This is a genomic window from Simiduia sp. 21SJ11W-1 (assembly GCF_024138675.1).
GTDB lineage: Bacteria > Pseudomonadota > Gammaproteobacteria > Pseudomonadales > Cellvibrionaceae > Simiduia.
Window position 1 is genome coordinate 3,460,001 of the sequence record NZ_CP090959.1, and the last position, 229,297, is coordinate 3,689,297.

A 229,297-nucleotide genomic window follows, 5' to 3' on the forward strand; every position below is an offset into this window, starting at 1 on the left:
ACGCCCTCACGCTTACAGAGGCGGATAAGGCCGCCGTTGCCAGTGTGCCCGCAACTGAATTAGCCGTTGCCCCCGAGCCAGACTGGCAAGAATTTACCGTGCGCAGCGGCGATAACCTGTCGTTGATTTTCCAGCGCGCAGGCCTGAACGACCGGGAAATGTACGAGGTAATTGCCAATAAGGCCGCAGCCGACTCCCTGAAGCGCCTGCACCCGGGCCAGACCTTAGGCTTTCAGCTAGCTCCGGACGGCAAGCTTGCGCGCCTGAAGTACCAAACCAATCGCCTTTCACATGAAATTTACGAGCGCACCGAAGGCGGCTTCAAGCGCGACGAGATCACCCGCACACCCGATTTAATTACTGCGTTTCGCCATGCCGACATCACCAGCTCCCTGTTTTTGGCAGGCCAGTCGGCAGGCATGGAACCCAGCCTGATCATGGAGCTCGCCAACATTTTTGGTTGGGATGTGGATTTCGCACTGGATATTCGCGCGGGCGACAGCTTTAGCCTGGTGTATCAAGAGCGCTACCTGGACGGCGAAAAGCTCGATAACGGGGCCATACTGGCTGCAGAATTTGTTAATCAGGGCAAAAAATTCCGCGCGGTACGCTACACGGACCTCAATGGCAACTCCCACTACTACACCCCAGAGGGTGACAGCATGCGCAAAGAGTTTTTGCGCACGCCGGTGGATTTCGCCCGCATCAGCTCGCACTTTAACCTGAGGCGCAAGCACCCGGTGCTGCACAGCATTCGCGCACATAAAGGTACCGATTATGCAGCCTCGCGCGGCACCCCCATCCGTGCAACCGGCGATGGCAAGGTGATTCACGCTGGCCGCAAGGGCGGCTACGGCAATGCAGTGATCATTCAGCACGGCCAAACCTACCGCACCCTGTATGCCCACATGAGCAAGTTCGCCCGCGGCGTGCGCCATGGTAGCCGGGTAAAACAGGGCCAGATCATCGGTTACGTGGGGTCAACGGGGCTGGCCACCGGGCCACACCTGCACTACGAATTTTACGTAAATGGCGCGGTGCGCAACCCCGTTACCGTACCGCTACCCAAAGCTAACGCGGTTGCCAAGGCAGAAAAAGCGCGCTTCTTCGCACAAACCGCTACCGCCCTAGCCACACTGGAAGACTACCAGCGCAGCTCGCAGCTGGCTCAAGTAAACCAATAGCCCGCAGCGCTGGCCGGGCACCGGCCGGCGCCATCTCACCTTAAGTCAATAGGCCACTTGGCCAGCCCAACTTAGCCCGTCTGGCCAATGAACCCTTGCGCTGCACTGGGCTACACTCCTACCTGCGGCTAACCAAATGTACATAGCCAAGCGGGGCCAGAACTGACAGCCCACCTGCCAAATCAACCACCGAGCAGTGACCCACCAGTCACAAATGTTCAAATAATGTACAGCGGATTTGCGTATAATGCGCGCCCCGCTCACAACCAAGATGGAAATATGTTGCTTTTACTTAAGTCTTTACGTGCATCACTGATTGCAGTATCCGCCTGCTTATTTCTTGCCGCACCTGCTGGCGCACAGTCGCTGGAGAGCATCAACGGTGAGCGCAAGAAAATCAATTCTACCCTCGCCCAGCACGAAGAGCGCCTGCAATACCTGGTAGATCGCATTGAGCGCACCAAAGAAGAGGTGGCAGAGGCACGCACAGAACTGGCCGAGCAAGAAAGCGCACTGGGGGAGGCCATCGCCCAAGCGGAAGCTGATCCTGGCGATGTAAGCGCGCGTTCAGCAACTCTTGCGTCTATCCGCTATAACCGCAGCGAAGCCAAGCTTGAGCGCCTTCAAGATAGGCTCGATAGCGCCGTTGAAGAACAAGCAAGTATTCGCGCGCATCAAGTTGAATTACAGCAAGCGCTGTTGCAGTTGAACGCAGAAGAACAGCGCCTGAAAACAGCCGCCGCTGCGGCCGCAAAAGCTGCCGCCAAGCCCCAGCCTGTAGCCCAACCCAAAGCACCTGCAGCACCGGCGATTACAGTGGCGGCGCCCACAGCGCCCAAGCCCGCGGCCACCTGGCCCAGCACAGAAGATCAAAGCCCTGAGAGCGCAGCATTTGCCAAGCGCACATTGGCGGCTTTGGCAGCCAAGCCTGCAGGCGCGGCCCCAATGCAAAACGTGAAGCTCAACCACAACCGCGGCCGGGGTACCGAAACCTTTACTTACCTCGGTGATGACTTATACCGGGTAAATATGAAACTTGAGGCCGGCATGTGGGGCTTTAAAGTGTATAACCAAACCTTCTGGATGAGCGTGCCTAAGGCCATGGCAGATCAAGACTTTGTGTTGATCTACGATGTAACCGGCAAAGCCAAGCTGCACGTGTTTCCAGCCCGCTTGCTGAACTAAACGCAGGCTCATTAAAAAAGGCGCCAACCAGGCGCCTTTTTTATGCTTATGAACCGCAGCCTTTACAGCGGGCTCGCTTAGATACGCCTCGACTCTGGCGCCGCTGCCCTAAAGTGAAAAACTCGCGCCGCAGCCGCAGGTGCTGGTGGCATTGGGGTTTTGAACCACAAAGCGCGAACCCTGCAGGCCCTCTTCGTAGTCCACTTGCGAGCCCACCAGATAGGGGTAGCTCATGGCGTCTACCACAACCTTGATACCGTCTTTCTCTACAATGGTGTCGTCTTCTGCCAACTGCTCTTCAAAGGCAAAGCCGTACTGAAAGCCCGAGCAGCCACCACCGGTGACATACACGCGCAATTTGAGATCGGGGTTGCCCTCTTCATCAATCAGGCTGGCCACTTTGGCTGCGGCGCTGGCCGTGACATTCAGGGCTTGGGGGATAAATACTTCCGGGGCTGACATAACTTCTCCTGCAATCGCGCCGCCCTTTTGAGCGACGCGCTGCATCATTATCCGGTTAACCCAGTAAATCAGTCAACTATAGCGGCACCCGGCGCCTTCGCGGGCACCTTTTCAGGCTCTGCAGGCTTGCTGGCCTGGGTGCCGTACACCAGGCTGCCGTTGACCTGCGAGCCCTTCACCATTTCAATCATGTGGTAGTGCACATTGCCCTCTACCACGGCTTTTGCCGCAAGCTCTATGTGCTTATCTGAATGTACGTTGCCCTGCACCTGGCCGTTAATCATTACCAGGGGAGCGGTGATGTCGCCTTTCACACGGCCTTTCTCACGCACATTCACTTTGGCATCGCCCTTGCCATCGGCAATGATATTGCCCTCTACTACCCCTTCAATCTCCAAGCTGCCGCTAAAATGTACATCACCAACAATTTTGGTGGCCTTGGAAATCAGCGTGGTTCCGCCAGATAAACTCATAACTCTCTACCTATTTCTGGGTTAGCTCTCTTCAACTAACCATCCAAATTTCTTTTCTACCGTGGCGCCATTAGAGCCACGCGCTTTAGCAACAATTTCAATACGCATGGGCTCAAAACCCACGGGTAAGACAAGCTCGCCTTCAATATTCTGAAAATAGCGAAAACCCAGACGAATATCTGTGGTGCTTACCGCATCAGACACATCCTTAAGCGCCAAACTCATGGGCAGGCCACCCTGGCGCCCAACAATGGTGAAGTTCACATGGCCAGACAACATTTTGTGATTGGTTGCCAGCTGCTGAATTACCAATTTGTAATTGAAACGGCGCTCTTCACCCGTGGAAATCACGTTGAGCGAGCCAATAGTGAGCCCCTGTTTGTCGGCCGAGGGCATCATCAAGCCACGATAGAAGGTGATGTCTTCCTGCAGCTCGGCAATTTCAGCCTTGAGGCGAATCACCTCGTTGCGCACGTCTTCGCTGGCGGCTTTATCTACCTGTGAGCCCAACTTTAGATTGGCCACTTCCTGCCGCAGGGCTTCTGCTTCCGCGCGGCTTTCACTCAAAGCCTGCTCGAACTGGTCGCGCTCACCCAGCGCTTGTGCCTGGTATTTCAACGCCTCACTGGTGCCATACCAGTGAGCGGCATACACAGCCAGTGCCGCGATCAGCAGCGCCAACAGCCGCCGCGACCAACGCAGCCACGGGCGGTAGGGTACTACTTCAAGCCGATACTGCTTGCTGCCTTTGACAGCACTCATGAAATTCTCCTCATGGGTTTACTTATCAAGGAAGTAACGCGGGGCTGTTAAGTCCCAGCGTTTCATCGAATCCGAACATGATATTCATGTTTTGAATAGCCTGCCCGGACGCACCTTTGGTTAGGTTGTCGATTACCGACATCACCACAACGGTATCACGCTGTTGCGGGCGGCATACGGCAATGCGGCACATGTTGGACGATTTCACGCTGCGGGTTTGCGGGTGACTGCCGGCAGGCAATACATCCACAAACGGCTCATTGGCATAGCGCTCTTCGAACAGCGCCTGTAAATCGCCCGCGTTACCACGCAAGGTTGCATAAAGGGTTGCGTGAATACCGCGCACCATTGGCAGCAGGTGCGGTACAAACGTAAGCCCGATGCTGCCACTACCGGCAGGCAACACAGCGCGCAGGCCTTGCTCGATTTCCGGCAGGTGGCGGTGCCCTGCTGCGGCATAGGCTTTAAAACTGTCTGCGGTTTCAGATAACAAATTATCAATACTGGCCTGGCGTCCGGCGCCGCTGGTGCCACTGGCGGCGTTGGCAATCAGCCGCTCGGGTTGCACCAGGTTATTTTCCAACAGCGGAATAAAGCCCAGCTGGGTCGCCGTGGGGTAACAGCCCGGGCAGGCCACCAAATCGGCATCGGCAATGAGGTGGCGATTCACCTCTGGCAGGCCGTATACGGCTTTTTCAATCAGCGACGGGCAACCGTGCGGCTTACCATACCAAGAGGCCCAAAGCTCGGCATCTTTAATTCTAAAATCTGCCGACAGATCCACTACGCGGGTTCCGCGGTTCATCAAATCGGGCATCATGGCCTGCGCCACACCGTGCGGCGTGGCAAAAAACACCACATCACATTCGCCCAGCTGATCGGGATCTGGCACAGAAAACGCGAGGTCGTAATGGCCGCGCAGGTTAGGGAATAATTGTGATACTTGCACGCCTTCTTCAGCGCGCGAGGTAATGGTAGTGACCTTTACCTTTGGGTGGCTGGCCAAAAGGCGCAATAATTCGACGCCCGTGTATCCGGTACCGCCGACAATGCCGACTTTAATCACAATTGCACTCCCCTCGAAAAACTCTAGGCTGAATTACGTATAATAGAGGCAGGCTGCAACAAGCGAAAGTTGCTTTTGCCAAATTCACCCTGCACTGCACATTTCGCGTACAGCCAGCGCATTTGCCCGCATCGGCAGAAATCATCTGCGCACAGTGCATTTTTACGCTGCAAGCCCTAGGCTTTGCATTGCTCAACACTCATCACAATAAGGTAAGCCGCCGCCCCATGCCCGCTAAACCCCTTAAGTACGCCCAGCAGTGGCTGGATAACTTTCGGCTCAGGCTTGCCTATACCGATGCCCTGCCGCAACTGACGCTGTTGGGTTTAATCAGCGGGCTGGCCGCCGCCGGGGTGATTATTTTGTTTCGCCTGGCCATAGATGAGCCGCTCGACTGGCTATTGCCCCATGGCCACGATGACTTTGAATCACTGCCGCGCATCTGGCACTTTGGCCTGCCTTTATTAGGTGGCCTGTTACTCGCACTGTTTTTTCATTGGCTGGAGCCACGCTACCGGGCGGTGGGTGTCACCCATGTGCTCGACCGGCTGCACTCACACCAGGGGCATATGTCGTCGCGCAATATGTGGGCGCAATTTTTTGGCGGCTTGATTTGCCTGGCCAGCGGTCAGTCGGTGGGCCGCGAGGGGCCGGCCGTACACATGGGCGCCGCCAGTGCCAGCATCATCGGGCGCTGGTTTCGGCTGCCCAACAACAGCATGCGCACGCTCGTGGCTTGCGGCGTGGCGGCGGCTATTTCCGCCTCGTTCAACACCCCCATGGCCGGCGTGATTTTCGCCATGGAAGTGGTGCTGATGGAATACACCATTACCGGCTTTTTGCCAGTTATATTGGCTTCTGTATCCGGCGCGATGCTCAGCCAGATTTTTTTCGGCCGTGAAATTGCTTTCGCCGTGCCCAGCATTCACATGAACAGCCTGTGGGAGCTGCCCTACATTGCCTTTGGTGGCCTGGTGATTGCGCTGATTTCTTCGCTGTTTATCCAGCTGGTGGTCAAGCTCGTACCATTGCAGCGCAAGGCCGTGGCCGGGCGCATGATCATGGCGGGGCTGATCACGGGCATTGCAGCCTTTTGGGTGCCAGAAATCATGGGGATTGGTTACGATACCGTCGATCACGCCATGCGTGGCGAGCTCACCGTGCAAGCATTGCTGTTAATTGTTTGCGTAAAGCTCATCATTACCGCCACGGTATTTGGCCTGGGCATCCCCGGCGGCTCTATTGGCCCCACGCTTTTTATGGGCGCCTGTATTGGCGGGCTATTGGGGCTGCTTGCACACCAGGTGGCACCGGAGCTGGCATCGTCGCCGGCGTTTTACGTGCTGCTTGGCATGAGCGGTATGATGGCCGCCGTGCTCAATGCCCCCCTTGCAGCCTTGCTGGCATTGTTGGAGTTAAGTGCCAGCCACACAATTATTTTCCCGGGCATGTTGATGGTGGTTATCGCCTGTATTACCACCCGGGTACTGGTGCGTAACAACGGCTTGTTCCAGGAGATTCTGGCGGCCCAAGGCAAAAAAGCGCGCACCGGCCTGGCCGGCCAGATTCTGGCGCGCGTGGGCATTGAAAGCGTGCTGGAGCGGAACTTTGTCACCTGCGACAGGCGCCAGTTTTACGATGACCTGCGCAAGCTCCTGGCAGCACAGCCCGAGTGGCTACTGGTGGATGAACTGGATGGCAAAAAGTTTTTGGTGCGCCCGGCCGACGTGGCCCAGTATCTGGAAGATGCCCCCATGGAAGAGCTCACCCTCGAACGCGAGGTAGACTTGCTGAAAATTCCCGCCAAGCGATTGGAACTCACACCCATTCACTCGCGCGCCAATTTATTTGAAGCACAAATGCTCCTACAGCAAACCCGCGCCGATGCCCTGTATGTGCAACGCAGCGGAGCGCCGCTGCTGTCGTCGGCTATTGGTATCGTCACGCGCCACGCGATCAACAGCTACTACCAAATTTAACCACCCCTTTAATTTACCTAACTGCCTGAGCGCCCTAGGCGCCGGGCTTGGAGTAACTAGATGCAACACATTGAAATGGCCGAAGGGCTTACATTTTCTCGGCTGATTTATGGCTGGTGGCGGCTCATGGATTGGAACATGAGCACCCGCGACATAAGCGCGCGTATCGACGAGTGCCTGGCATTGGGCATTAGCACCCACGATCACGCCGACATCTACGGTGAGTACCAGTGTGAAGCAGCCTTTGGCGAAGCGCTGAAAGCCACGCCGTCACTGCGCGATAAGCTCCAGCTGGTCACCAAATGCGGGATTCAGCTGGTGAGCCCGCGCCGCCCCATGCACAAGCGCAAAAATTACGACACCGGCTACCAGCACATTGTGGCCAGCGCCGAGCAATCGCTGAAAAGTTTGCACACGGATTACATCGACGTGCTGCTCATTCACAGGCCAGATCCGCTCATGGATGCCGACGAAATGGCGCGCGCATTTACCGATTTGAAAGCCCAGGGCAAGGTGCGCCACTTTGGCGTTTCCAACTTTACCGCCAGCCAGTTTGCGCAACTGCAAAGCCGGCTGAGCGAGCCACTGGTAACCAACCAACTTGAAATTTCGGTGTTGCACCACGCAACCTTTGCAGACGGCAGCCTTGATCAAGCCCAAACATTGCGCCGCCCGCCTATGGCCTGGTCGGCCCTGGCTGGTGGGCGTTTATTCAGCGGCACAGATGCGCGCGCAATCGCAGTGCGCGAATGCCTGCAGCAATTAACTGACAACTATCAATGCAGTGTTGATCAACTGGCTTTAGCTTGGCTGCTTAAACACCCCGCCAACATATTACCCATTGTGGGCAGTGGAGCGAGTGCGCGCGTGCAATCGGCCTGGGCGAGCCTTAACATCGAGCTTAGCCGCGATGATTGGTACACAATCTGGGAGGCCAATGGCGGTGAGCTGCCTTAACCGTGAACGCAACCAATATCCACCTGAATTAAGGAAGCCTTTATGCTTTGGGTTAAAGCCTTTCACCTGATTGCGGTTATTTGCTGGTTTGCGGCACTGTTTTACCTGCCGCGCCTGTTTGTGTATCACGCCATGAGTGAAGACGCCATCAGCCGCGAGCGCTTCATCATCATGGAGCGCAAACTCTACCGCGGTATTGCCACCCCCAGCATGGTGGCCACACTGCTACTCGGGCTTTGGTTGTTGCACTTTAACCCCGCCTATTACATGGCCAGTGGCTGGATGCACGCCAAACTGAGCTTGGTGGCACTGTGCGTGGTGTACCACTTCTATTGCCGACATTTTATGGTGCAACTGCGTGAGAACCGCTGCCAGAAAAGCCACACCTTTTTTCGTATCTTTAACGAACTGCCGGTATTTTTGCTGATACCCATCGTGATTCTTGTGGTGGTGCGGCCGTTTTAGCCCACAAGCCCTGCCACTGGCTTGGCTAGAAGCCCCTCACAAAGGGCGCTGAAATCCGGCAGATCAGCACAGCTGTGTTAGACTCAGGGGTAGGTTTTCTACCCCTGAGTTACGCTTATGGAGTCTGTACAAACCCCGGTTATTCTATCGTTCAGCCCCCACGATCCCACCGGCTGCAGCGGCACCAGCGCCGACACCGAAACCGCCGTGAGCCTGGGCTGCCACGCAGCCACAGTGATTACCGCACTCACCGCCCGCGACACCCGCGAGCTGAAAGACTTGCACCCCGTAGACCCTGCGCTACTTATCGAGCAGGCCCGTGCCCTGCTGGAAGACATGCCCATTGGCGCCGTTAAAATCGGCGAACTGGCCTCGGTGGATCACTGCGAAACCATCCACTCAATATTGCTCGACTACCCGGGCTTACCCGTTGTGCTCGATGCCAGCGCGCAAGCGGCCAGCCTGCACAGGCCCGGTATTATGCAGGCGCTGCAAACCCTGTTATTCCCGCAGGCGCACATCATTACCGCGCACCACCAAGACCTGCAGCACCTGGCACCGGCAGGCGACACCACCGATGCCAAAGTGCAGTTGCTACTCGACAGCGGCTGCCAGGCTTTACTGCTCACCGGTTGCCGCGAAGGCCGCCAAAGCCAGGGCGCCAGGCTCTACCGGGCCCATTGTGACGTGCAACCTTTTGCAAACCCCACAACCAGCGGCCGGCTGGAGGCCATCATGGGCGCCAACACCACTTTAAGCGCGGCGCTGGCAGCCTATTTGGCCCACGGTTGTGCCATGGAGCAGGCCGCCAAGCAGGCCCTGCAATTTACCTGGCAGAGCATCGAGTTCGCCCGGCGCGTTGGCATGGGGAAACTGGTGCCCAACCGCTTGTTCTGGGCCACTCAAGAGGCCTCCCAGCGGCGCTACAAGCACTAGCCCCCAACTGGCCAGCCACGCCATAAATCAGGATAATGCCCCTCTTCTGCCGGCCTTGGCCGGCGGCCCTTGTTTATCACAGACACTTCACAGGAATTTGCATGAGTCGCTCGGAAACCTTGTTTCAACAGGCCCAAAACGTTATCCCCGGCGGCGTTAATTCGCCCGTACGAGCCTTTCGCGCCGTGGGCGGCACGCCGCTATTTTTCGAGCGCGCCGAGGGTGCCTACCTGTTCGACGCAGACCAGCGCCGCTACATTGACTATGTGCAATCCTGGGGCCCGATGATTCTTGGCCACGCCCACCCGCAAGTACTGGATGCCGTGATAGAGCGCGCGCGCGCAGGTTTGAGCTTTGGCGCCCCCACGGGCCTTGAAACCACTCTGGCCGAACAGGTGTGCCAGCTGGTGCCCGGCATGGACATGGTGCGCTTTGTGAACTCCGGCACCGAGGCCACCATGAGCGCCATAAGGCTTGCACGTGGTTTTACCGGGCGCGACAAAATCGTGAAATTCGAAGGCTGCTACCACGGCCACTCAGATTCCCTACTGGTTAAAGCGGGCTCAGGCGCGCTAACCATGGGCGTACCCAGCTCACCGGGCGTACCGGCGGCACTGGCCGATCACACACTCACGCTAACCTACAACGACGCCGAGGGCGTGCGCAAAGTGTTTGCCGACATGGGCGAGCAAATCGCCTGCATCATTGTTGAGCCGGTTGCCGGCAACATGAATTGTGTACCCCCTGTGCCCGGCTTTCTCGAGTGCTTGCGCGAGGTGTGTGACAAAAGCGGCGCGCTATTGATAATGGATGAAGTCATGACCGGTTTTCGCGTGGGGCTCACCGGCGCACAGGGTCACTATGGCGTAACCGGCGATCTGGTGACCCTTGGCAAAGTCATTGGTGGCGGCATGCCCGTGGGCGCGTTTGGTGGCCGGCGCGATGTGATGGAAAAAATTGCGCCGCTGGGCCCTGTGTATCAGGCAGGCACTCTCTCGGGCAACCCGGTGGCAATGGCCGCGGGCCTGAAAAATCTGGAGCTGATTTCTGAGCCCGATTTCTACCTACCACTGATGGCGCGCACCAGGCGTCTGGTGGAAGGCCTGCAAGCGGCAGCCGATGCCGCCGGCATCCCCTTTACTACCAACCACGTAGGCACCATGTTTGGTTTCTTCTTCACAGAGGAGCCACAGGTTAGCAATTTCAGCCAGGTAATGGCCTGCAATAACGAACGCTTCAATCGCTTTTACCACGGCATGCTGGCCGAGGGCATTTACCTGGCACCGGCAAGTTATGAAGCGGGCTTTATGTCTGCCGCGCACACAGATGCCGACATAGATGCCACCCTGGCGGCCGCCGCCAAGGTATTTAAAGACCTGTAACGTGAACCGGCAAGCGCGCTGGCTGGAGTTGGTTCTACTCTTTGCGCTCTTGCCGCTGGCGGGGCTCGTGCTGCAAAATCATTTGCAGCAATGGTTGCTGCCATGCCTGTGTGTGCTTGCCGCGCTGTGCCTGGCACTGATGCTGCGCGATGCGCACTTCAAGCGTTTTCGGTTAGTAAACGGTAAAAATATTCTGCCCGCGCTCTGGCGCCGGCGCTCGGTATTTAGCCTGGGCCTGGCCGCCAGTGCCCTGCTCTATGTCACCGCAAGCGAAAGCCACTGGTTTTACCTGCCCACCCAAGACACCAACAACTGGCTCCTGCTATTGGTGATCTACCCTTTGTTTTCTGTTGTGCCCCAAGAGCTTATTTACCGCACCTTTTTCTTTCACCGCTATAAAAAAATCATTCCCAGGAAGTCCACCCGTGCGTGGCTCTCGGCCTTTGCCTTTGCCTGGGCGCATATTATTTACGGCAACCTTGCAGCCATTGCCCTGGCCTTTGCAGGCGGCCTGTTATTTGCCTTTACCTATGCGAAGTTCCGCTCAACCCTGGCGTGCGTGGTTGAACACAGCCTGTGGGGGCTATGGCTATTCAGTTTTGGACTGGGCGGCTACCTAGACAGCGCGCAACTTTAGGCGGGCTTCACATAGCGCGATGCAATGCCGCACACGCCAAGTGTGCCAAATACAGTGCGGGCGTTAAGTAAAGGAGTAGGAATTAAGTGTAACTGCCAAGGCGCTGAGCGCTACTTGGCGGCAAGGCGTGCAACTAACAGCGCAATAATATCCAGTGCCTTGGGTGAGGCATCAATAATCTGGCAGCCCGCCCAAAAACCGGCAGCGCCATCTTCGCCAGCTTCCGCCGAGCGCACCCACAGGCAATCAACCCCGAGCGCCAGCTCTCCGGTGCTCGCCAAATTTTGCGGCAGCGTCAGGCGCAGCTGGTAGAGCTTATCTTCGGCCAGCTCTACCTTGCCAATCATCATCAAACCTTCGGCATGAATATTCACCAAGCGGCCAAGATGCTCGTCGGTTTGGGCATCCCAAATATCAAGCGGCTCGGCAATGTCGTGCCGCTTGAGCTTGCGCTGGTTACTCGTCATCGGCTTTGCCCTCTGCGGCCTTGGAGTTCAAGCTGTGGAAAATATTTTCCAGTGCTCGCTCAAAGAAAGGCTTGGTGGAGCCGGCAATCACTTTGGCGGTGCCGCCAAGCATTTCACGCGCAAGCTCCAGGCCGGATTTCATGGCGACTTTTTTACCCATTTGATCTACCAGCATATAGTGCAAGGTTTTCGAGTTGTACCAGGCAACCTTCAAGCGTTTGCCCGATTCAAATTCAAACCAGGTGCCGAATTCGATCATCTTCAGGTTGTCTACCATGCGCTCTTCTTCAGGCGTGGGTTTGTCTTTGCCGAAATCTGTGTGGCCTGCCTTTTCTGCTGCCATGGTTTCAAGCTTGTCGCGCATAGGCGCAGGCGCCGGGTCTGCCTTTTTACTTTGCAGGGCAAGTTTTTGCAGTGACACCAAGGCTTCAATGAGTTTTTTGCCTTTGGCCTGGTCATAGCCAATGGTTTCAAAGCCGGTTTCGATGACATCCATCAGGCTATCGTGCAAATCCATTTGGCGGGCGCGATCAGCGCTGCCCTCTTTCGGTTCAATACTCCAGAGAATATCGTCAACCGCCGAGAGCGCACGCGTCCAGCTTTCGGAATCGTCGCCATAGCGCAGCAGCACAAAGGCCAAATAATCAGACCATGGCTGCAGCAGTAGCAACAGCACAGCAGAAGGCAATTCCAGGTTGTCGGTGCGGGTGCGCACCTCCTGGTTCACCCGAATTTTCACCTCACGCAGTTTTTCTTCACCCTGCACCTTTTCCATGGCGCGGCGTTCCATCAACTCCTGACGGCGCGCAATTTTTTTGGTGTAAGAGGAGAACTCAAGCAGGAGCTCGGCAAACAGGCGCACATCGTTTTTAAATTCTTCCAGCACCCGCGATACGATAGATTTGATTTTCGGGTAAATCTCGTACTGGGAAGTGCCGTCGTTCGATACCCACTGGGCACCGGCCTCGGCCAAATTGTTTAACAACAAACGCGCGGGGTGTTCGGTTTCTTCAAAGAAATCTTTGTCGATGAATGCAAGTTTCAAAAACGGCGTGTGCAAATAGCTCAACAAGGCTTTTACGGAATCGGGCAGGTTATCGTCTGAGAGCATGTACTCAAACAACATACCCACCAGATCAATGGTGTGCAGGTCTTCGCCATCTACCGCGCCATCTTCGCTTTGCTCGCGCAGCCTTTGGGTTAGGTCGCGCTCCACCTGCGCAATCATGGCCGGCTGCAACGGCTCTATGGCGCCATCGTCGGTTTGCATAAACTGGCGCGTTACCGCAGTGGCCTGGGTTTGCAGATTTTGCAGCGCGCTCACCAGCTGTTGGTTTGAATAGACCACGGCCTGACGCACGGCGGCACCTTGGGCGGCGGCATCAGAGACCGACTGGGGCACCTGGCCAGGCGCCTGGCCCTGCGGCATGGGTTGTGCGCCGGCCATGGGCGCGCCCGACATTGGCGCGGCACCAGTGGGCGCGCCTGCGTGAACCTGGCCTGCGCCCATTTGCGACTGCAGGCCGCGAATCGCGCCCACTAAGTCTGCCTGATATTGCTGGGTGGGCAGATTGGGGTTGGGGGCTTGCGCCGGGCCGTGTGAAACCGGTGAGGTGAAGCCCGGAATGCGCCCCATGCCAGCCCCTGGCTGACCGGGCATAGCTTGCTGGCCCGGCATGGGCTCTAGCGCACCGCCTTGGGCGATGATTTCATCTTCAATGCCGTCGAAGCCTTCAACGAAATCTACCGGCGCCTCTTGAGCGCCGGCGCCTGCACCCGCGCCTTGGGCGCCGGGCACGTAATTTAAATTGGGCAGAATGCCTGCATCTACGAAGTAGGCGTTAAGCTCGCCCATCAAATCGCCAATGGCGGGCATAAAGTGCTGGTCGAATTGCTTGTAGGCAATGATTTTTGATTTGGTATCCAGCTCTACTTTGCGCAGCGCCTTGCGCATGGACTCACAAAACTGCACGGGCGAAACAGGGTTGGCCTTGTCTTCTACTTTTTCACCGCCGTTTAGCATGGCAAAGCGCTGGTTCAATGCCCATAACGCTTCGGCCACCTGCGCTTCATGCCGGCGGGTGATAGAGGCAATGGCAATGGTTTCTTCAAGGTCGGCGTTATCTACCAGCGAGAGCATGTCGCCGGAGTACTTTTCTTCACCGGTTTCGGTGCTCAGGGTTTTGTTTTTGAATTTGATAAACCCCTCGCCCAGGTAGCCGCAAAAATAGCGCTCCAGCAGCTCTTGGTTTTCGGTAAATTCGCGCAGAGCCTCGTTGGCTTTTGAACGCTCCTGATCGGTTTTGGCCTCGCTCACCTGCTGGCTCATGGCCTCGGCCAGGTACTTGGCAAACACAGCGAACTGGTTGCGACTGGCCTCAACGGTGATTTTCTGGCACGACTTCAGTCGCTCAATTACGCTGGCATCAGCTGAATTTTTCAATGTTTGTGGGCCCGATTTGCTCGTCTTAGGTGCGTTTTTTTGGGTGACATCCATGCGCTTAAAACCCTGATCTTTATTGTAGTCAAGAAATTGCTTTGGCCAAGGAAGGCCAGCACAGGCCCGCGTGGCGAGGGGCTTGTACGGTTGTGCATACTAACACTGGCCGCCCATGCGGGATACGTAGCCAAATGGCCTACTCCCGGGCCAATTGCTCGAGTTCCGCGCGCAACAGCGGGTTGTCGCCCACATAGCGCAACCCCAGGCGGGCAAAATTGCGGGCCTGGGCGCTTACACCCTGCTGGGCGTAGGCCTGGGCAATGAGGTAATAGAGGTTTGCCGAGTAACGATTCAGCCGCAAGCCTCGCTCGGCGGTATCGATGGCAGCCCCATACTGGCCTTCGGCCAACTGCTGGCGGGCCCGGCGCTCAAGCCGGGCGATTGCTTCGTGCTGCTCGCGCGGCACCTCGGCCGAGGGATTCGGCCGGGCCTCGCTCGTGCCTGCACCCTGTACTGTGCCGGGCTCGGCTGTGCCCACATCTGCGGGCAATTGCGGCTCATACCCAGGCGCGGTGTCGGTGCGCGCATCTTCCACCGGCGGCACCGTGGTGGTGGTTGAGGCACACCCCACCAGTAACAACATTCCAGAGAGGCCAAGCCAACGCACTACTGCCATAGGGATTTCCACCAATGTTTTAAGGGGTGCTCAAGGTAGCGGCAAGGTGCCTGGCCCGTGGGCGCCTGGCCCTCGGTAAACGGCAACAGGCGTGCGCCTTCGCAGTTTTCGCCCGAGGCCTGCCCCGTGCGGCTATCTACCCAGTGTAGTTTCACGCCCGGCGGCGCCGGTGCATCCAGGCCGCGGGTATTTAAGCCAGCCATTATACGTGACCAGATAGGCAGCGCACCGGTGGCGCCGGTGAGGGGTGTGGTGCCGTTATCGTCGCGCCCCACCCAGGTCACCGCCAGGTGCTCGCCACTGAAGCCTGCAAACCAGCTGTCGCGCTGATCGTTGGTGGTGCCGGTTTTGCCAGCCACATCCAGAGATTCGGGCAGATAGCGGTAGGCCCCTTTACCTGTGCCTTCGCGCATCACCGCGCGCAGGCCATATTGCAATTGATACACGGCCGCCGCAGGCAGGCGCGCCTCAACCGCCAAGGGGTAGCGGTTGAGTGGCTGCCCCTCTTTGGTAGTCACTGCGGCAATGGCGCGCAGGGGTGAGTAGAAGCCATCGGCGGCAAGGGTGTGGTAGCGCTCGGCAACTTCTATAGGTGCCATGCCCACCGCACCCAGCAACATGGCGGGCACCATAGGTACCTCGCTCTCGGCGCCCAATTGATTAAGGGTATTGGCCACATTGCGCAGGCCCAGCTGCATACCCAAACGCGCAGCCGCCTGGTTGTAAGATTTTGCCAGCGCCTCAAACAAGGGCACCTGGCCGTGGCTTTCGCGGCCGTAATTTTGCGGTGCCCACTCGCCATCTGGGCCAGCTACGCGCACGGGCTCATCGCTTATCAGGGTGGCAAGCTGGTAGTGCGCAGGCTGCATAAGCGCCGTTAGATACACCGCCGGTTTTACCAGCGAACCTATTTGCCGGCGGGCATCCAGCGCGCGGTTAAAGCCTGCCACCGAGGGGTTGCGATCGCCCGCCAGTGCCAGCACCTCACCGCTGCCCACGCGCACCACAAGTGCTGCGCCCTGCAGGCTGCCCTTATCGAGCTTATACCCGGCTTCGGTACTGGCCAGCTGGCCGCTCAGGGTTTGCTCAACGTGTGCCTGCATTTGCAGATCGAGGGTGGTGAAAATATTGAGGCCTTCAGATTGCAGGTCTGCGGCTTGGTAATCGCGGGTGAGCTGGCGCTTAACCAAATCAATAAAGTTGGCGTAGCGGGTAACCGGTTCGCTGTTTTGCGCGGCAATGCGCAGCGGCCGCTGACGGTATTGGTGGTATTGGGGCTCGGTTATAAGCTTGGCATCGCGCATAACCCCCAGCACCAAATCACGCCGGCCCTTGGCGCGCGCAGGCGAGCGCCAGGGGTTGTAGTAAGAGGCACCTTTAACCAAGCCCACCAGCAGCGCCACCTGATCGGGCGAAAGTTCATTGAGCGGGCGCCTGAAATAGTGCTGTGAGGCCAGCGCAAAACCGTGAATGGATTTCGCCCCCTGCTGGCCCAAATACACTTCATTGAGGTAGGTTTCCAGAATTTCGGCCTTGGAGTAATGCACCTCAAGCAACACCGCCATCACCGCCTCTAACCCCTTGCGGGTAAGGCTGCGCTCGGCTGTGAGGTAGAAGTTTTTTACCAGCTGCTGGGTGAGCGTGCTGCCGCCCTGGGTCACGCCACCGGCGCGCACATTGGCCATAAAGGCCCGTGCAATGCCCCGCAAAGACACGCCATGGTGCTCTAGAAAATGCCGGTCTTCCACCGCCAATAGGGTTTCGCCAAGCAAAGGCGGAATATCTGCCAGGCGCACTAACTGCCTGTCTTCCAGGTGCGCGGGGTAGATGCCGCCAATTTGCTCTGGCTCCAGGCGCAGGAAATCTGCATCGCCCGTACCGGGCACGAGCCGTTTAACCACGCCATCACGCAGCTCCATTTGCCATTGTGTGGCCGGGCTTGCGCCATCCCAAAACTGAAAACCGCGGGTGGCAATGGCGTATCGCAGGGCAGCCCCCACACGCTCGCGGCTGAACTGGCCAGGGCCAGACAACTGCATTACCGGCTGGTAGCCCAAGCGTTTTAGCTGCGCCTCCAAGCGCTCTTGAGTGACGGCACTGCCCTGGTAGAGCGCCATCGGCTCTGCGTACACCCTGGCCGGCAGCGCCCACTTTTTACCATCGAACTTGGCGCGCACCTGGTAGTCTATTACCACCAACCCCACCAAGCCCAAAAGGCTTGCAAGCAGCACCAGGCGCACAAACCAGGCTCGCCAGCTAAGGCGGCCCTTGTGCGCGGGTTTACGGGTTCGTTTTTTGGAAGTTGCAGTACGTTTGGCCATGGCGCGCTAGTGTAGCCAGCTGCCCGTAAACTACAACTGCCACATCATCCGGCCTGCGCGAACGGGGGCTTTTAAACACACCTAAAATTAAGTGCAATTTAAGTGTGCCGTTCAGTTGCCCGGGGCCTGCCCCTTCCCTAGAGTAATTCTGGTCACACAAGCTACGCTTGTACCCAATGCACACAACCCGAATAAGCCCGCACCCATGAATATCGACAATGTACATGCTCAAAACACATTAACCGGCACGGCCGCGGAATTGGAGCGGCGCCTTAAAACCCAATACGTAGATCTCGCTCAAGAACGCCTGGGCGGCGAAACCTTAAGCACAAGCGACGACTTTTTTGCCGAAATGGAAAACCTGCTAAAGCCCGGGCGCGGTATTTTTATTGAAGATAAGTACACCGAGCGCGGCAAGTGGATGGACGGCTGGGAAAGCCGGCGCAGCTACGGGCGCGACAACGGCCGCGAGTTCGATTGGTGCGTGATCAAACTCGGTTGTGCCGGCGTAATAAAAGGCATAGATGTAGACACCAACTACTTTCGCGGCAACGCCCCGCAAGCGGTATCCATTGAGGCCTGTTACAGCGTCACCGAGCCCACGGCAACTACCCAATGGCACACACTGCTGGATAAGCACGAGGTGGCCCCGCACGCCCAAAATCTTTTTGCCATTGAAAGCCCAGACACCTGGACCCATGTGCGCCTGAACATTTTCCCAGACGGCGGTGTAGCGCGCCTGCGGGTGTATGGTGATGTGAGCCTTGACTGGTCGCAGTTTCTACCGGGCGAGCCCATAGATTTGGCAGCCATTCAAAACGGCGCCAAGGCGCTGCTGGTGAGTGACATGTTTTTCAGCGATAAAAATAACCTGATAATGCCAGGGCGTGGTAAAAACATGGGCGATGGCTGGGAAACAAAGCGCCGACGCGACCACGGGCCCGATTGGTCGATTGTGAAACTCGCCTGCCCAGGCCGGGTGCAAAAGCTGATCATCGACACCTGCCACTTCAAAGGCAACTACCCAGACACCTGCACCCTGGAAGGCATTAACACCCAAAGCGACGACTTCACAGGCGAAGGCCAACAGGGCTGGCAAACCCTGCTGCCCAAAACCAAACTCTACCCACACCGCGAACACCTGTTTATAGAAGAACTGCAACACACAGACACAGCATTCACCCATGTGCGCCTGTCCATTTACCCCGACGGCGGCATCTCGCGCATGCGCGTGATTGGCCAACCGGCAAAGGCCTAGGCACCATGCTTACCCTTAATCCACAACAGCTAACCACAAAAGCCTTCGCCCCCTTTGGCGATGTGATTGAAGCCGGCCCCGGCGCCACACAGTTCACCATTAACGATGGCTACACCCAGCGCTTTCACGATCTGGCCAACATTGATGTGGCCGAACAAAACGGCCGCCCACTGGTGAGTATTTTTCGAAGCCAGCCCCTGCCCTTGCCACTCCAACTGAACAAACTGGAGCGCCACCCGCTGGCAAGCCAAGCGTTTATGCCCCTGTCAGGCGAACCCTATTTGGTGGTGGTGGCACCGGCAGGCGATTTGGACCCAAAGGCGATCAAAGCCTTCATTGCCGAACCCCACCAAGGGGTGAACTATCACCGCGGCACTTGGCACCACTTTTGTTTAGCGCTTCACAAGCCCTGTGATTTTTTGGTGATTGATCGAGGCGGAGATGGAGACAATTGTGATGAGGCAGAGTTAACTGGCGGGGTTTCGATTGCGCTGGGTTAGCCGGTTTTGATTTGGAACATATGGGCGTTAATGCGGGTTTAGATGTCTTGATGCTTATCTGACCCCAGCTATCTCCAAACAAAAAAGCCACCCAATGGGTGGCTTTTTTGTTACTAGATGGTGGGCCTTCCGGGACTCGAACCCAGGACCTGCCGATTATGAGTCGGATGCTCTAACCAACTGAGCTAAAGGCCCAAAAACTTGGCCTTTTACATTGTGCCTGCGTCGCGTGCTCGATTCGGGCGGTCACATACTTTATGTATGCTCCCTTCCTCATCTCCGCGGCTCCTAAGCACAACGCAAAATTCCGGCGTTTTTGCTTGCAGATTTTTGCATTGTCGGTACCCGCGCTCGGCGCAGTCAGTCACATACTTTATGTATGCTCCTTCCATTACCTGCGCGGCTCTTGGCCTGCCAACAAAAACTCTGCGTTTTGCTCACCGATTTTTAACGCCGTGGTGACGGCGCCTGTGATCCTAATCCTTTGAGCGACTTGGAAAAACAGAGGCGCATTATAATGCGCCTCTTGGGTCATGCAATAGTAAATATTACTCGTCCAGGAAGCTGCGCAAATGATCGGAGCGCGAGGGGTGGCGCAATTTTCGCAGGGCCTTGGCTTCAATCTGGCGAATACGCTCACGGGTTACATCGAACTGCTTGCCCACTTCTTCAAGGGTGTGGTCGGTATTCATATCAATACCAAAGCGCATGCGCAGTACTTTTGCTTCGCGGGCAGTAAGGCCGGATAACACATCGCGGGTGGCCTCTATCAGGCCTTCAACGGTGGCGGAATCCACGGGTGAGGTGATGGTGTTATCTTCAATGAAATCGCCCAGGTGCGAATCTTCGTCATCGCCGATGGGGGTTTCCATTGAAATAGGCTCTTTGGCGATTTTCAGCACCTTGCGCACTTTATCTTCCGGCATGTCCATGCGCTCGCCCAGTTCTTCAGGCGTGGGCTCGCGTCCCATTTCCTGTAGCATCTGGCGGCTCACACGATTGAGCTTGTTGATGGTCTCTATCATGTGCACCGGAATACGAATGGTGCGCGCCTGATCGGCAATGGAGCGGGTAATGGCCTGGCGAATCCACCAGGTGGCATAGGTGGAGAACTTGTAACCGCGGCGGTATTCAAATTTATCAACCGCTTTCATCAAACCGATGTTGCCTTCCTGAATGAGATCGAGGAACTGCAAACCGCGGTTGGTGTATTTTTTCGCAATAGAAATTACCAAGCGCAGGTTGGCCTCAACCATTTCTTTCTTGGCGCGGCGGGCACGGGCTTCGCCGATCGACATGCGACGGTTAATTTCTTTGATAGAGGCCAAATCCAGATCGGCTTCCTGCTCGATTTGCTGGAGCTTGCGCTGGCTGCGCACAATTTCAGGCTCTATAGCCTTGAGCGCTTCGGCATAGTCGCGCTTTTTGGCGATGATATCGGCCACCCAGGAATCGTTGGTTTCCTGGCCGGGGAACTCTTTGATAAAGGTTTTGCGTGGCATGCCGGCGGTGCGCACGCACAGGCTCATGATGGCGCGCTCTTCGGCACGCACGCGATCCAACATGCCGCGCACGCGGGTGTAGAGCGGATCAAACTGGCGCGGAGGCAGCTTGAAGAATTTGAAAATGTCGCCCACTTCATTGATGAGCTTATCGGTGGTTTTGTGGCTACGGCCGTTTTTGGCCACCGCTTTTTCGTATTTGATAAGCGCCGCACGCAGGGCTTCAAAACGCTCGCGCGCCTCTTCCGGGTCTACGCCGCCATCGTTGCTGTCGTCATCGGATGATGAGTCGTCGTCATCGTCGTCATCGTCTTCGTTTTCAGCGGCTGCATTGGCGGCATCTTCACGCATCTGCGCCTGCTCGGCGGCGGTGGGCACTTCGTCGGCAGGGTCTAACCAGCCGGCGATCACATCCACCATGCGGCGCTCTTCTTTGGCGATGAGGTCGTATTCGTCAATCAACTGCTTAACCGCGCCCGGCCAGTAGGCCAGCGAGTGCATCAGTTCGCGAATGCCCTCTTCAATGCGCTTGGCGATGGCAATTTCGCCTTCACGGGTTAACAGCTCAACGGTGCCCATTTCACGCATGTACATGCGCACGGGGTCGGTAGTGCGGCCCGCCTCGGTTTCTACGGCGGCAAGCGCTGCGGCAGCTTCAGCCGCGGCAATCTCATCGGCGGCGTTGTCGCCATCGGTCATCAACAGGGTATCTGCATCGGGTGCGGTTTCGAACACCTTGATACCCATGTCGTTGATCATCTGGATGATGTCTTCAACCTGATCCGGATCAGAAATATCCTCTGGTAAGTGGTCATTCACTTCGGAATAGGTGAGGTAACCCTGTTCCTTACCGCGAGCAATCAACTCTTTAATTCGTGATTGCTGCTGCTTGCCAATATCAACCATTCTGAACCCTGTGTATTACCAGATGAGGTGGGGGGACGCAAAAGCCGCGCATTATAACGCTATATGGGGCCAAACGGCCAGATTCCAACCGCGCAGGCGGCCCGTAAATCAGGCTTTTTTCGCCAGTATTTCGCGCAATTGCTCACGTTCTTCGGCGCTGAGTGCCTTAATGCCCTGCTGCTTGGCCTTTTCGATCAGCGGCAGGCTCTCTTGTTGGGCCAGCCGCTCGCGCAGCGCTTTAAAAATATCGCTCAATTCCTGCGCTCTCAGCAGCGGGGTTTGATCGTCTGCCGCCACGCTGGTGAACAGGTGCATGCCCGCCAGCTGGCCCAGGCGCGCCTCGGCCTCGGGGCCGTGGGTGCCACGCCAATGGCCCAATACCTGGCCGATAGACACCGACGGACGCGCCGCCAGAAAATTCACCAACTCCTGCAACAACGGCAGGTCGGGATCATTGAGCGCCGCCAGGGCAGCAAGTTCCTCTGCCGCCTGGGCAACCAGCTCAGTGTGGTAGAGCAATAGCGCCGCCGCCAGCCGGGCGGGGGTAAAACCCACGGTTTTTGCCGAGCGCTGCGCAAACAACTGCGGCTGACGAGGGCGCGCACCTTCGGCGGCGCTGAACCCGTCGTCGTAGCCCGGCGGCGGGCTGTTGTCATCGCCACCCGGGTAGGCATCGTATTCGGCGGGCACATAATCGTCGTAGCCGGGCGGGCCATCGGCAGGCGGTGCGTCTGGAGCGTATTCGTAACCCGCCACGGGCGCGGCCTCGGCGGGCGCACTGGGCGCGGCGGGTGGGCGCTCGGGCGCGGGTTCCGGCGGGCGTTCGGCCAACTCCATGAGCATGGCGCGATCAAGGCCCGTGCGCTTGGCCAACTGCTGAAACATCAACTCGCGGTAAACGCCTTTGGGCAGCTGGTAAATCAAGGGCGCAGCCAATTTGCTCAGGCGCGCACGGTGTTCCAGCCGCTTTAAATCCAAACCGTCAGATACCGCATCAAAGAGGTAATCTTCCAGCGAGATGGCCCGCTCATTGATGAGCGTTTCAAATTTCTCCGGGCCGATCTGGCGCACCAGGGTGTCTGGATCTTCGCCATCGGGCAAAAACAAAAAACGCACCGTGCGCCCGTCTTGCATTACCGGCAGTGCCACTTCCAGGGCGCGGCGCGCAGCCCTTCGGCCAGCGCTGTCGCCATCGAAACAAAACACCACTTCGCTCGTGTATTTGAACGCCAGCTGCAAGTGATCTTCACCGCTGGCGGTGCCGAGGGTGGCCACGCCGTAGCGCAGGCCAAACTGGGCCAGCGCCACCACATCCATGTAGCCTTCAACCACCAGCAAACGCGGGATTTCCTTGTAGGCCTGGCGCGCCTCATACAGGCCGTAGAGCTCTTTGCCCTTGTGAAACACCGGAGTTTCCGGCGAGTTCAAATACTTGGGCTTGCTATCATCGAGCACCCGCCCGCCAAAGCCGATCACCCGCCCGCGAATGTCGCGAATGGGGAACATCACCCGCTCGCGAAAGCGGTCGTAAAGTTTGTTGTCACGCTCGCTGGCAATCACCATGCCCGCCTCGGCGAGCAGTTTTTTATCTTCCCCGGTTTCACCAAGCGCGGTAAGCAGATTATCCCACCCGGGCGGCGCATAGCCGATGCCAAAGTGCTTCACTACCTCGCCCGACAAACCGCGGCCTTTGAGGTAGTTCACCGCGCGCTGGCGATTGGCGTGGCTTTTAAGCTGCACCTCAAAGTGCTCGGCGGATTTTTCCAGCAGTGTGTAGAGGCTCTTGCGGGTTTGTGCCTGCTTTTGTTGCGCGGGGCTGCGCTGTTCGCGCGGCACCTCAAGGCCCGCCAAATGCGCCAGCGACTCCACCGCATCGGGGAAATCCAGGCGCTCGTAATCCATCAAAAAGCCCACGGCGTTGCCGCTGGCACCACAGCCAAAGCAATAGAAAAACTGCTTGTCTTGGCTAACGGTAAAAGACGGGGTTTTTTCGTCGTGGAAGGGGCAACAGGCGCTGTAATTCTTGCCGGTTTTTTTGAGGTTTACGCGGCTGTCGATCAGGCTGACGATGTCGATGCGATCGAGCAGGTCATCAACAAAATCTTGGGGAATCAAGCCAGCCATGGGCGCCTAGTTACCTGTGAGTAAGGCTTGGGAGTGTAACCAGCTCGCGCCCGCAGGCCAACAAGGTTAACCGAGCTTTGCCTTTAGCAGCTTGCTGACATCACCCATGTCGGCGCGGCCTGCCACCTGGGGCTTAATCAGGCCCATGGCTTTGCCCATATCGCGCATGGATTCGGCGCCACTGTCGGCGATGGCCTTATCAACAATGAGCCCCAGCTCTGCATCGGTGAGCTGGGCGGGCAGAAAGCCCTGGATCACGCCCATTTCAAAGCGCTCAACGGCGGCCAGATCTTCACGCCCGGCACCTTCGTACTGGCTTCGGCTGTCGCGGCGCTGTTTCAGCATTTTATCGAGCACGGCCAGGGCCCGCTCGTCGTCTACCTCTATGCGCTCGTCTACCTCAATGCGCTTGAATTCCGCCTGAATCAGGCGAATAGCACCAAGGCGCTCTTTTTCCCGGGCGCGCATGGCATCTTTCATGGCGTCGCTAATGCGGGTTCTAAGCTCGGTAGACATGGCAGATTCCTCAGAGGCGCGGAACGGGCGCTCAAATGAACGACAACAGCTGCAACACTGAAACGACTAACGGCCGGAGCTTGGATATCCGGCCGTGCAGTCAGATCTGAAAGTATGCTAATTCCAGAAAGGAATCAGTAACTTAGTACATCCGCTGAAATTTGCGGTTTTCGCGAGACAGCTTCTTGGCGTGACGCTTTACAGCGGCCGCAGCTTCGCGCTTACGTACTGTAGTGGGCTTTTCGTAGAACTCGCGACGACGTACTTCAGCCAGGATACCGGCTTTTTCACATGAACGCTTGAAGCGACGCAGAGCCACATCAAAGGGCTCGTTTTCTTTAATTTTTACTGAAGGCATTTCATTACCTGACTGTTTAAAATCTCTATCGGGCCCTGCCAATGCAGACCCGATTCCAAGGGGCGCAGATTCTATACAGATAAATCTGCAACATCAAGCCAATTCCACCAGCTATTTTAGACCCTAAGCTGGCATCTGGGGGGCGGCGACTTTATCATGCCCGCCCAGTGTTCAACATCAGTATTTAGCCCTATGCGCGTTTTAGGTATTGAAACCTCCTGTGACGAAACCGGCATCGCCCTCTACGACACAGAGCGCGGCCTGCTGGCCGATGCCCTTTATAGCCAGATTGCCGTGCACAGCGAGTACGGCGGCGTGGTGCCGGAGCTGGCCTCGCGCGATCACGTGCGCAAAACCCTGCCGTTGATCCAACAGGTGCTGGATGAAGCCGGCATCAGCCGAGCCGAGCTGGACGCCGTGGCCTATACCGCAGGCCCGGGCCTGATTGGCGCATTGATGGTGGGCGCAGGCATAGGCCGGGCCATGGCCTACGCCCTGGGTATACCCGCCATTGGCGTGCACCACATGGAGGGCCACCTGCTGGCGCCCATGCTGGAAGACAACCCGCCAGCCTTTCCCTTTGTGGCGCTCTTGGTATCGGGCGGCCACACCCAGCTTGTGAAGGTTGAAGCCATTGGCCAATACGCGCTGCTGGGCGAATCGCTGGACGACGCCGCGGGCGAAGCCTTCGACAAGACCGCCAAGATGATGGACCTCGACTACCCGGGCGGCCCGCACATCGCGCGCCTGGCGGAATCTGGCACGCCCGGGCGCTTTACCTTCCCGCGCCCGATGACCGATCGCCCGGGCCTTGATTTCAGCTTCAGCGGCTTGAAAACCTACACCCTTAATACGGTAACCGAGCAGGCCCGCGACAACGGCCTGCCCGATGATCAAACCTGCGCCGATATCGCCCTGGCCTTTCAAGAGGCAGTGGTGGGCACGCTAGTGATCAAATGCCGTCGCGCACTCAAGCAAACGGGCTACAAGCGTCTGGTGATTGCCGGTGGCGTGTCGGCCAATAAATCCCTGCGTGAACAACTGGAGGCGCAGCTTGCTAAAATTGGCGCCAGCGTATTTTATGCGCGCAAAGAATTCTGCACCGATAACGGCGCCATGATTGCCTACGCCGGCGCCCAGCGCCTGCTGGCCGGTCAGCAGGCAGGGCTTGCCATAGACGTTACCCCGCGCTGGCCCATGGACCAGCTCACCGGCATTTAATGAGCGGCCATTAATGAACAGCGATCGCATTTACATTGAAGGGCTGCGCACCGAAACGGTGATTGGCGTGTACGACTGGGAGCGCAGCCTGCGCCAGGAGCTGGTGTTCGATGTGTGCCTGGCCACCGACATCCGCCCGGCAGCGAAGGCCGACGACATCACCCAAACCCTCGACTACAAAAAAATCAGCGACCGCATCATTGCCTTCACCGAGGCCACCGATCACCAGCTGATTGAAACCCTGGCCGAGCAAGTGGCCAGCCTTATTCAGGCGGAATTTGGCGTGCACTGGCTGAGCCTCAAGCTCTCTAAACCCGGCGCCCTGCCGCGCGCGCGCAACGTGGCCGTGTACATCGAGCGCGGCACAACCCCATCATGACAGACATCTTTCTGGGCCTGGGCAGCAACACCCAAAAGCACACACACCTCTGCAACGGCCTGGACGCCCTGGCCGAAACCTTTGGCCAATTGCGTATCTCTTCTGTGTATGAAAGCTTGCCCGTGGGTTTTGACGGCCGCAATTTCTACAACCTAGTGGTAGCGGCGCGCACCTCGCTTTCGCTTTCAGAGGTGTCACAGCGGCTGAAACAAATTGAAGACGACAACGGCCGGCTGCGCGACGGGCCCAAGTTCAGCCCGCGCACGCTCGATATAGACATCCTCACCTACGGCGAGCTAACGGGCAGCCACCAGGGCATTGAACTGCCGCGCGATGAAATTTTGTATAACGCCTTTGTGTTGCAACCGCTGGCGGAACTCGCGCCCGAGCAAACCCTGCCCGGAAGCCAACGCACCTATGCCCAGCTCTGGGCCGAATACGACAAATCCAAACAACAGCTGTGGCCGGTGAGTTTTATCTGGCGTGGACGCAACCTGTGCGGCGCCATTGCCGTTCCCTGATACACTAGGATAATCCAAAATTCAGGGATATTGCAGGATGCTACGACTCCCCCAACTGTTCAGCAAAATCCAACAGGGGCCAAACTCTCTGGCCAACCACTGGCACTATAGCAGTGCACGCCTGGCAGCGATCTGGGCCAAGCTTTCGCTCGCGCAAAAACTGTATGCCTGTACGTTTCTGGCGCTGCCGCTGTCGCTCACTCTCAGCACCCTGATTGCACTGGCTGCGCTGGCGGTGGATTTTTGGCCGCGCATTGCCGATGCCTGGCACTCGTTATTGGGCAAGGCCATTATCTTGTTGTTTTACGCCATCGTGGCCAATTTTGCCCTGGCCCTATCGGCCAGTGTGGTCAACGAGGTAACCGGGCTACCCGCAACGGCATTCCCCTATGCGCACAATGCCGCCATCCTGTTGAATGTCCCGGTATTTGCCTTTGGCATCAGCCTGATTGCCCTTGTCGTACTGCAACTGTTGCTGCCCTTTTACATACTGCTGCTGCTGGCCCTGCGGGCACTGGGGTTCCATCAGGCGCGCATTTTGCGCAGCAACCATTTCCCCATCATCACGCTGGTAGTGCGCTTTTGCCTGTGCTTATTGGTGACGGTACAAGGTGTGAATGCCATCAACGATACCAGCGACGATGAACATGGCGACAAAGCCGCCCTCCTATATCCGCAGTCCCTGCCCGAGGATGTCATCGCACCCCGCGCCGGCGGCTATAGCATTAACGTTAAACAGTTTGTGGCCTATTTTATCTTTCACATCGAGGCCAACCAGCGCTCGCGCTGCCAACTGGCACCCGACACCCGGGCAGTGGAAATCAACGATTACCAGTATGTGGCCATCGCTCGGGACCGGAGCCAACCATTTGGTTTCTCTTATACTGTGCAAGCCTGTCACTCACCGGGCATCAGCCTGCCTGAACCGCCGCCTTTAGCTCGCCAATAGCATGCACGCGCTGCTTGTTGATCGCATCCCCCAAGGCCTTTCCCGCAATTCCCTGGGCAATAAGCGTTTGCGATTGCACTTGGGCGCACGCGGCCTGCGCGGCCTGCAGGTACGCGGCCTGCGGGTAGGGTTTATCTTCAAAGCCCGTGCGCCCACGGGCATCTGCCATGCACGCCAGGGTAAACAGCCTCACCCGCTCGGGGCGCCGGAAGGCATCCAGTTTTTGCAGCATTTTTAATAGGGTTGCGGGCTTGAGCTCAAAGGCGCGATGGCAGTTCAAATGCTGCTCACACACCAAAACCGCAAGCTCGCGGTGCTCTTTGGGCACCCCCATGCGCTCACACACAGCCTTTACCAAGGGCACGCCGCGGGTTTCGTGCATCAGGTGGCGCGGCCATTCGCTCTTGGGCGTCACGCCCTTGCCCAAATCGTGCACCAGGGTGGCAAAGCGCAGGCGTACATCGTCACTCAACGCAACCGCTTGCTGCAGGCTCATAAGGGTGTGCACGCCTGTGTCTACCTCGGGGTGATATTCCGGGCGCTGGGGCACGCCCCATAGGCAGTCTAGCTCGGGCATGATGCGCGCCAGCGCACCACAGGCGCGCAACACCTCAATAAACACTTCGGGGTTGGGCTCACCAAGTGCGCGCTCCAATTCTTTCCATACCCGCTCGGCCACCAGGTGATCTACCTCACCTTCGCTCACCATGGTGCGCATCAACGCGAGGGTTTCTTCAGCCACGGTAAAGCCCAGGCGATGGTAGCGGGCGGCAAAGCGGGCGATGCGCAAAATGCGCACGGGATCTTCGGCAAAGGCGGGCGAGACATGGCGCAATTTTTTTGCCGCCAGGTCGCGCTGGCCGCCGTAGGGGTCTATCACTTCACCGGCGTCGGTTTGTGCCATGGCGTTGATGGTGAGGTCGCGCCGGATTAAATCCTGCTCAAGCGTAACAGAGGGATCTGTGTGAAAGGTAAAGCCTGCATAGCCGTGGCCGGATTTGCGCTCGGTGCGTGCCAGCGCATATTCCTCTTTGGTTTTGGGGTGTAAAAACACCGGGAAATCTTTGCCCACAGGCTCAAAGCCCTGGGCGCGCATCTGCTCCGGTGTGGCGCCCACCACCACCCAGTCGCATTCATCGTAAGGCACGCCCAACAGGCGATCGCGCACAGCGCCGCCCACCAAATACACTTTCACAATTGCTTCCCGCGTTAATGTCCAAAACGCAAGGATACCCCATTCACGGGCAGCCCACTTACAACCAGCGGCTGTTGCTGGAAAACTGCGGGCGCAGGTATTCCATTTGGTCGCCCCGGATGCGCTCGCTGTTTACCAATGCCAGGTACTCGGCGTTATTGGGGCGGTAAGGTAAGGCGATGAGCGGCATGTCGATTTCACTCAACAGGAAATTACCCTTGTGTTGATTGCAGCGCTTACAGGCGGCCACCACATTTTCCCAGCGGTCGCGCCCGCCGCGGCTGGTTGGGTGTACGTGATCGCGCGAGAGGTTTAAAAAATTAAAGTGCTTGCCGCAGTAGAGGCAGCGGTAGTCGTCGCGCCGGAACAAGGCGCGGTTAGTGAGCGGCGGCACCAGGCGCATGGGCGCCATGTGCGCACCGCCGCAGGCGATGATCGACGGCAACTGCACGCGGCTCACAAGGCCCGTAAAGCGCGAGCGCCCGCCACGCACCTGGCGCACCACGCCGCCCAGGCTCCACTTCACAAGATCGCGGGCATACAGGCACACGGCCTCCTGCCAGTGAATCCACTCGATGGGTTGGCCGGCCAGATTTAACCGCAGAATGCGTGCCTCAGACATATGCGCTCTCCCTGTAATGAACGGTGCGATACAGCCAAAAAGGTATGTTGAAAACAGCGGCAAGCAAGCGATAACGCCTGCAGGTATAGGGGGGTTTGACGGGTGTGGGTGAAAACGTGAAGGTGAGGAGTCCAAGGGCCGGCGCGGCGGGCGGCAGGGGCTTGTCACTTGGGCGGCAAGTGCGCTGGTAGAAGGCCATGTCCTCCTTGGGTTAATGCATCCAGTGTATGAAATCTGATCACCGGGTCAACCCTTTTTAGCGCACTAAAAAGTCATGTTTATGACACCACAAACTAAAACGCCGCAGCACGAATGCTGCGGCGTTTACAGGATGACCCTAAATCCGTTCGGGTAGTATGCGGCATCGTTCCGTCTAACTCCCTGCCATCGTCCCTGATATGTGTCCTTACGGGGCGCATTCTCTGGGTATTTGCAACGGGCGAATAGTCGCCAATGGCGGCAATGCGTGTAAGCCTTTTCCTACAAGGCCACTATTTTGTGCGCGGCGTCACAGGCGGCTTTTGAAGTTCTTCCTGTAATTCGGCGTGCTCCTGCATGGCTTCGCGGTCGCGCTGCTCGCGAATCAGCCAGCCTTGCTTGCGCACTATGTGTTGAATCAACACCTCTTGGTCGAAGGGGCTCAGGGCGATGAAGTTTGTTCGTACATAGTGGCCGGCATCGGTTGTCTCACAATCGAGCACCCGCCCGTAGGTGGCAATGTGATTGCCCTCCGGGCGCAACACCAGATCAAGGCTCAGGATTTTGCCGGCCGGTACATGTTCATCGGCAACAAAAGCCATACCACAGGCGCTGATATTCACTTCGCGCACCTTGTGGGCAATATCGCGCACCAGGCGGCTGTCTAGCTCCAGTTGCGCCACTATGCAGTTAATTTTTTTGTTGAGCGTGCCCAGCAACTGCGCCAACACCTCAGATTCCACCTGCGGCAATAATTGCTCGATGGTGGATTCATAGTGCGACAAGAGGCTCAGGGTATCCATGGGCTCGCTGTCGCGCTCTTGCCGGCTATTGGCCTCGGCTTCGGTCAACACGCGATAGGCCACCCCCACGCGGTCGTTAATGCGGAAAAAACGGCGCCGCTCGCTCATTAAAATACCTCGTTAGGGTCTAGGTCGAACAAATACTCCGGGTCTAGATCCAGATCGCGCAAAATGTCTTGCCCCTCTTCTTTGAGCACTTCGATGTCGGCCTCGGAAATGTTTGAATCCAGCCCCTGCTGAATCACAATTTCCACACGCCGGTTGCGCGCGCGGTTATCTGAACTGTCGTTGGGCACCAGCGGTTTGGTTTCAGCAAAGCCCGATACCTGAAACCTGCGCGGGTTGATTTCATTGTCGCGCATCAGCTCTTGGGCTACCGATACCGCGCGGCTGGAGGAAAGCTCCCAATTTGAACGAAAGCGCGCCGTGGCAATGGGGATGTTATCTGTGTGGCCCTGCACTTCTATTTTGCCGGGCTTGGCGCGCAGTACGGCGCGGATTTCTTCCATCACATCGGCGTAGTTGCCCACAAGCTCGGCCGAGCCCGAGCGGAAGGAACCTTTTTCACGGATGCGGATAATAATCTTGCGGCCCTGGAATTCAATTTCAATTTCACCCGCCACAATTTGATCGTGCAACGATTGCGCAAGCTCCACCGCATCTTGCTCGGTTTGCTCAATCATCTCCTCAAGCTTTTCTTTCAATCGGGCTTTAACGCCGGCCTCGTTGTTGATGTCGCCCTGCTCAACTTCGTACTCCTCGGTACACTGCACCTCCAGGCTGCTCTCGGTGTTGTCGTCGGTTTTTTGCCAAATTTCGTTGATGGGTGTGGGGTTTGGGGTGCCGGGGCTGAACTCTTGGGCAATCACACTGGTGCCCTTGGGTACATCCACCACATTGAGTTTGTTTTGCACGCCAAAGGCCTGCGCCATAGAGCCCGCTAAGCGCTTGAATTTCATGGCGTCCATTTCGGAGAAAGACAACAACAGCACAAAGAAGCACATCAGCAGTGCCATCAGGTCTGCGAAGGTGCCCATATAGGCCGGCAACCCCGGCGGCGGGCATTTACACTCGTGCTCTTCGTCGGCCACAGCCTCTGCCCCTTAGCCCGCGTCTGCCGCTTCGCGTTTGCCTTCAGGCAGGTAGGTGCGCAGCATAGAGTCGATCACCCGCGGGTTCTGGCCGCCCTGAATCGCCAGCAGCGCATCAATGACCAGGCTTTTGGTGAGTGCCTCTTCACCGGCACGCAGCTTGAGTTTGTCGCCAAGGGGGCCAAACAGGCCGTTGGCCATGATGGCGCCATAAAGTGTGGTGAGCAGTGCCACGGCCATGGCCGGGCCAATGGATTTCGGGTCGTCCATGTTTGACAGCATGGCCACCAACCCCACCAGTGTGCCAATCATCCCCATGGCCGGCGCCGTTTCTGCCATGGCTGAAAAGATGGCCGCACCCAACTCGTGGCGCTCTACTGCCAGCGCCTTGTCTTTCGAGAGCAGGGTTTTCACCACTTCCGGGTCGTGGCCGTCTACCAACAACTGGATGCCCTTTTGCAAAAAGGAATTACTGACCTCTTTGCCCTCAAGGCTCAACAGCCCGCCTTTGCGCGCGGCATCGGCCAGCTCCACAATTTCGGCAATCAGGTCTACCGGATCGCTGCTTTTGAACATAAAGCTCTTGCCGGCAATCTTCATGGCCGAGAGGTAGTGGGCCAGGCCAAATTTGATCATTACCGCAAACGTCGAACCGCCCACCACAATCACAAAAGAGGGCGCATCGGCAAACATTTCCAGATTACCGGCCATGAGCATGGCGGTAAGAATCAGGCCGATGGTACCCACCAACCCAATGAGCGTGGCTAAATCCACAAAGTACTCCTTAATTCCCTCAATGCAGCACACCCTTGCGGGCATCTCTCTGGTTATCGTCCGGCACCCGGGTTTCTAAACCGGGGGCCACAAAATGAGTTTAGTTAGGAATACGGGTTTAGCATGGATTTGCCGCAAGAATGCCGAGCCCTGCACAGATTGACCGGCCTGCACCCCTCGTATAGGGTTGCGGCTTTTCACACAGAGGTGGTGCAGAATGTGCCGCCTGCGAAGGAGCACCCCATGGCCACCCGCAAAAAAGCCCAAGACTTCGAACAATCACTGGCAGCGCTGGAAGCGCTGGTGGCACGCATGGAGGAAGGCGACCTGTCGCTGGAGGAATCTTTGAAGGCCTTTGAAGAAGGCGTGCAGCTTACCCGCGAATGCCAGGCCCGCCTGCAGGCAGCCGAACAGCGGGTTAACCTGCTGCTGGAAAAAAACGGCGAACTGAGCCTTGAGCCGCTAGACCAGCCCGAGCAGGACGCCTAGCCCATGCATCCAGAGCTTTTGGCTTTCAGCCACCAGGTGAGGCAGTCGGTGGATGCGCGCCTGCAAGAGGCACTGGCGCACTTTGCAGGCGAGGGCGCACAACTGCGTGACGCCATGGCCTATAGCCTCACCAATGGCGGCAAGCGAGTGCGCCCGCTACTGGTGTACGCCGCCGCACAGGCAGTGGCAGCGGGCCGGCCGGATGGCCTCGACTGGCCGGCAGCCGCCGTGGAGGCCATTCACGCCTACAGCCTGATTCACGACGACCTGCCCGCCATGGACGACGACAACCTGCGCCGGGGCAAGCCCACTACCCACATTGCCTTTGATGAAGCCAGCGCCATATTGGCCGGTGATGCACTGCAGGCGCTGGCCTTCGAACTCTTGGTGCAAAGCCCTCTGGGCGCCGCCGAGCAACTGGCCATGGTGCAGTGCCTGGCCAAGGCCAGCGGCGCGCGGGGCATGGTGCTGGGCCAGGCCATAGATCTTGCAGCGGTGGATAAACAACTCAGCATCGGCGCACTAGAGGCCATGCACCAATACAAAACCGGCGCACTGATTGCCGCAGCCGTGGAGCTGGGCGCGCTGGCAGGCGGCGCCACAGAGGCCCAGCGCCAGGCGCTCGGGCTCTATGCCCGGGCCATTGGCCTGGCCTTCCAGGTGCAAGACGACATTCTGGATGTGATCTCCGATACCGAAACCCTGGGCAAACAACAAGGTGCCGACCAGCAGCACAACAAGCCCACCTATGTGTCGCTACTCGGCCTTGAAGCCGCCCAAAACAAGGCCCGCGCACTGCACCAGCAGGCGCACGAGGCCCTGGCAGGTTTCGGGCCCCAGGCCAATTACCTGCGTCAACTGGCCGATTACATCATTGAGCGGCGCGCGTAAAAGGCCACGCTGGCGCCGGAATTGGCGCTAGTCATTTGAGGGTTCGGCGCCTAAAATGGCCGATCCGGTGAATCACACCCGCACAGATACCAGCAACGCCATGTTTAATGAAATACCCCGCCAGCGCCCAGCCACCCCCCTGCTCGACCGCATCGATACGCCGGCCGACCTGCGTGCGCTGGAGGTAAGCCAGCTGCCGCAAGTGGCAGAAGAGCTGCGCCACTTTTTGCTCTACAGCGTGGGGCAAACCGGCGGGCATTTTGGCGCGGGCCTGGGCGTGGTAGAGCTGACTGTGGCGCTGCACTATGTGTATCAAACGCCCGACGACAAACTGGTATGGGATGTAGGCCATCAAACCTACCCGCACAAAATTCTTACCGGCCGGCGCGAGCAAATGCTGAGCATGCGCCAAAAAGGCGGCCTGGCTGGTTTCCCCAAGCGCTCCGAAAGCCCCTACGACACCTTTGGCGTGGGCCACTCCAGCACGTCTATTTCGGCTGCACTCGGCATGGCACTGGGCCACGAGATGGCAGACCTGCCGCACAAAACTGTGGCTATCATCGGCGATGGCGCCATGACTGCCGGCATGGCCTTTGAAGCACTTACCCACGCCGCCCACACAGAAACCGACATGCTGGTTATTTTGAACGACAACAACATGTCGATTTCAAAAAACGTGGGCGGCCTGGCCACCTACTTCTCGCGCATCTGGGCCAGCAAAACCTACAACGCCCTGCGCGAGGGCAGCCGCAAGGTGCTTTCCAAAATTCCATCGGCCTGGGAGCTGGCGCGCAAAACCGAAGAACACATGAAGGGCATGGTGTCGCCGGGCACCCTGTTTGAGGAGCTGGGCTTTAATTACGTGGGCCCCATAGACGGCCACGACACCGAGCGCCTGGTGCGCTATTTGGGCAACCTGCGCGATATCAAGGGCCCGAAGCTTTTGCATATCATCACCCAAAAAGGCCGCGGCTTCGGGCCTGCCGAGGCAGATCCGGTGGGTTATCACGCGCTCAATAAAATTGAGCCCAAAGCGCCCGTGCAGGATGCCAGCGCAATTAAAAAGCCCAAGTACCAGGAAATTTTTGGCCGCTGGCTGTGCGACACCGCAGCCCAAGACAGCCGGTTGGTGGGCATTACACCGGCCATGTGTGAAGGCTCCGGCATGGTGGAGTTTGCAAGCCGCTTCCCCGAGCGCTTCCACGATGTGGCCATTGCCGAGCAGCACGCGGTAACGCTGGCGGCGGGCCTGGCCTGCGAAGGCCAAAAACCCGTGGTGGCCATTTACTCCACCTTTTTGCAGCGCGCCTACGATCAATTGGTGCACGATGTGGCCATTCAAAACCTGGATGTCACCTTCGGCATCGACCGCGCGGGCCTGGTGGGCGAAGACGGCCCCACCCACGCCGGCGCCTTCGATTTAAGCTTCATGCGCTGCATTCCCAACATGATCATTGCCGCCCCCTCCGATGAAAACGAGTGCCGCGCCCTGCTCACCAGCGCCTACCAGTACGAGGGCCCGGCCGCCGTGCGCTACCCGCGCGGCACAGGCACAGGCGCTGCGGTAAACGAGCAGCTGGCGCCGCTGCCCATCGGCGTTGCCCGCCAGGTGAAACCCGGAGCCCAGGTGGCCATTTTGTGCTTTGGCACCCTGCTTGGCGCCGCGCAACTGGCGGCCGACGAAATCAACGCCACCCTCATCGACATGCGCTGGGTGAAACCGCTGGACGAAACAATCATCAGCGAACTGGCCGCCAGCCATCAATTGCTGGTGACGCTGGAAGAAAATACCCTGGCAGGCGGCGCGGGTTCTGCGGTGGCGGAATACCTCAACAGCCAGGGCATATTGGTACCCCTGCTGCAACTGGGCCTGCCAGATGCCTACATAGAACACGCCAAGCAGGCGGAAATGTTGTCTGCGGCGGGCCTTGATAGCGCCCAGATTTTAGCGCGGATTCAACAGCGGCTGGCGCAACTTCCGCTGCCCAACGCCGCCAACGGTTAAGTGATGCAGCGCGCCTCGGTTTACGTATTTATGGCCGCCGCGGCGGCCGTTTTTACCCTCGGCAAATGCACCAGCGGGCCTGCGCCTGCAGAGCAAGCCGCGGAATCCGAAGCCAGCAAACGCTACGCAGAATTAAAAGCCGAGCGCTTGGCACGCCAGGGCGAGAGTGCCGACTACGACGCCACGCTCGTTAGCCTCAATGCCCTTGGCATTGCTGACACCAACCTCTACGAGTGCGTAAAACAGCGCGTGGCCCGTGCGCTCTCGCACACCGAGGCCAAAGCCCTCAGCCAACCCACAGACTTGCGCACGCTGGCGTGCAAAAATTCCGGCATACGCAGCCTTCAGGGCCTTGAGCACTTCACCCACCTGGAAGAATTAGACCTTTCTGGCAATCGCATTGCAGAGGTGAGCCCGCTGGGTAAACTTTACCAATTGCGCGAACTTAAATTAAAAAACAATAAAGTGGCGAGCATTTGGCCACTGTTAAATCTCGACAAGCTCACCAAGCTCGATTTGCGGGGCAACCCGGTGAGTGACCTGCATTTGCTGGGCGGCTTTGGCCAACTGCAACAGCTGAGTTTTCGCCTTACCAGTAAAGACCGCTGTGATTACCTGGCAGATATCAAGCGCGCGCTGCGCCACAGCCAGGTAAGGCTGAATGTGCCAAGCAGGTGTGTGGATGAATTTGGCGAACCCGCCTCAATCAGCGAGTTTGAATAAGCGCCGTTGCCTAGCGGGGCGCGTCTAGGGGCAGCTGGCTCGCGCCGAACCAGTAGTCCATTGTGTGGGTTAACTTTTGTTTGAGCTCGGCCAAACCCACGGGTTTGATGAGGTAACCGCTTGCGCCGGCGCGGAAACTTTGGCGAATATCCTGCGGGTTATCTGAGGTGGATAGCATCACCGCCGGTGCCAGTATCTCCGCCCCTTTTGCCCAGCGCAGAAACGCAATGCCATTCATGCCCGGCAAATTGACATCCACCAGTATCAACGCCACCGGCATAGTGTCGCCTTGCAAATAACGCTGGGCAGATTCTGCACTTGCCACGCGCACCAGCTCAAGGACATGGGCCTTGAGTACTGTTTGGATAAGCAACGCGTGATCGTCGTTATCTTCTATCAATAAAATGCGCTGGGCCTCTGTATTCATCCTCTACCTTGCGGTGTGTGGTTTATCACATCTGGCAACTGATGCGGTTTTTGCCCTCGCCCTTGGCTTGGTAGAGCAGGGCATCGGCCTTTTTCAGCAATTGCTGCGGCGATTCGCCGGCACTTGGCACCAGCCCGCAACTTACCGACAGGGTAATTTTTTTGCTTTCGTGCTGCACCGGGTGTTGCGCTAAAAATTCCGTGAAGCGCAACAAACACTGGCGGGCATCTTTTGGATCGGTTTTCGGAAACACCATGAGGAATTCATCGCCACCCAGGCGCGCGGCCAGGTCGCCATCGCGCAACACTGATGTCATGGCGTGCGCAATGTGTTTTATGGCTGCATCACCAAGCGGGTGGCCGTGGTTATCGTTCAGTTGCTTGAGCTCATCCATGTCGATCAGCGCACAACTGAAGGTACTGCCGTAGCGGTTAAGTTCAGTGATTAACCGGTTGAGTTCACGCATGGCAAAGCGGCGGTTGTAGAGCCCGGTAAGCGAATCGTGCCAGGATTCTTCAATAAGCTGGTTGAGAATATCCTGCCTATCCAGCGCGTGGCGAATAACGCGCTTGAGAATATTCGGCGTCAGCTCACCCTTTGACACAAAGTCTGCCGCGCCTTTTTGCATCAGCTTGGAATCTATGTGCTCATCTTCCATTACCGTTACCACCACCACTGGCACACCGGTAAACCAGCCCAGCATATTTTCACTGGTGCCGTCGGCAAGCAAATAGTCGAGCAGCACCAAATCAAAGGGCGGATTGGATGCCAACTGCTGTTTCACTTCATCTCGGTGTTGGCACTGGGTCAACTTGAAAGTCAATCCGGTTTTATTTAACAGCGACCGCATGATCAACTGATGATCTTCGGAATCCTCCACATGCAAAATGTGCAGGCCTTGTTTGTCACTTGATTTTGCTGGCACTCAACTACTCCTTTAGATTGGGTAATTCGATGTAAAACCGCGTACCTTCACCCAATGTACTCTCCAACCAGATGCGCCCCTGATGCCGCTCGACCACGGCCTCGCAAATTGCCAGGCCCAAACCGGAACCCGGGGTTTTCCTGCTGTCGCGACGCATAAATAACTGAAACACTTTTTCTTGCCACTCCGTCTCAATGCCGATGCCGTTATCGCTCACCTGAATCGAGGTTTGCCCGCGGTGATTGGTGGTACACGCCACCGTGACCTTGAGCGGGCGATCGATGTCGCGGTAATTGATGGCGTTTTGCAGCAAGTTGTTAAACAACTGCATGATCAAGGTGCGCAGCCCCCAGAAGCCATCGCCCAGCGCCTCTAGCTGCAGCCGGGCACCCACGGCGTCGAAGGCCGCTTTGTGGGTGGCCTGCACATCATCGAGCAGTGACGCCCAATCGATATACTCCAAGGGCAACACCTGGTGCGATACCCGCGACAGCGCCAGTAAATCCTGCAGCAGCTGCTCCATTTGACGGCTGTTAGCCGTAATGCGCCCGAGCAGCTGTCGCGCCTCTGGATCATCAGCCACAGCAGGCTGCAGGGCCAACACCTCGGAGAGGCCGGTAATGGCCACCAGCGGCGACTTCAAGTCATGGGATACGGCATACACGAACTGCTCCAGATCACGGGTTTTACGCCGGAGAAGATCCTCCTGACGCTTGCGCTCGGTTACATCAACCAACGCATACACTGTATAGATTAGTCCGTTTAGCGGCGCTTGCCGCTGGCTGAGCTCCACCGGGCACTGAACCCCTTCAAGGCTCCTGCAATTCACCACCTGGCCTTGCTGGCCAATCAGTTGGGCGGCCTTGGCGGGCAGAAACTCATCCATGGGTCGCTGCAACAAGGCCGATTCAGGCCCGCCCAGCAACGCCACCGCCTGCTGGTTGCACAGTTCAATGCGCCCGCCAGGATCTACCACCACCAAGGCTGTGGGCGCTGCATCAGCCATATGGCGAAACTTTTCAGACAGCGCCAGCTGGCGCGCCATGCGATCGGCGTGGGCCTGGGCTGCGCGACGGTGGCCCGCAAGCGTCAGCGCGATGATGAACAGTAACAAGCTCCCCACCAGACCCGCCGCCAACACCCAGGCCGCGCCGTAATCGCGCTGCTGGCCGTCAAACAAAGGCGTCGCCTGCACATCCAGACGCCAGGCCCGCCCGCCCATCTCCATGGTTACCGCTGCTGTGTACCTGCCAGGGGCGGAAGACATGCCTGGGCTTGAGTCGTAGAGCAAGGCGCCGCTCGGTTGATCGGTTATACGAAAGTGCAGTGTGTTTGGCTTTCCCTCGGTAATGGCGGCCAGTAGCCGCCCCATGCGAAAGGGGGCGTACACAAACCCCTGAATGCTTTGGGCTCGCAGCACTTGGCTGCCCGGGTCTTCACGGGTGCGGTACACGGGCACATACATCAGAAAGCCCGCCTGTACATCCTCATCGGTTTCCTGCACCAGGGTCACGTGGCCTGACACACTGGCCTGGCCTGTGTCTCTGGCACGGGCAATGGCCTCGCGTCGCACGGGCTCCGAGAACATGTCGTAACCGAAGGCGCGCTGGTTGCGCCAGGTAAAGGGCTCAAGATAGGTGACGGGGGTATAGAAAGCGCGCTGGCCGGCCGGGGCAATGGCAAAGCGTGCAAAACCCTCGGCAGTAATGGCCGCCTCAAATGCCGGCTTATCGTCGCGGGCAAGGTAGGCTGCATAGCCAATACCCTGAATGCCCGGGTAGTGGCGATCCAGCGCAAGGGTGCCTACAAACAGGCGCCACTCGCTGCGGGTGACATTTTCCGAGGCGTAGAAGAGCCCAACGCCTGCACGCAACAGGCCGCTGTAAATGAGCAGCTGGTGCTGGATATCCAACCTCAGCAGCTCTACTTGGCGCTCAAACTGGGCCTGGCCCGTTTTACGGGCTTGCTGGTCGGTGACGTAGGCGGCAAAGAAACTGACTGAGATGGAAATCAGCAGCACCAGCCAGGCGGGTTTGGCAGAAAGCGGCAATCCCAAAGCTGCACTCCAATTGCGAATCGGGCAAAGGCTGCAGTAAATCTAGTTCAAGATTGGGGTAGCCGTTCGGGCATTCAGCCAAAACGGCGCGGGAATGGCTTTTTGTCGCTTGATCAGTCGTCTTGCTGGTCGTTAAACAAGTGGCCGAGCTTGCCCTTTTTGGTTTCGAGATAGCGCAAATTGTGCGGGTTGCGGCCAGTCTGGTGCGACAACCGCTCCACCACGGGAATACCCAAATCCTGAAAGGCTTTAACCTTGCGCGGGTTGTTGGTCATCAAGCGGATGCGCTCGATTGCCAGGTGTTCGAGCATGGGCTTCAGAATGGAGTAGTCGCGCATGTCAGCACCGAAGCCGAGCGCCTCGTTGGCCTCTACGGTATCGGCGCCGCAATCTTGCAATTTGTAGGCACGAATTTTATTGAGCAGGCCAATGCCACGGCCTTCCTGGCGCAAATAGAAAATCGCGCCGCGGCCGGTTTGGGCAATCTTGTGCATGGCGGCCTGCAGCTGGGCACCACAATCGCAGCGCAAACTGAACAGGGCATCGCCCGTTAAACACTCGGAGTGAATTCGCGCCAGCACCGGCTCTTCACCGCGCACGTCGCCCATGGTGAGCACCAGGTGCTCTTTGTTGTTGTCTGGGTCTTCAAACCCGTGCATGTCGAACGTGCCCCAGGGCGTGGGCAAGCGCGAAGACTCAATGTAGCGAATGGTCACTCGAAAACCTCTTTGTTAGAGCGCACTACAGGCGCGACCGGATCACCAGCACGCCTTGCTCTTGATTCATATCCACCTTCTGGAGAAAGCTGTTGCCGAGCAACACCATCTCGGGAAAATTCCCTTCCAGCACCACCGCCGGCACCTGGTACACCACCACGCCACCCACACCCACAGATTCGAGCATGACCTGCCAACTGGTGGCGCGCCCAGAGGCGGTACTGACCTGCCCGCGCTGGCCTTCGGTATAGCGCACACCCAGGGCTTTGGCGTGCTGCTCGCTCATGGCCACGCTGGTGGCGCCGGTATCCACCATCATTTGCATGGGCCGGCTGTTAATCGCGCCCTCGGCCCAGTAATGGCCGCCGCGGCCGCGGGCCAGGCGTACTTCGGCTTTTTTGGGTGGCGCAAAGCTGCCACTGATGCGCCGGCTTAAGGTGATCTTCAACTCTTGGCCACGGTAGCGCACGCGGGCAAATTTGCTGGTGCCCTCCACCAACGTTACCCCTTCGGGGCTGGTTTGGCCTTCTTTTAAAATGCGGGTATTGCCGTCTATGGCGAGCACTGCACTGCCTTTGAGCAAGCCCTGGGCCTGAATATCCAGCGCAGAGGCCGGTTGCACCCACAACCAGAACAGTGCTACCAGCCAAAGCCTTACCACGGCCACACCCACAGGGTCAGTTGCAGTACCGCCAAGGCCATCAGGCCCGCCAGCACATCATCGAGCATCACACCCAGGCCACCCTTGAGGCGCCGGTCGGCCCAGCCAATGGGCCAGGGCTTGGCAATATCAAACAGGCGAAACAGCACAAAGCCGTACAGCCACCAGCCAAGGCTCATGGGCACCCAGAGCAGTGCAATCCAAAGGCCTACAAATTCATCCCACACAATGGCGCCGTGATCACTCACGCCCAGCCACCGGCCGGCGTAATCGCACACATACACACCCAGTGCAAAGGCCGCCACAATCACGAGGCTTACCCCCCAGGTGGGCAGGTAGGCCTGCAGCAGCCACGCCAGCGGCAAGGCCGCCAGGGTGCCGAAGGTACCGGGCGCCTTGGGCGCCAGCCCACTGCCAAAACCCAGCGCCAACAACAGGCGCGGCTCGGCCAGCATCTGGCCGATACCGGGCAGCGCTTTAGGCCCGGTCGAAGTGGCTGTAGCCACGTCGGCTTGGCTCATAGGGCTCTCCGTCCAGCAGGCAGGTGACATCGCCGCCTTTTACAATTTCGCCAATGGCCGTGGCATTTAATTTTCCGTCTGCTATGAGCTGCTCTACCTTGGCCATTTTCGCCTGCGGCACGGTAAAACACAGCTGGTAGTCATCGCCACCGCCGAGCGCCCAATTGGCAATTTGCTCGGCCTCGGCCACCTTGTTCAGCGCCGTGGAAACCGGCACCCGCTCTATGTCGACTTTTGCCCCTACACCGCTCTCTTCACAAATGTGGCCAAGGTCTGCCAGCAGGCCATCGGATACATCAATGGCGCAGTGGGTAATGCCGCGCAACAATTTGGCCTCTTTTAAACGTGGCACAGGCCGGTAGTAGTGCTGCATAAAATAACTGAAGGCCGATTTACCCACGCTCAATTCCTGGCGAATTACCGCGAGTGCGGCTGCCGCATTGCCCAGCTGGTCGGTTACGTAAATCACATCGCCCACGCGCGCATTGCCGCGCATGAATGCGTAATCCTGCTCAACCGCGCCGTGCACCTGAATGGTGATTGCCAGCGGCCCGCGCGTGGTGTCGCCACCTACCAACGCAATGTTGTATTGGTCGGCACAGGCAAAAAGCCCGCGGGAGAAGCCCTCCAGCCATTGTTCATCGGCCTTGGGCATGGTTAAACCCAAGGTGAACCACAAAGGCTCGGCGCCCATGGCCGCAAGATCGCTGAGATTAACGCGCAGGGCGCGCTCGGCAATCAGCTCCGGGTCTGCATTGCGGGGAAAGTGAATGCCACCAACAAGGGTGTCCATTGAAACTGCCAGCACTTTGTTTTCCGGCACGCTGAGCAAGGCGCAATCGTCGCCAATGCCCATGTTCACGCCAAAGGCGCGCGCCGATTGAAAAAAGTACCGCTTGATGAGTTCAAATTCACTCAACGCCATAAGGAAATTCCTGCCTTTAAATTAACAACCCTGTTCAGTGTAGCGCTAGCGCTTGGCCTTGCGCTCTGCTTGCACTTCCAGCGCTCGCAGTGAAGCGGCCAATTGATCGAGTACGGCGTTAATAAATTTGTGCGCATCGGTTGCGCCAAATTTTTTCGCCAGGGCCACGCTTTCGTTAATCACCACCTTGTAGGGCACGTCAATTCGGTGCTTCATTTCATAGGTAGACAAACGCAGCAGCGCCCGGGTAATCGGGTCTAACTCGTCGTTGTTGCGGCCCTGCAAAAAGGGTGAGTAGGCGGCCTCTAACTCATCGAGTTTGGCGGGCACCTGGTGCAGCAACTCCTGAAAATAAGGCACGTCTACCTTGGTCATGTCGTTATCAGTGCGGAACTCAGCCTCAATGGCATTGAGCGAACTGCCTGCCATTTGCCACTGATACAAGCCCTGCATGGCGTAGTGACGCGCCTGCCGACGGCCCGATGCGGATACGTTCATCAGTTATACCTTTGCCAACAGCGAAACCATTTCCAGCGCCGTGTGGGTTGCTTCCACACCCTTGTTGCCGGCTTTGGTGCCAGAGCGCTCTATGGCCTGCTCGATTGAATCAACGGTGAGCACGCCAAAGGTGATGGGCACGCCACTGGCCATAGAGGCCTGTGCCAAGCCTTTGGTGCACTCGCCAGCCACGTATTCAAAATGGGGCGTGCCGCCGCGAATAACCGCACCCAAAGCGATGATGGCGTCGAACTTGCCGGTGCCGGCAAGCTTTTGGGCCACTAACGGGAATTCGAAGGCGCCTGGGGCGTAGTAGATGGTGATGTCTTCATCTTTAATACCGTGACGGCGCAGGGTGTCGAGTGCGCCGTCTTTCAGGCTTTCTACAACAAAGCTGTTCCAACGGCTAACGATCAGCGCGTACTTGCCTTTGCACTGGGTGAAATCGCCCTCTACGACTTTGATATTGCTCATGGTCTTTCCTGTTTGTTCAATTTTAAATACGGGTGAATTGCGCCATTACTCGGGGCAAGAAAAACGCTCAACCACTTCCAGATCAAACCCGGAAATGGCTGAAAACTTCAAAGGTGCCGACATCAAATTCATTTTGCGCACGCCGATGTCGCGCAAAATCTGGGCGCCGGTGCCCACCTGTTTGTAAACCGCATCCTGGCTCAGCTGACGCTGGCGGCCAGACAACATCCAATCGATGTTATCGGCAATGTCTTGCGGTGTTTCGGTGTGGCAGATCAACACCACCACACCCTGGCCTGCCGCCTGCACAGATTTGAGTGCGGCGTGGAATGTCCAGGGCGCATGCTCGCTGTCTGAGGGGCGCTGAATGGTGAGCAGATCGCGCGCGCTGTCTTGCACGTGCACGCGCACAAGCGTGGGCTCTTCGGGCTTGATGTCGCCTTTAAGCAGCGCAAAGTGCAATTCCTGACGCGCCACATCGCGGTAGGTGCGCAGCTCGAATTCACCGAAGGCGGTGGCCACCGGGCGGGTGCTCACGCACTCCACAGTTTTTTCTTTTACCGAGCGGTAGTGAATCAAATCGGCAATGGTGCCGATTTTCAGGCCGTGGGTTTTGGCGAAGGTTTCAAGATCCGGGCGGCGCGCCATGGTGCCGTCTTCGTTCATGATTTCAACAATCACCGAGGCCGCCTCAAAGCCCGCCATGCGCGCCAGATCGCAACCGGCTTCAGTGTGACCTGCGCGGCTCAATACGCCGCCGGGCTGCGCCATCAGCGGGAAAATATGGCCAGGCTGCACAATATCCGAGGGCTTGGCATCGCGGTTTACTGCCGCGCGCACGGTGCGTGCGCGATCGGCTGCGGAAATACCCGTGGTCACGCCTTCGGCCGCTTCAATGGAGAGCGTGAAGTTGGTGGCGTGTTGCGCGCGGTTGTGGCCGGCACCCACCATCAACGGCAAATCCAGTTGGCGGCAGCGCTTTTCGGTAAGGGTTAAACAAATCAATCCACGGGCGTGCTTGGCCATGAAGTTGATGTCTTCTGGGCGAATTTGCTCAGCGGCAATAACCAGATCGCCTTCGTTCTCGCGATCTTCGTCATCCATCAGGATCACCATTTTGCCCTGGCGGATGTCGTCGATGAGTTCTTCTACCGTATTCAGTTCCATAGTGCGTCCTGTGTTATTGACCGCGGTGGTAGCCGTGCTCGGCCAAAAATGCCATGGAGATGCCGCCCGCCGCGCTGGGCTCGGCCGCCTTGTCTCCCAATAATAGCCGCTCGAGGTAGCGGGCCAGTAAATCCACTTCCAGGTTGACGGCTGCGCCCGCTTTATAGGTGCCCATTACCGTCTTCTCAAGTGTGTGCGGCACGATGTTGAGTTCAAACTCGTCACCGTCTACCGCATTTACGGTGAGGCTGGTGCCATCTACCGTAATCGAACCCTTGTGGGCGATGTATTTTGCCAGCGCCTTGGGTGCGCGCAGCCGGAACCGCTCCGAGCGCGCATCTGTGTGCCGGCTGATCACCTCGCCCACGCCATCCACGTGACCGCTCACCAGGTGGCCGCCAAGGCGGGTGGTGGGTGTGAGCGCTTTTTCCAGGTTTACGGGCTGGCCCAAACGCCAGTTGCGTAGCGTGGTGTTATCCAGGGTTTCCACACTCACATCGGCCCAATAGCCGTCGCCGGGCAGTGCCACCACCGTGAGGCACACACCGTTGGTGGCAATGGAATCGCCTAACTGTACGTCGGCCAGATCCAGGCCACCAGACGCCACCCGCACACGCAGGTCGCCGCCTTTGGGCTCTAGCGCCACAATTTCGCCAACAGCTTCAATAATGCCTGTAAACATGGGCAGTGTTACTCCGGGTTATTAACAGGGCGGGCAGTAATGCGCCAATCGAGCCCCACGGCGCGCACATCCACGATATCCAGGCGCTGCTGCTCGGCCATATTGGCCAGCGGCAACTGCAACAGCGGCCGGGCGCTGGAGCCCAACAGCGTGGGCGCCATGTACACAATCAGCTCATCCACCAGGCCCGCGCCCATAAAGCTGCCAGCCAGGCGGCTGCCCGCCTCAACCAGCACTTCGTTACATTCCCGTGCGGCCAATTCCTGCAGCAAGGCGAGCAAATCGCCGCCGTCGCTTTGCTGATCGCACAGCGCCAGGGTTTCTACCTCGGCCACCGTATCCGGGTAGTCGAGGGGGTGATTTTGAATCAGCAGCACAGGCCCTGCCAAAGACAGCAACCGGGCGCTTTGCGGCAGCCGGCTGCGCCGGTCTAGCACCACCCGCAGGGGTTGGCGCGCCGCCGCGGCGGCGGCCTCGCGGTCGGGCAATTCCAGCTGGGCGGCGCGCACGGTGAGCGCGGCGTCGTCGTGCAGCACGGTATCAATGCCGGTGATGATAGCGCTGCTGGCCGCGCGCAGCCGCTGCACATCGCCGCGCGCTTCAGGGCCGGTTATCCACTGGGATTCGCCACTGGCCATGGCCGTGCGGCCATCCAGGCTCATGGCGAGTTTCACCCGCACGAAGGGCAGGCCTGTGCGCATGCGCTTGATGAAACCCGGATTCAAGGCCTCGGCCTGGGCTTGCATTACCGGGCCTATCACCTCAACACCGGCATCGCGCAGGCGCTGCAGGCCAAGGCCCGCCACCTTCGGATTCGGATCTTGCATGCCGTACACCACGCGCCCGATGCCCGCGGCAATCAACGCCTCGCTGCAGGGCCCGGTGCGGCCCTGATGGTTGCAGGGCTCAAGGGTGACATAGGCTGTAAGCCCGCCAGCATCGTCTATCTGGGCCAGGGCATTGACCTCGGCGTGGCCTTCGCCGGCGCGCTGATGCCAGCCTTCGGCCACTATCTCAGCCACGCCATCAACCTCGCGCACCAGCACGCAGCCCACCCGCGGATTGGGGTGCGTGGTATAGCGGCCACGCTCTGCCAGTTGCAGGGCGCGGGCCATGAAGCGGGCGTGGTCGGGGGTCATTCGGTGTCTCTGGGATTGCGTTCCAGGCGTTCAATTTCATCGCGAAATTCGCTGATGTCTTGAAATTGGCGGTATACGGAGGCAAAGCGCACATAGGCCACTTGATCGAGGTTGCGCAGCTTTTCCATCACCTTCTCGCCCAGCAGCCGCGAGGGCACTTCGCGCTCACCGGTGGCCTGCAGCACGTGCTTGATTTGGGCCAATGCCGATTCGATATCTTCCATGCTCACGGGCCGCTTTTCCAGCGCCCGCAGCAGGCCTGCGCGCAGCTTGGCCTCATCGAAGGGCTCGCGGGTGCCGTCTTGTTTGATAATGCGCGGCATCACCAGTTCTGCCACCTCGTAGGTGGTAAAACGCTCGCGGCAAGAAAGGCATTCACGCCGACGGCGCACCTGATCGCCCTCGGCGACCAGGCGCGAGTCGATGACTTTGGTGTCGTCGGCACTGCAAAAGGGACAATGCATGGCGTCCATCCATCGGGAAATTGGCGCGCATCTTAACACGCTCAGGCGCCGGTGCGGTACGCATTCGCCATCGCCAAAGGCTCAAGTACTGCAGGGCCTGCAAGGCAGATTTAAACGGTTGTTCGGCACCACCCCGCCGCCAAGGCGCCGCAGCGCCTACACCCCCGACCTAGAGATCGCGCTCCCACACCAGATTCGCCTTGCCCAGGCGATCGAGTAAATGGCTGAACTTGCTCTCAATGGGCCCGCGGCGAATCTTCAAGGTGGGCGTGAGCAGGTCGTTTTCGATGGTCCAGGGCTCGCTCAATACAATCATGCCGCCCAGGCGCTCGTGAGATTCCAGCTGCTCGTTGATGTCGTTCAGGCTGGCCTGCAGGGCGGGTTCAACATCGGCGCGGGTTTTCTTCATGCCGGCTTCAGTGAGCACCAGCAGCGCCACCGGCTGCGGGCGCCCCACCCCCAGCACGCAGCACTGCTCTACCCATTCATTGCGGGCAATTAAATTTTCGATAGGTGCCGGCGCCACGTATTTGCCCTTGGCGGTTTTGAATTGCTCTTTTAGCCGGCCCACAATTTTATAGGCGCCATCGGCGGTTTGCTCGCCGCGATCACCGGTGCGAAACCAGCCATCCACAAAGGCCCCGGCCGTGGCTTCGGGGTTGTTGTAGTAGCTCTGGAAAACGGCGTCGCCGCGAATTTGCACCTCATTACCTTCACCCAGACGCATTTCCACACACTTCACCGGCACGCCAATGGTACCTATGCGCTCCGCGCGAAAGGGCAAGTTAGAGCACGAGAGCCCCGAGGTTTCGGTCATACCCCAGCCCTCGGCGATGGGCATCCCCAGACGCGCATACCACTCCAGCATGGCCGGTGCGATGGGCGCCGAACCCGAGCCCAGCACGCGCGCAGCATTCAAACCCAGGCCCTGGCGGATCTTGCGGGCCACAAGCCAACCCAGCAACGGAATCTTCAGTAGCCGCTGCAGCTTCTGATCGGGAATTTTGGCCAGAATGCCGCTTTGGAATTTCGTCCACAACCGTGGCACAGAGATAAAAAAGCTCGGCTGGGCGTGTTTTACGTCGTCTACAAAGGTGTCCAGCGACTCCACAAAATACACCGCCGCACCGCTGTAATAGGTCATGATTTCCAGCACGCAGCGCTCGGTAATGTGCGCCAGCGGCAGGTAGGAAATGCAGCGGTCGTCGTCGCGCCACTGCACTTGGGCGGCCGTGGTATAAGACGATGAGCCCACATTGCGGCAAGTGAGCACCACCCCCTTGGGCTGGCCGGTGGAGCCCGAGGTATAGACCAGGGTCATCATGGCATCGGGGGTCTGGGTGGGCAGATCCGTCAGGGGTTCAAATCGGGTCAGCCATTCGCTCCATTGGTGCTCGGCGCGGGCGGTGGGGTAGGGAAAGGCGATGCGCATCACTGAAGCCGGTATGGCGGCCTCGGCCGGTGCCGTGTCGTCGAGCTTACCCAGGAACACGGCTTTGGCACCGCTGTGTTCCAGCACGTAGCTGATGGTGTCTTCACCGGCGGTGGCGTAAATGGGCACGCTTACCATGCCCGCCATCATGATGGCCAGATCGGCAATAAACCACTCGGCGGAGTTTTTGGCGAGAATGGCAATTTTATCGCCGGCGGCAAAATGGCTTAACAGGCCGCGGGCAATGGTGCTGGCTTCATCATTGACCTGCTGCCACGTCCATTGGCGCCACTGGCGATTCACCGGCTGGTGCAGGTACACCTTATTGGGGTGCGCGGCCACGCGCGACTGAAACTGGGCCAAGGGCAACAAGTAATCCATAGCCTGCGATCCTTTTGAAGGTCAATGTGGGAATCGCGAATGTGCCACACTTCCCTGCCCCAAACAAATGATCGCGCCCACCGGGCTTGCGCGGTTGCGCGCCGAATTGTTGCAGGCCAAGGGCCGGATCCAGATTTGCCGGTGCACCAGCTGCGCGCGCCATTGCACCGAACCCGGCCCGCTCACCTGAAGGCTGCCGAAACAGGCCCTGCCTGCGCCAAAAAAACGCCCGCACGCGCCCCAAAATCCGTGCCTTTCCCACACCGGATAGGTACAATGCGTCCCTTTTTCTTGACCATGAGCCATCGACAAGACTGGGGAGCAGATATGAAGCCGCTGATTGGTATCATTATGGGGTCTACCTCCGACTGGGACACCATGAGCCACGCCGCCGACGCACTGGAGCAGCTGGGTATTCCCCACGAGGTGGAAGTGGTGTCTGCACACCGCACGCCCGACAAACTGTTTAGCTACGCCGAGGCCGCCGAGGCCCGCGGCCTTGAGGCCATCATTGCCGGTGCCGGCGGCGCCGCCCACCTGCCGGGCATGGTAGCCGCCAAAACTCCGGTGCCCGTGCTGGGTGTGCCGGTGCAGTCCAAGGCCCTTAACGGCATGGATTCACTGCTATCGATCGTGCAAATGCCCGCCGGCATTCCCGTGGGCACCCTGGCCATAGGCCGCGCCGGTGCGGTTAATGCCGCGTTGCTGGCCGCCGCCATGCTGGGCAACAAATACCCCGAGTACCGCAAGGCGCTGGTGGCCTTTCGCGATCAACAAACAGATAAGGTCATGTCTAACGCAGATCCGAGGGAGCAAGCCTGATGAAAATCGGTGTTTTGGGCGGTGGCCAGCTGGCGCGCATGATCGCACTGGCCGGCACGCCTCTGGGCTGCAGCTTTGTGGTACTGGATCCGTCTGAAACGGCCTGCGCCACCAGCGTTGCCCGGCAAGTAAAAGGCAACTATGACGACCCACAAGCGCTGGCAGAGCTCGCCCGCCAGGTTGATGTAGTCACCTACGAATTCGAAAACGTGCCCGAGGCCAGCGCCCGCTTGCTGGCTCAAACCGTGCCCGTGTACCCGGCCGCCGATGTACTGCATGTCGCCCAAGACAGGCTCAATGAAAAAACACTGTTCACCAAACTGGGGATCGAAACGCCACCCTATGCGCCGGTGAACTCCCTGGCCGAGCTCGAACAGGCCGTTGCAAGCATTGGCCTGCCCGCGGTACTCAAAACCCGCACCCAAGGCTACGACGGCAAGGGCCAGGCGGTGATCAAATCTGAAGATCAACTGGCCGATGCCTGGCGCGCCATTGGCGAAGTGCCCGCAATTTTGGAAGGCTTTGTGCAATTTGAGCGCGAAGTGTCCATGGTGGCGGTGCGCAACAAAGCCGGTGAAGTGCGCTACTACCCGCTGTCTGAAAATCATCACGAGGGTGGCATTTTGCGCGTAGCGCGTGCACGCCCGGGCGATGCCACCGCAGCACTTGCCCAGCGCTACACAGAAAAGCTGCTAAGCCATTTCAATTATGTGGGCGTGATTGCAGTGGAGTTTTTCCAGCAAGGCGAGCATTTGCTGGCCAACGAGTTTGCCCCACGGGTGCACAACTCGGGCCACTGGACCATCGAAGGCGCCGAGTGCAGCCAGTTTGAAAACCATGTGCGCGCAGTGGCAGATTTACCGCTTGGCAGCACCCAGGCACTGGGAGCGGCGGCCATGGTGAACATCATTGGCGACCTGCCAAACCCCGCCGAGGTGCTGGCGCTGGATTACTGCCACGCACACTTTTACGGGAAGTCTGCACGCCCGGGCCGCAAGGTGGCCCACATCGGCGTGCGCGCGCCCGATGAAAGCACCCGCGAGGCCGCCATCGAGCAAGCCCTGCAATTACCTGGCGCCAAGTTCTAGCAGCGCACAACCCAGCGCCGCCCGGCGCTGGGCCACTAAATCACCGCACGGATGCCTTTGTAGATAAAAGGTTGTATTGACGTATTCATGCGCACGTTTGTTGTAGTTTTTAGCATTTTAATTTTTCTTTTTTTCACCAACAGTAGCCACGCAACACAGCGCCAATATGGGCACACCACCATCAGTGAAGTGGTGAGCATTTACGATGGCGACACGTTTACCGTAAACATCGACCACTGGCCCGCCATTGTGGGCCAACGCATCAGCGTGCGCATTAGCGGCATAGACACGCCCGAAATGCGCAGCCGTTGCGCAAGCGAAAAGGAGCGCGCGCGCGCCGCCAAGCAGTTCACAGTTGCGGCCTTGCGCAAGGCCCAGGCCGTCGAGCTGCACAATGTGCGGCGCGATAAATACTTCCGGCTGGTGGCCGATGTATGGGTAGACGGTTTCAGCCTCGGCCAACAGCTCCTTGATGCGGGCCTGGCAGTACCCTACTCCGGCAAGACCAAGGTAGACTGGTGCGCCCAAACCCACTGACCTGCGAGCCTGCCCATGGCCTACTGGCTATTTAAAACCGAACCCGACGATATCAGCCTGGACGACATCAAAAAGGCGGGCCGCATGCGCTGGGATGGCATTCGCAATTACCAGGCGCGCAACTTTTTGCGCGACCAGTGCGCCCAGGGCGACGGCGTGTTTATCTACCACAGCCAGTGCAAGAACGTGGGCGTGGTGGGTTGCGCGCGCATTGTGCAAGCCGCCTACCCAGACCCGGCCCAGTTCAACCCCAAAAGCCCCTACTTCGACGCCAAGGCCACCGATCAGGCACCGCGCTGGTTTTGTGTGGATATCGCCTACGAGAGCCAGCTGCCCCGCTGTGTGAGCCTGGCAGAAATCAAGGCCGAAGCCGGGCTTGCCGAAATGGTATTGGTAAAACAGGGGCGCTTATCAGTACAACCGGTGAGCAGCGCCGAGTGGCGCCACATTCAGGCCATGGCCAAGAAGGCCTGAGGGAGCTCAGGGCGCCAGAGATGCCTTCACGCGCATTACCTCAGGCGCAATGCGCGGCACCAACTCCCGCACCACCTCCGCCTCACCATCCAAACAGGCCCGCTCAAGGGCTGCGCACAGGTCTGCCAGTGGCCCGGCACCGACGGTTCGGGCAGAGGATTTCAGCTTATGGGCCACTGCGCGCACCTGAGACAAATCATCAGCGGCGGCAAATTCGCGCAAATAGGCATCTAAAGAATTACTGAAATCCACCAGAATTGTGGCAATCAGGCGTTGATCATCACCGAAAAGTGCTGCCAATACTTTGGGGTCCAAGGGGATATCTGGGGTATCTGTCATTGCGCCTTGCCTTTAGGGTGCAGCCCAAAGTGTACCTTGCAGCCACGGCAAATGGCCACATTGGCTTTTGCGGGGGGCGATTTTGGCGTCCATACTAGAGCCTCTAGCCCAAGAGATTCACACACCTCACCATGACCTCAGACGCCTTCGCCACTCTCAACTGCCTGATCGTCGATGACGACGCCTTCATGCTCAAAACCTTGGGCCATGTGCTGCGCCAGATGGGCGTAAATCAGGTTTTTGAAGCCACCGATGCCGCCGAGGCGCTGCGCATGATTGCCAACCGCAACAACGGTATTGACCTGGTCATCAGCGATCTCAACATGCCCGGCATGGACGGCATCCAGCTATTGCGCCACCTGGGCGCACTCGGGCTGCATCTGGGCGTGATACTCATCAGCGGCGAAGACCCGCGGCTACTCTCTTCTGTGCACACCCTTGGCCAGCAATACGAACTGCGTATTCTGGGCACCCTCACCAAACCACTGGATCGCGCCCAGCTTGAGGCACTGCTCATCGGCTACCGCGCAGACACCCGCCAGGCCCCGCGCGGCCCCGCCACTATGGTGTTCACCGATGAGCTGCAATCGGCCATCATCGGCGAAGAGCTGGAGGTGTGGTACCAGCCCAAAGTAGAGGTAGAAAGCCGCAGGCTCTTGGGTGTAGAGGCGCTGGCGCGCTGGCAACACCCGGAGAAGGGCTTTATTAGCCCGGCAATTTTTGTGGGCATCGCCGAAAAGCACGGCATGGTTGAACCGCTTACTGACCTTGTGCTCAAGCAAAGCCTGGCACAACTCAGCCTCTGGCAAAGCAAGGGCTTTAACTTGACGCTCGCGGTGAATTTTTCAGCCCAGGCCCTGTGCCGGCTTGATTTGCCCGAACGGCTGGAAGCCACCGTGCGCAACGCAGGCCTCACGCCAGAAAAAATCATAGTTGAAATGACCGAAAGCGCGCTGCCAAAAAATGCCAGCGCCACGCTCGATATCATGGCACGCCTGCGCCTGAAGGGCTTTGGGTTATCCATTGATGATTTCGGCACGGGCTTCTCAACCCTTGAGCAGTTGCAGCTGATTCCCTTTACCGAACTCAAAATAGACCGCGCCTTTGTACACGGCGCCAAGCACAACAAGGTGAGCCAGGCCATTTTGGAATCCAGCATTTCGCTGGCTAAAAAGCTCGGCATCCACTGCGTGGCAGAAGGCGTTGAAGCGCCCGAAGACTGGGCGCTGGTTGAGGCCCTTGGTTGCGACAGTGTGCAGGGCTACATCATGGCCAAACCCATGCCGGCAGAGGCATTCATCGACTGGGCCAAGACTTACCGCATTGCGGAGTCTGAACGCTAAACGGCGCCCTGCTGCCAGGCAAGGAAGTAGCTGATAGCGCTTAACAACGTGAGCACCAACAGAATAATTGACAGTAAAAACCACGGCCGAAAGGGCTTGCGCTCAATGTCGTTCACACCCGTGGAAATCACGGCATCCACCCGCGCCTGATCTTCCGGAGATAATTTAGACGTCATCAATTACACCTCTGTGCGCTTCGCACTTCACATTATTGTTATTGGTCAATGTTCGCCCGTATCACTGCCCTACTTTGGCAAAAACACCGGGAAATTTGAAGCCCTAAAACTGCCAACCACGCATTTGGCCGGGAAAAATCTTGCGCCCACAGGCACCGGGCTGAGCTAGCGATAGCGCGCCAATATGCGCTCGAAATCACCGCGCTGCTTCATGCGTTCATACACACTTGAAATCGCTTGTGCAGTTACCGGGCTGTGGGGCGAAACCGCACTGTAAAGCGTGTGGGGGATATTCCATTCAGGCGCGATGTAAAATGCCGCACGATTAAATTCCTGCCGAAACAAATGGTCTGCCAGAATACGCGGCACAACAATGGCATCCAGGCGCCCCCGGCTTAAGCGAATAAAATTGCTGCGAAAACTCTTGGCGTTATCGCGCACTATGCTGGACCTCAAAGGCTCATCATCCAGTTCTGCATACACATAGCCCTGCAACATACCCACGCGCTTGCCGGCCAAATCACGGGCTTCACGCACCGGAAATACATGGTGACGGTTTTGAATTACCAGATCTTGCTCTGTGTAAATGCTGGCGGTCCACTGGAAATCTTCGGGGCGGTCAAACCACACGGGGCTGGTTAGCAGTAAGAGGTGCGCGCGCCCCTGTTCAAGGTATTGCCGCACTCGCTTGCGCGGCACCTCCAGCATTTGCACCTCTCGCCCCAACTGGCGCCCCAGGTAGTGGGCCAAATCCCAGTGAATACCCGCCACCGCCTGGCCGTTTTCACGGAAAATATAAGGTTCGCCCAAGTTGGCGTTGTACATCACCAACAGCGGGGCAAGCGCGGGCTGCTCTTTTACATCGATATTGCCCTCACCCAGCAGGGGCCGCGCTAACAATAGCAATACACAAAGACACCAGGCGCGCATAAAGCTCATTCCCAAGAAACCAGCTCAAAGTATAACCCTACCGCAAAATCACGCACTGTGAGTGGGTGCAAGCGCCGGGCAAAAAAAAGGGCGCCGAAGCGCCCAGACAAGTTTCGCTGGAAACTCAGAACTGGTGTTCGCCAAGCGCCATCATTGAATCGCCACCGGCAAGAATCTGCTCGGTGAGGGCGCGGGTTTGTGGCAGCAGGCGCTGGTAGAAAAAGCGCGCAGTTTTAATTTTTGCCTGGTAGTAGTCGGCATCCGGCCCCTCCAGCTGGCTACCGGCCACCTTGGCCATTTTGGCCCACATGTAGGCATAGCTCACGTAGCCAAACAGGTGCAGGTAATCAACCGCCGCAGCTCCCACGGCGTGCTTGTCGCCCGCTTTCGCCTTGCTGATTACCGCATCGGTTACCTGGCCCAGGTTTGCCAATTGGTCGCTCAGGGCCATGGCGAATTCATCGGCTGCCGAGCCTTTGCTCGCGGCAATAAAGGCCTCGATTTCTGCAATGTACTCGCGCACAAACTCGCCGCCGTTCATTACGGTTTTACGGCCCATGAGGTCCAAGGCCTGAATGCCGTTGGTGCCCTCGTAAATCTGGGTGATGCGAATGTCGCGCACCAACTGCTCCTGGCCCCACTCGCGAATAAAGCCGTGGCCGCCGAATACCTGCTGGCCGTGAATGGCGCACTCCAGGGCTTTATCGGTAATAAAGGCCTTCACCACGGGCGTCAGCAACGCCACCATGTTTTCAGCCTTGGTGCGGTCTGTGTCGTCATCGCTGTATTTGCTGATATCCAACCAGCGGGCGGCGTAGGTGGAAAAGGCGCGGCCGGCTTCATTAAAGGCGCGCTGGATCATCAGCATGCGGCGCACGTCGGGGTGCACAATGATTGGGTCTGCCGCTTTGTCGGGGTTTTGCGCGCCCTCGGGCGAGCGGCTTTGCAGGCGCTCTTTGGCGTAGGCCACCGCACTCTGGTAGGACGCCTCAGCCGCGCCCAGGCCCTGAATGCCTACCCCCACGCGCTCGTAGTTCATCATGGTAAACATGCAGGCCAGGCCCTTGTTGAGCTCGCCCACCAGCCAGCCCTTGGCGCCATCGAAGTTCATCACACAGGTGGCCGAGGCCTTGATACCCATTTTCTTTTCAATGGAGCCACAGGCCACGGCGTTGCGCTCGCCTAAGGATCCATCGTCATTAACGAGTACCTTGGGCACCAGAAACAGCGAAATCCCCTTGGGCCCGGCGGGCGCGTCGGGCAGTTTGGCCAGCACCAGGTGAATGATGTTCTCGGCCATGTCGTGCTCACCCCAAGTGATAAAAATCTTGGTGCCGGTGATGCTGTAAGAGCCGTCATCGTTGGGCTCGGCCTTGGTGCGGATAATGCCGAGGTCGGTGCCCGCGTGGGGTTCGGTGAGATCCATGGCACCGGCCCAAGTGCCTGCGTACATTTTCGGCAGGTAGGTTTGCTTGAGCTCTTCGGTTGCGTGGTAATCAATGGAAACGCAGGCACCGGCATTCAGCATGGGCGAAAGGCCAAAGGACATGCACGCGGCCTGCATCATCTCTTCAAACTGGGCCACCAGCATTTTAGGCATACCCATACCGCCGTATTCCGGGTTGCCACCCAGGCCCATCCAGCCACCTTCGGCCAACAGCTGATACACCTCTTTGAAACCTTCAGGCGTGGAAACTTCACCGTCGCTCCACTGGCAACCGGCTTCATCGGCTTCGCGGTTTAAGGGCGCAAGGCTGCCGGCGGCAATTTTACCGGCCTCTTCCAGAATGGCCTCGGCGGTTTCGCCGTCTACGGTTTCCGCCAGACGCGGCATAGAGGCCCACAGCTTGTCTGCCTCAAAAACTTCATTGAGAACGAAACGCATGTCCCGCAAGGGGGCCTGATAATCTGCCATGATGACTCTCCGCTGTTGTTGCCTATTGCAAGCCTAGCTGGCTCTCACCAACTGGCTAATATTCAGCCAATAATTAAAACAAACGTTTGAACGATACTCAGAGTATACGAGCCCGTCAAGGGGAGGGATCACTCATGGGGAGGGGTTTCGGTTAAACGCGCTGATCCAGCAGCTCACCCGGGGCGCGTGGGCCGGGCTCTACACCAATGCGAAGTAAGCGCTGACTAAGCTCCACAGCCCGCTGGCGCTCTGCCTCGCGCAGGCGTTGCTCGGCCTGTAACTGCTCACGGGCCTCGCGGGCCTGCTCGTCTTGGCGTTCTTGCTCGGCGCGCGCTTCACGCTGCTCGGCGCGGGCCGCCTCTTGCTCTTGGCGGGCCTGTTGCTCCGCTGCCCGAATATCGGCACGGGCCTGTTCTGCCAGCTGGGCGGCTTTTGCAGCTATCAGCCGGTCTTGTGCCGATGGGTCTGCCGGGGCCAGTGCAGCCTGCTGAATTTGTTCGGCCTTTTGCAGGGTGGCCTCGGGGTTGCCAGCAATGGCGCCAAGGCGCACCGAGACCTCGCCAGAGACTGCGTAGGCCACGCCATCTGGGCCTCGCACATAGGTGTATTGCGGCGCACCCGTGTGTTGCCCACCTACAGCGGCATGGGCGCGTTCGTGGGCGCGCACTTCGCGATCGCGTGCGGCGAGCTCTGCAATTTCACGCTGCTCTTGCTCGGCCTCAATGCGCTCGCTCGCGCTTTGATCTTCTGCCAGCGCACCAGCGCCTGACACCGCCACTTGGGCAGGCGCACTGCCCGGCCCGGCAACGGCCTCGGCATCTTCGGATCCACTGCGGCTGCCCGCGGCCGTACGGGGTTTATTGTCGCCCAGGGCTTGTTCGCGGTGGGTGTCGTCTTCGCGGGTGCGGTTTTCAGCGCGGGCCGTTTCCGCCCCTTCCTCCACAGCCTTAAACGTTGTGGGGCGGCCGTCTTGCTCTTGCTCACCCACAGGCGTACGCCCCAGCGGGTTGAAGGGCGAAACCATATTGCCGAAATTGGGCGGTAAGTTAATGTTCACTTACATTTACTCACTAGGCTTTTACATCCAGCAGGCTGCCGAGTGTTTCATCGGCGGTTTTCACCACCTGCGCATTGGCGTTAAACAGCTGCTCCTGGCGGCGCAGGTTGATCAGCGGCTCGATCACATCCTGTGAGGGCGCCACCTGCTGCTGGCTACCGGCTTCTGCCGGTTGCGCACTGGCGGGCTGGGCCGTGGCCGGCTGGGTATCTAGCCCCGCCTGGGCTATGTCGTTGGCCGAGCGTTGAATTTCCTGCTGGCTTTTTTGCAAGCCTTGCAGGCCTTGATTGAGTACAGATGTAGAAGACGCGTTCACTTGCATCGGGCACCTCGTTGGTGATCTTGCAGGTTTCACCCTCACGCTTTCAGCAGGGGCAGACTTACCAACGATTCTATCAAAGCGCTGTTCAAAAAACAGACAACAAGCGGCAATATGCTGCCGCCTTTAATATTAATTAGACCCAAAAAAGCCTTCTTAATAACCAACTAGCCTATAAGGCCAATCCGCTAGCCTGCCAGTGCCAGTGGCGCCAGATCCAAATGGCCCGCCACTGCCTCGGCACTCGGGTGGGCCAAGTGCGGTACCTCGCCAAGTAAAGGCGCCGGCAGCCGGGCCTTGAGGGTTGCCAGGTTTTCGGCATACACGGCCATGTCTGGCTGAATTTGGTTGGCCACCCAGCCCGCCACCCTTATGCCATCGCGCACTAAGGCCTCGTAGGTAAGCAGGGCGTGGTTAATACAACCGAGCTTCATGCCCACTACCAGAATCACCGGCAGCTCCAGCAACCGCGCCAGGTCTGAGAGATTTTCGCTGGGGTTCAAGGGCACCCGCCAGCCGCCCGCGCCCTCGATAATGGTGAGGTCGGCACGGCTCATCATCACACCCCGGCACAGGCCCGCCAGCCGATCCACACTCAATACCCGCCCGGCCTGTGCCGCGGCTATGTGCGGGGCAATGGCCGGGGCCAGGGCAATGGGGTTTACCTGCTCGTACACGAGCGACAGCGTGCACTGCTCATGCAATGCCAGTGCATCGCTGTTGCGCAGGCCCGCGGCCGTTGCCTCGCAGCCAGAGGCCACGGGCTTAACCGCGGCTGTGCTGAACCCCTGCGCCTTGGCCGCCGCCAGCAACCCGCAGGCCACCCGTGTTTTACCGGCATCGGTATCGGTACCGGTGACAAAAAACGTTTTAGCCATTACTTGCTCTCTGTAATTTATATATTGGGTTTACCCGCACTTTTCGTGCGCTAAATTTTTAAAGCCGCCTCACACAACACACTGAAACAATGTTCGAAACGCTTTTTAAATCATCAAAAGCTGTTGTACCACAAGCATCGGGCCCACTGGTGCGCCATAAAACTCGCGGCATGAAAATTGGGCGCAGCAATGGCCTAGGCCAGACTTTCACACCAGGCTTTTACCCGCGCGCCAATGGCATCGCGCACCCGGCGAGTGGCTGCAAGCTTTGCATCCAAAGTGCCGGTAAACGATGAAGGGTCTGCAAAATGCCAGTGCATCATTTCTACACCCGGCAAATGCGGGCAGCGCTCGGCACTGGCGGCATCGCACACGGCAATCATCACATCGGGGGCACCGTATTGCGCCAGGTGTTCATCCACACTGCGACACGGGCGATGGCTGATGTCCACCCCCAGCTCGGCCATGGCGGCCACCACCACCGGATTTAGCTGGCCGGGTGTCAGGCCTGCGCTAAATGCCTGTACTTTACCTGCGCCATATTGCCTGGCAAAGGCCTCGGCCATTTGCGAGCGTGCGCTGTTGTGAATGCAAACAAACAAAAGTGTTTTCATAGAAGTTGCACGCGTTGGATTTTCACGGAGCCCGGTTTGGCATTTCGAATTTTTCACGCAAGGGCCACTGATGCCAACAGCCACCACACGCGCGCCTGAACGCGGCAAACCTGCGTGAGAGGCCATTTACATCTGAAGCCATGTGCACTTGTACCCGCTGTGGCGATAACAGGTGTACAGGCCGGTATTAACCGGCAGGTTTTTCCAGTACCAGCCAATACACATCGTAGCTGGCTGGCAAGCCCTTGGGCGTGCGGTAGTGTTCATAGGCCTCGCGCAATTTTTTTATTTTCTGCCGGCCCGTTAACCCCGGTGCGCGCTCGCGATTAACGTTGTGCGCGCCCAGGGCTTTTAGCTCGTGGGTGAGCTCGCGCAGGCTTGGGTAGTACATCACCCGCGGCTCTGCACGCCAAGCGCGCTGCACAAGCCCCGCCCGGGTATAGGCGTGCGTGAGAGTGGCAGCACTGTCGAATTCATTCACATGCGTGTAGTGATCTACCTTGCGCCAACTGTCGCGCAATTCACACAGGGTTTGCGGGCCCAGTGTGGCCAGTAGCACACGGCCACCCGGTACCAGCGCGCGCGCCACCTCGGTAAAAAACGCCGGTAAATTTTCGCACCACTGCACAGCCAGGCTCGAGAAAAACACATCAATGGAGCCACTACCAAAGGGCAGGGCTTCCATATCGCCGCCCACCCAGCCAAGGCCCGGGGCACGCTGCGCGCGCGCGTAGCGCAACATGCCCGGCGCAATATCGAGCCCCAGCACCTGCGCCTCTGGGTAGCGGGCGAGTAATTTCTCGGTAAAAAATCCGGTGCCCGAGCCCAAATCCACAAGGCGCTTGCACGGGTGCGCGGCGTCCAAAAAGCCCATCAGTTCATTGCCCACACAGCGCTGCAGTTGCGCAACAGAATCGTAACTGGGGGCGGCATTGCTGAACGAGGCCGCCACAGAAAATTTATCGCGCTGCATTAAACACTTGCCCCGGCTGGTTGCAATGTACGGCAGTTTTGCGGCAGGCGCGCAAGCACCCAGGCGGCCACTTGGCCAGGTGCCGCCAGCGGTAAATCGTGGCCACATCCTTCAAATTGCGTGAGCGAACGCGCAGGCCACTGCTGGCTGAAAGGTGCGCAATCCAGCGCGGCCATCACCCGGTTTGGCACCAAGGCGTCTAGCTCGCCAAAGGCCATGTGCACGGGCACATCAATGGGTGCTGCAGTGGCATCCAATGCCGCTAACGCCTGCAGTGCCTGCAGCCATGCGCGCAGCTGTGCGGGGTTATCAAAATTGTGGGCCGAGGCGTATTCGCGCAAGGCTTTCACGCCCAAACCGCTACCGCCTGCGGCCACCAATTGGCTAAAGCGTTTTAACGTAATGGCGGGCTTATCTGCAAAGCCGCTTACAAAGGCGTGGTAGTGCGCGGCGTCCATTGCATCCGGCCAGTGGGGCTGTGCACAAAACTGCACGTTGGCGGCAAGGGTAAACACGCCTTCAACGCGCGCCTGCCGGGCAAGGTGTAACGCCAGCTGCCCACCCAAAGACCAACCCAATAAATAAACCGGGCGCGCATCTTGGGCAATGTGCCTGGCAAGCAATGCCACTGTGGCTGCGGCCCACTCGTTTAGCGATGCATCAACATTTGTGGCGCCCTCAGCGGCACACACAGGCGGTGGCGATAAGCCAAAACCCGGTAAATCTATGAGTTCAATTTGCAATGCACTATTGGCCTGAAGCTCGCGCGCGAGCGGGCGCAGGCTTTGATGATCAAAGCCCCAGCCATGCAAGCACACAAGGCGCGCGCCATCTACCGATTGCGGCTGCAGGTATTGTACGTGCAAGGCCTGCGCGCTCATGAATGATCACCGGTTTGCGACTGAATGTCGGCCAGTGCGCTCAACAACTGCTGCACCTGTGCCGAGCTGTGTTCAGCCGACAAGGTCACCCGCAGCCGCGCACTGCCTGGCGCCACCGTGGGCGGGCGAATGGCACCCACCCACAGGCCGCGCTGCATGAGCTGTTCAGACCAGCTCATTACCGTGGCGGCACTGCCCACCACAATAGGCTGGATGGGCGTGTGCGAATTCATCAGCTGTAGCCCGAGCGCCTGGGCGCCGGTGCGAAACTCGGCAATGAGCGCCTGCAATTTTTCGCGCCGCCAGGGTTCGGTTTGAATAAGTTTTAAACTGGCGCGCGTGGCTGCGGCCACCGCCGGTGGCAGGGCGGTGGTGTAGATGTAAGTGCGGGTAAGTTGAATGAGCGTTTCGATCAATTCCTCGCTGCCCGCCACAAACGCGCCAAAGGTGCCAAAGGCTTTGCCGAAGGTGCCCATGAGCACGGGCAGCTGCTGCTCGTTTAAATTAAATACTTCTGCACAGCCGCCGCCGTTGTTGCCGAGCACGCCCAGGCCGTGGGCATCGTCTACCATCAACCAGGCGCGCTCGCGCGCGCACAGTGAGGCCAACTCATCGAGGGGCGCCAGATCGCCATCCATGCTGAACACGCCGTCTACCACTACCAGTTTTTTTGCCTGTTCACTGGCACGCAGTTTTTGCGCAAGCTGGGCGACATCGTTGTGTAAAAAGCGCTGAAACTTTGCGCCCGATGACAGGCCGCCATCGAGCAGCGAGGCGTGATTGAGTTTGTCTTCAAACACTGCATCGCCTTTTTCAACCAACGCGTTAATCACGCCAACATTGGCCATGTAACCGGTTGAGAAAATGAGCGCGCGCGCGCGCCCGGTAAAGGCCGCCAGCTCTTGTTCCAATGCGTGATGTTCGTGCGAGTGGCCGCACACCAAATGCGAGGCGCCGCTGCCCACGCCGTAGCGTTCGGCGGCCTGAATAAAGGCGCGCTTAACCTCGGGGTGATTGGCAAGGCCCAGATAATCGTTGGCGCAAAAGGCCAGTGCCGGGCGCCCGTCAACGGTGACGTTAGGCTGTTGGGGCGAGCCCAGTTCGCGCCGCGTGCGGTATAGATCCGCCGCCCGGCGGCGCGCCAGCTGCTCGCTTAACCACTCGTGCATGGCGCCTTACTTGGCGGCGTCGTAGAAGAACTGATCGTTGTGGCTGGCTTCCAATGCCTGATACACCGCGGCTTCTTGTTCTTGCTCGTCTTGGTGAATCTCGTAAGACTCCTGGTGAATACCCAGGCGCTTGAACAGCTGGCGGTCTTTGCTGGCCTCGGGGTTGGGTGTGGTGAGCAATTTTTCGCCGTAGAAAATGGAGTTGGCACCGGCTAAAAAGGCCATGGCCTGCATTTGCTCGTTCATGTCTTCGCGCCCGGCAGATAACCGCACGTGGGATTTCGGCATCATGATGCGCGCAACGGCAATGGTGCGAATAAAATCGAAGGGGTCTAAATCGGCCTGCTCGGCCAGCGGCGTGCCCTCTACCTTCACCAGCATATTAACCGGCACAGATTCCGGGTGCTCGGCCATGTTGGCCAGCTGGATCAACAGGCCCGCACGGTCGCCCTCTTCTTCACCCATGCCCACAATGCCGCCGCAGCATACTTTCATGCCCGCTTTGCGCACGTTAGCCAGGGTTTCCAGGCGGTCTTGATAGGTGCGGGTGGTGATGATGTCGCCGTAGAACTCGGGCGAGGTATCGAGGTTGTGGTTGTAGTAATCCAGCCCCGCCTCGGCCAGGCCCTTGGCCTGATCTTCGTTCAGCATGCCGAGCGTCATACAGGTTTCAAGCCCCAGCGCCTTCACGCCTTTAACCATATCGGTCACGTAGGGCATGTCTTTGCCCTTGGGGGAACGCCAGGCCGCGCCCATGCAGAAGCGGGTGGCGCCGCTGGCTTTGGCCGCGCGCGCTTCTTCTATCACCTTCTCCACCTTCATGAGCTTTTCGCGCTCAAGGCCAGTGTCGTAGCGGGCCGATTGGGGGCAGTAGGCGCAGTCTTCCGGGCAGGCGCCGGTTTTGATAGAGCACAGGGTGCTCACCTGTACCTGATTGGGGTCAAAGAAGGTGCGGTGCACCGTTTGTGCCTGGTACATCAAATCGGCAAACGGCAACTGAAACAACGCCAGAACTTCTGCGCGGGTCCAGTCGTGGCGAATGGGGGTATTGGCCTGGGCACTCATGGGCTATTCTCTGTATCAATCGGAGTTGGCGGGCATTGTCTTGCGTGGCCCTGGCGCTGTCAACCAAATTGGATTTTCCGGTTAACTAATCCCACAGGAGCGCACGGATGCCGCCCTTACTACCCCTTTTTGCCCACAGGCTCGCCCACGCTCTGCAACAGCAAATCTGCCGCCTGCCCAGCCGCTGCCTGCTGTGCAGTGCCCAGAGCTGCGGCCTGTTATGCGCCCATTGCGCCGACGAGCTACCCGTGAACCTGGGCGCTTGCCCGCGCTGCGCGCTGCCCCAGTGCCAATTCACCGAGTGCCCCAACTGCCAAAAGCACCCACCCGCCTTTGCCAAAGCGGTGGCCCCCTACAGCTACCAGGCCCCCTTGGCGGGCCTGATCAACCGCTGGAAACACCGGGGCGACCAGCGGTTGCTGCCGTTTCTGGCCCCGCAGCTGCTGGGCTACCTGCGCGCTGCCTATGCACACGACGATTGGCCCCAGCGGCTGGTGCCAGTGCCGGTTTCCACCGCCAAACGCATGCAGCGCGGCTTCAATCAAACGGAGCAACTGGCCCGGTGCCTTGGCGGCGCACTGGGCATTGGTGCCACAGCCACACTGCTTGGGCGCCGACAGGGGCAAAGCCAGCAGGGCCTTGGGCGGCGGGCGCGGCTCAAGAACCTGCAACAGCAGTTTTACATCACAGGCCCGGCACCGGCGGCGCACCTGGCGCTGGTAGACGACGTGATGACCACCGGCGCCACGGCGGCCACTTTGGCGAAGATCCTGCAAGATGCTGGCGCGAAGCGGGTGGATATCTGGATGATCGCGCGCACACCGTGACTCACAGGTCAGCCGAAAATGGCCAAAGCGCCCACAGCAGAAATCCAGAACACCAAGATCATCGCGCCCTGCAACTGGACTGGCCGCACGCCTTGGGCGACAATTTTCGACCATAACCCTAGCGGTGGCCGATCACTGGCCACCCCGGCACGCCCATCGGGCAGACGCAATTCACAGGCAGTATCTTATGAGCACCCCATCTATTGTCATCAGCGGCAGCGGCCTCTGGACCCCAAGCCACAGCATCACCAACGAAGAACTGGTTGAGGCCTACAACCGCTGGGCCGACAAATACAACGCCCAGCACGCCGATGCCATTGCCGCAGGCGACCTGGAGGCCAAGCCCCACTCAAGCGCCGAGTTCATCGAGAAGGCCTCGGGCATCAAGAGCCGCTATGTGCTCGAAAAAGAAGGCATCTGCGATGTAGACCGCATGACGCCCCGCATTGCCCCGCGCGCCGACGACGAGCTGAGCCACCAGGCCGAGATGGCACTCGCGGCGGCTAAAAAAGCGCTAGAGGCTGCCAACAAAACGCCCGAAGACATAGACGCCGTGATTGTGTCTTGCGCCTACACCCAGCGCTCATACCCCGCCATAGCCATTGAAGTGCAGGCGGCACTGGGCATTGCAGGTTACGGTTTCGATATGCTGGTGGCCTGCTCGGCCGCCACCTTCGGCCTGCACCGCGCCTACGACGCCGTGGCCGCAGGCTCTGCGCGCGCGGTGTTGGTGATCAACCCGGAGCTCACCTCACCACAATTAAACTTTACCGACCGCGACAGCCACTTCATTTTTGGCGACGTGGCCACCGCCATGGTGATTGAGCGCGCCGACACCTGCACCAGCGCGCACAGCTACGACATTCTGAACATCAAAGCGGTTACCAGCTACTCCAACAACATCCGCTCAAACTTCGGCTACACCGCCCGCGCCCACGACACAGAGCCCTTCGGCGCCGACAACCTGTTTCACCAAAATGGCCGCAAGGTGTTCAAGGAAGTATGCCCTATGGCTGCCGAACACATGAGCAGCCAGCTTGAGAGCCTGGGGCTCAGCACCCAGGATGTGCGCCGCTGGTGGTTGCACCAGGCCAACATCAACATGAACACATTGATTGTGAAAAAGCTCTTGGGCCGCGATGCCAGCGCCGATGAAGCACCCGTGGTGCTGGATCGCTACGCCAATACCGCCTCGGCGGGCTCGCTGATCGCCTTTAATTTGCACCACGAAGACCTGACAGCCGGCGACACCGGCGTGCTCTGCTCGTTCGGCGCAGGCTACTCCATCGGCAGCCTGGTGTTGCGCAAGCGCTAACCACTGCCTGCCAGTGCAAGCCGGGCCGCCGCCTTGCACTGGATTGCCCCCTGATCAGCCTCGCAACACTGCCCTTCGAACAACACGCTGCCCGCAACCGCCAAGAATCTGCACGGCGCCAAGCTCTAAAACGGCAAAAAGAAACCTGCCAATCCCGCATTCGCACGCCGTTTCCCATTACACTGGCCCGCAGCAAACATCGCACAGCGCGACAACCGCGGCCAACCAATGGCCCTAATCGCCCCCGGGCACACAACAGGCTCACTATGACCCAACCCCACCCCTTTGCCCGCTTGACCCCCGATGCCGTGATGGACGCCGTGGAGTCTACCGGCCGGCTTACCGATGCACGGGTATTTGCCCTCAACAGCTATGAAAACCGCGTCTACCAGGTGGGCATTGAGGGCGAGCAGCCGCTCATTGCCAAGTTTTACCGGCCCGACCGCTGGAGCCGCGAGCAGATTCTTGAAGAGCACCAGTTCACCCAGGAGCTGGCCGAGGCCGGCCTGTCGGTGGTGCCACCACTGGCCGACGCCGCAGGCCTCACCCTGCACCCCTTTGACGGCTTCGAATTTGCACTGTTTCGCCGCCAGGGCGGCCACGCGCCGGAACTTGAGAACTTCGACCACCTGCAAGCGCTCGGGCGGGCGCTCGGGCGGCTGCACACAGTGGGCGCTGCCCGCGCCTTCAATGCCCGCCCGGCACTTGATATCCAAAGCTACGGCTACGACGCCGTGGCCCTGCTGACCGAGGGCTTTATGCCAAAGTCGCTGCTGCCCGCCTACACCAGCCTGTGCCGCGATTTACTGGCCGGCATAGAGGCCACCTTTGCCAACTTCACGCCACGGCAGATCCGCCTGCATGGCGATTGCCACCCGGGCAATATTCTCTGGCGCGACGATACGCCGCATCTGGTGGATTTCGACGATGCGCGCACCGGCCCTGCCGTGCAAGACATCTGGATGCTGCTGTCGGGCGATCGCCAGCAGCAACTTGCCCAGCTCTCTGAAATTGTGGAGGGCTATGAGCTGTTTGGTGAATTCGACCCGCGCGAGCTACAGTTCATTGAAGCCCTGCGCAGCCTGCGCATCATGCATTACAGTGCGTGGCTCGCGAAGCGCTGGCACGACCCGGCCTTCCCCATGGCGTTCCCCTGGTTTAACAGCGAGCGCTACTGGGCCGAACACATACTAGAGTTACGGGAGCAATTGGCAGCCCTGCAAGAGGAGCCCCTGCGGTTATTCTGACCATGACGATCATCGCGGCCACCGCCGCCCACTGCCAGGCCATGGTGCCACTCGTGTACAGCTCGGGGCCGGTGGCCTTCGATTACGTGTTCCTGGCCGACGCCCCGGGCTTTCTGGCCAGCGCCCTGCCCGATGCCGAGGGCAGCTTTGGCCACCGCACCCACTTCGTGGCGCAATCCAAAACCGGGGTGGCGGCTACGGTGAGCCTGTTCCAACGCAGCGAGCACCTGCAACGCCAGAATGCCAACATGGCGGCCATTGTATGCTGGGCCGGCTGGCGGGCACCGCTGGTACTGTTGCGCGGGCTCAAGGTTGAAAAGCTGATTCCCGCGCCGCCCGAGCACAGCCTGCACATCGCCCACCTGGCCGTAGCTCCCGACAGCCAGGGCCAAGGCCTGGGCACCCGGCTGCTGGATTTTGCCAGCGAGCGGGCGCACGCCCTGGGCCTTGGCCAGCTGAGCCTCGATGTGGCGGCCAGCAACCCGCGCGCCGAAGCCCTCTACCGCCGCTATGGCTTTACCCTGCACGAGCACCGCACAAGCCAAATACCGGGCCTTGCCGATCACAGCACCCTGATCAAAGCCCTTTAACCCGCACCAGGCGCGGCTAGTCACCGCGGGTCTTTGCCGACAGCCGTTACACAGGCCATAATAGGCCTTTCGCTTGCACGAGGTTTGCCATGAAGCCATTATCGTTGGCCACGCCCGCCGCCAACTCCACAGACCCGGTGTGGACGCGCATCTGCGAGCAAACCCGTGCCCAGGCCGACGAAGAGCCCATATTGGCCTCGTTCCTGCACGCCACCATCCTCAACCACGACACCTTCGAGGCCGCCCTCAGTTTTCACCTGGCCAACAAGCTAGACAGCCCCATGGCCCCGGCCATGATGGTGCGCGAAGTGATTACCGAAGCCCTGGCCCACACCCCGGCCATCGCCGAGGCCGCCCGCGCCGACCTGTTCGCCATCGACACCCGCGATTCCGCCTGCTGTTCGCTGGCGGCGCCGTTTTTGTACTACAAAGGCTTTCATGCGCTGCAGAGTTACCGCTTTGCCCACTGGCTGTGGGGGCAGGGGCGCAGGTCACTGGCATTGTTTTTGCAAAATCGTATCTCGCAGGTATTCGCCGTAGACATCCATCCGGCGGCGCGCATCGGCAAGGGCATCATGCTCGATCACGCCACCGGCATTGTGATTGGCGAAACCGCCGTGGTGGAAGACAACGTCTCTATCATGCAGTCGGTCACCCTGGGCGGCACCGGCAAGGAATCCGGCGACCGGCACCCCAAGGTGCGCCAGGGCGTGCTGATCAGCGCCGGGGCCACGGTACTTGGCAACATTGAAATTGGCGAAGGCGCGAAGATCGGCGCCGGCAGCGTTGTGCTTAAAGCCGTAGCCCCGCACACCACCGTGGCCGGCGTGCCGGCGGTGCTGGTGGGCCGCTGCCTGACGGAGTCGCCTGCGCTAGACATGAATCACGAGCTGGCCTGCCAGGGTGATTGCCCAGAGAATAGCTGACGCCTTATTCATTTTTCGGTACTATCGTGCAGCACGAAAGACCACAGAAAATTGAGGGATGTTAACGGCAGGCCCTTGGCATTGACATTACAATGGCCGGGTTTTCTGCGTTGCCGGCGCCCTGTGGCAATTGCGCTGCCAACGAAGTGGTTATAAAGAGCGAGCACCAATAAAAAAACACCAGGAAGTCATCGGGCAGAGTGTGGTTGCGCTCCCTATACTTCTCTCATGGACGAATAAAAAGTAGCACTCATGAGTTCTGACGAAACCTTAGCACCCCTGCTTGGCCGGCTTAAGCTGCCTGCCCAAACCCTAGAGAAACTGGGGTTTTGCCACGGCACCAAGGCCGCCGACGTCAAGGCGTGGGCGGAATCCCTGCCCGCCACGCGCGTCAGCTTTACCAGCGTACAGCTCTACACCGCGCTGCCGGACATCGCTCGCCTGAAAATCGACCCAATCAACCGGCTCGAAATGCTCGAAGGCGTGCGCCCCTACGTGCAACAGTGCATTCAGGGCCTGGGCCGCAACTTTTTGAATCAGCCCATTATTCTGCCCGAGGGCGCCGTTAAAACCGCCATTGTGGCCCAGGCCCTGCAAAAGCACCTCACCAACAGCTACCTGGTGGTGGTGCGCGATCTTGCCAAAAGCAAGCCCAAAGCCAGCCAACTGGCGCAATTCGATCTCGCCCTGCAGCGCGCCATGAATGGCCTGGCACTGATGGTGATGCGCGGCTACCAACTCTACACGCCCGTGCCCAATGGCGTTTGGGTGGAGCTACACACCCTGTATCAAATCGCCAAGCTCTATGAACGCGAGCACTCGCTGGTGGCCGACAACCGGCTCGAATATGTGCCCGCCATGCAGCTGGAGCACACCTACCTGCGCGCGCTGCTCTTGGCCTGTGCACGCCCCAACCAGATGCGCCAACAGGAGGTGCAGCACACCTTTGATGCACTGGAGCTGTGGGTGCCACTGGTAGACATGCACGCAGAAGCAAGCGATAGCCGCCTGTTCGCGGTAGACCCGCACGACGATATTCCACCGGTATACAAAGACCGGTTGCACGCCAATGACCCAGCAGCGGTCTTTGAGCTGGGCCTGGAAGAGCTCGTAACCGCCCTGCGGCGCCAGCTGGAAATCAAAGACGAAGACAACGCCATTGTGCGCATTCCCAACAACATGCCCTCGCAATTGGTGGAACACCTGTGCGCCAGCTGGTCGGTGATGCGCCAGCGCGCCTTTGAGCGCCGCCTCACCCAGGGCGAGCTGCAAGTGACCGTGGGCATGATCAACCTGCACTACCACAGTGCCAGCGAATTGGAGTTTGCCGACTTCTTGAGCCGGCACGACACCAGCGCCCCCAAAGCCACGCCCGAGGCAGAAGAAGACCCCTTCGCCAACAGCGCCTCGGCCGGTGCCTTCGGCGCGCTGCCCACCATGGATTTCATTGAAGACTGGGATGAAGACGCCGAAGACGAGATTCAAATAGCGCCGGTGCATCACATCAAGATTGTGGACACCAGCCCCGGCGGCTACTGCCTGAACTGGAACGTAGACAGCATGGAAAAGCTGCGCGCGGGCGATTTGATCGGCGTGCGCGAACCGGGCCGGCTCAAGTGGGCCGTGGCCGCCGTGCGCTGGATCCGCCAAGCCGGCGGCACCACGGAGCTGGGCGTGCAGGTAATTGCTCCCCACGCCCAACCGAGCGCGGTTTCCATGCTGCAGGTCACGGGCGAGAAAACACCCTACATGCGGGCGCTGAAAATCCAGCAGCTGAAATCGGTCAACCAACCCGCCACCATCATTACCGACAACCTGCCCTTTGTTGAATACTGCAAAGTGCGCGTGCGCGATGCCGAGGGCGAAGGCCGCTACCAGCTCACCAAGCGATTGTTTGCCACTGGTTCTTTCAGCCAGTTTACCTACCGCGTGCTCGACGCCGGTAAACAGGAGAAAAAAGGCGCCACGCAAGGCCAGGAAGACTATTCTTCCGTATGGAAAGACAAATAATTTGCAACGCCCAAAGAGGAAAAGCGGGAACCAGCACACAGTTCAATAAGCCCGCACCAGAGCGCCTGCGGCCTTAACTTGAGCCGCCACACAGATTACGTAATATGACTGGCTTGGTGCACTCCGTCACCAGGACAAAGACTTAAAAGGCAATATGAATCCCAACGACACCATCAGACTACTGATCATTAACGACAGCCGCGCAGAAGCCGAGCGCCTCATTAGTATGCTGAACAATGCCGGCCGCAACACCCGCGCCCAGCATGTCGATAGTGAAGAAGGTTTGGTCAAGCTCTTGCAAGAGCACACCTGGGATCTCGCCATCGGCCAGGCCGACAGCGAGCAATTGCCCGCCGCTAACGCAACCCGTCAGATCAAACGCCTGAACAAAGACATTCCGGTAATCTTACAAACCGAAGAAGAGGGCTCGCACGCCATCGTAGACGGCCTGCGCCTGGGCGCGGTGGATGTAGTGCGCATGGATGAAGATCAGCACCTGCTGCTGGTGGTTACCCGCGAGCTTGAAAACCGCGAACACCGCCAGGCCCGTCGCAAGGCCGATCGCAAATTCAAAGAGGCCGAGCGCCGCAGCCAGCAACTGCTAGACAGCTCGCGCGACGCTGTGGCCTATGTGCAAGACGGCATGTTCTTATACGTTAACCAAAGCTTTTCCGAGCGCTTCGGCTACGAAGATCCAGACGACGTGCTGTGCATGCCCACCATCGATTTGGTGGCTGCCAAAGATCGCGATCGCACCAAACAGTTTTTAAAGGAATTTACCCTCAAAGGTGAAGAGGCAGAATCCACCGAGGTGAGCTTTGAAGGCCTGCACCACTCGGGCAAGCAACAAGCCTTCACCCTGGAAGTAATTCACGCCATCTTCGATGAAGAGCCCTGTATTCAACTGGTGATGCGCGCCAGCAAAGAGAACAACGAAGTACTCGAAGCGCAGCTGCAGGAAATCAAACAAACCGATGTACAAACCGGCCTGTTCAACCGCCTGTACTTCCTGGAAAAGCTCGAGCACGCAGTAGACAAAGCCGCCGAAGGCGAAACCGGTGCCACCCTCACCTACATAGAAGCAGATTCTTTCTTTGATCGCGTTGAAGCCGCCCACGGCGTCAGCGTGGCCGATGGCGCCATTAAAAAACTCGCCAAAACCATTGAAAAACATCAGCGTGAAGGCGAGTTGCTGGCGCGCTTTAACGACGACACCTTCGCACTGCTCTCGCCCGGCACCAGCGCCGACAAACACCTGCAGCGCGCCAAACAATTGTGCGCCGAAGTGGCCGAAACCGTATTTGATATCGACGGCACCACGGTGCAATTTACCGTTACCGCCGGCCTGTCACTGGTGACCGAAGCCAGCAAAGATGCCGAAACGGCCATCGACCAGGCACTGCAAGCCATTGAAGAGGTGCGCAAAAAAGGCGAGGCCGGCGCCGGCAATGATGCCAAGCTGTTTGAGCCCAAACTCACCGACACAGACGCCGCAGGCCTGGACATCGCCCGCGCACTGCAACGGGCGGTGGATAACAACCAGTTCAAGCTGTTGTTCCAACCCATCATCAGCCTGCGCGGCAATGAAAACGAGCTATACGAAGTGCTCTTGCGCATGATGGATGAAGACGGCAGTAAAATTGAGCCGGGCAAATTTCTGGAGGCCGCCGAATCCATTGGTGCCACCACCAAGATCGACCGCTGGGTGATTCTCGAATCCATCAAAATGCTCTCCGAGCACCGCGCCAAGGGGAACAACACAAGCCTTGTGGTCAATCTCAGCCGCCACTCGCTCACCGACGAAAGCCTGGTACCCTGGCTGGGCGTGGCGTTTAAAGCGGCCAAATTGCCCGCCGATGCGATTATGTTCCAGGTGCGTGAAAGCGATGTCACCAGTCACATGAACGCCGCCAAAGCGCTGTGTGCAGGCCTTGAGAAACTGAAGACCCACCTCTCCATTGCAGGCTTCGGCTGCGCCATGAATCACTTCAACACCTTAAAGCATGTACCGGCGCACTACATCAAAGTAGACGGCAGCTTTACCCAGGATGTTCAAAGCGGCAACGAGGGTGCAGAAACTCTCACCAACCTCATTAAAGAACTGCACAAGCTCGAGAAGATTACCGTGGTGCCCTTTGTGGAAAACGCCAACGTTTTATCTACCCTCTGGCAGAGCGGCGTGCACTATATTCAGGGCCATTACCTGCAAGGCCCCACTGAAGGCATGAATTACGATTTCAGCATGGATGGCTAATCGCCCATAAAAAATGGCGCCATTTGGCGCCATTTTTTATTCGTGCAGGCGGCCTGCTTAAGGCTCGCGAATCAAATCGTCGTCTTCCATTCCCAGCAAGTAACACAAGGATTCAAGGCCCAAGGTGCTAATGGCAAAATCCGCCGAGGCGCGCACCAAAGGCTTTGCGTGAATGGCAACCCCCATACCCGCAAGCGAAAGCATGGGTAAATCGTTGGCTCCGTCACCCACGGCAATAACCTGCGCCAGCGCCACACCGCGCGCTTTGGCAATTTGCTGAATTAATTCCGCCTTGCGCTGGCCGTCCACCACCGTGCCGGTGACCCGGCCAGTAACCTTGCCATCCACAATTTCCAGCGCGTTCGCGTGAATTTCATCGATGCCCAGGCGCGCCTGAATTTTTTCTGCAAAATACACAAAGCCACCACTTAAAATGGCCGTGTGAAAACCGCGCGCCTTTAAGGTATTCACCAAAGTTTTGGCGCCGTCCATCAGCTCGATGCGCTCGGCAATCTTGCTCAGCTCAGATTCCGGCAAACCGTTCAGCAACGCCATGCGACGGCTGAAACTTTCGCGAAAATCCAGCTCGCCGCGCATGGCTGCGGCAGTGATGGCAGACACCTGCTCACCAATGCCGGCAGCCGCGGCCAGCTCATCAATGCACTCGGCCTTTATGAGGGTTGAATCCATATCGAAGCAAATCAAACCGCCCTGGCGGCCGAACACATTGCGCGGTGTCAGGTTGATATCTACCCGCAGGCGATCAGCCAGTGCGCGTACAACCGCGCGCGCCTGCACCAAATCGGCCTCGCCGGCAAAACGCAACTGCCAGGCCTGGCGGTCTTCGGCGCGGGCGGCCAGGCTGCGGGCACCCAACAAACTGAGCCCCTGGGTGGCGGCCGCTTCAACCAATTGCGCCAGATGTTTGGCTTGCAACACCGGCGCCATCAACACGGCCACAAAGGTGCAAGGCCCGGGCGTTCCCGCTTGCACCTGCACGCTCATATCGGGCCACAGGGCCAACAAAGACGTTTGCAGTGCCTGCGCATCGCCCTGCTCGTCACACTGCACGCGCAGGCTGAAACCCACCTCATGGGGGCTAGCCTCCAGCACCTGCGCATTAATGGGCAGCTGGGCCAGTTGATTGAGAACATCGATCAAGGGGTAGCGATTGTGAAAGCAAGAAAGGTAGAGGCTGTTCATGTAACGTGGGGCCCGTGCCGGAGGAAGTGCTAAATGAGGCGGCATTATATAGTTTTCAGCACGCAATAGGCTAAACTAGGCGGCCTTTTACGCCCGATTTGGGTGATTATTGACAGGCCTATGACGCACACCAACAACAATAAAACCGGCTCACTCGCGCCACTCACTCGCCTGCTGGCCCGCATGCACCCGTTTGCCTTTACCCTTGCGCTGTCGTTGGCGGCCCTGCTTGCCTGTGGCTGGCAATTGCATGTGCATTTCGAGCAGCAAACCCAGTCGGTTTCGCAGCGCTACGGCCAGGCACTGGCCAATTTGGCCGCCGAGCAGGCGGAATCGGCCATGCTCAATCAAGATCGCGTAAGCCTCACCGCCCTCTTGGCAGATTTAACGGAAAACCTTGATGTAGAAGGCGCCACCGTGCACGACGTGGAAAATCGCCTGCTGGTGCAAAGCGGCCACACCACCAATCCGCGCAGCCTGCACTTTTCAGCGCCGGTGGTACTGCAAGACAGCGTGGCCGGTTACATTACCGTGACGGTGAGTGCCGATACCGCACGAGCCAATCGCCACCGTTTGTACGGGCGTCTGGCACTCACCCTGGCCGCACTGCTGGCGCTTACCGCCATTGCCGCAAGCCTCTACCGGCACCCGGATTTCCCGGAGCCCGAACCCGCAGCACCCGCCCCGAGTGCGCCCGATAGCAAAGTCACCCTGACGCTCGACCTACTCAACCTGGAGCAGCTGCACACAGAACTCAACGGCGAGGCCTTCAAGCAATTACTGGAGCGCTTTGAGCGGCAACTGCAAGGCGTGATTGCACTGTACGGTGGCGAAAGCCTGGGCCTGCAGAATCATCAACTCACCCTGATGTTCACCGAGGCGCGCACCTCAGATGCCAGCTTCAACGCCATTTGCAGCGCCGAGCTATTGCATTCACTGAGTGAACACAGCGAGCTGGCGCTGCAGTTGGGTGCACGCATTTTGCCCTTTGAGGCCAGTGCGAATTTAAAATCCCAGTATGCGCATCAGCTTAAACCGGGCGGCATGCGTGCCACCATTATTTCCGTAAAGCTGTTGGATGAGTCCCTGTCTGAACGCGCCCAATTTGCCGCGCGCGCAGACCAGCGCAGCGCCCGGGTAGAACAGGTGCTGCCGCCGTATAAAAAATTGCTGGAAAATCAATTGGCCCAACTGGCGAGCCTGGCCTCAGCCGAACGCTAAGGCCAAACGCGAAATCACGCGCGCTATTGGGCGCGCTGCTCGCCACCTTGCGCCGCCTCACGGGCCTTTTTGCGGCTGTCCATCAGGCGGTAGTGAGCAAGCTCGGGAATGGTTTCACGCAGGCGGTATTCCATTTCCTCAATGGCCTCGGCCTGTTTGCATAAGGCGTCGCCACGCTGCTCGATGGCCGGGGTTTTGGCCTCCATTTCGCGCTCTACCTGCTCGCCGAAATTTTCCATCTTCTCGCCAAAGCTTGCCATGCGCTCCTCAAAGCTGCCCTCGCCAAACAGCGCCGAGCCGAGCATGGCCATCACGCTGCCCATAGAGGATTCCACCGCCTCTTCCACCGAGCGCTCGAAGTCTTCATCGAAGGCGCTATCGAGCACATCCAGCTGATCGTTCACCACATGGTATTCGCCGGGGTGCTCCGCAAGGCTTGCGGTAAGCCGCGCCTGTGATTGCGCAAGCGATGCCTCAATCTTTTTGGCAGGCTCGCTGTCTGCACCGAATACACCGGCCATTGCGTGCCCCATGGCCGCACCCACGGTGCGCAGGGTATCGGCCACAAAGGCCACCAAATCCGGCATAAACTGCTGCAAACCGCCTGTGTAGCTAGCCACCAATTGGCGCTGCTGGCCCGATAGCGAGAGCGACGCGCCATTTACCCGTACTTCGCCATCGGGCTTAAACAGGTACACGGCATCGCCCTGGGTTGAGTGCACACCGGAGGGCTTGACGGCAAAATCGCTGGCAAACCGCACCTGGCAGTTTTTCAGCCCCATATCCACACCGGCCCAAGCCGCGCCCGGCAGCAACAAAGCCGCCCCCAAAACCACATGACTCGCCAATTGCCCAAGTAGGTGCATGATCGTTTTCTCCCTGAAAAGTTATTTGAGCCTAGAAGACCACAACCGGCGGCCAACCGACACTGCAAATCGGCCAATGGCCGGCGCCTGCCGGTGAACCGTGACCTTATGGCTGCCAGTGCTTTGCAGCAACGGGCTTAGCACAAAGCTTACCTTTACGTTAACGTAAACCTGCGCTAGAGTTTGCCCAGGCAGACCACGGAGCCCCCATGGACAAGGTTTACAGCATTTCCGACTTGGCGCGCGAGTTCGACATCACCACCCGCGCCATCCGCTTTTACGAAGACAAGGGCCTGCTGGCGCCCGAACGCCGGGGCCAGGCGCGCCTGTACAACCACGCAGACCGCGTGAAGCTGAAGCTGATTCTGCGCGGCAAGCGCCTGGGCCTGAGCCTTGAAGAAAGCGGCGAGATCATCGGCATGTACAACCCCGGCTCCAACAACGCCGCCCAGCTCACCCGGCTGATCAACAAGATCCAGGAGCGCCGCCAGGCCCTGGAGGCGCAAAAACGCGATATCGACATCATGCTGGCCGAACTGGACGACGCCGAAACGCGCTGCCAGGAAGCATTGGCGGCCAACGTCTAACCTGACAACACTAAAAACACCTATTTCGAGAGGACACCCCATGAGCTTTCCCTACCCCACGTTGAACTTTGGCCTAGGCGAAGACATCGACATGCTGCGCGACTCCGTCTACCAATTCGCCCAGGGCGAGCTGGCCCCGCGCGCGGCACAAATTGATGCCGACAACGAATTTCCCATGGATATGTGGAAGAAGTTCGGCGACATGGGCCTATTGGGCATGACCGTGGCCGAAGAGTACGGCGGCACCAACATGGGCTACCTGGCCCACGTGGTAGCCATGGAAGAAATCTCCCGCGCCAGCGCCTCGGTGGGCCTTTCCTACGGCGCCCACTCGAACCTGTGCGTAAACCAGATTCACAAAAACGGCACCGAGGCACAAAAGCAAAAATATTTGCCCAAGCTGTGTTCGGGCGAGCACATTGGCGCGCTGGCCATGAGTGAACCCAACGCCGGCTCAGATGTTGTCTCTATGAAATTGCGCGCCGAGAAAAAAGGCGATCGCTACATTCTTAACGGCAACAAAATGTGGATTACCAACGGCCCCGATGCCCACACCTATGTGATCTACGCCAAAACCGATGTGGCCGCAGGCTCGAAGGGCATCACGGCCTTCATTGTCGAGCGCGACTTCCCGGGCTTTTCGCGTCATCAAAAGCTCGACAAACTCGGCATGCGCGGCTCGAACACCTGCGAGCTGGTATTTCAGGATTGCGAAGTGCCAGAGGAAAACATTCTCGGCGGTGAAGGCCGTGGCGTGGCGGTGCTCATGAGCGGGCTGGACTACGAGCGCACCGTACTCTCGGGCGGCCCCACCGGCATCATGAGCGCCTGCATGGACATAGTGGTGCCCTACATTCACGACCGCAAACAGTTCAATCAATCCATCGGCCAGTTCCAGTTGGTGCAGGGCAAAGTGGCCGACATGTACGCCGGCATGAACGCCTCGAAATCCTATTTGTACAATGTGGCCAAGGCCTGTGATCGCGGTGAAGAATCCCGCAAAGATGCCGCGGCTGTGATTTTGTACACCGCTGAAATGGCAACCAAAATGGCGCTCGATGCCATCCAGTTATTGGGCGGCAACGGCTACATCAACGAATTCCCCACCGGCCGTTTGCTGCGCGATGCCAAGCTCTATGAAATTGGGGCAGGCACCAGCGAGATCCGCCGCATGCTCATCGGCCGCGAGCTGTTTAACGAAACAAAATAAAAAGTATTCAGCGTGCAGAGTACAGTTAACAGGAAAAACGCACTTCAGCCCCGTGGCAACCTGCCACCGCGGCCGTCCTGTTAGCTGTCAACTGTACCCTGTGAGCGACAAAGGAGCGTTCCTGATATGCCCATCATCAAATCCGCTATCAATCCGCGCGCGGAAGATTTTCTTGCCAATGCCGAGCATTTGCAGGCGCAGGTTGAAGACCTCAACAACACCTTGGCCGAAATCCATCAAGGCGGTGGAGAAAAGGCCCAGGCACGGCACACAGCGCGCGGTAAACTGCTCGCGCGCGAACGCATAGATGCCCTACTCGATGCCGGCTCGCCGTTTCTGGAACTCTCGCCGCTGGCAGCCTTTGAGGTGTACGACGATCACGTACCTGCCGCAGGCGTGATTACCGGTATCGGCCGGGTGAACGGCCAGGAGTGCATCATTGTGGCCAACGATGCCACGGTAAAAGGCGGCTCCTATTACCCGCTGTCTGTCAAAAAGCACCTGCGCGCACAAACCATTGCCGACCAGAATAATTTGCCCTGCATTTATCTGGTAGATTCCGGCGGCGCCAACCTGCCACGCCAAGACGATGTTTTTCCCGATCGCGAGCACTTCGGGCGCATCTTTTTTAATCAGGCCAATATGTCGGCCAAAGGTATTGCGCAAATTGCCGCAGTGATGGGCTCGTGTACCGCAGGCGGCGCCTATGTGCCGGCCATGGCCGATGAATCCATCATTGTTAAAGAGCAAGGCACCATCTTTTTAGGCGGCCCGCCGCTGGTAAAAGCCGCCACCGGTGAAGTGGTTTCTGCTGAAGATTTAGGCGGCGCCGATGTGCACTGCCGCACCTCGGGCGTTGCCGATCACTTCGCCCGCAACGATCACCACGCGCTGGAACTGGTGCGCAACGCCGTGGGCCGGCTAAACCGCACCAAGCCCGCACAATTGGATGTGCGCGAGCCGGTTGAGCCGCTATACGATGCGAAAGAAATCTACGGCATCATCCCCAAAGACACCCGCAAGCCCTACGACGTGCGCGAAATTATCGCGCGGGTGGTAGATGGCTCGGAATTCGACGAATTCAAAGCCCTGTACGGCACCACACTGGTATGCGGCTTCGCGCGCATTTACGGCTACCCCGTGGGCATTGTGGCCAACAACGGCATTTTGTTTTCGGAATCGGCGCAAAAGGGCGCGCACTTTGTAGAGCTGTGCGCGCAGCGCAAAATCCCGCTGGTATTTTTACAAAACATCACGGGCTTCATGGTGGGCCGCCAGTATGAAGCCGGCGGCATCGCCAAGCACGGCGCCAAAATGGTAACCGCGGTGGCCTGTGCCCAGGTGCCAAAACTCACCGTACTCATTGGCGGTTCCTTTGGCGCCGGCAACTACGGCATGTGTGGCCGCGCCTATGACCCACGCTTTTTGTTCATGTGGCCGAACGCGCGCATCTCGGTGATGGGCGGTGAACAAGCCGCCGGTGTGCTTGCGCAAATCAAAAAAGATCAAATGGAAAAAACCGGTGAATCCTGGACACCCGAAGAAGAGGCCGCCTTCAAGCAGCCGGTGATAGACACCTACGAAAAACAGGGCCACCCCTACTATGCCTCGGCGCGCCTGTGGGATGACGGCGTGATAGACCCGGCCGATACCCGCCGCGTGCTAGGGCTTGCGCTCTCTGCTGCACTCAATAAAACCATCGAAGACACGCGCTTTGGCGTGTTCCGCATGTGAGGCACCACCCATGAGTATTCGCTACCAAAAAGATGCGCGCAATGTGGTTACCGTCACCCTCGATCGCGCTGATAAACATAATGCCTTCGACGATGGCGTCATCGCCGAATTGCAGTCAGCCTTCGAGCAGGCACGTGACGACAAAACCGTGCGCGCCCTGGTGTTGGCCGCGGAAGGTAAATCCTTTTCCGCTGGCGCAGATCTCGGCTGGATGCAGCGCATGGCGAGCTACAGCCTTGCGCAAAATCGCGCCGATGCCGACGCCTTGGCCAATATGCTGCACACCTTAAACACCCTGCCCTTTCCCACCCTGGCACGGGTGCAAGGTGCAGCCTTCGGCGGCGCCGTGGGGTTGGTGAGCTGTTGCGATTTGGCCATCGCAGGCCCACGTGCAAGTTTTTGTTTAAGTGAAGTAAAAATCGGCCTGATTCCCGCCACCATCAGCCCCTATGTGGTGGCCGCCATGGGCGAGCGGGCCGCGCGCCGCTACTTCCTCACCGCCGAGCGCTTTGACGCCAGCACAGCCTTGGCACTTGGGTTGGTAAGCGTGGTGGAAGCCGAAGACAAACTCGATACCTGCCTGAACGATTTGATCAGCCAGCTGCTCAACAACAGTCCGGCCGCGCTCAGCGCCGCCAAACAACTGGTATTCGACGTGGCCAACCGGCCCGTTACCCAATCGCTCATCGATGACACCAGCGCCCGCATTGCCGCCATTCGCGTATCAGAACAAGGGCAAGAGGGGCTGCAAGCCTTCTTGCAAAAGCGCAGCCCTCGCTGGCAAACGGCCGACTAAGGAGCCTCTATGTTTACTAAAATATTGATTGCCAATCGCGGCGAAATTGCCTGCCGCGTGATGCGCACGGCAAAAAAAATGGGTATTCGCACCGTTGCTGTTTACTCCGATGCCGACCGCGACAGCCTGCACGTAGCCATGGCCGATGAAGCCGTGCACATTGGCGCTGCGCCCTCGCGCGAAAGCTATTTATGTGGCGATAAAATTCTGGCCGCGGCAAAACAAACCGGCGCCCAGGCCATTCACCCGGGCTACGGTTTTTTATCGGAAAACGCGGGCTTTGCGCGCGCCTGTGATGAAGCCGGCATTGTGTTCATCGGCCCGCCCATTGGCGCTATTGAGGCCATGGGCTCTAAGTCTGCCGCCAAAACCATTATGGAAAAAGCCGGTGTGCCTCTGGTGCCGGGTTACCACGGCGACGACCAGTCACCGGCCATCATCAAGCAACACGCCGATGCCATGGGCTACCCTGTGCTACTAAAAGCCGCCGCCGGCGGTGGCGGCAAAGGCATGCGCCAGGTGTGGAGCGAAAAAGAATTCAGTGCAGCCCTGGATGCCGCCAAGCGCGAAGCCATGAACGCCTTCGGCGACGACACCATGCTGGTTGAAAAATATTTAACCCAACCCCGCCACGTTGAGATCCAGGTGTTCTGCGACAATCACGAACGGGGCGTGTATCTGTTTGAACGCGATTGTTCAGTGCAGCGCCGCCACCAAAAGGTTGTAGAAGAAGCGCCAGCACCGGGTATGGACCCGGCCCTGCGCGCCGCCATGGGCGAGGCCGCACTGAAAGCAGCCCAGGCAATCAATTACGCAGGCGCAGGCACGGTAGAGTTTTTGCTGGATATCGACGGCTCTTTCTACTTTATGGAAATGAACACGCGCCTGCAGGTTGAGCACCCCGTCACCGAAATGATCACCCATCAGGATCTGGTGGAGTGGCAACTGCGCGTAGCCGCCAATGAGCCCTTGCCGCTCACCCAAGAGCAATTGCAAATAGACGGCCACAGTTTTGAAGCGCGCATCTACGCAGAAGACCCAGACAACGACTTCCTGCCCGTTACCGGCACCCTCAGTTATTTAGATGCTCCGGATGAAGGCGACTATGTGCGCGTAGAAACCGGCGTGCGCCAGGGTGATGAGGTAAGCGTGTATTACGACCCGATGATCGCAAAGCTTGTGGTCTGGGGCCGCGACCGCGACAGCGCACTGCGCCGCCTGCAAAAAGCCTTGAGTGAATACCGCATCGGCGGCATGACCACAAACCTCGGCTTTCTCTACAACCTGGTGAGTACCGAGCCCTTCCGCGCGGCAGAACTGGATACCGGTTTTATCGAAAAACACCAGTCGCTCATTTTCCAAAACTCAGGCGATCACCTAGAGCGCTTTATTCCATTGGCAGCCCTCTATCTTGCGCTAAAGCAAGCCCAGGATGCGCAAGCGCTGGCGCCAGCAACCGATCAACACTCACCTTGGAATGTAGCCGATCACTGGCGCACAGACGGCAGCCGCAAACACCGCTTTGCCATTAACGTACACGGCGAAGCCCACGCACTGCTGGTAGAGCAAACGGGCTCGGGCGCGGCCACGCGTTACAAAGTAACCCATGCGGGTAAAACCACCACCTTGCAGGGCAGCCTGTGCGGCAACCAAATGGTTGCAGATATGGATGGCCACCGCCAAAAGCTGCAAGTTAATGAAGACAACAACCACATCAGCCTCTATTGCTTTAACCACGTGCTGGATTTCAGCCGCACACTGCCAGACACAGGTGAAGCCGACGACCAAAGCCTGGCTGGCGGCTTAACCGCCCCCATGAACGGCACGCTGGTGGCACAGCTTGTGAGCGAAGGCACAGAAGTAGAGGCTGGCACACCGCTGCTGGTGATGGAGGCCATGAAAATGGAACACACCATCAAGGCCCCGGCCAAAGGCACTGTGAAACAATTTTACTTTGCCGATGGCGAACTGGTAGACGGTGGCGCACTGCTCGTGGATTTTGAAGTGGCCCGGGCTAATTAGCTGTTTACAGGCAGGCCGCCGCTGGGCTGCGGCCTGCCTCATAAGCTGTAGTTAGCTCTAACCCCTAGGCTGTAAACTCTTTGTTTTAAAAAGCCCGACGCCATTATTCGCTAACCCTGTGCGCTACCGGAGTTGCCCTATGAATACCCCACAGTCCGTAAAAATTGTAGAAGTGGGCCCGCGCGACGGCCTGCAAAACGAGCCGCAACCCATCGATGCCGCAGATAAAATTGCCCTCGTCAATGCGCTGTCTGAGGCGGGCCTTCAAGTGATTGAAGCCGGCAGTTTTGTAAATCCCAAATGGGTGCCCCAAATGGCCGGCAGCGAGGCAGTGTTTGAAGGCATCACCCGCAAACCCGGCGTGCGCTACGCCGCACTCACACCCAACCTCAAAGGCTACGAGCGCGCCATCGCCGTCGGCGCCAGCGAAGTGGCTATTTTTGCAGCCGCATCGGAGGCGTTCAGCCAGAAAAATATTAACTGCTCCATAAGCGAGAGCATCGAGCGCTTCGCCCCCATCATGGATGCTGCAAAGGCTGCAAACATTCCCGTGCGCGGATACGTCTCTTGCGTGGCGGGCTGCCCCTATGAAGGTGATGTCGCGCCCGCGAAAGTGGCCGAGGTAGCAACGCAATTGTACGCGGCAGGTTGTTACGAGATTTCACTCGGCGACACCATCGGCACCGGCACACCGGCCAGCATAGAAGCCGTCATCAACGCCTGCGCAGTGCATCTGCCGATGGAAAAACTCGCCCTGCACGCCCACGACACCTACGGCCAGGCTCTGGCTAATATCTACCGCGCCATTCAACTTGGCGTACGCGTGTTCGACAGCTCGGTGGCAGGCCTGGGCGGCTGCCCCTATGCCAAGGGCGCCTCGGGCAATGTGGCAACAGAGGATCTGGTGTATTTACTCAACGGCCTTGGCATGAGCCATGGTGTAGATCTCAACCGCCTGGCCCAGGCCGGCCAGGCAATCTGCGCACAGCTCGGCCGCCACAGCCAATCAAAGGTTGCGCGAGCACTCGCCGCCAAGTGCACCTGAGGCCAGCGCCGCGCGCTCAGACTTTTTAAGGCCCTTAACCACCAGGGCATAAGAGCTATTGATCTGGGCCTGCAGGAAATCCGCGGGCAAGGAGCCATCCAACACCAGCGTATTCCAGTGCTTTTTGTTCATGTGATACCCAGGCAATATTGCCGAGTATTGCTCGCGCAAAAAACCGGCCTCCACAGGGTCGCACTTTAAATTCAGGCGCAGGGGATCATCCTGCCAAGACAACAGCGCAAACATCTTGCCGCATACCCGATACACCAACACCTCCGGGCCGAAGGGCGTATCTTCTGTGGCCGCCACCTGATCAAGCAAGCGCGCGCGCAACTCATCCAATAGGTAAATTGTCACCAAATACTCCCTGTAGTAAGCAGAGCAGTCACTTGTCTGCCAATTTAATCGCTTGAGCCACTCAAGAGATTGATTGAAACGCCCCAAGGGCTTTGGGTGCAAGTAGCGATAGATATGCCCTGAACGCCCGCTACATACGCAGGCGTACCAAAGTACATACTGTTGACAACCTTGTTACGCGGCCCTACAGTTATGTACAGAATTACGTACAGGAATCATTTATGGACGCCATAAGCTACACAGCAGCCCGAGCAAACCTTGCCAAAACCATGGAGCGGGTCTGTAACGACCACTCTCCAGTGATAATTACCAGAAAGAGCGAGGCACCCGTGGTAATGGTCTCCCTCGAGGACTACCAGGCTATGGAGGAAACCGCCTACCTTCTGCGCTCTCCTGCAAACGCTAGACATCTGCTTGAGTCTATAGCTGAGCTCGAGGCAGGAAAAGGCTCTGAGAGAGAGCTAATTGAATGAAGTTAACTTTCTCCTCCAGGGCTTGGGAAGAGTATCTATATTGGCAGAAAACAGACAAAGCCATGGTCAAAAGGATTAACGCATTGATCAAGGACACTTCCCGTAACCCATCTGAAGGGATAGGTAAGCCAGAGCCGCTAAAGCATGGCCTTTCTGGCTATTGGTCTCGACGTATTAACGATGAGCACCGCTTCGTCTATAAAGCGTCCGATGATGGTCTTTTGATCGCACAGTTACGCTATCACTACGAGTACTAAAACGTTAACGCCCACAGCACACGCGAGCGTAGCGAGTCGAGGCCGATAGGCCGGTTTGGTTGCGTTAGTTATGCATTTTCTTTCCTTGTTTTGGTTGCCCACTCATAAAATATTAGTAGGCATATACCAAGAACAAATAGTGCGAAAACAATTCTTAAATCAGCGCCACGCTTCAATACTGAGGCAATATTGAATGGCGCCAAGTAAACAGTAACGTCTTGTCCTTTTTCAAAGGACGGCATACTGAGGTTGACCGGTAAGTAAAGCCCTATCAGGCGCGAATTATACTCATTGCCGTTTACTATGTATCTGTACTCTACTGAAATCCATGATTCCGTTGGTGACTCTCTACCGGAAAGAATAGGACTCTTATAGGTTGAAGAGCCGCCACCAGAAGATCCAAATATTTCCTTCAGATCAACAATCTTGCCAGGCACGGCTTCGAAAGTATGGGTAAGCAATCCCAGCGCAAAGAATGCTAACGATGCAGCGATACTTACCAAACCATAGGTTCTTAGTCTATTCATTTAGATTGCATAACGCCCGGTTTAGGGGCGGCCGGAGCGTCAGCGTAGGCCGTCCCAGCCGCACGTTTTTTGTGCGGTGACTAGAACCGCTTGTTATGTTTGAACTAGCTTTGCCAACCATACCTTACCCAAAGATAAACGCGGTGAAGAAAAGATAACAATCAAATAATTAGACCAATAGCACAAAGTACAAATAGCAGGCCTAGGCCACCTGAGTATCCAATCCAGGCAAAGACACCCAGCATTAAACCTACGAAAATTTCGACTAGGGAAGATTCCCAGTCCACTGTCCTTCTATATGGAACGGTCTTCGACGCAAAATGCCTAACACTAATCTTCTTCATCGAGTCCTTTCAACATAACGCCTCAAACAGGGGCGCGCGTTCAGCGCGTCCCGGCCGCAGGCCCTTGCTGCTTTGGCTTGTTATGCAACATCATGCTTCTTTTTAATGGCATCTAAGACTATTTCGCATGCTTCAAAAGCATACACATATGCATCAATGTAGTCTTGCTGAGAGCCTGATCCTGTAATGTTTCTCACTTGCAAAAGGAGTTGATCTTCATATTTAGTTTTGAGTCTTTTCAAGACCGGCAATACCTTTGCTGGCTCCACACCTTCGAGATACTCAAGCGCTGACCGGACTCTCTCTTCCTTTGTAGAGTTCCATCCATTATCAAGTATTCCATCAAGTCGATTAATGTCCATATATCTTCCACTGCATAACGCCCTGTTAAGGGGCAAATTGTAGTTGGCTAAAATGTGAAGCGAAGCGGAACCAGCCAACTGTAATTTGTCCCGCTTGAACAGCTTGTTATATTTACCCTTTGCCATTCTTTAAATAGTATTCGTGCATTACTGAACCAGAACAAACTTCACCCTCTGTACTACCCTTTAACCACTCTTTCAAAAAGGCAATTCGTTGAAGCGTAAGTCTTGTTTTATAACCAGAGTAACACATTGGAAAAACACTTCCGTAATACATGGGCTCATCTGCTTTTGGGTATTTCAAATCCAGATCTAACTCAAGTTGAGTTTCCCAGTTTTGTTGCGATTTCTCTAGGTTGGTTAGAAATTTCACCTCACCTTTATATAGCCTTCGAATCTCTTTAATTACTCGATGCATTTCGAACTCAGCTTTTTTGTAATCAATTCCTACACATTGATTCATATCTCGCTGACTCATTGCCGTTTCAAGACAAGACGTTGTTTCTTCGGAATAAACATTGAGACTAAACAGTAAAGTAATTAATAAACTTATTCTGGTAATGACCACTGGACTTCCTTGGTAAATATAACGCCCGCAACAAACGCGAGCGTAGCGAGTCGAGGCCGACAGGCCGGTTTGATTGCGCTTGTTATGAAATTTTAATTCCTGCGAGCTCAAAAAGTAAATTAGTTAGATAGAATATCGCAACAAACAATACCCAGCATATAGACGCCCACATCTTGCCTTTTCCGGTTGTAAAGAAAAAGGGGATGAGCAAGTGCTTTCCCAATTCATACTTAACTGGCTCCCTTATCGCCTTTACTAGAGCCGTAATATAAAGCGCCCAGCTGATAAAAACAGTCACAGCAACTACCTGTTCCATTTCGCGATCAATCTCTCTAATTTTTCATAACGCTGAGTGCAGCGGCAGTTTGTGGAGTGGTGTTTTGTGCTAGTGTAGCGACCTGCACAAAAGAAGCCACGGAACAAACTGTCCGACTGGCACGATTTGTTATGAGTGTTAAACGACAACATTACAGGCCTCGCATTTACCCGTGCCGAATTTAACATTGGGGTCTAGTTTCGTAGCGCAGTTGGGGCAATGGATTAATTCACCATCATCCGTGTCGGAGAACCACCAATAATACGACGGGTAATAGACAGACAGTCTTTTTGCAACAGACATACCTTCGACATTCACCTGACTATTTTTATTTATGAGCTTTTCTTTTGCATACTCTTCATATTCTCCGGAATTTAACCATAAGTTGTATAGTGACTGGAATATTCCATACCAACTCGCAATGTCATCAACTAATTTTAAATCTAATTTTAAAATTTCCGGATCTATTTCATTTTTGCAGCTAAAACAGTGAATTGGGTTATCTGTCAATATATCCACAAGTACAATAGATGTGATTTCTTTGCAATCACATTTCTCTATCTCTGTCCAAGGTCTAAGTTTATCGTAGCTGCTCATATGAACTCATAACGCCGCTATCACCGGCGAATTGGAGTTGATTGGATTTTTGTGCTATCCAAGCACAAAAACCAAGCGACGGAAATGGAGTCTGGTGGATAGCTTTGTTATGTGCAACGACACTCTTAAAAAACCTATATACTACTCGTTGACAACGGTAATTCCTTTTTCGTTAATTTTGCAACACCAAATAGCTATCGGATTTTCCTGTATGACATTAGGCACAACAACCCCTTCCGCATACAGATATTCTATCTCTCCGTCGCTGTATTCATTATGTTCATACAAAGAAACATGTAAGCCCTCTGATAGAATGACAACATTCCCATCTGAATCTTCCCTCGTGTCTGTTTTAGATAAAAAAACCAAGTCTTTATCTAAAAGCTCATTAAAATCTACCTTTATTCGTGGCTTATCCATAGATGATCTTTGATTTCACATAACGCCGCGGTAAGCTGCGGCTATGTAGTTGATTGTGTTGTGGCAGCGTAGCGACCGCCACACAAACAAGCGACGAAATAGCCGTCACGCTTGACCGCCTTGTTATGGCCCTTTCGGAGACCTTTAAATAGGTCTATAATTAGGTCTCCAGCTGGCGTTAAAAAGGTACAAAACCGTGGCATATCAAATACTTACCGAAATGGCTGCTAGTATATCTGAGCTGAAAGCCAACCCCATGAAGGTAGTTTCCAGTGGCGAAGGCATGCCTATCGCCGTACTAAATAGGAACGAACCCGCATTCTATTGCATTCCAGCCAAGGCCTACGAGGCCATGATTAATCTAATTGAGGATAAGGAGCTCCTCGAAATCGTACGCGCCAGGATAGACGAAGAGAGTATCAAGGTTCGGCTAGATGACCTATAATCTTGAGTTTAAAAAGAGCGCTCTCAAAGAGTGGAAAAAACTAAACCCATCTGTGCGTGACATCTTTAAGAAAAAGCTTGCTGAGCGTCTTGAGACTCCTCATGTTCCCGCCTCTGCAATTCGTGGCGGGAAAAATCTTTACAAAATAAAACTTCGCCAGCTCGGATATCGTCTTGTCTATTCAGTAACAGACTCGACAATTACCGTAACCGTCCTTGTCGTTGGAAAACGAAACCGAAACGAAGTTTACGACTTGGCGCTTTCGCGCGATGAGCCATAACGCCCAGCGCAGGCGCAGCCAGCGCGGAGCGCATTTTGTGTTAATGTTTGAGCGTCAGCGAGTAACACAAAAGGTGCGTAGCGTTGGCTGTCGCTCTGCCGCTGCTTGTTATGTTTTTGGCTCTCCACCGATACTACCGATTGTCTTCTCTGATATAGATTTTAACTTGATTATATTTTTATATTGCCTAAGAACACGCTGAACATTGTAAACAACCATCAGGGTGATAACGACCAAAAACCAAATCACTTGACCAGTAAACAGCCCTATTGCCACAAAGATTGCTGGAGGAACAACCTCAATTGCCACCCGACTGGCAAGACTTGGCATTGAGTCTGATAGAGATTGATATTGCTTCAAGAGTTCTTTTTCTTCTTTGGAGATTTCCACGGCTTAGATTCCTGGTGAAACATAACGCCCGCAACAAACGCGAGCGTAGCGAGTCGAGGCCGACAGGCCGGTTTGATTGCGTTTGTTATGCATCAACATCAAAGATAAGATACCTTAAGTACCAATTCTCAAACATTCTTATAAAGCAAACTCCTGGTGCTGGCTCCGCAGCCTCTTGACAGGTAGAGCCATCGAAGTCTGATCTGAACATAACAGCAGAGACTATACACATTTTCTTTCCGCAAACCGACGAAACGCCGTTTTCTATTACAAACTTTTTGTTGTCACTAGATATGAGAACATTTGCATTTTTGGGTAGGAGTTTTATGTAGTCTTCTTTATCTTGAATATCTACACTTTTCCCATTTTGACTCCTAGACCTAAATCTCGGCGGCACGATATTCCATATATAATCAAACCTATCATCCTGCTGCAGTTTAATATCTAGCGATTTCAGCTGATCAAAATTTTCGATAATCCATTCCTTGAACTCAATTTGTTCTGGATATTCATTAGCATTGACTGCTGCAGAAAATATCAGGGCTATAGATATCTGTAATAGTTTCTTCATTTTGCATAACGCCGGTGGCATGGGCGGCCGCAGCGCAGCGGGGGCCGTCCAGCAGCGATAGCTGCGACATGACCACCCTTGTTAAAACTGCGATCTGCCTAAACATCTACAACGTGCGGTGTGAAGCGGCAGCGTAACCCACACCGAATTAATTTTACCCGCAAGAATGCCACAAACAGGACAACCTGCGAACCTTAATATTAAACCGAAAGAAGCTACAAACTGTACGCCACTACGGACTTAAACGTGGCACGGGGAGAAACTGCGATATTGACGCTGGCACACTCCCTGATGCCGAGTACTAGACTTCATGTGCTCACTTTGATTCTTGCGACTTTCACAAAAACGCAGAGCATTTTAACGCCGGTGGCATGGGCGGCCGCAGCGCAGCGGAGGCCGTCCAGCAGCGCTAGCTGCGACATGACCGCCCTTGTTAAGGATGCGATCTACCAAACTTGCTACAACGTACGTTGTGGAGCGGCAGCGAAACCTTAAACTGATTAATTTTACCCGCAAGAATGCCACAGCTTGGCTACCCTGCGAAACCTAAACTTATGCCGAAAGATGCTGCGAACTACGCACCACTACGGGCTTACTTTTTGGCACTGGGAGAAACTGCGATTTAGACGCGGCACGCTCCCTGAGGCCGGAATTCTATGAAACTGCGTAAAACTTCCTGCCAGGCACTAGCTCGATCAAAATTTTCTAGAGCACCTTAACGCCGGTGGCATGGGCGGCCGCAGCGAAGCGGAGGCCGTCCAGCAGCGATAGCTGCGACATGACCACCCTTGTTAAAACTGCGATCTGCCAAAACATCTACAACGTGTGTTGTGAAGCGGCAGCGTAACCCAAAGCCAATTAATTTTACCCGCAAGAATGCCACAAATAGGACAACCTGCGAACCCACCTATTTAAACGAAAGAAGCTACAAACTGTACGCCACTACGGACTTAAACGTGGCACGGGGAGAAACTGCGATATTGACGCTGGCACACTCCCTGATGCCGAATACTAGACTTCATGTGCTCACTTTGATTCTTGCGACTTTCACAAAAACGCAGAGCATTTTAACGCCCGGTTTAGGGGCGGCCGGAGCGTCAGCGTAGGCCGTCCCAGCCGCGTTTTTTGCGGCGACCCTAGAACCGCTTGTTATGCGCGACCTAGTTACGCACCGCCCTTTGTTAATATTAATTTACTTTTGGCCCACTATTTTTGCACCAACATTGCCACTACCTAGCAGAGCAAGAAAATACACTTAGCAAATGTGAGTATACAACACTCTTTTCTTAGGCTTATCTTTGGTGCCAAGATTTTATTGACTACGAAGTTACTAACAATGGGCTAGCCTAATCAATTCTATTTGTAGCCTTACCCCTTTGAACCACTTCATTTTGATGCCGCGCCAATCATGACTACGGAGTAATTTTTTCGACATCACTCTCAGGATTTCGTTTTTCCGCATAACGCCCGGTTTAGGGGCGGCCGGAGCGTCAGCGTAGGCCGTCCCAGCCGCGTTTTTTTGCGGCGACCCTAGAACCGCTTGTTATGCGCGACCTAGTTACGCACCGCCCTTTGTTTATTTTGCCCAACTTACAGGCCTATATTCCTAAATTAACACTGCCATTTCTTGGCCCAGCAAGAAAAGCCCTTTACTAAAAGTGCGCTTAAAACACAGCATATTCTAAAGCGCGCACTTTGACCGCAAACCCTTCTTGACTACGAAGCTACCAGTGATGGGCACCGCTAACCAATCTTCTTTTCATCAGAACTTCTTGGAGCCACCCCACTTCGATGCCTTGTTGATCATGACTACGAAGTAATTTGTGCTCCATCGTTCTCAGGATTTCGCTTTTCCGCATAACGCCGGTGGCATGGGCGGCCGCAGCGCAGCGGAGGCCGTCCAGCAGCGATAGCTGCGACATGACCACCCTTGTTAAATTTAGTAACTAGATTACACATCGAATGATGATTGCACCAAATAGCCCTAACATACCAACCACATACAGCACTTTTAGTTTGAAAACATATTCTTGCTCAATCAGTTCTTGCAAATGAAATATTGCAGTTGCCCCTAACTGAAGAACTCCAACACCCTTCTTTCTTTTAAGATACAGCATCAGTTGATAGCAGCCTAAACATGCTACCGCGATATATATGAGCAATGTACCGATGACCTGCATAGGAATTTAACGCCGGTGGCAAGGGCGAGCGTCAGCGAGTCCAGCGGCGATAGCCGCGCCTTGACCACCCTTGTTAGTTTCTCTGCCTATATTCACACTCTAACTCCCGTACATGCTCTGATCTTGCAAGGCCTTCTCCACCAGATGTAGAGCATTGGGCACAATATCCAGCCCTTTGTATTGCTTTTTCTATCATCATTCTTGCAACTGGCTTGGTAGCTGATGCCGCCCACTTTTGTAGAGCTAAGGCTCCAAAGTCATGATCTTGTGGCCACGGCAACTTATCTGCGATTGCATTAAATTGTTTAAAGACTTCTTCATTCAGTACCTGTGATTCGGAAATCGTCTTTGCTAGATCTTCGACTTCATTGGTTTCGAAGCCCAGAGCAATCAGTTTCTCTTTAGTAAAATCGTACGTATCCATAAAGAAACTAACGCCTTGCTCATTTGCGCGGCGGTTGTAGTGGATTTTTGTGCAACAATGAGCGTAGCGAATGCACAAAAAGGAGCGCAGAGCGCTGCGTCAAATGGAGCAACTTGTTAGCGCTTTTACCTGATGAATCCATCATAAAGCAACCAGATAAACAACATTACCAATGCGCCAAAAGCGAACCAGTATTTTTTAACTACGGCCTTTTCGTTTACTGCAACCATTGGCAGATACCGCAACTTTAAAAATACCCCAAGCACTAAGATAAACGCGAAAGCAACCAGTGGCAACCAAGTTTTGTTAAGGAAAGAAAAAACAGCAGCAACCGGAAAAAGTACTGTGCCAGCTAAACCTTCGATTGTATTTAAACTAGTGGACATACGAGACGGTTTTCCACACGAAAAACATATAGCCGGATAAAAGTCACTAGCTTTGAACTTTTGCCAAGCACTAATTGTTTTCTCGCTACAATAGGGGCACTGATTCATGATTTCCTTGAGTGCTAACGCCCGGTTTAGGGGCGGCCGGAGCGCCAGCGTAGGCCGTCCCAGCCGCACGTTTTTTGTGCGGCGATTATAACCGCTTGTTATTGAAGCCACCTGCCCCACTTGCTACAACGCACGATGCGAAGCGCCAGCGCAGCTGATGGCAATTAATTTTGGTAAGAATACTTTACCTATGGGCCATTTAAAACCCGCTTAGGGCACACCACATTCAAGGCATGCACGGGATGCAACTACACAGGATTTTATTGGCACGAAGAACGAAACTACGTACTTAGGTACAGCACAATCCTTGATACCGGCATGCCTATTATTGGCACACTGTTGAAATCATTCCCTTACTATCTACTTGTAAAAATGGCTTGGCTCAATAACGCCGCAATTACCGGCTGAAACGAAGTTGTGGATTTTGCGGTAGCGTAGCGATTAACCGCAAAAGGAACAACGCAGTGGAAGTCCGGTAAATTGCCTTGTTATGCACTTTGTTCGACTCTCCATGGAGGATTTAAACGGTTTTCACCAGCCCAAAATAGTTTAATTTTATTACCCGATGGGTCATGCAGCACAGCTTCTCTCCATAGATAATTCATATCCATGGGCTCTTGATCGAACTTAAACCCTTTTTTCTTTAGGCCAAGAACTAACTTATCCAACTCTGTATTCTCAAAGTAGATTGCCGCACCATTTGAATATTGATTTGCTTGGAGAGAAAGGGAAAAAGTGGCTTCACCCTCAGGACATTCAAACCGGGCATAGTGGGGAGTATCTACTATTTGAAGAAATCCCATTCGCCTATAAAAATCTGTTGCCTCTTCCATATTTATTACTGGCAAAGTCACCTGATTCATATTCATACTTTTACTCTTTAGATTGCATAACGCCCGGTTTAGGGGCGGCCGCAGCGCCAGCGTAGGCCGTCCCAGCCGCACGTTTTTTGTGCGGCGATTATAACCGCTTGTTATTGAAGCCACCTGCTCCACTTGCTACAACGCACGATGCGAAGCGCCAGCGCAGCCGATGGCAATTAATTTTGGTAAGAATACTTTACCTATGGGCCATTTAAAACCCGCTTAGGGCACACCACAAACAAGGCATGCACGTGATAGAACTACGGGAACTTTAGTGGCACGAAGAACGAAACTACGTACTTAGGTACAGCACAATCCTTGATGCCGGCATGCCGATTATTGGCACACTGCTGATTTCATTCCCTTATCATCTACTTGTAAAAATGGCTTGGCTCAATAACGCCTGGTTTAGGGGCGGCCGGAGCGAAGCGTAGGCCGTCCCAGCCGCGTCTTTCGCGGCGACCCTAAAACCACTTGTTATGCAAAACGCCTTCTCCCTGAAATTATAAATAAATATACTGCCAAGACTGACAACAATGGAAACCCAAAAAAAAGTATAAATGAAATAATCTTTAGACAAACACTATGCCACTTTGGATTATGATTAAATTCAAAAATACCAACTGATGTGGAAATTAGACCTGGCAATAAAATCAGAATGATCACCAAATGGATTTTGGCAGTAATAGCCAACATGGAGAATACTTTATCTGAACCATAATCAACACCAAATATCATTGCAGCTTGAAACGATGTCACTATCATACTTGATGTATATAGAAACCCCGAAAGTCCTACTATTGTCAATGAAATCAATCCAAATACTATTAATACACTTTCAATTTTCACTTAAATTTCTCTTTGCCTAGGAGTGCATAACGCCCGGTTTAGGGGCGGCCGGAGCGTCAGCGTAGGCCGTCCCAGCCGCACGTTTTTTGTGCGGCGATTATAACCGCTTGTTATTGAAGCCACCTGCCCCACTTGCTACAACGCACGATGCGAAGCGCCAGCGCAGCCGATGGCAATTAATTTTGGTAAGAATACTTTACCTATAGGCCATTTAAAACCCGCTTAGGGCACACCATAAACAAGGCATGCACTTGCCGAAGCTACACAATTTTTGGTGGCACGAAGAACGAAACTACGGACTTAGGTACAGTGCAATCCTTGATACTGGCATGCCGATTGTTGGCACACTGCTGAAATCATTCCCTTACTATCTACTTGTAAAAATGGCCTGGCTCAATAACGCCGCGCTCAGACGCAGCTTACTTTGGGCGCATTTTGCGCGAAAATGGGAGCGACAGCGACCGCGCAAAAGGTGCACAAAGTAAGCTGTCGGCTGCAGTGCTTTGTTATGCGCCGATTTCAACGCGCCAGGGTGGGTTTATCCTATTCTCACCCGCCCAGTACAATTTTATTTTGTTACCAGACGGATCATGAAGAATAGCTTCCCTCCAAAGATACCGCTTGTCAGTTGGAAGTTCATCAAACACAATACCTTTAGCTTCTAATTCTCGAACCCACTCTTCAAGATTCTCATGTTCGAAGTAAATAATGCTTCCGTTTGAAAATTCCTTCTTTTCTAGACTAAGCGAAAATGTTGAACCACCTTCCGGACATTCAAACCGAGCATAGTGTGGAGTATCCACAATTTGAAGAAATCCTATTTTTCGATAAAAATCGGTGGCCGACTCCATATCGCTTACAGGAAGCGTTACCTGATTCAAATTCATGGTTTCATTCCGAATGACGCATAACGCCTCAAACAGGGGCGCGCGTATGCGTGTCCCGGCCCGAAGGGCCCTTGCTGGTTTGACTTGTTATGACTTTTCTTTGTTTGAATTTAAAGTGTAATTAACTTCATTGACTTTCTGCAGCAGACATTCATTCGTTGGAACTGGCACAGGAGAAGCGACTTTAATTACATCTATTAATTTAGTGGGGTCTTCACATGTAACAATTTCATGCTCTAGAATGTCGCCGGCTTTATTTACTTTAATACGAACCGTACACTCCGTTTGGTTATTATCACCCATTATTGCATCCCAGGATTTCCCCAAATGAGTGCCCACATCACCTAGGGCGACCATAAACCCTTCCTTATCGCTGCAGAAAAACATAGCTTCAAATTGCTGAATTTCTGTACCGTCTGCCACAATTATATTGTTTTCCTTTTTTGGCGTTGTCGCATTGCATGCAGACAAAACTAGAACGGCCACTAAGAATCTATATTTCATGTGTCGATTTCCATTGAGTCATAACAGCTTATTCAACGGACGAAGCGCGGATATTTATTTTCTAAAAAATCTGCATTTTCCACGCTGGGTCCCTGTATTTTTGATTATGGCGCGCTATTTTGGCGCCTAATTCATCAGATATTGCTGGCCTGCAGTTTCTGCTGGCAACATATCTCCGGTAGAAGCATTCGAAATATACTTCATAAGCGCTTAAAAAATATAGGCTTTCTATAATCTATCAGGCCATAACCGGTAGAGAAAAATCAGACCAGGCTACTGAAAAACAACAGTTGCGGGATTTAAAAACCCTAATTTCGCGCTGCTATCGAGCCTCACTTACGCTAACTTATCAACGTTTTTTACCATTGCCGCCTTGTGGGAAGGCGATTCGAAAAGCCGCCTCGCTCGCCCCCCTCTTCACCTTCACCGAGCCAATTACTCAGGCCAACAGCCATACCCGCCCAATAGGCCCGCGCGCACTTGCAACGGTAAAGCACGCCGCGCACCGCAGCGAGCACGGCTTAATGCTGCATATTTAAGCCCCCAAGGGTCAACCGCGCGTGCCTCACGCGTCCTATAAATACCCACTTAACTTGACTTAAACGATTAAGCGATTTATTAATACACCTTTTTTGCAGGCAGTCCGCCTGCCTTGATGCAAGGATTTCCAATGGCCAGCTACTTTGAGAAACTGCAGGCGCTGCAGGCGCACGCCCACGCGCCTTACTCCCACTTTCAGGTGGCGGCAATATTGGTGCTGAAAGACGGCACCGAAGTGCGCGGTGTAAACGTAGAGAACGCATCCTTCGGCGGTACTATTTGTGCCGAGCGCTCGGCGTTTGTGAGTGCGGTTTCGCAAACGGGCAAGGTAGATCAATTTGCGGCCATTCATTTGCTGGCGGGCAAGGGCGAACAATTTGTGATGCCCTGCGGTATGTGCCGCCAGGTGATGAGCGAATTTGTGGGCTCAGATTTCCCCGTGTATTTGTACAACACCCAAGGTGCAAGCCGCACGGTTACCATGGGCGAGCTGCTGCCTTTTGCCTTTAGCCAAGCGGACCTTTAGGCACCGTGGCTACCCTAAAAGACATCGCCAAAGAACTGGGCGTATCTGTTGCTACTGTGTCTTATGCGCTCACTGGCCGCGGCTCGGTTAGCCCTGCCATGCGCGAAAAGGTACAGGCCACCGTAGAGCGCCTGGGCTACCAGCCCAATCGTAAGGCGCAGGCTATGCGCACGGGCATTACCCGTTGTATTGGGCTGATTATTCCCGATTTAACCAACCCCTTCTTCCCGCAGCTTGCGCAAAAAATCGAGTTTGAAGCCCGCGCGGCCGGGCTTTCGGTGTTTGTGGTGGATTGCCAAAATCAGGCCGAGCATGAAGATGAAGGCCTGAACCTGATGGAACAGCAGCAGGTAGATGGAGTGATTTGGTGCCCCACGGGCAACCGTTCCACCCAACGTTTGGCACGCCTGCATTGCCCTGTGGTTTTGGTAGACAGGCCACTGCCAGGCTTTGATGCAGTGCATTCCGATTACCATGCAGGCGGGCAATTGCTGGCCCAGCACGCCATTGAGCTTGGCCACAGCAATGTGGGCTTGATTAGCGGGCCGCAAGAAACCGAAAGCGCGCGGTTGCGCCGGGCGGGTTTTCTTGAAGCCGCGCGCGGGCGCATCACAATTGCGTGGGAAGAATCTGTGCCCTTTTCCTCAGAGCTTACGCTAAGCGCACGCGATGCTCTGGCGCGCAATAAGGCAAGCTTGGTGGTAGCCGGTAACGATTTGATTGCTGTGGGCGCGCTGGACGAGCTGCGCAAGCTCGGCAAGCGGGTACCTGAAGATGTTTCACTCATGGGGTTTGACGACATTCCCTGGGCGGCCCTGATTACCCCAACGCTCACCACCATTCGCCAACCCATTGCAGCATTGGCCCATGAGGCGTTGTCTTTATTAACGGCCAAAATGAAAGATCGCACTCGGCCGGTGAGCACCCGCGTGGTAGGCGTTTCGCTGGTACAACGCAATTCCGCCATTAGCGCCAAACGCTAAGGGCGCCACTTAACGCCGCTTTAAATACCCCCTAGCGCAGGCCTTTGCCTGTAGAGCAGAACAAGGAGAGATCATGCGCCTCAACACTATACTGCCCCTGCTGTGTTTACTGGCCTTGCCCGCCTGCGGCAATCCTTCAGACACTGCGGCTTTTAAACCTGCAACAAAATCTGTTGAAAACGGCGCCGAAAAAAGCCTCACAAAACCCTTGCGGCTAGCCAGTTGGAACATTGAGCATCTGGCCGAGCGCGATGGCGAAGGCTGCAAGCCGCGCACCGAAGCAGACTACACCCAGCTGCGCGACTATGCCGCGCGCCTGAATGCCGATGTGGTAGCACTGCAAGAGGTGGAATCCGAGGCGGCACTTGCGCGGGTATTCCCAAAGGATAAATGGCAATTTGTGGTGTCGCCACGGGCGGCCAGCCAAACCTACGAATGCCGGGGCAGCACACAGTTTTCTACCCAGCAGCGCGTAGCATTTGCCATTCGCAAGGGCGTTGAGTTCAGCTACAACCCGCAAGAAAATCTTACCGCACTTGGCCTGAATGAAGATGGCCTGCGACTTGGCCTGGTAATTACCCTCACCCACACGCAACCGGCCACAAAGTTGCTGGCCATTCACGCAAAAAGTGGCTGCTTCATTAACGACTACCAGCGCGAACAAGACAAACGCGCCTGCAAATTATTGGGCCGCCAAGCGCCGGTATTGGATGCCTGGGTAGAGGCGCAGTTGGCCACCAATACGCCCTTTGCCATTTTGGGTGATTTTAACCATCGCTTACTGGCGCCGAACAATCGGCTGTGGCAAGAGCTTTCAAAAGTGGACGGCCAGCCTGCGGCCGTGGTGAACGCCATGAGCGGCTTGCAAAGTTGCCACCCGAAATACAAAGAGCTGATAGACCACATAGTGTTCGGTGGGCCTGCCGCCACGGGCTTTGTGCGTTTTAGTGCGCGCTCGCATAACTATGAGCACACCATGCTTGCAGATCACTGCGCAATCAGCGCTGAACTGCAGCCGGTGCTTTCGCCTGCGGCCGCAGCAACTCAGCCTGTAAGCAGCGCCGTAAAATGGACGCAGCACTCAGTGGAATATGCACTGCTTACCCGCGCACTCTTTGCCAAGGCCCAAGCAAACCTCATGCAAACCCACACAGGCTTCCAAAAACCCTGGGTAGTGTTTATGGATGTGGATGAAACACTATTAGATAACAGCCAATACAACCGCGCGCGCGATGAACAAGGCCTGGGCTTCAGCGCCGCCAGCTGGGCCAGCTGGGTGAGTGCCGAGCAAGCCGGTGAAGTGCCCGGCGCCAAAGCTTTTGCCAACGCCGTGCTGGCAGCCGGTGGCCAACTGGCACTGATTACCAACCGTGAACGAACGCAAGATCACCACACCTGGGCAAACCTTAAGGCACTGGGTTTTAACATCAACCGGCAAAATACCTGCATTCTTGGGCGCACCGCTGAAGACAAACACGCAATTGGCAAACCCGGTATCGCAAACGATAAAGATTTGCGCCGCCAGCAACTACTGGCAGGTAACGCTCACGCCTGTTGGGCAGAAGATGCCAGCGCAAAAGCACACTGGGCCAGGCCGCTGCAGTTGGTGCTGGAAGTGGGCGATAATATTCAGGATTTCAGCCAGCTGCGCCAAGCGACGGCTTCGGCAGAGGCCTTAGCAGAGCGCCAGGGGCGCGACCTATTGCTGTTGCCCAACGCCATGTACGGTTCTTGGTCACACTGAAAAACCAAAGGTTAGCCAGCCTGCTGGTGATTGCAGGCCAAATAATACAGCGGGCAATTGTGTGGTGGCCGTGGGTGTTACCAAAGGTTTAACTGGGCATCTACCAGTGCACTGAAGTCGCTATTGAAAAACGGCAGTATGGCATCGGCCACTGGTTGCAGCTGCCTTTCAAGGTAGTGGGTGTAATCCATAGGCGCCGGCAATGCCAGTGGCTCGCCTTGTGTATCACACACGGGCTCGGGCCCGTTCACGGTAATGCAATAGCTCACCCAATCGCCGCGCCGGGGCCTGTCGCCGCGGGCGGCAAGCTTAATGGCTGCCTGCACATGGGGTGGTCGATTTTTTGCGTAGTCTGCCAATTTTCTACGCAGGCGCTTGCGGTACACCAGCTGCTCATCGCGCTCGCCCGCCAGCAAGCTGGCCACCCAGGCTTGCACCCATTCGCTGTAGGGCTCGCCGTTAAACAGCTTCCAGTAAAGTGCGGTTTGAAACTCACGCGCCAGGGGCGTCCAATCGGTGCGCACACTTTCAAGGCCCTTGAAAATCAGCTGCTGCTCGCCCGCACTGTTTCGCACAATGCCGGCGTAGCGCTTTTTGCTACCCTGTTCAGAGCCGCGAATGGTGGGCATAAAAAATTGCTCGAAGTGGGTTTCAAATTCAATTTCCAGCGCGCTTTGCACGCCGTGGGCATCACGCAGGTGATCAGCCCACCAGCGGTTTAACGAGTGCGCCAAACTTTTGCCCACCTCGGCCGGGCAGCGCTCGGTGCGCTGGGCGTCTACCCACACGAATACCGAATCCGTATCGCCGTAAATCACATCAAAGCCCTGGGCTTCAATCCACACCCTGGAGCGCTGGATGATTTCATGGCCACGCAGGGTAATTGAGCTGCACACCCGAGGGTCGAAAAACCGGCAGCCCTCTGAGCCCAGCACGCCGTAAAAGGAGTTCATAATAATTTTAATGGCGTGCGAAAGCGGTTGATCTTGTGCCTGCTTGGCGGCATCGCGCGCGGCCCACAAGGTTTCAATAATGCCCGGCAATAAATGGCCTTGCTTCACAAAATAGGCGTCGTTAAAGCCCTGCACATGCAACGCCGGGTTGAAGCCCTCGGTACGCGCCAGCCAATAGCCACATGGGTCTATTAAAAAGCTGCGAATAATTGAGGGGTAGAGGCTTTTGAAATCGAGCACCACCACGTTTTGGTAAACCCCGGGGCGCGAATCCATTACCAGCCCGCCAGGGCTGATGACATCTGATTGCACCTCGCCGAGGTTGGGCGCCACAAAACCTGCGCGGTGCAGGCGCGGCAGGTAGGCGTATTCAAAAGCCGCCACCGAGCCACCAATGCGATCAAGCGGCAGGCCCGTCAGGCGCGCGCGGGCCACGGCGAAGTCCAACAGTTTTAGCTTGGCAAAAATATCTGAAACGAGCTGGCAATCTTGCAGGTTGTAGGCGGCAAGGCTGGGTTTATCTTCGCGGTAAAGGCGCAGTATTTCTTCACCACGGTGATTGCCTTCAATCAGCTTGGCCGCGCCCAGCACTTTGCCTGCCACATGGTTTAGGCCGTAGCTGTCGAAGCTGTGGGCGGCAGCCTTTAACAAATCTATGCCATCGAGCGCCACGCGCCCGGCAATGTGCACATAGCGGCGCTCACTCTCGCCGCCTTCTTCACGCCAACGCGGTGCCCGGCCATCGCGGCCAATGGCAAACGGCAGGCGGGCGTTGTCGCAGAATTTTTGCAGCATCCATAAATCAAAGCTCACGAAGTTCCAGCCAATGAGTATGTCTGGGTCTAGCAGCCGCACGGCGCGTAGAAATTTATCCAGACAATCGCGCTCGCTTGAGGCGCCAACGAGTTCAAGTTGTTCATCTGCTGCCGATTGCGCGCCCACCATGTACACCCGGCGCACACCCATGCCCTGCATGCCGATGGAAAACAATTGCTTGCCATCGAGTGAAGTTTCAATATCTACCGAGAGCACGCCAAGGCTCAGGGGGCAGGCCTGTGCGCGGGCAAGGCTTTTGGGTGCAATAAAACCTCGGCTTTGCGGGCCCGGCGTATACGCAAGATCGGCCGTGATAAAGCGCTCCATTAAAAAGCGATCGGCCGGGCGAATGTCGGATTCCCAAAGCCGAATACCCTGCTCGCCCAGGCGCTGCACAGCCTCGCGCTGAATGCGATGCTCGCGGCAATATAGCCCTTGTACAGGTGTGCCCGCGTGGGTTTTTAAGGTGAGGCTTTGCGTGCGCCAGCCGGTAAGACCTGTGAGTGCGCGTGCAACTTGAGGCTCGTCTTCGGCGGCAAAAAAGCAGACGCTTTCAAGGCCTGTAATGCGCAGCGCCCGGGCGCCTTTTGCCGTGTGCAGCCACAGCTCAAGTGCCAGGCCTGCGCGGGTATCGCGCCAATCACGGGTCAATAAAAAGCCCTGCTCACTCGGCAGGGCTTGGGGGGGCTTGTGGATCACAGTTAGCCTTGTGCCAACAGCTCGCGCAAATCGATAATGGCGGCATTGGCCCGTGAAATGTAATTGGCCATCACCAGTGAGTGGTTGGCGAGCATGCCAAAGCCTGAACCGTTCAGCACCATGGGGCTGCCAAGGGGTTCTTGAGTGGCCTCAAGCTCGCGAATAATTTGTTGCAAACTTACCAGCGCATTTTTGTTGTCTAGTACATCGGCAAAATCTATCTCAATGGCTTTCAGTAAATGCAGCAACGCCCAGGAGGTGCCACGGGCTTCATAAAATACGTCGTCTATTTCCCACCAACTGGTTTTCACCACAATTTCACGGGGGGTTGCGGTAGATTGATGGGCCGATGCATCGCCGCCTAAATCGGTATTAATACGCACCTTTTCTACACTTGCCGACAGGCGCTGCGACAAACTGCCAAGGCGTGATTCCACCGAGCGCAACCAGTAGTTGAGGTTATCTGCGCGGGCATAAAACTGGGCGTCAGGTGCCTGATCATCCACAAGCCGTGCCAGGTAGCTTTCAAGCTTGATGATGCCCTCTTGGTATTGGGATTCCGTAGACGGCCACACCCAACTTTTGTGATCGAAATTAAAACGCGGTTCGGCCAGTGTGAGGTCTGCATCTTCGCGCGATTGCGACTGCGAGCGGCTAAAGGCTTCACGCATGGCCTTGCTCATGTCGCGCACCTGAATTAACACGCCGTATTCCCAGCTGGGGATGTTATCCATCCATACACCTGGCGGCATCACATCGTTGCTCAAATAGCCGCCGCGCTTGTTGAGCATGCGCGAGGAAAGCTCAATCAATGTTGCCGTGGTGGTGGCACCTACCACAGGCTTGGCGCGTGGCTCAGCCACCGGCACCCGCTGCTTGGCAACGGCGTTCACATCAAACAGCTCGGGCTCGGTATCAAAATAAAAACCCAGGCCGCCAACAACCAACAGCAGCAGCAATGCAGCGCCTGCAAGCCAGCGCCACAAGGGGTTTTGGGTAGACCAGTCTTCGCGCACATCGGCGCTGTAATCTGCAAGGCTGCGCTTGCGTTGATGCCAGAATTTTTGCAATTTATTCCACGCCATGGGCAGTGGTAACCTCATAATTGATGAACGAAATGTAAGTTTTCATAAATTAGTGATTGTGGTGTTGCATGGCTTGCTTGGGGTTCACTACGCGCGCGCGGGCGCTAACCTTTTCACCATTTGCAAATTGGAATACCACCGGCACTTCGTTGCCTGCCTTGAGCGGCTTGGCCAATTGGAACAACATCACATGAAAACCGCCGGGCGCAAGCTTGACCTCGGCGCGGCCACCTACCTCTACTGCCTCAACGCGGCGCATACGCATCATGCCACCCTCTTCGGTATGCGCGTGCAACTCGGCTTTATCTACGCCTTCAACACTTACACTCACCAGGCGCGTGGGCTTGCGGGTGGTGTTTTCGAGCGTGGCAAACAGCGCAGAGGTATTGGTGCCAGGCACGGTTTCGCGTGCCCACACGTCACTGACGATAATTTCTGCAGCCACCATAGGCGCCCAACAAAGGCCTGCCAATAACCACGTGCGAATGTTCATGTAACCTCCCGGGTTTTCTACTTTTATTATTTGTGCAACTTGCCTGCCGGTAAATCGGGGGCTGGGCGCGCTAACAGGTAGCCCTGGCCTCCATCAAGCCCCAACGCCATGGCCTGGGCCCACTCGGGTTCAGATTCCACCCCTTCGGCCAGCAACAGCATATCGCAACTGTGGGCGATGTGAGCCAAGGATTTTACGAAGAACTGGTTATCCTGACGAGTGTGCAATTGCGCAATAAAACTGCGATCTACTTTCAGGCAATACAATGGCAGGGTTTGCAGGTAGTTAAAGGCACTGCCGGCCACGCCGAAGTGATCCAACGCCACCTGCGTGCCCCACTCGCCCACCTCTTGCACTAAATGGGTAAGCGCCTGGCAGTGGCTCTGCACCACCGACTCACTCACCTCCAAAATAAGATGGCGCGCAAGGTTGGGGTGCTCGGCTAAAAAGCCTTTCAGCCATTCACGGAAACTTGGCAACGCCACCGAGCGCGGCGAGAGGTTAACCGCAAAGGCATGGCTCCCCTGGGCGGGCTGCTCGGCCAAGAGAGTCAGCACGCTTTTATCCAGCGCGTCGGAAAGTGCGAAGCGTTCAACCTGCGGCAAAAAACTGCCCGCGCTTTGCAGCTGGCCGTCGATATCCATGCGCACCAGTACTTCGCTGTGCAGTAGCTCGCGCTCGCGATTGAACACAGGCTGGAAATGCAGCTGTAACAGGCCTTCATCAATAATGCCGCGCAATAGGTTGCGCCACTCACCCGCCGGGCGCTCGGCCCGACTGTGCTGCAGGCCCAGGTGCCAGTTCGCATCGGCCTGATGCTGGGCCGTGCGCAGGGCGGCATCGGCACGACTTAACAGCTGGCTATCGAGGGTTACGCTGGTTTCATGTACGGCGCCCAAGTGAAAGGGCATGGGGCCATCGGGCCAGCTGATGGCCGCAAGCTCACTCATGAGCTGCTCGCACAAGGCCTCTGTTTGCAGCCTGTCTATGCCCGGCACGAAGATACAGAAATCGGCACCCGAGCGGCGTGAAACAATGGCCCCGGGCGTTGCCAGCAAGATGGGCTTGAGGGTGTTGGCGATGGTTGCCAGCAACCGGTCGCCCGCTTCGCGCCCAAGCTTTTGGTTGTATTGCTCAAGCTGCGACACCTGCCCCAACAGCAAGGCACCCTCACCGCCACCCTGTTCCGATTTTATAAAAGCTTCCAGGCGGGCATCGAAATCCAGCCGATTAGAAAGCCCGGTAACGGGATCTACATGGGAGGCGCGGTGCAGCGATTCAGTGAGTTCAATTTGCTCGCTGAACATATCGCGTATTTTGGCCACCATGCGGTTCATGGCCTGCACCATGCTGCGCAATTCTTTAGCGCGCGGCTCGCGCTGCTGCTCAGGGAATTCGCGCCGGCAAATGGCCTCTGCCTGGCGCTCGATTTTTTTCAAGGGGCGCAACAAAAAGTGCAAGCTCACCCCGGCCATGCCGTAGGCCAGCACGGCGGTGAAGGCAAACAGCCAGAGCTGCTCGGTAAACACACGCCACAAATCTCTATAGGCAAGGCCCGTGTGGCTCACCACCTGAATTTTGCCCAGCCGAAACCAGCCATGAATCACTTCAGACTCGCCCCGTGGGCTTGGAATATGAATAAGATCAACAAACCACTGCGGCACCTCACCTGCCTGCAGGGCGGTTTCACGCACCACCACGGGCTCGCCTTCAAGGGTGCTGTAGCTGATGCGCTGGTAGTAACCGCGATCAAAAATCACATCCACCATTGAGCCAATGAGGGCTGCATCTTTTTCTTGGGCTGCCTGGGAAATACTGAACCCCAGCGCTGTGGCGGTATCTTGCGCGTGCACCTGCATCTGCTCGAAAAAGTGGGTGCGCGCGTTGTACACGCTGACGGTCATACTGCCGGCCAGTAGCAGCACCACCAGCAGGGTAATCGCTAAAACCAATTGACGCAGTAAACTCACACAGACTCCTTATGTGTTGTGCCCACCAGTGCGCACCGCCCAGTTCCCTGCGGGCGAGAATGACACAGATGGCAGTGGGGCGCCTTAACCTGGCACCACCCTACCAGAATAGCAGCCGGGAGCCTCTCGCCACGGGTTGGGCGGGCAGTATTTCCCGGCGACCTGAAGGCTCAGGCAGAACCTGGCACGCGAATAATGCGCGGCGTGGCAGAAAGGCCCGTTGAGGCGCTGAAAAACACCTCAGGCTTGGCGCGCTTGAGCTGCTGATACACCCAGCGGGCCTCGGCATCGGTGCGGGTATAAATCACAATGCGCTCGCCGCTGCTCGCAAGTTCCACGGCCAGTTTTTGCAGATTTTTCGCTAGCGCCTCCTGCCGTTCAGACAGGGCGCGGGCATCCAGCTCCATGACACTGGCTTTACCCAGCGCCAGTAGCCACTGCTCTTGCTGAACCAATGATTGGCGCAGCGCACGCGCGGGCTGGTTTTCCGGGTTCAGCTCAATGGCGCGATCCAACAAGGTATAGGCACGTTCGACGTTGCCACGGCTCAGGGCTGCGTTAGCAAGCCCCACAAAGCGGCGGTCTGCCAGTGCCAGGCCCTTGAGCGCCCGCCGGTTGTTTGGGTCTAGCTTTAGCGCCTTGCGGTACAGCTGCACGGCGCTGTTGCGCCAGGGGCGGCTCAGCTGATCATCGGCCAGCGCCCGATCGGCCATGGCAATGTATTCACGCGCCTGCGCCTTGGGCTCTGTGCTCACGGGCACGAAGGTAGCCGGGCGAATTCGCTCACTCACCTGGCTGCAAGCCGCCGTGGCCAACACTGCGCCCAACACCATTGCCGCCACCAGCGTGCGGCGTAAACCTCTTGACAGGAATCGGTAGAAACCGTGCTTTTCAACCCTTAGCAAAACCACTCCACAATTGTTACTTGCACATGAACAAGGCAGTAACCTACCACCTTTAAAAAGCCGACAATGATGCGTTAAATCGCAAAATATCGCCGTCAATCGTCAAATCAGCCCCAGTGCACGGATTTGGTGTACACCGGATGTTACCCTTGGCAGTTGCGCCGCCGCTTAGCGGCTATGCGCTTCGATTTACGGTTACACTCACATCACCAAGACCACAGCCGCGAGCTCTATTTATGCCCACCGCCAGAAAACGCGCACAGTTTGCCCCATCCACCGTATCAGTGCCAAGCATTGGCGCCCTGCTGTTGCTGGCGTTAGTGCTGTGCCAGAACGCCTTTGGCCAGTTCGCTAACACCAGCGGGCTCAGCCAAACCGCCGAATTCCTGCCGGTGGAAGAGGCCTACCAAAGCCTGCCCGAGGTCACCGCCGAAGGCCTGGCCGTGCAGTGGCGCATCAGCCCTGGCTACTACCTCTACCAAGAGCGCTTTAAGATTGCGGTGGAGCAAAACGGCGAGCGCCGAGCGCTCAGCGCCAGCTGGCCCGCGGGCAAGCGCAAATACGACGACTACTTCGAACGCGAACTGGAAGTGTTTTACAACCAGGTGGGCGTGAGCCTGCCCGAGGCGGCACTCGATACCCGGCAAGATTTCACCTTGCATCTGGAATCCCAGGGCTGCGCCGATTTAGGGCTTTGCTACCCGCCGCGCAACCAGCGCTTTGCCTACGACGCCCCAAGCCAAACCTTCACAGAACTGGAACCCCTGCCACCACAGGCGGCAAGCGCACCGGCAGCAAGCTCCACCGAGCTTGCCGCCCCCAACACCAGCTGGCTGGTGGCCGTGCTGCTGGCCATGGTGGGCGGTGCGATTTTGAATCTGATGCCCTGCGTGTTCCCGGTGCTTTCTATCAAGGCCTTAAGCCTTGCCAACAGCGGTGAAGATGCCAGCCACCGCCGCCTGCACGGCTGGGCCTACACGGCGGGTGTAGTGCTCTCGTTTGTGGCCATTGCCGGTGCCCTGCTGCTGGTACGCGCCGGTGGCGAGGCCGTAGGCTGGGGCTTCCAGCTGCAATCGCCCGCGCTGGTGCTGGGCCTTGTGTACCTGTTTTTTATATTGGCCATGGCGCTCTTGGGGATGCTGGAGCTGGGCGCAAACCTCTCCAACATCGGCAGCGGGCTGGCCGCCAAGGGCGGGCTTAAGGGTTCGTTTTTCACCGGCACCCTGGCCACCCTGGTGGCCAGCCCCTGCACGGCACCTTTTATGGGTACCGCGCTCGGCTACGCCATGACCCAGCCCGCGGCGGCTAGCCTCTCTGTATTTGCAGCCCTGGGCCTTGGCATGGCGCTGCCGTTTTTGGCGCTCACCTACCTGCCAAACCTGCACCGCTGGCTGCCCAAGCCCGGGGCCTGGATGGAAACCTTTAAAGAGGTGCTGGCCTTCCCGCTGCTGCTTACCGGCATCTGGCTGTTGTGGGTGCTGGGCCGCCAAACCAGCGTCGACCAGCTCACCCTGGCGCTGTGCGGTTTGCTCTCGCTCGGCTTTGGGCTGTGGGCATGGCGCCGGGGCGGCACCTTTGCGCGCCTGGTGGCAGTGGCGGCCGTGGCGCTGGCGCTGTATTTGCCCTCAAGCCTGTCAAGCGATGAGCAAGACGGCGGCTGGGAGCCCTACAGCGCGGCCAGCTGGGAAACGCTACGCGCCCGCGGCCAGCCGGTGTTTGTGAATGTGACCGCCGACTGGTGCCTCACCTGCCTTGCCAATGAAAAGCTGGTGTTCAGCAAGCGCGACACCCAAATTGAAATTGCCGATGCCGACCTGCTGCTGGTAAAAGCCGACTGGACCAAATACAACCCGGAAATCACCGCCCTGCTGGCGCGCTACCAACGCAACGGTGTGCCTTTGTATCTGATGTTCCCGGCAGACCCGAATGCCGAGCCCGAAATTTTGCCGCAAATTCTTACGCCCGACATCTTCATGGGCGCACTGGCGCGCGCCACCGAGCAGGATTAACACCAATTTGCCGAACTTGCCGCACAATCGCGGCCAGTTCGGCAACTTTGCGCAAAACGGCCCGCTTCTTTCCCCAAAATACCCTATTAACCCGCAAACATGTCGCTATCGTGCCAGGCGCGCCAGCCTGGCAGCAGTTAAAACAAGCGTTTTGATGCTAACTTCTGCGAACTGGCGGCTAAATTTCCAGAAATCTACATTTCAGCCCCACAACCGTGGACATAGAGTCACAATTGCGGCAAACTCGCGCACTACTTCATGTCGGCTATCCTGTTTTGGGATTTTTGACGACGTTCCACCATTGTTCGCAGCTTGATGAGGTGAAAACCCCACAATGGCAACCATTCTGGTGTTACACGGCCCGAACCTGAACCTGCTGGGCACCCGCGAGCCGGATGTTTACGGCGCCACCACACTTGCCGATATCAACCAGCGGCTCACCGAGCGCTGCCTGTCCAATGGCCACCACCTGCAGGCGCTGCAAAGCAATGCCGAGTACGAGCTGATTGAACGCATTCACGACGCCAAGCGCGAGCAAGTGGATTTTATTTTGTTTAACCCGGCAGCATTTACCCACACCAGCATCGCGCTGCGCGATGCCCTGTTGGCCGTGGATATTCCCTTCATCGAAGTGCACCTATCCAATGTGCACAAGCGCGAAAGTTTTAGACACCACTCCTACTTCTCTGATGTAGCAGTGGGCGTTATCTGTGGGCTGGGAGCCCAGGGTTACGAGCTGGCACTGGAAGCCGCACTAAATCACCTAGCTAATTAGCTTTACCTTAAACGACTAAAAAAGCCGTAAGGCCCAACACAAAGTGAGAGTGTGATGGATATTCGAAAAATTAAAAAATTGATTGAGCTGCTGGAAGAATCCGACATCGGCGAAATCGAAATTAAAGAGGGTGAGGAATCCGTACGCATCAGCCGTGGCAGCAGCCACCAGCCGGTGATGCCCATGCAATACAGCATGCAAGCGCCCGCACCCGCAGCGCCCGCGGCTGCCCCCGTTGCCGCACCCGCGGCCGACGCGCCCAAGGCCGAAGCCAGCGTCAACGGCCACGCCGTTACCTCGCCCATGGTGGGCACCTTCTACCGCGCAGCAAGCCCGGGTTCAGAGCCCTTCATTGAAGTGGGCAAGCACGTGAAACCCGGCGATGTGATTTGCATCATCGAAGCCATGAAGATGATGAACCAGATCGAAGCCGACAAGGCCGGTGTTATTGAAGCTATTTTGGTGGAAGACGGCGAGCCCGTTGAATTTGATCAGCCACTAGTCACCATCGTTTAACGGCCGCTGGCACACACACGACTGACTAGCAGGAGTTGGTTCATGTTTGAAAAAATTCTGATCGCAAACCGTGGCGAAATTGCGCTGCGGGTGTTGCGCGCTTGTAAAGAGCTGGGCATTAAAACCGTTGCGGTGCACTCAAAGGTAGACCGCGACCTGAAACACGTGCGCCTGGCCGACGAAACCGTTTGCATTGGCCCGAACCCGTCGCCCCAAAGCTACCTGAATATTCCGGCCATTATTTCGGCCATGGAAATTACCGATTCAGTAGCGGTGCACCCGGGCTATGGCTTCCTGGCTGAAAACGCCGACTTTGCCGAGCAAGTTCAAAAGAGTGGCTTTGTATTCATCGGCCCGGATCCGGATGTTATCCGCATGATGGGTGACAAGGTGTCTGCCATTGCCGCCATGAAAAAAGCCGGCGTGCCCACCGTGCCCGGCTCCGACGGCCCACTGCCCGACGACCGCGAAGAGTGCATGGCCATTGCCAAACGCATTGGCTACCCGGTAATCATCAAAGCCGCCGCCGGTGGTGGTGGCCGCGGTATGCGCGTGGTGCACACAGAGGCCGCCCTGATTAACTCCATTCAGGTAACAAAATCAGAGGCCAAAGGCGCTTTTGGTGATGCCACCGTATACATGGAGAAGTTCCTCACCAATCCGCGCCACGTGGAAATCCAGGTGATGTCTGACGGCCAGGGTAACGCCATTCACTTGGGTGATCGCGATTGTTCACTGCAGCGCCGCCACCAAAAGGTGCTTGAAGAAGCACCGGCGCCCGGCATTCCCGATGACGTGCGCGCCGAAGTACAGGCCTCTTGTGTGAAGGCCTGTGTAGACATCGGCTACCGCGGCGCCGGCACCTTTGAGTTCCTGTATGAAGACGGCCGTTTCTACTTTATTGAAATGAACACCCGTATTCAGGTGGAGCACCCGGTTACAGAAATGGTGACAGGTGTAGACCTCATCAAGGAACAAATCAGCGTATGCGCGGGCAACAAGTTGTCGCTCAAGCAAGAAGACATCGTCATTAAAGGCCACTCCTTCGAGTGCCGCGTGAACGCCGAAGATCCAAAGACGTTCATGCCCTGCCCGGGTAAGGTAAACACCTTCCACTGCCCGGGCGGCTTGGGTGTGCGGGTAGATTCGCACATTTACGGCGGCTACACGGTGCCACCTAACTACGATTCGATGATTGCCAAAATCATCACCTACGGCGACACCCGTGAAATTGCCCTGAGCCGCATGCGCAACGCGCTCGATGAAGTGGTAATTGATGGCATTCGCACCAACATCCCGCTACAAAAAGACCTGGTACGCGATGAAGCCTTCCGCAAGGGCGGCGTTAACATCCACTACCTTGAGAAGAAGCTGGGCGAAAGCCACTAAGCATTAAGCTCCATTAAAAGCCCCGCTTGCGGGGCTTTTTTGTGCTTGCACGGGGGATATTGCCGCCCCCTTCGTCATACAAACGACCCCTTAAATACCCCCAATAGAGCGAGAAGCCCATGATCAGACTATTGAGCGCAGGCCTGCTTGGCCTGTTTGCCCTGATGGCAACCGCCGCGCCCCTAGACCCGGCGCAGGATTACCACAGCGTCTCTAACCCGCACCAGGTGCGCACCACTCACCTGGATTTAGACCTCACGGTAGATTTCACCAAGCGCGAGCTGGCCGGCCACGTGATCTTCGATTTTGAGCGCCTGGACACTAACGCCCGCGAGCTGGTGCTCGACACCCGCGACATCACCGTGATTGCTACCAGCGCGCGCATTGACGGCAAGTGGCAGAAAACCGGCTTCAAGCTCGGCAAGCTCGACCCGGCCATGGGCCAACCGCTGCGTATCGCCCTGCCGCCTGCGGCCGACAAAATCAAAGTGCAATACCGCACAAGCCCCCAGGCCTCTGGCCTGCAGTGGCTAACGCCCGTGCAAACCGCCGGCAAAAAGCACCCCTTTCTGTTTACCCAGGCCCAGGCCATTCACGCGCGCAGTTTTATTCCCCTGCAAGACACCCCACAAGTGCGCACTACCTACACTGCCACCCTGCGCACACCCAAGGCATTGCGCGCGGTGATGAGCGCCGAGAACACCCCCAACGCCCCCAAAACCGGCGTGTACACCTTCAAAATGCCCCAGGCGATTCCCTCTTACCTGATTGCCCTGGCAGTGGGCGATTTGGAATTTAAAGCCATGGGCGAGCGCACTGGCGTCTATGCCGAGCCCTCCATGGTGGAAAGTGCCGTGGCCGAGTTTGAAGACACAGAGGCCATGTTAATTGCCACGGAAAAAGCCTACGGCCCCTACAGCTGGGGCCGCTATGACCTGCTGATTCTGCCACCAAGCTTCCCCTTTGGCGGCATGGAAAACCCGCGCTTGAGCTTCATTACCCCAACGGTAATTGCCGGCGATAAAAGCCTGGTGTCGCTCATTGCCCACGAGCTTGCGCACTCCTGGTCTGGCAATACCGTTACCAACGCCACCTGGCGCGACCTCTGGCTGAACGAGGGGCACACCACCTACCTCACCTACCGGATTATGGAAATCATCTACGGCACAGACCGCTTCAACATGGAAAGCGTGCTGGGCTACCAGGATTTGGTAGCAGACCTAAAAGATTTGCCCAAGCCCTACCAGCAGCTGGCCATTGATTTGCGCGGCAAAGACCCAGACGACGCCTTCAGTGATGTGCCCTATGAAAAAGGCGCACTGCTGCTCAAAGAGCTGGAAGACAAAGTAGGCCGCGAAGCCTTTGATGCCTACCTCAAGCAATACATTGCCGATTTTGAATTCAAAAGCCTCACCACCGAACAGTGGCTGGCCTATGTAGACAAACACCTGGTGAGCAAGTACCCCAAGCAAGTCTCCATGGCGCGCATTAAGCAGTGGGTATATGAAGCGGGCATTCCCGAGGGTGCGCCCATGCCGCAATCCGATGCGTTCACCAAGGTGGACAACCAGCGCGATCAATGGCTGGCCGGCGAGTTACCGGCGGCGAAGATTGATGTAAAAGACTGGACGGTGCATCAGTGGTTGTATTTTTTGAACAACCTGCCGCTGGAGCTCAGCCTTGATCAAATGCGCGCCCTTGATGACCAGTTCAACCTCACCGCCAGCCGCAACAATGAAATTGCCCACAGCTGGTTGCTGATTGCCATTCGTAACGGCTATGAACCCGCCTATCAACGGCTGGAGGATTACCTGGTACACATTGGCCGCCGCAAGCTGATCACGCCCCTGTACAAGGCGCTGATGCACACCGACAGCGGGGCTGCCTTTGCCAAGCGCATCTACAAGGTTGCGCGCCCGGGATATCACCCGCTGGCCCAAGGCACCATGGATGCCATCGTTCAGCCCTAGCGGCAATGGATGATGCGCGGGCGCTGAGAGCGGGCGCTAAGGCATCTACACAAAGTCGGTTTAGCCCTGTGTCAGGGCTAAACCACGGGCAACCGCAGCAATGGGCGCCCGAATAGCACGCATAAAAAAAGCAGGCCTAAGCCTGCTTTTTTTATGCTCGCGGCGATTAGATCGCTACGATGTTCTCAGCCTGTGGGCCTTTCTGGCCTTGGGTCACAGTGAACTGAACCGCTTGGCCTTCGGCCAGGGTTTTGAAGCCTGAGCCAGAGATAGCGCTGAAGTGTGCGAACACATCTGGGCCAGACGCTTGCTCGATAAAGCCAAAGCCTTTGGATTCGTTAAACCATTTTACGGTGCCGGTTACGGTATTAGACATACGGATAATTCCTGTAGTTCGTGTAAATGTGCCTGCTAGAGGCGTTATAGCTGAAAATAAAGTCTGGAATCTAGCAACTACAGGACGAAAATCTGCCGTGCGGCATCGAAATGAAGTGTATCAACAAGAGGCTTACTTTTTTGCTACCGGTGAAGTTATAGACAAGCCCTTGCAATGTCAACGCTTTTTTACGGCCAAGTACGCAAGCTCTGCCATATTCAGCCATAGATGCGGCTTTAATCTGCAACCCGCCCGGGCGTTCGCGGGTACAATTAGCCAACAGCGATCTGCCCGCACCAACGGTGGGGCACCCTATAAACACCAATCACTCACTCAAAAACCCTAAAGGACACACCATGCCCTGGCTACTACTCATCATTGCGGGTGTTTTTGAAATTGTATGGGCTGTGGGCCTTAAGCAAACCGAGGGCTTCACGCGCCTGTGGCCAAGTGTGATCACCTTGGCGGCCATGCTGTTAAGCTTCGGCTGCCTGGCACTGGCACTCAAGGCAATCCCCATAGGCAATGCCTACGCCATCTGGACGGGCATTGGTGCGGTGGGCGTCGCCATTGTAGGCATAGTGTGGTTTGGCGAATCGGCAGACCTCAAAAGGCTTGCCTGCATCGCTTTGATTGTACTGGGCATTGCGGGGTTAAAACTGCTAAGCCCCGAATCACCCACCTAACCCCAGTTCACTCAACCGGTAAAAAGCATTTCAAAGCGCTTTTTTGCCCGGGCACTTGTTGTTTTTTCAGCGAGCTTTTGCACCCACCATACCTGAATAAAGGTGATGAGTATCGCCACGCCAAACACCACACAGTACTTGGTAATAAAATCCGCTTGCACGATTTTCACCAAGGGAATATGCCACAAATAAATCCATATGGAATTTCTGGCTATAAAAAGCACCAAAGGCTGGATTTTAATAAGGTGTATGAGCTGCGCAATTTTATCTATCAACAACCAAAGCACCAACGATGCAACCATGGCGTAACTTAAGTAATAGATGCCCGGCGGGTATTTAAAGCGCTGTGTAGGCACAATATAGCCGTGGCTTGTATACAAGTACATTGCAAAGGCTGCGAATACCACGCCAAAGAAAGCAATCGCCAATAAAAGCTGTGTGTGCGTTAACCTTATGAGCCGCAAGCCCAATGCAAACACCATCGCGTAGGGAATCAGGTAGTGGCTAACCTGTGAAACCACAAAGCCCGCGCCCGTAGAGATATAGGGTAAGGTCAAATAGCGCACTAGCTCGTAGGTACCAATGCCTGCCACCAGCAGCAGTAAATAAACGTGTGCTGAACCTGTTGCTTCATTGAACCTGTGCAACAGCGGCGACACCAGTGCAACCAGCAAAAACACCTTGATAATCCACATATAGCCAATGCCATCAACCAGCAGGTAAGAGCCTGCTATCTTGGCGAGGGTTAAATCACTGTTGCCGGAATCAATCAGGAAAAGCACCGCAAAATAACCGGTTAGAAATATCCATACCGGAAACACCAAACGCTTGATGCGCTTGTACACATAACTTGCGAAAGCTTCACCCGGCCGGTAGCTGAGGCCGAAAGACATGCCCGACAAGAGCACCATCAAGGGCACATCAAAATTACGCAACTGGGATAACGCATAAGGAGGGTTTACATGGGCCAAGACAATCATGGCCAGCCCAATAAAACGCAGAATATCAATTCTGTTATCGCGAGCATCCATCCGCACAACACCTTCATCCATTAAGTTTGCGCGGGAAATTATACCCACACCCCTGCCTTATGAAAGCCTTTTTGTTAACCTGTGGCCTTAAGCCCACACCAGCCATCTACCCTGCTATACCGGTGGCCAGTCAACTTTATCGGTAATTTCAAGAGTCACACCTATGCCAAACCCACCCAGCCCCCACCGCCAACCCACCTACCCCATCGGCACACCGGGCAACCCCTGGGGCAAGGCCGAAAAACTGCAATGGCAAACGCTGCAAAAAACCGAACGGCACTATGCAAAAGATGTGTTACCACGCATTGAGGCCCTGGCTGATCGCTTTAGCGTGCAACAATACGGTGAGCTCCACTACCAGGATGTCACAAGCGCGCCCGGCCACTACCCGCTGTTTGCGGTACACGCCGCCAATGCCTGCGATTTGCCTTTGGTGGTAATCACCGGCGGTGTGCACGGCTATGAAACCAGCGGGGTTATGGGGGCACTGTTGTTTTTGGAAACCGTGGCGCAAAACTACCTGCAGAATTTTCAACTGCTGGTGGCCCCCTGCGTAAGCCCCTGGGGTTATGAAACCATCAATCGCTGGAACCCGGCAGCGGTAGACCCGAACCGCTCGTTTGGCGTAAACGGCCAGGCACCGGAGGCGCAACTGTTAAAGGCCCATGTGGAAAACCTGGGCTTAACACCGCTTGCCCACATAGACCTGCACGAAACCACCGATACCGACAACTCCGAATTCCGCCCGGCGCTGGCCGCGCGCGATGGCGTGACCAACAAAAATTGGAACATACCCGACGGCTTCTATCTGGTAGATTGCAGCGCCCGCGCGCAGCCGCAATTTCAACGTGCAATACTCGATGAAGTGGCAAAAGTCACGCACATTGCCGAAGCAGATGAAAACGGCAAGCTGATTGGCACCAAGCTGTCGCAACACGGCGTGATTGAATACGCAACCCAAAAGCTGGGGCTTTGTGCGGGCATGACGCAAGCACCCTACACCAGCACCACCGAAGTCTACCCCGATAGCCCAAACGCCACGCCCGCACAATGTGCAAACGCGCAAGTGGCGGCCATTGTGGGCGGTTTGAACTTCCTGCAGCAGCGCGCCGGCAGCTAACCGGCCAGCCAATGGGCCGCAATTAACCTTGGCCAAGTGCGGCGTTTGTTAGCTACCCTAAGTGGCTCACTTACGCGGCTTGTAACACCGCAGCAATTGCGCACCGGTTGACCGGCATACACAAGCCTTATGAGCTGCGGCTATTTAAGCACGAGCCTTAAGGGCCAATGCATCTTGGCCAGCGCGTTTTCACAATGGGATCATGGGCGTGTAATCCCAATGTGGAGGCACGCCATGGAAGTTTCCCGATCCATCGCCCACTACCTGCAAAGCCGGCAAATCCCCTACCAGGTGATTGAGCATCCACCGGCCTACAACGCATTGCAAACGGCCCGCACTGCACAAATTGCCCCCATCCAAATGGCGAAAGCCGTGGTGGTGAAAGAAGACGACCAGTACATTATGTGCATCTTGCCCGCCACTCACCTGCTGGTACTAGACTGGTTAGACCGCGAGCGCGCAGGGCGCCACCGCCTGGCGCTGGAAGCCGAACTCAATGCCCTGTTTCCCGATTGCGCGCCCGGCGCCATTCCGGCGCTCGGCCAGGTGTATGGCATGAAAGTCATCTGGGACAACAGCCTCAACAATCACGATGAAATCTATTTTGAAGCCGGCGATCACCGGCATCTGGTGCACCTGGCCAAGCAGGAGCTCATGAACCTCATGTGCACCGTTGAACACGCAACCATCGCCTGCCCACAGGCGAACGCCGAGTTCCGACGCATTACCCACTAGCGGCTACATCACCTGCCCGCACGGGGCAGGTGAATCCTATTCATACCCAACGCCCATATACTTCACTTTTCCGCATTTACGCCTGGCGTTACACTGGCCAACACCGCTTTGATACACAATGGGCTCAAGAGAGCCAACATTCACACAGCATTACCAGCCCAAGGAAAGTTATGACCAGAGCCGCGAACGCAGCATTTGAATCACGCCAGGCACAATCGGAAACACGTATTGTGAAGGCCATCTTTCCCAACACCACCAATCACCACAACACCTTGTTTGGCGGCCAGGCGCTCTCGTGGATGGATGAAGCCGCGTTTATTTCCGCCACCCGCTTTTGCCGCAAACCGCTGGTGACGGTGTCAACCGATCGCATTGATTTCAAAGAGCCCATTCCCGCGGGCACTTTTGTGGAGCTTGTGGCAAGGGTGGCGCAGGTGGGCCGCACCAGCCTGACGGTGCGGGTGGATATTTTTATTGAAAGCATGTACGCAGACGGCCAGCACCAGGCCATTAGCGGCGAATTTAAATTCGTCGCAATTGATGATAATCGCCGCCCGACGCCAGTATTGGATTAGCAACCTAAAATGACTGAACTGAAAAACGTTTTTAAGAACCTGCCCGATGCCCGCGCCAATGAAGTCTTTGAGCAATTGGCAGGCGCCGGCAACTGCAAAATTGAACGCATAGTAAGCCAGGGCCAAACAACACCTGCAGGCGAGTGGTACGACCAACCCGGCACCGAGTGGGTACTCGTGCTTGAGGGCGAGGCCCTATTGGAAATGGACAACGGGCGGCAGCATCACCTACATGCCGGTGATCACATCACGCTGCCCGCCCACTGTCGCCACCGAGTGGCCTGGACAAAACCAGACGCAGCCACCATCTGGTTGGCCGTGCACTACACCGATTGAATCCAACCTAAACAAGCGCTACAGACGCTTTGCAGGCACAGCCCGGCAGCACTACAAAGCGGCGTACATTTTTGTCACATCGTCCATATTTTTTAGCATGGCATCGGTGGTGCCGGTGATCACGAATATCAGGCGATCACCGGTGAGCGACATCAAGCCGTCGAAGCCTTTGCTGGCGTAGGCAAAGTGGCCAGAAACCCTGCGCAGCTTCAGCACAATGTCTTCAGTGTTGAGGGGGTTTTCTTCCAGCAGGCCAAGCACGGTTTCGTATTCCGCCAAATCTTCATACAGCGCCTTAATACGTTCTTCACCGCCCAGCTTTAAATAGTAGGCGAAATAATTTTTGGCAATGCGCTGGGAGAGCATTCGCTGGCGCCCGGATATATTCACCACCTCACCCTTATTGGAGCCGGAAAGTTTTTCCAGCGCTTGTACATAGGCATGGGCACTGGCCAAAAGTGCGTCACTTTGCACCAGCAACAATTCTGCATTGCCGGGTGATACCGGCGCCTCGGCAAGGGTTTTATAGCCAGCCCAAAGCGCGAGAACTTTTTTCAGGTCACCGCTAATGGGGCGCGCACCGGCAAAACGCTGCAACACAGCGGCGTTGGTTTCAAACTGCCTGATAGCGCGCGCCATTGTATCCGGGCCTTTGTGTTTATCCGGCTGGATCATACTGAGCAGGTAACTCTGCGCTATGCGTTGCGACAACATGCGCTGTTGGCCGGCACGATCTATGGCCTCACCCATGCTGGTTGCCAATGCTTGGCCGGGCACAAGAGCGATTAACACGCCCAATAGTAGAAATTGTAATGCTCTCATAGTGGTTTCCTCGTGAAGGCTCATCGCGCAGCGGAATATCTGTGCACACAGGGCAAGAGCAGGTTCCATGCCAGCAAAAGATGATTTGTACGCCAGGCCCATTGATAGGCGCCTAATCCCTTGGTGGGAAGCCCCGGCGCTGATGTATCAGGTATTGGGCTAAGTCACTGCTTCGGTGCGGGCTGCACCAATTGAAGGGCTATTTCGATTTTGAGTGCACCAAAAAATTCTTTTTTTCCCAAACTGTGCGCCAATACGAAACAAGCGTTCATGCTTCAACGCTATATTGCGTGCCGTGAAAGGCACGCTCACATGGCCCTGCGTGTGACACAGGTTGGTAGCGCATGCCGTTAACATTTCACCCCACGGCCCGAAACCACTAGGTTTGTTTAACATCAGCCGCGTCTAATGCGCGCTCAAACCTCAGGCGCGTATCGCATCTGGCACATTAATTGATAGGCCTTAAACAAAAGCTGCGGCCCGATGCACAGCCGGGCGGCAAATACAATAATTTTCATCGGTTATATTTTCTAACTATTTCCAACTACAAGACCAAAGAGAGTCACACATGAAAAAAATGCTACTCGCTCTATCTACCTCCCTCCTGGCAGGCACCGCCTATGCAGATTCCAGCCTGGAAACCTTCATGAAAAACAGCCAAACCAAGCTCGACCTGCGCTACCGTTTTGAAGGCGTTGAACAAGAAGGCTTTGTTGAAGATGCCGCAGCTAACACCTTGCGCACGCGGCTGAGCTTTACCTCAGGCAGTGTGAGCGGCCTGAGCATGGGCCTGGAATTTGACGACGTGCGCCACTTGGGCAGCGATGACTTTAACAGCACAGGCAATGGCAACGGTGCCTACCCGGTAGTGGCAGATCCACGCGGTACAGACTTAAACCAATGGTATGCAAAATACACAACCGGGAGCTTTACCGCTACCGGTGGCCGTCAGCGCATAGTGCTAGATGATCAGCGCTTCGTGGGCGGGGTGGCCTGGCGCCAGAATGAGCAAACCTACGATGGCGTTAGGCTGCAAGCAAAAACCGAAATTTTTGCCGCAGACTACAGCTATGTGGCTCAGGTAAATCGGATCTTTGGGCCAGAGGGCAACGGCGCAACCATCAACGGTGATGTACACCTGTTGAATGGTGCCTGGTCTATTACTGAAGGCCAAAAAATCGTGGGCTTTTACTACCACATGGATTTTGAAGATGCCGCGAGCGCATCCAACCAAACCCTTGGCGTTCGCTACCAAGGCAGCTTCGACCCCTTCAGCATCACCGCAAGTTACGCCACACAAAATGAAACCGGCGATGCGCCTGTTGAATACAGCGCCGACTACTTCCTGATAGAGGCCAGTGCAAAAGTCAGCAGCCTAACCGCAACCGCTGGCTACGAAATACTGGGTTCTGATAGCGGCATAAGAGCCTTTCAAACACCCTTGGCAACCGGGCACAAGTTCCAGGGCTTTGCAGACAAATTCCTGGGCACCCCCGCCAACGGCATTGAAGATGCCTACATTGGCGCAGCCATGCCCATTGGCCCTGTTAAGGTTGCCCTGACCTACCACGACTTCAAAGCCGCCGAAGGTAGCGCTAAGTACGGCACCGAATGGGATTTGGTTGTGGCCTACGCCGTTAACGAGCAGTTAAAAACCCTGATTAAATTTGCAGACTACAGCGCAGACGACTACGCAACCGATACGCAAAAAATCTGGTTCCAGGTACAGCTGAGCCTGTAACGGGCCAGTTGTATCCACTTAGGGTGCCATATAACTGCTAGCACCCACCTCACAGAAATTTTTCTTTCGCCCCCTTCTTGGGGGCTTTTTTGTGCTCGACATTGCGGCATTCATGCACCAGCAAATTGCAGCCTGCAATATTTACGCGCGCCAACCCGGCACCTGCGCCACAATTAAATGCACTTGCAAAGCGTTCCGGCGCGGCCTTCAGCACCAACTTCATGCACGCACTAGTTGGCGCAATTAAAGTCGCACCAATTCAGTGAAAAACCGGCATCAAAATACAAATTAACGTGTACACAGGTAAGTTGGCACAAGCCTTGTATTGGTTATGGGGAGTTATGGAAATAAAACGAATTCATACAGACCAAATTAGCGCGCAATACGCAGAGCGCAACAAACGCCAAGACTTTAAAACCTAAAAAATACTTACAAAGCTACAGGAGTGTCACATGAGAAGCGTTAAAACCCTGATCACAGCCCTGGCCTTAAGTTTAAGCCTTGCCAACACAAGCCAGGCCGCAGAGCCTGAAAAAGACGAGCTTAAATTTGGCTTTATCAAGCTTACCGATATGGCGCCACTGGCCATTGCACTGGAAAAAGGTTTCTTTGAAGAAGAGGGCCTGTTTGTAGAGCTTGAAGCCCAGGCTAACTGGAAAGTGCTACTTGATCGCGTGATTACCGGCGAGCTGGACGGAGCCCACATGCTGGCAGGCCAACCACTGGGCGCAACCATTGGCTACGGCACCCAAGCACACATTGTGACGGCCTTCAGCATGGATTTAAACGGTAACGGCATTACCGTTTCCAATGCCGTATGGGAAGACATGAAGAAAAATATTCCCCACGAAAACGGCAAGCCCGTGCACCCCATTAAAGCAGACTACCTAAAACCTGTGGTAGAGGCCTACAAAGCCGATGGCAAGCCATTCAACATGGGCATGGTGTTTCCCGTGTCCACCCACAACTATGAACTGCGCTACTGGCTGGCGGCCGGCGGTATTCACCCGGGCTTCTATGCGCCACACAAAAGCGACACCTCAGGCCAATTACAAGCCGATGTATTGCTGAGTGTAACGCCACCACCACAAATGCCCGCCACCCTGGAAGCTGGCACCATTTATGGCTACTGCGTGGGCGAGCCATGGAACCAGCAAGCAGTGTTCAAGGGTATAGGGGTGCCGGTAATTACCGACTACGAAATTTGGCGTAACAACCCGGAAAAAGTATTCGGCGTAAGTAAAACCTGGGCCGACAAATACCCACAAACACACATCGCCGTTGTGAAAGCCATGATTCGTGCCGCCCAATGGCTGGATGCCAACGACAACGCCAACCGACCGGAAGCTGTGAAAATTCTGGCAAAGCCCTACTACGTAGGCGCCGATGCCGAAGTGATTGCCAACAGCATGACCGGCACCTTCGAATATGAAAAAGGCGACAAACGCGAAGTGCCAGACTTCAACACCTTCTTCCGCCACCACGCCACCTACCCCTACTACAGCGATGCCATCTGGTACCTCACGCAAATGCGCCGCTGGGGCCAGATCGCTGATGCCAAGCCAGACAGCTGGTACATGGACATCGCCAAAAAAGTATACCGCCCAGACATCTACAAACTCGCCGCAGCGGAGCTTGTAGAAGAAGGCAAGATGCAGGCATCGGATTTCCCGGCTGCCGATGAAACAGGATTTAAAGGCCCGCAAACAGGGTTCATTGATGGCGTGGTATACGACGGCCGCGAACCCAATGCCTACCTGGAGAAATTCTCCATCGGCCTGAAAGCGCGCGACACACTTTAATCGCAGGATGTAAACACAACACTGCCCGGCTTTGCCGGGCAAGCCCCGCACAGGTTGCGGTGTTACAAGGAGCCACCTATGACAGCCACAGTGACTACAGCACACCCGCTTGCAAGAATATTCAGAGCCATTAATCAGGCACCGGCCGGCGAACCGTTTCGGCAAGCGGCATTTACCCTGGTGACCTTGTTGATGTTTTTGGTGGGCTGGCACATTGTTGCAAGTAAAATTGATACAAGCCTCGGGCAGCTGCCTGGCCCTACGCAGGTGTACACACAAATGCAAAGCCTGTGGGCCGAGCACCAGCAAGAACGCGGTAAAGAACAGGCATTCTACGAGCGGCAGCAATCGCGCAACGAGAAAAAGCTGGCCCAAGATCCAAACGCCAAAGTGAAATGGCGCGACTACCGTGGCCGCCCCACATTTGTTGATCAAATAGGTACCAGCCTGGTCACGGCTTTTGTGGGCTTTATTCTGGCATCGCTTGTGGCTGTGCCACTGGGTATCATCTGCGGGCTCTCTAGCAGGTTTTACAACTCGGTTAATCCGCTCATTCAAATTTTCAAGCCCATCTCACCACTGGCTTGGCTACCACTGGTGACCATGGTGATATCTGCCGTGTACGTTTCAGACGACCCCTTGGTTGCCAAGTCCTTTCTGGTAAGTGCTGTCACCGTGACTCTCTGTTGCCTGTGGCCCACGCTGATCAACACCACCGTTGCAGTATCAAGCGTTGATCAGGATCTGGTGAACGTGAGCAAGGTGCTGCGGCTTTCTCCCCTTGCGCACATTCGAAAGATTGTTATCCCCTCAGCTATTCCCGGTATTTTTACGGGCCTGCGCTTGTCATTGAGTGTGGGCTGGATGGTGCTGATTGCCGCGGAAATGCTGGCACAGAACCCGGGCCTTGGAAAATTTGTTTGGGATGAATTCCAAAACGGCAGCTCGCAATCTTTAGCGCGCATCATGGTGGCCGTTTTCGCCATTGGCGTTATTGGATTTGCCCTTGATCGCACCATGTTATTGCTGCAAAAAACCGTGAGCTGGGATAAATCCGCCACGCTTCGCTAATTGCCAACGCACAGGAGTTTACTATGGAAAATCGTTACCTCAGCATTGAACAGGTTGCCATGCACTTCCCCACCCCGAAGGGTGAATTCTGCGCGCTGCAAGATGTTTCGCTGCGCATCAACAAAGGCGAGTTCATCTCACTAATTGGCCACTCTGGCTGCGGAAAATCTACCGTGCTAAATATTGTGGCAGGGCTTTATCAGGCCACAAAAGGTGGCGTGATATTAGATGGCAAAGAAGTGAACGAGCCCGGCCCCGAGCGCGCCGTGGTATTTCAGAACCACAGCCTGCTACCCTGGCTCAGCGCCTATGAAAATGTGGCGCTTGCCGTGCAACAGGTTTTTCGCGGCAAGAAATCCAAGCCCGAGATGCGCGAGTGGATTGAGCACAATCTGCGTCTGGTTCACATGGAGCACGCCATGCACAAGCGCCCCCACGAAATTTCCGGCGGCATGAAGCAGCGGGTGGGCATTGCACGCGCGCTTGCCATGGAGCCAAAAGTGCTGCTGATGGACGAGCCCTTTGGTGCACTGGATGCCCTAACCCGCGCGCACTTGCAAGATTCACTCATTGAGATTCAATCTGAACTCAATAGCACCGTGATAATGATTACCCACGATGTAGACGAAGCCGTACTGCTTTCAGACCGAATTGTCATGATGACCAACGGGCCGGCCGCCACTGTGGGTGAAATTCTGGAAGTGGATTTAGCCCGCCCGCGCGATCGCATCGCACTGGCGCACGATGCCCGCTACAACCACTACCGTGCCGAAGTACTTGAATTTTTGCACCGCAGACACAGTAATCCGGCGGCCACCAATAAAAAGGCAGAGCCGAACTCCGACGCTGCCACAGCCAAGGCAGACGAGGCCAGCGCTAAGAAGAAAGCCGAGGTACGCGCAGTTGCCTGAGGCCAAGCCTATAAGTGCTGGCCTTTGGGCAAAATCCACGTCTGAAAAGTGTCATATTTTTTAGATAGGCTTGCTCACTCTTAACTTAAGTAGGCAGCCCAAACAATGGGTTTGATGCCAGTGGGTAAAATCTGGAAAGCGCATTAGAAAAACAGAGAAACAGAGAAACAGAGCGAACAAGAACCGGATAGCAAACACATAAGGAAGCCAACAGGCAGCAGTACAACACGCCGCAGATTAGCAGGAGCCAGGCCCATGAGTGATACAACACGCAAGGCACTGATTACCGGAGCCGCCAGTGGTATAGGTTTGGGGCTGGCGGCCCACCTATACGCGCAAGGCTACCGCGTGTATATGGCAGATCTAGACAGCGACGCCGCAGGCCAGGCTGCCCAACAACTGGCACTGCAACCAGGGGCGGGCGAACTGATACCTTGCGTACTGGATGTGTGCGACCCCGCCCAAGCCAGCCAACTGGCGCGCGAACTGGGTGCATTGGATGTACTGGTAAACAATGCCGGCATTCAACATGTGGCACCCCTTGAAGCCTTTCCTGCCAATACCTGGGCGCGCATTATCAACGTTTTATTGGTGGGGCCGGCCATGGTCACCCAGGCCTTTTTACCGGCCATGAAAGCAAAAAATTTCGGACGCATTGTCAACATCGGCTCAATCCACTCGCTGGTGGCCTCACCCTATAAAAGCGCCTACGTGGCCGCCAAACAAGGCCTGCTGGGCTTCAGCAAGGCTTTGGCACTGGAAACCGCCCAGCAAAATATCACCATCAACACCTTGTGCCCGGCCTATGTAAAAACCCCGCTTGTGGAAAAACAAATTGCAAGCCAGGCGCAAGCGCACAACATGAGCGAGGCCGAGGTGATAGACACCATCATGCTAAAACCCATGCCCAAGAAATCTTTCATCAGCCAGGCTGAGCTGAACGCCGCACTGGATTTTTGCATCAGCCCCCAAGGGCGCAATTTCACGGGCCAAACCCTGGTACTCGATGGCGGCTGGACCGCGCAATAAAAAGCGGTACACCTGAATACCTATTTAAAAACTGTTTTGCCGAGGCTTGCACCATGCAGACAAACTACGCCGAAATGATGTCGCAAATGGCCACTACCGCACTACACCAGTGGCAGCAGCTCACCCGGCCCTTGGGCCAGGGGCTTGCCAGCAAGGCAACCATTAACCCGCAAAAATGGGCCGACCTCCAGCTTGAGTGCTTTCGCAAACAAGCAGAACTCTGGCAGGCACTTGCAGACGCACTGCCGGAAAACAAACCCCTACCCGATGTGGTAGCACCCAAAGGCGACCCACGCTTTAGCGATACCGACTGGGCGAGCAACCCGCTGTTCAGTTTTTTGCGCCAGTCCTATCTACTTAATACCCAAATGATTGAACAGCAACTGGCCAGCATGGAATTTGAAGATGCCACCAGCGCACAGCAAATACAGTTTTATGCACGCCAATACATGAACGCCTGCTCGCCCGCCAACTTTGCCTGGAGCAACCCGGAAGTGGTGCGAGATACACTGGCGCGCCAAGGTGAAAACCTGCGCAGCGGCATGGCCAACTTGCTGGAAGACCTCGCCCAAAGCCCAGCGGCCAGCCTGCGGGTAAGCCAGGTAGATGGCACAGAGTTTTGCGTGGGTAAAAATGTTGCCAGCACCGAGGGCGCGGTGGTGTATCGCAACAAAGTTATGGAGCTCATTCAATACACGCCGCGTAGCCGCGAACACTTTGCTCGGCCTTTGTTAATCGTGCCGCCGTTTATCAACAAGTACTACATTCTGGATTTGAACGAGCGAAAATCCCTGGTGCGCTGGCTACTTGACCAAGGCTTTAGCGTGTTCATGATCTCTTGGGTAAACCCTGACGCCGAGCACAAGCAGCTTGGCTTTGCCGACTACCTTACAGACGGCGTGGTGCAGGCAGCCCGTGTGGTACAAACCATCTCAGGGGCCGATAAAATCAACGCCGCAGGCTACTGCGTAGGCGGCACGCTATTGGCCTGCGCCGAGGCGTGGCTCAGCGCGCGTGAGGATTCGCCACTGGCAAGCGTTACCCTGCTCACCACCCTGTTGGATTTTTCTGAGCCCGGTGACCTGGGCCACTATATGACACGACCTTTGCTTGATGCCTTATCAAGCGACATTCAGCAGCGGGGCTACTTTGATGGCCGGGTAATGGCCACCAGTTTTAATTTCCTGCGGGAAAACAATCTGTATTGGCCAAATTTTATTAACAATTACTTGCTGGGCAAGAAGCCGCCGGCATTCGATCTTTTGTATTGGAACAGCGATTCCACTCACATGAGTGCAGCCGTATTTGAACAATACGTTAAGGCCATGTACCTGGATAACCGCCTAACCCAGCCCAATGGCTTGATAGTGCGCGACACGCCGGTAAACCTCGGCCAAATAACCTGCCCAAGCTATGTGGTGGGCGCACAAAGTGACCACATCGTACTTTGGCAGGCGGCCTATCGCAGCGCGCAATTGCTCAGTAGCCAGTCGCATTTTATTCTGGCGGGCTCCGGCCATATTGCCGGTATTGTGAATCCGCCTGCGCAGCAAAAATACGGTTTTCACTGCCTGCCGGGCGGCGGCCACGGGCCGAATAACAATCTGGCGGCAAGCCCTGAGCAATGGCTTGAGCAAGCCGAGCAGCACGCGGGCTCCTGGTGGCCCCACTGGGCGAAGTGGCTGGCAACCCACGCAGGCACCCAAGTGCCCGCGCGCGCGCCCGGCCATGTGCACTACCCGCCACTTGCGGCAGCGCCGGGCGAGTACGTGCTAAGGCGTGTGTAGGGCAATGGCCACCTGCTCCCTTACACCTGCACCCTTGCACCCGCGCGAGCGCGCCCTGTGCTTTGCCGGTAACTTGTGGCAAACGCGGGGCCGCGTTATTCTGAAAGGCCCAAAACTCCTGCCAGGCGCCCGTTTTGATCACCGTCAAGAAGTACCCCAACCGCCGGTTATACGACACCAGCAAAAGCCAGTACGTGAACCTCGACGACATCAAGGCGATGATCAACCAGCACGTGGAGTTCCAGGTGCTGGATTCCAAAACCGGCGCCGATGTCACCAAAGGTTTGCTGCTGCAGATCATCAGCGAGCAGGAGGCCACCGATCAACAATCGCTACTCACCAATACACTGCTCAAACAACTGATCCGCTTTTACGACAGCGACCAGCAGGCCTTCGTACGCCAGTATCTAGAGCAAAGCCTTACCCACTTTCTAGAGCAGCAAGGCGCCATCGAGACGCTGATGAAGCAAATGGTAAGCGCGGGCCCCATGGGCATCTTCAACGAGATGATGGCCAAGAACATGCAATTCTGGAACCCCGGCGACAAACACAAACCCTAGCGCTGCCCCACCCTCTGCCATTTACCCTATTCGTAACAAAGTCTGATTTTTGTTATTTTTTGCTGCGCTGCAGCATAAACCCGTTGACGCATGGGAAATGCCTGACTATGCTTTGAAAACATCATGCTGCAGCGCAGCAAAAACACAAGGAGCTAGACCATGTTTGAGCAAATCACCGAGCAGTTTCAGTCCGCCCTTAAGCCTGCCAACAGCCTGCTGGCGGTAAACATTCAAACCTTTGAAAAACTCACCCAGCACAATACGGCGCTGGTCACCGGCATGGTGAACGACACCATGACCTTCACCAAAAGCCTGACCGACAAAAAAGACTTAAACGGCTTTCTGGAAGCGCAGAAAGGCTTCATGGAAGACATGCAAGAAAAGCTCACCAGCGCCACCAAAGAGACCTACAGCATTGTCTCAGAGGCACAGGAACAAGCCGCTGAAATGGTGAAAGAGGCCTGGAGCTCTGCCACGCCAGCCGCCAAACCCGCGGGTAAAACAGCCAAGGCAGCCTAAGCCCCAGGCCACCACAGGCAAGTGCACAGCACTTGCCTGCATCCTTTGCAGATGCCTGCTGCAATGCAGCAACAGGAGCGACTGTGCGCTATCAAACTTTCGAGACCTATACCCGCAGCATGCGCGTCTGGCACGAGTGGTTTAACCTGGGCCAGCACTTGAACGACCTGAATCCGCTCGCCGCCACGCCGTTTTTCCGGGCGCAAAACGCCGTGCTTGAAATGGGCCTGCGTCTTACCCAGCACTATGAAAAGCAGGAGTTTGGCATTCGCGAAGTGGAGATCAACGGCGAGGTGGTGAATGTTTACGAGCGGGTGGTGTACGACAAACCCTTTTGTAACCTCATCCATTTCAAGCGCCGCGCCCACAACGACACAGAAAAAGTACTCTTGATTGCCCCCCTCTCAGGCCATCACGCAACGCTTGCCAAGGGCACCGTTGAAGCCTTGCTGCCCGACCACGAAGTGTTTATTACCGACTGGCTAGACGCCCGTGAAGTGCCTTTGCACGAAGGCGATTTCAGCTTCGATACCTACGTAGATTACCTCATAGAATTCATAGAACACCTAGGCGAAAACACCCACGTGTTGGCCATTTGCCAGCCCACAGTGCAGGCGCTAATAGCCACCGCCGTGCTCGCCGAGCGCAAAAGCCCTGCCACACCAAAGTCGCTTACGCTCATGGCAGGCCCGTTGGATAACACCAAGAACCCCACCCGCGTAAACAGCTATGCCGAAGAGCACCCCATGGAGTGGTTTCGCAACTTTGCGATTATGACGGTGCCCAAGGGCTACCCGGGTGAAGGCCGGCAGGTATACCCGGGCTTTCTGCAACTGGGCGGATTCCTCTCTATGAATCTCGATACCCACACCCGCAAGTTGTTTAACTTCTTCCAGAATTTGATCAGCGGTGAAGAAGAAGACGCCGATCGCTTTCGCGCCTTTTACGATGAATACATGGCAGTACTGGATATACCCGCCGAGTTTTATTTGGAAACCATCGAGCGGGTGTTTAAAAATAATGAAATCGCCAATAACACCATCACCCACCACGGCAAAAAAGTGGACTTTCTGGCCATAGACAACACCGCCCTGCTCACCGTTGAAGGCGCCATGGATGACATTTGCGGCATAGGGCAAACCGAAGCCGCGCAGGATATCTGCAAAAACATTCCAAAGAATATGCGCAAACACCACCTGCAAGAAGGTGCCGGCCACTACGGGATATTTAGCGGTTCGAAGTTTCGTAAACACATACGGCCACTCATCACCGACTTCATTAATCGTTACAGGTGAAACAAACAGTGTATAACATCGCCACTTATCTTGCCTAAAATCCTCTGTTAGACTGCGCGATTCATCAACCACATACATGGATGTGACCTTATGACTCGCGCGCTGGCCTTCATTATTCTCACGCTGGCAATTAGCAACAACCTGGCAGCAGACATTCTTACAGACGCCAAGGCTGTTGAGAGAATGGCCCCTAGATATCCACTAAAAGAACTCCAAAGCAACCGCGAAGGCTGGGCTGTTATTAGCTACGTTATCGACAAAGATGGCAGCGTTATAGACCCAAAAATTGATGATTCAACCGGCGTAAGCAGCTTTGAGAAAGCCGCCCTTAAAGTGGTAAAAAAGTGGAAGTATGAACCCGCAACCCTGAACGGAGAACCCGTTCAACAATGTAGAACACGTGCAAAAATAACTTTTGCCATCAGAGGGAATACAGCCACTGCCACACCCAAGTTCGTAAGGAATTTTAAGAAAATTGTCGCTTTCATAGACGCCAATGAACTTACCGAAGCCGAAACACACCTCAACGACCTACGTGAACTGTCGAGCTGGAACCTCTATGAGGATGCATGGTACTGGTATCTAAAATCCCACCTCGATCGGAAAAAAGGCGACTATCAATCCACCTACAGCTCACTAAAACGGGCTGTCGCCTATGAGGGCAACTACCTTCCCGACAATGAATACCTTAGCTCGCTTGAAACGTTGTTCTTGCTTGACGTGCATTACCAGCACTATGCAGAAGCACTACGTACCTATGAACAGATTAAAGCCCTAAGCGACGAGATAGATCCAAAAACTCAAAAAACGGCTGAAACCATACAGGCTCAACTGGATAGCCACCTAACTCTGAAAATGGATATTCAGTTAGACACAAACGGGCAGTGGCATTTTGAATTACCTAGGCGCCGCTTTTCTATTGGCAGTGGTATAGAGTCATTAGATTCTTTTGAGGCTCGCTGTGATGCTAAACGGCAGATTGTTTCGATTGAGAAGAAGCAAGTGTGGAGCGTCCCCAGTTCTTGGGGGCGCTGCACGCTTTATCTTGAAGGCGAAGCTGGAAAGTCAGTGGAGTTATTATTAGTGCCCAACCCAAGCTCTACTGATAGCGCATCCTTATAAACTATTCCTTGAGCTTAATAGGCGCGTTGGCGACTGCCAGCCGGTCTCGGCTTTTGCAGCGCCAACAGCATGCCAAACAACCTTAGCTCATGTACTGGCCGCCGTTTACCGACAAGGTAGTACCGGTAATAAAGTCGGCATCGTCGGCCACTAAAAAATTCACGCAGCGCGATACATCCTCGGGCTTGGCCAATCGGCCCACGGGAATTTTGTCGATTATTTTTTGCAACACTTCCGGGGCAATGGCGCGCACCATGTCGGTATCCACATAACCGGGCGCCACGGAATTTACCGTAATGCCGTAACGCGCACTTTCTTTCGCCAAGGATTTGGTAAAGCCACACATGCCCGCTTTGGCGGCGGCATAGTTGGTTTGCCCGAACTGGCCTTCCAGGCCGTTGATAGAGCTGATATTCACGATGCGCCCGAATTTTCGCTCACGCATGCCCGCAATCACCGCATGGCAAGTGTAAAAGCACGACGACAAATTGGTTTCAATCACATCGCTCCAGTTTTGTGGCGACATCTTGTGCAGCACCCCATCGCGGGTAATGCCAGCATTGTTAACCAGCACTTCAATGGGGCCTAGATCTGCTTCAATGGTGCGAATAGAGTTTTCAGTGGCTTTAAAGTCCGATGCATCGAATTTGAACACCGGTATGCCGGTACGTGCTGAGAACTCATCAGCCACTTCCTGATTGCGCTGATAACTTGCCAGCACGCGGTAGCCCTGTTCCTGCAACCCGATACTGATAGCCTCGCCAATACCCCGTGTACCTCCGGTTACAAACGCCAAGCGATTTGTAGTAGGTGCTTTTGCGATCATGGTCACTCCTTTGCGTTAAACGCGTTCGAGAATGTGAGTAAAGGCAGAGCCTGCGGCGCCACCCAGGTTTTGCGCCATTGCCACCCGGGCATTGGCCACTTGTAACAACCCAGCCTGATCGGTGAGCTGCAAAAAACACTCGGCAATCTGGTACACGCCGGTGGCACCCACTGGGTGACCGCGCGCCTTTAAGCCGCCAAAGGTGGTAATGGGTAATGCCCCATCCATGTCAAAGCTGCCTGCCAGCGCCGCCTCTGTCGCTTTACCTCTATCGGCAAAGCCCGCCGCTTCAAGGCTCAGGGCCGTCATTACTGTGTAGGCATCGTGGGGTTCAAAAAGATCGATATCGGCCGGGGTTTTTCCCGCTTGGCGGTAGGCTGCGAGCGCTGAATCTGCCGCTGCCTGCAAGGCTAAAGGGTTGTCTCTTTCGGCGAGTGCCAGGGCATCGCTGGCACAACCGGAGCCTGTTATTTTTACCATCGGCAAGCCACGCGCCCGGGCGGCGTGGGCAGTTGCGCGATTGCCCAAGAGTACCGCCGCGGCACCATCGCAAATGGGTGGCGCATCATACAGGCCGATGGGCTCGGCCAGCTCGCGCGCCGCTAAGTAGTCGGCGTGGGTAATGGACTTTTTTAACATCGCACAATCGTTATGCAAGCCATTGCGGTGCGCGTTAACGGCGAAGGGCGCGAAGGCTGCACGCTCTAGGTGATAACGCGCCATGTACTGGCGCATTATTTTTGCGTTTAAGGTAATGAAGGTTTCGCCCGCGCCGCCTTCAGTGGCCCAGTGTGACGCGCAAGCAAGCGCGCGGCTAACGGTGTTGCGATCTACACCACTCATTTTTTCAACGCCGGCCACCACTACGCGCGCGTGGGCGCCCGAGGCCACGGCCAAAAATCCTGCGCGAATAGCCGCCGCACCCGAGCCACAGGCGGCCTCAACAGTTAGCGCCTCTACACCCTGGAGCCCGGATTTTTGCGCAACCAAAGGCGCCAACAATTGTTGATTAGACAAAAGGCCCGAGAGCATATTGCCCAGGTACAAGGCGCTCACATCGGCCGGATCTACATTGGCTGAATCAAACAGCGGGACGATTGCGCGCGCCGCCAGGTCGGCTACATCCAGGGGCGTGGCTTTTACTGCCGGCTCGCGCGCAACTGCAACTAGGTACACCTCTTCCATCGTGTTCACCTCTGTGAAAATCACTCGGTTTGGGCCTGTTCCCAAATCGGAGGTGCAAAGTCTGCGCCATAAATATGAACAAACCTTGACAGACGGAATAAATCAGCGGGGAATTAAAGAATCGGGGCAATGATTAGTGCTTGAGTACCAGGCTTGTCGCCTGGTTCAACAAAAAAACCTTAGCTACAAAAACGCCTACGCACCATAAGCACGCAGCAGGCAGTTAAATGATGCATTGTGTAGCATCATTTAACTGCGCGGTGAAATTCACTCAGCGCCGTTGCGGGCCAGCAGCGCTGTTTCTATAGCGGTGATTATGGCTGCTGAATCAGGGGTAATCTTGCTTGGAAAATACTGCACCTGTTGCCCGTCGGCAGACAAAAGATACTTGTTAAAATTCCACGCGGGCGGCTGGGTTTGCTTGGCCAGCGCATTGAAAGTGACGTTGGCGTGCGGGCCTTTGACGTGGGTGGGTGCAAGCATGGTAAAGGTGACACCAAAATTTACAAAACAGATGTCTGCGGACTTTTCTTCATCGGCCGCTTCCTGGTTGAAGTCGTTACTGGCAAAGCCCACTACGGCCAAGCCCTCTGTGTGGTAGCGCTGATGCAATGCCTCAAGGGCGCGAAACTGTTTGGTGTAGCCGCAGTGGCTGGCGGTATTTACCAGCAGCAAAACCTTACCGGCAAACAGCTCACATAAATTTACCTCGTGAGTTGCATGCAGTGCCCGGTAGGGTTGATTTAGAAATGCAGGGCAACGGCTGCTTGCCAAGGCTGCTTTAGTGGCCATTGCGGAGGCCGAGTGAGCGCCGGGTTCAGCCCCTATGGTTTCAGCCGCAAATGCGCAGGCTGCCAGTACACTTAAGCCCAAGCAACGCAACAAATTAATAACGCTTTTCATTATTCGGAACTCCCATCGAGTGCTACTGCATTGCGGCCGCTGTCTTTGGCGCGATAAAGGGCGTTATCTGCGCGATTGATCAGCTGGCTAAAATCGCTGTCGGCTTTGCGGTATTGGGCCACCCCCACGCTTACGGTGACCGAGAGGTTGTCAGTAACCTGGCGCAGGTCGATATCGGCCACGGCTTTGCACACCCGCTCGGCCACATCGGCGGCGGCCGTTAAATTCGCACTGGGCAGGGTAATGAGGAATTCCTCGCCACCGGTACGCCCTAGCACGTCGTGCTTGCGCAAACACTCACTGGCCGCTTGCGCAATTTTTTGCAGCACCCTGTCGCCCACTTCGTGGCCGTAGGTATCGTTAATGCGTTTGAAGTAATCAACATCAAACACCAACAGGCTAAAGGGTTCACCGGCCAGGCGGCACTCGCTGAGGGCATCTTTGCCGCTCTGGTAAATACTGCGCCGATTGGGCAAACCCGTGAGTTCGTCGGTCATGGCCAGGTAGCGCAATCTGTGGGAGCGCTGCCACTGGCGTATTGCCAGCAGCACTGCGCCAGATAACAAGAGTAAACCGAGCACCGCCAACATGCCCTGCCAACGCTTGCGCTCCTCTAGCACCTTCAGCCGCGCCTGGCGCACCTCGCGCTCGAATTTCAACGCGCGATTTTCGGCGTCTTTGCGCTCTGCATCAAATTCAATGCGCATGCGCGTACTGGTTTGATCACGCAATTTCTCTTGCAGTAACTCCTGGGTTTGCTGGTAGGCCGAAAGCGCAACAAAGGCTGCCTGCCATTGGCCGGTTTGGCCCAGCGCCTCGGCTTTCAGTTTTTGCATCCACGCGAGGTAGCGGTATTGATCTTGTTCGCGCAATCCCGGCTCCGCTTCGGCCAGCAGGGTTACTGCGCGGGCATGGTCATTTGTGGCAACCAACTGATTCGCCTTGAACAAATTCCAGAGCGCCGTGTTGAGTGGATCCAGCTCTGAATCGAGCAGGGGCTCTGCGCGATCGAGGGCATCGGTGGCGGTAGTGATATCCCCTGCGCGCAGCCGGTTATCGGCTATCGCAATGAGCGTACCCAACTGCGCGCGGGGAACATCTCGCGCCTCTTCAGCAGCCAGCATGGTTTGGTAAATGTCATAGGCGGCATCGTACTCGGCCAGATCGTCATAGGTGAGCGCCAACAAGAAACGTGCGGCATCGGCGCTTTCTATGTCGCTGCGCTGCTGGTAGATGCCAATCACTTCCAACAACAATTCTTTGGCGCGCTCGAAGTCGCCCATGCGCCGGTAGGTGTTGGCCACCATCGACAGCGTGTAGGCCGTCCAGTAGCGATTGCCCAGCAGGTGGTAGAGTTGGTGGGCCACCTGCAAGTCGGCCAGCGCCTGGGCCAGATCGCCCTGCAGCGCCAACAGCTCACCGCGCGCACTTAAGGCATCGGCAATCAGGCGACGATCCTCTATGGCTTCTGCCAGCGCCAGCGCGCCGTTGTAATCACTGAGGGCCGCTTTATAGTTGCCACCCATCTCATTAAACCAGCCCCGGCACAACTGATAATCTGCCTGGCCCAAGGTGTCGGCATTGGCCCGGGCCTCGGTCAGCCAGCCACTGGCATTGGCGCGTGCGGCCTGAATTTGCTCGGCGGTATCATCGGGTTGCATCCAGCAGCCCAATCGCTGGTAGCGCTCTTGCTGACTTGGGTCATTGGGATCCAGACGTGCACCCAGCGCCTTATAGGCGTTGCGGTAATCCTGAAAGCTGCCAATCAGCTCTGATTCTTCCAGCTGCTGAAAGGCCGCCTCTACCGATAGCGAATCATCGGCAACCACGCCGCCGCTCGCGGCGAGTAAAAGTGCGAATCCCATCGCGGGCCAGCGGCCGAATGTCCTTGGCCGGGCTGTGGGGCGCTCAGTCATGGCGTCTCAGTATTGGTTGAAAGGCTTGTTGAGTATAAGGCAATTGGCACACAACGAAAGGGCGCGCCGCCCATAAAAAAAGCCCCGCGTGTGCGGGGCTTTTGGCAACCGATCAGACCTTACACCCTAAGACCTGCCCGGTAGGCTTTATTGCGCGGTGCAATTATTCGATGGCCAGCTGGCTGCCCGACTTGTCGTTGGGCAACAGCCACATGTAGCGGCCTTCACCGGCAATGCGCTCGATCTGAACACGCGAGCGTGCCTGAACGGGAACAGAGGCTGCATCCACCACAATTTCATCGGCCAGATCAATACTTCCGTATTGCACATCCACACTGCTGCTATCGGTTTGGCTATAGGATTCCAACCAGTAGTTGAAGGTGGTATCACCCGGCTCCAGGAAGCCGTATTGGCCATACAAATCTACCGTATGGATAGCGCTGCTGTCGTTGTAATCGTTCGCTACCAGGTATTCCAACAGGAATGAACCGGTGTTGAGGTTTTGCAACGCCGTCACCATTTGGCCACTTGGGTCGGCCGCGCCGGTGAGCCAGCCTTGGTCGTAGCTGTAGAGAATGTAGTCATCGATGCCGTCTTCGTTGGTATCAATGTACATGGCAGTCCACAGTTGCGACAGGTTGTTCCAGGGCGCTTCGGTGGCCAGGCCAAACTGCAGCACCGGGTAACCGAAGTCTGCCACGCGATAACCCAAGGCCTTGATGGCGTTAGAGGTGCCATCGAGGAACAGGCCGTCTTCACCTGCCAGAGTGAAGCCTTCCGCAATGCCCATGCCCTGCCCTTGGTTGTGCAGTGTCATGTTGCCATTGCGATCGGCACGGCTGCGGATGCGCGAGGCCGGGTCAACCACGGCCAGGTAGCCCACGGTTAACTTGTCTTCGCCGTCATCAAACACCAACCAGCCGTCTACTTCTGTTTGGCTGTAGAAAGCATCATCAGCCGGCAGCTCGGAGGCATCCACTGCCAAAGTGACCAACACCGGGCGCTTGCTGTTGCTGCCCATGTGGACGCGGCTTGGGAACTTGAGCGATACACCGGGAATGGCACGGTTCGGCACGTGGGTAACGTTGAAGGTGCGGGCAGAGCCAGACAAGTTGTTCAAGGTTACACGCTCGTGCACACGCACATCGCGATCTTCGTTAATGCGACCAAAACTGATGGCGCCGGGCATGGCCAGCGAGCTCAGCTGTGCAGCAGTAGCCACGTTGATCACGCCGGTACCCTGCAGCGTTAGCGGGTATGGCGTATTCGAGCCTGGGCCTGCGGCATTGGCCGGGTGCGAGCTGTTTTGCAGCATGGCTTTAATGGCATCAGGCTCAAGCTGTGGGAAGCGCTCAAGCAACACTGCCGCTGCACCGGCCACGTGAGGCGTTGCCATAGAAGTACCGCTCAGGCTAACCGCACCGTCACCAGACTGGGTAGCTGCCGATGAAATGCCCACACCGGGTGCGGCCAGATCGGGCTTGAAGTCCGAGCCACCGTTGTTCGGCCCGCGTGAGCTGAAGGCCGCCAGGGTGTCGTCGTTATCGGGGAAGGGTACATAGTTGTTGGCATCCAGTACGCCCACTGCCATGTCGCCACCGGCAATAGCGTTGTAGATACCGGTGCCGTCGGCCAGCGAAATCATCGCGGCGTGCAGCTCAACCGGTGAACCGCCCATCACAATGGGCGCGCCAGCGACGTTGTTAAACACGATGGCGCCAGTGGCACCGGCGGCCATTGCATTTTGCAGTTTGGTGGTAAATGCACAGGCACCGCGCTGCAGGAAGGCCACCTTGCCGGTCATGTCGTTGGCCAGCGGCGTACAGGCATTGAGCGGGCTTGCAATTTCAAGTGGGCCGCTGATGGGGCTGCCATCTTCAAGCGCGGGCGAAATACCCGAGTAGGCGGCGTTGTAATCGCCACCTACCAGATCGCTTTCAATTTTTACCGCAAACTCGTTGGCACCACCGGCAAGGGTTGCCGCAACCGCGATGGTTTTCTTGCCAGCGGCAGGCGCACCGTGCACGTAGGGCACACCGTTGCCGGAGTTACCGGCGGCCACCACCACAACCACGCCCATGTTGGCGGCGTTATCGGCAGCAACAGAGGATGGGTCATCGGGGCTGCCGAAATCGGAACCCAGGCTCATGTTGATCACATCGGCGCGATCATCCACGCTGCCATCGCCATTGGGGTCGAGCGCGTATTCAATGGCATCTACGGTGAGCGCGGTGGAGCCGGCTACATCACCGAATACTTTTAACGCCCAGATCTCGGCATCTTTCGCAACGCCTGCACCTACTTTGCCGTCTACACCGCTACCGGCAGCGGAGCCCGCAACGTGGGTGCCGTGGCCGTTGTAATCCATCGGGTCTGGATCGGGCTGGGGAATCTGTTGCTCGGGAGTGCCACCGGCATTGTAGTCAGCACCGGCGAAATCGTAACCGCGCGTCACTTTTGCGGTGGGGAATGTGCCCGGCTCAACCACGGATGGATCGTTGCCATCGTAATTGCCATCGCCGCCGAAGTTTTGGTGCAGGTAATCTACACCGGTATCAATCACGGCGATCTTCTTGCCCGCGCCTGAATAGCCCATGGCCCAGGCGTCAGTGCCGCCTACCCAAGGCACAGAAACACTGTTCATCAATTTGTGATGCGGCACGCGCATTACGCGCTTCACGCCCACTAAAGATTGGATCGCGGCAAGATCGCGGCGCTCAACAATCCACTTGCTGCCGTTCACACCCGCGGTAAAACTTTTCACCTCGGTGGCGCCAAGCTTTTGCATTTTTGCGCGCAGTGCGGCTTGTTCGGCTTTGATTTTTTTGGCGTGCGCCTGCTGTCGATCACGGGTGGGCTCGGCCTCTGTGGTTTGCAGCTCGTTAACTACAAAACCTGCCACCGACGGGCTCTCTAACTCTACAAAAATTTCAATGCGGTTTTTACCGTTGGCGAAGGGCGCTTTGTTGATATCAAGCGACTGGCGTTCAAGGGACAGTTTTGCAGGGTCTATAGCCTGGGCACCGGCCAAGGCTGCAACCGAGCAAGACAGGCACAAGGCCACTGACTTGCCAAGCAGATTAAGGGGCGTTTTTTTCATAAAGCCAACTCCATGGACTGTGATAGTGCGTTTTCACCGGGATCACCGGCCAACGCGAATTGGAAGATTGCCGCGCGTGCATCGCACCAAGGCGAAGGCGTGACATCTACTGGGCTGCCAATTCTTATAACTTTTTGAAACAACCCAGAAGCTCTGAAAAACCCGAACGGAATGGTATTTAGAGGGGCAAACAAAGCCTGCAAATAGAACGACAAAGGCGCCTGAATCCACAAGCAAAAATGACCTGGTGGCGCGCTAAACAGCGTTTGGTACTAGCGCAAAATGCAAATTAAAACTTTAGCACCAAGCATGACTCTTAAGTCACCTAATACCTGCCCCACACAAGGCTAGCAGCGCTGACCGCACTTGCCGCCCATCCGCTGGAACCGTCGTACTGCTTGATGGGCCTTTGCTAGGCAGCAGCTTGCGGGGCACACTATAATGCGCGCCCTCACCGTACTGCATGGAACGCACGATGAACGGCACAGCACTGAACGCACCGAGCTTTCGCCCCACTCCCCAAAATTCGCGCTTTATTCTTTTTTCTGCCCGCACCAACGGCGCTTGCGGGCGCGCGGTGTTTATTGATGCCACCCGCTTGCCGCAGTTTCTACTGGCGGTGGATTTGCGCAGCCACCAGGGCCACAGCCTAGTGCAGGGCATAGAGCAATTGCGCGCCACTGCGGCGGGCCTTCGCGCTCACCAAAATATTGCCAATGCCGCCCAACACATGAGCACCATTGCCGGTTTTGAGGTGTACTACACCCTCCGCCAGCAAGGCGGCGAAAATGGCCCCGGGGTGTACATTACGCAAATTAAATCTGCCCAGCTGCAAGCCACACAACCCGGGCAATTTAGGCTTGAAGGCAGCCAGCTGCGCCCCGATCACGCGGCCTTTAATCGCTGTGAACAAGCCTGCATAGTGAGTGCCAGCCACCTCAACGCGGCAGTAGAAAAAGCGCGTAAACTTGCCCAACCCCTGGCCGCGGTTGCCAACGCACCCAGCGCACTCTTTTTTATTCCAACGCCATTGGAAAACCTTGAAGGCCAATGGTTAACACCGCAACAAAAAACCACCGGGCGCGACGCTCTGTGCGCGCAACTTGCCCAAGCGCTGGAAGATGCCCAATCAGCAGATCGCGCGCACACTTACGTGCACGTAGCCAATCACGCAGACACCTGGTTACAGCAGGCGCTGGCGCAGGTTACCGGCCCGCTGAACAAACTCACCCTGGCCTTTGTAGACCCAAGCCCACGGGCCGGTTACACCATACAAAAGTTAAAATCCCTGGGCGCCAAGCTCAGCCAAGAGGCCATTACCGTAAGCACAGACCAAGCCGAGATGACACTCGCGCGGCTGCGCGCAAAACTGGCTAAAACCATCGGGGAGTTGCGCCGGGCCCAGCCTGCGCGCGCAGTGCAATCGGTGGGTGCACACCAGGCCAGCAAAACCTTTCTGGCGGCAGCCCAGCAAGCCAATTTGTTGAGCCGCTGGACACGCTAGCGGCGCAATCATCACAAATGCTTCTGAATTCAGCAAAATAACGCATTTTTCATCGCACAGCCCAGCCTCTATGCTTAGCCCAGTTATTCACTGGGAGAAAAACATGCAAACCTGCGGCGAGTTATTGGCAAAGTATTTAGAGGCCTACGGCATAGAGGTGGCCTTCGGTATTCCTGGCACCCACACCATCGAGCTCTACCGGGGCCTGCCGCAAACCGCCATCCGCCACGTGACACCCCGCCACGAACAGGGCGCGGGTTTTATGGCCGATGGCTACGCCCGCGTCACCGGCAAGCCGGCTGCATGCATTACCGTTTCCGGCCCCGGCGCGCTCAACATCAGCGGCGCCATGGGCCAGGCCCTGCAAGACTCCCAGCCAATGCTTGTGATTTCCGCCGACAACAACACCTGGGAGCGCGGCCTGGGCGAGGGCCGGCTGCACGAAACCCGCAACCTGCAAGCGGCCATGGCCGAGTGCGCTCGCTGGGCCCACACCCTTACCCGGCCTGAGGATTTGCCCAAAGTCATGGCGCGCACCTTCGCCATTTTTGCAAGCGAAAGGCCAGGGCCTGTGCACCTCACCTTGCCTCTCGATGTGATTACCGCACCGGCCGGCCATGTGCCGCTAGAGCTGTGGCCGCGGCCCGCGCGCCCGGCGCCCGCCCCATCAACCCTAAGCCAGGCCGCCCATTTGCTGAATAATGCCAAGCGCCCGTTGCTTGCCCTTGGCGGTGGCTGCGCCGATGCCCAGCCCGAAGTACTGGCATTGGTAGACGCCCTGCAGGCGCCCGTAAGCCTGACCCACAACGCCAAGGGCCTGCTGCCGCCAGACCACCCGCTGCTGCTGGGTTCAAACCCCTCGTTTGCCTCAATTCGCCACGAGTTCGAGCAGGCCGACGTGGTACTGGCCATTGGCACAGAGCTTTCAGAAACCGATTACGATTTCTTTTTTAAAGGGGATTTTCACATTCCCGGCACATTGATTCGGGTAGACATAGATACCGCCCAACTCACCCGCAACTGCCGCCCGCACTTGGCTATTCAATCAGACAGCGGCGCCTTTATGGCGGGGCTGACACCCGCGCTTGGCGCCCGGCAGGCGGTCGATAGCCTTGCCCGCGTAAAAGCTGCGAAAGAAAAACATCAAGCCGAACAACACCCGGGCTACCAGGCATTTCTGGATTGCCTGCTAAGCACCCTGCCTGAGGCCATTGTGATGGGTGATTCCACCCAGCCTGCCTACTACGCCGCCAACCAGTTCGACGCCCTGCGCCCGCGCAGCTTTGGCTCGGCCGCCACCGGCTACGGCACCCTCGGTTGGGCCCTGCCGGCGGCCTTTGGCGCGCGCCTGGGGGCGCCCGAGCGGCCGGTGATTGGCCTGTTGGGCGACGGCGGCGTGCAGTTTTCGCTCAATGAACTGGCCACCGCCGTTGAAGCACAAATTCCGGTGGCACTCATTATTTGGCACAACAGCTGTTACGAAATGATTGCCATGAACTTCCGCGATGCCGGCATGGCGCCCATGGCCTGCGACATCTATTCGCCGGACTTTTTGAAAGTGGCCGAGGGCTACGGCTGCAAATCCCGCCGGGCCACAAACCTTGCAGAGCTTGCCGAGGCCCTGCGCGAGGCGCAAACCGCCACAGTACCCACGGTCATTGAAGTGCAAGAAAGCGACTTCATCGCGCACGCGCAATAACAAGAGGTTACTGGCCCCTAGCCAATGGGCCGCTATAATGGCGGCCCCAGCGCGACGGACTCCCCAATGACCAGCACAACCCCACTTTCGGATGCCTACCTACAACGCTTTGGCGGTATCGCGCGGCTATATGGCCGGGCGGCACTCGATCAACTGCACAGCGCCCACTTCATGGTGATAGGCATTGGCGGCGTGGGTTCTTGGGCGGCGGAAGCGCTGGCGCGCACCGGGGTGGGCACCATTACCTTGGTGGATTTGGATGAGGTGTGCGTCACCAACAGCAACCGCCAGTTGCATACGCTCGCCAGCACCATTGGCCAGCCCAAAACCGCGGTGATTGCCGAGCGGCTCTACGGCATTAACCCGGAAATGTGTGTGCATTGCGTGGAAGATTTTGTAGAGCCTGAAAACGTGGCGGCCATTATTGGTAAACAATGCGATGTGGTGCTTGATTGCATAGATTCGGCGTTCGTGAAATCGGCCATTATCGGACATTGCAAACGCCAGAAAACACCGGTGATTACCGTGGGCTCATCGGGCGGTAAAACCGACCCGCGCCAGATTACATCCCTCGATTTGGCCAAAACCACCAACGACCCGCTGCTGGCCAAAACCCGCAACAATTTGCGCAGGCATTACAACTTCAGCCGCAACGCCAAGCGCAACTTCTCCATTGAAGCCATTTACTCAACCGAGCAGCTAAAGTTTCCCGATGCCGAAGGCGGTGTGTGTGAAAACAAATCGGCACTGGGCGCCGAGGTAAAACTGGATTGCGGCGGCGGGCTGGGCGCGGCCACCATGGTGACCGCAAGCTTTGGCATGATTGCCGCAAGCCGCGGCATTGAGCGTTTTTTACGGACGCAAAATGCGCCAAAAAATTAAGCGTGCACCAGCCATTCGCGCACGCGGGTAACCAAGGCGTTAAAACCGTTACTGCGCGAAGGCGAGAGGTGTTTTTCCAACCCTTCTGCGGCCAGCAACCCCGGAAGATCGAGTGCGGCAATGTGGGTGCGGCTTTGGCCGTTAATGTGCACCAGCAGCAATACCGCCAAGCCCTTCACAATGCGCGATTCGCCATCAACGGCAAACCAGTGGCGCCCATCGGCCTCGGCATGGGCCAACCACAAGGCGGTTTCACAACCGCGCACACGCTGTTGGTCGCACCTGAGCCAGGGTTTAACCTGAACGCGGTTGCCCCAGGCCATGAGCATTTTGTATTTTGCTGCCCACCCTTGCACGCGGCTTAGCTCGGCGGGATCCAGCGCGCTGAAGTCGTCCAGCGGGGCTTGAAAAGACATGCATTAACCCCATGCTTTAAACCAAAGTGTCATTGTGTGCGTAAGTCTACCTTATTCTCGCGGGTAGCTACGGCAGGCACTCAACATTCAACCCAGGTAACTCACATGCGCGATACGCCAACGGGCTATAGCTCACTGTCAAAACTCTTGCATTGGAGCTCTGCGCTGCTCGTGCTCGGCCTGTTTGGCCTGGGCCTTTGGATGGTCACGCTCGATTACTACAGCAACTGGTACAACCGAGGCCCGGCGTTGCACATAAGCCTTGGCCTGCTGTTAATGGTGCTGACGTTGGTGCGCCTTCTGTGGCGTGCCCGCAATCGTGCGCCCGAACCACTGCCCACGCACACGGCCTGGATGATCCGCGCGGCAACCTGGGTGAAACGCGCATTGTATATGTTGCTGCTGGCCATTTTAATCAGCGGCTATTTCATCACCACAGCCGAAGGCCAACCGGCACGGTTTTTCGACTGGCCCTTACTGCCCAGCCTATTTGAGCTTGACGGGCGCACGGTAGATGCCGCGGGCCTGCTACACCTGTGGGGCGCCTGGGCTTTGATTGTTGTAGTGGCAGGCCATGCCGGGGCGGCCATTTTTCATCATCTGTATCACAAAGATGCCACCTTAAAACGCATGCTACCCTTTACTGCGCTAGACTCACGCGCAAGCCAAAAGGCTCACAAGGCCTCAGCCAAAGATGATTCAACATCGCTTTAAACACTCACTCACGAGGAGAACGCCATGAATCTGGCAACTGCAACCCGTTCGTTTATTACCAAATCATTGGCCGGTACGGCATTGGTTATTGCCGCGGCTGGCACCCAAGCGGCAGATTACGTTATTGATAACAAAGGCGCACACGCCAGCATTAACTTTGCCATTCAGCACCTGGGCTACAGCTGGCTTACCGGGCGCTTCAATACCTTTGAAGGCAGCTTCAGCTACGACGCCGAAAAACCTGCTGCAAGCACCGTTAACGTCACCATCGACACCACCAGCGTAGATTCCAACCACGCCGAGCGCGACAAGCATTTGCGCGGTGAAGATTTCCTCAATACCGGCAAGCACCCGAAGGCGACCTTTACCAGCACGGCCGTCAACAATGTGGCAGACGGCGGCTTTGATTTGGTGGGCAACCTCACCCTCAATGGCGTAACCAAGCCCGTCACCATCAAAGTGAGCAAGGTGGGTGAAGGTAAAGATCCGTGGGGCGGTTACCGCGCAGGTTTTTCTGGCGAAACCAAATTGAACCTGAAAGATTTCAATATCAATTACAACCTGGGGCCCGCCTCCGAAAGCGTAAAGCTGTGGCTGAACGTTGAAGGCATTCGTAAAAAATAACGCCTAACGCACAATGTTTGCACCGGGCAACCGGTGCAAACATTTCACACTTTTAACGCGTTTTTATTTTCTAGCGCAAAGCTTTTTCCCTTCACGCATTACCTGAAATTTTAACGTTCAAGTGCAGTACCCCACAGTGTTTTGGCCGCGCGCCCAGTGTGCGCATTGAGCTCTGCCATGCTTTCATTTCGCAGGCCCGCCACGCAGCTTGCAATTTCAATTAACTGACTGGGCGTATTGGCCAGGCCCTGACGGCCGGCAATTGGCATAGCAGGTGCGTCGGTTTCCAAAACAAAACTGCCGGCCGGCAAGGCCGCCAGGGTTGTGCGGGTTTTTTGCGCGCGCTCATAGGTCACCACACCGCCAATGCCCAGCAACCAACCCTTGCTCAGGTATTGCTCTGCCAGTGACACACTGCCTGCAAAGCCGTGAATCACACCGCGCACGGCCGGAAATTTTTTCAGGGTTTGCAGCACTTCATTGTGCGCTTTATGGGCGTGCAAGATGGCGGGTTTACCCAGCGCTTGCGCCACTTCCAGCTGCGCTTCAAGCCAGGGAATTTGCAGCGCCACGGGTGTGGCCAAAGTGCCATCCAGGCCGCACTCACCCACGGCAATGGGTGGGCATTGCGGGTTGTTTTCAAACGTCTCATGCAATTGGCGCTGCAAGTGCTCCGGGCTTAAGCCCGGGCATTTTTCCAGCCACCAGGGGTGCAAGCCCGCCGCCCAATAAGCACCCGTAAGGCGTGCTGCCTGCGCGCAAGTTTGTGCCCAGGCATCAGGGCTAACACCGGGAATGAGCACATGGCACACGCCCGCAGCGCGGGCCTGCTGCCAGACACTTTTCGCATCACTTGCCAGCGGCTGCAAATCCAGATGGGCATGAGTATCAAACCATTGCACGAATAATTTCCCGTTTGGCTAACCTGAGCTAAACACAAATATGAAACAAACAGGCGACAAGCGCCTCTAACGCTACCAAGCATTGCAGAACACGGCCTACACAGGATACCCCATGACACGCAAACAAACCGACATCGCAATCATTGGCGCGGGCACCGCAGGCCTCGGCGCCTACCGGGCGGCGCGCGCGTTTACTGATAACCTGCTGTTGATTGAAGGCGGCCCCTACGGCACCACGTGTGCGCGGGTGGGCTGCATGCCCAGCAAGCTCCTTATTGCCGCCGCAGAGCAGGCCTACCACCATCAACACAACGGCGTGTTTGGTGTTGATTACGCGCCGCCACACATAGACGGCGCGGCGGTCATGGCGCGCGTGCGACGCGAACGCGACCGGTTTGCGGGCTTTGTGGTTGAAGACATAACACAGTTCCCCGCCGAGCATAAGCTCAAAGGCCAAGCGCGCTTTATAGATGCCCACACGCTGGCTGTGCAATTGCCAGACGGCCAACAATTGCAGGTACAAGCCAAGCGCATTGTCATTGCCACAGGCTCCTCACCTCACATTCCCGACCCCCTTAAAGCCGCGGCCGACAGACTGCTGGTTAATGATGACGTATTCGAACTGGCGAGCCTGCCGCGCTCGGTGGCGGTGTTCGGCCCGGGCGTCATTGGCCTGGAGTTGGGCCAGGCCTTGGCGCGCCTGGGTGTGCGTGTGTGCGTATTCGGGCGCTCGGGCAAACTTGCCACACTGAGCGAACCCGAGCTGCGCGCAAAAGCAATTGCGCAATTTAACAAAGAGTTTTACTTAGATACCGAGGCCCGGGTGCATCACATTGCACGCACGGGCGAGGCCGTTGAAATTCGCTACCAGCACGCACAGCGCGGCGAAGTAACCGAAACCTTCGACTACCTGCTTGCCGCCACCGGCCGGCAACCGAACCTCAGCGGCCTGGCACTGGAAAACGCCGGGCTGGAATGCGATGAGCGCGGCACGCCCAAACACAACCGGCACACAGGCCAGTGCGGTAACAGCCATATTTTTATTGCCGGTGATGCAACAAACGACTTGCCGCTGCTGCACGAAGCCGCCGATGAAGGTAAAACCGCCGGCACCAATGCCGGGCGTTCGCTGGCCGATATGAATGACGTGCGCGTTGAACCCAGGCGCACCCCCATGAGCGTGGTTTTTACCGAACCGCAAATCGCCACCGTGGGCATGACCTTAAACACCCTCAAGCAGCAATACCCGGGCTGCTATGCCACAGGTGCGGTGAGTTTTGAAAATCAGGGCCGCGCGCGGGTAATGCACAAAAATGTGGGCGCCGCGCGCGTGTACGGCCAGCATGGCACGGGCTTGCTGTTGGGTGCGGAGTTGTTCGGCCCGGCCGCCGAGCACATGGCCCACCAGCTGGCGTGGGTAATCCAAATGCGCATGACCGTTGAACAAATACTGGCCCTGCCCTTTTATCACCCGGTGCTGGAAGAAGGCTTGCGCACGGCGCTGCGCGACTTAAACCACAAACTCAGCATTGGCCCGGAACTCACGGCCAACTGCATAGATTGCGGCCCCGGCGCCTAGCGGCTGTGCGCGGCCTCCGTTAAACATGCGGTCGTTGCCTTGGGCGCTCATCATCACGGAGCGCAACCGGGTGTTCGCGCCATGTGGCGGCCAGCTGACTTGAGGCCATATAAAGTTGCCTGTTGAGGGGTTGGGCCGCTAGGGTGTCTCACTGTTGGTAGAAAAATAAATGCCCACCCAGTGAAAGGACACCCCATGGCCCGCACACTTTTTATTGCCCTATGCCTTTGGCTTGCCGCCGGTTGCAGCCCGACCCCCGAGGCGCGCAACAAAACCATTCACAACTTTACCCAAGGGCTTGAACATCAGCCGGGGCTGATTCCACTGTTTATTGATGCCGAGGCAGGCAAGGTGTACTTGCACATTGCCAAACAAAGCCCCGATTACATTTATTACTTCAGCCTGCCCCAGGGCCTGGGCTCGAACGACATAGGCCTGGATCGCGGCCAATTGATGGGCCTTGAAAGCAAGCTCGTACACTTTGAACCGGCCGGCGACAAAGTGTTGCTGCGCCAGCGCAACACCTACTACCGCGCCGTGTCAGACAACGCGCAAGAGCAGCAGTCGGTAAGCGAGGCCTTTGCCAGCTCTGTGCTGTGGGGCTTCCCGGTGGTGGCGCGCGATGCCGAGGCGCTGCTGGTGGATGCCACAGACTTCATGCTGCGCGACAGCCACGGCGTGGCGCGCAGGCTCAAGCAAACCCAACAGGGCGAATACAGCCCCGATGCCAGCCGCTCGGCGGTGTATTTGTCACGCACCAAGGCCTTCCCCAACAACACCGAACTTGAGGCAACGGTGACCTTCACGGGCACCGAACCGGGTAAATTTGTAAAAGACGTGGCGCCCGACCCCCACAGCATCAGCCTGCGCATGCACCACAGTTTTGTGGCGCTGCCCGCGCCCGGCTTCACGCCCCGGGAATTTCACCCCCAAAGCGGCTTTTGGGCCTTTGAGTTCAAAGACTATGCAGCCCCCATTGAAGCCGACATGACCCGCCGGTTTATCCCACGCCACAGGCTCGCCAAAAAAGACCCATCAGCAGAGCTGAGCGAGGCGGTGCAGCCCATCATCTATTATCTGGACCCAGGCACCCCGGAGCCCGTGCGCACCGCACTGCTGGAAGGCGGGCGCTGGTGGAACGACGCCTTTGAAGCGGCCGGCTACCGCAACGCCTTTCAAATAAAAATACTGCCCGAACACGCAGACCCGATGGATGTGCGCTACAACGTGATCCAATGGGTACACCGCGCCACCCGCGGCTGGTCTTATGGCTATGGCCTCACAGACCCGCGCACCGGCGAAATCATCAAGGGCCACGTGACCCTAGGCTCGCTGCGCGTGCGCCAGGATTACCTCATCGCCCAGGGCATGACCGCACCCTTCACCGATGAAAACACAGACACCACCCCCATGACCCACATGGCACTGGCGCGCATTCGCCAGCTCTCGGCCCACGAGATAGGCCACACCCTGGGCATTGCCCACAACTTTGCCGCCAGCCCCTTTGAGCGCGCCTCGGTGATGGATTACCCCCACCCGCTCATCACCCTTGAAAACGGCCAGGTGTCTTTGCGCCAGGCCTACGCCGAGGGCATTGGCGCCTGGGATAAACGCGTCATTCAATACGGCTATGGCGACTTTGGAAATAACAAGGCCCGGCTGGATTTTGTGGCGCAATCGCGCGCCTTGGGCTTTGAATTTATTTCAGACCCAGACAGCCGCAGCCTGGGCGACTTTCACGCCACCGCAAGCCTTTGGGATAACGGCCAGGCACCGGCCGACGAGCTGGCGCGGGTGATCACACTGCGCGCCCATGCGCTGGCACAATTCAACGAAAATGCCCTGGCCTTTGGGCGCCCCTATTCGGATTTAGAGGAAATACTGGTGCCGGTATATTACTACCACCGCTACCAGGCTGAGGCCGCGGGCAAATTGTTGGGCGGCTATCACTACAACTACGGCGTGAAACGCAAAGGTGAAAAACTGCAATTCGAACCCGTGGCCGCAGCAGTACAAAAGCAGGCCTTGCGCCAGCTTATACATACCCTAACGCCCGAGTTCCTGAGCCTGCCACCTGCCATCAGCACAAGGGTTGCACCCAAGGCCTACGGCTATGAGAAATCCCGCGAGAGCACCCAGGGTTACACCGGCGCCCTGCTAGACCCGCTCGCCATGGCCGAGGCCAGCGCCGGCCACAGCCTGCGCATTTTGCTACACCCAGAGCGGCTGGCCCGCCTGCAGTGGCAGCATGCCAACGATTCAGGCGCGCTTTCGCCCGGCGCGCTTTTGGACGCCGTGTGGGCCAGCACCCAAACGCCGCAGACGGGCGTTGCGCGATTGATCAGCGAGCAGAACCAGCTGTTAATCGCCACCCACGTTGGCGAACTGTTGGCCGCCGAGCAGCTCTCGCCCAACCTGCGCGCCACGCTTTCAGCCTTTGCCACCCGCATCAGCCCCAAGGCTCCCGCCCCTGGCCACCAACAGGTGTTGGCCGCGCTCATCAAAAAAGCTCAAGGGCAGCTGGCCGGGAAAGACGGCATCAAACCAAAACCCCTGCCACCCGGCTCGCCCATCTAGGGCGCCCTTTGCTTTTGCACGCCAAAGGCCCGGCACTTGGCGTGCAAAACCCACTTTCGAATCAATCGCCTGGCTGTCACATCATGGTAAACTGCGCGCCATCTGTGCCACCCAGCCTGCTGATGGCATTTTCCAATTTATTTGAACAAGGAGGTCTGTTGTGCACATTACCATCGTAGGAACGGGTTACGTGGGGCTGGTTTCCGGCGCCTGCTTTGCCGATATGGGCAACAAGGTAACCTGTGTCGATGTGGACGCAGCCAAAATCGAGCGCCTGCGCGCGGGCGAAATACCCATTTACGAACCCGGCCTTGAGGCCGTGGTTGAGCGCGGCATCAAGCTTGATCTATTGAACTTCACCACCTGCCTGCCAGATGCCATGGCAGAGTCCAACATCTACTTCATCGCCGTGGGCACCCCGCCGGGTGAAGACGGCTCGGCAGACTTAAAATACGTGCTGGCCGTGGCCCGTGAAATTGGTGAAAACCTGCAGGAATACGCGGTGATTGTGGATAAATCCACCGTACCCGTGGGCACCGCCGACAAGGTGCGCGCCACCATTCAGGCCGAGCTCGACAAGCGCGGCGTGAACATCCCCTTCGATGTGGTGAGCAACCCGGAGTTCCTGAAAGAAGGCGCGGCCATTAACGATTTCATGAAACCCGATCGCATTGTGATAGGCACAGATTCCGAGCGCGCGCGCGAATTAATGGGCGAGCTGTACCAAAACTTTTCGCGCAACCACGACAAAGTCATGTACATGGGCGTGCGCGATGCAGAGATGACCAAGTACGCCGCCAACGCCATGCTGGCCACTAAAATTTCATTCATGAATGAAATTGCCAACCTGTGTGAAGCGCTGGATGTAGACGTAGAAGAAGTGCGCCACGGCATCGGCTCAGATTCGCGCATCGGCTACTCGTTTATCTACCCGGGCTGCGGCTACGGCGGCTCCTGCTTCCCGAAAGACGTGCAGGCGCTGGTGCGCATGGCCGAATCGGTAAACTATGAAGCGCGCGTGTTAAACGCCGTGGAAGATCGCAACCTGGCCCAAAAACACGTGCTGGCAGCCAAAGTAAAACGCCACCTGGGCGATGACTTAAGCGGCAAAACCATTGCGGTGTGGGGCCTGGCGTTTAAGCCCGGTACCGACGACATGCGCGAGGCGCCCTCTATTGTGCTGATCAATGAGCTGCTGGCCGCCGGTGCCATTGTGAAAGTGCACGACCCGGAAGCCATGACCACCTCCAAGCGCGAGTTCGCCCCCAAGCACATTGAAGAAGGCCAGCTGGTTTACTGCGAAAGCCACTTTGGCGCCTGCAACCAGGCCGATGCGCTGGTGCTGGTTACCGAGTGGAAGCAATACCGCCAGCCAGATTTCGAGCGCTTGAAAACGCAGCTCAACAACCCCCTGGTGATTGACGGGCGCAACATCTACAACCCGGCAAAGCTCAAGCAACTGGGCTTTACCTATGAGGGCATTGGCCGGCGCTAAGACGCGCTTTAATCGCCCATAAAAAAACCGCCAGCTGGCGGTTTTTTTTATGGGCCGAAAATTTACTTTTCCGTTTTTTCCGCCGGCACCTTGGCAATCAGCTCGCGGAACTTACGCAGCGACTGCAGGTGGGTGAAGATCAACTCCATGCCGTCGTTTTTCATAAGCTCTGTGAGCTTCTCGGGCTCCAGCGCCTTCAGCTTTTCGCGGCTCACGGCCAAGAATCCACCCAAGCGGATTTTCTCGCCGCCATTGTTCGGGGTGAATTGGGCCTCCATGGGCTCCAGCAATTCCCACTCTTGCAAACGCTTGCAGAAAGCTTGGGTGCGGGCGAAGTTCATCTGGTACTCTTTCAAAAATTCCAGCACCTTGCCCAGGTACTCAGACTGCTTGCCTTCGTCGTCGAACAGGCGCTCGCCTTTGCCTTCCTGGTTACAGCCTTCGTAGGTTTCATCCAGGCACAGCAGGAAGTTCTTGCCGTCGTCGTTGCTTGAGAACACGAAGGGGTAGCGACGGAAGAAAGCCGGCAGGTATTGGCCGGTGAACTTGCCTTCGTCGTCGATAAACAGGTTCTGCTCAGGCTTAACACCCATCACCGCCAGCGGCATAACGTTGTCGCCATTTTTGGTGAACACCACCGGGAAAGATTCACCGGCGTTAAAAAATTCTACGGCCGTCAGCGGCACAGAGTTTACGGTTTTGGCGAAATCCAGGTTGCCGGTGGGCTCGATGCCCCAGTTGCGGTGGCGCTCGCTGGAAATGGGCGTGGCATTGCCGTAAATCAAAAGTTGTTTAGTCACGAAACTTCTCTCTTATTTATCCGTCGATTGTGTTTTATCTTCCTTGGCTTTGCGCAAGGATTCATATTGATCTGGGTCTAAGAAGGTTAAGCACAGATTCATCTCTTTGTTCTGGCCCGGCGCAATAACCAATACCATCACATTAAACTCACCGTCTTTCTCGATCACTCCCGGCTTGTGCACCAGAATGTTGCCGGTGTCGCTGGTCAGGAAGTTTAAATCCTGGCGCGCCTTAATGGCCTGGCCGATGTTCTGCATCATGGCCTGTAAAATGGCCTTGAATACCGGAAAGCCGAGCTGGCCGCGAAACTCTTTGCGATCTAGCGATATGGTGAGGTCGATATTGAGCTGCTCGCCCACGGTCATTGTACCTGCGGCCAGCTTGTCTTGCTCTTTGAGCTGCTTGAACAGCTTTTTGCCGTGTTCATCGCCCTTGGCGATAAAACCGCCGTGCAAGATATTACAGGCCAGGTTGACCACTTCGGGAATATTCACCGTGAGGTTGGGCTTATCGGCTGCTCCGGCAGCGGCTTGGGTTGCGTCTTTTGTCATTATTCTAATCTCTGGTTACTTCGCTTTGGGTACCGCGTTTTTGCACTCTTCCCTGATGCTAGCGCCGTTTGTGGTGCCGTTCGGCATTTTCCAGGCGCTTTTTGTCGCTCTTGCGAATCAGCACATAGGTGGCGCCAGCGCCGCCGTGCTGTTTCTGGGCCGTGTGATAGGCCTGAACTTCTGTTAATTGGGGCAACCAGTGCGCAATACAACTCTTGAGCATGGCCGGTTGCGGTTTTCTGCCCTCGCCCTTGCCGTGGGTGATCAGCGCTGCGCGGATATCGTGCTGGCAGCAGTCTTGCACAAAGGTGTGCACCGCTACCCGGGCCTGCTCAACGGTAAGGTTGTGCAGGTCTAGCCGGGCATCCATGGCGTACTTGCCCAGGCGCAGGTTGCGGTATACCCCGTTCTGGATACCCGGGCGCTTAAAGGCCAGTATGTCGTGCGGATCTACCGGCTCAATGAACTCCCCGCTCAGGCGGTTGTATTCTTCTACTTCTGCGCGCACGGCATCGGCGCGTTTTTGGCGCAAAGCCACCTCGGAAACCCGGGTTTTGGCCAGCGCCACCCGCGGCTGGCTCTCGATGGGCCGCACCTCGGACAGCTCGGCCCCCAAGAGGCCGGAAAAGGATTCCTCATTCATGGCTGCCTCCACCTTGGCTGCCGGCATCAACCAGCGCCGGCTGGTAGGTTTCCAGAAAGGCCTGTGGCATGCGCCTGGCCCGCCCGCTGCTCATTTCAATGCACACCAATTGCCAACGCCCGCGCATGAGCGTGGTGTCGCCGCGCAAGAGCTGGAATTGGCGGGTCATATTGAGCCGTGCATCCGATGCCGTCAACCAGGTGGCCAAGCGTAGGCCATCGCCCGCCTGAGCGGGAAGCAGGTAGTCGTAGTGGGCATTGCGGATGGCCATGGCGCGATTGAGCGCCACATAGTCGGCCAGCGACAACCCAAGCGCCGCTGAGTGGGCCCAGGCCACCTGCTCGCACCACTGTACGTAGACTGCGTTGTTCACATGCCCCAGGCCGTCGATATCGGCCTGTTGGGGCGTGATTTGCTGCACGTAGGGGCTGGGAAAATCAAAGGGCTCGCACCCGCTCACATCTACCTCCTGAGGGAGCCCTGGCTGGCGCCTGGAAACTCGAAGGGCGAAAGATACCGTGCAAAAAAAGGGCGGTCAATTTGACCGCCGGAAATCTACTGGCATTGCCAGCCGGGTGATGGGCATCACCCAAGGGTGCAGGCGTGTATACGCACCGGCAACCTGGGCAGATCACCCAGCCTTACGAGGGCCGATTATCAGCGGTTGGCGCGGTTCTCTATCAGCTCATCCACCACCGAAGGGTCTGCCAGGGTGGAGGTATCGCCCAGGTTTTCCAGCTCGTTGGCGGCAATTTTGCGCAATATGCGGCGCATGATCTTGCCGGAGCGGGTTTTCGGCAAACCCGGCGCCCACTGGATGATATCGGGCTTGGCGATGGGGCCAATTTCCTTCGCGCACAGGGCCACCAGCTCTTTTTTCAGCGCATCGGTAGGCTCGGTACCGGCCATGAGCGTCACATAGCAGTAAATGCCCTGGCCCTTGATGTCGTGGGGGTAACCCACCACGGCCGACTCCGCCACCAGGTCGTGCAAAACCAGTGCACTCTCGATTTCCGCGGTGCCCATACGGTGGCCAGACACGTTCAGCACGTCGTCTACCCTGCCGGTGATCCAGTAGTAGCCATCGGCGTCGCGGCGGGCGCCGTCGCCAGTGAAGTAGTAGCCCTTATAGGTGCTGAAATAGGTATCGATCATGCGCTGGTGATCGCCGTACACGGTGCGAATCTGGCTGGGCCAGCTGGCCTTGATGGCGAGTGAGCCCTCACCCGCGCCCTCGATTTCGCGCCCTTCGGCATCCAGCAGCACGGGTTGCACGCCAAAAAACGGCAGCGTGGCAGAGCCGGGCTTGGTGGCCGTGGCGCCGGGCAGTGGCGTGAGCATGTGGCCGCCGGTTTCCGTTTGCCACCAGGTATCCACAATGGGGCAGCGGCCTTCACCCACCACGTGGTAGTACCACTCCCAGGCCTCGGGGTTGATGGGCTCGCCCACGGTACCCAACACCCGCAAGCTCTTGCGGGAGCTCTTGGTGACGAAATCCTTGCCCGCGCCCATGAGCGCACGAATGGCTGTGGGGGCTGTGTAGAACTGGTTTACCTGGTGTTTGTCTACCACATCCCAGCAGCGCGAGGCCGAGGGGTAAGTGGGCACGCCTTCAAACATCAGGGTGGTGGCGCCATTGCACAAAGGCCCGTAGACGATATAGCTGTGGCCGGTTACCCAGCCCACATCGGCGGTGCACCAGTAGATATCACCTTCTTTGTAATCGAAGGTGTATTTAAAGCTCATGGCGGTGTGCAGCAGGTAGCCTGCGGTGGTGTGCAACACCCCTTTGGGTTTGCCGGTGGAGCCAGAGGTGTAGAGGATAAACAGCGGATCTTCGGCGTCCATTGGCTCGGGCGCGCACTCAGGCGCTGCCGCTGCTACGGCCTCGTGGTACCACACATCGCGGCCCTCGGCCCAGTGCACCTCGCCGCCGGTACGGCGCACCACCAGGCAGGTGTGGGTGTCGGGGCAGGCAGCCAGGGCTTTATCGGCATTGGCCTTAAGTGCTACGGCCTTGCCGCCGCGCACGCCTTCATCGGCGGTAATGAGTACTCGGCAGTCGGAATCCAGAATGCGGTCTTTTAAGGCATCGGGCGAAAAGCCACCAAAGACCACCGAGTGCACCGCACCCACGCGCGCGCAGGCCAGCATGGCGTAGGCGGCTTCCGGAATCATGGGCATGTAGATGCACACCCGGTCACCTTTTTTTACACCGCGCGCGCGCAGCACGTTGGCCAGGCGACACACCTGTTCGTGCAGCTCGGCGTAGGTAATGTGTTTATCAACCGACGGGTCATCACCTTCCCAAATGATGGCCGTTTGATCGGCGCGTGCCGGCAGGTGGCGATCAATACAGTTCACAGTCACGTTGAGCTTGCCGCCAGCAAACCAGCTGGCTTCACCCTTGGTGAGATCCCAGCTGCAAATATGTTCGGGCGCACGATCAAATGTCAGAAATTGTTCGGCCTGCTCACGGTAAAACGCCTCCGGTTCGTTTATAGAACGCGCGTACATTTCATCGTAGCGGGCTTTATTCACGTGGGCGCTTTCAAAGCCTTCGGGCACCGGGTAAGTTTTTACTTCAGACATAGACGAGCTCCGTTATTTTATTTTGTACTCCAAGGCCTGCGCACAATAGCGTGGAGGGGTTCATTGCCAGTTCCCCAGCCGCCTGATACCCAAGCCCGACACTGAACTCCCGACTATAACAACACCACCGCCAATTCCCTATTAGCCAATAGTCGAAGGCCACCATTGCATACTCAACCAGTGCACAGTATGTTAGCGCTTGTTCACCCGAACACACGACAGGGACGGTCACTCGGCGTACAACAATGCACTTAAAATAAGCCAAGCCTCGATGACCGAACAACCAGAGAAAACACTGCCGAATTACGATATCGATACCATCTTGGGAAAAGGGGGTATGGGGGTTGTGTACCTGGCCCAAGATCAGCGGCTGGATCGCAAGGTAGCGATCAAGTGTATTCGAAAGGCCCGCGCCAACGCGCTTTGGGTAACTGCAGTACGCGAAGAAGCCAAATTACTGGCCCAGGTAAACCACACCAATATCGTACAAATTTACGATCTCATAGAATGGGACGGCGCGCCGGCGCTAGTGATGGAATACGTAGAGGGCAAAACCCTGCTCGAGTGGCTGCAAAGCGATGCACTCACAAGCGGCGAGCTTAGCCTGGCAACGCGTCTTAACTGGCTGCAACAAATTGCCCAGGGCCTGGCCAGCGCCCACGCCAAAGGTATTATTCACCGGGATTTAAAACCTGAAAACATCATGATTTCCCATGATGGCCAGGTGAAAATCATGGATTTTGGTATTGCGCGCCAGCAGGCCCAACCCCAGGCCGCCAACATTCACGACAGCCAGGCCCTGCCCGGCGAGTACATCGGCAGCCCCGCTTCGCTCTCGCCAGAGCAAGCCATGGGTGACGACCTCACCACCGCCAGCGACATTTTCTCCTTCGGCATACTGGCCTACAGCTTACTGTGTGGCCATCACCCCTTCGGCACGGCCAACGACCCGGACGACATACTGCACGGCATTTTGTATCGCGCGCCCATGCCGTTTTCACTACTGGGCGGCGAGAACAGCAATACCGAAGCACAGGCCCGACTGATAGAAAGCAGCCTGAATAAGGAACCACACAAACGCCCAAGCGCCGAGGCCATGGCAAGCGGGCTGGCACTTGCGCCCGCCAAACCCGAACCTCAGCAGCCCGCTACCACAACCGACAACCGACGCCCGGGCGGTTGGGTTGCAGTGAGCGCACTGATATTGCTGGCGGTGGTTGTGGGGCTTTGGACATCACAGCTGCTCACTCCCGAACCTCGCCACGTGGCAGTGCTGCAACCTCAGGTGCAGCAAAGTGAAAACGTAAACGAAAGCGCCGTACACCTGCTAGCCATTGCCGTAGACAACACCATTCAGGAAGTGCTCTTAAGCCAGAAGCAGGTCAAACTTATCGACAGAAAAGAATGGCTTGCCGGCGCGTCTATTAACGAGCTCACCACCCAAACTGGCGCCACCGAAGTGATTGCACCGGAGATTCATTGCAATTCATTGCGCTGCGATCTGGTATTGAAAAACATCGCCACCGCCGATGGCCACGTGATCGCCAAAGAAAGCTGGCAGGTACATTTGGAAAGCCTTGCCGACGCCTATTTCACCACCTGGGCACGCACCGCAGACCTGCTAAAGGCCGACACCCAAGACGCACGGCAAACCAATGATGAAAGCTACCTCAGCTACCTGAAACTGCTAGACAGCTTCCTGCTGAACCCCATGTTGAGCGACGCTGAGCTCGAAGAAATTCAAGCGATTTTGCAAGCAGACCCAGGCTTTCTGCCCGGTTTACGCCTGCTGATTGATGCAGCCGTTGTGCATTTTCACATGAAAAACGACAGCAAATATTTGGCCATCAGCCAGTCACTGCTGAACGACAACCCGCACCTTGGCCCCTTTGATACTGCCCAGATGCGCGCCAATATTTTCATGACCCTCAATCAACTTGAGCGCGCCAGCGAAGAAATCGAACGCATTTATAAATTGGGCCACCTCGATAGCTACTTTGAACTCAAGGCAAACCTGGCCATTGAAGCCGGCGAGTTTGATGAGGCCATTGCGCTGTACAACGAAATTTTAAAATCGCGCCGCTCGGTGAATAATCTCTACAGGCTCGCATACGCCTATTATATTTCCGGCGACAACTCCCACAGCATTGGCGCGCTCCAGGAAATTGTGCGATTGGCGCCCAACCACATTCCGGCCAATAGCTTTCTAGCCACCATTGCCACCACCCGCGGGGATTTAACCACGGCGCTCGACGCACACCACAATCTGGTGGCCACCGATCCTTCGGCACCCAACTTACATAACCTTGCACAAACGCTGGTAATCAGTGGCGACTATCAGGCGGCTCTTGAACACGAGTTGGCTGCGCTGGAACTGGCGCCTAACAAGGCCTCTTATCAATTATCTGCCGGTGAGATTTACAGCATTTTAGGCGCGCGCGAAAACGCCGATGCACACCTGACCCAGGCCCTGCAACTTGCGCGCACTAATGAAAATCTGGATGAACTGGTGATTCGCGCCACCGCCTCCATTCACCTGGGGCAGCTTGCAGAGGCGGCAAATTATTTAACGCAAGCCGAAGCCATTGAAGCAGATAACTTTGATGTGCTCTACACCCGCTCGCTACTGCTCACCAAGTCAAAAGAACACAGCAAAGCGGCAGACATAGTGGCGCACTTAATCAGCGAGGAGTTTGGTGCTGTGTGGTTTACCTTGCCGTGGTTCACGCCGCTGTGCAAAACACAAACCTACCTTGGCGCCTTTGAATCCACAGGCATTACGCCGCCTTGCGCGGCTAAAAGCTGAGCTAAACCACAAGACTGTGTTAGCCCAGCAACCAGCAACCAGCAACCTAGATCCGGATAATTTCCATACGCGGGTCTGGGCCTTCAAAGATGTGCAGCTCACCGGTTTGGCGATTTTTGCGCGACACTAAAAAGCCAAAATCCACCGTAGACTGGGTGCCACCCTGGTTCTGGATAGTAAACACCAGGGTTTGCCCATCTTTGGATAAATCTGTGGTGACATCATCGTTCACATCTTCGTGATCTTCTGCGTACTCAAGGCCTGAGCCGAAAAACTTGAAACGGTCGTCCAGATTGGAGCCGGCGGTGCTTAGGGTCACCATCAATAGCGCGCGCTCGCGCATACGCTGGTAGGGCTGGGAATCTGAATTAAAGGAAATTTGCAGCGAGTTGGCATCAACCACTTCACCCGCCTCATTCAATACGCTCCAGTTGGCGGGGCGGTTATCACTGGGGTTGCGAAAAGGCGGCACCAATTGCAATTGCAGCGAGGCAACGCCTCCAATGGGTACCACAATAGGATCCAGCGGTTTAAGTTCAGACATTAAAATCACTCCTTTGTTTTATTATTTACCGAACATCGAGTGTGCCACAGCCCATAGATTCCGCACAGCGCCAGCACGATTTACGCGCCAGGCGTGCCCCATCTGCCCGCTTGCAGGCGGCCAATTACACAGCGGCCCTGCCCACGCCCTTAAAGCACCAATATAGTGCGCATGGCACTGAAATTGCCTTAGAAAGCCTGCACCAGGTGTGTTCACCTGAATAAAACTTATTAAAACAGCGGCTTACCAGCCTTTTCGTCTATGGATGCAAAACCACACAGGCACCACATCAGTGCCTAATGGTAAATATTGCACCAAAAAAGACCATAGGAGCAGCAAATGGACTCTATCAACAGCGCAGTGGAAACCCTGGTCTCCAGCGCCAACACCTACTTCATCCTGCTGGGTGCCATTATGGTATTCGCCATGCACGCAGGTTTCGCATTTCTGGAAGTGGGCACAGTGCGCCAGAAAAACCAGGTGAATGCCCTGGTTAAAATCCTGACCGACTTTGGCATCTCGGCGCTCGTTTACTTTTTTGTGGGTTATTGGGTGGCCTACGATACCCACTTCCTGACCTCTGCCTCAGAGCTTGCACAAAATAACGGTTATGAGCTGGTGAAGTTTTTCTTCCTGCTCACCTTCGCCGCCGCTATTCCTGCCATTATCTCCGGCGGCGTTGCCGAGCGCGCGAAGTTCTACCCCATGCTAATTGCCGCAGCCTGTGTGGTGGGCCTGGTGTACCCGTTTTTTGAAGGCCTGATCTGGGGCGGCAACTACGGCTTTCAGGGCTGGCTTGAACAAACCTTTGGCGCGGGCTTTCACGACTTCGCAGGCAGTGTGGTGGTGCACGGCGTAGGCGGCTGGATTGCGCTGGCGGCGGTGATTATTTTGGGCACCCGCCAAGGCCGCGTGCGCAACGGCCAGCTGGTGGCCTTTGCACCGTCCAACATTCCCTTCCTGGCGCTCGGCGCGTGGATTCTGTGCATTGGCTGGTTTGGCTTTAATGTGATGTCTGCCCAAACGCTCGATGGCATCAGCGGCCTGGTGGCAGTAAACAGCCTGATGGCTATGGTGGGCGGCACCCTGGTTGCCATGCTCGTGGGCAAGAAAGACCCGGGCTTTATACACAACGGCCCACTCGCGGGCCTGGTGGCAGTGTGTGCGGGTTCTGATGTGATGCACCCGGTGGGCGCGCTGATCACCGGCGGCGTGGCCGGAGCCTTGTTTGTATTTTTATTTACCCACATGCAAAACCGTTGGCACCAAATTGATGATGTGTTAGGCGTGTGGCCACTGCACGGCGTATGTGGCGCCTGGGGTGGCATTGCCGCTGGGGTCTTCGGGCTGGAAGCCCTGGGCGGCCTGGGGGGTGTTTCACTCATGGCGCAGATTGTTGGCACACTGGCAGGGGTTGCCATTGCCTTTGTGGGCGGCTACCTGGTGTACCGTATTACCCACGCAATCAGCAGCATTCGCCTGAGCGATGAAGAAGAATTTAACGGCGCTGATTTATCCATCCACCGCATTGGCGCAACGTCGAACGATTAACCTAAAAACTTCAAAGCCCCTCACGGCAATACCGTGGGGGCAACACTTGCCTCACGCGCTGCTCAACAGCTGCTGAAATCACCTCAGCCCAGCGCCGTTAATTGCGAAGCGTAAAATCCGGGCGCCTGATGGCTTGCCGTGAGTGCGCCCCGCTAACCTCTCACACAATGGCCCAAGTTTCTTGACCCTCAAAGTGGTAAAGCCGCGCTAACGGCAGGGCGCTTTTAGTTTCGCCTGTTAATCCCTTGCGCCCTAAACGTTTGCGCCCCGCTTAAACTTCTGCGTCTTGTGGCTCGTAGAGATCAATAATTTCACGCACCAAGCCACTGCGCACGATATCGTCGCGCTCGAACTCGTGAATAAACACATTGTTCACGCCGCGCAGCCTTTCTACGGCGTCGGCCAAGCCACTTTTGCCACGAATATCACTCTGGCGAATATCGCCGTTAATCACTACCCGGCAATTTTCCCCAATGCGTGTTAAAAACATCTTCATTTGTGCAACCGATGTATTTTGCGCTTCATCCAAAATCACAAAGGTGCGGTGATCAAAGGTTTTACCGCGCATATACGCCAAGGGGGCCGCAATTATGCGCCCGTGCCGCAGGCAGTAATCCACCGTGCCCGAACCCAACCGCTCGTTTAAAATGTCGCGGAAGGCATCTATATAAACGGCAAACTTTTCATCCAGCGCACCGGGTAAAAAGCCCAGGCTTTCACCTGCCTCTACCGCCGGGCGGGTAATCACTATGCGCTCAACCTCACCAGACTCTAACGCCTGCGCCGCCAAGGCCCCGGCACAATAGCTCTTGCCGGTACCGGCAGGGCCAATACCAAAAGTCAGGGCATTGTTATTAATTGCGTTGATGTACTGTTGCTGGGCGGGGGTGCGGGCTTTTAGGGGCGTGTTGTTGCGCTGGGTGCTGTAAGCCGTATCGGCACCGCTGTAGCGCGCATTCAGCTCCACAATATTACTTTGGTGCTTGCGGGCGTTGCGGCTGGCTTTCTTGAGTTTCTTATCTGCGTATTGGTCGTCGTAGTTTTTGCGTCGCGCTTGCGATCTTTTCGCCATGAGTCCGGGCTCCATTGGTTACAAAAATGTCGGATAACGCTGCGGTGTTGCGGGGCTCCTGTGCAATGTGAATTTAAAGGTTATACATTTATCGGCACGCCATATAACTGCGGCAATACAACTTTCGTAAAAAAGCTGTGTGCAAAAAACGTGAACGTGAGATGTGTAAAACTTGAGGGGGATAGCCGCCGTGCGCGAAGAACTTCACACAAAGGCGCTCGGCCAAGAGGTGGCAAGAACGCCAGTGAAGTTGCAAAAGCGCGCGGGCGTTGCCGCAACTTTAGTCATCACATCTTGCGTCTTACAGTTAAAATTAGTCTGCGATGTTTTTTTACATTTGTAAAGTAAATTCTTTACCAAAAGATGACAGAAAATCCCATAAGGCTTGTAACAACTGCACTGCCTTGGTGCCCGCCCACCACCCCTTGCCCCCATGCAAGGCAAACGCCGCGGGCTCAAGGCTCGACCGCCTTGCTACCAACCAGGCTCAGGCCAAACGCAAAAAATGTTAAGCTTCACGAACATACCTACTCGCTAGAAGCCCCTTCACATGCTCTATGTATTTTCCGCGCTATTTTTAGGCGCTGCCGTTTTACACATCGCCACCCGCAAACTTGGCCACTGGCAATGGCTGCCTATCTTCGTACCTGTTGTGTGCAGTGCACTGGCTACCCACGCAAACATAGCGAGCATTGCCAGCTACCTGAGCCTTGGAGCAGCGGTGTTTATTACCCTGCAAACACAAGGCCGCTGGCGGGCCCTTCTTACCTGGCTGTGCGTGGCTCTGGGGCTCGCCATCGCCGTGCGCGCACTCCCCACCTTTAGCGCTATCGGGCCGGTTGCCAACCAGGAATTATCTGTACTCAGTGGCGCCTGGGCAATTTACATCGGCATCAACAAATCCCTTGTTGGGCTGCTGTTGTTGCCGCTGGTGCCGGCGGGCCAATTTTCCACGCCTTTTGGCGCGCGGCCCTGGCCGGCTTCGGTGTGGCTTGCATTGATTTTGGGTCCGCCGGCGCTAGGCCTAACGGCCTGGTTGTTGGGCGCCCAATGGGATGTAAAATTCAGCGCATTCGCACTGCTGTTTGCGCTGGCAAACCTGAGCTTTGTGATCTTGTGTGAAGAGATATTTTTCCGCGGGGTTATTCAACAGCAATTATTTGCGCAACTTAGCAGGCGATTTTCATCACCTGCTTCAATACAACTTGCACTAGTGACAAGCGCTGTAATTTTCGGCGCGTTGCACTTTGCAGGTGGGCTATTTTACGTGGGGCTGGCCACAATTGCGGCCTTGCTTTACGGCTGGCTCTACTGGCGCGCGGCGAGCTTATGGGCTGCAATGGGCGCACACTTGGGCGTAAATCTTGTGCACTTTATCTTCTTGCAATACCCGCTGCCCGCTTAATCCGGGCAACCTACAGCATAGATGAAAAGGCTGCGCGCAAGAAAAGCGCGCAGCCATGATTAGGCTACCTGAACGGGGATGGTATTGGTTGAGCGCTCAACGCTGTTGTCTTCATTCAGGTATACAAGCTTGGGCTTATACACCTGTGCTTCGGCATCGGTGAATTGGCCGTAAGCGGCAATAATAACCCGGTCGCCTTTTTGCACGCGGCGGGCGGCGGCACCGTTCATGGAAATAGTGCCTGAGCCACGCTCTGCCAGAATCACGTAGGTGGTAAAGCGCTCGCCATTGCTCACGTTATAGATGTCAATTTGTTCGAACTCGCGCAGGCCTGCAAGCTCTACCAAATCCTGATCTATCGCGCAGGAGCCGTCGTACCAGAGTTCAGCCTGAGTGACGGCCGCCATGTGCAATTTGCCTTTAAGTAGTGTGGTCAGCATGGCTGTTACCTCAATTCAATAGAAACGTTATCAATCAGGCGCGCAGATTCGGTAAACATGGCGCCCAAAATAGTGATGTGCTGATCGTCGTGGGCCGCTGGCGCCAGAGTTTTGCTATTACAGATAGAAAAGTAATCGGGGCGAAAGCCGGCTGCAATAATTTGCGATTTAGCTTCCAGCTCTATCACGTCGAAATCGCGGTTGCCCCGCTGAATTTCGCCCGCCGCCCACTGCAAACTTGCCTGCAGCTGTTTTACCCGCCCGCGCTCTTCGGGCTTTAGGTAGGCATTGCGTGAACTCATGGCCAGGCCGTCGGCCTCTCTGTGAATGGGCGCGGCGGTAATCTGAATGGCCATGCACAAATCTTCGGTCATGCGGCGGATCACTGCCAGCTGCTGGTAATCCTTAATGCCGAACACCGCTTCATCTGGCTGCACAATGTTAAACAGCTTGGTGACTACGGTGGTGACGCCCTCAAAATGGCCAGGGCGGCTTGCGCCACAGAGCACATCGGTCATAGTGGGGCAAATCACGCGGGTCTGGGTATCCAAACCATTGGGGTACATTTCATTGTCGTCCGGGTTGAACAGGTAATCACAACCCACGGCCTTTAGCTTTTCGCAATCTTCGCGGAAGGTGCGCGGGTACTTATCCCAATCTTCATTCAAGCCAAACTGCAGGCCATTCACAAAAATGGAACACACCACTATGTCGTTACTGGTTTGCGCCTGTTTGATGAGGGCAATGTGGCCATCGTGCAAATTGCCCATGGTGGGCACAAAGCCGATGCGTTTGCCGGCCTTGCGCTCAGCAGCCAGTGCATCGCGTAAAGATTGAATGTGGTGAAAAATCTGCATGACACCCCCTTCGGGCACACGTGAAAACGCGCGGATTCTACTAAATGAACCGGCCCAGCACTATAGGCAAAAGCGGAGCTATTATTCGGCTATTCCCGGCAGATCGGCGCCAGTTACCGTGAACTTACGGTCACTTCGCAGCAATAATCGCCAGGGCCAGAGCCTCCCATAAAACCCACGGGCGCGGCTTTGCCGGATATTGACGACATTTATCCGGGCAATGGAGAATTTTTAGTCGTTAACAGGCCTTCCTTGGGGTAACCTTGGGGCTGACTTGACGTGCTGTAAACTGCACATACCTAACGGACACGCCGGTAAGCCCATGTTTGATGCCATAGGCCCAGAAGAATTCAAGCGCATCCCCTGGAAGAATGGCCGGGGCGAAACGCTGGAACTTGCCATTAGCAACGGCCATACATTGCAGTCTTTTGATTGGCGCCTAAGCATCGCCGAAGTGATTGAAGACGGCTATCTATCGCAGTTTGCGGGCTACCAACACACAATTATTGTGCTGGAAGGCGCCGGCGCCGAACTCACCCACGAGCAAGGCCCCACCCACAAACTTCAGGGCCCCTTGCCCCACCACGAGTTTGACGGCGGCCAGCGCACCTTCGGGCGCCTGAGTGCGGGCCCAGTCACTGCATTGAATGTGGTGACCAAAAGCCACCGCTTTCAAACCATCGTTGAAACCTACCCAAAGCCTGCCCGGGTGAAAGTGCTGGGTGAAAAACTCTGCTTTGCATACAGCCATCGCACGTCGCTCACCTTGCGCCCCACAGAAGGTGAAGACGAGTACACGCTGCCGGCCGGGCATTTACTCAAAATGGAAAACACGAAAACCGGCGCCTGGACCATCAGCGGCGAAGACTGGGTACTGATATACCTAACCGGCTACTAAGCTATTTGCCAAGGGGCTTTTTCAGACGGCTGCGCATACACAAAAGTACGAATGTAGCTGCAAAATACGCCAGGTATTGCCCGAGCATCAGCAACAAAAATTTCGGCCAGAAATCAATTTCCTCGGAAAACATCCGCAACCAAACAATGCCCGGGTAAGCCACAAGCCCATAACCTGGCAAGTTGCCACCCAGTACAAAGTAATCAATAAAAAATAACGCAGCGGTGATTGCGGTAATCCCAAGGGCAACCCAGTGGGCGCATAAAACGCGAGTCGCGGACATCTAAGCCACCCATAAATACCTACGAACTTGCCAGCTTTTTAAGGGCGGCTTTCGCATGTTTGCGCACTTTACCCGGCAACTCGCTGGCCACAACCTCCTCAAGCAAGGGCTTGTAGGTGGCATCACCTGCAGCACCCAGGTTAATGGCGCACCAGGCCAAACCGTCGATGGCATAACCATGCTCGTAACCACCGTTGAGTGAATCACTCAGCAGCGCGGCCATTGCCGCTTTTACCGCTGGCTCATCCTGAAGCTTGTGTTGATGCGCGCCTTTGGCAGCTAGCTGGATTGCCCTTGGATCTTTGGAGTCGAAAGCGCGAATAATGCCTTCTGGCGTATCAACACCACCTGCAATAACAATGGGGTAAAGTTTACGAGGTAAAGCACGCACGGCAGAGGCAATGTTTTTCTTGTTGGAAAATACAGAAGACATGCTGCCACCTCTGGCACCCACCTGCACGGCCCCACCCTCATATAGCAGCTGTTTGTCTTTATTGAACACCTGAACCCGCACTACCACAGCGGAACGCCCGGCACCCACAATTGAGCCAAAGTACCTTTCTGCGCCATTGCCAGCCTCTACCGACTGGATACGGCCGGTAACGTACACATCGGCAGCTTGCCCAAAATCACCAAGGGCGACAGTGCGATAGGTTTCAAGGCCCTCGATATACTTGAAAAGCTCTCGCGGTACATCTTGATCCAGCGCCATTTCATCCAAAACATTCTGTGGCACGCCGGATTCCGCATAAGTAAATGGCGCAACAATCACGGCATTCAGCTCGGCAGCAGGCGCCGCCACAAGGTTCACGCACCACAAACAAACGGCCAAACCAACCAACAGGCGCTTAATTATCATCAACACACAACATCTCCCTTAGTTGTTACATCCATGCATTCAAAATTGAAAAAAACAGCCGTAACGGCAATAAAACAAAAAAGCACTTTAAATAAAATGTTAATTTCCGGGCAGGCTGCAATCACACGGGATCAGGCGCCGCGGCCAGTAATGAAAATAGAAAAAAGTTTCAGCCACGCGAGAGGATTCCCTTGTACGCGTGATGTATACCTTAGCGTTCTGCGAGGACGCCGAAGCAAGGCGTAGTGATTTTAAAAAAGCGGAGCGTACAAAGAGTACGTGAGCATTTTTAAAATCGCTTTAACATAGCATCGGCAACACATTCAGGACAATACAGCGCTCCGGCTTACGCCTCACTCTCGCAGCCTCACAGTCCTTAGCGCGTTCTGCGAGGACGCAGAGGAAAGGCGCAGTGATTTTAAAAAGGCGGAGCGTACATAAAGTACGTGAGCATTTTTTAAAATCGCTGCAACGCCGCATCGGCTACACATTCAGGAAAGAACAGCACTCCGGCTTACGCCTCACTCTCGCAGACTCACAGACCTTAGCGCGTTCTGCGAGGACGCCGAAGCAAGACGCAGTGATTTTAAAAAGGCGGAGCGTACATAAAGTACGTGAGCATTTTTTTAAATCGCTGCAACGCCGCATCGGCTACGCAGCCTGCACCAAGGATTACCGACTCTCTTAAACCAACTCACACCAATCCAGCCCACACGCCTTAGCGCGTTCTGCGAGGACGCCGAAGCAAGGCGCAGTGATTTTAAAAAAGCGGAGCGTACAAAGAGTACGTGAGCATTTTTTAAAATCACTGCAACGCAGCATCGGCTACGCAGCTAGCGCTAAGGGCCGTAATCTGGCTGCTGCATATACTCCGGCGCAAGATTCTCAAACCGCGTGTACTTGCCCACAAACGCCGCCTTGCAGGTGCCAATTTCGCCGTTACGCTGTTTGCCGATTATGAGTTCGGCCAGGCCTTTGTCGGGGCTGTCTTCGTTGTAGTATTCGTCGCGGTAGATGAACAGGATGACGTCGGCGTCTTGCTCGATGGCGCCCGATTCACGCAGGTCTGAGTTCATGGGGCGTTTGTTGGGGCGCTGCTCTACGCCACGGTTTAACTGCGAGAGTGCGATTACCGGGCAGTTGAATTCTTTGGCGATGCCTTTCAACGAGCGCGAGATTTCTGAAATCTCCTGGGTGCGGCCTTCATTGCTGCCGGCCACTTGCATGAGCTGCAGGTAATCCACCATTACCATGCCGGGCAGGCTTTGCTGCTCGGCTTCATCGCTTGGCATATCTGGGTTGGCCTGTTGCAGTTTGGCCTGGTGTTGGCGCACAACGCGCTTGATGCGCGCGCGCACCTCTTGGGGCGTGAGCGCGGGCGTATCGTCGATGTAGAGGGGTTTGTCTTTAAGCTTGGCCACGGCAGAGGAAAGCTTTGGCCAATCTTCTTCGGTGAGCTTGCCGTTTCTGAGCTTACCGGCATCAATGCGCCCAAGGCTTGAGAGCATACGCATAATCAACGAGTTGGCCGGCATTTCCATACTGAATACCAGCGAAGGCTTGGCCGAGGTATTGAGCGCGGCCTCTACAAAATTCAAGGCCAGCGCGGTTTTACCCATAGAGGGGCGCGCCGCCAGAATAATCAGTTCGCCCGGCTGCCAACCGGCGGTGCGTTCGTTGAGTTCATCAAGCCCGGTAGATAGGCCCGTGAGGTCTGAATCGGTGCGAAACAATTCATCGATGCGCGCCACCGCCGAGTGCAACAGCGCCTCGGCACCCACAAAGCCGCCCTCTTTCGGGCGATCTTCGGCAATGGCGGCCACCCGGCGCTCGGCCATTTGCAAGAGGTCATCGGAATCCAGGCCCGCGGGGTTCAGGCTCGACTGGCTGATTTCATTGGCGGCGCTGATGAGGTCGCGCAGGGTGGAGCGCTCGCGCACAATGCGTGCATAGGCGGCAATATTGGCCGCAGAGGGTGTGTTGTGGGCCAAATCCAGCAGGTAGGCGTGGCCACCCACGCGCTCCAACTCGCCATTGCGCTCCAGCTCATCCACCAGGGTGATGGCGTCGATGGGCTGCTCGGCCTCTACCAGCCGCTGCATCATGGTGAAGATCTGGCGGTGGTCGTCGCGGAAGAAGTCTTCCGGGCTGATCAGCTCGGCTACGGCGTCGTACTTGCCTGCATCGCGCATCAAGCCGCCCAGTACCGCCTGCTCTGCCTCCAGCGAATGGGGCATGGTCATACCGGTTGCGGTGGTTGGGGAATCATCAGATTCGCGCTTGGGGCGAGGCTCGGCCATGCGGTTTCTCGTTGCAGCAATCGTACAGAATTAGGTGAGGAGTGAGTTTGCCCTAATGGGCCAACGGCCGCAATTCACTCCCGTGCGGCCCAATGCAAAACGGGCACTCAACCCAACCGGCGTAGCGCCAATTCAGTTAAGTGCCCGTTCGCGGCCTTGCGGCCTGGCTTGCAGGGCTAAGCCCTGCCCGGTTACCCGGCAGCCTGCAGCGCCTTATTCAGGAACAACAGACAGCTTGAGGGTAGCGGTAACGTCTGAGTGAACCTGTACGTCGATTTCGTACTCGCCCACTTCGCGCAGTGCGCCTTCAGGCAGACGAACTTCAGCCTTGTCCACTTCAACGCCAGCGGCAGTTGCTGCATCAGCAATGTCGCGGGTGCCGATAGAACCGAACAGCTTGCCTTCGTCGCCAGCGTTGGCTTCGATGGTTACAGACAGTTCGTTGATCTTGGCAGCGCGCGCTTCGGCGTCAGCCAGCTTGGCAGCCGCAGCGGCTTCAAGCTCGGCACGACGGGCTTCAAACTCAGCTACGTTAGAAGCGGTTGCCATAATTGCTTTACCCTGCGGCAGCAGGAAGTTGCGGCCATAACCAGACTTAACAACAACTTTGTCGCCAATTTTGCCCAGCTTGCCAACTTTTTCGAGCAGAATAACTTCCATCTCGGTTTTCCTCTAAATTTGCAATTCGATTGCATCAATCGTTGGAAGGTGGATTCACATTCAAACGATTACGTAAGTTTAACCACGTGTCGGCCAGCGCCAGTATCACCACTGCAAGGCTCAATGGCTCAATCAAAAAGAGCCCGAGATACAGCATGATCAACCAGCCTATGCCCATTTTGCGCGCATGCACAATGGCATGAATCAGCGCTACCCCTGCAAGTAAAAGCGGCAGCGAAAACACACTTGCCCAAGCCTGGTAACCCACCGGTTGCATCAAGCAATACGCCGCTGCAGCCATGCATACCAACGCCTGTGCCGGTGCCAAGCGAAGCTTATGGAACTCCTGGCGAAAACCGCCGGGGTTATACAGCTTTGCCTGCGCCCAGCGGGCCAATAACAGACTACCCAGGCCACTTAAGGCCACCACGTAGGCAATCAGGCCCAGCACAAAAGTGCCATCGGGGCTTGCAATCGCGGCACCCTCAGGCGCACTTGATTGCAGGTTTCGCAACATGTCACCCAGCGCTGCGGTCAAGCTCTGCACGGGGTTTGGCAATACCACTGCCATCAACCCGGCGCCCGCCACCGACAGCGCCACCAATCCGGTGAGTGTGCGCGACCAGGATATGGTTAAGCGCAACACCTGGGCCGCAACAAACACGACCACCAACCCGATTAGGGTAACAAAGGGCATTAACGGCCCCATTTCACTCACACCCTGGCTGGATAGCACCAGGGTAAATAGCGCGGGCATCATGGCCCACACCAGGGTCAGGGTGCCTTCAAAGGCGCCCTTGCGCAGGCTGACCAGGGCAACCACGGCCGGACTGACCAGTGGAAACCAACTGCCGATTAACGCTACGGTTGCCGCCTGAAGGCGGCCACGCATAATGAATTCCAGCAGTGCCTGCACGCTAAACGGTCTTACTCGTGGCTGTCGGTGTAAGGCAGCAGGGCCAGAACGCGCGCGCGCTTGATCGCGGTTGCCAACTGACGCTGGTATTTAGCCTTGGTACCGGTAATACGGCTTGGAACAATCTTGCCGGTTTCTGAAACGTAGGCTTTCAGGGTTTCCAGATCTTTGTAGTCGATCTGCTTAACGCCTTCGGCGCTGAAACGGCAGAACTTACGACGACGGAAAAAACGTGCCATGGTGGAACTCCTTATTCGTCAGTGCTGTCTTCGCCAGCGTCGTTGCTATCGTCGCTGTCGTTTGATTCATCCGCATCATTACGCGATTCGCGGCGAGCGTCTGGACGGTGCTTGCGCTCACGACCTTCTTTCTCGGCTTTCATGATGGGGGATTCTTCGGTGATAGCTTCGTCCTGACGGATCACCAGGTTACGCAGAACGGCGTCGTTGTAACGGAAGTTGGTGTTCAGTTCTTCCAAAGCAGCTTCACTGCACTCAACGTTCAGCAGAACGTAGTGGGCTTTGTGAATCTTGTTGATGGAGTAAGCCAGCTGGCGACGACCCCAGTCTTCCAAACGATGCACCTGACCGCCATCTTGAGTGATGGTAGCGGTGTAGCGCTCGATCATACCGGGCACCTGCTCGCTCTGGTCCGGGTGAACCAGAAATACGATTTCGTAATGACGCATTGATAGCTCCTTACGGGTTACGCCTCCCACTCAAATGGCGGTGAGGCAAGGAGAGCTGGATAAAATCCAGCCAGTTTTAGGGCCGCGCATTGTATGCGAGGCCGGGAGTTGATGCAAGTTTGATCAATAGAAGCTGGCTATTAGGATTTAGTCGCCAGGGCGCTTCGCTGGCGCACAGCCTCGAATAAGCACACGCCAGTGGCAACCGACACATTCAAGCTGGAGACTTCGCCCGCCATGGGAATGCTGATCAGGCCATCGCAGGTTTCGCGCGTCAGCCTGCGCAGGCCGTCGCCTTCGGCGCCCATCACAATCCCCAAAGGGCCGGTGAGATCGGCCTGGTAGAGGCCCACGGTGGCCTCGCCGGCGGCACCCTGGAACCAAACACCTGCATCGCGCAGCTTGTTCAGGGTGCGCGCCAGGTTGGTCACCGGCACCAGCGGTAGCACCTCAGCCGCGCCACAGGCCACCTTGCGGGCCACCCCCGTGAGGCTTGCGGAGTTGTCTTTCGGCACGATTACTGCGTGCACGCCTGCGGCCTCGGCACTGCGCAGGCAGGCGCCCAGGTTGTGCGGGTCGGTTACGCCGTCTAGTACCAGCAAGAATGCAGGCTCGTCCAGCCGCTCGATGAGCTTTAGCAAAAAGGCTTCGTCGTGCACCTGGCCCGGGTCGCACTCGGCCACCACCCCCTGGTGATTGCCATCCACCAGGGCATCGAGCTTGGCACGGCTCCAGCGCTCAAGGCTGATGCCTTCACGCTCGGCAAAGTTCACCACCTTTTGCAGCTTCTGGTCGTCGCGGCCAGTGAGCAACATCAACTTGCGAATGCGCTGGGGCGCACTTTTAAGCAAAGCCTGCACCGAGTGCAGGCCATAGATCAATTCGGTTTTCATTTGCGGGTTCGTGGTTTTGCAGAAGGTTTGGTGCCTGTGGCGCGCTTGGGCTTGCCGGTTTTTGTGGATTTGGCCGTGCTCGCCACGGTTGCCGCACCACGCGCCTTGGCGCGGGTTTTACCGCCAGCCGCGCCCTTGCTGCCGCCGCCCTTGCCGGGCTTGGGCGCGGCGTCAGCCCGTGCGCGGCCCTTCTTTTTGGTTGTTTGGCGCAGGTTTTTCGCGCCTTTTTTGGTCAGGCTGGCCTTGCGCTTGTTCAGCACCTGCACCAACTCGAAATCTACCTTGCGCTCATCCAAGTCTACGCGCACGACTTTTACTTCCAGCTCATCACCCAGCTGGAATACCTGGCGGCTGCGTTCACCCACCATGCGGTGATGGGCGGCGTCGTAGTGGTAGTAATCCTGAGGCAGGCTGGTTACGTGCACCAGGCCATCTGTGTGCAGATCTTTCAGCTCGACAAACAGGCCAAAGCCGGTGACGCCACTGACCACGCCTTCAAAATTTTCACCCACGCGATCTTGCAGGAACTCGCACTTAAGCCAGCTCATCACCTCGCGGGTGGCTTCATCGGCGCGCCGCTCGGTAAGCGAGCAACCCTCACCCAAAACCAGCAGGTCGTCGATGTTATAGGGGTAAATTTTAGCCTTTGGCAGGGTTGCCACGCCTTTCACGCGCTGCACCTGCTTGGAATCCAAGGTAGAGCGGATAACCGAGCGAATGGCGCGGTGCACCAGCAAATCCGGGTAGCGGCGAATGGGCGAAGTAAAGTGGGCGTAGGCCGTGTAACCCAGGCCGAAGTGGCCTTCGTTTTCTGGCTGATACACTGCCTGGGTGAGGCTGCGCAGCATCACCATTTGAATCACATGGGCGTCTGAGCGGCCCTCAATGGCGTGCAATACCCTTTGGTAATCGGCCGGCGTGGGCTCATCGCCGCCGGGCAAATCCAGGCCCAGCTCGCCCAAGAATTCACGCAGGTTGGCAAGCTTTTGATCTGCCGGGCCACGGTGTACCCGGTACAGGCCCGGCACTTTGTGTTTTTCCAAAAAGCGCGCCGCGCACACGTTGGCCGCCAGCATGCACTCTTCAATGAGCTTGTGGGCATCGTTGCGCACCACCGGCACAATGCGATCAATCTTCCGTTCGCGATTAAAAATAATGCGCGTTTCTACGGTTTCAAAATCAATAGCGCCGCGTTCGTCACGGGCTTTGCGCAGGGCTTTGTATAAATTGTGCAGCTCGCGTATTTGCGGCATGCGCGCACCCAGTGCACCGCCCTCTTTGCGCTTGCGGCCCAACAGGGTGTCTACAATTTTGCGGCCCGTTGAGCGCTCGTCTACATCTGCAGCCAGCGCCTCGCCCACCTGGTTGTAGGTTAGGCGGGCATGGGAATGCATTACCGCTTCATAAAATTTGTAACCGCTGATTTTGCCGGCGCTTGAGATAGTCATCTCGCACACCATGCACAGGCGATCCACTTCCGGGTTGAGCGAGCACAGGCCGTTCGACAGGGTTTCGGGCAGCATGGGCACCACAAAATCCGGGAAGTACACCGAGTTGCCACGCACCACTGCTTCGCGATCCAGGGCCGAACCCACGGTCACATAATGTGACACATCGGCAATGGCCACATACAGGCGCCAGCCGCCGGATTTCTTTGGCTCGCAATACACCGCATCATCAAAATCGCGGGCGTCTTCGCCGTCGATGGTAACAAACGGCAAGTGGCGCACATCCACGCGGCCCTGCTTATCGGCCTCTTGCACTTCGGGGGCAATGGCATCGGCCTGCGTGCGCACAGAGGCGGGCCACATATGGGGAATGCCGTGGGCCCGAATGGCAACGTCGATTTCCATACCCGGCGCCATATGATTACCCAGCACTTCAATCACGCGCCCTTGCGGGTTTTGCTTGCGCCCGGGCTGGCGGGTGATCTCTACCACCACCACCTGGCCATCGGCCGCACCGGCCAAATCTTCGGGGGCAACCAGAATGTCGTGCAAAATACGGGCGTTTTCAGGGCGCACAAACGCCACGCCTTGCTCGTGCACCAAACGCCCCACCACCTGGTGGGTATTGTGGGCAATCACCTCAACAATGTCGCCTTCGGTGCGGCCGCGGTTATCTGTGCCGCTGATACGCACCAGCACTTCGTCGCCATCAAACACCTTGCGCATCTGGCGGTTGTAGAGGTAGATGTCTTCACCGCCGTCTGCGGGAATCAAAAAGCCGTAGCCATCTTTATGGCCCTGTACGCGGCCACGAATCAAATCAACTTTATTAATTACGGCATAACCGCCCTTGCGGTTAGAAATTAACTGCCCATCGCGCTCCATAGCGATCAAGCGCCGGCGCAGAGCCTCGCGATCGTCATCGGTAGTCAGGCCCAGCGTAAAGGCCAACTCATCTTGAGTTTGCGGGCCGTTGGCATTGTTGAGAAGCTCGGCGATATATTCGCGACTGGGGATGGGGTTTTCGTACTTTTCTGCCTCACGGCGGGCGAAGGGGTCTTGCTTAATGGATCGTTTCTTGGTCAATACTCTTTCCTTTATATAGATGTAGCAATGGGCTACGGGGCGCACTATACCCTAAGAGCGCCCCAGTACCAGCGAAGTTCACCAAAATCCCGCATTTTTTCACCTTCGCTAATTGACAAGCATATACCAGATCCTTATAGTGCGCGCCTCAGCTTTTGCTGACCCGCCCAGATGGTGAAATGATAGACGATGTGCAGGATGCACAGGTGTCTCGTTAGGCAGGAGCCGCCAGAGACCACGCGTAGCGTGACGTAGCCAGGGCATACACTGCGTTAAATAGGCCGCAGTATAATCTCGTCATATTTGCCCAGATGGTGAAATTGGTAGACACGCTAGCTTCAGGTGCTAGTGGCCTTACGGCCGTGGAGGTTCAAGTCCTCTTCTGGGCACCATACATAAAAAACCCGCTCAATGAGCGGGTTTTTTTATGCCCAGGGACTTCCGGCCCACCAGCGAAGCTGGCGTGCGTTTGCCTGCACGTGAAGCTACCGCTTCACAACCGTTTGGCTCACCCTCTTCTGGGCACCATATTCGAAACCCTTCTAAGCCTTTGTTTTAGAAGGGTTTTTAATTTCTTGGGTTCTATTTTTCCTGCCCAGAGTCGCCGCCTGTACATCCAACTTGTACATTTTGAGGTGACGATGAAAGCAACCAGTAAGTACCTTTACTTGAGTAAGCACGGCACGTATTATCTGCGCCTTGCTATACCGAGATTAATTCGTCCCGTAATTGGCCGCAGCGAGCTGAAGTTCAGCTTGGGCACTGAAAATCTGCAAAAGGCCAGCCTATTAGGTGAAAGGGAACGGATATACATAGAGTGCCAATTCCAAATAATCACAAAAATAATGGAATTACATGATTTTCACCCTGACCGGGTTCACTACCCTCACGAAGGGCAAACTATTGCCCTGAATTTCGCTGAAGCCTGCCAAAAGCTCCAATACCTCGAGTTTCACACCAGAGCTATCAGGCAAAGCTCCAAGCACGTCTTCTCAAGCGCGAGCCTACAAGCAAAGCTTGAACAACTATTCCCTGGTGCGAATAACATAACCTTTGATGAAACCATGGCGGCTAGACTCGCCCAAAGCCTCGCCAACGAAAAAGCAGCTCTTGAGGGGGCGTTACAGACAGGGGTTAAGGCAAGGCACTACTTCCAACAGCTGCAAGGGCACACTCAGCACTTACCCAGCAATCAACCGATTCCAGAAGCGCCAGCTAGCACACCCAATAGCGATCCACGCTGTATGACTCTAAACGAGTTAATACGCGCCTATTTTGACAGCCAGCTAGCAGAAAAGCGCTGGACTGAGCGAACCTACGATCAGAACTCTCCAAAGGCGGCTCAGCTTTTGGAGATTCTTGGGGACGTTGCAATCCACTCCATTAGCCGAAGCCAAGCGCGTGAAGCACGTGAAATCTTAAGCAATTTGCCATCCAATCTTGCCAAAGACACAAAGCTCTCAAAACTTCCACTACGCGAGGTTGCCAAGCGCAATCACAAAAAGCTTCGCGCCGTTAAGACGGTGAACAACCAGATAGATTTTTTTGTAGCCATGTTTCAGTGGGCTATTAATGAACGTCACTATAACGAACAGAACCCGTTCCATAATCTGAGGTTAAAGACAGACGAATCCAGTGACAATTCAAGAAAAATCTTTGAACCAGGCGATTTATCCAAACTGTTTTCACTGCCGATCTTTCAAGCATATGGGAAGAACCGACATGATTGTCCCTCGCGATATTGGGGCCCCATCATCGCCTACCTTACAGGCGCTCGAATCGAAGAGATCACGTCACTGGCGGTGAAGGATATCGCACTAGACTGCACACCGCCCTACATTGACATCAACGCCAATGGCACCATCAATGGGAAAAAGAAGCGCCTGAAGAATACTCAATCCGCTCGCCGCGTGCCCATCCACCCGATACTGTTCGAGCTTGGTTTTGACAGGTACGTAGCACGAGCTGCAAAACATAAAAGCGGATTGCTATTTAAGGAAGTCGATGGCGATAAGCGCTCCACTAGCGATCGATTGAGCGCATGGTTCAACACAACAGCAAAGCAGACCGCTGAGCTGGATGATCCAAAAGGAAAAGTGTTTCACAGCTTTCGCCACACCTTTACCACATTGCTACATCGCGCGGGTGTAGATAACCTGGATATCGAACACATGACCGGCCACTCAACCGGAAGAAAAACTACCGGCCAAAAAGTCTACACTCACGCAAGTGTTGAACACTTACACACAAAGCTAGTTGAGCTAGATACTGCGCCGATCCAATTGGTTAAGCCTCATAATTGGTGAACCGAAACGGGGGCGCTAGCGCCCCCAATTTGACAAAAACCACCCCGACCCTATAATACCGCTACCGCCGATTTAACCCCGGCAACTTGCGGGCGGTATATAAATTCAGCTAAAGCGCTACGGAACGCAGCCCTTGCTTTCCCGCGTTATGTTGCCTTGATTGGTATAAATCAAGGAGCCAACATGTACCCTGTACAGTCTCTCATTTATAGAACCCTCAATACAGATTCGAAGTACGCTGCGCGTAAGATTCTTGCAGAAAAGCTTGGCAACAAAAGCCGTAATAAAGCCTTTTCCATGGCAGACCGCTTTCTGGAATGGCCCGTCATCAGTGTTGAATACGCTATTCGTCTTCACGAGGCGCTAGGCCTTCCAAAGGAAATCGTTCTGGATGCAGCCCGTGATGCCTATTTGCAGGCCGAGGAAGAACATCGGTTGGCGTATCTCAATGCCATGGGGCCGCATTTAGCGATTGAAACCCAAGGGCCCATTTCATCGCCGGTGTTTGCCTGCCTGAGTTACAACCGGCTGAAAGTGCTTCGCCTGCCAAAGGGCATTGCTCATGAATCTATGGATAAACAACTCCGCTGCGCGCGTGAAGCGATCGAACGTCACGTTGCGGAGTTTGGCTACAAACTTCCGATCTTCGGTGAGATTCTGGGCTTTATTTACAAGCAAGACACAGAAAACTGTTACGAACTAGATAAACAGGGAAGCCTTCTGCGCAAACTACCCGGTAAACCCGACGCGCCAAACTTCAGCGTCGGGATAGGTGGGCGTCGCTACGACTGGTCAACCATTCCTTCGTTCATTCAAGCCCCTTGATTTAATGGCTAACTATTATCTTGCAGGAGAGTTCTATGGGAATTCCAGTGTCCTACTTTAGCCCTATTGCCGATTGCAAAGTTCGGCAGCTCACGCAATTAAGATGGGAGTGGATCTGTTGGTTAAAGCAGTTGCGCACCGACATAGAGGCGGGCGCTTTCAAGAGCACAACAGAAGATCTCAACGATACCCTTGCGTATTTTGAGTGCTTTCAGAGGGCAGATGGCTATATTAACCTTGGCGACAGTTATGAAATGCCGAGCGATGCGAGGGTGGATTTCATCTACATTCCTACGGCGCTAGCCTGTGCAATCATCAACCTGCTTAATCTGGATATCAAAGATAAGCGCGCCCAGCAGTTTCTGAAGATCACCGTGCGGGCTGCCAGCGGTCGTAAGTTTAGGGGCTCAGGTTACGAGGCAGATCCGTATCTTGCCTTCACGCTTGAAATCTTTGCATGGGGCAATCTGTTACAAGGCCTGTTTAAGGACAGGTGGCGACACACCAAGGAGCAGGCGCTCCTGTTTGACACCTACGTTCGCCTGACCGATCTCTTGATTGATCCAGATAAAGCCACGTGGGGCAGTCTCGACGCAGATTGGATCAAACACTGTTTGAGGCTCATGAACTGCACGGCCAACAACTACTCGCTTTTGAAAATCTCTCCACTAGCAGAAGAATTCAAACGAACATTCCAATACATTGACTTGTTGACCGCCTTATACGAGGGCTCGCCCAATGACTGAATTCCATGTTGCGGTGTACGGTTCACTAAAGCAGGGCTACGCCAATCACGGTTATTTGCACACAGCCGTGCGTCTCGGTGACTACCAAACAGAGCCAAGGTATACCCTGCTGGATCTTGGGTTCTTCCCAGCGCTCATTGACGAAGGTACAACGAGTGTCTCTGTAGAGATCTACCGCGTTTCTTCTGCGACGCTAACAAATCTGGACAGGCTTGAAGGGCATCCCCGCTTCTACAGGCGCACAGAAAGGCAGATCATTGGCTTTGGTCTGGCATGGATTTACATCGCCAACAAAGAAGCGCTAGCCGGTTCGCACTACAATGCTATCGCTACAGGCGTATGGGGTGAGGAATTTTGAGTGAAGCAGCGGCGTCGCTACGCCATTCATCAACAAACAGGGCGCCATCTAAGCTTTGAGCAAACAGACATTCCAGCGACAAGGGTGATCATTGCCCTCATGTCGTTCTTCCCACAAACTGTCATTGCGTGCGCCAAAGTAGTCTCCCAGCTCCATGTGCGCTCGATCATCTTCCTCTTGCTGACTACAAACGGCAAATCCACTTACAATGAAGTCCTCTTGATCTGCGCCCTTGGGCTCTTGAAGAGTTTGCAAAAATTCATAATAAGTCAGCATTCGCCCGGTTCTGCAGTTTAGTGCACGGGTATGCGTCAAGGTCTGTTCGATGCCTGCCTGTAAGGCTGAGTAGAGTTCAAGATTACAATAGTAGTAAGGTCGATCGCAGATTCGACGAACCAGATCTGCGGGCACAGAGAAGTACTCAGCGACATCAGGTTCCGTCAGGTCCGAATAGAAATCAGCGAGCGCAATGGCGACAGACCGGCAATCGAAAACAAGACCAGACTCTTCAGCGAGCTCCCTCATGGAAATCGGCGTTACGCCATAACGTTGCCGAATGAGCGTCAATATCCTTTGCAATCCATAGGACTGGGCTTTGTATTTCAGGGTCACTGGCTGAATGTACCCGGGAATGTGCGGAACGCTCAGTGCCATAGTGTAAATCCCATTTTCATGACTTCCAAACTAGAGCAAACTCTAAGTCTGCCTAGGCAATATCTACTGACCGCTAGCGGCCTCTCCAAGCGTACTGCATCCATCCTCATAGTCTGCGCAATAACTTCCCATTAATTCAGAGGCAGCTTCCTGTAGTTCGGCAAGGTAGTCATCAATCGTCCCTTCAGGGTTTTCCTGCTTCCACTCCTCATATTCCCGCTTTTCAAACCAACCTGCAGCAACTGCTCCAACAAAAGGCGCTATTGTTACCAATCGCTTAGCTCGCTCCTTAAGCTTGACCTTAACTATGTCTTTCCGGTGTTTAAGTTGCATGGTCACAATAGCAGCCTTTAAGCCATCGATTGTTTTATTTACAAAATAGCCGCCAGCGGAAAGCACTGAAAACAGCACAAATATGATGATATTTTTAATCATCTTCGGCCCCAATTTACCTGGTTTAGATTTTCATGTTATTCGGTGCTTACCATGCGCCAGGGCGCCTCGTTACACCTGCAACAAGCCAGCATTATTCCTAAGCCACTCCCTGTGTTTCAAGTAATCCGGCAACATTCGTTCTACCTCGCGCCAGAACTCCGGCGAATGATCATGGCGAATCAAGTAGCAAAGCTCATGAATCACTACGTACTCCACAATGCGATTGGGTGCCATCAAAACCTGCCAGTTGAATTCCAGCTTGCCCTTAGCTGTGCAGCTGCCCCAGCGGGATTTGAACGATTTGACACCCACCCCTGCAGGCTTAACACCTACCAGGGGGGCATAACGATCAACCTTCTCGGCCAGCTTTACTTCAGCATGGTGCTTGTACCAGCGAATGAGTGCATTCCGGACGACGTGGGGTTTAGCCGATCCTTCTGGCACGCAAACCTCCAAGTAGCCTCTCACCAGTTTAACTGGCTGATAAGGTGATTTGATTACTTTAAGCCGGTAGTTTTTCCCCAAATAGGAAAACGCCTCACCAGACACAAATTTCTTATTTGTAATCGGATTCGATTCCTGATGGAGCTGGATCTTTTCCTTTATCCACTTGCGTTTATCTTTCAGCAGGTTCTGAATGCGTGCCAATTCAAGATTCTTTGGTACAACAACAGATACCGATCCATCTTCAATTCGGATATCTGCCGTTTTTCGTCGGTCAATGCGTTTCACTTCTGCAACGAAGCCCTGCCCTTGCACGTATTCCGGGAGCTTTGCCATCACACTGCTAGCCATTTATACCGAACCCTTAAATTTCACTTTGCCTAGCTCCATGAATCTCTCCTGAAGGATATTCACAAGGGCTTTATAGTCAGGATCAATGGTGACCGCTCAGCCAAAGGCCTAGCTCCCGATATCAGTATCAAAGACCATTTGCTGGATGAACATGACGAAATTTTGAACGGCATACTATCCCGATTAAAGCCCCAATAGGCAATCAGCTAACGTGCCTGCATGGCGAGGGCCTATGAATATTTATTAAACAACGTGCGCTGGTCGTTATGAACCACAATCGTTAGAAAAGCCAATACATCTAGCCGCTTAACAACCAAAAGACCCTGAAGATAGCCCACCAAAACAAAGGCCACCGCCGCTTGCGCGATGGTCGCCTTTTTTACTTTAAAAAAACTAGCAGTTAGCGCTTATGCCTGCGAAGCAATCCACTCGTTAACGCGACGCTCAAGAATCGGTAATGGCAGTGCACCGCCACCGAGAACGGTGTCGTGAAAGCCACGAATGTCGAACTTGTCGCCAAGTGCTGCTTCGGCCTTAGCCCGCAACTCCTGGATTTTCAACATGCCAATTTTGTAGGCCGTAGCCTGGCCGGGCCATGCGATGTAGCGGCGCACTTCCGAGCGCACAGCGGTTTCGGGAATGGCTGAGTTTTCCAGGAAGTAATCAACCGCCTGCTCTTCTTTCCAGCCCTTGGCGTGCAGGCCTGTATCTACCACCAAGCGAATGGCACGCCACATTTCAGCAGTTAAGTGGCCAAAATGTTTATACGGGTCTTCAAAGGCGCCCATTTCTTTGGCGAGTTTTTCCGAGTAAAGGGCCCAGCCTTCTGAATACACGGTAAAGCCAGCCTGCGTTCTGAACTGTGGAATGTCGGTGCGCTCTTGGGCAATAGAAATTTGCATATGGTGGCCAGGGTTACCCTCGTGGTAGGCCACGGTTTCCATATCCGCGGTTGAGTAGGCATTCATATCCGCCAAGTGCGCGTAGTAAATACCGGGGCGCGAGCCATCGGGTGTGCCGGGGTAATAGTGCTGGGCACCGCCTGCCTGCTCACGGAAGGCCTCTACCCTTTTTACCACTAACTTCGCCTTGGGTAGAATACCGAAATACTCCGGTAGCTTCGCCTCTATGGCATCAAGGAAGGCTGTCGAATCATCTATGTAAGCCTGGCGACCTTCATCGGTATTGGGGTAATAGAACTGCGGATCTTCACGCAGGAACTTGAAAAAGGCCTGCAAATCGCCTTCAAACGCCATGCTATTTTTGATGGCTTCCATCTCTTTGCGTATGCGCGCCACTTCCTTCAAGCCCAGCGCGTGAACCTCATCGGCTGTCATATCGGTGGTGGTGTTTTGCTCCAGGCGCATCTGGTAGTAGGCCGCGCCATCTGGCAAGCTGCTGGCGCCGTGGGGTTCAGCTGGTGCCTTGGCCATGTCTGTTTTTAGCCAGGCAATCAAGGAGTTGTAGCTGGGGCCGAAACGTTTGACCAGCGCAGCCTTGGCATCGGCTTTGAGCTTGCCGGCCTGGGCTTCATCTATGGTGCCTTGCTCCAGTAGCGCATCTACCTTGGCCTGGGCATTGGCCCACAAAGGCGCATCGGTGCCGGAGTCATCGAAGGGTGCGCCAGTCACCAGCTTGCTGGCTTGATCGATGGCGCCTTCTGTAGCAAAGCGCGGTGGGCGAATGTTCATTTTGGCGCTGGTTTTGGCGTGCTCCAGCAGCTGATCTATACCGCGGGCAATGCCACCAATACGGGCAGTAAAGGCCTCCATATCAGCCGCCGTTTCCACTTTGTGGAAATTCATCAGAAAGTTCGGCAATTGCGACTGTGCGCCACCCATTTGTTCAAATATGTACTGGTGACGTAAAAAAGGCTCGGCCTTAAGATCTTGCTCGTATTGGAAGATCCATAAATCGTAGGAACTTTTACCTTCATTGGTGAGCGCGCTGCGGTCGAACTCGGCCTTCATTTTTTCCACGCTGGCCTTTTTCCAGGCCATTTGCCGGGTGTGCGCCTCTGTACTGAAATCGTCAATTTGGTCGTAGAGGTCTTTGCGGCCCAAAAAGCTCAGCTGGATGGGGCTAAACTGCAGCTGCTCCTCATACTGGGCATCCAGCCAGGCATTCAGGCGCAGTGTTTCCTGGGCCAGGCTTTCTGTACCGGCCTGGGTTTGGGCGCTTGGCGCCTCTGCTGTGGGCTGGCTTGTGCCTTTGGAGTCGCAACCGGCGATGAGTGCGGCGGCAATGGCCATTGGTAGCAGGGTTCGCTTGAAGTTCATGGTCTATCTCTCTTTTGTTATAGGAATTTCGTGCGTTACCGGGCCAATGTAGCCTATTTCAGGCAGGGGTTCTATTCCCGAGGCGAAGGCCCACACCTGCTGCAAGGCATTAAAAATGGGGAATTCACAAGCCTCTGGTAGCAAGAGGCGCCCCTGTTTACAGATGCGCGGTAAGTGTATTTTTGCTGGCAAGCTGGCGCCATCAAGGGCGCGATTACAACCTACTTGCACCCGGCCAATGTAGCTGTTTAACCGCGCAGGCCTCTGGGGAGAAACGCAGGCCGGCGCCAAAAAATTATCATTTTGTAAATTAAAAGCGTGGCCGGCACCAGCGTCTGCCAAAAAAGGTACGAGCAGAAAGACAATCTAAGCGACAAACGCCCGTTAAAAGATGCGAAAAACGATCGTAGGAACTAAACGCTATATAAAAATTTATATTTCAACTTGATTACAATATAGATCTATCTTCAATCACTCGACCTTGAAATTGCCATCAAGCTCCTTGCTTCAACCCTTCAATCCACCCGCTGTGAACCTTAAAAACCGATTATCGCACCCTCAATGCCTTGACCTTACCTTCCTTTTATTCCGTTGCTAATTAACAAACTAAAGCTACGCTTAACTTTGCCGACAACGTAAGGCAAGAGCAAAAACACCCGAGGGGCGTAAAGGCGTGGCATCTAAAACATCATTTTCATTGGGCAAGCATCTGGACATCAGCGCAGTAAACAACCTGCAAGAGCGTATGCTCAAAGCCCTCGAAAAATCCGGCGACGTGAACCTAAAAGCCGGTTCAGTTGAGCGTGTAGATTCAGCCGGACTGCAATTGGTGCTGTGCTTCCGACGCGAACTGCAAAGAAGTGGCAGCGATATTTTTTGGCAAAAGCCCTCTGAAAAAGTGCTCACCACAGCTGCGTTATTAGGCATCCAATCTAAACTGGGTTTGTAAACATATTGAGGACGTCATGGCCGACATCTTAATCGTTGATGATTCCGCTTCCATGCGAAATATGGTGAGCACCACACTCAGCACTGCCGGGCACAAGGTGTCTGAGGCGGACAACGGGCAAAACGCCCTGAACACTGCAAAAAGCGGCAAATTTGACATTGTTATTACCGATCTGAACATGCCGGTAATGGATGGCATAGAACTTGTTCGCCAACTGCGCACACTCCCGTCCTACAAATACACACCCATTCTTTTGCTCACTACCGAGTCTGCAGACGATAAAAAGGCACAAGGCAAACAGGCCGGCGCTACAGGTTGGCTGGTAAAGCCCTTTAACCCCGATAAGCTGCTAGCCACTGTCGACCGGGTAATGCCTTAGTCATTCTATGCACCCGGAGCAGACCCATGTCTATCGATTTAAAACAATTTCACCAAACCTTCTTTGAGGAAAGCCTTGAAGGGTTAGATGTGATGGAGCAGTCGCTGCTCCAGGTACAAAACGAAGACGGCGACAACCCAGAGCTCATTAATACCATCTTCCGCGCAGCCCACTCCATTAAAGGTGGCAGCGGCACCTTTGGCTTTGCCGACATCGCAGAATTCACCCACCTGCTGGAAACCCTGCTCGATGAAGCCCGCGATGGCAAGCGCACCCTCGATACCGAGGCCATCGACCTGCTGCTGAAATCCACCGATTGCCTGCGCGCCATGGTGGCGGGCCACATGGCCGATGCGCCCGCTGCGGCCAACATCACCGATGAACTGGCGGCAGGTTTTAAAAAGCTTCTGGCACAAGCACCCGGCGCTGCAGGCGCGCCGCAAGCGGCCCCCATGCCCTCGAGCACACCATCGGAATCCAGCAGCACCCGGGTGTGGAATATCAGTTTCATTCCCAACCGCGACATATTATTGAGCGGCAACGAGCCGGCACGGATTTTTCGCGAGCTGGCCGAGCTCGGCGAATGCCTGGCGCTGGCCGATGAATCCCAACTGCCCGAGCTGAACCTCCTCACCCCCGATGAATGCTTTTTACAATGGCAACTGTGGCTGCGTACAGCCGCGGCCGAGGCCGATATTCGCGAAGTGTTTGAGTGGGTAATAGACGATTGCACGCTCACTGTCCGCCAGGCAGCCGATGCCGAGTGGCCGGGCGAAGACGCACAGGCCGACACGCCCGTTAGAGCCCAAAATAATTCAGAGCAATCGGCAGTGAACGAAGTCACTGCGCCCGCACAGCCTGCAGCCGCTCAGGCGACAGACGCGCAAGCTAAAGCCACAAGCCCTGCCGCGAGCCCGCCGCAAGGCCCTAAGAAAGCCGCGCCAGCCGCAGAACCCGCCCAGGCGGTAGCCAGCCCCCAGTCGTCGTCTATTCGGGTGGGCATCGATAAGGTAGACAGCCTCATTAATCTTGTGGGGGAGCTTGTGATTACCCAGTCCATGCTTTCGGAATTGGGTAACGATTTCACCATGGATCGCGTAGACAGGCTCAACAACGGGCTTGAGCAGTTGATGCAAAACACCCGCGAGCTGCAAGAGAGCGTAATGCGCATTCGCATGCTGCCCATCAGCTTTGCCTTTAACCGCTTCCCGCGCATGATTCGCGATTTAAGCCAGAAAACCGGCAAGCAGGTAGAGCTGAAGCTCAGCGGCGAGCAAACGGAACTGGATAAAACCGTGATGGAGCAAATCAGCGATCCGTTGGTGCACCTGGTGCGCAACGCCGTGGATCACGGGCTGGAACCGCCGGCTGAGCGCGAACAGGCCGGCAAAGCCGCCACTGGCAACCTGCACCTGAACGCCTTTCATCAGGGTGGCAACATTGTGATTGAAATTTCCGATGACGGGCGCGGCATCAACGGCGAGCGGGTGCTGCAAAAAGCCATCGAAAAAGGCCTGGTGCCCGAGGGCACAGAGCTTAGCCAGCAACAGATTTTTGATTTGATATTCGAGCCCGGCTTTTCCACCGCAGCCACCGTGAGCGACATCTCCGGGCGCGGCGTGGGCATGGATGTGGTTAAACGCAACATCAAATCCTTAGGCGGGCGCATTGAGGTGATCTCGGCCCAAGGCAAGGGCTCCACCTTCCGCGTGCACCTGCCCTTAACCCTTGCCATTCTCGATGGCCAGCTGGTGCGCGTGGGTGGCGAAACCTACGTCATCCCCCTGGTGACCATTGTGGAATCGCTGCAAATGCAGCCCGACTCCATCAACTATGTGTCGGGCAATATCCCTATGTATCGCCTGCGCGAAGACAACGTACCGCTGGTGGCCATGAACCAGCTGTTCGATGTAGAGACAGACCCAACCGCGGTAGATAACCAATTGCTTGTGGTGGTAGAAGCCGACGGTCAAAAACTGGGCCTGCGCATCGACGACTTACTGGCCCAACAGCAGGTGGTGATCAAGAGCCTGGAAAGCAACTACAAGCGCATTGAAGGTGTATCCGGCGCCACCATTTTAGGCGATGGCTCAGTGGCGCTGATATTGGATGTCACCGGCATTATGAACCTGGCGCTCAGCCAGCGCGGCAGCAACCCGAGGGCCGCGTAAGATGAACAGCCAAACAACCCCCGAACTCATCGCCGTACCCGAAGTGCACACCGCAGCCAAAGATGCCTACACCGGCATCGATTTTATCAGCACCGGTGATCAGTACCTCACCTTTTACCTGGGCCGCGAGCTCTACGGGGTAGACATTCTAAACGTTACCGAAATCCGCGGCTGGGATGCCCCCACCCGTATTCCGAACGCCGCAGGCTACATGAAAGGCGTGGTGAATATTAGGGGCCTTGTGATCCCCATTATCGATTTACGCATTTTATTTGGCGTTGGCGAGCCCACCTACAACGCCACCACGGTGGTGGTGGTATTGGCGATTCACACAGCCCAAATCGATCGCACCATGGGCTTTGTGGTAGATGCGGTGAGTGATGTGCTGGATGTTGATGCCGAGAAAATCAAAAAAAATTGCAGCCTTAGCGGCACTGTGTCTGAAGCCTATATTCGTGGGCTTGTGAATTCAGGTAAAGACGTCGTGACGCTGCTCGAAATTGAGCGCCTGATCAGGCTGGATAGGGAGTAAACCATGACAGAAGCCTCACATGAGTACCTCACATTTCTATTAGGTGACGGCGAGTATGGCGTAGATATTCTCTGCGTACAGGAAATCATGGTACTCACACCCACAACGGAAATTCCAGGCGTACCAGACTACATAAAAGGCGTGATTAATCTGCGCGGCGTCATTGTACCCATAGTGGATTTACGCAACCGCTTTGGCCTGCGGGAGAAACCTTACGATGCCACTACCGTCGTGATAGTGCTGCGCACCCAGCAAGCGGGTCGCAATGTGGTGCTTGGCATAGTGGTAGACGCCGTATCGGAAGTCTACAAGCTCTCGGATGCCGATTTAAAAACCGCACCGGATTTTGGCGAAGCCATAGACAGCCGTTTTATACACTCGCTGGCTGCCATTGAAGATCAAATAATCGTATTGCTAGACACCCACAAATTGCTGGATGTGAAAGAGCTCTACAAGGTTACCCAGCGTGCCGTACCCGCGGCAGAACTTGGAGGCGCTGCATGAATGCAGAGCAAGTGGCATTGGTGCGCAAGGGTTGGAGCCAGCTGGCGCCTCATGCAGAGCGCGCATCGAACGTATTTTTGGAAACCGTTGTTAAGCACGACCCAAGCCTTAGCCACCTGTTTGAGGGTTCGATTACAGAACGCGGTGCAGAGCTCGTTGAATCACTCGACACAATAATTTCAGCACTGGATGACGAAAAAGAATTAGCAGCGCAGTTTATGAACATCGGCCAGCAATACACACCCTACGGTGTATTGCCTGACCACAGCCCAGTAATAAAACGCTCGCTGATGGAAACACTGGAAGAAATACTGGGCAAAAAATTTGATGACGATGCATACCTGGCCTGGAGTGCATTTTATAACCAAGCAACCGACATATTGAATTCAATCGACGCGCAGGAAGAAGTCGCCGCCGATGAAACACCCGAAGAGGACGATACAATGGCAAAGTCTGGCGACAACGATGGCCTGAAGCTGTTAGAGAGCGCAATTAACAATACGCTAACTGCAATCATGATGGTTGATAGGGATCTGGTGATCACCTATGTCAATAAAGCAACCATGGCGCTGTTTCGTAAGCACGAGAAAACCTTCCAGTCTATTTGGCCTGGTTTCTCGGCATCGGAAGATTACATGATAGGCAAGTGCATAGACGACTTTCATAAAAAGCCAGAGCACCAGCGACGGATACTTAACGACCCATCCAACCTGCCTTACCGGACAGACATTCAAGTGGCAGATCTCATTATTGAGCTGAATGTATCTTCAATTATGGGCGATGACGGAAGCTACATCGGCTGCACGTTGGAGTGGAACGATGTTACCGCAATCCGCGAAACAGAAGACCGTGGGGTTCGATTACAAGGCGCGGTAGATCAATCTACCACCGCCCTCATGATGGTTGATCGAAACTTTGAAATTACCTACATGAACCAGGCAAGCCTCAAGCTACTTAAAGAGCACGAAGCGGTATTTCAGAAAAAGTGGCCCACCTTCAGAGCAGACGAGTCCTTCATGATGGGCGCCTGCATTGATATGTTCCATAAAAATCCCGCGCATCAACGAAAGATGCTGGATGACCCTTCCATATTGCCTTACACCACCGACATTCACATTGAAGATTTAACCTTCTCGCTGGGTGTATCAGCCATTTATTCACGCACAGGCGACTACATAGGCAACTGCCTGGAGTGGAGCGATGTAAGCGAGCTGCGTAAGCGCCAGTTGGAAGTGGGCAGGCTAAGCTCTGCCGTAGAAGGCATGACAACCAACCTGATGATGGCAGACACCAAAGGCAACATTGTCTATATGAACCCCTCGGTTGGACAAATGCTGAAAAAGCGCGAGGCAAAAATACAAACTGTGCTGCCCTCATTCCGGGTAGATAAAATTGTGGGCACCAACTTCGACTCCTTCCACAAAAACCCGGCCCACCAGCAAAACCTGTTGGGCAACCCCGACAACCTTCCCTACCAGAATGACATCGCACTCGCGGGCTTGGAGTTTAACCTCACAGCTATTGCACTGCGCGACAGCGATGGCAAGCATGTGGGTACGGCCGTTCAGTGGGTAGACAATACAGAAGAAAAAGATGCTCAGCGCCAAATCGGCGCGCTGATTAACGCGGCGATTGAAGGCAATCTGGATAAGCGCATAGATACCTCAAGCTATGAAGGCTTTATGAAGGATCTGGGCGATGGTATCAACAAGTTGATGGATACCATTGTTGAGCCCGTTAACAATACCATCGACATCATCCAGTCCCTTTCCCAGGGTGACGTCAGCCGCAATATGGATGGAGAATACGGCGGTCAGTTTTTGGCGCTTTCCAGTGCTATTAACGAATCCATGAATAACCTGCGCAACATGGTGTCCGAGATCCGCTCGGCTTCCAACAATGTGTTCAGTGCTGCCCGCGAAATTGCAGAGGGCAACAACGACCTCAGCCAACGCACAGAAACCCAGGCATCAAATCTTGAAGAAACCGCCTCCGCCATGGAGGAACTTACCACCACTGTGCAACAAAATGCTGAAAATGCCAGCGAAGCCACCAAACTCGCAAGCGGAGTGATGGATAGGGCCAGCAACGGTGGCACAGTGGTTAAAAGCGCTGTGCAAGCCATGGAAGACATCAATCGCTCCAGCCGCAAAATCTCAGACATCATTGGCGTAATTGATGAAATTGCCTTCCAAACCAACTTGCTGGCGTTGAACGCCGCCGTTGAGGCCGCCCGCGCCGGCGAACAAGGGCGGGGCTTCGCAGTAGTAGCAGCTGAAGTGCGCAATCTCGCACAACGCTCCGCCGCCGCCGCCAAGGAAATCAAAGGCCTGATTAACGACAGCGTAGAGGCCGTAGGCAAAGGTAACAAACTGGTAGACGAAACCGGCCAAACTTTTGGTGAACTGGTTGAGGCGGTAAAGGAAGTGGTGGCGATGATCTCCGATATCGATTCCGCCAGCAAAGAGCAAGCCGCCGGCATTAATGAAATCAGCCAGGCCGTGGCACAAATGGATGAAATGACACAGCAAAATGCCGCACTGGTAGAAGAGGCATCCGCATCCAGCCGCGCCATGGAAGATCAGGCCCAACAGCTGCTCGAACAGGTAAGCTTCTTCAGTACCGGGGAAGAAGACACTCAGGTTGCCCAGGCCAGCCCTCGCACCAAAACCACTGCGCGCAGGCCTGCCAACGGCGCTGCCGCCCGGGCACAAAGGCCCGCCCGCGCGGGTGGCCAAGCTAAAGCATCAGATGAGGAGTGGGAGGAATTTTGAGCCCAGGCGCAAACCCCCACGAGCTGACTGAAGGAGACTTTCGCTATTTATGCGAACTCGTACGCAGTGAAACCGGCATAGTTCTGGGTGAACGGAAACGCGAGATGGTGTATCGCCGCTTAATGCGGCGCATACGCGACCTGAAGCTTCCTTCATTTGCAGCTTACATTGCATTATTAAAAGCAGGAGATAAAAACGAGCTACCCGACTTCATAAACTCCATGACAACCAACCTCACCAGCTTTTTCAGGGAGGCTCATCATTTCGAATTTCTGGCTAATACCTTTGTGCCGGAGCACAGGCAACAGTTTGGCCACAGCCGGCGGTTGCGCGTTTGGTCTGCCGGGTGTTCAACGGGTGAAGAGCCTTACAGCATCGCCATGACACTGCTCAACGCAGGCAGCTGGGGCGATTGGGATATGCGTTTACTTGCAACGGATCTCGATTCCGATGTGCTGGCCAAAGCCTCAAGCGGCCTTTATGCAATGGACAGGCTGGAAAAGGTAGACCAAAAAATTACAGAGAAGTTTTTTCTTCGCGGGCGAGGCGACGCAGCAGGAAAAGCGCTTATCAAGCCTCACATAAAGGAATACATAAGCTTCAAGCAACTCAACCTGCTTACCCAAAGCTGGCCTTTCCGCGGCCCCTTCGACGTAATATTCTGCCGCAACGTGCTGATCTATTTCGACAAAGAAACACAGGCACAAATAGTAAACCGATTTCAGGAAAAGCTACGCCCAGGTGGCTACCTAATGCTGGGCCATAGCGAAAGCATTGGCAAGCATGTGCGCGGCCTGGAAATGGTTGGGCGCACGATATTCCGCCGTTCACGGGTGGCCACATGAGGGGCCTTGAAGCGCATCACGAGCAACCGCTGGCCGGATTTGAAGCGATAAATCGCTACTGGGACCAACGGCGTAACCAGGTGGTCGCAAAGATATTGCCCGGTGAATTCTACGTAAGCCTTCAAGATGAAATGATTGCCACCACACTTGGCTCCTGTGTGTCTGCCTGTATATGGGACGACATCAATCACGTTGGCGGCATGAACCATTTCATGCTGCCAGAAACAGAACAGCAGGCCCACCAGGTTACTTGGGGCAATATACCCAGCCAGGCTACTCGTTATGGCAATCACGCCATGGAGCACCTGATAAACAGCATTTTAAAGGCCGGAGGCAAGCGTGCCCACTTAAAGGCAAAAATTTTTGGCGGCGGCAAGGTGCTAAACCAGTGTGTAGACGTTGGCAGTCGCAATGCGGATTTTGTTGTGAAGTACTTGCACGATGAAAACATACCGATTTTGGCAGAAGACCTATATGGCGACTATGCTAGAAAGGTTCTATTTTCGCCCATTAGCGGTCAAGCTTTTCTAAGAAAACTCTATAGTTTCAATAACAATACCCTAGCACAGCGCGAACAACGCTACGGCATGAAGCTGAAGACTGAACGTCTAGAAGGACAAGTGGAGTTGTTTAATGACTGAGACCAAGATAAAAGTACTTATAGTGGATGACTCTCGGCTCGTCAGGGACATTTTACGCAGCATATTCCTTATGGATAAATCCATGGAGGTTGTGGGATCCGCCGTAGATCCGATAGATGCCCGGGAAAAAATAAAATCACTAAACCCTGATGTCATCACCCTCGACATAGAAATGCCGAAGATGGACGGCCTGACCTTCTTGAGAAACCTCATGAGGTTAAGGCCCACGCCGGTTGTGATGATTTCCACACTCACCGAAAAGGGTGCAGACGCCACATTGCAGGCGTTGGAGCTTGGCGCAATAGATTTCATCGCCAAACCAAAAATCAAGATTGAGAGCGAATTTCCAGCCCTTGCCGATGAAATACTGAGAAAAGTGCGCTGCGCAGCGCGGGCCAAGGTAGCCCCCTTTCAACCGCCGGAAAAGCCCTCAGCGCCTGTGGCGGTGACTGCCGGCGGCCTGGCCTGCGACCTGCTCGCTATTGGCGCGTCAACCGGCGGTACAGAAGCCATAAAAACCGTGCTGCTGGCCCTACCCGCCAACGTGCCGCCTATTGTTATTGTGCAACACATGCCTCCGGGGTTTACTCAATCTTTCGCGAACCGATTGAACGAACTGTTGCCCTTTGATGTCATTGAGTTCTCAGGCCGCAACGAGCCGCTAAAGCCCGGCGTTGTATACCTTGCCAATGGTGCTGAACACATGATTGTTGAAACCCACCGCGGCCTGCTTACGGCCTCTGTGGACGACGGCGCTCCGGTAAACCGGCACAAGCCTTCTGTAGATGTGCTGTTTCGCTCTGTGGCTAAACTGCCTGAGTTGCGCACTATTGGCGTCATCCTTACAGGCATGGGAATGGATGGTGCAAAAGGCCTGCTAGACATGCGCCAGGCAGGAGCTCACACCATCGCACAAGACAAAGAAAGCTCTGTGGTTTGGGGTATGCCGCGCATTGCCTCTGAGATAGGTGCTGCTGAGCTCGTGCTCCCCCTCAACAAAATCGGCACAGCAATTGGCAACCGGTTATTTGCAAGCCGCCGGGGAGAAGCACTATGAACCATTGGTTAACCGCAGCTAAACCCTTTGCACCTTTCGCCGCCGCTGCGTTAGTAGGGCTTGCGCTTAACATACTCTGGCCTTCTGCCTGGATGGGCTGCCTGAGTGTACTGGCGCTGCTGGGATGGCACTTATTGGGGCGCGTCAATGGAGAATCAGACGCTCAAAGTAAGCCGCTTGAAGAGGAGCTCAATCACAGTGAGATTGCCGATATTTTGCAAGAAATTGGCAATCAAGTTGATCACATCATGCTTGAGGAAACAGGCAATATTGAAGACAGCGTAAACCGCATTCAAACACTGGTAGCGGAATCTATTGTGATTTTGCAGCAAAGCTTTAAGAAAATACTTAGCCATACCGAGGTTCAATCCAATTCTGCACAAGAGCTTGTCGCGCGCATAACAGGCCAGGATGAGCACGACAAAGACAAACTCCTCATACGCGATTTTATTGAAAAAACAGATGAAATAATACAGCACTATGTAGATCTTCTGGTTCTGGTAAGTGAAAAAAGTGTTGGTGCCGTTCACAAGATATCCGACATGACCCGCGACATGGAAAGCATGTTTTCAATACTTGATGATGTACAAAAACTTGCTGCACAAACAAATCTACTTGCGCTGAATGCAGCCATAGAAGCGGCTCGTGCAGGCGATGTTGGCCGAGGCTTTGCGGTAGTTGCCGGCGAGGTAAGATCACTTTCCGAAACATCATCCCAACTCAATGAGCAGATTCGTAAAAACGTAGAAGCTGCAAAATCAAGAGTAAGCGAAGTACGCTCGGTAGTGGGAGAGATAGCAAGCCTGGACTTAAACGCGGCTATTGAAGGAAAGGTTTCCATTGATGAAATGCTTTCAAACATAGAAGAACTGAATCAAGACACGCAGGTAATCCTTCACGAGCTAAACGACAAAAGCAAGAGTATTCACAAAGAGGTATCTGACTCCATAAGAGCACTCCAATTTGAGGATATTATTACCCAACTATCTGATCACATTGGCCAAAGGCTAACACACATTAAATCCATATCAAAAACAGCAGAGGTGGACGGAAATGCACTAAAAGATCAACGTACACTGGTTGGCATTAGAGACAGCATAAGATTTCAACGTGAAAATTTTACCAGCAAGAAAATAGAGCAAAAGGTCATGCAATCCTCTATGGATGAAGGCGACATAGAGCTATTTTAACGAGGGCATTTATGGCAATAAGATACGAAACAAATGGTGATACACTCATCATCCATCTGGATAATAAATTCGACTTTGACTCAGTAGAGGAATTCAGAGACACATATAAAGGAACCACACCTAAGGCTGTGACCGTAAATTTTGCCAACACAAGCTATATGGATAGCTCAGGCCTTGGCATGCTACTGAACATGCATCGCACACTGGGCGATGCAACAACCATTACGCTTGCCAATTGTCAGCCTGCAGTAAAAAGAATTTTGGCAATCTCGCGCTTTGAGAATTTTTTCAGTGTAACCTGAAATGAATATTCTAATCATTGAAGATGCCTTGGCAGATCTTGATCTTCTGGCAAATACTTTAAAAGACTTTGGCTACCCCGTATCTGCATTCGAAAGTGGTGAAGCTGCCATAGAGCACCTTTTAGCCAGCGGTGAAAAACCAGACCTGGTACTTACAGATATCGGCATGCCAGGCATGGATGGCTATGAAGCCGCAAAGAAGATTAAGTCTATATTTAGAGACGGCCACATACCCATAGTATTTCTTACCGCAAGAAACGACATCAAAACACTAAAAAAATGCTTGAAAATTGGTGACGATTTTATAAGCAAGCCATTGATTCCGGAAATATTAGAAGCAAGAATTGCCGCACATCTTCGTACTAGCGGGCTATATAGAACGCTAAAAAACCAAGCACAGGAGCTACAGACATTCCGCGCCAGAGTAGATGAAGAGTTTCGTATAGTTGACAGAATCTTCGAAAACTACATTAGCGGCAGCACCGTTGGATTTCCTAATGTCAGACTACACATGTCAGCCATGTCTGCTTTTAATGGCGATGTTCTTTTATCAGCCCTAGGACCTGCCGGTAGCTTCTACATAATGATTGGCGACGTTACTGGTCACGGCCTGCCGGCTGCAGTTGCAGCTATCCCTACCTACAGCACATTTAAAACCATGGCCACTAAGGGGTTGCCGGTAGGCACTATTGCCTATGAGATCAACGAAGGCCTCATTTCGGTTATGCCGGCAGATATGATGATGGCCGCACTGATCATGCGCATTGACAAATCTGGCCAAGAAGCGACCGTCTGGAGTGGCGGCATGCCACCTATGATTGTACTAGACAAAAACAGCCATATTACACAGCGAATTCACGCCACACATGCCCCATTATCTATGCTGCCGGGTAAAAAGTTCTCACGTGACATACAACATTACACATTCGACCTAGGCGATAGAATTTATCTATACACAGACGGCATTGAAGAAGCAGAGGGCGAATTCGGCACAATGTTTGGTGAAACCGAACTTGTAAACTCTCTGGTTGGCTCTGTAGATCCATTTGAAAGCCTACTGAATGATGTAGAGAACTTTCGCTCTGGTGAGAAGCAAAATGATGATGTAACACTACTTGAATTTACTTGCAAACCTCTTGAGGCATGCCTAATGACAAGTATTCAGAAAGCAAAAAACATCATACCCTGGCACTTTGAAACCACACTCACCAAAGATCACTTTATTAATGCCGAGCCTGCACCAGCGTTAGCCAAAATGCTGGGATCTGTAAATGGAATTGAGCGACATCAGGATATTATTTCCACTGTGCTTTCTGAGCTCTACGCGAACGCACTAGATCATGGGCTATTGAAGCTAGACTCTACATTAAAAGAAGAGGACGACGGATTTTTTCAGTTCTACGAGCTAAGAAAGCAACGCCTGAGTGAGCTAAAAAATGGATGGATAAAAATCACTCTTGATTGCTATAGCACAGATGATGGCGCCACCGTATACATAACCCTGCAAGACAGCGGTGAGGGTTTCGACACCCAAAAAGTCCTCAATCATTGCGGCAGCCAATTGCTCTCAGGGCGCGGCATCGCTTTAATTAAGTCCCTCGCAGATGAGCTGAAGTACAGCAATAACGGTACCTGTGCCAAGGTTCGCTTCGACATTTAACTTCTTCACAAGCCATTCACTCGCCGTTCAGGTTGCAGGCGCTATAAATAGCGCACTGATAACGCCTGGAGGGCAAGACTATGAAAACCCTTTTTACTGCAGCTACAACCCTCGTTCTTTGCGGCCTGACCCAAAGCGCTTTGGCCGCCAGTGACGCCGGCCTGTACCTTGGCGGCTCGATTGGCAACGCACAAATGGACTTCGACAGTTTTGACAATTTGGTAGATGACAACGACACAGGCTACAAGATCTTCGGCGGCTACAACTTCGGCTTTTTGCCAGGTATTAGCCTAGGTATAGAAACAGGCTTTACCGATTTCGGCAGTGTAGAAGGTGAGCTACAAGGGCTGCCGGCGCGCTTTGATAACACTGCCTGGCAGGCGCATCTTGTAGGCGGATTAGACTTAGGGCCACTGGGAATTTTCGCCAAGGCCGGCGTTAACCATTGGCAAACCAAATTTCAATACGGCAGCTTTTCTGACAAAAATACCGGCTCAGATCCAGCTTACGGTATTGGCGCAACCCTTGAGGTAGATGCATTGCAATTGCGCGCAGAATACGAGCAACTGGATTTCGAGGATGCCAAAATGGACTTTTACAGTGTAGGGGCAAGCTTTCGCTTCTAACCAACACAGGTTCAACAACTTAATCTAGACATATGGCCACCCGCTAAAACGGGCGGCCATGTTACAGCGCGAAATCAAGCAAGTTTCTTACGGCTGATGATTAAACCTATTAAGCCCAAGCCAAGTAAAGCAATAGGCATGGGTTCCGGTACGTTATAGCTAAGCCCAGACAGATACCAAGGGTCGGTTGGCAAGTAGTCCCAATCTGGCTCTATCCAAAGGCTTGTGAGCATGGTGCCATTGAGTGAAATGGCGCCGTTGTTATATACATTATTCAGCTGGTTCGTGGCAGCGCCCATGCCGTAAAACAAAAATGTGTAGCCATCAAACCCGGTATGATTGCCATTGAAATACAGAGTATCAATGCTTACCGCACTGGAAAACTCCAAATATAACGACTCACCGCCGCTATTGTTATCGGCACTGGAATCACCTAGATCATCGTAGTGCGCACTGCCCAATCCGCCCATCGCCGGGTTCGCATCGTGCCAAACATGCAGCGGGGCATTCACATATGAGCCATCGTAAGGTCGACCTGAAAAGCTATCGTAGGCAGACACAGTGACGCTTAAGCCAGCGCCCAAATCCCAGGTTTGCGTTAACGCACAAAAATCGCCACTGGAACACGCAGCGGCTCCGGTGCTTGAATCTGCAAAACCCAAATAGTCACCACTGCCCGAATCCCAAGATATCATGGTTGCCTGGCCGGCCACGGGTAGCGCCAACGCAATTGCCGCTATAAATCCTTTCATTTTGTTTTTCATGTCATTGCACCCTGTCTTTTGGCACCCTCTTTAGCGGGGTAACCTGTTGGGCTAAAACCCAATCAAGATTCGTGCCCTACTAGAGAGAATGGCTAACACTCTGAAACGCCTGGAAATTTCCAGCAATAAAAATGATTTAAGCGGCCTTTGTGTAAGCAAACTCGACTCGATTATTACCTGAGAATATATTGCAGATTGAGCTTATTACTGCTCTACCAGAGGAAGACCCGTGATCATTTATAGATTATTTATAGATTATTTTTTATAGCGTTTTCTTGGCTAACTAAGGAATAACGCATAACCAGATTTGATTAGATAAAAAAAGCAACTTTAAAATATTTTATCTGCCCTCTTGCCAATCATAAGTGTTAATTTGTTCGACACACGTTAGCAAATCACTGCTAGACAAAACTTGTGTTAAAGAATTTGGAGCGCGGCTTTTAATCGCCATCTACATTGTTGTATTTCTGCGGTAATGACGCATAGCTTTGTGGGTTCTTATACACTTGCAAACCGGGTTTGCTAGCAGGCGCCATAGGAATTTTTGCTGTGCGCGGTCAGCGAAGAATGTTATGCCATGCCTGTGAAAGAAGATTCTGCGCTGACTGCGATTACGGAGACCACCTAATGGGGAGTTACAAACTTAGGGCAGCATCGGACTGCCAAGCCACTGCTGTCCCACAAATCTACAGGCATGGAATATGGGGCGGAGTTTGTGACCGTCACCCGCATGGACGCGGGTGTCGAGACTACAGGGATGTATTTACGTCGTGTCACAAACTGCGCCCCAAATTTCATGTCCAGGTATCGCTTAGAAACTCTGCGATATAAGTAGTTTCAACGTCTGTTTTCCATTGAGACATAAACTATGGGACGGCAGTGACTGCCAAGCCCCCTTTATACAATAGCTGCACCCTGTAATTGGTGGCAGCGGCAGCACCCGCGCCTACAGCACGGGCATGGCAGGTTCCAGGCTATTCAAACATATCCGGCTGCTCGGCCGTGATTACGTTAAACAGGGGCGAGAATTGAAATAATCCGGCCAGTTCACTGCCCACGGTTTCATAGGTTTTACGGGCTACATCCGGCGCAATGGATTTCGGTTTTCCCGCAGCCTCTGCCAGTAACTGCGCCTGGCAAGTGCGCTCTAAGGTGATGTACCACCAGGCGGCAGATTCAACGGACTGACCCACAGTAATCAAACCGTGGTTTTGTAAAATAGCGGCCTTTTTTGCCCCCAATGCCTTGGCAATGCGCTCACCTTCTTCCATTTCCAAAGCCACACCACCGAAGTCGTCGTAGAGGGCGTGATCTTCAAAAAATGCACAGGCATCCTGGGTGATTGGGTCTAGCAAGCGCCCCAAGCTCGCCCAGGCTTTGCCATGTATCGAGTGGGCATGGGCAGCAGCAACCACATCGGGACGGGCAGCGTGTACGTGGGAGTGAATGGTAAAGGCCGCACCATTTAGCAAACCATGGCCCTCAACCACTTCACCCTTGTGATTGACCAACAGCAATTGCGATTGCTTGATCTGCTTGAATGATACCCCCATGGGGTTCACCCAAAAGTGATCGGTGTGCTCCGGGTCGCGCACGGTAATGTGACCGGCCACACCTTCATCAAAACCGAACTTGCCAAACAACCTAAAGGCCGCCGTTAACTGACGCTTGCGGTGCTCGCGTTCATCTTCCACAGATCGCGTAAGCGGCGCCATGGCCTCAGTATCTGCATTCATCACAATGGCGTTGGTATCTTGATTGCTCATAACGGGCCCTCAGATTATTGGGGATAAACCTTGTTATTGTTCGGGAGCACGCGGGCCGCAACACTGACCAGCAGCAGTGTGGCCGCTCCAGCTACTAACCCTACCAGCAAATTAAATATTTGTGCAAACAACGCTTGCCAAGGCAAGTTTAGCGCCAAAAACCCGTGATGGAGCGCGGGCACTCCGTGCACCAGTATGCCGCCGCCCACCAAAAACATGGCCGCAGTACCCACCACCGAGAGGCCTTTCATCAACCAGGGGCAGAAGGCCAATAGGCCCGCACCCAGCTTGCGCTTGCAGCGTGTAGCAAGGCTGTCGCCTTCGCGGCTCAGGAGGTATAGGCCTATGTCGTCCAGCTTGACGATGAGCGCCACCAAGCCGTATACGCCAATGGTCATGAGCGCGGCAATACTGGTAACCACCAATACCTGAGTGGCAAACGGTGCCTGGCTTACAGTGCCGAGCGCAATCACAATGATCTCGGCAGACAAAATAAAATCTGTGCGAATAGCGCCTTTGATTTTGCGGGCTTCAAAAGCCACTAGATCTGCTGCAGGGTTGAGCAAGGCGTTGTGCAGGGCTTTGCGGTCTTGCTGCTTTTGCTCGCGATGGGCAACACTGTGCCAGAGCTTTTCAACACCTTCGTAACACAAGTACAAACCGCCCAGCATAAGCAGCGGCACAATCAACCAGGGAATAAAGGCACTGATGGCAAGCGCTGCGGGCACCAGAATGAGTTTATTAAATGCCGAGCCCTTGGCCACCGCCCACACCACGGGCAGTTCGCGCTCGGCGCGCACGCCACTGACCTGCTGCGCGTTGAGCGCCAGGTCGTCACCTAATACGCCGGCGGTTTTTTTTGCGGCCACTTTGGTCATTACCGCAACGTCATCCAAAACCGCGGCAATATCATCTAGAAGTATAAGCAGGTTGGCACTGGCCATGAGGCGTCCTTTTTCTGGCGTGAGTAGCTGTCAAAAAAATCTATTAAAAATGTGTAACAAAAACATCTGGGAAAAGCGCTACCGGCGCAGGCTAGGGCGTAAGCTGGGCTTGCAGCGCTTCGGCCTTGGCGCGTTCTTGCTGGTGATCTTTAGCCAGCAATACATATACCGACGGTAAAACAAACAGTGTGAGCACTGTACCAATGGCCATGCCGAAAACCAACACCAGGCCAATGGCCACACGGGCCTCGGCGCCCGGGCCGTCGGCAAAAATCAGTGGCATGTGGCCGGCAACGGTTGCAATGCTGGTCATCAATACCGGGCGCAGGCGCACTACGGCGGCATCGTGCACTGCCTCAAGCTTGCTTTTGCCCTCTTCTTGCAGGCGGTTGGCAAACTCCACCACCAAGATGCCATTGCGCGCAATCAGCCCCATGAGTGTAACCAGCCCCACTTGGGAGTAAATATTTAATGTAGTGCTAAAACCGTCGGTAAAAAACGGCATGGGCATGGGCATTTTTATAAAGGTGAAAATGAGCGCGCCGAACACCGCGAGCGGTACCGACCCCGCCAAAATTACCACCGGGTCGCGAAAGCTGTTGTACTGGGCGGCCAACACCAAAAAGATCATCGTGAGCGCCAGCAAAAATGCCGGTAAAAAAGTATTACCCTCGCGAATAAGCTGGCGCGATTCGCCGGTGTAATCCACGGAATAGCCTTGGGGCAAAATCTTTTTGGCCTCTGCCTCCAAAAATGCCAATGCCTCGCCTAGCGGCAGGTGGGTATCACCGGAAATTTTCACCGCGTTGCGTTGTTGCATGCGGTGAATGGTACGCGGGGCCGTGCTGTGGGTAATACTTGCCACCTGATCAAGACGAATCATTTGGCCGTTGGGGCCTGTGATATAAAGCCGCTGCAGATCATCGGGCGATAGCCGCGCACTGCGCTGAACCTGGGGAATCACCTTGTAGCTTTGGCCGGCCATATTAAAGCGGTTAACGTAGTTGCCGCCCAGTAGCGTGCCCAGATCCTGCGTGACTGTCTGCAGGTCAAGGCCAAGGTCGGCCACTTTTTCACGATCGATTTCAAGCAGGTAATCGGGCTGATCCACCTTCATATCGAGCATGGTGAAATTGAACTTGCCGCTGTTATTGGCCACTTCCTGCAACGCTTGGGCGTAGGTATAGATTTCCTTTGCCTCGGCTGTGCCTGCCACCACAAATTCCACAGGAAAATTGCCGCCGCCCGGCAATGAAGGCGGTGTTACCGGAAATATGCGCACGCCCGCAATAGCGCCCAGTTGTTCTTGCAGCTGGGGCTGAATGTCAAAAACCGAGCGCGAACGCTCTTCCCATGGTTTGGTTACCATGCCGGAAAAGCCACCGGTGGGAAAGGTAAGCTGAAAGGTAAATTCGGTCTCCGGCACGGCCATGAATACTTCGTTTACTTCCTTGGCATAAAACGATGCTTGATCGAGGGTGGCGTTAGCAGGTGATTCAAGAATGCCAAAAATAACACCCTGGTCTTCCAGCGGGGCAAGCTCTTTGGTGGAAAACAAATAGAGCGGCAGGCAAATCAATGCGATGCCTACCCACACCACATACACCGCCGGGCGGTGCGCAAGGGTGCTGGCCAAACGCAGGCTGTAATATGCCTGAAAGCGATCGAACAGTTTACCCAGTGGCGCATTCAGGCTTTTGTGGGGCTTTAACATGCGCGAACCCAACATGGGCGACAGGGTAATGGCAACCACAGCAGAAATAGTCACAGCGCCGGCCAAGGTAATGGCGAACTCGCGAAACAATGTACCGGTGAGCCCGCCCTGTAAACCAATGGGCAAATACACCGAAATCAGCGTGACTGTCATGGCCAAAATGGGGCCCGCCAATTCACGGGCCGCAATTATGGATGCCGCAAAGGGCGGCTTGCCTTCCTGAATATGCCGCTCGATGTTTTCCACCATCACGATGGCATCGTCTACCACCAGGCCCACACTCAGCACAATAGAAAGCAAGGTAAGCAAGTTCAGCGAAAACCCGAACAACTGCATGATAAACAGCGCGCCGATAAGCGATAGTGGTATGGCCACCACTGGAATCAATACCGAGCGACTAAAACCCAGAAACAAAAATATCACCAACACAATGATGGCCAATGTTTCGGTAAGTGTGGTGAGCACTTCATCTATTGATGCATCAATGTATTCAGTGGCATCGTAAGCCACCACTGCCTGCAGGCCCGTGGGCAGCTCGGATTGTATCGCCTGCATTTCTGCATTGACGCGCTGCATAACTTCCAAGGAGTTTGCCGTGGGGGCCACCCACACGCCCATGAACACCGCCGTATCGCCCGAAAAGCGCACCTCTGTGTTGTAGTCTTCTGCACCCAGTTGAATATCGGCCAGATCGCGCAGGCGAATAATGCCTTCCGGCGTTTCACGCACTACAATGCGTTCAAAATCCTGCACGCTTTTGAGATCGGTATCGGCCCGCAAATTTACCTGGGTGTAGCTGCCCTTGGTTTGGCCGATGGCGGCCTGCACATTGTTTTGCACCAGCGCCTGGCGCACCTGCATGGGGGTTACACCCATAGCGGCCATGCGGGATTCATCTAACCAGATGCGCATGGCAAAAATACGCTCGCCCAGGGTTTGTGCCTTCTGTACACCGGCAATGGCCGTAAGCCTGGGTTGTACGGAGCGGGTGAGGAAATCGGTGATCTGGTTTTGATCAAGAATATCGGAGTTAAAGCTTAAATAGGCGGCAGCGAACTCGCTGTCTGCGGCTTCAATGGTAATGGTGGGCACTTCGGCTTCAGGCGGCAATTCGCCACGCACCTGATTGACCTTGGCGTTAATTTCCGTCATGGCGCGCAGCGGATCATAATTTAGCCGCAGGTGCGCGCGCACCGTTGAGCGATTCATGGCACTTTCTGAATCTATGTAGTCTATGCCTTCGGCTGAGGCAATGGCGCGCTCTATGGGCGTGGTAATAAAGCCGCGCACAAGCTCGGCGCTTGCTCCTACATAGGTTGTGTTGATGGTGATGCGCGCCACATCGCTTTGCGGAAATTGGCGCACAGACAAATTACTGCCCGCCTGAAACCCTGCCAACAGAATAAGCAGGCTCACCACCAGCGCGATTACCGGGCGCTGAATAAAAATGTCGGTAAATTTCATCATGCTGTGGGCTTCACTCGGCTTAGCGATTGGCGGGCGTTGGGGTTTCACTTAACGGCGGCGTGGGTGCATCGCTCACGGTGATTAACGCACCGTTCATTAACTTGAACGCACCGGCACTGACGATGCGGGCACCCGCCTCAAGGCCGCTTTCTATGGCCACAAAATCGCCACGGGCGGCACCCAGTTTTACAAACTGCTGGCGCGCCACTGTTTGGCCCTGATCATTTTGTTCAATTACAAACACTGTATCGCCATAGGGCGCGTAAACGATGGCCGTAGCGGGCACCGCCAAAACCTCACGGGGCTCAGACAGGCTCACTCGGGTGGTTACGGCCATGCCGGGAATGAGGGCGCCGTCGCGATTATCAATAGACGATTGCACCATCGCGTTGCGGGTTGTCTCATCTATTTCAACGCCAATGGCGGTGATCACACCATTAAATTCGCGCTCGGAGCCATCGCCTGCAATGACGCGCACCGGCAAGCCACTGCTAAATTTAGACAACCAAAATTGCGGCACCGGGAAGTTCACCCGCACCCGCTGGGTGGCCTGCAGTGAAACGATGGGCGTACCCACCTGCAAATCCTGCCCTAAATCCACCAGCCGCAAACCCAGGCGCCCGGCAAAGGGGGCGCGCACCTGTTTTTTAGCAAGCGTGGCCTGCAAATTTTCAAGCTCGCCCTTGGAAGACAGCATTTGTTGTTCGGCAGCTTCCAGCTCACTTTGTGAGGCGGTGTGATTGGCGCGCAATTTAATGAGACGTTCAAAGGTTGAGAGCGCAAGGTTATAGCGCGCCTGGGCGGCATTCAGCTGCGCGCGTTCGTTGCTTGTGTCTTGCGCGAGCAGCAGCTTGCCAGCGGCCACCTCCTCGCCCGATTCAAACATAATGCGCGCTACCCGCCCTGGCACTTCGGCGGCCAGGGTAATACCCTCACCCGCCTCCACGGTGCCCATGGCGGCAAACTCGTTGGGCCAGGCCTTTGGGCCCACTTCATAGGCACTTACGGTTTCCGGCGGCATGGCAAACAGTTCACCGGCGTTGCCCATGGCAGAAAATTGCGAAAACTTGATGCCCGCCAAGGATAAAACCACAAAAATCAGGCCCGCCAAAGCGAGCCCGATGGACTTAACATGAGTCATATAAATTGTCGTATGTTGTTAGAATTCGGGTGCCCGGCCAAGGTAGCAATAGCAATGAAACAATAGCACTACCGCAAATGAATGCATCGCCGGAATTGCGCAATGATACACCCAATCGCGGCAGTTCGCCCAAAGCAGCGGCTTCACATGGCCGCGAACCGCAGCCATTGGCTAACCGGTGCCTAGCGGCACTAGATGCCCTGAGCCATCTTGGCCTTGCGTACCAGTTGTACAAACTCTGTGCGGTAGCCGTAGAGATCTTCGCCTTTATTGGCCTGAGCTAAGGCCAGGGCGTCATCATAGCTCCAGCTGCCCGTGTACTTGCCGCCTTTCAACAGTTGCGCAAAACCTGCCACGGCAGTGGCAAATTGGGTTTCACGCATCACCCAGGCGGCCACGCGTGTGTTGGGGTTAACGGTGTTCTGCGCGGCAACGGGTTGCTCAATGAGCTTTGAGTCACGGCCGCCCGGCAGTTTGTAGCGCAACTTTACAAAGGCGTATTCATTGGTATTGGGGGTTGCTTCCAATGCCGTTGCATTTTGGGCTTGGCTGTAACGTGAACTTTCAATTAAAGGCTTGGCGCCTGTGGGGGTAAATTCGTAAATGGCGGTAACTGTGTGGCCTGCGCCAATGTCGCCAGCATCCACTTTATCGTTATTAAAATCTTCCCGCGCAAGCGCCCGTGTTTCATAGCCAATCAGCCGGTATTCCTGCACAGTGGCCGGGTTAAATTCCACCTGGATTTTTACATCTTGCGCGATGGGAAATAAATTACGCGTGGCCTCGGTAACCAGGACTTTTTGGGCCTCGCTTAAGGTATCTATGTAGGCCGCCACGCCATTGCCATTTTGTGCCAGTGTTTGCATCAGGTTATCGTGATAGTTGCCTTGGCCGAACCCCAGAACCGATAGGTAAATGCCCTTTTCCCGCTCGCGCTCCACAAAACCTTTGAGTTCTTCGCGATCGGTGATACCCACATTGAAATCGCCATCGGTTGCGAGAATCACGCGGTTAACGGCCTGCTTATCAAAATTTTGCGCAGCCAGCTGGTAGGCAAGCTTGATGCCCTGTGCGCCCGCAGTAGTGCCTCCGGCGCTGAGCTGTTGCAGGGCATGTAAAATTTTCTGCTTGTCTTGCACGAGCGTCGGCGCCAGCACAGTACCGGCCGCGCCTGCGTAAACGGCAATGGCTACCGTGTCATCCGGCGCCAACTGCGAGAGCAATAACTCCATGGATTGCTTAACCAGCGGCAGTTTATCGGCCGCGTTCATTGAGCCCGATACATCCAATAAAAATACCAGGTTGGTTTTGGGCTTGGCGGCGGCCGCCATCTCATAACCTTTGATGCCTATGTGCATGAGTTTGCGGCCTTCGGCCCATGGCGAATCACTCACCACCACATGGGTATTAAAGGGCGTGGATTTGCCTTCGGGTGCGGGGTATTGGTAATCAAAATAGTTCACCATTTCTTCCACCCGCACGGCCGCTTTTTGGGGCAACACACCCTGGTTAAGCTGGCGGCGCACGAAGCTGTAGGCGCTGGTATCCACATCAATTGAAAAAGTAGATACAGGAGCATCTACCACCCGCTGCACGGGGTTTTCATCCACTGTCTCAAAGCTGTCGCGGCCCTGATCGCTGAAGGCCTGTGGGCTTGAAGGTTCGGAGACTATCGATTCGGAGACTTTGGGCGCGGGCATTGCCGCCTGGTACTCGGCCATTACCGCCTTTTGCTGACGTTTGGGTGGCGCGATCGCCAAAAGATTTGCAGGTGAAGCCGCGCGCTCTACCACAACTTCTTCCAGCGCAGCCGGTGCCGGGCTTTCGGGCTTTGCACCTGCCAGCCGTTCGGCGGGGGCGCGAGGCCCGGTTGTTTGGTCGGCCCTATACAATTCGGCCGAAGGCGCTTGTACATTGCTGGCCTCTGGCAGTGCGGGCGTTACCAGCTCCTGCTGCATTTGTTGTGTCACCATCACCGTTAACACCGCCACGCTTGCTGCTGCGATGCCACTGTAAAGCCACTTGCGTTGAAAAAGTTCCATAATCGATTGCCCTAGGGTTGTGAGTGTCCCCATTGGACGCAAGCCTTGCCAAAATCCTTGGCGCTGGTTGGATTTTTTTTGGGCCAGGTCAAATTCAGCCAGCGCGGCATTGATGGCGCGCGCCTTGGCCGATTCGTTTACCGGTGCCTGTTGCGCCTCGTTTAAAGCGCGCTCCAGGTCGTCATTTGGCCGGTTGTGTTGATCGGTCATGGGCCACTCCCCGATTGCTCTTGCCATTGCCCAATGCGTTTACGTACCTCATGAATACGCCAAGACACTGTGCTTTCTTTAACATCCAAAATGCGCGCTGCCTCTTGGTGTGTAAGGCCTTCGCCCAGCACCAGCAGCACCGCTTCTTTAAAACCTTCGCCCAGCCCTGCGACCCAGGCCAATACCGCCTGCAAAAACACGCTGGTTTCCACAGTGCCGGGCGCCGGACGTGCATTAATCAAGGTATCTTGCGGGTCACTTACACGATTGCTCTCGTGGCGGCGCTGACTCTGTTGCCAGTCTTTGGCGCAATTAATCACCAAGCGGTACAGCCAGGTGTGAAAGGCCGACTCAAAGCGAAACTGGCCAAGGCTTGCCGCCAGTTTGATGCAGGCCTGTTGGGCGATGTCTTCGGCATCTTCCACTACCCCACACCACTTGAGTGCAAACCGGTAGATCACTGCGTACTCGGTATCGACCAGGCGTGCAAAGGCCTGCCGGTCGCCGGCTTGGGCGGCTTCAATTAATGCGCGTTGTGCGTTGCTCAATGTGCCGCTCCAACAGGCCTCGGGTTTAGTGTTAGACGAGCGATCCGGCAAAATCCTTGGCCGCATATCAAGATGCGTGCAACCTCAGGCCCCGTAGATGCAAAACCTGCCAACCACTACAATGGCCCACTCTTAATCACCAGAGCACACTCTACCACCATGACAAGCAACATTGCGCTGCGCGCATTTACCCTTTGTGGTGCACTCATGCTGGCGCTGGCCTTGGCGGCGATTGTGTGGCGGGCCAATCTCAACCCGGCCCTGATTGCCGAGCTGCTGCCGGTGGTGTTTGTGGGCATTGGTGGGGCTACCATCGCCAATGCCTCAGGCGTGGGCGGTGGCGTGGTGTTTGTGCCAGTGTTCGACTACTTCAATAGCGCAGGCATAGTACCTGTAAGCGCCCAGCAAATTGTGGCCACCAGTTTTTTGATCCAGTGCTTCGGCATGAGCACGGGCTCGCTCACCTGGCTGAATAAAATGCAATCTGAACAGGGTGTGGTCACGGGTGTGCCCAAGGGCGATTTCACCCGCATTGTGCTGTGGGTGTTGGCGGGCTGCCTACCGGCACTGTTGGCCACCCAATACCTTCTGGCATTCGCACCAGCTAACGTGCTGTTCTGGTTTAAAAGCCTTTCCATTTGCCTGGGCGCAGCCCTGCTTTTCAGCGTCTGGCGCGACAACCCCAAGGCCCGTGCGCGCACCTCTCTGGCCCGGGCAGACCTCGCCGTATTAATTGTGCTTGGGGTCATCGGGGGTTTTGCCACAGCGCTTTTTTCCGTGGGCGTGGGTGAGCTGGTTGCGCTGTATTTGTTTATTCGCAACTACCCCTTGGTGACCTGTGCGGCCACGGCGGTAATTATCACAGCGGTTACGGTTATCACCGGTATGGTGTTTCATTTGTTGCATACCGATGTGCCCTGGGCACTGGCCGCCTTCGCGGTGCCAGGCGCCATTATTGGCGGCTATATTGCGCGCGGCTTTGCGTATTTTCTAGGGCCTTACCGGCTAAAAATTCTGGCGGGGCTTTGGATTGTGGGCTCCAGCGTCTACCTCCTGGCAGTGCACGGGTAGCGCGCCCCAACTTGCCGGCCCACAGTGCCGGCAAGTCAGTATTTACGGGCTTGAAATACGGGCTTAAAAGTTCCAGCGCCCGTCTTCTACTTCCAGGCTTGCAATAGCGCCGCCGGTTTTCGCAATCACGCACTTCACCTTGCGCGATACGGTATCGCCGTTGGCCTCTGCGCGGTAGTTGTACATAAAGGTGTACTCGCCACGGCGGTAATCGGCCAGTGAATTGCGACGGAATTTAAACCCGGTTTCACCCGCTTGCGTTTGCGCCACTTGGGCATCGCAGGCTTTACGTGCTTCTTTCTGGCTTAGGCCTGCGGCGAAGGTGGGGGCTGCTGCCAGTGCCAATGCGGCCACAATGAGTCGGGAAGCCATGGTGTGTCTCCTTTGGATAATCAATGTGAAAGACGTGCGCTGCACATCAGTCCTTTAATGCAACGGTTGCATTACGAAACGAATGCTAGTTGCTTTAGTTGTTTTTTGCAACTAACATCAGCTGAAAAAGTGAGGCAAAACTCCATGGTCAAAAACAGCTTTTCACACTTGTGCTGCCCGGTTGCGCGCTCCATGGATGTGGTGGGCGAGGCGTGGTCGATGCTGGTATTGCGAAATTTAATGCTGGCCGGGGGTGCGGCCCGGTTTGATCAGATGGTGGAAGAGCTGGGTATTTCCCGCAATATCCTCACCGAGCGCCTGAAACGCCTGGAAGCCGAGGAGATTCTTACCAAGCAACCGGTGCAGGAAGGCGGTCGGCGCATGGAATACAAGCTAACGGCCAAGGGCTGGGAGCTGATGCCCATCATGATTGGTTTTGCCCAGTGGTTTGATCGCTGGCGCGCAGACCCGGAGCGTTCACCGCTAACCTTTCTGGATCGCCGCGATGGCGAACCCATTCAACCCTTGCGGGTGCTCTCGCACGATGGTCGCCCACTGGGGCCTGCGGATATCCGCCCGGTATCGGAAGATGCCTAGCCGCTACTGCGCCGAGAAGCGGCTCTTTTCAAGCCAGGCCTGTGAGCGGTAGCGGGTGGTAGCCGGGCTGCCCACGTTGTACCAAAACGAGGTGCGGTTGAACTGAAATTGCGGCTGATATTTTGGCTGCATGGCCGCCAGCGGGTAGCGTTTGAGGCCGGCCAAACCGCTTTTTTGGGTGGCTTCCAGAATGTATTCCTGCCCGTCTTTGATTAATACCACCCAGGCATGGCCCCCCCCATCATAAGTGCCTAGCGCCACGCGGGCATCCTCGCCCATGTCGATGAGCCAGTCTGCCAGTGCAATGGCGTGATCTTCACAATCGCCGCGGGTGTAGAGGTAGGCCTGGCGGCTGGTTTGCCACACTTCTTCGCCGCCGTGGTTGAGCTTATCGAGCATGTAGGTTTTGCGCCTGGCCAATACCGACAGCGGCACAAATACATTGCTGGCAACAAAGGGGCTGTAGCCTTCAAGGTAGGCATTGACAAAATGGTGGCGTAAATCCAGCCCCATGGCCGAGGCAGTGGCGAATTCAACACCGTGCAATTTGTAGGAGAAAAAGGCCGAGCGGCTGTTATCGCGCCCAAGAATGGTGTGCAGCTGGCTTTCATCGAACAGCGCGCCGTTCATCACAAGCTCAATGCGCCCGGGCCGTGGGCCCTGATGGGTATCTTGCTGTTTTAGCTTGGCAATGCCCTCGGCGTAAGCGCGATCTTCTTGCAGGCGAGAAGCCTGTTGCGCGTCGGCGGTGCGCGCGCGCTTAAACTCTGAAATGCCTTGCAGGGCCACAATCAGCAGCACCCATAACCCAAGCTTGTTCATCTAGCCTTTGAAACCAAAGGTCACAATTAGGGCTACAAAAATTAAAATGGATGAGGCGAAAATTGCCACCGCCACATTGCCGTTTTTCAGCTCTTCTTCAAAGCTCACGTTTTTTAAGAGCTTGTGATCAATCATTAACAGCGCCTTCACACCCACAAACAACGCCACCAGGGTGTATAAAAGATTCACGCCCAGATTCATCAGGGTGGCCAATAAAAAATCCCACTGCATAATCGTTTCCAAGAGGTTAAAAGTTAACGGCTGCGATTTTACCCGGTTAGGCAACCGCCAGATAGGCGAGTAAAACCAAGCTGCTCATCTCGGTAATCTCAACGGCGGCGCCCACGGTATCACCGGTGACGCCACCGAGGCGCTGGCACATCAGCCTGCGCAAAAGCCACAGCTGCACTGCAAGCCCCACCCAAAGCCCGAGGCTTGTAAAACCTGCCAGCCACACAAGGCTGAGCACGGCCATTGCCAGCCACACTGCCACCCACACCAGTTGGCGGGCCCCGTTGGCGCCGGCCACCATAGGGCTTGCCAAGCCGTCTGTACGGGCATAGGGGGTAGTGAAAAATAACAGTGCCGGAACGCAGCGACCAAGGGTTGGCGCGAACAACAAGGCCCACACCACAAGCGGCACCGCCGCCTCGGCAAGCAGGCAGGCCAAGGCTGCAAATTTCACCAGCAGCACACAGGCAATGGTCATTACCGCCGCCGAGCCCGCGCGCGGGTCTTTCATAATTTCAAGAGTGCGGGCTTTATCGCCCAGCCCGCCCAACCAGCCATCGGCCGAGTCGCCCAGGCCATCGATGTGCAAGCCGCCGGTAACAAATACCCAAAACATCACGAGCAAGGCGGCATTCAGCATTGCAGCCGCTGGCAACAGCAGCAGAGCCACTGCCATTAGCGCGCCAATTAACAGCCCAATGAAGGGGAAGAAATACAGTACCCCACGCTGGTGGGCGTCGCTCACCTCGCCAAGGGTGGGCGCCGGCACGCGGGTGAGGAACATCAGCGCCAGCCAAAAACTAGTGATCATCGCCTGCCCGCCCGTTGTGAAAGATCAGTTGTGGCCAATCCGGTTGATCGGGCGCATGGAAATTGCGGATCAAACTCAGGCTGGCGTGGGGGACATGCAGGTGCGACAAGGGCCGCAAAGGCATGGCCAAAAGCTCCGCCAAAATCATGCGGATAACCCCGCCGTGGGTCACAAGCACCACCTGCTTACCCGCCCACTGGGTGAGCAATGCCTGCCAGGCGCCCGCCACCCGGGCGCGAAAATCCGGCAGGGTTTCGGCTGCCGGTGGCGCATGGTGCACAGGATCTCGCCAGAAGGCGGCAATGGCACTGGGTGACTCGGCCTCAACCTCGGCCACCAAGCGCCCCTCCCAGGTGCCGAAATCAATCTCTGCAAAGGCAGATTCCAGGGTGCAACTTATGCCGCGGGCGCGGGCGAAGTCTTGGGCGGGGGCCGCGCAGCGCACCAGCGGTGAGCTGATCACGCCGTCCAGCGCGGGCAGGCTATCGAGCGTTGCGCGCATCTGGCTGAAACCTTCGGGCGTGCAGGGAGAATCTGTGCGGCCGCGGAATATCTGCCCGCCGGTGCAGGCACCGTGGCGCAGCAAGTAAATGCTGGTGGGTTGCATCAACGCTCAGACACGCCAGCCTCGGCAAAGGTGGCCATGTTGTTGTGCAGATCGCAAGCCATACGCAAAAGCCCCACAGCGAGCGCCGCGCCGCTGCCCTCGCCCAGGCGCAAGCCCAGATTCAATAAAGGCTCAAGCCCGGCGGCTGCCAGCGCGGCACCGTGGCCCGGCTCGGCCGAGTGGTGAGAGGCCAGCAACCAAGGCCGGATACCCGGGTTAATCTTGAGGGCGGCCAGGGCCGCCACGGTGCAAATATAGCCATCTACCAGCACCGGTAGCTTGGCTTGGGCGCAGGCTATGTAGGCGCCGGCTAGTGCTGCAATTTCAAAGCCACCCAGGCTGCGCAGCACAGAGAGCGGGTCTGTCACGCCTTGGTGAAAGCTGAGCGCGCGCTCGATAACCGCAACTTTATGGGCGATGCGCTCGTCACTTAAGCCCGTGCCCGGGCCCGTTAAACTTCCTGCTGGTTGATTGAGCATGCGCGCCAACATGGCCGTGGCGGCGGTGGTATTGCCAATACCCATTTCACCGGGCACAAACAATTCACAACCGGCATCCACGGCGCGGGCCACTGCCTCACGCCCCTCATCCAGCGCCCGGTTGAGCTGGGCTTCGGTCATGGCGGGCGCGGCCGTGAAGTTCGCGGTTTGCGGCGCTATAGTGGCATCGCGCATGCCGCGCACCTCTTGCACCTTGCCCACTGTGCCAAGGCTCACCACCTCAAAGGCGGCACCCAGGGATTTGGCCAACACGGTAATGGCCGCCCCGCCAATGACAAAGTTGTCGATCATTTGCGCGGTAACCACTTGCGGAAACGCCGACACCCGCTCTGCGCAAACACCGTGGTCGGCGGCGAAAATACAAATATTCACCTGCTTTACTTCCGGGTGTTTACGCTGCTGGAGGGCTGCCAGATCTATCGCAAGGCATTCCAGCCGGCCCAGAGAACCGGCGGGTTTGGTGAGTTGTTGTTGCCAAGCCCGGGCCTTGGTGCGGTGCTTTTCACTGGGCACCTGACCGGGGTGCAAAAACCATGATTGCATGAGTTCATCCTTTGGATACGACATCCGTGCATTGAATACTCCAACGCCACCCGTCAGGGGCTGACGTCTTTCAAAACCATCGGCAAGCCAGCGGCGCAAAACACCACCCGGTCACAGCATGCTGCCAATGCTTGGTGCAAAAATCCGCTCTCGTCCACGAAACGGCGGTTGATCTCCCCCATAGGCACGATACCCAGCCCCACTTCATTGCTGATGAGGGTAATGGAGCCCGGCGCCTCGGCAAAGGCTTGCAAAAAATGCGCGCGCTCTTTAGCCCAGGTGTCCGCCAACAGGCAGTTGCTCAACCACAGTGTTAAGCAATCTACCAAAACCGGCGCACTATTTGAATGCAAACGCTCAATTAACGCACCAAGGTGCAAGGGTTCTTCTATACACTGCCATTGCTCGCCACGATCAACACGGTGCTTTGCAATACGTTGGGCCATTTCAGCATCCGATTCGGGCTCGCTGGCCGTGGCGATGTAAACAGGCTGCAGGCCGCGGGCCTGCGCCAATACCTGCTGCTCGCCGTAGCGGCTTTTACCCGAGCGGGCACCCCCTAAAATTAACTGCTTCACGCCCACCTCACTATACCCATATACGGCCATTGTATCGCGCTGGACCTGCAGGCAAAGAAAACCGGAAAGGCTGCACACACTGCTAGACTTAACGGGCCGCTCGCGCAATGATTCGCGCCACTACCTGCGCCATGCGCTAATGAAGACACCGAGGCTTAGGCCCATTCATTACCAAGGAACCCTATGACCGATGCCAATACACCTGCTGCCCTGCCCTCTGTTGGCTGGCGTGAGTGGGTTGCCCTGCCGGAGCTGGGCATCAACAACATTAAAGTAAAAGTGGATACCGGTGCGCGCACCTCTGCATTACACACCTTCGGGCTGGAGCTGTTCGAACGCGATGGCCGCGAGTGGGTACGCATGGGCGTTCACCCCATCCAGAAGAGCGATCGGGAGTGGTTTACCGAAGCACCCATACTCGATAAGCGCATTGTGCGCGACTCAGGTGGCCACGAAGAACTGCGCCCGGTGATAGAAACTGACATCCGCCTGGGTGATTACACATTTCGCGCCGAGCTTACGCTCACCAGCCGCGACAACATGAAATTTCGCATGCTGCTCGGGCGCAAAGCTTTGGAGGGCCGCTTTCTGGTGGACTCTCAAGGCTCCTACTTACAATCTGTCCGGCCCACGCCCGACAAACTTTGAGAAACACTATGAAAATTGCCATTCTTTCCCGCAACCCCAACCTCTATTCCACCCGCAGGCTTAAAGAGGCCGCAGAAAGCCGTGGCCACGAGGTAGAAATTATTGATGCCCTGCGCTGTTACATGGCCATCAATCCCTCGGATCTCGACATGCACTACAAAGGCCGGGAGCTCCTGGGCTTTGATGCCGTGATCCCCCGCATTGGTGCCTCGGTTACCTTTTACGGCACCGCCGTATTGCGCCAATTTGAAATGATGGGTGTCTACCCGCTGAATGAATCGGTTGCCATTTCGCGCTCGCGCGACAAGCTGCGCTCTATGCAACTGCTGGCGCGCAAAAATATTGGCCTGCCCACCACAGGCTTTGCCAACCAAACCCGCTACATTCCCGATTTGATCGACATGGTCGGCGGCGCGCCACTGGTCATTAAATTGTTGGAAGGCACCCAGGGCATTGGCGTGGTGTTGGCCGAAAACCGCAAAGCGGCAGAAAGTATTCTTGAGGCCTTCATGGGCCTGGGCGCCAACATCATGGTGCAGAAATTTGTGAAGGAAGCCGGCGGCGCCGACATCCGCTGTTTTGTAGTGGGCGACAAAGTTGTAGGCGCCATGAAGCGCCAGGGCAAAGAAGGCGAGTTTCGCTCCAATCTGCACCGGGGCGGCACCGCAACACTTGCGAAAATTACCCCCCAAGAGCGCGAAACCGCTGTGCGCGCGGCCCGCACCATGGGCCTGAATGTGGCCGGTGTAGACCTGCTGCGCTCATCCAGCGGGCCAGTGGTGATGGAAGTGAATTCCTCACCGGGCCTTGAAGGTGTGGAAGCCGCCACCGGCAAAGACATAGCCGGCGCCATAATCGATTGGATGGAAAAAAACGCCAAGCTCAACGCCTCGAAAACCAAGGGCAAAGGCTAGCGGTATGAGCAAAACTTCAAGCAGGCGTGCAGCCTTTGACATACTGGGCGAGCAGGTGGCGCCCGGCACGCGCGCCATGCTGCAAATGGATATTGGCAAGCTCTACACCAACACCCCGCTCAGCATTGGCGTGGAAGTGATTCACGGCAAGCATGATGGGCCGGTGCTATTGGTTACCGCCGCCATTCATGGCGATGAACTCAACGGCATTGAAGTGTGCCGCCGCCTGGCCAAGCTGCCGGCGCTGGATCGATTACACGGCACCCTTGTATTAGTGCCGATTGTCAACGCCTTCGGTTTTATTCAACAAATCCGCTACCTGCCAGACAGGCGCGATTTGAATCGCTGTTTTCCCGGCAGCGAGAAGGGCTCGCTAGGCTCGCGCATTGCCTACCTTATTCGCAAGGAACTGCTGGAAAAATGTACTCACGTGGTAGACCTGCACACAGGCGCCATTCACCGCTCCAACCTGCCACAAATTCGCGCCAACCTTGAAGATGACGCCAATGTTGCCATGGCCCAGGCCTTCGGCGCGCCGGTGGTGATGCACTCCAATGTGCTAGACGGCTCCTTTCGCGAAGCCGCCGATAAACTCGGCAAGCCCTTTATATTGTATGAAGCGGGCCAGGCGCTGCGCTTTGATGAGCCCTCAATTAACGGTGGCGTAAAGGGCGTGCTGGGCGTTATGGATCACCTGGGCATGCTTAAATCGCGCCGGCGCTCAAAAAAATCCATCGAGCCCATTGTTGCAAGCTCAAGCCAGTGGGTGCGCGCAGCCCACGATGGCATGATGGTAGCCAAAACCGAGCTGGGCGAACGGGTTAAGAAAGACGACCTGCTCGCATTAATTGTTGACCCTTACGGTGAAATGGAGCTGGAAGTGCGCACGCCGGTGAACGGCATAGTGATCGGCCGCAATAACATTCCCGTAGTGAACGAAGGCGAAGCACTGTTTCACGTGGCAAAATTTGATACCGTGCGCGAAGCTGCCAAAACCGTAGAACAATTTCACGAACACATGGAAGATTTGAACGACCCCGATTTGCGCCACACCGACCCCTGGGGAGAGCGCTATGACAGTTAGAGCCATGCTCTTTGATGAGCGCGGCACACTCATCAAAACCGGCGGCCTTGAGCTGGTGAGCCAGTACCATGCCCAAGAGCAATTTCTCTGGCTGGATATCAGCGGTGCACCGGCAGATATCGAGCGCCAGGCCCTGGAGGGGTTTGATTTAAACCCGCTGGCATTGCGCGATGCCCAACGCACACGCCACCCGCCGAAATATGAAGCCTTTAGCGACCATGTTTTCCTGCTGCTGCACGAGCTGCAGCAAAAGGGTGATTGCGAATCCATGGATCGACACCAACTGGCGCTCTTTGCCAGCAATACTCACGTGATTACCCGTCACGACCTGCCTTCGGTCGCAGTAGATTTACACTGGGCGCAATTACACGCCAATCAACAATTGCCCCAGGGCGGCATGGGCCAGCTTTGCTACCAGCTCATGCGCGCGGTGGTAGACCGCTTCTTGCCATTAATGTTTGAAGTAGAACACCGCTTAAGCGAAATCGAAGACGAAATATTTTCTACCAATTCAGACGACCTATTGGGTGAACTGATTAACTACGGCGCACAACTAAAAAAGGCGCGACGCTCGTTTGTTTACCAAAAAGAGTTGGTAGATGAAATATTTACCAGCCATAAACACCAGCTACTGGCCTTTGATGAACATGAGCTTACCGACCTGTTCGAACATTTCGAGCGGCTGGCCAGCCTTTCAAACCTTTACCAGGAACTTACCGCTGATTTAATCAACGGTTTTATCTCCATAAGCGCCCACCGCGCCAACCACATCATGAAATTGCTCACCATCGTCACAGCCATATTTTTGCCGCTCACGCTGATTGCCGGCATTTACGGTATGAACTTTGAACATATGCCGGAATTGAAATGGCACTACGGCTACTTTTTCGTGCTGGGCTTTATGGCCGCCTTTGTGGCTTTTGGTGTGATATTTGTCCGCAAGCGAGGCTGGCTCTAAACCATGCAAGACATCTTAAGTTTCGCATTAATTGATTACGAAGGTTACCGCCTGACGGTATTCGGCCTGCTGAAAATGCTGGCGGTGCTTATTGGCGGAGTGATTGTTTCGAGTATTGTGCAGCGCTCCATCATGCGCCTGGCCCAACTCAAGCGCACCTTCGATGCGCGCGCGGCCTATTCGTTCTCGCGCATTGTGCACTACGCAATCATGACGCTGGCCATTATTTTTTCACTCTCGGTGGCCGGTTTCGACTTTACCAAGCTCGCCATTATTGCCGGCGCACTCTCTGTGGGCATTGGCTTTGGTTTGCAAGGCATCGCCAATAATTTTATTTCCGGCATCATCATGTTGTTTGAGCGCAACATTAACGCCGGCGATGTAGTGGAACTGCAATCAGGCACCTTTGGCACCATAAAAGAGATCAACGTGCGCTCTACGCTCATCAACACGCCAGACAACATGGACGTGCTGGTGCCGAACTCTGAATTTTTATCAGGCCAGGTCACCAACTGGACGCTGCGCGAAGGTGTGGTGCGTTTTCGCATTCCCTTCGGTGTGGCCTACGGTACCGATAAAGACAAAATGCGCGATATCGTATTGAACGCCGCCAACGCCCTACCCACCACAGTGAACGAAGTACCCAGGTATGAAACCCGTGTTTTTATGACGGGCTTTGGCGATTCAAGCCTGGATTTCGTACTGGCGGTGTGGGTTTCAGACGACGCCGCCAAACGCCCTACCACCACAAAATCAGATTACCTCTGGACGCTCGAAAGCGCACTCAAACGCAATGGCTTTGAAATTCCCTTTCCGCAGCGTGATTTGCACCTGCGCTCGGATTTTCGCACCCAAGATAAAAGCGGCACATTGGAAACCGGGGAATAAGGCCGGCGAGCGCTAAAATGTGGGCACATCTTGCTGTGCCCGCCTAGCCAGAGCGCCTGCAAACATACACGCTGTTAATGGCATCTACCTGCTGAAACGGATTATAAAAGCTCACCAGGTGCGCGCTTACCTCACTGAATACCTCGCCCAATAGTGCGCTAAACTTTTCATCGGGCGCATTTTGCGACCACATGGCAAACACACCGCCCGGTGCCAGCTGGCCTGCCATGCGTGAAAGATTTTCCACGCTATAGAACTCGGCATTTTGTGCGTTTAAAAATTCGCTTGGCGAGTGATCAATGTCCAATAATATTGCATCGAACTGACGCCCCGGCGTGGCCGGGTCGAAGCCCTTGGCCGGATTCATCGCCAAGTCAAAAAAATTACCCAATACAAAGCGTGCACGGGCATCGGCATTCAACACTTTGCCTAGCGGCACCAGCTCCTGCTCGTGCCAATGAATTACCGTGGCCAGTGCATCAACCACCAACAGCTCGCTCACACGGGTATGGGCCAGCGCCGCCACAGCCGTATAACCCAGGCCGAGCCCGCCCACCACCACACGGGCATCATCGCGCGCAAGCGCCGCCAGCCCCAAATGTGCCAGCTGCTCTTCGGCCTCTACAAACATGCTGGACATCAAAAATTCTTCGCCAAGCTTCACCTCCCAAATGGGCTCTGGGCCCAGCACGGGAATAACCCGCTTGCGTAGCGATATTTCACCCAAGGGGGAAGGCTGACTGTCGATTTCTTCAAAGAGTGGCGGCATAAGGCGTCTCGATAGTGGTCACTTGGCTGAACCGGCACCAATACAAGCTGCCAGAATATGAAAAATTCCTATTATGCATTAATTGCATAAAAAATATTGGCGCTGCAGGCAAAATGCCCGGGCTTGAAATAGCGGCTTTGCCCGCTATAGTTTTTATCTCGCCTATGGAGTTCACCATGTTACTGACTCGCCTTGTGTATACCAGCACTATATCCAGTGCCTTTACCAGTGATGATCTGGAAAAAATCCTTGAAATATCACGCAAAAATAATCCAAAAAAAGGCATTACCGGCATGCTGTTTTTTAACCAGAAATATTTTTTGCAGTGCCTGGAAGGATCACGCCAGGAGGTGAACGCCACCTACCATAAGCTCGCCAAAGATGCCCGCCACACGAACATCATCATACTGGATTACAAGGAGGTGGATTTTCGTGAATTCAGCGCTTGGTCTATGGGCTATCTGCCGGAATCCAGCTTAACGGCCCCCATCATTTTGAAGTACTCGGGCTTAAATGCCTTTAATCCCTACGAAATGTCTGGCGAAAGTGCCCACAAAATGATGCTTGAATTACATGGCAACGCCAACCAAAGCACTTAACCCGGCTGCCTATACCCTGCAGGCGATACAAGCTGCTTGAATAGGCCTGATTCTGGGGAAGCCTAAAATTTTCTTATATTAATTTACTGTAAGAACTCCCTAGTTATTACCGCGCCCACGGTAACTGCCCGCAATCAGCCTTTAATTTATCGCAGTTTAACGATGTTAAGCCTGCCTAAAATGATTGACACGCCAATCTACGGCGTACCTGCATCAAAATTACGCCATCTTGCCCAAACTGCAGCCTATTGCGAAATAAGTTTCTAAAGCTACGCTTAGTTTTGCCGAAAACCTGAAGCGCAATTGTGCATCACCGCTTGCATAAAATTATTGTAGAAGTTGCTGTCATATCACCTAGCAGTGCGGGAACTATCCATTCCATAACCAGATTATCGGGCCGCACCGGTATTTTGCACTAGCGCCAGTTGACTCGCGGGTTTGCCAAGGTCGGGCAGGGAAACAGGAGCTTTTGTGTGTCTATCGATTTAAAACAATTTCACCAAACCTTCTTTGAGGAAAGCCTTGAAGGGTTAGATGTGATGGAGCAGTCGCTGCTCCAGGTACAAAACGAAGACGGCGACAACCCAGAGCTCATTAATACCATCTTCCGCGCAGCCCACTCCATTAAAGGTGGCAGCGGCACCTTTGGTTTTGCCGACATCGCAGAATTCACCCACCTGCTGGAAACCCTGCTCGATGAAGCCCGCGATGGCAAGCGCACCCTCGATACCGAGGCCATCGACCTGTTGCTGAAATCCACCGATTGCCTGCGCGCCATGGTGGCGGGCCACATGGCCGATGCGCCCGCTGCGGCCAACATCACCGATGAACTTGCGGCAGGTTTTAAAAAGCTTCTGGCACAAGCACCCGGCGCTGCAGGCGCGCCGCAAGCGGCCCCCACGCCATCGAGCACACCATCGGAATCCAGCAGCACCCGGGTTTGGAATATCAGTTTCATTCCCAACCGCGACATATTATTGAGCGGCAACGAGCCGGCACGGATTTTTCGCGAGCTGGCCGAACTGGGCGAATGCCTGGCGCTGGCCGATGAATCACAACTGCCCGAGCTGAACCTGCTCACCCCCGATGAATGTTTTTTACAATGGCAACTGTGGCTGCGTACAGCCGCGGCCGAGGCCGATATTCGCGAAGTGTTTGAGTGGGTAATAGACGATTGCACACTCACTGTCCGCCAGGCAGCCGATGCCGAGTGGCCGGGCGAAGACGCACAGGCCGACACGCCCGTTAGAGCCCAAAATAATTCAGAGCAATCGGCAGTGAGCGAAGTCACTGCGCCCGCGCAAGCTGCAACCGCTCAGGCGACAGACGCGCAAGCTAAAGCCACAAGCCCTGCCGCGAGCCCGCCTCAAGGCCCTAAGAAAGCCGCGCCAGCCGCAGAACCCGCCCAGGCGGTAGCCAGCCCCCAGTCGTCGTCTATTCGGGTGGGCATCGATAAGGTAGACAGCCTTATTAACCTTGTGGGGGAGCTTGTGATTACCCAATCCATGCTCTCGGAATTGGGTAACGATTTCACCATGGATCGCGTAGACAGGCTCAACAACGGGCTTGAGCAGTTGATGCAAAACACCCGCGAGCTGCAAGAGAGCGTAATGCGCATTCGCATGCTGCCCATCAGCTTTGCCTTTAACCGCTTCCCGCGCATGATTCGCGATTTAAGCCAGAAAACCGGCAAGCAGGTAGAGCTGAAACTCAGCGGCGAGCAAACGGAACTGGATAAAACCGTGATGGAACAAATCAGCGATCCGTTGGTGCACCTGGTGCGCAACGCCGTGGATCACGGGCTGGAACCGCCGGCTGAGCGCGAACAGGCGGGCAAAGCCGCCACCGGCAACCTGCACCTGAACGCCTTTCATCAGGGTGGCAACATTGTCATTGAAATTTCCGATGACGGGCGCGGCATCAACGGCGAGCGGGTGCTGCAAAAAGCCATCGAAAAAGGCCTGGTGCCCGAGGGCACAGAGCTTAGCCAGCAACAGATTTTTGATTTGATATTCGAGCCCGGCTTTTCCACCGCAGCCACCGTGAGCGACATCTCCGGGCGCGGCGTGGGCATGGATGTGGTTAAACGCAACATCAAATCCTTAGGCGGGCGCATTGAGGTGATCTCGGCCCAAGGCAAGGGCTCCACCTTCCGCGTGCACCTGCCCTTAACCCTTGCCATTCTCGATGGCCAGCTGGTGCGCGTGGGTGGCGAAACCTACGTCATCCCCCTGGTGACCATTGTGGAATCGCTGCAAATGCAGCCCGACTCCATCAACTATGTGTCGGGCAATATCCCTATGTATCGCCTGCGCGAAGACAACGTACCGCTGGTGGCCATGAACCAGCTGTTCGATGTAGAGACAGACCCCACCGCGGTAGATAACCAATTGCTTGTGGTGGTAGAAGCCGACGGTCAAAAACTGGGCCTGCGCATCGACGACTTACTGGCCCAACAGCAGGTGGTGATCAAGAGCCTGGAAAGCAACTACAAGCGCATTGAAGGTGTATCCGGCGCCACCATTTTAGGCGATGGCTCAGTGGCGCTGATATTGGATGTCACCGGCATTATGAACCTGGCGCTCAGCCAGCGCGGCAGCAACCCGAGGGCCGCGTAACATGAACAGCCAGACAACCCCCGAACTCATCGCCGTACCCGAAGTGCACACCGCAGCCCAAGATGCCTACACCGGCATCGATTTTATCAGCACCGGTGATCAGTACCTCACCTTTTACCTGGGCCGCGAGCTCTACGGGGTAGACATTCTAAACGTTACCGAAATCCGCGGCTGGGATGCCCCCACCCGTATTCCGAACGCCGCAGGCTACATGAAAGGCGTGGTGAATATTAGGGGCCTTGTGATCCCCATTATCGATTTACGCATTTTATTTGGCGTTGGCGAGCCCACCTACAACGCCACCACGGTGGTGGTGGTATTGGCCATTCACACAGCCCAAATCGATCGCACCATGGGCTTTGTGGTAGATGCGGTGAGTGATGTGCTGGATGTTGATGCCGCGAAAATCAAACCGGGCATTCACCTTACGGGCACTGTTTCCAAAAGCTATATTCGCGGCTGCGTTAATTCAGAAAATGAAACCATCACATTGCTCGAACTCAGCCAAATTATACAGCTGGATAGGTCTGGCTAGAAAAACACAATCCTATTACCCATAAATTTTACTAGATATTCTGCACCACTTACGAGGAACACAAGATGAGTAAATCCAGCAAAGCTCAAGATACAACCGAGCCGCAAGACGAGGCTGTGCAGATTGATATATTGAATGCGCAGGTTGAAGCCATCAGCAGATCCCAGGCGGTAATTGAGTTCAACATGGACGGCACCATTATTACCGCCAATGAAAATTTCACCAACGCCGTGGGTTACGAACTGGGTGAAATACAAGGCAAACACCACAGCATGTTTGTCACAGCGAAAGACAAAGCGAGTGCTGCCTACAAACAGTTTTGGGAGAAATTAAACCAAGGTAAATTTGATGCAGGCGAGTATAAGCGTATAGGCAAGGGTGGCAAAGAGATCTGGATACAAGCCACCTATAACCCCATACTAGGTAAAGACGGAAAACCCTTTAAGGTGATTAAATTTGCAACCGACATCACCGAACAGAAACTGAGCTACGCCAATTATTCGGGCCAATTGGCCGCCATCAATAAAGCGCAAGCAGTCATTGAATTTAATATGGACGGCACCATCATCACAGCCAATAAAAACTTCCTGGATACCGTGGGCTATACGCTAGATGAAATCAAAGGCCAACACCACGGCATGTTTGTAGAAGAAAGCTACCGTCAAAGCCAAGCCTATAAGAAATTCTGGCAGGAACTCGGCAAAGGAAACTATGAGGCGGGCGAGTACAAACGCATTGGCAAGAACGGAAAAGAAATCTGGATACAGGCCTCCTACAACCCCATTATGGATATGGATGGCAATCCCATGAAAGTGGTGAAGTACGCCACAAATATCACCGAGCAGAAGCAGCAGTTTGCCAATTTTTCCGGGCAAATGCAGGCCATTAGCAAGGCCCAGGCGGTAATCGAGTTCAATATGGATGGCACCATCAGAACTGCAAATGAAAACTTTCTGAAAACCCTGGGTTATTCTTTAGACCAGATTAAAGGCAAGCACCACAGCATGTTTGTGGAGCCAGGCTACAAGAACAGCCAGGAGTATAAACAGTTCTGGGCAAACCTTAATGAAGGAAATTACGATGCAGGGGAGTATAAGCGCATTGGTAACAACGGCGCTGAAATCTGGATTCAAGCCTCTTACAACCCCATCCTTGATCCGGAAGGCAAGCCCTATAAGGTGGTAAAATACGCAACCGACATTACCGAGCAGAAGAATTTGAATGCGGATTTCTCCGGCCAGATTCGTGCCATCAATAAATCTCAAGCCGTGATTGAGTTCAATATGGACGGCACCATCATCAAAGCCAACGACAACTTTTTAAATGCCGTAGGCTACTCTTTAAATGAAATACAAGGCAGGCACCACAGCATGTTTGTGCTGCCAAAACAGCGTGACAGCCAAGCCTACAAACTTTTTTGGGAAAAGCTTAACCAAGGGAAATTTGACGCTGGCGAATACCAACGCGTAGGCAAGAACAATAAAACCATTTGGATTCAGGCTTCCTACAACCCCATTCTTGATGCCGAGGGCCGCCCGTCCAAGGTGGTAAAATACGCAACCGACATCACCGAGCAAAAAGAGCTGCAAGCCATGATTGAACTTGTACTTGCTGATGCAGGCAAGGTGGCTGAATCACTTTCGGCGGGTGATTTAACCGTCACTATGGATAACGAGTACCAAGCGCAATTCCAGGCGCTGGCCTCTGCCATGAATAGCTCTATGAGTAATCTTACCGACATGGTGCGCAAAATCCGGGATGCCTCAAATAACGTATTCAGCGCTGCTCGCGAGATCGCCCAAGGCAATAGTGACCTTAGCCAACGCACTGAATCGCAGGCGTCAAATCTTGAAGAAACCGCCTCGGCTATGGAAGAGCTCACCACCACCGTGCAGCAAAATGCCGAAAACGCCACCGAAGCCACACGGCTTGCCAACGGCGTAAAACAGCGTGCCAGCAACGGCGGCAGTGTAGTAAGCAGCGCCGTTCAAGCCATGGAAAACATTAACCGCTCAAGCAAGAAAATTGCAGATATTATTGGCGTGATTGATGAAATTGCCTTCCAAACCAACCTGCTGGCATTGAACGCAGCCGTTGAGGCCGCCCGCGCGGGTGAGCAGGGCCGGGGGTTCGCAGTAGTTGCCGCAGAAGTGCGCAACCTCGCGCAACGCTCGGCCGCCGCCGCCAAGGAAATCAAAGGCCTGATTAACGACAGCGTAGAGGCCGTTGGCAACGGCACAAAACTGGTAGACGAAACCGGGCAAACTTTTAGCGAACTGGTAGACGCCGTAAACGAAGTGGTGGCCATGATTTCCGATATCGACTCTGCCAGTAAGGAGCAGGCGGCGGGCATTAGTGAAATCAGCCAGGCAGTGGCACAAATGGATGAAATGACGCAGCAAAACGCGGCCTTGGTAGAAGAGGCTTCCGCGTCCAGCCGCGCCATGGAAGATCAAGCCCAGCAGCTGCTACAGCAAGTCAGCTTCTTCAATACAGGTGATGAAGAAGAGGCCCCAACCTCCGTTAAAGACAATGGCGCAACAAGGCCCAAGCTCAATGGTGCAGCCAAAACCAATGGGCGGGTGCCACCCCGGCACAGGCAAGCGGCCCAACAAGCCGCTGCAGATCAATGGGAAGAATTTTAAAAGGTTAAATTGGTTACAACCCACGATTACAGGCTACCCGGGTAGCCTGTTTTTTTGCGCAGCCTTTGGCTCTAACTTGGAATTCGGCAGACGCTGCAAGTTTCAGCCTGTCGAAAACACCCTACCAGCAACGCTCGCACACAATGGCCTATGAAAACACCACTGCCACTGCCACTGCCACTGCACATATTCCTATGCCTGTCAGTAGCTGCACTAGCATAGGCCAGGCAAATGACTGCACCAGAAATGCGCGATGTGGAAATTTTGGGTGATAAAATACATGCACTTTATCACCTGGCTGCACATCAGCTAGCCGATTACCACCCACCGGCCACACGGGAGCGGATTGCATTTGCGCGCCAATGTATTTAAAGCCCTCAAGGGCATAGACGTAGCACAGCTGCTGCGCAGGTTCCGCTGATGATATTTCTGCTGCTTGCCCTGCTTGACTTTGATCTGTGAGATCTGGCGCGGCCCGGCCTGGCGCGGCCCTACCGAGCGCGGCCCGACCGAGCACCACCTGATCAAACCATTCCCTTAAATTTTGCGGCTCGGTGGGCACAGCCCACTGCACTATGCCAACGGTGTGTGGCCAATGCCGGCGCGTAAGTACCCGAAGCAGGTTCCCCGCACCCAGCGTAAACAACATTGCGCCAAGCGCACATGACAATATGGCAACCCAAGACATGTATTTACTTTCACGACTCTTGATTAACTACAACCGGAAATGCGATACATGGGCGGCCCTACACCAAAAATAACGAGCCCAGCCCCAAAAATGCGAAGAAGCCCACAACGTCCGTTACGGTGGTGAGAATCACCGCCCCGGAAAGGGCCGGGTCGATTTTTAATTTATCAAGTACCAGCGGTATCAGCACACCACTGACTGCAGCAAATATCAGGTTCACCAGTATCGCCGCGCCAATCACAAAACCGATGGCTGGCTTGGCGAACCAGAGCCCGGCCATTACACCAATCACAATCGCCCAGATAAGCCCGTTAAGCAGGCCCACCATAATCTCTTTTCTGAAAATAATTTTTGCGTTCGAAGATGACAAATGCCCCAACGCCAAACCGCGAATGGCGAGCGTTAGGGTTTGGCTGCCGGCAATGCCACCCATGCTGGCAACAATGGGCATTAAAATCGCCAGCGCCACCACCTGTTCAAGGGTTGCCTCAAATAGTCCGATGGTCCAGGAGGCCAAGAGCGCAGTGCACAGATTAATACCCAGCCACACAGCGCGGCGCTTGGCAGAGCGCTTGACCGGGGCGAACAAGTCTTCGTCTTCCGAAAGACCGGCCTGGTTCAACATTTGCGCTTCGGCATCGTCTTGCACCCAGCCCAGAATATCTTGCGAGGTAATGCGCCCCAGTAAATGGCCTGCGTCATCAACTACGGGCGTCATGGCGTAGTGATTTTGATAGCTGTGATCGGCCAAATCGCTCATGTGCATGTCGGCGCCCACGGCGGGATCTTCTTCCAACTTCAGTTCATTGATAAGCTGTTGCGGGTGGGCGTTGAATAAATCCGTGAGCTGTACACTGCCGGCGTAGAGGCCGTCTTCGCTTACCAAACACAGAAGATCGGTGTTTGATGGGATTTGCCACTGGCGCAGCAGGCGCATTACTTGCTGGGCGGTAAGGTTTTCACTGATGCTGATAAAATCGGAATCAATGTTGCGACCCACCTGATCTTCATCAAAACGCATGGCGGTATTAACCGCCGTTTGCTCTTTGATGCTCATCAGTTTCAAGCGACGCGAGTACAACTTGGCCGGAATCAGCTCGTTGAGCTCCACAAGCTCTTGCGGTGTTAGCCGCGCAGCCATGGTGCGCAACTCGGCCTCGTCCATTTCATTGATCAAATGGCGGCGGGCGTCGTCGTGCATTTCAAACAGCACATCACCGCGCTCTTCAGCACTGATGAGCGCCCACACATTCAGGCGCGAATCTACCGGCAAAGATTCCAGCAGTGCGGCTACGGCCTCACTGGGTAATTCCAGAATCGCCGCGCGCGTGGCTTCGGTTAACTCGCCATCTTCAACGGATAATTCGCTGAGAATCGGGTTAACGAGGGGCTCGTGCGTGACGACTTCTGTAATTTCCAATGAGCTTTCCTCAGAAAAAATTCGGTTTCTAGCTTCTAGCTTCTAGCTTCTAGCTTCTAGAGACTAATGACTAGGAATCAGAAACCTACAACCTACTTCAGGCGTTTGTATTTCATGCGCTGGGGCGTAGCGTTGGCACCTTTGCGCTTTACAAAATCTTCGTGGTACTCAGTGTAGTTGCCCTCAAAGAACACCACGTCGGATTCACCTTCGTAGGCCAGAATATGCGTGGCAATGCGATCCAAAAACCAGCGATCGTGCGAGATAACGAGCACGCAACCCGGGAACGCCAGCACGGCTTCTTCAAGGGCACGCAGGGTTTCTACATCCAGGTCATTTGAAGGTTCATCAAGCAGCAACACGTTAGCGCCCTGCTTTAAGGTGTTGGCCAGATGCAAGCGGCCACGCTCACCGCCGGATAAATCGCCCACGCGCTTTTGCTGGTCTGTGCCTTTGAAGTTAAACCGGCCTACGTATGAGCGCGAACTCACTTCATAGCTGCCAATTTTTAACACGTCCGCACCGCCTGAAATGGCCTGCCATACGGTGTCTTCATCTTTCAGGTTTTGGCGGCTCTGCTCTACGAAGGCAAGCTTTACGGTATCACCGATGGTGATGCTGCCGCTATCTGGCTGCTCGTCGCCGGCGATCATGCGAAACAGGGTGGATTTACCGGCGCCGTTACCACCGATAATACCCACAACGGCGCCCTTGGGTACGTTGAAGCTCAGGTTATCGATCAATACCCGATCGCCGTAGGCCTTGGTAACGCCTGCGAATTCAATCACCTTATCGCCCAGGCGCTCGCCCGGCGGAATGTAAATCTCGTTGGTTTCGTTGCGCTTTTGGAATTCCTGGCTTTGCATTTCTTCAAAACGCGCCACGCGAGCCTTGCTCTTGGCCTGACGGCCCTTGGGGTTCTGGCGCACCCACTCGAGTTCGGCTTTCATGGCCTTGGTGTGGGCGGCTTCCTGACGTTGCTCTTGGGCAATGCGGGCTTCTTTTTGCTCAAGCCAAGAGGAGTAGTTGCCCTCATAGGGAATGCCGTGGCCACGGTCCAGCTCCAAAATCCAGCCGGCGGCGTTGTCCAGGAAGTAGCGGTCGTGGGTGATGGCAACCACGGTGCCTTCAAACTCGCACAAAAAGCGTTCAAGCCAGTGCACGGATTCGGCATCCAGGTGGTTGGTGGGCTCATCCAGTAACAGCATGTCCGGGCGCGAGAGCAGCAAGCGGCACAGGGCCACACGGCGCTTTTCACCGCCGGAGAGCTTGCTCACATCGGCATCCCAGGCCGGCAGGCGCAGGGCATCGGCGGCCACTTCCAAGGTGTGATCCAGGTTGTGGGCATCCCAGGCCTGAATGATGTCTTCACAACGGGCCTGCTTTTTGGCCAGCTCGTCGAAATCTGCCTCGGGCTCGGCGTAGGCGGCGTAGATGGCATCCAGCTCTTTCAGGGCGTCTACCGCTTCGCGCATACCGTCTTCAACGTTGCCGCGCACGTCTTTGGCTTCATCCAGCTGCGGCTCCTGGGGCAGGTAGCCCACCTTGATGCCGGGCATGGGCCGGGCTTCGCCGTTAAAATCCTGATCAACACCCGCCATAATGCGCAGCAGCGTGGATTTACCCGAGCCATTCAGGCCCAGCACACCAATTTTGGCACCGGGGAAGAAAGACAGGGAGATGTCTTTCAGAATCTCGCGCTTTGGGGGCACTATCTTGCCCAGGCGGTTCATCGTATACACGTATTGCGCCATGACGCTGCAACCTCACAGTAATCGGGAATATTGGCGCGCACGTTACCCCAAAGCTCAGCGCCATTTCAATGCTGAAAGCCTCTACGCGCCCGCTTTGCACCTATACTGCTAGTTTAGTTAAACGGGAGACCGAACGTGCAGCAACTGCTGGAAGCCGCCTTTCACCAATCGCACCAGCCACAGTGCTTACTCGATGGGGCAGACCAGCTGCTAACCGTTAACCACGCCTACCTGGCGCTCATCGGCGAGCAAGCCACCCCCAAAGATAGCCTTTGCCCCTTCCTGAACCCCAATCTCCAGGGCCCGGCGATGGTAAAGTCCATCAAAGATGCCATCGCCCGCAAGGGTTGGTGGGAGGGCGAGCTGCCGTTTCAGCACCGCGCACGCAGCTTCCAGAGCTGGGTGAGCATCAAGCGCCTGCAAACACCCACAGGCAACAACCTGCTGGTGAGCTTTAGCGACATCAGCGAGCGCAAGTTGGCCGAGGTTAAACTCCAGCGCCTGGCCTACTTCGATGGCCTGACCCAACTGCCCAACCTAAGCCTGCTGCTCGATCGCCTGAACCAGGCCCAGATGCGCGCCAAGCGCAGCAACCAGCTGGTTGCGGTGGTGCTGTTCGAGCCAGATCACGCCGATAACTTGCGCGCCGATCTCGGCAGCACGGCCTTCGATGAAACCGTGGTGGCCATGAGCCAGCGTGTGGGTGACATTCTGCGCGCGCAAGACACTCTGGCAGCCCTTGGCCACGGGCGCTTTGCCTTGCTCATGCCGGATCTGCCCGACAAACGCGCCGCCCTCAACGCTTTCACACAAATCGCCGATAAACTGCAAGTAGCCCTGCGCCAAAAACTGCCTAACCTTCAACAGGGGTTGTCGGCGGCAGTGGGCGCCGCCCTGTTTCCACTGGATGCCGTCACCCCGCAAACGCACCTCAAGCAAGCGGAAACTGCACTGTTACAAGCCAAGCGCCGCGGCCGGGGCCAGAGCCTGTTGTTTACTCCCGCACTGCAGCAGCAAGCCAGTGCGCGCCAGCAAATGGCCAAAGAGATGCAGCGCGCCATTGAACACAATGATTTCTTATTGCATTAC

At 55.7% G+C, this 229,297-nt stretch carries 220 protein-coding genes and 2 tRNA genes (2 of these 222 cut by a window edge); 106 read left to right on the top strand and 116 right to left on the bottom strand.

Annotation, left to right across the window (positions count from 1 at the left end; genetic code table 11):
- Window positions 1-1,184, top strand: partial view of an OapA family protein gene (locus L1F30_RS15165; RefSeq protein ID WP_253357417.1) — the 3' portion only. The gene continues 190 nt to the left of window position 1, outside the view; the window shows 1,184 of its 1,374 coding nt (coding positions 191-1,374); the start codon falls outside the window, past its left edge; the stop codon is at window positions 1,182-1,184.
- 279 nt (window positions 1,185-1,463) lie between these two features.
- Window positions 1,464-2,369 (top strand): hypothetical protein, encoded by a 906-nt coding sequence (locus L1F30_RS15170; protein ID WP_253357419.1) that lies wholly within the window; start codon window positions 1,464-1,466, stop codon window positions 2,367-2,369.
- A 108-nt stretch (window positions 2,370-2,477) separates the two neighbouring features.
- Here L1F30_RS15170 and erpA read toward each other — a convergent pair whose 3' ends face one another.
- The 4 genes from erpA to argC all read right to left on the bottom strand — a co-directional run bounded on the left by erpA (window position 2,478) and on the right by argC (window position 5,132).
- Window positions 2,478-2,831, bottom strand: a complete 354-nt coding sequence (gene erpA / locus L1F30_RS15175) for an iron-sulfur cluster insertion protein ErpA (RefSeq protein WP_253357421.1) — start codon at window positions 2,829-2,831, stop codon at window positions 2,478-2,480.
- Between the two features lie 68 nt (window positions 2,832-2,899).
- Window positions 2,900-3,304: a polymer-forming cytoskeletal protein gene (locus L1F30_RS15180; RefSeq protein ID WP_253357423.1), complete on the bottom strand. Its 405-nt coding sequence runs from the start codon at window positions 3,302-3,304 to the stop codon at window positions 2,900-2,902.
- 21 nt (window positions 3,305-3,325) lie between these two features.
- Complete coding sequence (locus L1F30_RS15185) at window positions 3,326-4,066, bottom strand: DUF6776 family protein (protein ID WP_253357425.1); 741 nt, start codon at window positions 4,064-4,066, stop codon at window positions 3,326-3,328.
- Window positions 4,067-4,091: 25 nt separating this feature from the next.
- Complete coding sequence (gene argC, locus L1F30_RS15190; protein ID WP_253357427.1) at window positions 4,092-5,132, bottom strand: N-acetyl-gamma-glutamyl-phosphate reductase; 1,041 nt, start codon at window positions 5,130-5,132, stop codon at window positions 4,092-4,094.
- Between the two features lie 227 nt (window positions 5,133-5,359).
- On the opposite strand from argC, the gene L1F30_RS15195 reads away from it, so the two are divergent.
- The 6 genes from L1F30_RS15195 to L1F30_RS15220 all read left to right on the top strand — a co-directional run bounded on the left by L1F30_RS15195 (window position 5,360) and on the right by L1F30_RS15220 (window position 11,488).
- Window positions 5,360-7,111, top strand: coding sequence for a chloride channel protein (locus L1F30_RS15195; protein WP_253357429.1), 1,752 nt, complete (start codon window positions 5,360-5,362; stop codon window positions 7,109-7,111).
- A gap of 60 nt (window positions 7,112-7,171) precedes the next feature.
- Entirely contained in the window at window positions 7,172-8,068 is an 897-nt protein-coding gene (locus tag L1F30_RS15200; RefSeq protein WP_253357431.1) for an aldo/keto reductase family oxidoreductase, read from the top strand.
- Window positions 8,069-8,110: 42 nt separating this feature from the next.
- On the top strand, window positions 8,111-8,533 hold the full coding sequence (hemJ, locus tag L1F30_RS15205; protein WP_253357433.1) for a protoporphyrinogen oxidase HemJ: 423 nt from the start codon (window positions 8,111-8,113) through the stop codon (window positions 8,531-8,533).
- Between the two features lie 117 nt (window positions 8,534-8,650).
- Complete coding sequence (locus L1F30_RS15210; RefSeq protein WP_253357435.1) at window positions 8,651-9,469, top strand: bifunctional hydroxymethylpyrimidine kinase/phosphomethylpyrimidine kinase; 819 nt, start codon at window positions 8,651-8,653, stop codon at window positions 9,467-9,469.
- Between the two features lie 101 nt (window positions 9,470-9,570).
- Entirely contained in the window at window positions 9,571-10,851 is a 1,281-nt protein-coding gene (gene hemL, locus L1F30_RS15215; RefSeq protein ID WP_253357437.1) for a glutamate-1-semialdehyde 2,1-aminomutase, read from the top strand.
- A 1-nt stretch (window position 10,852) separates the two neighbouring features.
- Entirely contained in the window at window positions 10,853-11,488 is a 636-nt protein-coding gene (locus L1F30_RS15220; RefSeq protein WP_253357446.1) for a CPBP family intramembrane glutamic endopeptidase, read from the top strand.
- A gap of 110 nt (window positions 11,489-11,598) precedes the next feature.
- Here the strand turns inward: L1F30_RS15220 and L1F30_RS15225 are convergent, their stop codons facing one another.
- The 4 genes from L1F30_RS15225 to mrcB all read right to left on the bottom strand — a co-directional run bounded on the left by L1F30_RS15225 (window position 11,599) and on the right by mrcB (window position 17,392).
- A complete protein-coding gene (locus tag L1F30_RS15225; RefSeq protein ID WP_253357448.1) occupies window positions 11,599-11,955 on the bottom strand; it encodes a PilZ domain-containing protein in 357 nt (118 codons plus the stop codon).
- Window positions 11,945-14,452 (bottom strand): DUF1631 family protein, encoded by a 2,508-nt coding sequence (locus L1F30_RS15230; RefSeq protein ID WP_371922637.1) that lies wholly within the window; start codon window positions 14,450-14,452, stop codon window positions 11,945-11,947. The genes L1F30_RS15225 and L1F30_RS15230 overlap by 11 nt, the downstream gene beginning before the upstream one ends.
- 139 nt (window positions 14,453-14,591) lie before the next feature.
- Window positions 14,592-15,071, bottom strand: coding sequence for a tetratricopeptide repeat protein (locus L1F30_RS15235; protein ID WP_253357452.1), 480 nt, complete (start codon window positions 15,069-15,071; stop codon window positions 14,592-14,594).
- Window positions 15,062-17,392, bottom strand: a complete 2,331-nt coding sequence (mrcB, locus tag L1F30_RS15240; RefSeq protein ID WP_253357454.1) for a penicillin-binding protein 1B — start codon at window positions 17,390-17,392, stop codon at window positions 15,062-15,064. Before mrcB ends, L1F30_RS15235 begins: the two co-directional genes overlap by 10 nt.
- Window positions 17,393-17,597: 205 nt before the next feature.
- On the opposite strand from mrcB, the gene alc reads away from it, so the two are divergent.
- Both alc and L1F30_RS15250 read left to right on the top strand, forming a co-directional pair.
- Window positions 17,598-18,650, top strand: coding sequence for an allantoicase (alc, locus tag L1F30_RS15245; RefSeq protein WP_253357456.1), 1,053 nt, complete (start codon window positions 17,598-17,600; stop codon window positions 18,648-18,650).
- A gap of 5 nt (window positions 18,651-18,655) precedes the next feature.
- Window positions 18,656-19,150, top strand: coding sequence for an ureidoglycolate lyase (locus tag L1F30_RS15250; protein WP_253357458.1), 495 nt, complete (start codon window positions 18,656-18,658; stop codon window positions 19,148-19,150).
- A gap of 118 nt (window positions 19,151-19,268) precedes the next feature.
- Here L1F30_RS15250 and L1F30_RS15255 read toward each other — a convergent pair.
- The 5 genes from L1F30_RS15255 to rpsU form a co-directional block, all read right to left on the bottom strand.
- A tRNA-Ile gene (locus L1F30_RS15255) sits at window positions 19,269-19,345 on the bottom strand.
- Between the two features lie 353 nt (window positions 19,346-19,698).
- On the bottom strand, window positions 19,699-21,558 hold the full coding sequence (rpoD, locus tag L1F30_RS15260) for an RNA polymerase sigma factor RpoD (RefSeq protein ID WP_253357460.1): 1,860 nt from the start codon (window positions 21,556-21,558) through the stop codon (window positions 19,699-19,701).
- A 108-nt stretch (window positions 21,559-21,666) separates the two neighbouring features.
- Window positions 21,667-23,682, bottom strand: a complete 2,016-nt coding sequence (dnaG, locus tag L1F30_RS15265; RefSeq protein WP_253357462.1) for a DNA primase — start codon at window positions 23,680-23,682, stop codon at window positions 21,667-21,669.
- Window positions 23,683-23,748: 66 nt separating this feature from the next.
- Complete coding sequence (locus L1F30_RS15270) at window positions 23,749-24,198, bottom strand: GatB/YqeY domain-containing protein (RefSeq protein ID WP_253357464.1); 450 nt, start codon at window positions 24,196-24,198, stop codon at window positions 23,749-23,751.
- Window positions 24,199-24,340: 142 nt separating this feature from the next.
- Window positions 24,341-24,556 carry a 30S ribosomal protein S21 gene (gene rpsU, locus L1F30_RS15275; protein ID WP_253357466.1) on the bottom strand — a complete coding sequence of 72 codons (216 nt, stop codon included), beginning with the start codon at window positions 24,554-24,556 and terminating at the stop codon, window positions 24,341-24,343.
- Between the two features lie 192 nt (window positions 24,557-24,748).
- Between rpsU and tsaD the strand changes: the two genes are divergently transcribed.
- Genes tsaD through L1F30_RS15295 form a run of 4 tightly spaced genes read left to right on the top strand, consistent with a single transcriptional unit; the run spans window position 24,749 to window position 27,626 of the window.
- Window positions 24,749-25,777 (top strand): tRNA (adenosine(37)-N6)-threonylcarbamoyltransferase complex transferase subunit TsaD, encoded by a 1,029-nt coding sequence (tsaD, locus tag L1F30_RS15280; protein WP_253357468.1) that lies wholly within the window; start codon window positions 24,749-24,751, stop codon window positions 25,775-25,777.
- A gap of 13 nt (window positions 25,778-25,790) precedes the next feature.
- Window positions 25,791-26,156 (top strand): dihydroneopterin aldolase, encoded by a 366-nt coding sequence (folB, locus tag L1F30_RS15285; protein ID WP_253357470.1) that lies wholly within the window; start codon window positions 25,791-25,793, stop codon window positions 26,154-26,156.
- A complete protein-coding gene (gene folK, locus L1F30_RS15290; protein WP_253357472.1) occupies window positions 26,153-26,677 on the top strand; it encodes a 2-amino-4-hydroxy-6-hydroxymethyldihydropteridine diphosphokinase in 525 nt (174 codons plus the stop codon). Before folB ends, folK begins: the two co-directional genes overlap by 4 nt.
- Window positions 26,678-26,714: 37 nt before the next feature.
- Window positions 26,715-27,626 (top strand): hypothetical protein, encoded by a 912-nt coding sequence (locus tag L1F30_RS15295; RefSeq protein ID WP_253357474.1) that lies wholly within the window; start codon window positions 26,715-26,717, stop codon window positions 27,624-27,626.
- Here the strand turns inward: L1F30_RS15295 and L1F30_RS15300 are convergent.
- The 5 genes from L1F30_RS15300 to pomA all read right to left on the bottom strand — a co-directional run bounded on the left by L1F30_RS15300 (window position 27,589) and on the right by pomA (window position 32,309).
- Complete coding sequence (locus L1F30_RS15300; RefSeq protein ID WP_253357476.1) at window positions 27,589-28,821, bottom strand: multifunctional CCA addition/repair protein; 1,233 nt, start codon at window positions 28,819-28,821, stop codon at window positions 27,589-27,591. The two genes, L1F30_RS15295 and L1F30_RS15300, sit on opposite strands and share 38 nt — an antisense overlap.
- A 58-nt stretch (window positions 28,822-28,879) precedes the next feature.
- Window positions 28,880-29,443: an HNH endonuclease gene (locus L1F30_RS15305; protein ID WP_253357478.1), complete on the bottom strand. Its 564-nt coding sequence runs from the start codon at window positions 29,441-29,443 to the stop codon at window positions 28,880-28,882.
- 491 nt (window positions 29,444-29,934) lie between these two features.
- Window positions 29,935-30,552 carry a PilZ domain-containing protein gene (locus L1F30_RS15310; RefSeq protein ID WP_253357480.1) on the bottom strand — a complete coding sequence of 206 codons (618 nt, stop codon included), beginning with the start codon at window positions 30,550-30,552 and terminating at the stop codon, window positions 29,935-29,937.
- Complete coding sequence (locus L1F30_RS15315; protein WP_253357482.1) at window positions 30,552-31,535, bottom strand: flagellar motor protein MotB; 984 nt, start codon at window positions 31,533-31,535, stop codon at window positions 30,552-30,554. Before L1F30_RS15315 ends, L1F30_RS15310 begins: the two co-directional genes overlap by 1 nt.
- A gap of 12 nt (window positions 31,536-31,547) precedes the next feature.
- Window positions 31,548-32,309: a flagellar motor protein PomA gene (pomA, locus tag L1F30_RS15320; RefSeq protein ID WP_253357484.1), complete on the bottom strand. Its 762-nt coding sequence runs from the start codon at window positions 32,307-32,309 to the stop codon at window positions 31,548-31,550.
- 243 nt (window positions 32,310-32,552) lie between these two features.
- Between pomA and L1F30_RS15325 the strand changes: the two genes are divergently transcribed.
- The 4 genes from L1F30_RS15325 (at window position 32,553) to L1F30_RS15340 (ending at window position 36,417) form a co-directional block, all read left to right on the top strand.
- Complete coding sequence (locus L1F30_RS15325) at window positions 32,553-32,798, top strand: exodeoxyribonuclease VII small subunit (RefSeq protein WP_253357486.1); 246 nt, start codon at window positions 32,553-32,555, stop codon at window positions 32,796-32,798.
- A 3-nt stretch (window positions 32,799-32,801) separates the two neighbouring features.
- Window positions 32,802-33,689 carry a polyprenyl synthetase family protein gene (locus tag L1F30_RS15330; protein ID WP_253357488.1) on the top strand — a complete coding sequence of 296 codons (888 nt, stop codon included), beginning with the start codon at window positions 32,802-32,804 and terminating at the stop codon, window positions 33,687-33,689.
- A gap of 100 nt (window positions 33,690-33,789) precedes the next feature.
- Window positions 33,790-35,694 carry a 1-deoxy-D-xylulose-5-phosphate synthase gene (gene dxs, locus L1F30_RS15335; RefSeq protein ID WP_253361847.1) on the top strand — a complete coding sequence of 635 codons (1,905 nt, stop codon included), beginning with the start codon at window positions 33,790-33,792 and terminating at the stop codon, window positions 35,692-35,694.
- Between the two features lie 3 nt (window positions 35,695-35,697).
- Window positions 35,698-36,417, top strand: a complete 720-nt coding sequence (locus L1F30_RS15340; protein ID WP_253357490.1) for a leucine-rich repeat domain-containing protein — start codon at window positions 35,698-35,700, stop codon at window positions 36,415-36,417.
- A 10-nt stretch (window positions 36,418-36,427) separates the two neighbouring features.
- On the opposite strand, the gene L1F30_RS15345 is transcribed toward L1F30_RS15340, so the two are convergent.
- The 14 genes from L1F30_RS15345 to L1F30_RS15410 all read right to left on the bottom strand — a co-directional run bounded on the left by L1F30_RS15345 (window position 36,428) and on the right by L1F30_RS15410 (window position 48,885).
- Window positions 36,428-36,844, bottom strand: coding sequence for a response regulator (locus tag L1F30_RS15345; protein ID WP_253357492.1), 417 nt, complete (start codon window positions 36,842-36,844; stop codon window positions 36,428-36,430).
- 25 nt (window positions 36,845-36,869) lie between these two features.
- The gene (locus L1F30_RS15350) at window positions 36,870-37,769 is read right to left on the bottom strand and encodes a diguanylate cyclase response regulator (RefSeq protein WP_253357494.1); all 900 of its coding nucleotides are present in this window, start codon (window positions 37,767-37,769) and stop codon (window positions 36,870-36,872) included.
- Between the two features lie 4 nt (window positions 37,770-37,773).
- On the bottom strand, window positions 37,774-39,825 hold the full coding sequence (locus L1F30_RS15355) for a CHASE domain-containing protein (RefSeq protein WP_253357496.1): 2,052 nt from the start codon (window positions 39,823-39,825) through the stop codon (window positions 37,774-37,776).
- A gap of 113 nt (window positions 39,826-39,938) precedes the next feature.
- Window positions 39,939-40,541: a GTP cyclohydrolase II gene (gene ribA / locus L1F30_RS15360; protein ID WP_253357498.1), complete on the bottom strand. Its 603-nt coding sequence runs from the start codon at window positions 40,539-40,541 to the stop codon at window positions 39,939-39,941.
- A gap of 25 nt (window positions 40,542-40,566) precedes the next feature.
- Window positions 40,567-41,202 (bottom strand): TIGR02281 family clan AA aspartic protease, encoded by a 636-nt coding sequence (locus L1F30_RS15365; RefSeq protein ID WP_253357500.1) that lies wholly within the window; start codon window positions 41,200-41,202, stop codon window positions 40,567-40,569.
- Window positions 41,196-41,723 carry a phosphatidylglycerophosphatase A gene (locus L1F30_RS15370; RefSeq protein ID WP_253357502.1) on the bottom strand — a complete coding sequence of 176 codons (528 nt, stop codon included), beginning with the start codon at window positions 41,721-41,723 and terminating at the stop codon, window positions 41,196-41,198. Before L1F30_RS15370 ends, L1F30_RS15365 begins: the two co-directional genes overlap by 7 nt.
- Entirely contained in the window at window positions 41,680-42,648 is a 969-nt protein-coding gene (gene thiL, locus L1F30_RS15375; RefSeq protein WP_253357504.1) for a thiamine-phosphate kinase, read from the bottom strand. Before thiL ends, L1F30_RS15370 begins: the two co-directional genes overlap by 44 nt.
- A 45-nt stretch (window positions 42,649-42,693) precedes the next feature.
- The gene (gene nusB / locus L1F30_RS15380; RefSeq protein ID WP_253357513.1) at window positions 42,694-43,146 is read right to left on the bottom strand and encodes a transcription antitermination factor NusB; all 453 of its coding nucleotides are present in this window, start codon (window positions 43,144-43,146) and stop codon (window positions 42,694-42,696) included.
- Between the two features lie 3 nt (window positions 43,147-43,149).
- Complete coding sequence (gene ribE, locus L1F30_RS15385) at window positions 43,150-43,620, bottom strand: 6,7-dimethyl-8-ribityllumazine synthase (protein ID WP_253357515.1); 471 nt, start codon at window positions 43,618-43,620, stop codon at window positions 43,150-43,152.
- Between the two features lie 45 nt (window positions 43,621-43,665).
- Window positions 43,666-44,787, bottom strand: coding sequence for a bifunctional 3,4-dihydroxy-2-butanone-4-phosphate synthase/GTP cyclohydrolase II (gene ribBA, locus L1F30_RS15390; protein WP_253357517.1), 1,122 nt, complete (start codon window positions 44,785-44,787; stop codon window positions 43,666-43,668).
- 13 nt (window positions 44,788-44,800) lie between these two features.
- On the bottom strand, window positions 44,801-45,469 hold the full coding sequence (locus L1F30_RS15395; protein ID WP_253357519.1) for a riboflavin synthase: 669 nt from the start codon (window positions 45,467-45,469) through the stop codon (window positions 44,801-44,803).
- An 8-nt stretch (window positions 45,470-45,477) separates the two neighbouring features.
- Entirely contained in the window at window positions 45,478-46,608 is a 1,131-nt protein-coding gene (ribD, locus tag L1F30_RS15400; protein ID WP_253357521.1) for a bifunctional diaminohydroxyphosphoribosylaminopyrimidine deaminase/5-amino-6-(5-phosphoribosylamino)uracil reductase RibD, read from the bottom strand.
- Window positions 46,605-47,072, bottom strand: coding sequence for a transcriptional regulator NrdR (gene nrdR, locus L1F30_RS15405; protein ID WP_253357523.1), 468 nt, complete (start codon window positions 47,070-47,072; stop codon window positions 46,605-46,607). Before nrdR ends, ribD begins: the two co-directional genes overlap by 4 nt.
- Before the next feature lie 169 nt (window positions 47,073-47,241).
- Window positions 47,242-48,885: an AMP-binding protein gene (locus L1F30_RS15410; protein ID WP_253357525.1), complete on the bottom strand. Its 1,644-nt coding sequence runs from the start codon at window positions 48,883-48,885 to the stop codon at window positions 47,242-47,244.
- Window positions 48,886-49,212: 327 nt separating this feature from the next.
- On the opposite strand from L1F30_RS15410, the gene purE reads away from it, so the two are divergent.
- The 4 genes from purE (at window position 49,213) to L1F30_RS15430 (ending at window position 51,806) form a co-directional block, all read left to right on the top strand.
- The gene (purE, locus tag L1F30_RS15415; protein WP_253357527.1) at window positions 49,213-49,707 is read left to right on the top strand and encodes a 5-(carboxyamino)imidazole ribonucleotide mutase; all 495 of its coding nucleotides are present in this window, start codon (window positions 49,213-49,215) and stop codon (window positions 49,705-49,707) included.
- Window positions 49,707-50,795 carry a 5-(carboxyamino)imidazole ribonucleotide synthase gene (locus L1F30_RS15420; RefSeq protein ID WP_253357529.1) on the top strand — a complete coding sequence of 363 codons (1,089 nt, stop codon included), beginning with the start codon at window positions 49,707-49,709 and terminating at the stop codon, window positions 50,793-50,795. Before purE ends, L1F30_RS15420 begins: the two co-directional genes overlap by 1 nt.
- 87 nt (window positions 50,796-50,882) lie before the next feature.
- The gene (locus L1F30_RS15425; protein ID WP_253357531.1) at window positions 50,883-51,332 is read left to right on the top strand and encodes a thermonuclease family protein; all 450 of its coding nucleotides are present in this window, start codon (window positions 50,883-50,885) and stop codon (window positions 51,330-51,332) included.
- 15 nt (window positions 51,333-51,347) lie between these two features.
- Entirely contained in the window at window positions 51,348-51,806 is a 459-nt protein-coding gene (locus L1F30_RS15430) for an EVE domain-containing protein (RefSeq protein ID WP_253357533.1), read from the top strand.
- A 6-nt stretch (window positions 51,807-51,812) separates the two neighbouring features.
- Here L1F30_RS15430 and L1F30_RS15435 read toward each other — a convergent pair whose 3' ends face one another.
- Entirely contained in the window at window positions 51,813-52,145 is a 333-nt protein-coding gene (locus L1F30_RS15435) for an Hpt domain-containing protein (RefSeq protein WP_253357535.1), read from the bottom strand.
- Window positions 52,146-52,276: 131 nt separating this feature from the next.
- Between L1F30_RS15435 and L1F30_RS15440 the strand changes: the two genes are divergently transcribed.
- Entirely contained in the window at window positions 52,277-53,488 is a 1,212-nt protein-coding gene (locus L1F30_RS15440; RefSeq protein WP_253357537.1) for an EAL domain-containing protein, read from the top strand.
- Here the strand turns inward: L1F30_RS15440 and L1F30_RS15445 are convergent.
- From L1F30_RS15445 to bioB, 11 genes are all read right to left on the bottom strand, one after another.
- A complete protein-coding gene (locus L1F30_RS15445; protein ID WP_253357539.1) occupies window positions 53,485-53,664 on the bottom strand; it encodes a DUF3094 family protein in 180 nt (59 codons plus the stop codon). The two genes, L1F30_RS15440 and L1F30_RS15445, sit on opposite strands and share 4 nt — an antisense overlap.
- Window positions 53,665-53,829: 165 nt before the next feature.
- Entirely contained in the window at window positions 53,830-54,594 is a 765-nt protein-coding gene (locus L1F30_RS15450) for an ABC transporter substrate-binding protein (RefSeq protein ID WP_253357541.1), read from the bottom strand.
- 124 nt (window positions 54,595-54,718) lie between these two features.
- Window positions 54,719-56,509, bottom strand: coding sequence for an acyl-CoA dehydrogenase C-terminal domain-containing protein (locus L1F30_RS15455; protein WP_253357543.1), 1,791 nt, complete (start codon window positions 56,507-56,509; stop codon window positions 54,719-54,721).
- A 151-nt stretch (window positions 56,510-56,660) separates the two neighbouring features.
- Window positions 56,661-57,566 (bottom strand): putative metalloprotease CJM1_0395 family protein, encoded by a 906-nt coding sequence (locus L1F30_RS15460; RefSeq protein ID WP_253357545.1) that lies wholly within the window; start codon window positions 57,564-57,566, stop codon window positions 56,661-56,663.
- A gap of 13 nt (window positions 57,567-57,579) precedes the next feature.
- The gene (locus L1F30_RS15465; protein WP_253357547.1) at window positions 57,580-57,888 is read right to left on the bottom strand and encodes a hypothetical protein; all 309 of its coding nucleotides are present in this window, start codon (window positions 57,886-57,888) and stop codon (window positions 57,580-57,582) included.
- A gap of 185 nt (window positions 57,889-58,073) precedes the next feature.
- A complete protein-coding gene (gene bioD / locus L1F30_RS15470) occupies window positions 58,074-58,763 on the bottom strand; it encodes a dethiobiotin synthase (RefSeq protein WP_253357549.1) in 690 nt (229 codons plus the stop codon).
- A 194-nt stretch (window positions 58,764-58,957) separates the two neighbouring features.
- Window positions 58,958-59,377, bottom strand: a complete 420-nt coding sequence (locus L1F30_RS15475; RefSeq protein ID WP_253357569.1) for an arsenate reductase ArsC — start codon at window positions 59,375-59,377, stop codon at window positions 58,958-58,960.
- Between the two features lie 187 nt (window positions 59,378-59,564).
- Window positions 59,565-60,350: a malonyl-ACP O-methyltransferase BioC gene (gene bioC / locus L1F30_RS15480; RefSeq protein WP_253357571.1), complete on the bottom strand. Its 786-nt coding sequence runs from the start codon at window positions 60,348-60,350 to the stop codon at window positions 59,565-59,567.
- The gene (locus L1F30_RS15485) at window positions 60,350-61,231 is read right to left on the bottom strand and encodes an alpha/beta fold hydrolase (protein ID WP_253357573.1); all 882 of its coding nucleotides are present in this window, start codon (window positions 61,229-61,231) and stop codon (window positions 60,350-60,352) included. Before L1F30_RS15485 ends, bioC begins: the two co-directional genes overlap by 1 nt.
- The gene (gene bioF / locus L1F30_RS15490) at window positions 61,228-62,400 is read right to left on the bottom strand and encodes an 8-amino-7-oxononanoate synthase (protein WP_253357575.1); all 1,173 of its coding nucleotides are present in this window, start codon (window positions 62,398-62,400) and stop codon (window positions 61,228-61,230) included. Before bioF ends, L1F30_RS15485 begins: the two co-directional genes overlap by 4 nt.
- 6 nt (window positions 62,401-62,406) lie before the next feature.
- Window positions 62,407-63,465, bottom strand: coding sequence for a biotin synthase BioB (gene bioB / locus L1F30_RS15495; protein WP_253357577.1), 1,059 nt, complete (start codon window positions 63,463-63,465; stop codon window positions 62,407-62,409).
- A gap of 107 nt (window positions 63,466-63,572) precedes the next feature.
- On the opposite strand from bioB, the gene L1F30_RS15500 reads away from it, so the two are divergent.
- The 7 genes from L1F30_RS15500 to L1F30_RS15530 all read left to right on the top strand — a co-directional run bounded on the left by L1F30_RS15500 (window position 63,573) and on the right by L1F30_RS15530 (window position 72,634).
- The gene (locus L1F30_RS15500) at window positions 63,573-64,292 is read left to right on the top strand and encodes a ComF family protein (RefSeq protein WP_253357579.1); all 720 of its coding nucleotides are present in this window, start codon (window positions 63,573-63,575) and stop codon (window positions 64,290-64,292) included.
- Between the two features lie 187 nt (window positions 64,293-64,479).
- Window positions 64,480-65,607: a beta-ketoacyl-ACP synthase III gene (locus tag L1F30_RS15505; protein WP_253357581.1), complete on the top strand. Its 1,128-nt coding sequence runs from the start codon at window positions 64,480-64,482 to the stop codon at window positions 65,605-65,607.
- Window positions 65,608-65,873: 266 nt separating this feature from the next.
- Window positions 65,874-66,854 carry a serine/threonine protein kinase gene (locus L1F30_RS15510; RefSeq protein ID WP_253357583.1) on the top strand — a complete coding sequence of 327 codons (981 nt, stop codon included), beginning with the start codon at window positions 65,874-65,876 and terminating at the stop codon, window positions 66,852-66,854.
- Window positions 66,855-66,856: 2 nt separating this feature from the next.
- Window positions 66,857-67,444 (top strand): N-acetyltransferase, encoded by a 588-nt coding sequence (locus tag L1F30_RS15515; protein ID WP_253357585.1) that lies wholly within the window; start codon window positions 66,857-66,859, stop codon window positions 67,442-67,444.
- Window positions 67,445-67,533: 89 nt separating this feature from the next.
- On the top strand, window positions 67,534-68,370 hold the full coding sequence (gene cysE / locus L1F30_RS15520) for a serine O-acetyltransferase (protein ID WP_253357587.1): 837 nt from the start codon (window positions 67,534-67,536) through the stop codon (window positions 68,368-68,370).
- Window positions 68,371-68,622: 252 nt separating this feature from the next.
- Complete coding sequence (locus L1F30_RS15525; RefSeq protein ID WP_253357589.1) at window positions 68,623-70,380, top strand: hypothetical protein; 1,758 nt, start codon at window positions 68,623-68,625, stop codon at window positions 70,378-70,380.
- A 154-nt stretch (window positions 70,381-70,534) separates the two neighbouring features.
- Window positions 70,535-72,634: an EAL domain-containing protein gene (locus tag L1F30_RS15530; protein ID WP_253357591.1), complete on the top strand. Its 2,100-nt coding sequence runs from the start codon at window positions 70,535-70,537 to the stop codon at window positions 72,632-72,634.
- 57 nt (window positions 72,635-72,691) lie between these two features.
- Here the strand turns inward: L1F30_RS15530 and serB are convergent, their stop codons facing one another.
- The gene (gene serB / locus L1F30_RS15535; RefSeq protein WP_253357593.1) at window positions 72,692-73,837 is read right to left on the bottom strand and encodes a phosphoserine phosphatase SerB; all 1,146 of its coding nucleotides are present in this window, start codon (window positions 73,835-73,837) and stop codon (window positions 72,692-72,694) included.
- 120 nt (window positions 73,838-73,957) lie between these two features.
- Here serB and L1F30_RS15540 point away from each other — a divergent pair, with 120 nt between their 5' ends.
- On the top strand, window positions 73,958-75,058 hold the full coding sequence (locus tag L1F30_RS15540) for a hypothetical protein (protein ID WP_253357595.1): 1,101 nt from the start codon (window positions 73,958-73,960) through the stop codon (window positions 75,056-75,058).
- A 23-nt stretch (window positions 75,059-75,081) separates the two neighbouring features.
- On the opposite strand, the gene L1F30_RS15545 is transcribed toward L1F30_RS15540, so the two are convergent.
- Window positions 75,082-75,924, bottom strand: coding sequence for a DUF2884 family protein (locus L1F30_RS15545; protein ID WP_253357597.1), 843 nt, complete (start codon window positions 75,922-75,924; stop codon window positions 75,082-75,084).
- A 209-nt stretch (window positions 75,925-76,133) separates the two neighbouring features.
- Here L1F30_RS15545 and L1F30_RS15550 point away from each other — a divergent pair, with 209 nt between their 5' ends.
- From L1F30_RS15550 to L1F30_RS15575, 6 genes are all read left to right on the top strand, one after another.
- Window positions 76,134-76,511 carry a MerR family DNA-binding transcriptional regulator gene (locus L1F30_RS15550; RefSeq protein ID WP_253357606.1) on the top strand — a complete coding sequence of 126 codons (378 nt, stop codon included), beginning with the start codon at window positions 76,134-76,136 and terminating at the stop codon, window positions 76,509-76,511.
- A 40-nt stretch (window positions 76,512-76,551) separates the two neighbouring features.
- Entirely contained in the window at window positions 76,552-77,721 is a 1,170-nt protein-coding gene (locus tag L1F30_RS15555) for an isovaleryl-CoA dehydrogenase (protein ID WP_253357608.1), read from the top strand.
- A gap of 126 nt (window positions 77,722-77,847) precedes the next feature.
- Window positions 77,848-79,455, top strand: coding sequence for a carboxyl transferase domain-containing protein (locus tag L1F30_RS15560; protein ID WP_253357610.1), 1,608 nt, complete (start codon window positions 77,848-77,850; stop codon window positions 79,453-79,455).
- Window positions 79,456-79,465: 10 nt separating this feature from the next.
- The gene (locus L1F30_RS15565; RefSeq protein WP_253357612.1) at window positions 79,466-80,251 is read left to right on the top strand and encodes an enoyl-CoA hydratase/isomerase family protein; all 786 of its coding nucleotides are present in this window, start codon (window positions 79,466-79,468) and stop codon (window positions 80,249-80,251) included.
- 9 nt (window positions 80,252-80,260) lie between these two features.
- Entirely contained in the window at window positions 80,261-82,273 is a 2,013-nt protein-coding gene (locus tag L1F30_RS15570) for an acetyl/propionyl/methylcrotonyl-CoA carboxylase subunit alpha (RefSeq protein WP_253357614.1), read from the top strand.
- Window positions 82,274-82,412: 139 nt separating this feature from the next.
- Window positions 82,413-83,318: a hydroxymethylglutaryl-CoA lyase gene (locus L1F30_RS15575; RefSeq protein WP_253357616.1), complete on the top strand. Its 906-nt coding sequence runs from the start codon at window positions 82,413-82,415 to the stop codon at window positions 83,316-83,318.
- Here L1F30_RS15575 and L1F30_RS15580 read toward each other — a convergent pair.
- A complete protein-coding gene (locus L1F30_RS15580; RefSeq protein ID WP_253357618.1) occupies window positions 83,280-83,675 on the bottom strand; it encodes an MmcQ/YjbR family DNA-binding protein in 396 nt (131 codons plus the stop codon). The two genes, L1F30_RS15575 and L1F30_RS15580, sit on opposite strands and share 39 nt — an antisense overlap.
- 221 nt (window positions 83,676-83,896) lie before the next feature.
- Here L1F30_RS15580 and L1F30_RS15585 point away from each other — a divergent pair, with 221 nt between their 5' ends.
- Window positions 83,897-84,148, top strand: coding sequence for a type II toxin-antitoxin system Phd/YefM family antitoxin (locus L1F30_RS15585; protein WP_253357620.1), 252 nt, complete (start codon window positions 83,897-83,899; stop codon window positions 84,146-84,148).
- Complete coding sequence (locus L1F30_RS15590; protein WP_253357622.1) at window positions 84,145-84,405, top strand: Txe/YoeB family addiction module toxin; 261 nt, start codon at window positions 84,145-84,147, stop codon at window positions 84,403-84,405. Before L1F30_RS15585 ends, L1F30_RS15590 begins: the two co-directional genes overlap by 4 nt.
- 68 nt (window positions 84,406-84,473) lie before the next feature.
- Here L1F30_RS15590 and L1F30_RS15595 read toward each other — a convergent pair whose 3' ends face one another.
- The 5 genes from L1F30_RS15595 to L1F30_RS15615 all read right to left on the bottom strand — a co-directional run bounded on the left by L1F30_RS15595 (window position 84,474) and on the right by L1F30_RS15615 (window position 87,539).
- Window positions 84,474-84,932, bottom strand: a complete 459-nt coding sequence (locus tag L1F30_RS15595; protein ID WP_253357630.1) for a hypothetical protein — start codon at window positions 84,930-84,932, stop codon at window positions 84,474-84,476.
- 424 nt (window positions 84,933-85,356) lie between these two features.
- A complete protein-coding gene (locus L1F30_RS15600) occupies window positions 85,357-85,638 on the bottom strand; it encodes a hypothetical protein (RefSeq protein WP_253356743.1) in 282 nt (93 codons plus the stop codon).
- Between the two features lie 112 nt (window positions 85,639-85,750).
- Window positions 85,751-86,206 carry a lysozyme inhibitor LprI family protein gene (locus L1F30_RS15605; RefSeq protein WP_253357632.1) on the bottom strand — a complete coding sequence of 152 codons (456 nt, stop codon included), beginning with the start codon at window positions 86,204-86,206 and terminating at the stop codon, window positions 85,751-85,753.
- Between the two features lie 454 nt (window positions 86,207-86,660).
- Window positions 86,661-87,119 carry a DUF2310 family Zn-ribbon-containing protein gene (locus L1F30_RS15610; protein ID WP_253356246.1) on the bottom strand — a complete coding sequence of 153 codons (459 nt, stop codon included), beginning with the start codon at window positions 87,117-87,119 and terminating at the stop codon, window positions 86,661-86,663.
- Window positions 87,120-87,260: 141 nt separating this feature from the next.
- A complete protein-coding gene (locus tag L1F30_RS15615) occupies window positions 87,261-87,539 on the bottom strand; it encodes a hypothetical protein (protein ID WP_253357634.1) in 279 nt (92 codons plus the stop codon).
- Between the two features lie 220 nt (window positions 87,540-87,759).
- Between L1F30_RS15615 and L1F30_RS15620 the strand changes: the two genes are divergently transcribed.
- Window positions 87,760-87,984 carry a type II toxin-antitoxin system Phd/YefM family antitoxin gene (locus L1F30_RS15620; RefSeq protein ID WP_371922667.1) on the top strand — a complete coding sequence of 75 codons (225 nt, stop codon included), beginning with the start codon at window positions 87,760-87,762 and terminating at the stop codon, window positions 87,982-87,984.
- The gene (locus tag L1F30_RS15625) at window positions 87,974-88,264 is read left to right on the top strand and encodes a type II toxin-antitoxin system RelE/ParE family toxin (RefSeq protein ID WP_253357638.1); all 291 of its coding nucleotides are present in this window, start codon (window positions 87,974-87,976) and stop codon (window positions 88,262-88,264) included. Before L1F30_RS15620 ends, L1F30_RS15625 begins: the two co-directional genes overlap by 11 nt.
- Window positions 88,265-88,372: 108 nt before the next feature.
- Here the strand turns inward: L1F30_RS15625 and L1F30_RS15630 are convergent, their stop codons facing one another.
- The 8 genes from L1F30_RS15630 to L1F30_RS15665 all read right to left on the bottom strand — a co-directional run bounded on the left by L1F30_RS15630 (window position 88,373) and on the right by L1F30_RS15665 (window position 95,426).
- Window positions 88,373-88,654, bottom strand: a complete 282-nt coding sequence (locus L1F30_RS15630) for a hypothetical protein (RefSeq protein ID WP_253357640.1) — start codon at window positions 88,652-88,654, stop codon at window positions 88,373-88,375.
- Window positions 88,655-88,739: 85 nt separating this feature from the next.
- On the bottom strand, window positions 88,740-89,225 hold the full coding sequence (locus L1F30_RS15635) for a hypothetical protein (protein WP_253357642.1): 486 nt from the start codon (window positions 89,223-89,225) through the stop codon (window positions 88,740-88,742).
- A 2,253-nt stretch (window positions 89,226-91,478) separates the two neighbouring features.
- Window positions 91,479-91,829 (bottom strand): hypothetical protein, encoded by a 351-nt coding sequence (locus L1F30_RS15640; RefSeq protein ID WP_253357644.1) that lies wholly within the window; start codon window positions 91,827-91,829, stop codon window positions 91,479-91,481.
- Between the two features lie 125 nt (window positions 91,830-91,954).
- A complete protein-coding gene (locus L1F30_RS15645; protein ID WP_253357646.1) occupies window positions 91,955-92,215 on the bottom strand; it encodes a hypothetical protein in 261 nt (86 codons plus the stop codon).
- 596 nt (window positions 92,216-92,811) lie between these two features.
- On the bottom strand, window positions 92,812-93,192 hold the full coding sequence (locus tag L1F30_RS15650) for a VOC family protein (RefSeq protein WP_253357648.1): 381 nt from the start codon (window positions 93,190-93,192) through the stop codon (window positions 92,812-92,814).
- A gap of 471 nt (window positions 93,193-93,663) precedes the next feature.
- The gene (locus L1F30_RS15655) at window positions 93,664-94,035 is read right to left on the bottom strand and encodes a hypothetical protein (protein WP_253357650.1); all 372 of its coding nucleotides are present in this window, start codon (window positions 94,033-94,035) and stop codon (window positions 93,664-93,666) included.
- A 506-nt stretch (window positions 94,036-94,541) separates the two neighbouring features.
- Window positions 94,542-94,922, bottom strand: coding sequence for a VOC family protein (locus tag L1F30_RS15660; protein WP_253357652.1), 381 nt, complete (start codon window positions 94,920-94,922; stop codon window positions 94,542-94,544).
- 87 nt (window positions 94,923-95,009) lie between these two features.
- Window positions 95,010-95,426 (bottom strand): hypothetical protein, encoded by a 417-nt coding sequence (locus tag L1F30_RS15665; RefSeq protein WP_253357654.1) that lies wholly within the window; start codon window positions 95,424-95,426, stop codon window positions 95,010-95,012.
- Window positions 95,427-96,096: 670 nt separating this feature from the next.
- On the opposite strand from L1F30_RS15665, the gene cdd reads away from it, so the two are divergent.
- The 3 genes from cdd to L1F30_RS15680 all read left to right on the top strand — a co-directional run bounded on the left by cdd (window position 96,097) and on the right by L1F30_RS15680 (window position 99,219).
- On the top strand, window positions 96,097-96,492 hold the full coding sequence (cdd, locus tag L1F30_RS15670; protein WP_253357656.1) for a cytidine deaminase: 396 nt from the start codon (window positions 96,097-96,099) through the stop codon (window positions 96,490-96,492).
- Window positions 96,493-96,497: 5 nt separating this feature from the next.
- Window positions 96,498-97,475, top strand: coding sequence for a LacI family DNA-binding transcriptional regulator (locus tag L1F30_RS15675; protein WP_253357658.1), 978 nt, complete (start codon window positions 96,498-96,500; stop codon window positions 97,473-97,475).
- Between the two features lie 73 nt (window positions 97,476-97,548).
- Window positions 97,549-99,219 carry an HAD family acid phosphatase gene (locus tag L1F30_RS15680; RefSeq protein WP_253357660.1) on the top strand — a complete coding sequence of 557 codons (1,671 nt, stop codon included), beginning with the start codon at window positions 97,549-97,551 and terminating at the stop codon, window positions 99,217-99,219.
- Window positions 99,220-99,296: 77 nt separating this feature from the next.
- Here L1F30_RS15680 and L1F30_RS15685 read toward each other — a convergent pair whose 3' ends face one another.
- The 5 genes from L1F30_RS15685 to L1F30_RS15705 all read right to left on the bottom strand — a co-directional run bounded on the left by L1F30_RS15685 (window position 99,297) and on the right by L1F30_RS15705 (window position 106,140).
- Window positions 99,297-101,687, bottom strand: a complete 2,391-nt coding sequence (locus tag L1F30_RS15685; RefSeq protein WP_253357662.1) for a DNA polymerase II — start codon at window positions 101,685-101,687, stop codon at window positions 99,297-99,299.
- Between the two features lie 2 nt (window positions 101,688-101,689).
- Window positions 101,690-102,772 carry a DUF2333 family protein gene (locus L1F30_RS15690; RefSeq protein ID WP_253357664.1) on the bottom strand — a complete coding sequence of 361 codons (1,083 nt, stop codon included), beginning with the start codon at window positions 102,770-102,772 and terminating at the stop codon, window positions 101,690-101,692.
- A 49-nt stretch (window positions 102,773-102,821) separates the two neighbouring features.
- Window positions 102,822-103,265: a copper chaperone PCu(A)C gene (locus L1F30_RS15695; RefSeq protein ID WP_253357666.1), complete on the bottom strand. Its 444-nt coding sequence runs from the start codon at window positions 103,263-103,265 to the stop codon at window positions 102,822-102,824.
- Window positions 103,266-103,291: 26 nt separating this feature from the next.
- A complete protein-coding gene (locus tag L1F30_RS15700) occupies window positions 103,292-105,235 on the bottom strand; it encodes an EAL domain-containing protein (RefSeq protein ID WP_253357668.1) in 1,944 nt (647 codons plus the stop codon).
- 170 nt (window positions 105,236-105,405) lie between these two features.
- Window positions 105,406-106,140 carry a tetratricopeptide repeat protein gene (locus tag L1F30_RS15705; protein ID WP_253357670.1) on the bottom strand — a complete coding sequence of 245 codons (735 nt, stop codon included), beginning with the start codon at window positions 106,138-106,140 and terminating at the stop codon, window positions 105,406-105,408.
- 236 nt (window positions 106,141-106,376) lie between these two features.
- On the opposite strand from L1F30_RS15705, the gene L1F30_RS15710 reads away from it, so the two are divergent.
- From L1F30_RS15710 to L1F30_RS15730, 5 genes are all read left to right on the top strand, one after another.
- On the top strand, window positions 106,377-108,149 hold the full coding sequence (locus tag L1F30_RS15710; RefSeq protein ID WP_253357672.1) for a protein-disulfide reductase DsbD: 1,773 nt from the start codon (window positions 106,377-106,379) through the stop codon (window positions 108,147-108,149).
- 334 nt (window positions 108,150-108,483) lie between these two features.
- On the top strand, window positions 108,484-108,924 hold the full coding sequence (gene aroQ / locus L1F30_RS15715; protein WP_253357674.1) for a type II 3-dehydroquinate dehydratase: 441 nt from the start codon (window positions 108,484-108,486) through the stop codon (window positions 108,922-108,924).
- Between the two features lie 54 nt (window positions 108,925-108,978).
- Entirely contained in the window at window positions 108,979-109,440 is a 462-nt protein-coding gene (gene accB, locus L1F30_RS15720) for an acetyl-CoA carboxylase biotin carboxyl carrier protein (RefSeq protein WP_253357676.1), read from the top strand.
- Between the two features lie 42 nt (window positions 109,441-109,482).
- Entirely contained in the window at window positions 109,483-110,829 is a 1,347-nt protein-coding gene (accC, locus tag L1F30_RS15725) for an acetyl-CoA carboxylase biotin carboxylase subunit (RefSeq protein WP_253357678.1), read from the top strand.
- Between the two features lie 119 nt (window positions 110,830-110,948).
- Window positions 110,949-112,799, top strand: coding sequence for a M1 family metallopeptidase (locus L1F30_RS15730; RefSeq protein ID WP_253357680.1), 1,851 nt, complete (start codon window positions 110,949-110,951; stop codon window positions 112,797-112,799).
- Between the two features lie 166 nt (window positions 112,800-112,965).
- Here L1F30_RS15730 and L1F30_RS15735 read toward each other — a convergent pair whose 3' ends face one another.
- Window positions 112,966-113,175, bottom strand: a complete 210-nt coding sequence (locus L1F30_RS15735; protein ID WP_253357682.1) for a cold-shock protein — start codon at window positions 113,173-113,175, stop codon at window positions 112,966-112,968.
- A 356-nt stretch (window positions 113,176-113,531) separates the two neighbouring features.
- On the opposite strand from L1F30_RS15735, the gene sugE reads away from it, so the two are divergent.
- Entirely contained in the window at window positions 113,532-113,861 is a 330-nt protein-coding gene (sugE, locus tag L1F30_RS15740; protein ID WP_253357684.1) for a quaternary ammonium compound efflux SMR transporter SugE, read from the top strand.
- Window positions 113,862-113,872: 11 nt separating this feature from the next.
- Here sugE and L1F30_RS15745 read toward each other — a convergent pair whose 3' ends face one another.
- Window positions 113,873-114,940 (bottom strand): acyltransferase, encoded by a 1,068-nt coding sequence (locus L1F30_RS15745; protein WP_253357686.1) that lies wholly within the window; start codon window positions 114,938-114,940, stop codon window positions 113,873-113,875.
- 115 nt (window positions 114,941-115,055) lie between these two features.
- On the opposite strand from L1F30_RS15745, the gene L1F30_RS15750 reads away from it, so the two are divergent.
- The 4 genes from L1F30_RS15750 to L1F30_RS15765 all read left to right on the top strand — a co-directional run bounded on the left by L1F30_RS15750 (window position 115,056) and on the right by L1F30_RS15765 (window position 117,658).
- The gene (locus L1F30_RS15750; RefSeq protein ID WP_253357694.1) at window positions 115,056-116,012 is read left to right on the top strand and encodes a M14 family metallocarboxypeptidase; all 957 of its coding nucleotides are present in this window, start codon (window positions 115,056-115,058) and stop codon (window positions 116,010-116,012) included.
- A 234-nt stretch (window positions 116,013-116,246) separates the two neighbouring features.
- Window positions 116,247-116,747: an aminoacyl-tRNA deacylase gene (locus L1F30_RS15755; protein WP_253357696.1), complete on the top strand. Its 501-nt coding sequence runs from the start codon at window positions 116,247-116,249 to the stop codon at window positions 116,745-116,747.
- Between the two features lie 170 nt (window positions 116,748-116,917).
- Window positions 116,918-117,322 (top strand): acyl-CoA thioesterase, encoded by a 405-nt coding sequence (locus L1F30_RS15760; protein WP_253357698.1) that lies wholly within the window; start codon window positions 116,918-116,920, stop codon window positions 117,320-117,322.
- Between the two features lie 9 nt (window positions 117,323-117,331).
- A complete protein-coding gene (locus tag L1F30_RS15765) occupies window positions 117,332-117,658 on the top strand; it encodes a cupin domain-containing protein (RefSeq protein ID WP_253357700.1) in 327 nt (108 codons plus the stop codon).
- A 51-nt stretch (window positions 117,659-117,709) separates the two neighbouring features.
- Here the strand turns inward: L1F30_RS15765 and L1F30_RS15770 are convergent, their stop codons facing one another.
- A complete protein-coding gene (locus tag L1F30_RS15770) occupies window positions 117,710-118,480 on the bottom strand; it encodes a type IV pili methyl-accepting chemotaxis transducer N-terminal domain-containing protein (protein ID WP_253357702.1) in 771 nt (256 codons plus the stop codon).
- Window positions 118,481-119,048: 568 nt separating this feature from the next.
- On the opposite strand from L1F30_RS15770, the gene L1F30_RS15775 reads away from it, so the two are divergent.
- Entirely contained in the window at window positions 119,049-120,221 is a 1,173-nt protein-coding gene (locus tag L1F30_RS15775; protein ID WP_253357704.1) for an alginate export family protein, read from the top strand.
- A gap of 49 nt (window positions 120,222-120,270) precedes the next feature.
- Here L1F30_RS15775 and L1F30_RS15780 read toward each other — a convergent pair whose 3' ends face one another.
- Window positions 120,271-120,444, bottom strand: coding sequence for a hypothetical protein (locus L1F30_RS15780; protein WP_253357706.1), 174 nt, complete (start codon window positions 120,442-120,444; stop codon window positions 120,271-120,273).
- A 229-nt stretch (window positions 120,445-120,673) separates the two neighbouring features.
- On the opposite strand from L1F30_RS15780, the gene L1F30_RS15785 reads away from it, so the two are divergent.
- The 9 genes from L1F30_RS15785 (at window position 120,674) to L1F30_RS15825 (ending at window position 130,317) form a co-directional block, all read left to right on the top strand.
- Complete coding sequence (locus L1F30_RS15785; RefSeq protein ID WP_253357708.1) at window positions 120,674-122,023, top strand: CmpA/NrtA family ABC transporter substrate-binding protein; 1,350 nt, start codon at window positions 120,674-120,676, stop codon at window positions 122,021-122,023.
- A gap of 78 nt (window positions 122,024-122,101) precedes the next feature.
- Entirely contained in the window at window positions 122,102-123,094 is a 993-nt protein-coding gene (locus tag L1F30_RS15790; protein ID WP_253357710.1) for an ABC transporter permease, read from the top strand.
- A 23-nt stretch (window positions 123,095-123,117) separates the two neighbouring features.
- On the top strand, window positions 123,118-124,005 hold the full coding sequence (locus tag L1F30_RS15795) for an ABC transporter ATP-binding protein (RefSeq protein ID WP_253357712.1): 888 nt from the start codon (window positions 123,118-123,120) through the stop codon (window positions 124,003-124,005).
- Between the two features lie 255 nt (window positions 124,006-124,260).
- Window positions 124,261-125,034: a 3-hydroxybutyrate dehydrogenase gene (locus L1F30_RS15800; RefSeq protein WP_253357714.1), complete on the top strand. Its 774-nt coding sequence runs from the start codon at window positions 124,261-124,263 to the stop codon at window positions 125,032-125,034.
- Window positions 125,035-125,087: 53 nt separating this feature from the next.
- Complete coding sequence (locus L1F30_RS15805) at window positions 125,088-126,821, top strand: alpha/beta hydrolase (protein ID WP_253357716.1); 1,734 nt, start codon at window positions 125,088-125,090, stop codon at window positions 126,819-126,821.
- Between the two features lie 134 nt (window positions 126,822-126,955).
- Window positions 126,956-127,381: a polyhydroxyalkanoate synthesis repressor PhaR gene (gene phaR / locus L1F30_RS15810; protein WP_253357718.1), complete on the top strand. Its 426-nt coding sequence runs from the start codon at window positions 126,956-126,958 to the stop codon at window positions 127,379-127,381.
- 159 nt (window positions 127,382-127,540) lie between these two features.
- Window positions 127,541-127,900 carry a phasin family protein gene (locus L1F30_RS15815; protein WP_253357720.1) on the top strand — a complete coding sequence of 120 codons (360 nt, stop codon included), beginning with the start codon at window positions 127,541-127,543 and terminating at the stop codon, window positions 127,898-127,900.
- Between the two features lie 83 nt (window positions 127,901-127,983).
- Window positions 127,984-129,195, top strand: coding sequence for a polyhydroxyalkanoate depolymerase (locus tag L1F30_RS15820; RefSeq protein ID WP_253357722.1), 1,212 nt, complete (start codon window positions 127,984-127,986; stop codon window positions 129,193-129,195).
- Window positions 129,196-129,285: 90 nt separating this feature from the next.
- A complete protein-coding gene (locus tag L1F30_RS15825; RefSeq protein ID WP_253357724.1) occupies window positions 129,286-130,317 on the top strand; it encodes an energy transducer TonB in 1,032 nt (343 codons plus the stop codon).
- Between the two features lie 82 nt (window positions 130,318-130,399).
- On the opposite strand, the gene phbB is transcribed toward L1F30_RS15825, so the two are convergent.
- From phbB to L1F30_RS15850, 5 genes are all read right to left on the bottom strand, one after another.
- Window positions 130,400-131,143, bottom strand: a complete 744-nt coding sequence (gene phbB / locus L1F30_RS15830) for an acetoacetyl-CoA reductase (RefSeq protein WP_253357726.1) — start codon at window positions 131,141-131,143, stop codon at window positions 130,400-130,402.
- A 15-nt stretch (window positions 131,144-131,158) separates the two neighbouring features.
- Complete coding sequence (locus tag L1F30_RS15835) at window positions 131,159-132,328, bottom strand: hypothetical protein (protein WP_253357728.1); 1,170 nt, start codon at window positions 132,326-132,328, stop codon at window positions 131,159-131,161.
- 267 nt (window positions 132,329-132,595) lie between these two features.
- Window positions 132,596-133,231, bottom strand: a complete 636-nt coding sequence (locus L1F30_RS15840) for a glutathione peroxidase (protein WP_253357729.1) — start codon at window positions 133,229-133,231, stop codon at window positions 132,596-132,598.
- Entirely contained in the window at window positions 133,231-135,096 is a 1,866-nt protein-coding gene (locus L1F30_RS15845) for a tetratricopeptide repeat-containing diguanylate cyclase (protein ID WP_253357730.1), read from the bottom strand. The genes L1F30_RS15840 and L1F30_RS15845 overlap by 1 nt, the downstream gene beginning before the upstream one ends.
- A gap of 214 nt (window positions 135,097-135,310) precedes the next feature.
- Window positions 135,311-138,247 (bottom strand): S8 family serine peptidase, encoded by a 2,937-nt coding sequence (locus L1F30_RS15850; RefSeq protein WP_253357731.1) that lies wholly within the window; start codon window positions 138,245-138,247, stop codon window positions 135,311-135,313.
- Between the two features lie 475 nt (window positions 138,248-138,722).
- Here L1F30_RS15850 and L1F30_RS15855 point away from each other — a divergent pair, with 475 nt between their 5' ends.
- The 3 genes from L1F30_RS15855 to tcdA all read left to right on the top strand — a co-directional run bounded on the left by L1F30_RS15855 (window position 138,723) and on the right by tcdA (window position 142,332).
- Window positions 138,723-139,751, top strand: coding sequence for a hypothetical protein (locus tag L1F30_RS15855; protein ID WP_253357732.1), 1,029 nt, complete (start codon window positions 138,723-138,725; stop codon window positions 139,749-139,751).
- Between the two features lie 103 nt (window positions 139,752-139,854).
- Window positions 139,855-141,450, top strand: a complete 1,596-nt coding sequence (locus L1F30_RS15860; RefSeq protein ID WP_253357733.1) for a 5-guanidino-2-oxopentanoate decarboxylase — start codon at window positions 139,855-139,857, stop codon at window positions 141,448-141,450.
- Between the two features lie 66 nt (window positions 141,451-141,516).
- Complete coding sequence (gene tcdA / locus L1F30_RS15865; protein WP_253357734.1) at window positions 141,517-142,332, top strand: tRNA cyclic N6-threonylcarbamoyladenosine(37) synthase TcdA; 816 nt, start codon at window positions 141,517-141,519, stop codon at window positions 142,330-142,332.
- On the opposite strand, the gene L1F30_RS15870 is transcribed toward tcdA, so the two are convergent.
- Window positions 142,329-142,748: a SufE family protein gene (locus L1F30_RS15870; protein WP_253357735.1), complete on the bottom strand. Its 420-nt coding sequence runs from the start codon at window positions 142,746-142,748 to the stop codon at window positions 142,329-142,331. The genes tcdA and L1F30_RS15870 overlap by 4 nt on opposite strands.
- A 105-nt stretch (window positions 142,749-142,853) precedes the next feature.
- On the opposite strand from L1F30_RS15870, the gene L1F30_RS15875 reads away from it, so the two are divergent.
- Window positions 142,854-143,462 carry a cytochrome b gene (locus tag L1F30_RS15875; RefSeq protein WP_253357736.1) on the top strand — a complete coding sequence of 203 codons (609 nt, stop codon included), beginning with the start codon at window positions 142,854-142,856 and terminating at the stop codon, window positions 143,460-143,462.
- Between the two features lie 24 nt (window positions 143,463-143,486).
- Window positions 143,487-144,086, top strand: coding sequence for a YceI family protein (locus L1F30_RS15880; RefSeq protein ID WP_253357737.1), 600 nt, complete (start codon window positions 143,487-143,489; stop codon window positions 144,084-144,086).
- 110 nt (window positions 144,087-144,196) lie between these two features.
- Here L1F30_RS15880 and L1F30_RS15885 read toward each other — a convergent pair whose 3' ends face one another.
- Window positions 144,197-144,988, bottom strand: a complete 792-nt coding sequence (locus L1F30_RS15885; protein ID WP_253357738.1) for a TatD family hydrolase — start codon at window positions 144,986-144,988, stop codon at window positions 144,197-144,199.
- A gap of 112 nt (window positions 144,989-145,100) precedes the next feature.
- Between L1F30_RS15885 and L1F30_RS15890 the strand changes: the two genes are divergently transcribed.
- The 3 genes from L1F30_RS15890 to L1F30_RS15900 all read left to right on the top strand — a co-directional run bounded on the left by L1F30_RS15890 (window position 145,101) and on the right by L1F30_RS15900 (window position 150,639).
- Window positions 145,101-146,567 carry a dihydrolipoyl dehydrogenase gene (locus L1F30_RS15890; RefSeq protein ID WP_253357739.1) on the top strand — a complete coding sequence of 489 codons (1,467 nt, stop codon included), beginning with the start codon at window positions 145,101-145,103 and terminating at the stop codon, window positions 146,565-146,567.
- Between the two features lie 195 nt (window positions 146,568-146,762).
- Window positions 146,763-149,144, top strand: coding sequence for a zinc-dependent metalloprotease (locus tag L1F30_RS15895; protein ID WP_253357740.1), 2,382 nt, complete (start codon window positions 146,763-146,765; stop codon window positions 149,142-149,144).
- A gap of 160 nt (window positions 149,145-149,304) precedes the next feature.
- A complete protein-coding gene (locus L1F30_RS15900) occupies window positions 149,305-150,639 on the top strand; it encodes a UDP-glucose/GDP-mannose dehydrogenase family protein (RefSeq protein ID WP_253357741.1) in 1,335 nt (444 codons plus the stop codon).
- A gap of 62 nt (window positions 150,640-150,701) precedes the next feature.
- Here the strand turns inward: L1F30_RS15900 and L1F30_RS15905 are convergent, their stop codons facing one another.
- The 5 genes from L1F30_RS15905 to acs all read right to left on the bottom strand — a co-directional run bounded on the left by L1F30_RS15905 (window position 150,702) and on the right by acs (window position 155,226).
- Entirely contained in the window at window positions 150,702-151,439 is a 738-nt protein-coding gene (locus L1F30_RS15905) for a SapC family protein (RefSeq protein WP_253357742.1), read from the bottom strand.
- Window positions 151,440-151,451: 12 nt separating this feature from the next.
- Complete coding sequence (locus L1F30_RS15910; RefSeq protein WP_253357743.1) at window positions 151,452-151,991, bottom strand: hypothetical protein; 540 nt, start codon at window positions 151,989-151,991, stop codon at window positions 151,452-151,454.
- Window positions 151,992-152,049: 58 nt separating this feature from the next.
- Complete coding sequence (gene smrA / locus L1F30_RS15915; RefSeq protein ID WP_253357744.1) at window positions 152,050-152,634, bottom strand: DNA endonuclease SmrA; 585 nt, start codon at window positions 152,632-152,634, stop codon at window positions 152,050-152,052.
- Window positions 152,627-153,094: a thioesterase family protein gene (locus L1F30_RS15920; protein ID WP_253357746.1), complete on the bottom strand. Its 468-nt coding sequence runs from the start codon at window positions 153,092-153,094 to the stop codon at window positions 152,627-152,629. The genes smrA and L1F30_RS15920 overlap by 8 nt, the downstream gene beginning before the upstream one ends.
- A 197-nt stretch (window positions 153,095-153,291) precedes the next feature.
- On the bottom strand, window positions 153,292-155,226 hold the full coding sequence (acs, locus tag L1F30_RS15925; RefSeq protein WP_253357748.1) for an acetate--CoA ligase: 1,935 nt from the start codon (window positions 155,224-155,226) through the stop codon (window positions 153,292-153,294).
- A gap of 271 nt (window positions 155,227-155,497) precedes the next feature.
- Here acs and L1F30_RS15930 point away from each other — a divergent pair, with 271 nt between their 5' ends.
- Window positions 155,498-158,032: a serine/threonine-protein kinase gene (locus L1F30_RS15930; protein ID WP_253357750.1), complete on the top strand. Its 2,535-nt coding sequence runs from the start codon at window positions 155,498-155,500 to the stop codon at window positions 158,030-158,032.
- Window positions 158,033-158,078: 46 nt separating this feature from the next.
- Here L1F30_RS15930 and L1F30_RS15935 read toward each other — a convergent pair whose 3' ends face one another.
- Window positions 158,079-158,576: a DP-EP family protein gene (locus tag L1F30_RS15935; RefSeq protein ID WP_253357752.1), complete on the bottom strand. Its 498-nt coding sequence runs from the start codon at window positions 158,574-158,576 to the stop codon at window positions 158,079-158,081.
- Between the two features lie 339 nt (window positions 158,577-158,915).
- Between L1F30_RS15935 and L1F30_RS15940 the strand changes: the two genes are divergently transcribed.
- Window positions 158,916-160,127 carry an ammonium transporter gene (locus L1F30_RS15940; RefSeq protein ID WP_253357754.1) on the top strand — a complete coding sequence of 404 codons (1,212 nt, stop codon included), beginning with the start codon at window positions 158,916-158,918 and terminating at the stop codon, window positions 160,125-160,127.
- A gap of 271 nt (window positions 160,128-160,398) precedes the next feature.
- On the opposite strand, the gene L1F30_RS15945 is transcribed toward L1F30_RS15940, so the two are convergent.
- On the bottom strand, window positions 160,399-161,199 hold the full coding sequence (locus L1F30_RS15945) for a PhoH family protein (RefSeq protein WP_253357756.1): 801 nt from the start codon (window positions 161,197-161,199) through the stop codon (window positions 160,399-160,401).
- Between the two features lie 550 nt (window positions 161,200-161,749).
- Between L1F30_RS15945 and L1F30_RS15950 the strand changes: the two genes are divergently transcribed.
- Entirely contained in the window at window positions 161,750-162,604 is an 855-nt protein-coding gene (locus L1F30_RS15950) for a CPBP family intramembrane glutamic endopeptidase (protein ID WP_253357758.1), read from the top strand.
- Window positions 162,605-162,663: 59 nt separating this feature from the next.
- Here L1F30_RS15950 and panD read toward each other — a convergent pair whose 3' ends face one another.
- Window positions 162,664-163,044, bottom strand: a complete 381-nt coding sequence (panD, locus tag L1F30_RS15955; protein WP_253357760.1) for an aspartate 1-decarboxylase — start codon at window positions 163,042-163,044, stop codon at window positions 162,664-162,666.
- Window positions 163,045-163,049: 5 nt separating this feature from the next.
- Complete coding sequence (gene panC, locus L1F30_RS15960; RefSeq protein ID WP_253357762.1) at window positions 163,050-163,901, bottom strand: pantoate--beta-alanine ligase; 852 nt, start codon at window positions 163,899-163,901, stop codon at window positions 163,050-163,052.
- Window positions 163,902-164,223: 322 nt separating this feature from the next.
- Here panC and L1F30_RS15965 point away from each other — a divergent pair, with 322 nt between their 5' ends.
- Window positions 164,224-164,799 carry a HutD family protein gene (locus L1F30_RS15965; protein WP_253357764.1) on the top strand — a complete coding sequence of 192 codons (576 nt, stop codon included), beginning with the start codon at window positions 164,224-164,226 and terminating at the stop codon, window positions 164,797-164,799.
- 1 nt (window position 164,800) lies between these two features.
- On the opposite strand, the gene L1F30_RS15970 is transcribed toward L1F30_RS15965, so the two are convergent.
- From L1F30_RS15970 to rnr, 9 genes are all read right to left on the bottom strand, one after another.
- A complete protein-coding gene (locus L1F30_RS15970) occupies window positions 164,801-165,082 on the bottom strand; it encodes a hypothetical protein (protein WP_253357766.1) in 282 nt (93 codons plus the stop codon).
- 19 nt (window positions 165,083-165,101) lie between these two features.
- The gene (locus L1F30_RS15975) at window positions 165,102-165,947 is read right to left on the bottom strand and encodes a hypothetical protein (protein WP_253357768.1); all 846 of its coding nucleotides are present in this window, start codon (window positions 165,945-165,947) and stop codon (window positions 165,102-165,104) included.
- Between the two features lie 833 nt (window positions 165,948-166,780).
- Window positions 166,781-168,184 (bottom strand): replicative DNA helicase, encoded by a 1,404-nt coding sequence (gene dnaB, locus L1F30_RS15980; RefSeq protein ID WP_253361849.1) that lies wholly within the window; start codon window positions 168,182-168,184, stop codon window positions 166,781-166,783.
- Window positions 168,185-168,454: 270 nt separating this feature from the next.
- Window positions 168,455-168,901: a 50S ribosomal protein L9 gene (gene rplI, locus L1F30_RS15985; RefSeq protein ID WP_253357770.1), complete on the bottom strand. Its 447-nt coding sequence runs from the start codon at window positions 168,899-168,901 to the stop codon at window positions 168,455-168,457.
- Window positions 168,902-168,935: 34 nt separating this feature from the next.
- Entirely contained in the window at window positions 168,936-169,793 is an 858-nt protein-coding gene (locus tag L1F30_RS15990; protein ID WP_253357787.1) for a hypothetical protein, read from the bottom strand.
- 35 nt (window positions 169,794-169,828) lie between these two features.
- Window positions 169,829-170,056 (bottom strand): 30S ribosomal protein S18, encoded by a 228-nt coding sequence (gene rpsR / locus L1F30_RS15995; RefSeq protein ID WP_183911075.1) that lies wholly within the window; start codon window positions 170,054-170,056, stop codon window positions 169,829-169,831.
- An 11-nt stretch (window positions 170,057-170,067) separates the two neighbouring features.
- Window positions 170,068-170,505 (bottom strand): 30S ribosomal protein S6, encoded by a 438-nt coding sequence (rpsF, locus tag L1F30_RS16000; RefSeq protein ID WP_253357789.1) that lies wholly within the window; start codon window positions 170,503-170,505, stop codon window positions 170,068-170,070.
- Between the two features lie 140 nt (window positions 170,506-170,645).
- Window positions 170,646-171,398, bottom strand: a complete 753-nt coding sequence (gene rlmB / locus L1F30_RS16005) for a 23S rRNA (guanosine(2251)-2'-O)-methyltransferase RlmB (RefSeq protein ID WP_253357791.1) — start codon at window positions 171,396-171,398, stop codon at window positions 170,646-170,648.
- A complete protein-coding gene (gene rnr, locus L1F30_RS16010; RefSeq protein ID WP_253357793.1) occupies window positions 171,395-173,932 on the bottom strand; it encodes a ribonuclease R in 2,538 nt (845 codons plus the stop codon). Before rnr ends, rlmB begins: the two co-directional genes overlap by 4 nt.
- A 305-nt stretch (window positions 173,933-174,237) precedes the next feature.
- Here rnr and L1F30_RS16015 point away from each other — a divergent pair.
- The 5 genes from L1F30_RS16015 (at window position 174,238) to L1F30_RS16035 (ending at window position 178,167) form a co-directional block, all read left to right on the top strand.
- Window positions 174,238-174,324, top strand: a tRNA-Leu gene (locus L1F30_RS16015).
- 183 nt (window positions 174,325-174,507) lie between these two features.
- Window positions 174,508-176,238, top strand: coding sequence for a site-specific integrase (locus L1F30_RS16020; protein ID WP_253357795.1), 1,731 nt, complete (start codon window positions 174,508-174,510; stop codon window positions 176,236-176,238).
- A 183-nt stretch (window positions 176,239-176,421) separates the two neighbouring features.
- Window positions 176,422-177,063, top strand: a complete 642-nt coding sequence (locus L1F30_RS16025; RefSeq protein ID WP_253357797.1) for a hypothetical protein — start codon at window positions 176,422-176,424, stop codon at window positions 177,061-177,063.
- A 35-nt stretch (window positions 177,064-177,098) separates the two neighbouring features.
- Entirely contained in the window at window positions 177,099-177,809 is a 711-nt protein-coding gene (locus L1F30_RS16030; protein ID WP_253357799.1) for a hypothetical protein, read from the top strand.
- Window positions 177,802-178,167, top strand: a complete 366-nt coding sequence (locus L1F30_RS16035; protein ID WP_253357807.1) for a gamma-glutamylcyclotransferase — start codon at window positions 177,802-177,804, stop codon at window positions 178,165-178,167. The genes L1F30_RS16030 and L1F30_RS16035 overlap by 8 nt, the downstream gene beginning before the upstream one ends.
- 48 nt (window positions 178,168-178,215) lie before the next feature.
- Here the strand turns inward: L1F30_RS16035 and L1F30_RS16040 are convergent, their stop codons facing one another.
- The 4 genes from L1F30_RS16040 to L1F30_RS16055 form a co-directional block, all read right to left on the bottom strand.
- Window positions 178,216-178,821 (bottom strand): hypothetical protein, encoded by a 606-nt coding sequence (locus L1F30_RS16040; protein ID WP_253357809.1) that lies wholly within the window; start codon window positions 178,819-178,821, stop codon window positions 178,216-178,218.
- A gap of 63 nt (window positions 178,822-178,884) precedes the next feature.
- On the bottom strand, window positions 178,885-179,256 hold the full coding sequence (locus L1F30_RS16045) for a hypothetical protein (RefSeq protein WP_253357811.1): 372 nt from the start codon (window positions 179,254-179,256) through the stop codon (window positions 178,885-178,887).
- A 69-nt stretch (window positions 179,257-179,325) separates the two neighbouring features.
- Complete coding sequence (locus L1F30_RS16050) at window positions 179,326-180,051, bottom strand: M48 family metallopeptidase (RefSeq protein ID WP_253357812.1); 726 nt, start codon at window positions 180,049-180,051, stop codon at window positions 179,326-179,328.
- Between the two features lie 407 nt (window positions 180,052-180,458).
- Window positions 180,459-182,330 (bottom strand): DUF885 family protein, encoded by a 1,872-nt coding sequence (locus L1F30_RS16055; RefSeq protein ID WP_253357814.1) that lies wholly within the window; start codon window positions 182,328-182,330, stop codon window positions 180,459-180,461.
- Between the two features lie 673 nt (window positions 182,331-183,003).
- On the opposite strand from L1F30_RS16055, the gene L1F30_RS16060 reads away from it, so the two are divergent.
- The 13 genes from L1F30_RS16060 to L1F30_RS16120 all read left to right on the top strand — a co-directional run bounded on the left by L1F30_RS16060 (window position 183,004) and on the right by L1F30_RS16120 (window position 195,960).
- A complete protein-coding gene (locus L1F30_RS16060; RefSeq protein ID WP_253357816.1) occupies window positions 183,004-183,279 on the top strand; it encodes a lipid asymmetry maintenance protein MlaB in 276 nt (91 codons plus the stop codon).
- Between the two features lie 16 nt (window positions 183,280-183,295).
- Window positions 183,296-183,658, top strand: coding sequence for a response regulator (locus L1F30_RS16065; RefSeq protein ID WP_253357818.1), 363 nt, complete (start codon window positions 183,296-183,298; stop codon window positions 183,656-183,658).
- A 26-nt stretch (window positions 183,659-183,684) separates the two neighbouring features.
- Window positions 183,685-185,829 carry a chemotaxis protein CheA gene (locus L1F30_RS16070; RefSeq protein WP_253357820.1) on the top strand — a complete coding sequence of 715 codons (2,145 nt, stop codon included), beginning with the start codon at window positions 183,685-183,687 and terminating at the stop codon, window positions 185,827-185,829.
- A 1-nt stretch (window position 185,830) separates the two neighbouring features.
- Entirely contained in the window at window positions 185,831-186,361 is a 531-nt protein-coding gene (locus L1F30_RS16075; protein ID WP_253357822.1) for a chemotaxis protein CheW, read from the top strand.
- A gap of 3 nt (window positions 186,362-186,364) precedes the next feature.
- Entirely contained in the window at window positions 186,365-186,865 is a 501-nt protein-coding gene (locus L1F30_RS16080; protein WP_253357824.1) for a chemotaxis protein CheW, read from the top strand.
- The gene (locus L1F30_RS16085; protein WP_253357826.1) at window positions 186,862-189,639 is read left to right on the top strand and encodes a methyl-accepting chemotaxis protein; all 2,778 of its coding nucleotides are present in this window, start codon (window positions 186,862-186,864) and stop codon (window positions 189,637-189,639) included. Before L1F30_RS16080 ends, L1F30_RS16085 begins: the two co-directional genes overlap by 4 nt.
- Window positions 189,636-190,484 (top strand): protein-glutamate O-methyltransferase CheR, encoded by an 849-nt coding sequence (locus L1F30_RS16090; RefSeq protein WP_253357828.1) that lies wholly within the window; start codon window positions 189,636-189,638, stop codon window positions 190,482-190,484. Before L1F30_RS16085 ends, L1F30_RS16090 begins: the two co-directional genes overlap by 4 nt.
- Entirely contained in the window at window positions 190,481-191,125 is a 645-nt protein-coding gene (gene cheD, locus L1F30_RS16095) for a chemoreceptor glutamine deamidase CheD (RefSeq protein WP_253357830.1), read from the top strand. Before L1F30_RS16090 ends, cheD begins: the two co-directional genes overlap by 4 nt.
- Window positions 191,118-192,182 carry a chemotaxis response regulator protein-glutamate methylesterase gene (locus L1F30_RS16100; protein WP_253357839.1) on the top strand — a complete coding sequence of 355 codons (1,065 nt, stop codon included), beginning with the start codon at window positions 191,118-191,120 and terminating at the stop codon, window positions 192,180-192,182. The genes cheD and L1F30_RS16100 overlap by 8 nt, the downstream gene beginning before the upstream one ends.
- Window positions 192,179-193,372, top strand: a complete 1,194-nt coding sequence (locus tag L1F30_RS16105) for a methyl-accepting chemotaxis protein (RefSeq protein WP_253357843.1) — start codon at window positions 192,179-192,181, stop codon at window positions 193,370-193,372. The genes L1F30_RS16100 and L1F30_RS16105 overlap by 4 nt, the downstream gene beginning before the upstream one ends.
- A gap of 11 nt (window positions 193,373-193,383) precedes the next feature.
- Entirely contained in the window at window positions 193,384-193,674 is a 291-nt protein-coding gene (locus L1F30_RS16110) for an STAS domain-containing protein (protein WP_253357845.1), read from the top strand.
- A gap of 1 nt (window position 193,675) precedes the next feature.
- On the top strand, window positions 193,676-195,334 hold the full coding sequence (locus tag L1F30_RS16115) for a SpoIIE family protein phosphatase (protein WP_253357847.1): 1,659 nt from the start codon (window positions 193,676-193,678) through the stop codon (window positions 195,332-195,334).
- A gap of 80 nt (window positions 195,335-195,414) precedes the next feature.
- Window positions 195,415-195,960, top strand: a complete 546-nt coding sequence (locus L1F30_RS16120) for a porin family protein (protein ID WP_253357849.1) — start codon at window positions 195,415-195,417, stop codon at window positions 195,958-195,960.
- Between the two features lie 74 nt (window positions 195,961-196,034).
- Here the strand turns inward: L1F30_RS16120 and L1F30_RS16125 are convergent, their stop codons facing one another.
- From L1F30_RS16125 to L1F30_RS16155, 7 genes are all read right to left on the bottom strand, one after another.
- Window positions 196,035-196,724: a PEP-CTERM sorting domain-containing protein gene (locus tag L1F30_RS16125; RefSeq protein ID WP_253357851.1), complete on the bottom strand. Its 690-nt coding sequence runs from the start codon at window positions 196,722-196,724 to the stop codon at window positions 196,035-196,037.
- A gap of 974 nt (window positions 196,725-197,698) precedes the next feature.
- The gene (locus L1F30_RS16130) at window positions 197,699-198,490 is read right to left on the bottom strand and encodes a class II aldolase/adducin family protein (RefSeq protein ID WP_253357853.1); all 792 of its coding nucleotides are present in this window, start codon (window positions 198,488-198,490) and stop codon (window positions 197,699-197,701) included.
- Window positions 198,491-198,504: 14 nt separating this feature from the next.
- Entirely contained in the window at window positions 198,505-199,434 is a 930-nt protein-coding gene (locus L1F30_RS16135; protein WP_253357855.1) for a DUF808 domain-containing protein, read from the bottom strand.
- A 91-nt stretch (window positions 199,435-199,525) separates the two neighbouring features.
- Window positions 199,526-202,615 (bottom strand): efflux RND transporter permease subunit, encoded by a 3,090-nt coding sequence (locus L1F30_RS16140; RefSeq protein WP_253357858.1) that lies wholly within the window; start codon window positions 202,613-202,615, stop codon window positions 199,526-199,528.
- 19 nt (window positions 202,616-202,634) lie between these two features.
- Window positions 202,635-203,756 carry an efflux RND transporter periplasmic adaptor subunit gene (locus L1F30_RS16145; RefSeq protein ID WP_253357859.1) on the bottom strand — a complete coding sequence of 374 codons (1,122 nt, stop codon included), beginning with the start codon at window positions 203,754-203,756 and terminating at the stop codon, window positions 202,635-202,637.
- A gap of 191 nt (window positions 203,757-203,947) precedes the next feature.
- A complete protein-coding gene (locus tag L1F30_RS16150; RefSeq protein ID WP_253357860.1) occupies window positions 203,948-206,008 on the bottom strand; it encodes a VWA domain-containing protein in 2,061 nt (686 codons plus the stop codon).
- Window positions 206,005-206,556 (bottom strand): RNA polymerase sigma factor, encoded by a 552-nt coding sequence (locus L1F30_RS16155; protein WP_253357861.1) that lies wholly within the window; start codon window positions 206,554-206,556, stop codon window positions 206,005-206,007. Before L1F30_RS16155 ends, L1F30_RS16150 begins: the two co-directional genes overlap by 4 nt.
- Window positions 206,557-206,715: 159 nt before the next feature.
- Here L1F30_RS16155 and L1F30_RS16160 point away from each other — a divergent pair, with 159 nt between their 5' ends.
- Complete coding sequence (locus L1F30_RS16160) at window positions 206,716-207,627, top strand: sulfite exporter TauE/SafE family protein (RefSeq protein ID WP_253357862.1); 912 nt, start codon at window positions 206,716-206,718, stop codon at window positions 207,625-207,627.
- 63 nt (window positions 207,628-207,690) lie between these two features.
- On the opposite strand, the gene L1F30_RS16165 is transcribed toward L1F30_RS16160, so the two are convergent.
- Window positions 207,691-207,999, bottom strand: coding sequence for a hypothetical protein (locus tag L1F30_RS16165; protein WP_253357863.1), 309 nt, complete (start codon window positions 207,997-207,999; stop codon window positions 207,691-207,693).
- Between the two features lie 144 nt (window positions 208,000-208,143).
- Between L1F30_RS16165 and L1F30_RS16170 the strand changes: the two genes are divergently transcribed.
- Complete coding sequence (locus L1F30_RS16170) at window positions 208,144-208,596, top strand: helix-turn-helix domain-containing protein (RefSeq protein WP_253357864.1); 453 nt, start codon at window positions 208,144-208,146, stop codon at window positions 208,594-208,596.
- Window positions 208,597-208,599: 3 nt separating this feature from the next.
- Here L1F30_RS16170 and L1F30_RS16175 read toward each other — a convergent pair whose 3' ends face one another.
- Genes L1F30_RS16175 through cobU form a run of 6 tightly spaced genes read right to left on the bottom strand, consistent with a single transcriptional unit; the run spans window position 208,600 to window position 212,688 of the window.
- Window positions 208,600-209,418 carry a transglutaminase-like cysteine peptidase gene (locus L1F30_RS16175; RefSeq protein ID WP_253357865.1) on the bottom strand — a complete coding sequence of 273 codons (819 nt, stop codon included), beginning with the start codon at window positions 209,416-209,418 and terminating at the stop codon, window positions 208,600-208,602.
- Window positions 209,419-209,649, bottom strand: a complete 231-nt coding sequence (locus tag L1F30_RS16180) for a DUF350 domain-containing protein (protein WP_253357866.1) — start codon at window positions 209,647-209,649, stop codon at window positions 209,419-209,421.
- Window positions 209,650-209,695: 46 nt separating this feature from the next.
- Window positions 209,696-210,460, bottom strand: coding sequence for an adenosylcobinamide-GDP ribazoletransferase (gene cobS / locus L1F30_RS16185; protein WP_253357867.1), 765 nt, complete (start codon window positions 210,458-210,460; stop codon window positions 209,696-209,698).
- A complete protein-coding gene (locus L1F30_RS16190) occupies window positions 210,450-211,067 on the bottom strand; it encodes a histidine phosphatase family protein (RefSeq protein WP_253357868.1) in 618 nt (205 codons plus the stop codon). The genes cobS and L1F30_RS16190 overlap by 11 nt, the downstream gene beginning before the upstream one ends.
- The gene (cobT, locus tag L1F30_RS16195) at window positions 211,067-212,110 is read right to left on the bottom strand and encodes a nicotinate-nucleotide--dimethylbenzimidazole phosphoribosyltransferase (protein ID WP_253357869.1); all 1,044 of its coding nucleotides are present in this window, start codon (window positions 212,108-212,110) and stop codon (window positions 211,067-211,069) included. The genes L1F30_RS16190 and cobT overlap by 1 nt, the downstream gene beginning before the upstream one ends.
- 53 nt (window positions 212,111-212,163) lie before the next feature.
- On the bottom strand, window positions 212,164-212,688 hold the full coding sequence (cobU, locus tag L1F30_RS16200) for a bifunctional adenosylcobinamide kinase/adenosylcobinamide-phosphate guanylyltransferase (protein WP_253357870.1): 525 nt from the start codon (window positions 212,686-212,688) through the stop codon (window positions 212,164-212,166).
- 183 nt (window positions 212,689-212,871) lie between these two features.
- Between cobU and L1F30_RS16205 the strand changes: the two genes are divergently transcribed.
- Genes L1F30_RS16205 through L1F30_RS16225 form a run of 5 tightly spaced genes read left to right on the top strand, consistent with a single transcriptional unit; the run spans window position 212,872 to window position 217,180 of the window.
- Entirely contained in the window at window positions 212,872-213,336 is a 465-nt protein-coding gene (locus L1F30_RS16205; protein ID WP_253357871.1) for a RimK/LysX family protein, read from the top strand.
- An 8-nt stretch (window positions 213,337-213,344) separates the two neighbouring features.
- Window positions 213,345-214,250 carry a 30S ribosomal protein S6--L-glutamate ligase gene (gene rimK, locus L1F30_RS16210; protein ID WP_253357872.1) on the top strand — a complete coding sequence of 302 codons (906 nt, stop codon included), beginning with the start codon at window positions 213,345-213,347 and terminating at the stop codon, window positions 214,248-214,250.
- 4 nt (window positions 214,251-214,254) lie between these two features.
- The gene (locus L1F30_RS16215) at window positions 214,255-215,334 is read left to right on the top strand and encodes a succinylglutamate desuccinylase/aspartoacylase family protein (protein WP_253357873.1); all 1,080 of its coding nucleotides are present in this window, start codon (window positions 214,255-214,257) and stop codon (window positions 215,332-215,334) included.
- The gene (gene corA, locus L1F30_RS16220) at window positions 215,324-216,292 is read left to right on the top strand and encodes a magnesium/cobalt transporter CorA (RefSeq protein ID WP_253357874.1); all 969 of its coding nucleotides are present in this window, start codon (window positions 215,324-215,326) and stop codon (window positions 216,290-216,292) included. Before L1F30_RS16215 ends, corA begins: the two co-directional genes overlap by 11 nt.
- 3 nt (window positions 216,293-216,295) lie before the next feature.
- Window positions 216,296-217,180 carry a mechanosensitive ion channel family protein gene (locus L1F30_RS16225; RefSeq protein ID WP_253357875.1) on the top strand — a complete coding sequence of 295 codons (885 nt, stop codon included), beginning with the start codon at window positions 216,296-216,298 and terminating at the stop codon, window positions 217,178-217,180.
- Between the two features lie 43 nt (window positions 217,181-217,223).
- Here L1F30_RS16225 and L1F30_RS16230 read toward each other — a convergent pair whose 3' ends face one another.
- Window positions 217,224-217,949, bottom strand: coding sequence for a spermidine synthase (locus L1F30_RS16230; RefSeq protein WP_253357876.1), 726 nt, complete (start codon window positions 217,947-217,949; stop codon window positions 217,224-217,226).
- A gap of 176 nt (window positions 217,950-218,125) precedes the next feature.
- Between L1F30_RS16230 and L1F30_RS16235 the strand changes: the two genes are divergently transcribed.
- The 4 genes from L1F30_RS16235 to L1F30_RS16250 all read left to right on the top strand — a co-directional run bounded on the left by L1F30_RS16235 (window position 218,126) and on the right by L1F30_RS16250 (window position 224,346).
- Window positions 218,126-218,548, top strand: coding sequence for a BLUF domain-containing protein (locus L1F30_RS16235; protein ID WP_253357877.1), 423 nt, complete (start codon window positions 218,126-218,128; stop codon window positions 218,546-218,548).
- Window positions 218,549-219,021: 473 nt separating this feature from the next.
- Window positions 219,022-221,166: a chemotaxis protein CheA gene (locus L1F30_RS16240; protein ID WP_253357878.1), complete on the top strand. Its 2,145-nt coding sequence runs from the start codon at window positions 219,022-219,024 to the stop codon at window positions 221,164-221,166.
- A 1-nt stretch (window position 221,167) separates the two neighbouring features.
- Complete coding sequence (locus L1F30_RS16245; RefSeq protein WP_253357879.1) at window positions 221,168-221,701, top strand: chemotaxis protein CheW; 534 nt, start codon at window positions 221,168-221,170, stop codon at window positions 221,699-221,701.
- A 65-nt stretch (window positions 221,702-221,766) separates the two neighbouring features.
- Window positions 221,767-224,346, top strand: a complete 2,580-nt coding sequence (locus L1F30_RS16250) for a methyl-accepting chemotaxis protein (protein ID WP_253357880.1) — start codon at window positions 221,767-221,769, stop codon at window positions 224,344-224,346.
- A 148-nt stretch (window positions 224,347-224,494) separates the two neighbouring features.
- Here L1F30_RS16250 and L1F30_RS17640 read toward each other — a convergent pair whose 3' ends face one another.
- The 3 genes from L1F30_RS17640 to ettA all read right to left on the bottom strand — a co-directional run bounded on the left by L1F30_RS17640 (window position 224,495) and on the right by ettA (window position 228,208).
- Window positions 224,495-225,034 carry a DUF3592 domain-containing protein gene (locus tag L1F30_RS17640; protein ID WP_371922638.1) on the bottom strand — a complete coding sequence of 180 codons (540 nt, stop codon included), beginning with the start codon at window positions 225,032-225,034 and terminating at the stop codon, window positions 224,495-224,497.
- 58 nt (window positions 225,035-225,092) lie between these two features.
- The gene (gene mgtE, locus L1F30_RS16260) at window positions 225,093-226,454 is read right to left on the bottom strand and encodes a magnesium transporter (RefSeq protein ID WP_253357882.1); all 1,362 of its coding nucleotides are present in this window, start codon (window positions 226,452-226,454) and stop codon (window positions 225,093-225,095) included.
- 92 nt (window positions 226,455-226,546) lie between these two features.
- Window positions 226,547-228,208, bottom strand: a complete 1,662-nt coding sequence (gene ettA, locus L1F30_RS16265; protein WP_253357883.1) for an energy-dependent translational throttle protein EttA — start codon at window positions 228,206-228,208, stop codon at window positions 226,547-226,549.
- A gap of 135 nt (window positions 228,209-228,343) precedes the next feature.
- Between ettA and L1F30_RS16270 the strand changes: the two genes are divergently transcribed.
- Window positions 228,344-229,297: the 5' portion of a bifunctional diguanylate cyclase/phosphodiesterase gene (locus tag L1F30_RS16270; protein WP_253357884.1), read on the top strand. Its footprint extends 696 nt past the window's final position; the window shows 954 of its 1,650 coding nt (coding positions 1-954); it begins with the start codon at window positions 228,344-228,346; its stop codon lies off the right edge, out of view.

What these genes read in the sequence shown, in the direction of transcription:
- L1F30_RS15555 (WP_253357608.1), top strand. Translation starts at nt 76,552, where the DNA reads ATGAGCTTTCCCTACCCCACGTTGAACTTTGGCCTAGGCGAAGACATC.
- L1F30_RS15435 (WP_253357535.1), bottom strand. Translation starts at nt 52,145, where the DNA reads ATGACAGATACCCCAGATATCCCCTTGGACCCCAAAGTATTGGCAGCA.
- serB (WP_253357593.1), bottom strand. Translation starts at nt 73,837, where the DNA reads ATGAACAGCCTCTACCTTTCTTGCTTTCACAATCGCTACCCCTTGATC.
- L1F30_RS15235 (WP_253357452.1), bottom strand. Translation starts at nt 15,071, where the DNA reads ATGGCAGTAGTGCGTTGGCTTGGCCTCTCTGGAATGTTGTTACTGGTG.
- L1F30_RS15325 (WP_253357486.1), top strand. Translation starts at nt 32,553, where the DNA reads ATGGCCACCCGCAAAAAAGCCCAAGACTTCGAACAATCACTGGCAGCG.
- L1F30_RS15420 (WP_253357529.1), top strand. Translation starts at nt 49,707, where the DNA reads ATGAAAATCGGTGTTTTGGGCGGTGGCCAGCTGGCGCGCATGATCGCA.
- L1F30_RS15890 (WP_253357739.1), top strand. Translation starts at nt 145,101, where the DNA reads ATGACACGCAAACAAACCGACATCGCAATCATTGGCGCGGGCACCGCA.
- folK (WP_253357472.1), top strand. Translation starts at nt 26,153, where the DNA reads ATGACAGACATCTTTCTGGGCCTGGGCAGCAACACCCAAAAGCACACA.
- cheD (WP_253357830.1), top strand. Translation starts at nt 190,481, where the DNA reads ATGAGGGGCCTTGAAGCGCATCACGAGCAACCGCTGGCCGGATTTGAA.
- acs (WP_253357748.1), bottom strand. Translation starts at nt 155,226, where the DNA reads ATGTCTGAAGTAAAAACTTACCCGGTGCCCGAAGGCTTTGAAAGCGCC.
- tsaD (WP_253357468.1), top strand. Translation starts at nt 24,749, where the DNA reads ATGCGCGTTTTAGGTATTGAAACCTCCTGTGACGAAACCGGCATCGCC.
- L1F30_RS16245 (WP_253357879.1), top strand. Translation starts at nt 221,168, where the DNA reads ATGAACAGCCAGACAACCCCCGAACTCATCGCCGTACCCGAAGTGCAC.
- L1F30_RS15310 (WP_253357480.1), bottom strand. Translation starts at nt 30,552, where the DNA reads ATGAGCGAGCGGCGCCGTTTTTTCCGCATTAACGACCGCGTGGGGGTG.
- L1F30_RS15295 (WP_253357474.1), top strand. Translation starts at nt 26,715, where the DNA reads ATGCTACGACTCCCCCAACTGTTCAGCAAAATCCAACAGGGGCCAAAC.
- L1F30_RS16145 (WP_253357859.1), bottom strand. Translation starts at nt 203,756, where the DNA reads ATGACTCATGTTAAGTCCATCGGGCTCGCTTTGGCGGGCCTGATTTTT.
- L1F30_RS15575 (WP_253357616.1), top strand. Translation starts at nt 82,413, where the DNA reads ATGAATACCCCACAGTCCGTAAAAATTGTAGAAGTGGGCCCGCGCGAC.
- L1F30_RS15710 (WP_253357672.1), top strand. Translation starts at nt 106,377, where the DNA reads ATGCCCACCGCCAGAAAACGCGCACAGTTTGCCCCATCCACCGTATCA.
- ettA (WP_253357883.1), bottom strand. Translation starts at nt 228,208, where the DNA reads ATGGCGCAATACGTGTATACGATGAACCGCCTGGGCAAGATAGTGCCC.
- L1F30_RS15755 (WP_253357696.1), top strand. Translation starts at nt 116,247, where the DNA reads ATGGAAGTTTCCCGATCCATCGCCCACTACCTGCAAAGCCGGCAAATC.
- L1F30_RS16150 (WP_253357860.1), bottom strand. Translation starts at nt 206,008, where the DNA reads ATGACCGATCAACACAACCGGCCAAATGACGACCTGGAGCGCGCTTTA.
- L1F30_RS15660 (WP_253357652.1), bottom strand. Translation starts at nt 94,922, where the DNA reads ATGAATTTGAATCAGGTAACGCTTCCTGTAAGCGATATGGAGTCGGCC.
- L1F30_RS16055 (WP_253357814.1), bottom strand. Translation starts at nt 182,330, where the DNA reads ATGAACTTCAAGCGAACCCTGCTACCAATGGCCATTGCCGCCGCACTC.
- L1F30_RS15250 (WP_253357458.1), top strand. Translation starts at nt 18,656, where the DNA reads ATGCTTACCCTTAATCCACAACAGCTAACCACAAAAGCCTTCGCCCCC.
- L1F30_RS15395 (WP_253357519.1), bottom strand. Translation starts at nt 45,469, where the DNA reads ATGTTTACAGGCATTATTGAAGCTGTTGGCGAAATTGTGGCGCTAGAG.
- L1F30_RS16205 (WP_253357871.1), top strand. Translation starts at nt 212,872, where the DNA reads ATGACCGATGCCAATACACCTGCTGCCCTGCCCTCTGTTGGCTGGCGT.
- accC (WP_253357678.1), top strand. Translation starts at nt 109,483, where the DNA reads ATGTTTGAAAAAATTCTGATCGCAAACCGTGGCGAAATTGCGCTGCGG.
- L1F30_RS15465 (WP_253357547.1), bottom strand. Translation starts at nt 57,888, where the DNA reads ATGCAAGTGAACGCGTCTTCTACATCTGTACTCAATCAAGGCCTGCAA.
- L1F30_RS15680 (WP_253357660.1), top strand. Translation starts at nt 97,549, where the DNA reads ATGCGCCTCAACACTATACTGCCCCTGCTGTGTTTACTGGCCTTGCCC.
- L1F30_RS15500 (WP_253357579.1), top strand. Translation starts at nt 63,573, where the DNA reads ATGCCGCCCTTACTACCCCTTTTTGCCCACAGGCTCGCCCACGCTCTG.
- L1F30_RS15485 (WP_253357573.1), bottom strand. Translation starts at nt 61,231, where the DNA reads ATGAGCGCGCAGGCCTTGCACGTACAATACCTGCAGCCGCAATCGGTA.
- smrA (WP_253357744.1), bottom strand. Translation starts at nt 152,634, where the DNA reads ATGAATGAGGAATCCTTTTCCGGCCTCTTGGGGGCCGAGCTGTCCGAG.
- mrcB (WP_253357454.1), bottom strand. Translation starts at nt 17,392, where the DNA reads ATGGCCAAACGTACTGCAACTTCCAAAAAACGAACCCGTAAACCCGCG.
- L1F30_RS15970 (WP_253357766.1), bottom strand. Translation starts at nt 165,082, where the DNA reads ATGTCCGCGACTCGCGTTTTATGCGCCCACTGGGTTGCCCTTGGGATT.
- L1F30_RS15695 (WP_253357666.1), bottom strand. Translation starts at nt 103,265, where the DNA reads ATGAACATTCGCACGTGGTTATTGGCAGGCCTTTGTTGGGCGCCTATG.
- L1F30_RS15640 (WP_253357644.1), bottom strand. Translation starts at nt 91,829, where the DNA reads ATGGATACGTACGATTTTACTAAAGAGAAACTGATTGCTCTGGGCTTC.
- L1F30_RS15475 (WP_253357569.1), bottom strand. Translation starts at nt 59,377, where the DNA reads ATGAAAACACTTTTGTTTGTTTGCATTCACAACAGCGCACGCTCGCAA.
- L1F30_RS15170 (WP_253357419.1), top strand. Translation starts at nt 1,464, where the DNA reads ATGTTGCTTTTACTTAAGTCTTTACGTGCATCACTGATTGCAGTATCC.
- L1F30_RS15270 (WP_253357464.1), bottom strand. Translation starts at nt 24,198, where the DNA reads ATGTCTACCGAGCTTAGAACCCGCATTAGCGACGCCATGAAAGATGCC.
- sugE (WP_253357684.1), top strand. Translation starts at nt 113,532, where the DNA reads ATGCCCTGGCTACTACTCATCATTGCGGGTGTTTTTGAAATTGTATGG.
- L1F30_RS15225 (WP_253357448.1), bottom strand. Translation starts at nt 11,955, where the DNA reads ATGACGAGTAACCAGCGCAAGCTCAAGCGGCACGACATTGCCGAGCCG.
- dnaB (WP_253361849.1), bottom strand. Translation starts at nt 168,184, where the DNA reads ATGACCATGCCCCATTCGCTGGAGGCAGAGCAGGCGGTACTGGGCGGC.
- L1F30_RS16040 (WP_253357809.1), bottom strand. Translation starts at nt 178,821, where the DNA reads ATGGCACTGAGCGTTCCGCACATTCCCGGGTACATTCAGCCAGTGACC.
- bioD (WP_253357549.1), bottom strand. Translation starts at nt 58,763, where the DNA reads ATGGCTAAAACGTTTTTTGTCACCGGTACCGATACCGATGCCGGTAAA.
- alc (WP_253357456.1), top strand. Translation starts at nt 17,598, where the DNA reads ATGAATATCGACAATGTACATGCTCAAAACACATTAACCGGCACGGCC.
- L1F30_RS16110 (WP_253357845.1), top strand. Translation starts at nt 193,384, where the DNA reads ATGGCAATAAGATACGAAACAAATGGTGATACACTCATCATCCATCTG.
- L1F30_RS16130 (WP_253357853.1), bottom strand. Translation starts at nt 198,490, where the DNA reads ATGAGCAATCAAGATACCAACGCCATTGTGATGAATGCAGATACTGAG.
- L1F30_RS15625 (WP_253357638.1), top strand. Translation starts at nt 87,974, where the DNA reads ATGACCTATAATCTTGAGTTTAAAAAGAGCGCTCTCAAAGAGTGGAAA.
- L1F30_RS16215 (WP_253357873.1), top strand. Translation starts at nt 214,255, where the DNA reads ATGAGCAAAACTTCAAGCAGGCGTGCAGCCTTTGACATACTGGGCGAG.
- L1F30_RS15505 (WP_253357581.1), top strand. Translation starts at nt 64,480, where the DNA reads ATGAGCACCCCATCTATTGTCATCAGCGGCAGCGGCCTCTGGACCCCA.
- L1F30_RS15510 (WP_253357583.1), top strand. Translation starts at nt 65,874, where the DNA reads ATGACCCAACCCCACCCCTTTGCCCGCTTGACCCCCGATGCCGTGATG.
- ribD (WP_253357521.1), bottom strand. Translation starts at nt 46,608, where the DNA reads ATGACCCCCGACCACGCCCGCTTCATGGCCCGCGCCCTGCAACTGGCA.
- L1F30_RS15560 (WP_253357610.1), top strand. Translation starts at nt 77,848, where the DNA reads ATGCCCATCATCAAATCCGCTATCAATCCGCGCGCGGAAGATTTTCTT.
- L1F30_RS15965 (WP_253357764.1), top strand. Translation starts at nt 164,224, where the DNA reads ATGTTTGATGCCATAGGCCCAGAAGAATTCAAGCGCATCCCCTGGAAG.
- L1F30_RS15805 (WP_253357716.1), top strand. Translation starts at nt 125,088, where the DNA reads ATGCAGACAAACTACGCCGAAATGATGTCGCAAATGGCCACTACCGCA.
- L1F30_RS16165 (WP_253357863.1), bottom strand. Translation starts at nt 207,999, where the DNA reads ATGGCTTCCCGACTCATTGTGGCCGCATTGGCACTGGCAGCAGCCCCC.
- L1F30_RS15780 (WP_253357706.1), bottom strand. Translation starts at nt 120,444, where the DNA reads ATGAAGTTGGTGCTGAAGGCCGCGCCGGAACGCTTTGCAAGTGCATTT.
- L1F30_RS16125 (WP_253357851.1), bottom strand. Translation starts at nt 196,724, where the DNA reads ATGAAAAACAAAATGAAAGGATTTATAGCGGCAATTGCGTTGGCGCTA.
- L1F30_RS16120 (WP_253357849.1), top strand. Translation starts at nt 195,415, where the DNA reads ATGAAAACCCTTTTTACTGCAGCTACAACCCTCGTTCTTTGCGGCCTG.
- accB (WP_253357676.1), top strand. Translation starts at nt 108,979, where the DNA reads ATGGATATTCGAAAAATTAAAAAATTGATTGAGCTGCTGGAAGAATCC.
- L1F30_RS15565 (WP_253357612.1), top strand. Translation starts at nt 79,466, where the DNA reads ATGAGTATTCGCTACCAAAAAGATGCGCGCAATGTGGTTACCGTCACC.
- rlmB (WP_253357791.1), bottom strand. Translation starts at nt 171,398, where the DNA reads ATGAAAACCGAATTGATCTATGGCCTGCACTCGGTGCAGGCTTTGCTT.
- L1F30_RS15940 (WP_253357754.1), top strand. Translation starts at nt 158,916, where the DNA reads ATGGACTCTATCAACAGCGCAGTGGAAACCCTGGTCTCCAGCGCCAAC.
- L1F30_RS16075 (WP_253357822.1), top strand. Translation starts at nt 185,831, where the DNA reads ATGAACAGCCAAACAACCCCCGAACTCATCGCCGTACCCGAAGTGCAC.
- L1F30_RS15305 (WP_253357478.1), bottom strand. Translation starts at nt 29,443, where the DNA reads ATGTCTGAGGCACGCATTCTGCGGTTAAATCTGGCCGGCCAACCCATC.
- L1F30_RS15210 (WP_253357435.1), top strand. Translation starts at nt 8,651, where the DNA reads ATGGAGTCTGTACAAACCCCGGTTATTCTATCGTTCAGCCCCCACGAT.
- panC (WP_253357762.1), bottom strand. Translation starts at nt 163,901, where the DNA reads ATGCAGATTTTTCACCACATTCAATCTTTACGCGATGCACTGGCTGCT.
- L1F30_RS15645 (WP_253357646.1), bottom strand. Translation starts at nt 92,215, where the DNA reads ATGTCCACTAGTTTAAATACAATCGAAGGTTTAGCTGGCACAGTACTT.
- phbB (WP_253357726.1), bottom strand. Translation starts at nt 131,143, where the DNA reads ATGATCGCAAAAGCACCTACTACAAATCGCTTGGCGTTTGTAACCGGA.
- L1F30_RS15515 (WP_253357585.1), top strand. Translation starts at nt 66,857, where the DNA reads ATGACGATCATCGCGGCCACCGCCGCCCACTGCCAGGCCATGGTGCCA.
- L1F30_RS16065 (WP_253357818.1), top strand. Translation starts at nt 183,296, where the DNA reads ATGGCCGACATCTTAATCGTTGATGATTCCGCTTCCATGCGAAATATG.
- L1F30_RS15860 (WP_253357733.1), top strand. Translation starts at nt 139,855, where the DNA reads ATGCAAACCTGCGGCGAGTTATTGGCAAAGTATTTAGAGGCCTACGGC.
- L1F30_RS15410 (WP_253357525.1), bottom strand. Translation starts at nt 48,885, where the DNA reads ATGGATTACTTGTTGCCCTTGGCCCAGTTTCAGTCGCGCGTGGCCGCG.
- L1F30_RS15845 (WP_253357730.1), bottom strand. Translation starts at nt 135,096, where the DNA reads ATGGGATTCGCACTTTTACTCGCCGCGAGCGGCGGCGTGGTTGCCGAT.
- L1F30_RS16100 (WP_253357839.1), top strand. Translation starts at nt 191,118, where the DNA reads ATGACTGAGACCAAGATAAAAGTACTTATAGTGGATGACTCTCGGCTC.
- L1F30_RS15450 (WP_253357541.1), bottom strand. Translation starts at nt 54,594, where the DNA reads ATGCGCGCCTGGTGTCTTTGTGTATTGCTATTGTTAGCGCGGCCCCTG.
- rpoD (WP_253357460.1), bottom strand. Translation starts at nt 21,558, where the DNA reads ATGGTTGATATTGGCAAGCAGCAGCAATCACGAATTAAAGAGTTGATT.
- L1F30_RS15545 (WP_253357597.1), bottom strand. Translation starts at nt 75,924, where the DNA reads ATGCACCTACTTGGGCAATTGGCGAGTCATGTGGTTTTGGGGGCGGCT.
- L1F30_RS15610 (WP_253356246.1), bottom strand. Translation starts at nt 87,119, where the DNA reads ATGAGCAGCTACGATAAACTTAGACCTTGGACAGAGATAGAGAAATGT.
- L1F30_RS15770 (WP_253357702.1), bottom strand. Translation starts at nt 118,480, where the DNA reads ATGAGAGCATTACAATTTCTACTATTGGGCGTGTTAATCGCTCTTGTG.
- L1F30_RS17640 (WP_371922638.1), bottom strand. Translation starts at nt 225,034, where the DNA reads ATGTCTTGGGTTGCCATATTGTCATGTGCGCTTGGCGCAATGTTGTTT.
- dnaG (WP_253357462.1), bottom strand. Translation starts at nt 23,682, where the DNA reads ATGGCTGGCTTGATTCCCCAAGATTTTGTTGATGACCTGCTCGATCGC.
- L1F30_RS15595 (WP_253357630.1), bottom strand. Translation starts at nt 84,932, where the DNA reads ATGAATAGACTAAGAACCTATGGTTTGGTAAGTATCGCTGCATCGTTA.
- L1F30_RS15550 (WP_253357606.1), top strand. Translation starts at nt 76,134, where the DNA reads ATGGACAAGGTTTACAGCATTTCCGACTTGGCGCGCGAGTTCGACATC.
- L1F30_RS16175 (WP_253357865.1), bottom strand. Translation starts at nt 209,418, where the DNA reads ATGAACAAGCTTGGGTTATGGGTGCTGCTGATTGTGGCCCTGCAAGGC.
- L1F30_RS15230 (WP_371922637.1), bottom strand. Translation starts at nt 14,452, where the DNA reads ATGGATGTCACCCAAAAAAACGCACCTAAGACGAGCAAATCGGGCCCA.
- L1F30_RS15590 (WP_253357622.1), top strand. Translation starts at nt 84,145, where the DNA reads ATGAAGTTAACTTTCTCCTCCAGGGCTTGGGAAGAGTATCTATATTGG.
- L1F30_RS15430 (WP_253357533.1), top strand. Translation starts at nt 51,348, where the DNA reads ATGGCCTACTGGCTATTTAAAACCGAACCCGACGATATCAGCCTGGAC.
- L1F30_RS15370 (WP_253357502.1), bottom strand. Translation starts at nt 41,723, where the DNA reads ATGAGCCAAGCCGACGTGGCTACAGCCACTTCGACCGGGCCTAAAGCG.
- L1F30_RS15950 (WP_253357758.1), top strand. Translation starts at nt 161,750, where the DNA reads ATGCTCTATGTATTTTCCGCGCTATTTTTAGGCGCTGCCGTTTTACAC.
- L1F30_RS15690 (WP_253357664.1), bottom strand. Translation starts at nt 102,772, where the DNA reads ATGGCGTGGAATAAATTGCAAAAATTCTGGCATCAACGCAAGCGCAGC.
- hemJ (WP_253357433.1), top strand. Translation starts at nt 8,111, where the DNA reads ATGCTTTGGGTTAAAGCCTTTCACCTGATTGCGGTTATTTGCTGGTTT.
- L1F30_RS15440 (WP_253357537.1), top strand. Translation starts at nt 52,277, where the DNA reads ATGACCTCAGACGCCTTCGCCACTCTCAACTGCCTGATCGTCGATGAC.
- L1F30_RS15425 (WP_253357531.1), top strand. Translation starts at nt 50,883, where the DNA reads ATGCGCACGTTTGTTGTAGTTTTTAGCATTTTAATTTTTCTTTTTTTC.
- ribBA (WP_253357517.1), bottom strand. Translation starts at nt 44,787, where the DNA reads ATGGAACTGAATACGGTAGAAGAACTCATCGACGACATCCGCCAGGGC.
- L1F30_RS16045 (WP_253357811.1), bottom strand. Translation starts at nt 179,256, where the DNA reads ATGATTAAAAATATCATCATATTTGTGCTGTTTTCAGTGCTTTCCGCT.
- L1F30_RS16160 (WP_253357862.1), top strand. Translation starts at nt 206,716, where the DNA reads ATGACAAGCAACATTGCGCTGCGCGCATTTACCCTTTGTGGTGCACTC.
- rimK (WP_253357872.1), top strand. Translation starts at nt 213,345, where the DNA reads ATGAAAATTGCCATTCTTTCCCGCAACCCCAACCTCTATTCCACCCGC.
- L1F30_RS15855 (WP_253357732.1), top strand. Translation starts at nt 138,723, where the DNA reads ATGAACGGCACAGCACTGAACGCACCGAGCTTTCGCCCCACTCCCCAA.
- L1F30_RS16140 (WP_253357858.1), bottom strand. Translation starts at nt 202,615, where the DNA reads ATGATGAAATTTACCGACATTTTTATTCAGCGCCCGGTAATCGCGCTG.
- L1F30_RS15635 (WP_253357642.1), bottom strand. Translation starts at nt 89,225, where the DNA reads ATGAAGAAACTATTACAGATATCTATAGCCCTGATATTTTCTGCAGCA.
- L1F30_RS15895 (WP_253357740.1), top strand. Translation starts at nt 146,763, where the DNA reads ATGGCCCGCACACTTTTTATTGCCCTATGCCTTTGGCTTGCCGCCGGT.
- L1F30_RS16050 (WP_253357812.1), bottom strand. Translation starts at nt 180,051, where the DNA reads ATGGCTAGCAGTGTGATGGCAAAGCTCCCGGAATACGTGCAAGGGCAG.
- L1F30_RS15990 (WP_253357787.1), bottom strand. Translation starts at nt 169,793, where the DNA reads ATGCGTGGCCGCCTTCAGGCGGCAACCGTAGCGTTAATCGGCAGTTGG.
- purE (WP_253357527.1), top strand. Translation starts at nt 49,213, where the DNA reads ATGAAGCCGCTGATTGGTATCATTATGGGGTCTACCTCCGACTGGGAC.
- L1F30_RS16235 (WP_253357877.1), top strand. Translation starts at nt 218,126, where the DNA reads ATGTTACTGACTCGCCTTGTGTATACCAGCACTATATCCAGTGCCTTT.
- L1F30_RS15930 (WP_253357750.1), top strand. Translation starts at nt 155,498, where the DNA reads ATGACCGAACAACCAGAGAAAACACTGCCGAATTACGATATCGATACC.
- rplI (WP_253357770.1), bottom strand. Translation starts at nt 168,901, where the DNA reads ATGGAAGTTATTCTGCTCGAAAAAGTTGGCAAGCTGGGCAAAATTGGC.
- L1F30_RS15785 (WP_253357708.1), top strand. Translation starts at nt 120,674, where the DNA reads ATGAGAAGCGTTAAAACCCTGATCACAGCCCTGGCCTTAAGTTTAAGC.
- L1F30_RS16030 (WP_253357799.1), top strand. Translation starts at nt 177,099, where the DNA reads ATGGGAATTCCAGTGTCCTACTTTAGCCCTATTGCCGATTGCAAAGTT.
- L1F30_RS15620 (WP_371922667.1), top strand. Translation starts at nt 87,760, where the DNA reads ATGGCTGCTAGTATATCTGAGCTGAAAGCCAACCCCATGAAGGTAGTT.
- L1F30_RS15870 (WP_253357735.1), bottom strand. Translation starts at nt 142,748, where the DNA reads ATGTCTTTTCAAGCCCCGCTGGACGACTTCAGCGCGCTGGATCCCGCC.
- L1F30_RS16080 (WP_253357824.1), top strand. Translation starts at nt 186,365, where the DNA reads ATGACAGAAGCCTCACATGAGTACCTCACATTTCTATTAGGTGACGGC.
- cobS (WP_253357867.1), bottom strand. Translation starts at nt 210,460, where the DNA reads ATGATCACTAGTTTTTGGCTGGCGCTGATGTTCCTCACCCGCGTGCCG.
- L1F30_RS15875 (WP_253357736.1), top strand. Translation starts at nt 142,854, where the DNA reads ATGCGCGATACGCCAACGGGCTATAGCTCACTGTCAAAACTCTTGCAT.
- L1F30_RS15765 (WP_253357700.1), top strand. Translation starts at nt 117,332, where the DNA reads ATGACTGAACTGAAAAACGTTTTTAAGAACCTGCCCGATGCCCGCGCC.
- L1F30_RS15530 (WP_253357591.1), top strand. Translation starts at nt 70,535, where the DNA reads ATGAATCCCAACGACACCATCAGACTACTGATCATTAACGACAGCCGC.
- ribE (WP_253357515.1), bottom strand. Translation starts at nt 43,620, where the DNA reads ATGAGCAATATCAAAGTCGTAGAGGGCGATTTCACCCAGTGCAAAGGC.
- L1F30_RS16190 (WP_253357868.1), bottom strand. Translation starts at nt 211,067, where the DNA reads ATGCAACCCACCAGCATTTACTTGCTGCGCCACGGTGCCTGCACCGGC.
- L1F30_RS15195 (WP_253357429.1), top strand. Translation starts at nt 5,360, where the DNA reads ATGCCCGCTAAACCCCTTAAGTACGCCCAGCAGTGGCTGGATAACTTT.
- L1F30_RS15600 (WP_253356743.1), bottom strand. Translation starts at nt 85,638, where the DNA reads ATGGACATTAATCGACTTGATGGAATACTTGATAATGGATGGAACTCT.
- bioB (WP_253357577.1), bottom strand. Translation starts at nt 63,465, where the DNA reads ATGAGTGCCCAGGCCAATACCCCCATTCGCCACGACTGGACCCGCGCA.
- L1F30_RS15790 (WP_253357710.1), top strand. Translation starts at nt 122,102, where the DNA reads ATGACAGCCACAGTGACTACAGCACACCCGCTTGCAAGAATATTCAGA.
- L1F30_RS15735 (WP_253357682.1), bottom strand. Translation starts at nt 113,175, where the DNA reads ATGTCTAATACCGTAACCGGCACCGTAAAATGGTTTAACGAATCCAAA.
- L1F30_RS15775 (WP_253357704.1), top strand. Translation starts at nt 119,049, where the DNA reads ATGAAAAAAATGCTACTCGCTCTATCTACCTCCCTCCTGGCAGGCACC.
- L1F30_RS15585 (WP_253357620.1), top strand. Translation starts at nt 83,897, where the DNA reads ATGGACGCCATAAGCTACACAGCAGCCCGAGCAAACCTTGCCAAAACC.
- L1F30_RS16230 (WP_253357876.1), bottom strand. Translation starts at nt 217,949, where the DNA reads ATGCCGCCACTCTTTGAAGAAATCGACAGTCAGCCTTCCCCCTTGGGT.
- L1F30_RS15835 (WP_253357728.1), bottom strand. Translation starts at nt 132,328, where the DNA reads ATGGAAGAGGTGTACCTAGTTGCAGTTGCGCGCGAGCCGGCAGTAAAA.
- L1F30_RS16170 (WP_253357864.1), top strand. Translation starts at nt 208,144, where the DNA reads ATGGTCAAAAACAGCTTTTCACACTTGTGCTGCCCGGTTGCGCGCTCC.
- L1F30_RS15935 (WP_253357752.1), bottom strand. Translation starts at nt 158,576, where the DNA reads ATGTCTGAACTTAAACCGCTGGATCCTATTGTGGTACCCATTGGAGGC.
- L1F30_RS15455 (WP_253357543.1), bottom strand. Translation starts at nt 56,509, where the DNA reads ATGGCAGATTATCAGGCCCCCTTGCGGGACATGCGTTTCGTTCTCAAT.
- nusB (WP_253357513.1), bottom strand. Translation starts at nt 43,146, where the DNA reads ATGAACGTATCCGCATCGGGCCGTCGGCAGGCGCGTCACTACGCCATG.
- L1F30_RS15330 (WP_253357488.1), top strand. Translation starts at nt 32,802, where the DNA reads ATGCATCCAGAGCTTTTGGCTTTCAGCCACCAGGTGAGGCAGTCGGTG.
- L1F30_RS16070 (WP_253357820.1), top strand. Translation starts at nt 183,685, where the DNA reads ATGTCTATCGATTTAAAACAATTTCACCAAACCTTCTTTGAGGAAAGC.
- erpA (WP_253357421.1), bottom strand. Translation starts at nt 2,831, where the DNA reads ATGTCAGCCCCGGAAGTATTTATCCCCCAAGCCCTGAATGTCACGGCC.
- L1F30_RS15850 (WP_253357731.1), bottom strand. Translation starts at nt 138,247, where the DNA reads ATGAAAAAAACGCCCCTTAATCTGCTTGGCAAGTCAGTGGCCTTGTGC.
- L1F30_RS15200 (WP_253357431.1), top strand. Translation starts at nt 7,172, where the DNA reads ATGCAACACATTGAAATGGCCGAAGGGCTTACATTTTCTCGGCTGATT.
- L1F30_RS16250 (WP_253357880.1), top strand. Translation starts at nt 221,767, where the DNA reads ATGAGTAAATCCAGCAAAGCTCAAGATACAACCGAGCCGCAAGACGAG.
- L1F30_RS15760 (WP_253357698.1), top strand. Translation starts at nt 116,918, where the DNA reads ATGACCAGAGCCGCGAACGCAGCATTTGAATCACGCCAGGCACAATCG.
- L1F30_RS16085 (WP_253357826.1), top strand. Translation starts at nt 186,862, where the DNA reads ATGAATGCAGAGCAAGTGGCATTGGTGCGCAAGGGTTGGAGCCAGCTG.
- L1F30_RS15180 (WP_253357423.1), bottom strand. Translation starts at nt 3,304, where the DNA reads ATGAGTTTATCTGGCGGAACCACGCTGATTTCCAAGGCCACCAAAATT.
- L1F30_RS16115 (WP_253357847.1), top strand. Translation starts at nt 193,676, where the DNA reads ATGAATATTCTAATCATTGAAGATGCCTTGGCAGATCTTGATCTTCTG.
- L1F30_RS15345 (WP_253357492.1), bottom strand. Translation starts at nt 36,844, where the DNA reads ATGAATACAGAGGCCCAGCGCATTTTATTGATAGAAGATAACGACGAT.
- folB (WP_253357470.1), top strand. Translation starts at nt 25,791, where the DNA reads ATGAACAGCGATCGCATTTACATTGAAGGGCTGCGCACCGAAACGGTG.
- cysE (WP_253357587.1), top strand. Translation starts at nt 67,534, where the DNA reads ATGAAGCCATTATCGTTGGCCACGCCCGCCGCCAACTCCACAGACCCG.
- L1F30_RS15750 (WP_253357694.1), top strand. Translation starts at nt 115,056, where the DNA reads ATGCCAAACCCACCCAGCCCCCACCGCCAACCCACCTACCCCATCGGC.
- tcdA (WP_253357734.1), top strand. Translation starts at nt 141,517, where the DNA reads ATGACCAGCACAACCCCACTTTCGGATGCCTACCTACAACGCTTTGGC.
- L1F30_RS15540 (WP_253357595.1), top strand. Translation starts at nt 73,958, where the DNA reads ATGACGCACACCAACAACAATAAAACCGGCTCACTCGCGCCACTCACT.
- hemL (WP_253357437.1), top strand. Translation starts at nt 9,571, where the DNA reads ATGAGTCGCTCGGAAACCTTGTTTCAACAGGCCCAAAACGTTATCCCC.
- bioC (WP_253357571.1), bottom strand. Translation starts at nt 60,350, where the DNA reads ATGCAGCGCGATAAATTTTCTGTGGCGGCCTCGTTCAGCAATGCCGCC.
- bioF (WP_253357575.1), bottom strand. Translation starts at nt 62,400, where the DNA reads ATGCACGAGTGGTTAAGCGAGCAGCTGGCGCGCCGCCGGGCGGCGGAT.
- L1F30_RS15825 (WP_253357724.1), top strand. Translation starts at nt 129,286, where the DNA reads ATGACTCGCGCGCTGGCCTTCATTATTCTCACGCTGGCAATTAGCAAC.
- L1F30_RS15445 (WP_253357539.1), bottom strand. Translation starts at nt 53,664, where the DNA reads ATGACGTCTAAATTATCTCCGGAAGATCAGGCGCGGGTGGATGCCGTG.
- L1F30_RS16105 (WP_253357843.1), top strand. Translation starts at nt 192,179, where the DNA reads ATGAACCATTGGTTAACCGCAGCTAAACCCTTTGCACCTTTCGCCGCC.
- L1F30_RS16025 (WP_253357797.1), top strand. Translation starts at nt 176,422, where the DNA reads ATGTACCCTGTACAGTCTCTCATTTATAGAACCCTCAATACAGATTCG.
- cdd (WP_253357656.1), top strand. Translation starts at nt 96,097, where the DNA reads ATGGCCAGCTACTTTGAGAAACTGCAGGCGCTGCAGGCGCACGCCCAC.
- L1F30_RS15525 (WP_253357589.1), top strand. Translation starts at nt 68,623, where the DNA reads ATGAGTTCTGACGAAACCTTAGCACCCCTGCTTGGCCGGCTTAAGCTG.
- L1F30_RS15665 (WP_253357654.1), bottom strand. Translation starts at nt 95,426, where the DNA reads ATGAAATATAGATTCTTAGTGGCCGTTCTAGTTTTGTCTGCATGCAAT.
- L1F30_RS16180 (WP_253357866.1), bottom strand. Translation starts at nt 209,649, where the DNA reads ATGCAGTGGGATTTTTTATTGGCCACCCTGATGAATCTGGGCGTGAAT.
- L1F30_RS15880 (WP_253357737.1), top strand. Translation starts at nt 143,487, where the DNA reads ATGAATCTGGCAACTGCAACCCGTTCGTTTATTACCAAATCATTGGCC.
- L1F30_RS15945 (WP_253357756.1), bottom strand. Translation starts at nt 161,199, where the DNA reads ATGGCGAAAAGATCGCAAGCGCGACGCAAAAACTACGACGACCAATAC.
- L1F30_RS15840 (WP_253357729.1), bottom strand. Translation starts at nt 133,231, where the DNA reads ATGAAAAGCGTTATTAATTTGTTGCGTTGCTTGGGCTTAAGTGTACTG.
- L1F30_RS16135 (WP_253357855.1), bottom strand. Translation starts at nt 199,434, where the DNA reads ATGGCCAGTGCCAACCTGCTTATACTTCTAGATGATATTGCCGCGGTT.
- dxs (WP_253361847.1), top strand. Translation starts at nt 33,790, where the DNA reads ATGTTTAATGAAATACCCCGCCAGCGCCCAGCCACCCCCCTGCTCGAC.
- L1F30_RS16035 (WP_253357807.1), top strand. Translation starts at nt 177,802, where the DNA reads ATGACTGAATTCCATGTTGCGGTGTACGGTTCACTAAAGCAGGGCTAC.
- corA (WP_253357874.1), top strand. Translation starts at nt 215,324, where the DNA reads ATGACAGTTAGAGCCATGCTCTTTGATGAGCGCGGCACACTCATCAAA.
- rpsU (WP_253357466.1), bottom strand. Translation starts at nt 24,556, where the DNA reads ATGCCTTCAGTAAAAATTAAAGAAAACGAGCCCTTTGATGTGGCTCTG.
- rpsR (WP_183911075.1), bottom strand. Translation starts at nt 170,056, where the DNA reads ATGGCACGTTTTTTCCGTCGTCGTAAGTTCTGCCGTTTCAGCGCCGAA.
- L1F30_RS15340 (WP_253357490.1), top strand. Translation starts at nt 35,698, where the DNA reads ATGCAGCGCGCCTCGGTTTACGTATTTATGGCCGCCGCGGCGGCCGTT.
- L1F30_RS15910 (WP_253357743.1), bottom strand. Translation starts at nt 151,991, where the DNA reads ATGACAAAAGACGCAACCCAAGCCGCTGCCGGAGCAGCCGATAAGCCC.
- panD (WP_253357760.1), bottom strand. Translation starts at nt 163,044, where the DNA reads ATGCTGACCACACTACTTAAAGGCAAATTGCACATGGCGGCCGTCACT.
- L1F30_RS15570 (WP_253357614.1), top strand. Translation starts at nt 80,261, where the DNA reads ATGTTTACTAAAATATTGATTGCCAATCGCGGCGAAATTGCCTGCCGC.
- L1F30_RS15800 (WP_253357714.1), top strand. Translation starts at nt 124,261, where the DNA reads ATGAGTGATACAACACGCAAGGCACTGATTACCGGAGCCGCCAGTGGT.
- L1F30_RS16225 (WP_253357875.1), top strand. Translation starts at nt 216,296, where the DNA reads ATGCAAGACATCTTAAGTTTCGCATTAATTGATTACGAAGGTTACCGC.
- L1F30_RS15815 (WP_253357720.1), top strand. Translation starts at nt 127,541, where the DNA reads ATGTTTGAGCAAATCACCGAGCAGTTTCAGTCCGCCCTTAAGCCTGCC.
- L1F30_RS15730 (WP_253357680.1), top strand. Translation starts at nt 110,949, where the DNA reads ATGATCAGACTATTGAGCGCAGGCCTGCTTGGCCTGTTTGCCCTGATG.
- rpsF (WP_253357789.1), bottom strand. Translation starts at nt 170,505, where the DNA reads ATGCGTCATTACGAAATCGTATTTCTGGTTCACCCGGACCAGAGCGAG.
- thiL (WP_253357504.1), bottom strand. Translation starts at nt 42,648, where the DNA reads ATGGCGTTGAGTGAATTTGAACTCATCAAGCGGTACTTTTTTCAATCG.
- L1F30_RS15650 (WP_253357648.1), bottom strand. Translation starts at nt 93,192, where the DNA reads ATGAATATGAATCAGGTGACTTTGCCAGTAATAAATATGGAAGAGGCA.
- cobT (WP_253357869.1), bottom strand. Translation starts at nt 212,110, where the DNA reads ATGCAATCATGGTTTTTGCACCCCGGTCAGGTGCCCAGTGAAAAGCAC.
- aroQ (WP_253357674.1), top strand. Translation starts at nt 108,484, where the DNA reads ATGGCAACCATTCTGGTGTTACACGGCCCGAACCTGAACCTGCTGGGC.
- L1F30_RS15615 (WP_253357634.1), bottom strand. Translation starts at nt 87,539, where the DNA reads ATGGATAAGCCACGAATAAAGGTAGATTTTAATGAGCTTTTAGATAAA.
- L1F30_RS15185 (WP_253357425.1), bottom strand. Translation starts at nt 4,066, where the DNA reads ATGAGTGCTGTCAAAGGCAGCAAGCAGTATCGGCTTGAAGTAGTACCC.
- L1F30_RS15795 (WP_253357712.1), top strand. Translation starts at nt 123,118, where the DNA reads ATGGAAAATCGTTACCTCAGCATTGAACAGGTTGCCATGCACTTCCCC.
- nrdR (WP_253357523.1), bottom strand. Translation starts at nt 47,072, where the DNA reads ATGCATTGTCCCTTTTGCAGTGCCGACGACACCAAAGTCATCGACTCG.